Origin of the sequence: Dactylosporangium sp. NPDC000521, from assembly GCF_042898305.1 — a bacterium.
In the GTDB taxonomy this organism is placed as follows: domain Bacteria; phylum Actinomycetota; class Actinomycetes; order Mycobacteriales; family Micromonosporaceae; genus Dactylosporangium.
In genome coordinates, this window is sequence record NZ_JBIAYW010000010.1 from 185745 (window position 1) to 413611 (window position 227867).

Genomic DNA, 227867 nt, shown 5'->3' on the forward strand with positions numbered 1-227867 from the left:
GCGGCATGAGCGGCCAGCGCAGCGGCTCGGGCCGCTCATCATGTGACAGGTTCCGGGCAGGCCGACGCCGGAGCGAAGCGGAGGTGGCGGCATGAGCGGCCAGCGCAGCGGCTCGGGCCGCTCATCATGTGACAGGTTCCGGGCAGGCCGACGCCGGAGCGAAGCGGAGGTGGCGGCATGACCGATCTGCTGTACAGCGACGTCGAGGAGGAGCTGCGCTCCAGCGTGCGCGCGCTGCTGGGCGACCGCGCCGGGTTCGAGGCGGTGCTGGCGAGGATCGAGTCGGCCGAACCCGTCGACCTGAAGCTGTGGCGGGCACTGGCGGTCGACCTCGGGGTGGCCGGCCTGCCGGTGCCCGAGGCGGCCGGTGGCGCGGGCGCGTCGTGGCGGGAGACCGCGGTGGTGATGGAGGAGCTCGGCCGCAGTGTCGCGCCGGTGCCGTTCCTCGGCAGCTCCGTCCTGGCGGTTGCCGCGCTCACCGGCACGGGCGACCCGCTGCTCGACGCGATCGCCGCCGGCAGCCGCACCGCGACCCTGGCGGTGCCGCTGGCCGCACGGGCCTCGCAACCGTGGACCGTCACCGCCGGGGGTGACCGGCTGGACGGCACCGTCACCAGCGTCGTCGATGCCGCGGCGGCCGATGTACTGCTGGTGCCTTCCGCCGCCGGGCTCTACGCGGTGGACGCCGCGCAGGCGCGACGGGTGCCGGTCGTCAGCTTCGACCTGACCCGGCCGCTCACCGACGTCACCTTCACGGACGCGCCGGGGCGGCTGGTCACCGCCGACGCGGCCGGGTCCGTGGACCGGGCCCTCATGGCCGGGGCGGCGCTGCTCGCGTCCGAGCAGCTCGGCGTCGCGGAGTGGTGCCTGACGACGACCGTCGAATACGTGAAGACCCGGCGGCAGTTCGCCCGGCCGGTCGGCTCGTACCAGGCGATCAAGCACCGGCTCGCGGACCTGTGGGTGAGCGTCACGCAGGCCCGCGCGGTGGCCCGCTACGCGGCGGGCTGTCTGGCGGCCGACGACCCGGACCTTCCGGTCGCGGCGGCCGTCGCCCAGGCGTTCTGCTCCCCGGTGGCGGTCAAGGCCGCCGAGGAGTGCGTCCAGCTGCACGGCGGGATCGGCTTCACCTGGGAGCACCCGGCGCACCTGTACCTGAAGCGGGCCCGCTCCAACGCGGCGACGTTCGGGTCGGCCTCCGCCCATCGCACGGCGTTGGCCGGCCTGGTGTCGCTGCCGGGCTGAGCCGGGGGTCGCCGCCGAGCGGCGTCACAGGAGGAGCCGGGTCAGCGACTCGGCGACGCAGACCGGCTTCTCCTGGCCCTCGCGCTCGACGGTCACCTTGTTCTTCAGCTGCAGCCAGCCCTCGCCGATGTCCTCGGCGGACAGCAGCTGCACCGTGGCGCGCACCTTGGACCCGACCGGCAGCGGCGACGGGAACCGCACCTTGTCCAGGCCGTAGTTGATGCCCATCCGGGAGCCTTCCACCCGGTACACGCCGGAGACCAGCACCGGCAGCAGCGACAGGCTCATGAAGCCGTGCGCGATCGTGGTGCCGAACGGTCCGGCCGCGGCCCGCTCCGCGTCCACGTGGATCCACTGGAAGTCGCCGGTGGCCTCGGCGAACAGGTTGATCTGCTCCTGCGTGACCTCCCGCCAGTCGCTGTGGCCAAGGACCTCGCCGACCGAAGCCAGCAACTCGCCGCCGTTCGCAAACGTTCGCATACCCCTGATCCTGCACAGCAAGTGCAACATCCGTCAACGACCGGCGGCCGGCCCCGTGGCTCGGGACCGGCCGCCTTGTCACCTGGGCGTGCCTTGCGATGGCGCGGTTACGTGCCGATGCGGTTGAACTTCAGCGTCACGCCGATGTCGGTGTTGACGACGGTCGTGCCCGGGACGGCCGGGGTGACCACCGAGGTGGAGACCCTGCCGGTGCCGGGGAGCAGACCCTTCACCGTGACGGTGTAGGACGTCGACGCGCCCGGCACCGGGTCGGTGCTGGTCACGTAGAGGTCCGTGGTCGGCACGGTGTTCAGGGGCAGGCCCTGGCCACCGTTGCCGTACGCGTTCTCGGCCCCGACGACGAGGTTCTGCCCGGCCGGCGCGGTGCCGACGGTGGCGAAGTCGTAGGAGAACGCGATGTCCTGCGGGCCACCCGAGCCCAGCCAGACCTGGAACCGGCGGGTGCGCGTGGTGCCGAAGTCGTTCACCCGCCACTCCACGACGGTCCAGGTGCCGACGCCGTCGGTGAGCACGTTGATCAGCAGACCGGTCGCGCCCGTGCCGTCGAGGTCGGTCCAGAACGGCGCGAGGACGTTGTTCGGCTTCGCGGGGTTCGGGATCGGGGTGATGTCACAGCAGTTGTTGTTCTCGGTGCTGTTGTCGCTGCCCGGGTACAGGTAGCCGTTCGTGTCGACGGTGAGCGAGGAGTACTCGACACCGTTGTACTTGAACGACGGCACGTTGAACGTCGTCAGGTTCTCGTCGCCGATCGGGGTCACCAGCGTGCCCCCGAACAGGTCGAGCGGGATGTACCCGGCGATGGTGCCCGGGGCGATCGACGGCGTGCCCGGCACGGCACCGGCGAGCGGCGCGGCCTTCTTCTCCGCCTTGAACGGGTTGACCACCGTGGCACCGCTCGCGCCGACGATCGGCACGTTGAGCGTGGACGTGGTGGTGAAGTCCGCCGTGGTGTCGTTGAAGGTGTTGTTCGTGGCCGTCACGGTGCAGGTGCTGTTCTGCAGCAGCGTCAGCGACGGCGGCGCGCAGGACTGCGTCACCGTGATGTCACCCTGCTGCGGGATGAACGCGACCGGCAGGTGCAGCGCCGGCACGCTCGAGCTGACCGGCTTCAACCGGACCTCACCGAAGTACTGCGCCTTGGCGGCGCTGGACTTGATGGTGATGTTGATGGTCGCGGTCTCCCCCGCCTTCACGGTGAAGATGGCCGGGGACACAGTGATCGAGGAGCCGGCCGGCGAGGTCGCCTCGGTCCTGTAGGTCTGCGTCTTGCCCGAGACGTTCTTCGCCGTGCGGACCGCGGTGAGCTTGCCCGGCATGACCGGGGCGTTCACCGACGGAAGGTTGATCTGCACCGCGTTGACCGGGTCGTTGCCCAGCGCGAACAACCGGTCGGCCGTCTCGTCGAACGTGAGGCCGGGGTTGGCCGCGAGGTTGACCTGGACCCGACCGGAGCCGAGATCGAACGGGTCGGCCGGAGTCGTCCCGTTCTCCTTCTTCACGCTGGTCGTCGCCGTGGTCATCAGCGAGGACTTGATCTGACCCGGGGTGAAGTCCGGGTGCGCCGCCTTCTCCAGGATGGCGGAGCCGGCGATGTGCGGCGACGCCATCGAGGTGCCCGCGATCGCCATGAAGTACTGGCCGGACGGGCCACCGGCCACGTCGTCCAGGACCGGCGTCTGGCCGGCCAGGATCTGCACGCCGGGGGCGGCGATGTCGGGCTTGACGAACTGGCCGCCGGGGCCACGCGACGAGAAGGTCGCCATCGTGTCACCGGTGCCGATGACCTTCGTGCCCGGGGTGAACTTGGCCGTGATGCCCGGGTGGGCGGCGACGAAGTTCAGGAACGCCGTGCCGTCGGCGAGGTGCACCGTCGGCAGCCAGTGGTTGTCGCTGAGCGCGTCAGCCGCCGGGTTGTTGTACAGGATCATGCCGGCGGCACCACCCTGCCTGACGTTGAAGCCCTTCAGAACGCGGCCGGGGCTGCGCTGGCACGCCACGATCTTGTTGACGAAGATCCCGGGCGGGGCCGGGGCGTCACAGGTCGCGTTGCTGTACGGCGGCGCCGAGGCCAGGACGACCTGCTTCGGCGTGTCGACGCCCTGCGTGATCGAGACGCCCTTGAGGGTCGCCGAGGCGCCGTCGCTGGAGGCGACGGTCAGGGTCGACTCGAAGGAGCGCTTCTGGGTCGACGCCGCGACGGTGGTGACCCAGCCCGACAGGTGGTCGGTCGTGGACGCGCCCGGGCCGGAGTTGCCGGCGGAGGCGGCCACGAAGACGCCGGCCTTGTAGGCGTCGAAGAACGCCAGCTCCACGATGTCGGTGTACGGGCTCGCGCCACCCGAGATCGAGAAGTTGATGACCTTGACGCCGTCCTTGATCGCCTGGGCGACCGCGGCGGCCGAGTCGGTGCTGTAGCAGCCGGTGGCGCCACAGACCTTGTACACCGAGACCCAGGCACCGGGCGCGACGCCGTTGATCGGCCCCCGCTCGACGCCGAGGACGTTCGCCGACGCGACCGGGTTACCGGCGGCGGTCGACGCGGTGTGGGTGCCGTGGCCGTCGGAGTCGCGGGCGGTGTACCCGAACAGCTCCATCGGCTGCAGCGCGTTGTAGGTGTCCAGGAAGCCTTTGCCACCGATGAGCTTGTTCTGGCAGACGAACGGGTCGGCCGCCGGGGTGAGCGGGTTGTCGCCGAAGTCGCAGGACCGCGGCGTGCCGTCCGCCTTCGCGGGCGGGGCGCCGAGGTTGCCGTTGTCCGCGAACGACGGGTGCTCCGGCCACACGCCACTGTCGAGCGAGCCGAAGATGACGCCCTTGCCGGCGTTCGGCTTGCCGCCGAGCGACGGGTAGACCTGGTCGGCACCGATGAAGCTGGTGCTCGAGTCGGTCTGCGGGGCACGGGCCGCGTCGGACTGGACCGCCACGACGTTGTCGAGCGTGAGAATCGTGCCGATCTTGTTCGCCGGCACCGTCAGCGCGATACCGCCGTAGACCGTCCGCAGCTTCTGGCCGACTTTGGCGTCCGGGACCTGCTTGCGCAGTTGCTCGACGAACTTGTCCTCAATTGCCTTGATGCGGCTTTCGTAGCGCTGTTCCGCGGTACTTCCGGAAAGCTCCTTACCGGTGACTGACGGGCTCGTCGCCTCATATCCGGCAATGCCGCCGGCGTATGTCGCGGTCGAGTCGTAGTCGAGCTTCACCGCGATCGGCAGCCGGGTGCTGTCGGTGCGGTTGAGCAGGGACTGGTCGGTTTTCGCCATGCGACTCGTGGGTGACTTCGCGGTCTCGACCTGCTTGACCAGCGACGCTCCCGGCACCGGTGTCAAGCTGCCGCTCTGCACCGGTGCTGCCTGGCTCGGACTTGCCGAGACGAACACGAGCAAAGGCGGAACGAGTGCTGACGCCACTGCGGCGTGCACCCATGTCCGTCGGTTCATCTTGCCCCCTCTCAGGACGGGCTGTGTCCGAAGGGATGTGACTGACTTCCCCCGTGGTGCTGCTCCGGCGTGGCCCACCCTCGGCCTACGCGCACGCCGGCGCCGCATATCCCGAATGCTCGATATACGCCGTCACAACATGCCAGTTTTCCGCAGCGCAGAACAGAGGCAGTCACTCCGGAGAATCCCGCCGAACAGGGGTTGTAGGGCAACGTCGAGGGTTGCCGAACGCACGGCAGTACCGCATAAACAAGGTATTGCCGCGTTGATCAGCACCAATGGCATAGAAAAGGTCCGGAAACGACAAAACCCGCCCTTTCGGGCGGGTTTGTCGAAAACGTTCAGGCGTCGTCGCGGGGTGGCGGTTTCATCACCACGGTCTCGTCGGCGTTCTCGACCGGCCGCTGCGACGGCACCTGGATCTGCCCGCCGGCCGCCGGGTTCACCGGCGTCGACGGCGGGGTCACGGCCGGCGGCACCGCCGGAGGGAACATCGGCGGCACGATCGGGACCACCATCGTGGGGGCGTCCACCGCCGCGGCGGCCTCATCCGCCCGGCTCAACTCCACCTGCCGCAGGCGGGCCTGCCTGGCCTCCTCGGCCTGGCGCACCGCCTCCGCCTGCCTGGCCGCCTCGGCCTGGCGCGCGGCCTCGGCCTGCCTGGCCTCCTCCGCCGCGGCCTCCTCGGCGGCCCGGCGGGCCTCCGCCTCCTCGCGGCGGGCCTGCGCGTGGGCCTTCACCCGCTCGGACACGGCCGGCGCCTCCTGCTCGACGCGGCTGAGCCAGCCCTCCCACCGCTGCTGCATCGGCCGGACCAGCCCGCCGCCGACCCCGACGATGAGGATGCCGGCGACCGTGGCGAGCACCGCGATCAGCACCGGCATGGTCACCGACGTGGCGATGCCGATCTGGTTCAGCGCCGCGATGACGCCCAGGCCGAGCACGAAGCAGTACCCCAGGTTCGCCAGGAGCCGCCCGTACGGCAGGCCGCCCAGCGCACCGGTGACGATGTCCCGCAGCCCGCTGGCGAGCGCCGCGGCGACGACCACGATCACGATGGCGACGGCGGCCTTCGGCAGCCACGACACCACGTCGTCGATGAGGTCGGACACCGGGTTGGGGCCCCACACGCCGAACGCGATCTGCAGCGTGAAGAGCAGGATCGCGTAGTAGACGAGCTTGGCGATCAGGTCGCCGGCGTCGAAGCGCGTGCGCGACAACGCCCGGCCGACGCCGCCGCGGTCCGCGAGGCGGTCGAACCCGACCTTCGCCAGCACCTTGCGCACCAGCTCCCGCAGCGCGACCGCGACGGCCCAGCCGATCAGGAGGATGACGATGAAGAGCAGCAGGGACGGCACGAACCGTACGACGTCTGCGAGGGCATCACGGACCATGCGGTGAGGCTTGCCCAAACATCGTCGGGGCTAATCGTCCATGCCCGCCAGCCCCTTCGGGCTCTCCGTCTCGCGGGCGTGCTCCGGACCGCCCGCCAGCTGGTCGGCGATGGTCACGCTGCAGTGCTCGACGGCGAAGTCACCGAGTTCGTCGACGTCGAAGCCGGGGAACGGCTCCAGGATCCGCACCTGTTGCTCGGTCATACGTCCAGTGAAACCCCCCGCAGGTGGGTAGAACGGACTCATGACCAAACCAGTGACCGGTGTGCTCTTTGATGTCGACGGGACCCTCATCGACAGTGTCTACCTGCATACGACGGCCTGGTGGCAGGCGTTCCGGCAGTTCGGGCACGACGTGCCGTCGGCCCGCATCCACCGGGCGATCGGGATGGGGTCGGACAAGATCCTGGACCACCTGCTGGGCTCCGGCCACGACCCCGGAGACGACGACGCGCTGCGGGCCGCGCACTCCAGCCTGTACGCGGCGCAGTGGACGGCGCTGCGCCGGCTGCCGGGCGCGCAGCGGCTGCTGGAGACGTGCGCCGACCGCGGGCTGCGCAACGTGCTCGCCACGTCGGCGTCGAAGCCGGAGCTCGGCGCGCTGCTGCGGTGCCTGGACGCCGACGCGGTCATCGACACGGTGACCAGCGCCGACGACGCCGGGGAGAGCAAGCCGGCGCCGGACATCGTGGAGGTGGCGCTGCGGCGGGCGAAGCTCGACGCCGGCGAGGTCGTGTTCGTCGGCGACTCGGTCTGGGACGTGCAGGCGGCCGGGAAGCTGTCGATCCCGTGCATCGGCGTGACCAGCGGCGGGCTGTGCGCGGCGGAGCTGCTCGACCACGGCGCCGCCGCCGTCTACGCCGACCCGCAGGACCTGCTGGACAACCTCGACGAGGCGCTGACCACCGCGTTCCGCGTCGCGCTCACCGCTTAGAGCCGCAGCGGCGCCGGGTAGCCGCGCGGGGGTTCGGGCAGGTTCCACGGCTCGTGGACGGCCTTGCCGTCGATGTCCGCCAGCTCGGGCGCGTAGCGGCGCACGTAGTCGCCGTCTGGGTCGAAGCGGTGCGCCTGCCTGATGGGGTTGAAGCGCCGGTACGGCTTGGTGTCGTTGCCCGTGCCGGCGACCCACTGCCAGTTGCCGTAGTTGTTGGCGACGTCCCCGTCGAGCAGCAGGTCGAAGAAGTGGTCGCCGCCGGCCCGCCAGTCCACGCCCAGGTGCTTGGTCAGGTAGGAGGCGGTGATGAGGCGGGCCCGGTTGTGCATCCATCCCTCGGCGAGCAGCTGCCGCATGCCGGCGTCGACGACCGGGACGCCGGTCTGCCCCTCCCGCCATGCCTGCAGCGCGTCGGACTCGTCGCGCCAGCGCTCCTCGGCCGACGCCCGGTATGCCTTGCGCCGCAGGTCGGGGAACGCGAACAGCACCTGCTGGTAGAAGTCGCGCCAGCACAGTTGCCGCAGGAACGGCTCCGCGCCCGGGCGGCCGTGGACGCGGGCCGCCACGTCCCGCGGCGACAGGCAGCCGAAGTGCAGGTACGGGCTGAGCCGGGAGGTCCGGTCGGCCGCCATGGCGTCGTGGTCGTCCTCGTAGCCCGCCAGGTGCGGCAGCCACTCGGTGAGCCTGCGCCGCCCGGCGGACTCGCCGCCTTCGGTCTTCGCGGGGCGGTTTTGAAACCAGGACGCCGGAAGGTCGTCGGGGAGCCGGAGGCTGCGGGGCGCGGCCTCGACGTCGCGCCAGCCGGCGGCCTGCCAGGCGCGCCAGAACGGTGTGAAGACCTTGTAGTGCCCCGCGCCGCCGGTGGGGCGGAGCGCGCCGGGCGGCACGACCGTGACGCCGTCGAAGGTCTTCAGCGCGATCCGTTCGGCGGCGCAGGCGTCCGCCAGGCGGCGCTCCCGCTCACGGGCGTAGCCGCTCACGTCCGCGGCGACCCCGATGCCCTCGGCGCCGGTGCGCTTCGCCACCCGTACCGACTCCGCTGCCGGATCTCCGTGCAGCTCGACGAGGTCGGCTCCGCGCTGCCGCAGCGACGCCTTCAGGTCGGTGAGGCTCTCGTCGAGGAACCTGCGGCGGTTCGCGCCGGCCCTCAGGGAGGAATCGTGCACGAACAGCGGGACGACCCGCTCGGCGGCGCGGGCGGCCGCGGCGAGCGCCGGGTTGTCGTGCACCCGCAGGTCGCGGGTGAAGAGCACGACCGCGGTCTTCACGCTCTCGTCCCCCGAACGCCGGAGGCGTTCATGCCTATGTCCTCCACGCCGGAGGCGTTCACGCTTATCTCGTCCACGCCGGAGGCGTTCACGCTGATGTCCTCCACGCCGGCGGCGGTCATGCCGCGGTGCCGCGCAGGTCGAGGACCGCCGGCACGTGCAGCTCGGCGGCGGGATCGCGCGGCAGCGGCAGGGCGACCGGCGGCATCTGCGGCTGGGGGTCGAACGCACCGGCCGGGGTGCCCGGGATCGGCACGGGTGCGCCGGGGCGGGTCAGCAGGCAGCGCAGCGCCACCGCGACGCGGCGCGCCTTCGGCACGGTGGCGCGGCCGGCGAACACGTCGTGGTCCTGCGCCTCGACCGCGTCGAGGATGCCGCCGTACAGGCGGAACGCCGCCCGCATGCACGCCTGGGAGCTGGGCGCCAGCATCTGGATCCCCGGCGCGGCCGCGATGTAGTGCTGCCGGGCGCGCTGCACCTCGTACCCGACCAGGCTCTTGATCTTCGGGCTGCTGCGCCGCTCGCGGGCCGCCGCCAGCAGGTCCTCGCGGGTGACCCCGAACCGGTGCAGGTCCTCCTCGGGCAGGTAGATCCGCCCGCGGTCGAGGTCCTCGGCGACGTCGCGGATGAAGTTGGTGAGCTGGAACGCGAGACCGAGCTGGCGGGCGGGCTCACGGGCGGCGGACCGGTCGCTCGCCTCGAGGATCGGCAGCATCATCGTGCCGATCACCGCCGCCGATCCCTCCATGTAGTCGAGCAGGTCGTCGTAGGTCGCATAGCCGGTGACGGTGAGGTCCATGGCCATGCTCGCCAGGAACTTGCGGAAGTCCTCCAGGTCGATGTCGAACACCTGGATCGTGTGCAGCACCGCCGGCAGGAGCGGGTCGTCGGTCGGCGCGCCGCGCAGCCCCCGCACGAACGCGTCGCTCCAGGCGTCGAGCTCGCGGGCGCGGTCCTGCGGGGTCAGCCGCTCGGTGCGGTCGACGATCTCGTCCGCGTAGCGCGTGAACCCGTAGAGCGCGTGCACGTGCCGGCGCTTCCAGGCGGGCAGCAGCCGCGTCGCCAGGTAGTACGTCCGGCCGTGGTGGCGGTGCAGCGCGCGGCACCGCTCGTAGGCGGCGGTCAGGGGCGCTGACTCCATGGTGGCCTCCGTGTAAATCGACGCACAAATCGACGCAAGGTCGAGCCTACGCTACGCTTCGGTCGTGCGGGTAGTGAAGGAGCTTCGGTCATGCGGGTGGTGACAGGTCCGACCGACCGGGTGGTCGTCGTCGGAGCGGGGCTGGGCGGGCTCGCCGCGGCGATACGGCTGGCGGCCGTGGGTCGCGAGGTCACCCTGCTGGAGCGGGACGACTACCCGGGCGGCCGGGCGGGGAAACTCAGCATCGGCGGTTACGAGTTCGACACCGGGCCCACCGTGCTGACGATGCCGTCGCTGCTGGAGGACCTGCTCGGCGCCGTCGGGGAGGACCTGGCCGGCTGGCTGCCGATGACCCGGCTCGATCCGGCGTACCGCGCGCACTTCCCCGACGGCTCCACGCTCGACGTCATCGCCGACACCGCGCGGATGGCCGGCGAGGTCGCCAGGGTCTGCGGCTCCCGCGAGGCCGACGGCTACCTGCGCTTCGTCGACGACGCGCGGGAGCTGTGGCGGCTGGAGCGCGACGACTTCATCGACCGCAACCTCGACCGCCCGCGGGACCTCGTCACCGCCAACCTGTGGCGGCTGGTGGCCCGCGGCGGCTTCGGCCGGCTCCAGTCGAAGGTCGACAGCTACTTCAAGGACCCACGGACCAGGCGGATCTTCTCCTTCCAGGCGATGTACGCGGGGGTCGCGCCGCACCAGGCGCTCGCGCTCTACGCGGTGATCGCCTACCTCGACTCCGTCGCCGGGGTGTACTTCCCGCAGGGCGGCATCCACGCCGTCTCGCGGGCGCTCGCCGACGTCGCCACCAAGCACGGCGTCACCATCCACTACGGCGCGACCGTCTCGTCGGTGCAGGTCCACGCCGGCCGCGCGACCGGCGTGGTGTGCGCCGACGGCCGCCGGTTCGCCGCCGACACCGTCGTGCTCAACCCGGACCTGCCGGTGGCGTACCGGGACCTGCTGCCGCCCACCCGGTGGCGCAACCCGCTGCTGGGCAGGCTGCGGTACTCGCCGTCGTGCGTGGTGCTGCACGTGGGGTCGCGGCAGTCGTACGGTGCGATCGCCCACCACAACATCCACTTCGGCCGGGCGTGGCGGGAGACCTTCGACGAGGTCATCAACCAGGGCCGGCTGATGAGTGACCCGTCCATCCTGGTCACCAACCCCACGCACACCGACCCCTCGCTCGCCCCGGACGGCCGGCAGACCTACTACGTGCTCGCGCCGACGCCGAATCTCACCGCGCCGCTGCTGGACTGGCGGGGGACCTTGCGCGGCACGTACCGCAGCGAACTCATCGACACGTTGGAGCAGCGCGGCTACGTCGGATTCGGCGACGGCATCGAGGTGTCGCGCTTCATCACCCCGGCGGACTGGGCCGATCAGGGCATGGCGGCGGGGACACCGTTCGCCGCGGCGCACACCCTGCGGCAGACCGGACCCTTCCGGCCGGGCAACCTCCACCCCACACTGTCCAATGTGGTCTTCGTGGGATCCGGGACACAGCCAGGTGTCGGTGTGCCGATGGTCCTGATCTCCGGCCGGCTGGCGGCCGAGCGAATTACAGGAGTGGTGTCTTGAGTTCGTCTTCTCCTTCGTCGGGTTCTGGCTCGTCGGGTTCTGGCTCGTCGGCTTCTGGCTCGTCGGCTTCTGGCTCGTCGGGTTCTGGCTCGTCGGGTTCTGGCTCGTCGGCTTCTGGCTCGTCGGCTTCTGGCTCGTCGGGTTCTCGTGTGGGGGCTTCTCGCGAGTCTCATCTCGTCGAGCTGGTCGATGACGGCGGTGGGGCGGTCGGGGCGACGACGGTCGACGAGGCGCACCGGGCGCCCGGCCTGCTGCACCGCGCCTTCTCCGTCCTGCTCCTGGACGACGACGGGCGGCTCCTGCTGCAACAGCGGGCGGCGGTGAAGACCCGGTTCGCGCTGCGCTGGGCCAACGCGTGCTGCGGGCACCCCGCACCCGGCGAGACCGTCACGTCGGCCGCGGCCCGGCGGCTCGTCGAGGAACTGGGCGTGAGCGCCGTCCCGCTGCGGGAGGTCGGGGTGTACGTGTACCAGGCCTCCGACCCTTCGTCCGGGCGGGTCGAGCACGAATACGACCACGTACTTGTGGGTCACATAACGGATTTTTCGGGTTTGACCGATCCCGATGAGGTCGCCGCCGTCGAATGGGTTTCCGTCGGCGATCTCGAATCGCGGCTGTCGCACTCCCCGGGCCTGTTCGCACCGTGGCTGGCCGGGGTCGTGTCCACCTGGCGGAGCTCGACGGCATGACGGCCGCGGCGGCGTATTCGGCGGGCGCGGTGGCCCGGCGGCTCGGCGTCGCCGTGACAACGCTGCGGACCTGGCACCAGCGGTACGGGATGGGCCCGTCGCTGCATGAGCCCGGCCACCATCGCCGGTACACCGAGCAGGACATCGAACGCCTCGAGACGATGCAGCGCCTGATCGTCCAGGGCGTCGCTCCGCACGAGGCGGCTCGCTGGGCCCTGCAGTCGTCCGCCGCCCCTTCCGTGGCGCCCGGCTCGTTCGTGACTGATTCGGCCGCCTCCTCGCGCGGTCTCTACCGGGCCGCGCTGCGGCTCGACGCGCCGGCCGTGCGGCAGCGGGTCGCGGCGGCCGTGCACGAGCTCGGCGTGGTCGCCGCCTGGGATCAGGTGCTCCGGCCGGTGCTCGCCGCCATCGGCGACCGGCACGCCGCCACCGGCGCCCTGGTCGAGGTCGAGCACCTGGTGTCGGGCTGCGTCTCGGCCGTCTTCGGCGCGGTGCCCCGGCCCGACCCGGCCGTCCCGTCCCGCATCCTGCTCGCCTGCGCCGACGAGGAGCAGCACAGCCTGCCTCTCGACGCGCTCGGCGCCGCCCTCGCCGCGGCCGGCGCCGGGACCCGCATGCTCGGCGCCCGCGTCCCGCCGACGGCCCTCGCCACCGCCGTGCGGCGGACCGGCCCGGCGGCCGTGCTGGTCTGGTCGCAACTGCGCGCGACCGGCGACCCCGCGCAGCTTTCGCCGGTCCTCGATGCCCCCTGGCGGCCGCTGGTCGTCGCCGCCAGCGGCCCCGGATGGGACGTGGCGGCACTTCCGGCCGGGGTTTCGTCACCCACTACGCTGACCGAGGCATTGGCGCTGCTCACCTCGGTGGTCAACTGACTTCACCTTTCTTCGTCCGTGTAAAACTCCCTTGACGCGGTACTCCCGGCTTCGTGCCACGGACTGAACGCGGGAGGCACCTGGGTGCGTCTTGTCATTAGCGTGTGCGTTCGCCACCATGCTGACAACCCACCCCCGGAGCTGATGATGACCCGCACCCGACTCGCCCTAGGAGCGCTGATCAGCGCCGCCGTCCTGGCCCTCGCCGGCTGCGGCGCATCCGGCGCCTCCGCGGCGTCGTGGCATGGGCCGTCCTCCGGCGCTCCCGACGGCGGCCAGGCCGGCGGCACGCAGGCGCACCCGATCGGCGACTCGACCGCGCAGGCCGCCACGGGCGCCGCAAAGCCGTCCGCGTCCGCCTCCGCCACTCCCTCGGTGTCGGCGTCGGCCTCCGCGTCGCCGTCCGCCTCCGCGTCGGCCACCGCCACCTCCGACGGCATCATCCGGACGACCGGCGGCAATGGGGTCGCCCTGACCTTCGACGACGGTCCGTCCGCCGACACCCCGAAGCTGCTCGCCATGCTGCGCCAGCACAACATCAAGGCCACGTTCTGCGTCGTCGGCGTCGCCGTCCAGGAGTTCCCGCAGTACCTGCAGGAGATCGTCAAGGACGGTCACACGCTGTGCAACCACACCTGGAAGCACGACGAGAAGCTCGGCAAGAAGTCCGCCGACACCATCCGCGCCGACCTCCAGCGCACCAACGACGAGATCCGCAAGGCCGTCCCCGACGCGCAGATCAAGTACTTCCGCCACCCCGGCGGCAACTTCACCCCCGCCGCGGTGCAGATCGCGACGGAGCTGGGCATGGTCTCCCTCGGCTGGACCGTCGACCCCTCGGACTGGAACACCAAGAAGTGGTCCGGCAACCAGATGACCCAGCACATCATCAACAACGTGAGGAACAACACGAAGCCCGGCGCGGTCATCCTTTCGCACGACGGCGGCGGCGACCGCAGCGCCACCCTCGCCGCCTACAAGACCCTCCTGCCCGAGCTCAAGCAGCAGTTCACCCTGATCGCGATGCCTGCGTAGGGGGTTCCGCGGGGGTCCCGTGACACCACGACGGATACCCATTTGGTTTTCGCGGAAGGGGTCACGTATGCTCTGAAAGCCTCCGGCGGGGCCGGATGGGAGCAACACCGCAGAAGTCGCAGAGTATGCGATGATGGCGGGGCCGCCCTCATCGTCTAGCGGCCCAGGACGCCGCCCTTTCAAGGCGGTAGCACGGGTTCGAATCCCGTTGGGGGCACGACCCGGGTTCGCCCGGGTAGCAAGGAGAGCAAGGTCCTGTGGAGCAGTTGGAGTGCTCGCCGCCCTGTCAAGGCGGAGGTCGCGGGTTCAAGTCCCGTCAGGACCGCAAGGCCCATCTTGGGCAGGTAGCTCAGTCGGTACGAGCGTCCGCCTGAAAAGCGGAAGGTCGGCGGTTCGACCCCGCCCCTGCCCACAAAGCTCTTCGCCGGGCTTTCAAGACCCCGACCAGCGGCAACGCAGGTCGGGGTCTTTGTTGTCGTTCGGTGCCCGTGGAAGGCCCGATCGCGCCCTGTGGTGCGACGGATCGCTACCGTCATGCGATGGACGCTGAACACACAGGGATCACCAGTGCGGACCATCCCGATCGCCACGCTGGGTAGTTGCAAAGCTTGGCGGAGATCTAAACTCAGCCGGAGGAAAGTTTAGATCTGCGCTCCAACAGTGGCATGAGCGTCTGCCGCAACGGCTGCAGGTCTGGCCGTGTACGAAGCGGTGAATGTCAGGCTGCACACCGATCGCCTCGTCGTCCCCGATCTCGCCGTGGTCGACTTCGACAGCGACTTCGCCGTCATCGAGCCGGACGTGTGCCGCTCATCGGCGAGATCGTCTCGCCGGGCAACGCAGCGGCGGACCGGGTCATGAAGATGCACCTGTACGCAGCCGCAGGGATCGCGTGGTACCTGCTCGTCGAGCAGGAGCCACCTGGATCTGTGGTGCTGCGTCTCAACCGCCTCGACGGCTCGCACTACGTCGAGGACCAGGTCGTCGGGTCCGGCGCGAGACTCACCGCCACCCGGCCGTTCGCCTTTGAGCTCGACACACTGTCGCTGGGCTCATAGACGGGTCTTGCCGGAGTCACTGGTCGTGACGGCACGGCTACTCCGCCCAGAAAGTGTCGGACCCTGGTCGTAGCGTGCGGGCATGAATCACTTCGCCTGGGACTTCGACGGCATTCCGACCCGCGGCACCGACGTCCGGCGTCGGTTGATGATCGACCATCGCAGTTATGACGTGACGGCGTTCGACGACGGCTCTGGCTTCGTCGGGCTGCGGCTGGTCGGATGGGACTCCGGCTATGTGGTGACGGAGCTGGTGGGCGAGCTGCCGGCTCGTGACGCGAGCGACGTCGGGCAGTTGCTGGCGTCCGCGCTCGCCGGGTTCCGTGGCGGTGGCTCGCCACCGGAGCCACCGTCCGAGGGCGGATGGCTGCTGCCCGACGACCCGGGGCCGCTGGATCTCCGGTCCGCGGCGCCGAAGTCCGGCCAGCCGTGGGAGCCGGCGGATCTCGACCTGCTGGTGCGGCGCTTCCACGAGGGCGCCAGCATCAAGACCCTGAGCGTTGAGCTGGGACGGACCGACGGCGCGGTCCGTCAGCGGCTGCAGATGCTCGGTGAGACGCGACCTGCTCCCCCGCCGTCGACGGAAGGCTCAGCAACGGCGGATCCCATGCCTGCCGCAGCGCCTCCCTCAGCGCCTCCCTCAGCGGCTGCCTCGGCGGCTCCGCTGGCGCGGGAGGCGGGCTGACCGGCGCGGGAGGCGGGCTGACCGGCGCGGGAGGCGGGCTGACCGGCGCGGGAGGCCGGCCGAGTGCCACGGGCGGCTGGCCGAGCGGCGTTCTGGTTGGCGTTCCACGCTCTGGCGCGGTGAGGCAGCCGAACGCGTCATCGAGCGGCCGGCGACCGGGGCTCGACCTGGCCGCCGGTCGGGCCAGCAATCCCGGGCAGCGCGGAAGCCCTGGCCCGGGCGGCAATCCTGCCCCAGACGGCGATCCGGACCGGGGGAGCGGTTCTGGCCTGGGCGGCGATTCTGGCCTGGGCGGCGATCCGGGACAGGGCGGCGATCCGGGACAGGGCGACGATCCGGGACGGGGGAGCAATCCTGTGCCGGGCGGCACGCAGGGTCTGAGCGGCGGTGCGGGCTGGACGTCGAGCATGGCACCTGCGGAGCGGAGGGTGACACCTGGGAGGCGCTGCGGCAGGCGGTCGTAGGCACGGAGGATGCCCTCGGCGGCACGGCGGCGGGCGCACGGCATCGGCTGGTCGCAGGCACCGCACCGGGCGCTGCTGGTCGACTCGACGTGCACGGCGATGGCGCGGTTCGCGTTGGCGATCCGGTCGGCGGCAGTCTGGGAGTAGTGCACCGTTCCCTTGCCATCAGCGCTGCCACGGTCAGGTCCGGCGGCGCGGGCGGAGCGTCTGTGTCGAAGGCAGCCGCGGCAGGCAGCGGCGCGATGGGTGGGGGCGCGATCAGAGGCGGTGCGGTCCGGGGTGCTCATGCGAGGAGGTGGCCCCAGACGGCCTGACCGGCGGTGAGCGCTCTGGCGTACCGCACCTCTTGGCACGGCCAGGAGGCCCGGCAGGCGAGGCAGAAGGCTCGGGTCACTTCGCGGGGTATGTGCAGGAGGAGGAGCCGTTCGGCGTTGACCAGGTCGCCGCTGGAGGCAAGGCCGACCAGCGGCACGCCGAGTTCGGCCCGTGATCGTGATCCAGGCCGAGGCCGTGGCTGGGCGTCTGGGGCAGGCTCGACGGTGGGTCCGGGGGCGGGATGTGACCCCGTGCCCTGGCTGGGGCGCGCTGCCGGGCTCGTGCCGAGAGCGGGGCGTGGAGCGACGCCGCCGAGAGCGGTCCGACCGGAGGCGTGAGCGGGAAGGCTGGGAGTCTCACGTCGGCCGGCCTCGGCGGGCATGCTGGAGGTTCCGCGACGGCCGGCGTCTGGGGGAAGGCTGAAGGTCCCACGACGGCGGGCGTCGGCGCGGGTGGCGTCTGCGGGCACGCTCAAGGCCTCAGGACCGCTGGCCTCGGCGGGAAGGCTGAACTCCCCAGGACGGCCGGACTCGGCACGCAGGATGCCCGTGGGCACGCTGGAGGTCCCAAGACGGGCAGCGTCCGCCGGCACGCTAGAGGCTCCAAGACAGGCAGCGTCCGCCGGCACGCTAGAGGCTCCAAGACAGGCAGCGTCCGCCGGCACGCTAGAGGCTCCAAGACAGGCGGCGTCCGCCGGCACGCTAGAGGTTCCAAGACAGGCGGCGTCTGCGGGCGTGCTCAGCATCTCGTGGCGGCAGGCGTCGGCGTGGGTGGGGTCAGCGGGAACGCTGGAGGGCCCAAGGCGATCAGCCTCAGCGCACGTGGCGTCTGAGTGGACCTGGCTGGGTGGGACGGAGTCGTGTGGCATCGGCGGCCCCCTCGAGAGGAATCGAGAAAAGGGGGCGGGCGCCCGGGGTCGCCAAGGCCAGTTGGCTAGGCGAGCGCCCGCCCGTTCACCCGACCGCGCGGACCCCTCAGTCGACGCACGGTCAGGGGTTCGGGCGCTGCGACGCTCGGTAACGACGTATGTGCAACTATCATGCATCCACTGCGAAAGTGCAAGTGCGAAATTGCTTTACGCGGCGCCGCGGCGGCGGAGGGTAGCGACGGCGGAGCCGGCGAGGGTCATGAGACAGTCGGGGAGCTTGCCGTCGACCAGGGCGACGGTGAAGAGGGCGGTGCCGCTGGGGACGTCCTCGTTGACGTAGGCACTGACGAAGCGGGCGACCCAGCGCTTGTCGTAGTTGGCGTCGTCGATGTCGGGGAACTCCAGGCGCCAGGGGCCGCGGGCGAAGTTCTCGCCGACCATCTCGCCGGCGAGGCGCCATGCGACGTCGTACGCGGCGCTCATCCCGCGCCGGTCGACGACCGTGTCGAAGGTGTGGACCACACCTTCGCCGTCGCCTGCCAAGGCAGACTCCAGGACCATGGCAGCGTCCTGGTAGGTCTCGTCACCGGCCTCATCCACGCCGACACCGTATGCGGCTCAGTCAAGCCGCGTGCGCCGAACCGCCGGCTACGACCGGCGGAGTGCGCAGGTCAGCCGGGCGGTGCAGACGCGGTCGCCCTTCTCGTCGGTGATGGCGATCTCGTACGAGGCGATCATCCCGCCGAGGCGGAGAGGGGTCGCGACGCCGGTGACGATGCCGTCGCGGGCGGCCTTGTGGTGGGTGGCGTTGACGTCGATCCCGACGGCGATGCCGTTGAAGAGGCGGGCCGCGTGCAGGGCGGCGCCGATCGAGCCGAGCGTCTCGGCGAGGACCACCGAGGCGCCACCGTGCAGCAGGCCGTAAGGCTGCGTGTTGCCGGCGACGGGCATGGTGGCGACGACCCGCTCCGGGGTGGCCTCCAGCAGCGTGATGCCCATCCGCTCGGCGAGGGTGCCCCGCATCGACATGCCGTCGGTCAGCGCATCACTCTGGGTGACGCCGGTGTCCTCCATGCCGCTAGAGGTTACCGGGTGGTACGCGGCCGGCCGGCACCTCCCCACTTAAGTACTCGGCCAGACCGCGCTATGGTGCGCACGGCACCTTTGGGGAGGAGAAACACTCATGCGCGCACGGTCGGCCAAAGCCATCGTGGGGGCAATCACCGCGATTGGTCTGTTGCTCACCGCGTCCGGCTGCGGTTCCACCGCGCAGAGTAACGGCGACGCCCAGCCGAAAAGCGATATCCGCCTTTACGGATCTGATGGAAACATGGCGAACTCGTTCGGCGAGGCGCTGAAGGACTCGCCGGCCGTGCTCGCCGGGATGAAGGGCACGACCCCGCTGACCCCGCTGAGCGAGGATTTCAAACGGCGGGTGAAATCCATTGATCCCAGTCTCACCGACTTCAACTATTCGGGCGAGGCGTATGACGCCGTCGTGGTGGCGGCACTGGCCGCGGAGGCAGGAAAGTCGGTCGAGTCGGCGTCGATCGCCAAGCAGCTGATCGGGGTCACGACCGGCGACAACGTGTGCGACACGATCGCCGCGTGCCTGACGGCCGCCAAGTCCGGCAAGGATTTCAAGTACCGCGGAATCTCACTGCGCCGGAGTGGGTTCACCGACGCGGGCGAGCCGTCGTCGGCCATGTATGGCGTGCTCAACTTCGGCCGTAGCAACACCATCGACGAGGCGAAGACCGAATTCGTCGGCGCCGGTGACGAGAAGAACGAGAACAAGGCGGCGCCGCCGCCCGCGAGCGGTGGCAACAAGGGCGGCGGGAAAGGCGCGGCGCTGAAGTTCGGCCTGCTGCTGCCGAAGACCGGCGCGCTGGCGTTCCAGGGGCCGCCGATGTTCGCCGCGGCCAAGCTGGCGATCAAGGAGATCAACGAGGCCGGTGGCGTGCTCGGCCAGCCCGTCGTGGCCGAGGAGGGCGACGACGGCACCAACCCGGACGTCGCCAAGGCGGCGGTCGAGAAGTTCATCAACGGTGGCGTGCACGTGATCATCGGCGCGGGCGCGTCGGGGGTGAGCAAGGCCGTCATCCCGCGGGTCGTGCAGGCCGGCAAGGTGATGATCTCGCCGTCGGCGACGTCGGACGAGCTGACGAAGTTCGACGACAAGGGCCTGTTCTTCCGCACGTCGCCGCCCGACATGCTGCAGGCCAAGGCGATCGCCAACATCATCATGCGGGACGGGCACACCAAGGTCGCGATCATCGCGCGGGACGACTCGTACGGCAGCGGGCTCTCCGATGGCGTCCGCAACGACCTGACGGCCGCCGGCATCAAGGCCGGCAACCTGCTGGTCCTCAAGTACGAGGCGAAGGACAACTACGACCCGAAGACCGACGCGACGAAGCTGTTCGCGCCGATCGCGGGGCAGGTCAAGAATTTCGAGGCGACCGGGATCCTGCTGGTGGGCTTCGACGAGTCGGCGCTGGTGATTAAAGCTCTGGTCGCCGCGGGCATAAAGGCACCAACGGCCTAGCGAACACAGGGGCGCGAGCCCCACCCTCGATTGACGTGAGAGGACCCAGCATGAGCGAGAACGAGATCGTCGAGACGCGCGGCGACCAGCGCATCGAGCTCCTCGTCGGCGACACGAACAACGACGGCAAGCCCGACCTCTGGGCCATCGACACGGACGGGGACGGCAAGGCCGACGTGTTCCAGTTCGACACCAACGGCGACGGCAAGGTCGACATCACGATGAGCGACATCGACGAGGACGGCACGCCGGAGCAGGTCGTCGACGGCGACGGCGGCCTCCCGCCGGCCACCGTCTGACCAGTCGCACACGACGAAGACCAGACACAGACGACGAACCACCACAGCAGCGCGGCGGGGAGGGCAGCAGCCTCTCAGCCGCGCTGCTGTGCTACGTAGTCCCGCCACTGCTGCTCGAGCGTGCTGACGCCGACGCCCAGGACCTCGCGGGCCGCCGACTCGACCTCCGCGACGTTCTGGAACGCCTCGTAGAACGCGATCAGCTTCGCCTGGCCGTACTTCTCCGCGATCATGCGGTTCGCGAGCCAGCTGGCGATGTAGTTGCGCGGCTCGGCGTAGAACTGCTCGTCGGTCGGCAGGGTCGAGATGACGAGGTTGCCCAGCGCCTGCCTGATGCCCGCCGCGGGCACCTTGTCCTTCTTGTAGGCGACGTACTCCGCGAACCCCTCCACCACCCACCGGGGCGTCCGCGCGGTCGTCACAGGCCCCATGGCGGCGTGCGCGAACTCGTGCGTGAGGTCGTGCGCGAGCTCATCGGTCTGGGCGGTCAGCTGCGTCGGGTTGAACACGACCCGGGTGGAGCTGTACGCCGGCGAGCCCGCCCAGTCGCCGACCTGGTTGTAGAACGGCACGGCGATCGCCGCCACCTGCGCGATCCGCTCCTGCGACTCGGCGAAGTACGTGTCGAAGATCCGCTTGTCCTGCACGGCGGTGAACAGGACCTTGCCGTCCCAGCCGGACGGGCGGACCTCGATGACCTCCTTGAGGCTGGTCTCGGCCATCTGCAGCAGGCTGCGGCCGCGCTGGGCGTCGTCGGCGGAGACCACGGCGATGATGCGGTCGTTGCGCAGCACGGCGACGGGCCCGGTCGAGTCCCACGGCTGGCCGTTGGCGCCGAGCGGCATGTCCTTGCCGGCGGCGTCGCCGACGAAGAGCCACTTGCCGTCGGTCCAGGCCACGACCGGCATCCACGGCGTGGCGACGGTCTTGCTGTCCACGCCCTCGATCCTGTGCCGGATGGTGACCGCCTCGACGTGGACGGCGGCGTGGTACCGGGCGAACAGCTGCGTCGGCAGGTACTTCGCCAGCTGTCGTGCGGGCAGCCGGGTGCGGTCGAAGCTGATGTCCGCGAACGGCATCTTGGCCAGGTTGTCGAACAGCTGCTTCTGCCGCTTCACGAACGCCGCGTCGCTCTGCTCGACGTCCGCCATCCAGGCGTTGAGATCTTTCTTCTTGACCGCCTGGGTGTGCCGGGCGAGCAGCTCCTCGATCGCCTTGCCGCCGACCTCGGACCGCATGTCGACCCAGGTGGAGGAGACCAGGTCGGTCTCGCCGCTCGCACCGCCCCGCAGCGCCCACGCGGCGGCGCCCGCCCCGCCGAGGGCGAGGACCATGCTCACCACCAGCAGGGTGGTGAGCACCGGCCAGAGCAGGCTCCGGCGCGGCTGCGGCGGCAGGTGCGGCGGCGGCCAGCCATAGCCGTAGCCGGGGGCGGGATGTGTCTGCGTCAGCGGCTGATGTACGAGCGGTGCCGCCTGCCCCGACCCTCCGACCTGCGGCGCCCCGTACTGCGGCGGCCCGGGCGGCGGCCCGTACTGACCCGGCGGCGCGAACTGCTGCGGCGGCCCGTAGTGCTGCGGCGGCGTTCCATACGGCTGCTGCGGCGGCCCGTACGGCTGCTGCGGCGGCGTGTACTGCTGAGGTGGCTGACCAGACGGCTGCTGCGGCGGCGCGAACTGCTGGGGTGGCGCGAACTGCTGCGGCACGCCGTACTGCGGCGCCGGGTGCTGCACGGGCTGCGCGGCGCCGGGCCAGGCTACGGGCGGTGCGGGAGGCTGCGCGCCCGCCGGTACATCACCCGCCGCGGCGACCGGAGCGGCGGAGGGCAGCGACTCGGCCACCGGGGGCCCGGGCTGGACGGGGATGGCGGGTGCCGGACCGGTCATCACGGGAGCGTCCGGCGCTGGGATCTCCCCGGCGTGCGCAGCATCGGTCGAAGGGGCTGCGGAGGATGCCGCAGTGGCCGGTTCGGGGTTGGTCACATCGCCTGCCGACGTCGAGGAGCGGAACCACATCCTCCGCCAGGCCGGCTCTCCTTGTCGACCCCGCCCCGGCCGCGGCGGCGGCCGAACCGGCTCAGCTCCGGCCCGGAGCCGGCCCAATGCAAGCCCAGAACTAGCCCAGAGTTAGCCCGGGCTAGCCCAGCGTGGTCAGCTCGGCCGTGAGCACATTGGACAGCAGCGCACCGTCCATGCGGACCTGCCGCAGATACCAGCGCTGCAGCGGCGTCCTGTTCTGGCTGAACTGCCAGCCGCCCCGCGGGCTGTCAATCTGCCCCAGCTTGCCGATCGCGGCGTTGAGGGAGAACGAGTCCAGCGACCGGCTCGCGTCGCCGATCGCCTTGTCGAGCACGGCGGCGGCGTCGTAGGAGGCCATCGCGTAGGTCGACGGGATCGTGCCGTAGGCCTTCTGGTAATCGGCGATGAACCGGCGGTTGGCCGCGTTGTCCAGGTCGGGCGAGTAGTTCATCGCGGTGTAGATGCCCTGCGCGTCGGCGCCCTGCTGCTTGAGGACATAGCCCTCGGTGAGGCTGCCGGGCGCGATCAGCTTGAAGCTCGCGGGGAACTTCGCGGCCTTGAACTGCTTGACGAAGTCGACCGCGGAGGCGCCGGCGTAGAAGGCGAACATCGACGCCGCGCCCGACTGCTTGACCTGCTGGAAGACCGGACCGAAGTCCTTCTGCTGGAACGGCGTCCACCTGATGGCGTTGCCGGCGATGGCGCCGTTGGCCGACACGAAGGCATCGCGGAACCCGGCGACCTCGTCGTCGTCGCCGGGGTTGTCGGAGGCGACGATCGCGAGCGGGCCGCCCGCGTTGTCGGCGGCCCACTTGCCGAGGGCCTGGCCGGGCTCGTTGGCGACGAACGAGGTGCGCCAGATGTAGTTGGCGCCCTGCAGCGCGGTCGGCGACGCGTTGGACCCGACGAGCGGCACGGCGGCGGCCTCGACGGTGTCCCGGATCGCCATCATCGTCGCGGCGGACGCGACGCCGGTCAGGGCGAGGACGCGGTCCTCCTTGGTCAGCTTCTCTGCGGCGGCCTTGCCGATCTCGGGCGTCTCGCCCTCGTCGACCTTGAGGAGCTGGACCTCGCGGTTGCCGAGCTTGTTGTCGTGCAGCTTGAGGTACAGCTGGAAACCGTTGTCCATCTCGTTGCCGAGGTCCTTGCGCGAACCGGTCAGCGGCACGATCATGCCGAGCTTGACCGGAGGGCCGGGCGGCGGCGCGCTGTTGGACTTGCTGCCGGAGTCGCTACTGCATGCGGAGAGTAACGGTGCGGTCGCTCCTGCCACGCCCGCGGCCGCGAAGAGTCGGAGCGCCTGGCGGCGGTTCAGGTGGGACACGTACTTTTCCTCCCCAGCACCCTGCGGCGGCGAGAGGACCTCGACACCCACGCTGCGTTCTACCGCCATCGCGGCGGACAGTCAATCGGCAGGGTCGGCCTCACCGCGCGTCACCGTCCCGAATGCGGCCAGGACGGCGGGCCAGGCGGCTGACAGCGGATCGATCACAGCGAAGTGTTCCACACCGGCCAGCTCGACCAGCGTGGTGTCGTCGCCGGCCCGGCGGGCCGCGCGGCAGAATTCCCTGGACAGCTCCACTGGCACGATCGGGTCGTCGCTCCCGTGCACGACCACCGTGCGGACCTTCGACGGGAGGTTCCGCATCGGGTCCGCCGCCGTGTACGCCTCCGGGACCCGGTCGGGCGCGCCGCCCAGCAGGTCCGCCACCGCGCCGCCGTCCAGGTCGAGCTCGTGGGTGCGGGCCAGGTCGGTCACGGGTGCGAGCGCGACGACCCCGCCGACGGCGTCGGGGGCGATCGCGGCGTACCAGAGGGCGAGGTGCCCACCGGCGGAGTGCCCGGCGAGGATCGGCCGGTCGACCGCGACGGGCCGCATGCCGCGGTGCGCGATCTCCTTGCCGAGCAGGTCGGGCACGGCGACCGCGGCGGACGCCACGTCGGAGAACGTGCCGGGCCAGCCGCCGCCGGGCTGCCCCGTGCGGCGGAACTCGATGGTCGCGACCGCGTAACCCCGCTCGGCGAGGTCGGCGGCGAGCGGCCCGGTGTGCGCGCGGTCCCACTCGCTGCGCCAGAACCCGCCGTGGATGAAGAGCACCAGCGGCGCGCCGGCCACGGCCGGGAGCCGGACGTCGGCCAGCTGGTCGGGGTGCTCCCCGTATCGCAGCGTGAAGTCCGCGGGTCGGGCGGGCCGGCTGAGCACCTCGCGGGGATCACTCGTCACGGGGCGACATTAACGCGTCACGAAGCGTGGCAACAGGGCCCCTTTGTGGTAGTCCGAGCGGTGGGTAGGCAAGACTAGGAGCCATGGCAGATGAGGCGCAGGACGAGTCGCGCACCGTGCTGGTGGTCGGGCCCGACGGACGTCCGCTCGGCACCATGTCCAGCGACGAGGAAGGTGCGGAGGATCCGAGCAAGCTCATCGAGCAGCCCGCCAAGGTCATGCGCATCGGCAGCATGATCAAGCAGCTGCTCGAGGAGGTCCGTGCCGCCCCGCTCGACGAGGCGGGACGCAGCCGGCTCAAGGAGATCCACCGCCGCTCGATCACCGAGCTGGAAGACGGTCTCGCCCCTGAGTTGCGCGACGAGCTGGAGCGACTGTCCCTGCCGTTCGACGACGACTCCACGCCGAGCGAGGCCGAGCTGCGCATCGCCCAGGCGCAGCTGGTCGGCTGGCTGGAGGGCCTGTTCCACGGCATCCAGGCGGCGCTGGTCGCACAGCAGATGGCGGCCCGGGTCCAGCTCGAGCAGATGCGCGGGCGGCCCGCCCTGCCCGGCGGCCCGGGCGGCGTCCCGAGCCCGGCCGGCCAGCCGATGCCCTCCGGCACGGGTCAGTACCTGTAACACCTTCCGGCACGCCACGATCGACAGGAGCCCCCGCGCCCTGTCGATCGTGGCGTTCCGCGGGCGTTTCGTGATCCTGTGGACCTCGTGCGGCCGTAGCGGCGTCAGTACCGGTAGAGGGACTCCAGGTAGACGGCGACGCCGTCGTCCTCGTTGGTCGCGGTGGTGATGTCGTGGGCTGCGGCCAGGACGGCGGGGTGACCGTTGGCCATGGCGACGCCCCGGCCGGCCCAGGCGAGCATGGGCAGGTCGTTGGGCATGTCGCCGAAGGCGACCACCTCGGCGGAGGGCACGGCGTGTTCACGCGCGACCCGGGCCAGCGCCGTCGCCTTCGTGACGCCGACGGCGGAGACCTCGACCATGCCGCTGGAGGAGGAGTTCGTGGCCTCGGCCAGCCCGTCGAGACACTCGCCGACCAGGGCGGTGAACTCGTCCGACTGCTGGATGCCGGCGCGGACCAGGAGTTTCGCGGCTGGGCGGGTCAGGAGCTCGTCGTACGTGACCGGGCCCACGGACTCGTGGTTGACCTCCCACGGGCCGACCGGGAACGCCTCCTCGTGGCGCATCTGGCGGCCCCCGTCACGTTCGACGGCGAAGACGACGCCGGGGACGGTGGCGCGCAGGCGGGAGCACACCTCGGCCAGCGTGGCGGGCTCGATCGGCGCGCTGTGCACGATGGTGTCGGTGTGGGGGTCGTAGGTCGCCGCCCCGTTGGCGCAGATGGCGATCGGTCGGACGGTCAGCTGGTCGTACACCGGATGCAGCCAGCGGATCGGACGGCCGGTGACCAGCACGATCACGATCCCCGCGGCGTCGAGGCGGTGGAGCACCTCGACCGTGCGGGGGCTGACCGTGCGGTCCCGGCCGACGAGGGTGCCGTCGAGATCGGTAGCCACCAGCCGCGGGGTCTGCGTCACAGCTTCAACATAGCTTCGAGGTAGGTCGCGACCCCGTCCTCGTCGTTGGTGAGCGTCGTCTCGTCTGCGAGCGCCTTCAGGGCCGGGTGGGCGTTGGCGACGGCGACCCGACCGAAGCCTGCCCAGCGGAACATGGGCACGTCGTTGGGCATGTCGCCGAAGACGAGGATGTCGCCGGGGTCGATGCCGAGGGCGGTGGCGACGAACCGCAGGCCGGTGGCCTTGTCGACGCCGGGCGGGCAGATCTCGATGTAGCCGAGGCCGGCCTGGGTGATCGTGGCCATGCTCGGGGGGATGACGCGCTCCGCGACGGCGAGCACCTCGTCGACGTCGCAGCTGGGGTGCCGGGCGAAGCCCTTGAGGACGGGGCCGGTGAGGCACTCCGCGCGGACCCGCGCCTCGACGACGTCGGGGTAGCGCCAGTGGGGATCGGTATCGCCCCACAGCGGCGCCTCGTGGTGGTCGCCGGCCTCGATGAGCACGGACAGGGTGCCGAGCTCCTGCTCGAGCAGGGTGAGGACCTCGGCGAGGGCGTCGCCTTCGAGCCGCTCGTCGCGCAGGACGACCGGGTGGGCGGGGTCACGGATGTCGAGGACCCGGCTGCCGCCACCCATGACGAGGAAGTCGGCGGACGGGATGTCGGACCGGACGAGCTGGGTCAGGCGGGGGCCGCGGCCGGTGGCGCCCACGATGTGGATGCCGGCGGCTTTGACCCGCTCCAGGACGTCGCGGGTGTAGGCGCTCACGGTGTCGTCGCTACGCACGAGCGTGCCGTCGAGGTCGGTCGCGATGAGCTTGGGCAAACTGCGCATTCGGTACTCCTTCCGCGTCAGCGGGGCAGCAACCGTACCTCCGCAGTCAGCCGAGGTCACACCATGCGAGTAAATCTCAACCGAACGTACGACATCCTGATGGGAACATCACTGCAGCGGGGTGACGGTCAGCTCGAGGGGCTCGGCACCGTCGTGCGGCTCGTCCGCGGGGCGCCGGCGGCGGGTGTCCGGCAGCATCCGGGCGGCGGTCACCACACCCACGGCCAGCAGGACGGTCGCGGCGATCGCCAGCGGATACCCGGCGCCGATGTGGATCGTCTCCTGCGGCAGCCGGAACGACACCAGCGCACTGCTTCCGAAGTGCTCGACGGCCTTCTTGAGCCCGACGAGCACGAGCGCGTTGCCAGCGAGCAGGCCCAGCGCGGCCGCCGCCGCGGCCCGGCGGACCGGGCCGCGGGTCGCCACCAGCACGCCGACGCCGACGAGGGCGAACGCGACGGTGGCGAGATACGCGATGACGTGGCCGTTGTTGAAGCTGGCCAGGTCGAGCTCGATGCTGGTGGGCAGGGGGCCGTCCTCGTCGCCCGCGCCGGCCGCCGTCTGCATGTCGACCGAGGCCCACGGCAGGTACTGGGCGGCCGCGGCCAGCACGAACCCCGAGACGAGCAGGGCCACGCCGACCGGACCGGGCCCGCGGTCCTCACTCACGCTCACTGGAGCGGGAGCGGGAGCGGCATCAGGCTCAGACATACCGCGCAGGGTAGCTCAGGAAACGAACCTCAGGTTGAACCGAAGGTCCTGCTTGACGCCCCACACGGCCAGCCACAGCGGCAGGTACTGCTCCATCGCGAACGCCTTGTCGATCCCGCCGAGGTCCAGCACGTCACCCTCGGGCCACCCGAACTTCGCCAGCACCCCCTTGACCAGGCTCTTCGCGTCGGCGTCGGCGTCGTCGCCGGCGACGAAGATGTCGTGCGGCTCGGACAGCAGGTCGGGGCGGACCATGATGTCGCAGTTGACGGTGTTGAGCGTCTTGACGACCTTGAGCGAGGGGAACGCGGCCTGCAGGCCCGCGGCGACGGGCTTCGCCGCCGCGGACGTGAGGACCCCCACGTTGAGATCAGTCATGCTCACCGGCAACACCGGCCGGCGGGGAAACATGCCTCCGCGTGCGGCCGATCGCGATCAGCCCGCAGGCGAACCCGAGCAGCGGCATCGCCGCGAGCGCCAGCCAACTGCCCGCTGACGTGCCCACATCCGCGATCCGGCCCGGCCCCTCGAGCTGACCGTCGAACGTGGTGATGAGGCTCACTACGACCGACGCGGTCACCAGCGACAGGATGGGGCCGGCGAGCCCCGCGAACTTGCGCCCCTGGTTCGCGCCGAGGGCCGCCGCGCCGAGGACGGCAATCAGGGTGAGCAGCAGGATCACGTACCAGAGCCCCATGCGGATGTTGAGCACGGTGAGGCTGTCGAGACGTTGCTGGGCCCGGCGCCCGGACCCGGTCACCACCAACTGCTGCACCCACGGCACGAAGATCGAGGCAATGCCGGTGAGCAGGCCGACCACGGCCAGCAGGCCGCCGATCTGCACCAGTTTGCGCTGCATCAACTTGATCCCTCCCAAGACTGCCGAGCTCGTCCCAAGGAACACACGGAATGGGCTAGCGTCTGGTTCATGCCTACTCGCACTTCATCTGCCCGCTGGGAGGGCGACCTCAAGTCCGGCGCCGGCACCGTTTCGACCGGCTCGGGCACCTTCCAGGGTTCCTACTCCTTCCCCTCGCGCTTCGAGAGCGGCCAGGGCACCAACCCCGAGGAGCTGATCGCGGCCGCACACGCCGCCTGCTACTCGATGGCGCTGTCCAACGGCCTGGCCAAGGCCGGCTTCACGCCCACCTCGGTGGAGACGTCGGCGGCGGTGCAGTTCGGCCCGGTCGAGGGTGGCTTCGCCATCACCCGGATCGACCTGACCACCCGCGGTGACGTCCCCGGCATCGACGCCGGCGAGTTCGAGAAGCAGGCCGCCGACGCCAAGGCCGGTTGCCCGATCTCCAAGGCCCTCGCCGCCGTCGAGATCACGCTGGACGCCAAGCTCGTCTGAGCTCTCCCGTCTGAGCACTCCCGTCTGAGCTCTTCGGGATCGCTCTCGTTCGGGATCGCTTGAGAGGGTCCCCCGCCATGGGGGACCCTCTTTGACATGCCGGTGCAGATGAGCAAGGAGCGCTTCGAGGAGCTTGTGGGCGAGGCGCTGGACGAGGTCCCCGAGGAGCTGCTCGACCTCATGGACAACGTCGTGATCCTGGTCGTCGACGACCCGCCGCCCGGCGAGCCGGACCTGCTCGGTCTCTACGAGGGGTACTCGCTGACGGAGCGCGGCTGGGACTACTCCGGCGTGCTGCCGGACCGGATCTCCATTTACCGCAACCCGATCCTCGCGATCTGTGACGATGAGGACGACGTCGTCGACGAGGTCGCGATCACCGTGGTCCACGAGATCGCCCACCACTTCGGCATCGACGACCGGCGCCTCCACGCGCTCGGCTGGGGCTAGGGGGTTTCCTGATGCGAAGTGCGCTGTTCGCCACGGAGAACATGGAGAAGGAGTCGCAGCAGCCCGGCCTGCGGCTGCAGAACTCCAAGATGCTCAAGGCCGAGCTCAACGGCGACATCATGGCCCGGACCGGCACGATGGTCGCCTACCAGGGCCAGGTGACGTTCCAGGCGCTCGGCTCCGGCGGGGTCGGCAAGTGGCTGAAGTCGAAGCTCACCGGCGAAGGCGTCCCGCTCATGAAGGTCACCGGCCACGGCGACGTGTTCTTCGCCGACCGCTCCGCCGACGTGCACCTCATCGACCTGGAGCAGGGCGACGCCATCTCCATCAACGGCGCCAACGTCCTCGCGTTCGAGTCGTCGCTGCAGTACGACGTGAAGATGGTCCAAGGAGTCGGCGTGCTGTCGCCGGCGGGCCTGTTCAACTGCGTGTTCACCGGTCAGGGCCGGCTCGCGATCACGACGAAGGGCACCCCGGTGGTGCTGACCGTCGACGCTCCCACGTACGTCGACCCCCAGGCCGCGATCTGCTGGTCGGCGGGCCTGCAGACCGGCTACCACCGCGCCGACCAGCTCGGCATCGGCACCCTGCTCGGCCGCAGCACCGGTGAGGCTTTCACCATGAGCTTCGCCGGCCAGGGCTTCGTCGTCGTCCAGCCGTCGGAGGAGCCGCCGCAGGCTCCCACCGGTGGCCAGGGACAACAGGGGCAGGGCGGGGTCCTGGGCAACCTGCTCGGCGGTTGATCGCGCTTTGGTAACGGCAGCTCCGCTAGCCCTTGGAGGACCGGTTACGCTGCGCAGCGTGCGCGGTGACATCTTCAAGGCCGAGAACATGGCCCAGCCCCCAACCCAGGCAGGTATGAGCCTGCAGCACTCCAAGTGCGTCAAGTACGCCGTGAACGGCGAGGTCCTGGCCCGTCAGGGTGCCATGGTCGCCTTCCGCGGCAACCTCCAGTTCGAGGTGAAAAGCCAGGGCGTCGGAAACTTCCTCAAGCGCGCGGTCACCGGTGAGGGCCTGTCCCTCATGGCCGTGCGTGGACAGGGCGAGGTGTGGTTCGCCGACGCCGCCTCCGACTGCCACATCCTGGACATCGAGCCCAACGACGCGCTGTCCATCAACGGCAAGAACGTCCTCTGCTTCGACCCCTCGTTGCGGTACGACATCCAGATGGTGAAGGGCGCCGGCATGTTCGGCGGCGGCCTCTTCAACAGCGTCTTCACCGGCCAGGGCAAGCTCGCGATCCTCACCCAGGGCGCCCCGATCATCATCCCGGTGAGCCCGCAGGCCCCTGTCCTGGTCGACACCGACGCGGTTGTCGGCTGGTCGAGCAGCCTGCAGACCAGCATCCAGAAGAACCAGAGCCTCAAGTCGATGCTGCGCGGCGGCTCAGGTGAGCTCTTCCAGCTGATGCTGCAGGGCCAGGGCTTCGTCATCGTCCAGCCCAGCGAGGGCAAGCCGTCCGCTCAGCAGGCCAGCAGCGGCGGTCTCCTCGGCAGCCTCGGCGGCTGACCGCCGTCCACGGTCGGAGGGTGGGCGACACCGCCCACCCTTCGACCCTGCGTCGCGCGTCGTAGAGCGACCGGTCAGGTGCCGTTGCGGATGTCGGTGAGCCAGCGGCTGGCGGCGGTGAAGTCGGCGCTGGACAGGCCCGGGGCGCGGCGGGGCGGCGGGTCGCCGTTGGAGGCCCGTGGGTACGAGCCGAGGAACCGCACGTCGGCGCAGATGCGGCGCAGGCCCTGCAGCGCCTCGCCCATCGGTGCCTCGGCGACGTGGCCGCCGCAGTCGAGGAAGAACACGTACCGGCCGAGGCGCTCGCCTGTCGGCCGCGACTCGATCCTGGTCAGGTTGATCCCGCGGACCGACAGCTCGGTCAGCACGGCGAGCAGCGCGCCGACCCGGTCGTGGGCGATGTAGACGGCGAGCGTCGTCAGGTCGTCGCCGGTCGGTGGCGGTGGCGGCCCGGGGCGCGACACGAGCGCGAAGCGGGTCACCGCGTCGGCGTTGTCGGCGATGTCCTTCGCCAGGACGTGCAGCTTGTAGCGGCTCGCGCCGATGGCGGCGCAGATCGCGGCGTCGAACTCGCCGCTGCCGGCGCCGATCGCGGCGGTGGCGTTGGACAGTACATCGACGACCGCCGCCTGCGGGACGTGGTCGCGCAGCCATTTCCGGCACTGGGCGCTCGCCTGCGGGTGTGCCGCGACCGACCGGACGGTGTCGAGGGGCCGGTCCTCCGCGGCGGCGAGGACGAACTGCACCGGCAGCACGACGTCGCGGGTGATGATCAGCGGCTCGCCGTTGGCCAGCTCGTCGAGCGTGACGCCGACCTGCCCGCCGATCGAGTTCTCCAGCGGGACGAGCGCGGCGTCGGCCTCACCGGCGCGCAGGGCGTCGAGGGCCTCCGGGACGCTGCGGGCCGGGGTGAGCACCCCGCGGTCGGCGGCCGGGACGGTCTTGAGCGCCTGCTCCGAGAACGTTCCTTCCGGCCCCAGGTACACGAACCGCGTCGGCGGAACACCAGGCATGCGTCAAGCCTAGTCGCTCAGCAGCTCGCGGCGTTCAGCAGCGCCGGTGGCGCCGTCGCTTTCACCTCGACACTGCACGGGTCGGTGCCGGCCGTGACGACGGTGAGCGCGGCCGGTGCGCCCTTGGAGATGATCTGCAGCGGCTCGGCGTTCGCGACGGTGAGGATGGTGTACTGCCAGACCCCCGCACACAGCGGACCGCTCTTCACCGTCAGCCCGCTCCCCGCGGGGAGCCCGGGCCGCGCCTTGCGGACCGCCGCGATGACCTGCTCGCCGCTCGGACGGCCGTTGCACTGCGACATGTACGCCTCGGAGAACGGCGTCACGCTCGAGCTGGCCCGGCCGGACGGCGTGGCGGCCGTGGTGGTGCGCGCCGGCGGCACGTTGGGCGTGCTGATCGGCTTGGGGCTGGTGCTGCGCGCCGGCTGATGCGACACGGGTGGCAGCAGCGGCCCGCTGTCACCGTCCGACCGTGTGCAGCCGGACAGCAGGCATCCAAGGCTGACGATCGTAAGCACAGCGGCCGCAGTGCGCATGCAGGACATCGTAGGGTGCCAGTCTCCCGCCGTTCATGCGGCGCCGGGGCCGCCGATGTCCGGCACGTCACTCCCTCGGAAGCATGGGCGAGCGCGTCAGGCGGTGCCGGAGGTGGACACCCGGTGGCCGGCGGCGTCGAGCGCGGCCAGGGCCTCACCGAGCCGGACCGACGGCACCAGCACGTAGTCGGTGTCGAAGGTGGAGAACGCGAAGATGTTGACCCGGGCGTCGGCGAGCGGCGTGACGATCGAGGCGAGGATTCCCGTGAGGGCGAGCTGGACCGGCCCGGCGACCCGCAGGCAGCGCCACGGTGTCTCGACCGAGGCGCCCTCGGGCACCCGGTCGGCGGGGCACAGGATGGAGACCTCGTCGGGCGTCCATGTCACGGAGATGACGTCCTGGCCCGCCGCGGCGGCCTCGATGAAGCCCGCCGGTAAGGGCGACGCGGCCGGCAGCCGGCAGATCGCGTAGTCACCTGGCAGCACCTCGAGGTCCAACATGACAAGGAGCGTACGGTGCGAACGCGTTGCGTGGCGGCACCCAGTGAGCCAGGCCACGTACGTCCCCCCGGACGGGGTCGATTCGTGAACGACGCTCGACCGTGCGACGCGCGCACGCCCTCCGAAGCCGCCTAGACGGTGCTGAAGAACGTCAGTGAGCCGACGACCTGACCGTCCTGCAGCAGCGGGGTCGCGATCGCGTCGAACGTGCGCGGACCGGTCGCGCAGCGCACCCTGACCAGTCCGCGGGCGAGCCGGCCGGAGGACAGGGCGAGCAGCGGCGGCGTCTTGTTGATCTCGGACGCGTCGAGCGCGCCGCCGTCGCCGAAGTCGAGCAGCTGCAGGACGCCGTCGACCAGCGGGCGGTCGATGGCGGACTCGGTGAGCCCCAGCAGATCCTCGAACGACGCGGACACGGCGACGATGACCGCCTTGTCGTCGATCACGAGGCTCGCCTCGGCCGCTTCGGCGACCGTCGCCGCCCAGCGGTCGAGGGACGACTCGACGGGCGGCTCGGACAGGCCCGCAGCGCTGACGCCGGACGCGGGCCCGTCGAACTCGGCGTCGCCGAAGTCGGACGCGCGCCCGTCGGGCGAGCGGGTCAGGTGTGGGTCGGAGATGGACAGCTCGACATGCGCCACAGCGCCTCCTCAGGCACCGGTGCGACGGACGCGTCCGCGCAGCGAAGACATCATCGCATCATTCGGTGGCTGATCGGTCCCCCGCGATTGCTCAATCCGGCGCTTCGTGTCGAGCGGCTCCACGCCGCAGAGGCTACTCCGCGTCACCCCGCTTGTCAGTGCCCACGCGTTCACCGTCCTTGTACCAGCGGTAACTGTCGGCGAAGGCGGCGTAGGAGTCCGAGGTCCACGTCGCCGGGTGCAGCGCGAGCGAGAACACCTTGTCGACGGTGTCGCCGGCGAGCCGCATCCCCCGGGCGTTCAGGACGCGTGGAAGCTCGTGGTACGCGGTGACGAGGCAGCCCTTCGGCACCCCGTAGAAGCTGATCTTGCCGGTGCCGGCGAACGCCAGGATCGGCATGACCGGGATCGACACCCCGGCGCTGCGGGAGAGCGCCTCGGAGGCGGCCTTGGCCTCCGCGCGGGTCTCCTCGACGTACTTGGGGCGCTTGCCGTCGATCTGGACGATGTCACCCGCGAACGAGACGCGACTGCGACCGTGGTCCTTGACCGTCACCGCGAACACACCGCCGGGCCCCATGGCGAGGAACGAGCGGCGCTCGGCGCCGGTCAGCTCGCGCAGGTCCAGGACGTGCCAGTCCTCGCCGAGGCGGCCGATGAGGCTGCCCATTCTGCGGTACAGGCGGTTGTGCCCTGCCTCTTCCCGGCGGGCGCCGCGCTCGGCGCGTCGCTCGCGCATCCAGTCGATCGGGGAAGTCCGGCCGGCATCAACAATGATGCGATCGTCAAACCCTTCGGGCTGCGAATCCTTGCCGCTACGGTGCAGCAGCTCGGTCATCTCGCACACCTCCAAGTCGCCGCTCGGTTGCGTGTGTGTTCAAACACCGTACGTGTTTGCGGGCCGAACCAGCATACTTGGATGGGTGAAAGACTCGGAATGACTGGGATGAATGCCACATTCACGACGTCTCATGAATTTGCAGATAGTGCCAACCAGCGGATATCGGGTCAGCCGATAGTCTGAGCCGGTGAGCCTTCACCACGTCGACAGCGAGGTCGGCCGGCTCGGCACGGTGCTGCTGCACCGCCCGGGCGCCGAGCTCGCCCGGCTGACCCCGCGGAACAACGACTCGCTGCTCTTCGACGGAATCCCGTGGGTCGGAAGGGCGCAGGAAGAGCATGACACGTTCGCACAAGCGCTGCGAAGTCATGGCGTCGAGGTCCTGTACGTCTCGGAGCTGCTCGCCGAGACCGTCACCCTGCCGGCCGCCCGCGAGGAGGTCACGCGGGCCGTCCTCGACGACGTCCGGCTCGGCGACACCCTGCGCGGCCACGTCGCCGCGCACCTGGCCGCGCTCGACGCGGCCACCCTCGCCACCACGCTCATCGCCGGGCTGTCGCGGGCGGAGCTGCGGGCGGGCGGTGGTCTCGTACACGCGCTGATGGACCGGACCGACTTCGTCATCGACCCGCTGCCGAATCTGCTGTTCACGCGTGATTCATCGGTCTGGATCGGGGGTCAGGTCGCGGTGACGAGCCTGGCGATGCACGCCCGGCGCCGGGAGACCACCCTCACTCACGCGATCTACCGGCACCATCCTCGCTTCTCCGCGACGCCGCTGGTGTACGAGCCGGGGCTGGAGCATCTCGAGGGCGGCGACGTGCTGCTGCTGGCGCCGGGCGTGCTCGCGGTCGGCGTCGGCGAGCGCACCCGGCCGGCCGGCGCGGAGCGGCTCGCCAGGCGCTGCTTCGAGCGCGGTCTCGCCCACACGGTCCTGGTCGTGCCGATCGCGCAGGAGCGGGCCACCATGCACCTCGACACGGTGTGCACCATGGTCGACGTCGACGCGGTCGTCATGTACCCGAACGTCGCCAGCACCCTGCAGGCGTGGACCGTCACCAGCACCGACCTGCAGCTGGACGAGCTCGTCGTCAGCGGGCCGGAGCCGTTCATCGTCGCCGCCGCGAAGGCCATGCGGATCGACACCCTGCGCATCATCGACACCGGCCTCGACCCGGTCACGGCCGAGCGTGAGCAGTGGGACGACGGCAACAACACCTTGGCGATCGGTCCGCGGCTCTGCGTCGCGTACGAGCGCAACACCGAGACGAATGCCCAGCTGGAGCGGAACGGGATCGAGGTGATCCGGATCCCCGGCTCCGAGTTGGGCTCGGGCCGGGGAGGTCCGCGATGCATGTCCGCACCGATCGCGCGGGCTTCGTCCGCCTGATCAGCGCAGGTGCTTCGTCCGCCTGATCACCGCAGGTGCTTCGTCGGCCTGATCAGCGCAGGTGCTTCGTCCGCCTGATCACCGCAGGTGCTTCGTCGGCCTGATCAGCGCAGCGGCTGGAGGCGGCCGAGCAGCCCCTGCTTGCTGCGGCGCTCGGCGGCGGTGAGCGGCTCGCTGACGGCGAGGGCTTCGGAGTACCGCTTCGTGAACTCGGCGACCGGCGCCTCCCACTCCTCGGCGTCCACCTCGAGCGGCAGGTCCCACACGGGCGCGAGGAGCCCGTGCGCGCGGAACATGCCGGCGAACTTGGTGTTGTCGCCCAGCAGCAGCCCGCCACCCGCCGACAGCCGCGACAGCGCGTCGAGCGCCCGGTCCTCGTCGTCCCCGAGGACGAGCCGGACGTGGGACCGGTCGGTGACGCGGCACCAGTACGTCGCCGGCGCCGCCGACAGCCGGACCGTCGGGAAGATGCTCGCGTTGGCCCGCTCCAGCGAGGCCCGCACGTTCGGGTCGTCGGTGGCGTTGTCCTCGAGCCAGAACTCGAAGCCCGTGTGCACGGTGATGTCCAGCGGCGCGTTGACGATCACGTCCTGCAGCCGCGGCCCGACCCCCGGCAGCGCCGGGATGTTGACCGTCTGCCCGGTGGGCGTGTCCAGCGCGCACTGCAGCGCCACGGCCAGGTCGCGGGACACGTCCCCGGACTGCACGTGCCGCTGCAGCCCGATGAACACCCGCCCGTCGGGCTTCGTCATCGCCGGCCACGCCATCGGCAGCACGGTGGCGAGAATGACGGGCCGGTCGCCGTACTTCTCGGCCAGCTCAGGCGCCAGCTTCAGCGGCGCCGAGGCGGCCGGCACCAGCTCACGCAGCGCGATCCACTCCGGCTCGTCGGCCAGCCCCTCGAACGGCCGCCCCACGTACACGTCACGGATCTTCTGGCGCTTCTCACCCTCGGCGGACCGGCCACGGGGGGTTTTCGCTCGCTTGCTCACGGCGACCCAGCCTAGGCGGTCCCAAAGCCCCACGGGCAAACACCCACCACCCCGGCGCGTCACTCACCCAACCGCGCCACCCCGTATCCGACAAATCAGATATGTCGCCCACGTAGCCACCATCGCCGGACGGTAGCCTCAGGTTGGATGTCGCACGTATCCGGAGACGCCTTACACGCAGACGCATCGACCAGCTGCAGACGGTCACATGCGGAAGGTCAATTAGTTGGACGGGTGTAAGGTTGCTGTAGATCGGCCAGGCAGCGACCAACCGGCTCGCATCCAGGTCCACTCAGGCGCTCTCGGCCCCTCACCCCTGCCAGCGGCGCCCACTTCGACGAGCCTCTCGCGCCCGCGCGGGACGGCCATCCACGCGCGGAACAAGCAGCCGCAGGAACGGGCTACCCACGCGGACCACAAGCGGGCGCGGGGAACGAGCCACCCACGCGCGGGACGGCTACCCACGGGGGACGGCTACCCACGGGGACCGCAAGCGGGCGTGGGAACGAGCCGCCCACGCGCGGAACGCAAGCGGGCGTGGGAACGAGCCATCCACGCGCGGAACGCAAGCGGGCACGGGGAACGAGCCACGCAAGCGCCGGACGAGCCACCCACACAAACGAGCCGGCGTTACAGGAGACGAGCCAGCGTCAGGAATGGGCCACTCTCGCGGAACGAGCGGCAGTGCGGAATGGGCCCACCCGCGCGGGGAGCCAGCCGCGCGGGAAGCAAGCCGCGCGGGAATCTCGACGCCCTGGGATCGACTGGTCCGGGGAAGTCCGGGTGTGGCTGACGACGGCATGCCGCGCGCATGCGCGTGAGTCTGCCGCGCTGAGCGCAGGCAGTGCGAGCGCAGCGAGCATGGGGGTGCGGGTGGGAACCCCCGCCGGGGCCCCGCCGCGGAGCGGTGGGGGGAATTGCAGCGGGAATTGCAGCGGGAGTTACAGCGTGGCCCAGACGCACTGGCCGAGGCCGTCGCGTTCGACGCCCCAGTGGGTGGCCAGGGCGGCGACGATGGTCAGGCCGCGGCCGTCGACGGCGTCGGGGGCGGCGACGCGGAGTTCGGGGCCTGCCGGGGAGCCGCCGTCAGTCACGCGGATCTCGAGCGTGTCGTCGGGGAGCAGGCGCCACGCCACGCGGATGACGTCGCCGGGGAGGGGGGCGGCGTGGCGGACGGCGTTGCCGACGAGTTCGGCGGCGATGGCGACGGCGTCGTCGAGGCGGTCCTCGGTGATGAGGGTGTCGAGCTCATGAGCCAGGCGGTGGCGGGCGACGTGGGCGCCCCGGGCGTGGTGGGGCACTACGACGCACCAGGCGCGCTCCGCGATGGTTGTGGACACGCTCTCAAGCCTCCCCGTGGGCATGTGCGTCGGCGCGAGGCAGTCGCACCTCGGCGACGGTCCCGCCGCCTTGGCGTGGACGCAACGATACCCATCCATGTTGACGCTCAACGATCCTACGCACCAGATACAGCCCCAGTCCGACGCCACCGCGGGTGCGCTGGTCGCCGGTCTCCAGTTGCCAGAAGCGCTCGAACGCCCGCTCGACGTGCTCCGGGCGGATGCCGATGCCCCGGTCGGCGACCTTGAACCAGACCGTCTGCTCGTCTGCACCCGCGGTCAGATCCGCTTCTACCCAATTCAGTGAGTATTTACCCGCATTCGTGACGAATTCCGCAAGGATCGTAGCGAGGGTGGCGCGCTCACCCAGGGCCTTCGGCAAGGTCTGCGGCAGCGAGACGGTCAACGTGCGGCGCTGCTCCGGGCTCAGGTCGTCGACCGCGGCGGTGAGGGTGTCGATCAGGTCGAACGGCAGCAGCGCCGAGGCGTCGCCGGGGCTGGTCTCGTCGCCGACCGCGTTCAGGAGACGGTCGACGAGCCTGCTGAGCTCGCGGGCGCGCTGGCCGACCACGTAGACCGCCTCGCGGCGGGAGCCCTCGTCGAGGGAGTCCCAGTGCTCCACGAGCGTGTCGGCGTACCCGCGGATGACGGTGATCGGGGTCCGCAGTTCGTGCCCGGTGAGGGCGATGAACAGGTCCCGGCCGTCGGAGGGCTGGTCGGCTTTGGCGCGGAACGACACGCCGATGTCGGTGGAGCCGGGCACCGCGGCGGCGCGGATCTGGATCCAGGTGCCGCAGGCCATCTGATGCTCGACGATCTCAGTCCCGGCGGCGGGCGAAACGCCGGCAGCGGACGAAACGCCGGCAGCGGACGAAACGCCGGCAGCGGACGAAACGCCGGCAGCGGACGAAACGCCGGCAGCGGACGAAACGCCGGCAGCGGGCGAAGCGCCGACAGCGGGCGACGAGACGCCAGCGGTGGACGAGACGCCGGCAGTGGGTGAGGCGCCGGCGGTGGACGAAGTAGCAGGCAGCGGAAAGGGCCACGGCTCGCCGATCGCGGCCTCGGCTGAGCGCGCGGTGAGCAGGGCCGCTGCGGGGTTCCAGGTGCGCACGACGTGGTCGGCGTCGAGCAGGGCGAACGGCTCCCCGACGGGGTCGAGCGCCGGCCCGCCCTCGTGGATCGGCAGGCCGCGCCCCAGGGAGTACTGGAGGCCGACGAGCCCCGCGAGAAAGGCGAGGGCGGCGCGCTCGCCGGCGCCGACGGTGCCTTCGGTGTCGCGGTGGCCGCCGACGAGCACCCCGACCGCGGTCTTGCCGGCGGTGACCTCGGCGGCGACGAATCGGTGCAGGCCACGCCCGCGGAGGTGCTCGCCGCCGACGGTCCCGAGCAGGTCGACGGGGAACTCGCGGACCCTGGAGCCGTACTGCAGCAGGCCGCGCAGCGTCGGGTGGATGAGGTCGACGGGGCGGCCGAGGGACCAGTCGAGCGCTCCGGCGGCGGCGACGACGCGGCCGCTGTCGTGGCCGTACTCGACGAAGGCCGCCCCCGCCGCGCCGGTCGCGTCGACGGTGACGTCGACGGTGCGCTGGAGTGCGGGTAGCCCGCCGGCACCGGTCGTGAGCTGCTCGGCGATCTCGGCCAGGCCGCCGAACACGGCGGTGGCGTCGACCGGACCGCGAGCATCGACCATGATGCGAGTCTGCCTCCCTACGCTTCGCTTTGAAAGCCCATTGACCAAACTTCTCGACGTGCGATTCCGGCGACCTCTCCGGGTGTGACGACGGATTCCGCAGCGGTCAGTCGCGTAGGCCCAGTTCCCTGAGCCGTTCGATCACGAACGCGGGCCGGTCGGAGATGATGCCGTTGACCTTGAGTTTCACCACCAGGTCGACGTCGTCGGGTTCGTTGACGGTCCACACGTACACGGGGAATCCTCGCCGGTGGAGGCGTTCGACGATCTCAGGGGAGGCGCGCAGGAGCGAGACCCCGGGACCGCCGACGCTGCTGCCGGGCGGGAGCCAGCCGATGCGGCTCGGCACGGACCAGACGTCGATGAGCATGACGGTGGGCAGGGCGGGCGCGAGCTGCCGGACCCGGCGCACGGCGTTGGCGGAGAACGACATCATCGTGACGTGGACGGGCTGCTCCTCGCTGGGGCGGTCCAGTCCGTACCGGCGGAGAAGCTTCAGCAGCGCGGTTTCGACGGCGGCGCCATAGCGGGTGGGGTGTTTCGTCTCGATGAGCAGCCGCATCGGGCGGCCGGCGTCGACGGCGAGGCTGAGCAGCCGGTCGAGGGTGAGGACCCGGCCGCGCCACTGGTCGTCGGCGAGCTTGCGGTCGGTGATGAATTCGTCGGGTGACTCGGGCAGGTCGGTGCGCCAGGAGCCGAAGTCGAATCGGTCGAGGTCGGCGAGGGTCTGCACGCTGACACGCCCGCGGCCGTCGCTGGTGCGGTCGATGCGGGAGTCGTGGAGGCAGACGAGGTGTCCGTCGCGGGTCAGCCGGACGTCGCACTCGAGGCCGTCGGCGCCCTCCTCGATGGCGAGGAGGTAGGCGTCCAGGGTGTGCTCGGCGTGCCGGTACGACGAGCCCCGGTGCGCGAACACCCATGGGCGCTCAGGCGACCCGGGGAGCACCGCCGTCCTCGCTCACCATGGGCCGGCCGGCGGCGGCCCAGTCGGACATTCCGCCGTCGAGGTTGATGACGCGGGTGAGCCCCTGCTGCTGCAGGTAGGCGACGACCTGCGCGGAGCGGCCGCCGACGCGGCAGACGACGATGACGTCGCGGTCGGCGGGGATCTCCTCGATCCGCGACGGGATCTGCATCATCGGCAGGTGGTGGGCGTCGGGTGCGTGACCGGCGGTCCACTCGTCGTCCTCGCGGACGTCGAGAAGGTAGGCGTCGGCAGCGACCTCGTCGACCGTGACGGTCGGCACAGCGGATCCCCTGAACACGGTCCCAGCCTATAAGAGGCTCAGATCGGGTTGACCCAGGTGGGGTTCTCCACCGCCCACGAGTCGAGCGAGTCGTTCACCATCGCGGTGTACAGCGCCTGCGCCTCGTCCAGGGCGATGACGTAGGAGATGCCGCCGATGTCCTGTGGCTCGGACGGCACGGTGAGGCCGACCAGGCTGCTGGGGCGGACGTTGCGCAGCCCGAACATGAGCTCCTCGAGGGCGACGCCGTTGGTGTCGACGGTGAGGGCGCTGCCGATGGCCCGGATGAACTTGTCGAGCGCGATCGGGTTGGTGGTCAGGTTCTGCTGCTGGGCCTTGGTGAGGATGGCGCGGATGAACTTCTGCTGGTTCTTCTGCCGGTCGTAGTCGCCGTTGGCGAGGCTCTTGCGCTGCCGGACGAGGTCGAGGGCCTGCCACGACTCGAGGTGGTGGCAGCCGACGTTGTACACCGCCGGGCGGCCCCCCTGCTCGGGCGACAGGTAGTTGCCCTTGTCGTCGTAGCCGAGGTGGATCGAGGTGACCTTCTGGTCGATGCACATGTCGACGCCGCCGAGGATGTCGACGGCGGCCTTGAAGCCGTCGAAGTTGACGATGGCGGCGCCGTCGAAGTGGATGCCGAGGAGCTCGGTGAGGGTTTCGGCGAGAAGCTGGACGCCGCCCGTGCCGCCGCCGCCGTACTGGAACGCGCCGTTGATCTTCTCGTGGTTGACGCCGTGGAAGCCGGTGGGCTCGAACGCGGGGATCTTCACGCGCAGGTCGCGGGGGATCGACAGCAGGTACGCCCGGTCGAGGCTGACCGGGATGTGCACGATGATGATCGAGTCGGAGCGCTGCCCGTCCTCGGGGTCTTTGGCACGCAGGTCGGAGCCGAGGAGCAGGAAGTTGAGCGGGCCGGTGATGGCGCTGCGGCGCTCTTCCTTCTTGTCGTCGTTGCCGGCGCGGGAGTTGGCGCCGAGGAGCTTCTCCTGGTGCACGCTGTTGCTGTACCGGCTGGCGAGGACCTGTGAGCCGGTGACGGCGGTGGCGGAGACGACGACGAGGAACGCGCCGACGAACACGAGCAGCTTGGCCCAGATGGGGTCGCGCCCCGGCAGGGCGGCCTTGCGGGCCTTGCGCTTCTGCCTGCGGGTGAGGGGCCGGGCGGCCGCGGCGACGTCCGATGACGCGCTGTCGGCGTCGTCGGCAGGTGTACCGGCAGTGCCGGCGTCACCGTCCGCATCACCGGAAGCAGTCTCTTCGGAAGCCCCGGAGGCGGCGGTCTCCTCGGAAGCACCAGAGGGAGCGTCGGAGGGGGTGTCTGAGGAGACGTCATGCGGGGCGCCGGAAGCGGCGGAGGCGGCGGCAGGCGCACCGGAAGGAGCGCCTGAAGGAGCGGCGGAAGGAGCGGCGGCGGCAGGCTTGCCGGAAGAATCCGAAATATCCGGACCTTTCGAGGTAGCGATGGGAGGAACTTCGTCGGCCGCGCGCGGGGAAGTGCCACCCGAAGTCGCGCCAACTGACGCCGCCGGCTTCTCCTCAGGGTTCACTGGCGGTTCCTGGTCCTGCTGCATGTCGCCCCCGACTGCGTGCCCGCACTGCGGCGGGGATTTACCCGAGTCTACGTTCGCGGCGGGGATCGTGCCGACCAGCGTCACTGCACAAGATCCGCAGAGTTGCCACCATTCAGGCGTTTTCTACTTGGTCAAGGGTGACTCCTGCAATGAGATCTATACGACAGCCCGGGCATGCAACCCCACAGGTGGGACGACATGCCCGGGATGCCGGAACTATCACTTCTTGGCGGTGGCCTTCGTCGACGGCGGCGCCGATCCGCTCGCGGCGGGCTTCGGGGCGTTGGTCGCGGCCCAGTCCGCCATCTTGTCGGTGCGGATCGCGGTGTAGAGCGCCTCGGCCTTCGCCTTGTTGGGCACGACCACGTCCTCACCGTTGATCTTCTTGCTGCCGTCGTGCGGGCTGACCAGGAACGTCAGGTCGTCGCTGCGCAGGTTGCGGAACTGCAGGGCCATGTCGGCGAGCGAGAAGTCCTTGTCGACGGTCATCGCCTTGGTGATCGCCTTGAGGAAGGAGTTGAGCTTCGACGGGTTGCTGACGGTGCCGGAGCTGACCGCCTTGTCGAGGATGGCCTTCATCATCTGCTGCTGGTGACGCATGCGGGCGAAGTCGCCGTCGGGGAACTGGTAGCGCTGCCGGGCGTAGTCGAGGGCCTCGTCGCCGTTGAGGTGGTTCATGCCCTTCTTGAACTTGCGCTTCGGCGGGTGGACGGAGGTGATGTCGGCCTCGATGTTCATGTCGATGCCGCCGAGGGCGTCGATGACCTGCTTGAAGCCACCGAAGTCGATGAGCAGCACGTGGTCCAGGCGGACGTTGGTGTACTTCTCGATCGTCTCGACGGTCAGCGGCGTGCCACCCCAGGAGAACGACGCGTTGAGCTTGGCGTTGGTGTCGCCGTACGGCGTCGACTTGCTCTTGGGGATGTACACGTACAGGTCGCGGGGCAGGGAGACCAGGTACGCCTTGTCGTGGCTCGACGGGATGTGCAGCATGATCATGGTGTCGGTGCGCCACTCGCCGGCCTTGCCCTTGTTGTCGGGGTCCCGGGAGTCGCTGCCGAGCAGCAGGATGTTGAGCGCGCCGTCGGCGACCTTGGCGGGCCGGCCGTTGGTGATCTCCGAGAACGGGTCGTCGCGCTGCAGGCCGGCGTCGACGTAGCGGTAGTAGGCGTAGGCACCGACGCCGGCGAGCAGCGCGAGGACCATGATCGCGGCGCCGGAGACGAGCGCGATGCGGCCCCAGCGGGGACGGATCTTCTTGCGGCCGGGGTACTCGTTGCCGCCGGGCCGGCGCGGCGGGACGGCACCGCCGCCACCTCCGGCGCCCCCGGCACGGGAGGCGGACCCTGAGGCGGGCCGGCCGTAGACGCCTGACGACGCCCGGCTGGTCGGTGTGGAGGCGCCAGAGACGCGCGCACGCGCCGCCGCGCTGGGCGGGAGCGAGTTGGGCACTGAGGCGCGGCCCGACGAGCCGTTCGAGGCAGGCGTGGTGGACATGAAACCCACGATACGAACCTCCGGCCGCTCCGCCACGCAACTCGGATGGGCGCGGCACGAAGCGGGGAGAGTCAGCGGCCGCGGAAGTACTCCACGGTGCGGCGCAGGCCCTCCTCGGGGGCGACGGTCGGCTCGTATCCGAGCAGCTCACGTGCCTTGGTGAGGTCGGGGCGGCGGCGCTCGGGGTCGTCGGCGGTGCGGGGCAGCAGGGACACGGTCGACGCGCTGTCGGATAGCCGCACGATCGTGTCGGCGAGCTCCAGCATGGTCATCTCGTGCTCGGTGCCGCAGTTGACCGGGCCGGTCTCGCCGGAGTCGAGCAGGAGGAGGATGCCGCGGACGAGGTCCGACACGTGGCAGATGGACCGGGTCTGGGTGCCGGAGCCGTGGACGGTGATCGGCTCGCCGCGCAGGGCCTGCGAGATGAACGTGGGGATGGCGCGGCCGTCGTCGGGGCGCATGCGCTCACCGTACGTGTTGAAGATCCGCACGATGCCGACGTCGGCGCCCCGGCCGCGGTGGTAGCCCATGGTGGCGGCCTCGGAGAAGCGCTTGGCCTCGTCGTACACGCTGCGGATGCCGATCGGGTTGACGTTGCCCCAGTAGCTCTCCGGCTGCGGGTGGACGAGCGGGTCGCCATACGCCTCGGACGTGGACGCCATCACGAAGCGGGCACCGTCGGCGACGGCGCGCTCGAGCAGCTGGAGGGTGGCGATCGAGCCGACCCGGAGGATCTCGACGGGCAGCAGCTGGAAGTCGGTGGGGCTGGCCGGCGACGCGAAGTGCATGATCGCGTCGAACCTGGCGCTGAGGGCGTCGACGGCCGGCAGCGGCTCGCTGACGTCGGCCTCGACGAGCGTGAATCGAGGGTGGTCGACCAGGTGCGCGACGTTGTCCTTACTGCCCGTGACGAAGTTGTCGAGCACGACGACGTGTGCCCCGCGGGCGATCAGGGCGTCAGCGAGGTGCGAGCCGACGAACCCGGCACCACCGGTGAGGAGGATGCGGTGTCCCTCGCCGTAACGCTGCGCAACAACGACCATGAGACCAGCCTAGCGGCAGTGCGCCGAGGTCAGGGAATCGGCGGTACCCGGACCCCGGCGCACTACATCCGGTGGGGCGCCGGCTCCCGGGAGAGCCGGCGCCGTCCATCTAGTGGGCGCCGGCCCCGGTGAGGGAGCGGGCCTCCAGCTCGGCGAACTTGTCCGAGTCGCGTTCCTTGCTGGTGAGGGCGCCGATCGCGGCGAAGATGAACCCGATCGGGATCGAGATCAGGCCCGGGTTCTCCAGCGGGATGGGCGCCGGGGTGGTGCAGCTGAACAGGGCCGTCGCGTTGGAGACCTCTTTCGACTTCACGTCGACGCCGCAGGTCTTGGCCTGCGCCGCGGTGAGGGTGGCCGGGGTGCGGGCGTCGCTGACGCCGCCCCACGCGATGGGGCTCATGAGCACGATGCCGACGGCGGAGATGAGGCCGGCGTAGATGCCCCAGGTCGCGCCGCGGGTGTTGAACTTCTTCCAGAAGAGGGAGAAGAGGATCGCCGGCAGGTTCGCCGACGCCGCGATCGCGAACGCGAGCGCCACGAGGAACGCGACGTTGAGGTTGCGGGCGAAGATGCCGAGGACGATCGCGACGGCGCCGATGACGAACGCGGAGTACCGGGCGACGACGACCTCCTGCCGTTCGGTGGTCTGCCCGCGCTTGATGACGTTGGCGTACAGGTCGTGCGCCAGCGACGACGACGACGCGAGGGTGAGCCCGGCGACGACGGCGAGGATGGTGGCGAACGCGACCGCGGCGATGACGGCGAGCAGCAGCGAGCCGCCGAAGTCGCCGCCGAGGTACCGCTTGCCGAGGGCCTCGGCGAGCTGTGGCGCGGCGGTGTTGCCGCCGGGGTCCTGGGCGAGGATCGCCTGGCGGCCGACGAGCGCGGCGGCGCCGAAGCCGAGGGCGAGCGTCATCAGGTAGAAGACGCCGATGATGCCGATGGCCCAGACGACGCTCTTACGGGCGGCCTTCGCGTTCGGCACGGTGTAGAAGCGGATCAGGATGTGCGGCAGGCCGGCGGTGCCGAGCACGAGCGCGAGACCCAGCGAGATCAGGTCGAGCTTGCTGGCGAGGGTCGCGGCGGCGTTGCCGGCGATGTCGCGGCCGTAGCGCAGGCCGGGCTGCAGGAACGACTCCGGCGGGGTGCGGCCGGACTTGGCGGCGGCCTCACCGAGCAGCGACGACAGGTTGAACTTGAACGCGGCGAACACCATCAGCGTCAGCAGCAGGGCGCCGAGCATGAGCATGAACGCCTTGACGATCTGGACGTAGGTGGTGCCCTTCATGCCGCCGACCGTCACGTACACGATCATCAGCACGCCGATGAGGGCGATGGTGACGATCTTCGCGGTCTCCGCGGTCATGCCCATGAACGTGTCGCCGGCCTTGATGCCGAGCAGCAGCGCGACGAGGGCGCCGGCGCCGACCATCTGTGCCAGCAGGTAGAAGATCGACACGATGATCGTGGAGATCGAGCCGGCGGTGCGGACGGGTGCCTGCCGCATCCGGAACGCGAGGACGTCGGCCATCGTGTAGCGGCCCGAGTTGCGCATGAGCTCGGCGACCAGCAGCAGCGCGACGAGCCACGCGACGAGGAAGCCGATCGAGTACAGGAAGCCGTCGTAGCCGTTGAGGGCGATGATGCCGGCGATGCCGAGGAAGCTCGCCGCCGACATGTAGTCGCCGCCGATCGCCATGCCGTTCTGGAAGCCGGTGAAGGACCGGCCGCCGGCGTAGAAATCGGCGGCGCTCTTGGTCTGCCGGCTGGCCCAGATGGTGATGGCGAGGGTGGCCGCGACCAGGACGACGAAGAGCGTGAGCGTCAGCGTCCGGGTGGTGCTCGCCCCTACCGCGAGGGTGACGTCGTTCATTCGGGGCTCCCTTCGATCTTGGCGCGCAGCTCGTCGGCGAGGGGGTCGACGCGACGGTCGGCGTAGCGGGTGTACAGCCAGGCGATGAGGAACGTCGACACGAACTGCAGCAGCCCGAAGATCAACGCGATATTGATGTGCCCGACGACCTTCGTGCTCATGAAGTCGCGGGCGTACGCGGAGAGCAGCACGTAGAGCGCGTACCAGAGGAGGAACGCGGCGGAGACGGGGAAGACGAAGCGTCGCAGGGCGCGGCGCAACGCGTCGAACTCCGAGGTGTTGGCGACAGCGACGTACCGGTTGTCGTCCGTGCCGGTCGGCACCGGCGTATCGGTGCTCATGGGGGATCACCACCTGCCGTTGGGGTGTGGGTACGGCGCACGGTAGGAACCCGCCGCGTGGCGGTGAAGATCCTTGGACGGGCCCGGCGGACCCCTGCGCCCAACGGCAGGTTCGGTGCGCCGAGTGACAGCGGTCACACCGTTTAACGGCTTGAGTGCGTCGCGCAGCGGCGCATGGGGGTTCCCCCGCGCGGGACCCGCCGCTTGCGGTGGGGCGGCTGGTAAGAGCGTCTATATCGAGGTGTACCGACCCCGGTGGTGGAGCAGCGGCTTCGCCGGGGTGCCGCCCAGGTCGATGCGCACGACCGTCGCCTCGACGAGTAGCGACCAGCCGAACGGCCGGGCGCCGTCGAGGTCGCAGCCGGCCCACGGGTAACCGCGCGGCACCGGGCCGAACTCCGTGTGCTCCCAGTCGCCGGTCGAGAAGAGCCCGCCGGGCGCGGGCATCATCCCCGCGAACCGCTCGGCGAGCTGGTTGTCACCCTCGGCGAGCGGCACGACCGCGAACCGGCCGGCCGCCTCGATCGCCGTCCACAGGTCACTCTCGTCGTCGACGAGCCCTGCGACGCGGCCCGGGTCCCCGTCGGCGACCAGCATGGACGACACCGTCAACCCCGCGGGGCCCGGCGCCGTCCACAGGGTCACGGGGGCGGGGAGGCGGCCGCGGAGGCGGCGCAGCGGTGAGCGCTGGTCATCCGGTGTGGCGAACGGATCCGAGGCGTGGATACTCACCCGCTCATTGTCGGGTATGACCGGAGTGTGCAGACCTTCCTGCCGTACCCGGACTTCGCCGCGTCTGCGCTCGTGCTGGACCCGCGCCGGCTCGGCAAGCAGCGCGTCGAGGCGCTGCAGGTGCTGCGGGGGCTGATCGTTCCCGGGTACGGCTGTTCCCGGACGCCGACCCGGAGGAGCCCTACGTGTGGCCTACGCCCGCTTCGGGGTGACGGCGGCGAGGACCTCCGGGGCGCGCCGCTCCAGCAGGTTTCCCGCGAGGCGGGTGCCGGTCCAGGCGAGCCCGGCCCCCCACAGCAGCCCGGCCGGCAGCAGCACCCAGGCCAGCGCGTCGGGGAGCAGGAAGAACGCGACGATCAGCGGCGCCGTCAGCGCCCACGTGGCGAACATGCAGACCAAGGACAGCATGCTTTTCGCGCTGCCCTGGCCGGTGTTCATCGCGAACGGGTTGGTGGTGTCGGGCATCGGGTAGGGCGCGAGCACCGACGTGATGCCGGCGGCGCCGACGGAGATGCCGAACGCGCACAGGCCGACGCCCAGCGCCGCGGGCAGCTGGCCGGTGTGGCCGGCGATCACCGACACGACGACGGTGCCGGCGGCCAGCAGCGGGAACGCGAGGATGCCGACGCCGGCGGCGCGGGCCGCGAGCTCGACCTGGCCGGGGACGTTGGTGAGCATGTGCAGCGCGTAGGCGGTGCCGTCGTTGCCGAACTGGTTCACCAGTACAAGGCCGACGAACGCGCCGGCGAACAGCAGGGAGAACACGAGGGCGCCGCCGCTCATGCCGACGCTCTGCCGGGCGGCCTCCTGCTCCTCGGCGCTGGAGCCGCCGCCGAAGCCGAACGTGAACGCGAACGGGATCACGATGGACGCGGCGAGCAGCGAGATCAGGCTGGCGCGGCGGCGCGGGTCACGGAACCAGTAGCGGATCTCGCGGCCGACGAGGCCGGTGAACCGGCCGGCCGGCCAGGACCGCAGGACGCCCGGCAGGAACGCCCGCACCGGCAGCCTGTCGACGGCCTTGGCCTTCTTCGCCGCGCCGGTCGAGGCGGTGCCGAGCATCGCGGACTCGATCGTCCGCAGCCACCACCACAGCAGCGCGGCGACGCCGGCGACCCCGATCGCGAGGCGGGCCGCGACGAGCGCCCAGTCGCCCTCGATCGCGTCGACGTAGGCGACGAACGGCGCCGCGAGCGGCGTCCAGGACAGGATGCCGCCGATCGTGGTGGCCTGCTTGGACTCGCCGTTCTCGACCAGGGCGAAGATCAGCTGGAAGACCGGGTTGCAGGAGATGCCGGCGAGCGCGATCAGCAGCGCCGCCAGGTCCCGGACCTTCCGTGAGCGCAGCATGCCCGCGAACGCGCTGGTGACGGCGCGGCTCGCGGCGATGCACACGGCGAGGCCGACGACGGCGCCGAGGACGGCGACGGCCCCGGCGGCGGCACCGCCGTCGATGACCGCGCCGACGGTGGAGCCGAGCGCGGTGACCAGGGTGACGACCGGCGGGATGCCGACGGCGGCCGCGCCGAGCATGCCGAGCACGAGGGTGCGGCGCGGCACCGGCAGCAGCGCGAACCTGGCCGGGTCGAGCGTCTCGTCGACGCCGAAGAACAGCAGCGGCACCAGGATCCATGCGAGCACGAGCCCGGTGCCGGCGAACGCGGCGAGGGTGGGGCGCAGGTTGTCGTCGGTGACGCTGCTCGCGGCGAACACGCTCAGCCCGACGGACGCGGCGAACAGGCCGAAGATGACGCCGAGGATGAACAGGTAGACGCGGGTCTTCTTGCCGCGCATCGTGTTGCCCAGGATCCGCAGCTTCAGCCGGACGAAGTCGCCGACCTTCGGGGCGCCGCCGTGGATCGGCTCGGGCGGCGGCGCGAACACCCCGTCGTCGGGTGCCGGACGTTGCAGCGGAACATGCGGCTCCGGGGTCACAGCCACGACAGCTCCGCGCCCGTCGCCACCCGGCCGCCGACGACGTCGACGAACACGTCCTCGAGCTCGCGGCCGCCCTTCACCTGCTCGGTGGTGCCGACGACCTTGATCTGGCCGTCGGCGAGGATCGCGATGTGGGTGCAGAGCCGCTCCACGACCTCCATCACGTGGCTGGAGAAGATCACGGTGCCGCCGTTTCGGACGTACCGGATGAGGATGTCACGGATGAGGGCGGCGGAGACCGGGTCGACGGCCTCGAACGGCTCGTCGAGGACCAGCAGCCGCGGCGCGTGCAGCAGCGCGCAGGCCAGGCCGATCTTCTTCTTCATGCCGGCCGAGTAGTCGACGACGAGGGTGCGGCCGGCGTCGGCGAGGCCGAGGACGTCGAGCAGCTCCGCGGCGCGGGCGTTGATGACGTCCTGCGGCAGGCCGCGCAGCAGGCCCGTGTAGGCGAGCAGCTCACTGCCGGTGAGCCGGTCGAACATGCGGGCCGAGTCGGTCAGCGCGCCGAGGCGGCGCTTCGCCTCGACGGGGTCGGACCAGACGTCGTGGCCGAGGACATACGCGTGACCGGCATCGGGGCGCAGCAGCCCGACCGCCATCGACAGCGACGTCGTCTTGCCGGCGCCGTTGGGCCCCAGCAGGCCGAAGAACGACCCGGTCGGCACGTCGAGGTCGACGCCCGCGACCGCGACCTTCTGATCGAAACGCTTGGACAGCCCCCGAAGCGCGAGAGCAGAGGCAGGCTGGGGACTTGTCACAAGGTGACCGTATGTCACACCAGCATCGGCCGCCAAGGCGGTCACATCCGCAATGCGTCCGGCGCGTGCAGGCGGAGCATGATCGCCCCGAGGTCCTTGGGCAGACGCTGCCGGGTCAGCAGCGAGACGGTGATCATGACGAAGAAGGCGAGCGGCACGCTCCACGCGGCCGGCTGGGTGGTCAGCACACCCGCCCAGCCGGGCAGCGGCCCGCCGAGCACCGTGAGCAGCACCGCGGCGGCCGCGGCGCCCCCGCCGGCGACGATCCCGGCGGCCGCGCCGACCGCGGTCAGGCCGCGCCACCAGATGCCGAGGACGAGCAGCGGGCAGAAGCTGGACGCGGCGACGGCGAACGCGAGGCCGACGACCTGCGACACGTCGAGGCTCGCGACGAACAGGGCGAGCAGCAGCGGCACCACCCCCGCGACGAGCGCGGAGCGGCGGAAGTCGCGGACCGAGCCGTGGCCGAGCACGTCGGTGGACAGGACCCCGGCGACGCTCGTGAGCAGCCCCGACGACGCGGACAGGAACGCCGCGAACGCGCCGGCGGCGACGAGCGCGCTGAGCAGCTGGCCGGTGAGGCCGCCGCCGAGCGCCGCCGACGGCAGGAGCAGCACGACCGCGTCGGTGTTGCCGGTCATCAGCAGTTGCGGTGTGTACACGCGGCCGAGCACCCCGTACAGGGTCGGGGTCAGGTAGAAGACGCCGACGAGCCCGAGGACGACGAGCGTGGTGCGGCGGGCGGCGGCACCGTCGGGGTTGGTGTAGAAGCGGACCAGCACGTGCGGCAGGCCCATCGTGCCGAGGAACGTGGCGAGGATCAGCGAGTAGGTCGCGAACAACCCCTGCGAGTGGTCGCCGGGCAGCAGCCAGTCCTTCGGTGAATCGTCGGAGACGGCGGCGACCTTCGGTACCGGCGCGGCCTCCGGGAAGTCGATGGCCGTGCCCGCGTCCGCGTCGTGCTCGCCGGCCGTGAGCAGCACGGCGCCGTCGACCGCGGCCCCGTCGAGCCGGCCGTGCGCGGTGACCGGCGTCTGGACGGTGACGATCAGCCGGGTCGGGTGGTCGACGGTGACGGTCGTCGCGACAGGGAACGTCGGGCCGTCCGGCGCGGTGAGGGCGGGCCGGCCGTCGGACTGCCACTGCATGAGCAGGAACACGAACGGCACGGCGAGGGCGGTGAGCTTCAGCCAGTACTGGAACGCCTGCACGAACGTGATGGACCGCATCCCGCCGAGTGCGACGTTCAGGGTGACGACGACGCCGACGAGCAGCGCCCCCAGCGCGTACGGGGCGCCGGTCACCGTCTGCAGGGTCAGGCCGGCGCCCTGGAGCTGCGGCACGAGGTAGAGCCAGCCGATGAACATGACGAACGCGGTCGCGAGCTTGCGCAGCCGCTTCGAGCGGAGCCTGACCTCGCAGAAGTCGGGGAGGGTGAACGCACCCGAGCGGCGCAGCGGGGCGGCGACGAAGAGCAGCAGGGCGAGGTACCCGGCGGCGAACCCGACCGGGTACCAGAGAACGTCGACGCCGTGCTTGAGGATGAGGCCGGCGACGCCGAGGAAGCTGGCGGCCGACAGGTACTCGCCGCTGATCGCCGCCGCGTTCCAGGTCGGGCTGACCATGCGGGACGCCACGAGGAAGTCGGACGTCGTGCGGGCGAACCGCAGCCCGTAGAGGCCGATGGCGACGGTGACGAGGGTGACCGCGATGACCGCCGGCAGCGCGTAATCGCTCATGCCGCCGCTCCGCTGCGCTGCGGCGTCGGCCTGAGCCAAACCTGATCCCAAGATGAGCGGCCCGAGCCGCTGCGCTGGCCGCTCATGAGTGCTGCTGGGACCGGTCTTCGACCAGGGCGACGAACTCGGCCTCGTTGCGTTCGGCGAGGCGGACGTAGGCGAACCCGACGGCGAACAGGAACGGGTAGGCGGCGACCCCGAGCAGCAGCCACGGCACCGAGATGCCGAACAGGTGCGCCCTGCCGAGCGCGGGCGCGGCCGCGAACAGCAGCGGCAGCCCGCCGAGCGCGACCGCGACGACCGCCGCGAGCCGCACCGCGACGGCCAGCTGGGCGCGCACGAGCCCGCGGGCGAGGGCGGCCCCGACCGGGCTCTGCTCCTCCAGCTCGGCGCGGGTGCGGGCGGGGTCGATGGGGGCGCGGGCGACGTCACCGAGCACCACGCGGACCCGCGGGGTGGGTGGCTCCATGTCCGGCAGTCTCGCAACGAGCGTGAATCCAGTGCAAGGGGGCCGACACCCCCCGTTGAGCGTCGGCCCCCGTCCCCGCCTCGCTAGTACCGCCGGTAGCAGGGGTAGTCGGAGGCGTCGACGACCTCCGGGACGATCCGGCGGGCCTCGGCACGCCCCAGATTCCAGCCGCGCCAGTCGTCCTCGTCGCGCAGGTCGCGGGAGATGCCGGACAGGGCGCACTCGCGGGCCCCGGGCGGCAGCTTGTCCAGCGCCGGCGCGGCGTCGGCGGACAGCGTCGACAGGTACCAGACGTCGGTGTTGTTGCTGGCGAACCGGGCGACGTTGCGCTCGGCGATGAACCGGTCCGGGTTCAGCACCGCGAGCCCCAGCAGCGTGACGACCCACAGGGCGACCGCGGCCCGCGGCAGCCAGCGCGTCGCCGGCACGACCCCCGCCACCATGATCAGGACGAGGAGGCCGCCGAGCCAGAGCTCGAACGCGCTGACCAGGACGCGGAGGCGGCTGAAGCCGTACGCCTGCTCGTAGACGTCCATCCGCCACAGCGCGGACACCACGACGACGAGCGCGCCCAAGGACAACAACCCCAGCAGCACGCGCAGCAGCGCCCGCTCACGGGCCGTCTCCCGGGACGCCTTGCGGACCGTCACCGCGATCACGACGAGCGTGAGCAGCGTGACGACGAGCAGCTGCCAGAAGCCCTTCCGCGCGTAGTCGGCGAACGTGAGGCCGGCGGTGCGCATCACGTAGTCGCGGTCGCCGAACAGGACCGCGACCTGCACACCGACGAAGATCCCGAAGACGGTGAGGACGGCGCCGACGGGGACGACCCACTCGTACCAGCGGACCACCCGCCCCTGCCGTGGCCTGCCGTCGCCGAGGGTGGACGGGTTGTGCAGCAGGAACGCCCCGCCGAACGTGAGCCAGGCGGCGACGGCGCCGACGAACAGCCACCGGAACGGCGTGCTGAGCGACAGGTCGGGCAGGATCGTCTGCACGATCCGGTCGAACGCGGCGTCGGCGCTGGCGAACAACGCCCCGAAGACGACGAGCAGCAGCACGCCGAGCGCGATCGAGCCGAGCAGCCGCGCCGCGCCGGACGCGCCCTCCTTCGCCCGCGCCCGGCGCAGGCCGGAGCGGACCCATGGCAGCGACCGGAACCCGGCCATCGGCAGGTTGACCAGCGCCGCGAAGACCGCCGGGACTCTCCGGCCGGCACCGACGGCGAGCGCGACGCTGCCGAACGCGGCCAGGACACACAGAAAGAACAGCCAGCCCGCCGCCCGGAACACCCCCACGGACAGCAGCGCCACCGTGGCGACGCCCCAGCCCGTGGCCTCGACCGCGCTGGTGCCGCGCCGCTGCGGATCCATCCGCAGCAGCACGACCAGCAGGGCGACGACGAGCGCCAGGCCGGCGATGGGCCAGCCGATCCCGGGCCGGTCCAGCGGCAGTGCGGCGGCCGCGACGACCGCGGTGACCAGGCCGCCGATGAGCACGCCGGGTCCCGCGGCGACGCTGCGCACCGGCCAGTGCCGCTGGAACAGGGTCGGGTGCGGCGGGCCGAGCAGGACCGGGCTGATCAACGCCGGGTTCGGCGGGGGCTGCGGCGGGTTCGATGCCTGCTGCGGGTGGACCGGCGGCGCGAGGGTGGCGACCGCCCCCCGCGGCCCGCCCTGCCCCTGATGCTGCTGCTCCTGGTGTACGGGCGGCTGCCCGGGGCGTGGCGGTTGCGGTGGGGCTTTGCGCAGGCCGGGTGCTGCCCCTCCGGGCGGCGACGGCGGCCGCGGTGGCTGCGGAGCGGCGGCGGAGTCGCGCCGCTCCAGCGGCCGCGGTGCCAGAGACTGCTGCCTCTCCGCCGGGGCCTGTTGCTTCTCCGCCAGGGCCTGTTGCTTCTCCGGCGCGGGCTGCTGCCCTTCCGGCGCGGGCTGCGGCCTTCCCGGCGCGGGCTGCTCGGCCGAGACGGGTTGCTCGGCCGGGGTCGGCTGGGCGGGGACGGCGGGGCGCTGCGGACCGTCGGATGGTTCCGTCGGGGACGACATGTCGGACTCCGGAGGGTATGAGGATCCGCGCGTCCGGCTGTCGCCGGACACGTACTGAAGACGCTTGGATCAGACGGGCAGGGTGACCCGGATGCGGCAACCTGCCACGCCATCCGGTTGCTCGATGACCGCGATCGTGCCGTTGTGCAGCTCGATGAGCCATTGGGCGATCGCCAGCCCCAGCCCCGTGCCGCCACCGGAGGCGCGGGCGCCGCGGGTGAAGCGTTCGAAGACCCGCTCCCGCTCCGAGTGCGGGATGCCGGGCCCTTCGTCGGCGACCTCGATCATCACCCGGTCGCCGTCGCGCCGGCCGATGATCGTGACGGTGCCGCCGTCGGGGCTGTGCCGGGTCGCGTTGTCGACCAGGTTGGTCAGGACGTGGTGCAGCCGCGCCCGGTCGGCGCTGACCAGGGCGTTCTCCGGGAAGGCGCAGAACAGGTACTCGACCTTGTAGCCGGCGGCGGTGGCCTTCACCTCGGCCTCGGCCACCACCTCGATGAGCAGGTCCTCGAGCCGGAAGTCCTCCCGGTCCAGTGGAATCACGCCGGCGTCGAGGCGGGACAGGTCGAGCAGCTCGGTGACGAGCCGCCCGAGGCGTTCGGTCTGGGCGAGCGCGGTGCGCAGCGTCGCCTGGTCGGGCTGGACGACACCGTCGACGACGTTCTCCAGTACCGCCTGAACCGCCGAGATCGGAGTCCGCAGCTCGTGCGAGACGTTGGCGATCAGCTCGCGGCGCTGCTGGTCGGCGGCGGCGAGCTCGGCGGCCATCTGGTTGAACGCGACGGCGAGCTGGCCGACCTCGTCCTTCGACGTCGCCCGTACCCGAGCGGAATAGTCACCCCGGGCCATCGCCTGCGCGGCGGCGGTCATGTCACGCAGCGGCGACGTCACCCCGCGGGCCAGGACCTGCGAGGTGAGCAGCCCGACCGTCAGCGCGATCTCCGTCGTCGTCGGCGGGATCCAGCCGATGCCGATCCAGAACACGCCGAGGCCCGCGCCGGCGGACGCGACGAGCAGCACGGCGAGCTTCAGCTTGATCGAGCGCAGCGGGTCGAGCGGCCGGGGCAGCAGGTCCAGGAAGTGCTTCATGTGGTCTCCAGCGCGTACCCGACTCCGTGCACGGTCCGGATCAGGTCGGACCCGAGCTTGCGGCGCAGTGCCTTGATGTGGCTGTCGACGGTCCGGGTGCCCGACGCGTCCGCCCAGCCCCACACCTCCGCGAGCAGCCGCTCCCGGGGCAGGACCGTGCGGGGTCGGGTCGCGAGGTTCACCAGCAGGTCGAACTCGGTCGGCGTCAGATGCGCCTCGACGCCGCCGCGGCTGACCCGCCGCTGCGCCCGGTTGATCTCCAGGTCGCCGAGGACGATCGGGGTGGCGTCCGGGTCCGGCTGGGACTGCGCCAGCCGCTCCAGGCGCCGCAGCAGCACGTGGACGCGGGCGGCGAGCTCCCGCATCGAGAACGGTTTGGTGAGGTAGTCGTCGGCACCGACCGCGAGCCCGACGAGCAGGTCCGTCTCGTCGTCACGGGCGGTGAGCATGAGCACGGCGACGGGCCGCTCCGCCTGGATGCGCCGGCACACCTCGAGGCCGTCGAACCCGGGCAGCATCACGTCGAGCACCACGAGGTCGGGGCGCAGCAGGCGGGCCGCGGCGACCGCGGACGGCCCGTCGTGCGCCTGGTCGACGGCGAACCCTTCGGCGCGGAGCCGGACCGCGATCGACTCCGCGATCATCCGCTCGTCGTCGACGACGAGCACCCTGCGCCGTTCCCCGGTCCCACCTGCGGTCATGCCAGCAGCGTATTGGGTAGATGCGAGGGGCAACGGTGCGTGATGTGTGGAAGTCGTGAAGACCTCCCCTCAAGACCAGGACTTCGCCGCGCGGACCAGTCTGTCCTTCAGCTCTCTCGTGTGCCGACGGCTGACGGGCAGCTCGTGGTCGTCGATGACCACCACGTATCCGGTGTTGGTCATCCGCAGCTCGGTGATGAGCTTCAGCTGCACCAGGAAGGAGCGGTGCACCCGTACGAAACCCGCATCCGCCCAACGCTCCGCGAGGGTCGCCAGAGACACCCGCACCAGGTGGGACGCGTCGGCGGTGTGGAGGCGCGCGTAGTCACCCTGCGCCTCCACCCAGCGCACCGACGAGCGGGGCAGCATCCTCGTCGTGCCGGCGAGCTCAACCGGAATGGTCGGATCGTCCTGGCGGTCGCGGCGGCCGGCGACCGACGGGTGCGTCGGGACGAGCCGAGCGGCCAGGACCCGGCGCAGCGACTCCGCGATCCGGTCGGCGCGGACCGGTTTGCGCACGTAGTCGGCGACACCCAGGTCGAACGCCTCGGCGGCGCGGTCGTCGTACGCGGTCACGAACACCACCGCGGGCGGCTTGGCGAACCGGCCGAGGACCCGGGCCAGCTCCATGCCGTCGAGTCCGGGCATGCGGATGTCGAGGAAGACGGCGTCGACGTCGATGTCCCGCAGGACCCGCAGCGCCTCGGTCGCGTCGCCGGCCGTGTGGAGCCGGCCGACGCGAGGGTCGGCGCGCAGCAGGTACGCGAGCTCGTCGAGCGCGGGCACCTCGTCGTCGACGGCGAGGACGCGCAGAAACCCGGTCTGCTGCTGGTGCTCGTGCACGACCTGGCCGGTGACGCTCCTGCCCGCGCTCGAACTCATCGGCTGCTCCGCGCTCCGGTTCATTGGCTGCTCCGCACTCCGATTCATTAGCTGCTCCGCATGCCGGTCATTGGCTGCTCCGCACGCCGGGGTGGAACTTCGGGACCCGCATGCTGACCTTCGTGCCCGCGCCGGGGGCCGTCTCGACCACGACGCCGAACCCGTCACCGAAGACCGACCGTAGCCGCTCATCGACGTTGCGCAACCCGACGTGCTGCCCGGCGTCGGTGGTGTCGTCGGCGCTGAGCAGCGCGGCAGGCTCCATCCCCACCCCGTCGTCCTCCACGGTGATGTGACATTCCGCGCCCGCGTCCCGCGCCACGATGCTGATCGTGCCCATCCCGGGCTTCCGCGACAACCCGTGCCGCACCGCGTTCTCGACCAGCGGCTGCAGGCACAGGAACGGCAGCGTCACGGGCAGGACCTCCGGTGCGATCTGCAGCCGCACCTGCAGCCGCTCACCGAACCGCGCCCGCTCGATCGTCAGGTAGCGGTCGATGGACCGCAACTCCTCGGCCAGCGTGGTGAACTCCCCGTGCGCCCGGAACGAGTACCGCGTGAACTCCGCGAACTCGAGAATCAGCTCCCGTGCCAGCTCAGGGTCGGTCCGGACGAAGCTCGCAATGGCCGTCAGCGCGTTGTAGATGAAGTGCGGGCTGATCTGCGCCCGCAGCGCCCGCACCTCGGCCCGGGCCAGCCGCGCCCGCGAGGTGTCGAGTTCGGCGAGCGCCAGCTGCGTCCCCACCCAGCGCGCGGTCTCCGCCGTGGCCTGCACGAGCCCCGGCGCCGGCGGCCCGTCCGACAGCGCGACGAGCGCCCCCTCCCGCTGCGCGAGGGGGACGACGACGGCCCCGCGGACCGGGCAGTCGACGAGGTCGCACGGCAGCTCGTCGCTGCCGAGCACGGTGGACCGTCCGGCCGTGACCGCCTTCGCCCCGGCCGCCGCCACCTGCTCCCGGTGGTGCTCCCCCGCCCCGTCGAACGCCAAGACCCGCGCCGCGTCGGTGACCGCGATCCCGGCCGCCCCGGTGAGCGTCCGCAGGTGCCGGACCGCCTTGCCCGCCGCGACGTCGGTCAGCCCGTTGCGCAGCGGCTCGGCCGCGAGCGCCGCGATGTGCAGCACGTCGTAGGTCGCCCGCTGCGCCGCCGTCGCGATCGCCCGCCGCGACCGCAGCCGGACAACGGCCCACACCGCCACGCCGAGCGCCACCGCCAGCCCGACGACCGCGATCCCAGCGGCCAGGTTCCCACCCACGCGCCCATCCTGAACCACCCTCGCGGCCCACAACAGACCAGCGGTCCGCGAAGGCGGGGCCAGGGTCGGCCCGTCCTGGACCATTCAAGCCACCCCAGGGTCGGCCCGTTCTGGACCACCCAAGCGACCCGGGCAAGGACAAGTCGTCCGACCCGGGCAAGGACAGGTCGTCCATCCCGGACCACCGGAGCGACCCCGGCACAGACTCGACCATCCAAGCGACCCGGGCTGGGCCACCCAAACGACCCGGGCTGGGGTCACCCAAGCGGCCGGGGGCAGACCAGTGGTCCACGAACGTCCAGGTCGCGCCACCGGTCCACAAAGGTCAGTGCGGTCCACGAAGGCAGGTCGCGCGGGTCTGAAAGTCCAACCCGTCAGCCCCGTCGAGGCGGCGCGAATTCATCTCCGACGTTACACCACCCGAAAAAATCAGCCCGTTTTGTGGGTATTTTTGCGAGCACGCACGGTAACGGGGTCAGTAGGCGCCCTTGCGGAAGACGACGACGCCGATGGTGCGCCAGAGGGTGTGCAGGTCCAGGACGAGGGACCAGTTGTCGACGTAGTAGAGGTCGAGGCGGACCGCGTCGTCCCAGGAGAGGTCGCTGCGGCCGCTGACCTGCCACAGGCCGGTGATGCCGGGGCGGACGAGGAGGCGGCGGCGCACGTCGCCGAGGAAGTCGCCGTCGTCGGCGGGGAGGGGGCGGGGGCCGACGAGCGACATCTCGCCGGCGAGGACGTTGAGGATCTGCGGGAGCTCGTCGATCGAGGTGGCGCGCAGCCACTTGCCGACCTTGAAGACCCGCGGGTCGTTCTTCATCTTGAAGAGCAGGCCGTCGCTCTCGTTGTGCTCGTCGAGGGTCGCCTGGCGCTCCTCGGCGTCGACGTACATGGTCCGCAGCTTCCAGACCTTGAACATCTTGCCTTCGCGGCCGATGCGGGGCTGGCGGAAGAAGATCGGACCGGGGTCGGAGAGCTTGATGGCGATGGCGACGATCGGGAAGAACGGCAGGACGATCAGCAGGGCGACGAGGGCGAGGACCCGGTCGATGACGTTCTTGAAGAGCCAGCCGATGCCGGAGAGCTTGGGCTCCTCGACGTAGAGCAGCGGGATGCCCTCGATCGGCCGGATGTGGACGCGCGGGCCGGCGATGTCGGTGAGCTGCGGGGCGACGGCGAGGTCGATGCCGGTGCCTTCCAGCTGCCAGGCGAGGCGCCGCAGCTCGACGGGCTCCGCGCTGGCGGAGCCGCAGACGGCGATCGTGTCGGCGTTCAGCTCGCGGACCAGGGAGAGGATGTCGCGGCCGGCGTGCACGGGCACCGGGGTGACGGTGCTCGGCCGCGGCGCGTAGCCCTCGGTGAGGTGGATGCCGACGGGGACGAGGCCGGCGGCCGGGTCGCGGGCGATCGCCTGGTGGACCTCGAGCGCCTCCTGGAGCGTGCCGATGAGCAGCAGCCGGTGGGTCGCGAGGTTGAACTTGGTCCGGACGTACTGCAGGGCACGCCTGGCGAAGTAGCGCAGGACGAGCACGTAGAGCAGGCCGCCGACGAGCGCGGCGCCGACCGAGGTCCGGGAGACCGCCTGCTTGGTCGCGAACGCGGCGAAGGCGACGATCGCGACGACGGTCCAGGAGGCGCGCACGACGCGCTTGAACTCGTCGGTGCCGGTGCCGAGGTAGCGGCGGTCGTAGGCGCCGTGGCCCCAGAGGACGAGCAGCCAGACGGCGGGCAGGACCCCGAACGTGATCGAGGTCCACAGGCCGGGGTTCTGCTCGAAGATCTCGTTGGTCTTGGTGTCGAGGAAGGTCCTGGCCGTGACGCTGGCCATGACGCAGGCGAGGGTGTCGAGCAGCAGGAGGATCGCCGCATAGGGGCGGTGCCAGCGGGAGACCCGCCGGGCGCGCTGCCAGCCGGAGCGGGGCACGCCATTGGGTCCGAGCGGGGTGAGCGCGTGTTCGGGAAGGATCTCGAAGCTGTCAAGCTCACCCAAGGTAGTTCTCCGGCTCGGCGGGGTGGCCGGACGTTGGAGACTAGCGGTCACCTGAGTGTGTCCTCTCGCACCACGATCCGGGGATCAGGGCGCTCAACTGCTCGACCGGGTGGGTTGTGGTCGCCGACGCAAGAACACCCGATCGCACGCGAGAAGTGTCCCATGTTGATTCGGGCGACTGACGACGACCGGCCGAGACTAGTTGCTCAACGTGTTGGCTGTCGAGTGCAGTGGCGTGGGCCGGACAGAACTCCGCGTGACAATCACCGCGAGTAGCGCACCACCTACCAAACACGCCAGAAGGGGCACAACGCTGCCGACCGGCGGCTGCCAGGTTCCACCGAACGGGTTCAGCCGTTCGTTGATTCCGTGCTGGAAGCGGGTCATGACGCGGGCCAGCGCGTACAGGTGGAGCGGGACCGTGACGGCGACCATCCCCGGCACGAGCCAGCGAGAGGGCGGCCACGTTGCGTAACGGTCGGTGGACCCGGCGAGGAGGACCGCGCCGACGGCGAGCGGCATGACGTAGCGGCCGTGGGCGAAGTGGCCGACCTTCGGGGCGAAGTAGAGCTCCAGGGCGATGAGCAGTGCGGCGGACGCCAGCACCACGGCGATGATGCCGATGCGCAGCCGGCCGGGCCCGAACCAGAGGGCGGGCCCGACCACAGCGAGGATCAGCAGGTACCAGAGCCCGATCATGCCGAGGGAGACGGTGGTCTCGCCGTAGCCGAACTGGCCGACGATCTGGCGGATCCAGAACTCGGCGCGGTTGTCGGCGATGTCGCGCAGGATCGCCCCGCTGGTCGTGGCCGCGATCGGCCGTCCGGGGTCGACGGCGTCGCCCCGCGACGCGACCAGTGTCCAGAAGACCGCGAACGCCAGGCCGCCGGCGGCCGGCAGCCAGAATGCCCGCGACCGGACCCAGGTCTTCGTCACGAACAGCGACACCGCCAGTACCGACGCCGCGAAGAACGGACCGAGATCCCTGGTCGTCAGCAGCAGCGCCACGGCGACCCCCGCCGCGGGCCAGTGTTTGCGCAGCACGGCGACGTAGAGCAGGACGGCGGCGCTGATCTCCAGGCCGTTGGGGTTGAGCGCGCCGGCGAGGTTCATCAGCATCGGGGTCGCGGCGAGCACGACCGCGGCCCGCAGCAGCGCCGTGCCGGCGAGGGTGAACGCCGAAGCGAGCAGCACGGCCGACAGCAAGGCGGACAGCAGCCGCGCCCAGATCAGCCCGGCGTTCGTCGGCGAGATCCGCAGTGGCAGGCCGACCAGGGCGTAGTAGACCGGGCTGTAGCGGGCGGCGGCGCTGGGCTGCAGCACCACAGACTCATCATCGGTGAACGAGAGGCAGGACGCCGGCCGGTACGACGGCTTGTCGATCCACGTGCAGTCCGCGGAGGACGGCAGCAGGCTGCGCGGGCCGGTGAACGCGTTGGTCTCGATGCCGCTGGCGTCCAGGGCCCGGTCGTGCGGCAGCCACTGGCCGGTCCACACGGCCCAGGCCCTGACGAGGTGCTGCTTCTCGTCGTAGGTGCCGTTGGACGGCAGCGCGAGCGCCCATGCCGCGCCGAGGAGGAAGAAGCCGACGAACGCGATCAGGAAGGCACGGCGCACCGGGTCAGCGTACGAGCTTCGACAGCCGCCGGTCGGCCAAGGGTTTGCCGTTTGTCTGGCAGGTGGGGCAGTACTGCAGCGACGTGTCGGCGAAGGAGACCTCGCGGACGGTGTCGCCGCAGACGGGGCAGGGCAGGCCGGTGCGGGCGTGCACGGCGAGGCCGGAGCGCTTCTCGGACTTCAGCGTCGCGGCCTTCTGCCCGACCGAGCGGGAGACGGCGTCGGTCAGCACGGTGCGGGTGGCGGCGTGCAATGTGGCCATCGTGTCGTCGGTGATGCGGTTGGTCAGCGCGAACGGGGACATCCTGGCGGCGTGCAGGATCTCGTCCGAATACGCGTTGCCGACGCCGGCGATCACGGTCTGGTCGGTGAGGACGCCCTTGATCTGGCCTTTGCGGCTGCGGATCGCGGCGGCGAACTCGTCGGTGGTGACCGCGAGGACGTCGGGGCCGAGCCGGGCGATGCCGGGCACCAGCCGGGGGTCGGTGACGAAGTAGGCGGCGAGGCTCTTCTTCGTGCCGGCCTCGGTGAGGTCGAAGCCGGAGTCGTCGTCGAGCCGCACCCGGACCGCGATCGGGCCGGAGCCCGGCTTGAGCGGGGTCTTGGCGTTGAACGACTCGCGGTAGTGCAGCCAGCCGGCGCGGGCCAGGTGGGTGACGAGGTGCAGGCCGTCGCCGACGTGGATGTCGAGGAACTTGCCGTGCCGGGACGCGCCGGTCAGCGGCAGGCCGGCCGCGGCGGTGATCGGCGGGTCGAAGGTCTTCAACGCGCTCAGCGAAGGGACTTCGATGCGGTCGATGGTGTGGCCGGCGGCGCGCTCGCGGAGGAATGCGGCGAGCGCTTCGACCTCGGGAAGCTCGGGCACTCGTACAGTCTGCCTCAGTTAGTCTTTTCCCGTCATGAAGGTCGTTGTCGCGCACAATCGCTACGCGTCCGGCGCACCGTCCGGTGAGAACGTCATCGTCGATGCCGAGATCGCGCAACTGTCCACGGCCGGTGTGTCGGTGCTGCCGTTCCTGCGCAGCTCCGACGAGATCGGCACGTTCTCCACGGCGCGCAAGGTGCTGCTGCCGCTGTCACCGATCCGTAACGGTGACTCGCAGCGCGCCCTGGAAAAGCTGATAAAAGCGGAAAAGCCCGACGTGTTGCATCTGCACAACGCCTATCCGCTCTTGTCGCCGTGGGTGGTCCGGACGGCGCATGCGGCAGGTGTACCGGTGGTGCACACCGTCCACAACTATCGCCAGGTCTGCGCGCCGGGACTCTATTTCCGCGACGGGCACATCTGCACCGAGTGCCGGGGCAAGGCGTTCGCGCTGCCGGCGATCCGGCACTCGTGCTACCGGGACTCGAAGGCGCAGTCGGCGGTGATGGCGACGACGCTCGCCGTGCACCGCGGCACGTGGCGCGGGGTGGACCGGTTCGTCGCGCTCACCGACCGGATCGCCGCGCACCTGCAGGACTTCGGCGTCCCGGCGGAGCGGATCACCGTGAAGCCGAACGGCATCCCGGACACGGGAGCGGCCTCCGGTCGCGGTGAGGGTTTCCTGTACGCGGCGCGGCTGACCCCCGAGAAGGGCCTTCTGCTGCTGCTGGACGCGTGGCGGCGGCACCCGGACGGGGCGCTGGGGCCGCTGCGGATCATCGGCGACGGCCCGCTGCGCCCGCTGGCCGAGGCGGCCGCGGCGGAACGATCGGACATCTCGTATCTGGGGGTCCTGCCGAACGCCGAGGTGCGGGCGCAGATCAACGCCGCGGCGTGCGTGATCGCGGCCTCCACGTGGCATGACGTGCTGCCCACGATCGTGCTGGAGGCGCTGTGCGCCGGCCGGCCGGTCCTGGTCACGGACCGCGGCGGGCTGCCGTTCCTCGCCGGCGACGCCGGTTGGGTCGTCGAGCCCGATCCCGCCTCGCTCGCCACCGGGCTGGTCGTGGCGCGCGCGGGCGCCGCGGCCCTGGCGCCGGTGGCGCGGCAGCGCTTCGAGGAGCACTTCTCCCCCGGCGTGCTCATCCAGCGGCTGATCGACGTCTACCGCAGCGTCGTGCGGTGACCGTCCGGTGAGCCGGCGGGCCGGCTGGACCGTCGCCGGGATCATGGCCATCGGCCTCATCGCCGGCTCGGTCGAGCTGGTCGTCGACGACAGCTACCGCGACGCCGCGCTGGCGCTGGTCGCCGGGCTGATCGCGGGGGCGGTCGGGGCGCTCACCGTGTCGCTGGTGCCGGGCTCGGACCTCCGGGGGCTGGTCCTCGGTGCGGTGTTCGCCGTGCAGGGGGTGCTGAGCTGGACGTACACCAACACCGGCGCCGTCGTGTGGGGTCTGCTGTTGCTGTCCGGCCTGCTGCTGCTCTTCTGGTTCCGGCCCGTCTCGCTCCTTGCCGTGCGGTCCGGCGCGGCGTGGCTCGGCGTGTCGTACCTGATCATCGGCGCGCTCGGGGCGGCGCTGGTGCTCAAGCCGGAGATCGCGCTGCAGCGCATCCTGTACGCCGGCTATTTCGGGCTTGTCGTGCTTGCGGTGTTCGCGTTCCGCGGGTCGTTCGCGCGGCTCACGCTCGGGATCGCCGTCGCGTTCCTCGGCACGGTCGCGGTGCTGCTGGCGGCCGGCTCGGGCAACCTGTTCACGTCGCCGCACGTCGTGCCGGACACGCCGTGGGGGCGCGGCTTCGAGTACCGGTTCTGGGGCGCGTCCTGGCTGCTGGACCACCCCAACGCGATGGCGTGCATCGCCGTGCTCGCCGCGATCCGCATCGGCACCGACACCGGCCTCGCCGCCTGGCAGCGCGCCGGATCGGTCGCGACGGCCGCCCTGGTCCTGTGCACCAGCGACTCCCGCACCGGCTTCCTGCTCATGGCGGTCTCGACGCTGGTGTTCATCTGGTACAGCCGGCGCCACGCCCTCGTCCCCGCCGCGGCGCTCGGGCTCGTCCTGCTGCTCAACGGCCCGTCGTTCCTGGTCAAGGAGCGGTACGGCGACGACGCCGGGGTCAGCAGCGGCCGGGTCGAGACGTGGCGGCAGGTCGGGGCCGACTGGCGGCACGACAGCCGCACCGAGCAACTGCTCGGCAACACCCGCGACGCCCGGGCCACCGTGTACCGGGCCAGCAGCGGCGCCGACATCAAGCTCACCGTCGACAACGCGCCGATCGCGGCGCTGCGCAAGGCCGGCGTGGCCGGCGTGGCCGCCTTCCTCGCCGGCCTCGGCCTGCTGCTGTGGAACGTGTGGCGGCGCCGCCGGGACGCCGCCCCGTGGCTGGTGGTGCTGCTCCCGGGCGCACTGTTCACGATGATCACGAACGAGTGGCTGATCGGCGGCACCGGCGGCACACTGTGGCTGCTGCTGCTCGCCGGGGAGGCCGCCCTGCTGCTCCGCCCGGTCAGTCCACCCAGCGCGCCGGCTTCTGGACCGTGACCGTCTTGCCGTAGCCGGCGAACTCGACGGTGACCGCGGCGACCAGCACCCGGCCCGCCACCCCGTAGAACGGCGTGCTGTAGGTGACCTTCCTGACCTTGCCGTCCACGACGGTCGCCTCACCCGAGGTCGACGCGTCGCGGATGGTGAAGCGGTAGACGCCCGGGGACGCCTCGGCGACCGTGCCGATCTTCGACAGGTTCTGCAGCAGCTGCGCGGGGTCGCCGGAGACGGGGAACGGGTCGTCGCCGAGGCCGCTGAACGTGAGCGAGTCGTGCCGCCCGTCGTTCTGGAACTTCCAGTTGCCCTTGCCGTCGCCGATGAACCGCTGGCCGTCGACGAGGCGCTGCTCGCTGCCGTCGCCGTAGTGCAGCACGCCGGTGGTGGCGGCCGGGTCGAACTCGCCCTCGGCGGTGCGGGTCTCGGGGCCGGCCACCATCGTGATCGTGAACGCGTAGCTGGTCGACCCGCTGGCGGCGACCGCGGCGGCCAGCCTGATCTGCGGCGTCCCCTGCCGCGCGCTCTCCTGCGCGGTCACGGCCGGGCCTCCCGCCGGCGACTGCTGGAGCGCGACGGCGCCGGCGGCGACCCCGAGGACGGCGGCGGCGGTGACACCGGCCAGGGTCGCGGTGCGGCGCCGGCGCGCGCGGCGGCGGCCACGCTCCAGCAGCAGCCGGGTCGGCGCGGGCGAGCCGGGCTCGCGGTCCACCAGGTCGTGCAACTGATCCGAAAGGTGCTGGTCGATAGGCATGAGCGTCACCTGTTCTGCTCGAAGATCGGTGCGCGCAGGGCGGCTCGCAGCTTGGCGAGCGCCCGCGCGTTCTGGCTCTTGACCGTGCCGACGGAGCAGCCGAGGATGGCCGCGATCTCCGTCTCGGGCAGGTCCTCGTAGTGGCGCAGGACGACGACCGCGCGCTGCCGGGGCGCCAGCGCCCGCAGGGCCTGGCGGAGCAGGTCGGTGTCGGGGTGCCGGTCGGCGGAGCGGTCGGCGGCGTCGGGCGGGTCGGCGACGAGCCGCTCGCGGCGCAGCCGACGCCACAGCGACACGTTGTTGTTGACGAGCATGCGCCGCAGGTATGCGTGCGGGTCGTCGGCGCGGGCCAGCCGCCGCCACCGTTCGTAGATCCTGACCAGGCAGTCCTGGAGCAGGTCCTCGCCGCGGTGCCGGTCGCCGGTCAGCAGGATGGCCAGCCGCAGGTGCCGCTGCCAGGCGACCTCCGCGAAGGCCACGTAGGTGGCGTCGGTGTCTTCCACGGCCCTTGCACGTCCGGCGGGCCCGAAAGGTTGCTCAGGCCTTCTGGGTCGCGTCCAGGCGCGGCGCCGGCGAGGGCGCCGGCGGGCCGACGGACTTCAGCGCGTACCCGTACAGGACGACCATGCAGATGAGTCCGGTGGTGGAGCCGGTGAGCAGCCCCCACGCCGCGCCCTGCAGGCCCTGGCTGGCGCCGACGGACAGCCCGGTCAGCGACACGGTCGCGAAGACGACGTACTGCACGAACAGCATCCTGGCGCGGTGCATGCCGCGCATCGCGGCGGTGAACGGCACCTGGAGCAGGTACACGGCGCCCTGCAACGCGATCGGCAGTGCGAGCGGCGCGGCCTCGGCGAACTTGTCCGTCGCTGTCAGTACCCACGACACCAACGGCCACACGATGACGACCATCAACGTGCCGAGCACCGCGAACGCGAGCGCGAGCTGCCTGGTCTGGCGGCGCAGGGTGGCGGCGGCCTCGGCCCCCTCGGCGCCGGGCTTCGCGGCGTCGGCGGCGGCGCGGGACGCCCGCGGCACCAGCAGCCCCTGGATCGCCGCCACCAGGTTCTGTACCGGCTGCAGCTGCACGGTCTGCACGAAGCGCAGGTTGCCGAGCTCGATCTTGGACAGCTTGCCGGCGACGAGGAAGCTGATCGAAAGGACCTGCACCTGGGCGACGATCGCGGTGGCGGTGAACCAGCCGGACAGGTGCCGGGTCTCGGCGAGCCACGCCTTCGGATTGCCGCGCCACGGCAGGGTACGCCCGCGCAGCAGGTAGACGGTGGCGCCGGCGGTCGCGCCGATCCCCCATGCGGCGAGGAACCCGCCCGGGCTCTCGTTGCCCGTCAGGATCATCAGGACGATCACGACGCCCTGGGTGCCGGCCCACACGAGGTCGATGCCGAGCGCCTTGTCGGGCCGGCGGTCGGCGAGGTAGTCGCAGCGGGCCGTGTCGTGCAGCATCAGCGGCACCATGAACGGCACCAGCCAGATGAGCTCGTCGAGGTCGATGTTGCCGTCGTGCGGCCAGGCGAGCCACAGCACGGTGAAGACGATCATCGTGGTCACGCCGGAGCAGAGCGCGGTCGTCAGCCCGTTGCGGATGAGCCGCCCCCGGTGCTCACCGTCGAACCGCGACGCGAGGGCGAGCAGCACGTCGCCGACGAAGGCCCGGTTGAGGTACATCGAGAAGTAGCCGACGCTCAGCGCGAGCGCCAGCGCGCCGAACTGATCCTTGGGCAGCAGGATGCCGCCGAGCAGCGTGTTCGCCGCGTTGGCGGTCGCGATGACGACCTGGTCGAGCAGGCCCGCACCGACGAAACGGGACGCGACGCGTAACGCCTGCATACGGCGGCTGCGTGAGGGCGGTTGGTCGGTCACCCTCGACGGCCATGGTCGCGAACGAGCTTCACGACACGCACCATACGTGACCTGTGGGTGACGAGACTATCCCGTTGGCTCCATCACCAACTGACATCCAGAGGTTTTCCTTCCGCGTACCCGGCGGCGCTCTGTACGCCCACAGTGGAACGCTCCGCGAACTCCTCCAGGTTGCTCGCCCCGGCGTAGGTGCAGGCGCTGCGGACGCCGGCGACGATCGCGTCGAGGATGTCCTCCACGCCCGGACGGCGCGGGTCGAGATACATCCGCGACGATGAGATCCCCTCTTCGAACAAGGCCTTGCGGGCGCGCTCGTACACGCTGTCGTCGGCGGTCCGGCGGCTCACCGCGCGCGCCGACGCCATGCCGAAGTTCTCCTTGTAGAGCCGGCCGCTCGGGTCGCGCCGCGGGTCGCCCGGCGACTCGTGGGTGCCGGCCAGCCAGGAGCCGATCATCACGTTGGACGCCCCCGCGGCGAGCGCCAGCGCCACGTCGCGCGGGTGACGCACGCCACCGTCGGCCCACACGTGCCGCTTCCGCTTCCTCGCCTCCGCCGCGCACTCGAGCACCGCGGAGAACTGCGGCCGGCCCACCCCGGTCATCATCCTCGTGGTGCACATCGCGCCGGGTCCGACGCCGACCTTGACGATGTCGGCACCCGCCTCGATGAGATCCGCGACCCCGTCCCTGGTCACGACGTTGCCGGCAACCACCGGCACGCCCGGGTCCAGCGCCCTGACGGCCCGCAGCGTGGAGATCATCCGCTCCTGGTGACCGTGCGCCGTGTCGACGACGAGCACGTCCACGCCGGCGGCGAGCAGCTTGTCGGCCCGTCCGGCCGCGTCGCCCGTGATGCCGATCGCGGCGCCGATGCGGAGCCGCTGGTTCGCGTCGACGGCCGGCTGGTACAGCGTGGCGCGCAGCGCGGCGTTCCTCGTCAGAATCCCGACAAGCCGGCCGTTGGCGTCGACGACCGGGGCGAGCTTGTGATGCCCGGCGGTCAGCTGCACGAACGCGTCCTCAGGGCTGATGTCCTCCGGCAGCGTCTGCAGGTTGCGCGACATCACGCTCTGCAGCTGGCTGAACCGGTCGACGTCGTGGCAGTCGCTCTCGGTCACCACGCCCACCGGCCGGCCGTCCTGCACGACGATCACCGCGCCGTGCGCCCGCTTCGGCAGCAGGTCCAGCGCCAGCGACACCGTCTCCGTCGGCCCCAGCGTGATCGGCGTGTCGTGCACCAGGTGCCGCTGCTTCACCCACGACACCGCCTCCGCGACCACATCGATCGGGATGTCCTGCGGGATGATCGCCAGGCTCCCCCGCCGCGCGACGGTCTCCGCCATCCGCCGCCCCGCGACAGCGGTCATGTTCGCCACCACGATCGGGATCGTCGTGCCGCTGCCGTCCTGCGAGTTCAGGTCGACCGCCATGCGTGACTCGACGGCGCTGCGGCTCGGCACCATGAACACGTCGTCATACGTCAGGTCGTAGCCCGGCTGCAGATCGTTGAGAAAGCGCACGTCTCGGAACTCTAACGCGCGTTCCGGCGCGGTATCGGGCCTTCTCGCGCTGCTTCTCGCGTCGGGCTCCTCTTCTCACCACCTCCGCGAGGGTGGTCAACCCTTGAGCGCGCCCCCTTGAGCAGGGAGAATTGCGTGAAGTGCCGGTTGCGAGGAGTGATGCCTGATGCAGGTCCACGAGGCAATGTCCACCGCCGTCGTCCAGCTCGGCCCTGACCACACGCTCCGCCAGGCCGCCCAGCTGATGTCCCGCCACCACGTCGGCTCCGCCATCGTCCTCGACCCCGACGGCGCGGGCGTCGGCATCATCACCGAACGCGACATCCTCAAAGCCCTCGGCGCCGGCCTCGACCCCGACGTCGAACGCACCGCCGAGCACATCACCTGGGAAGTCGTCTACGCGAGCCCCAGCTGGACCCTCGAAGAGGCCGCCTCCGCCATGGTCCGCGGCGGCTTCCGCCACCTCGTCGTCCTCGACAACGACGACGTCCTGGGCGTCATCTCGGTCCGCGACATCCTCCGCGTCTGGGTCCACCAGAACTCCCCCGTAGCCGCCTGACCACTGTTGATCCCGAACCTTCTTGGTAGCCCTGGCTACCGGAATCGCACGGGATCATGAGACGGTCACCGTCTCGTTGAGCTCGATGAGGGCGTCGACGTGCTCGGGGCCGAGCGCGTCGAAGAACCAGCGCCGCACGTGCTCGACGTGGCGGGGCGCGGCGGCGGTGATCGCGTCCCAGCCGGCCTCGGTGAGCACGACGAACGCGCCGCGGGGGTCGTCGGCGCACGGCTCGCGGGCGACCAGCCCGCGGGCGGTCATCCGGGTTATCTGGTGCGTGAGGCGGGTCTTCTCCCAGTCGGCGGCGACGCGGAGCTGGAAGACGCGCAACCGCCCGCCGAGCGCCTCGGAGAGGCTGACGAGCACCGCGTAGTCGGCGCTGGACAGCCCCGTCTCCTGCTGCGGCTGGCGGGCGACGCGATCCCTGACCGCGTCGACGGCAGCAGCAGCCCAGCGGCCGCCCCGAAATCCGCGGGCCGCCACCAACCGGGACATGCGGCCCCGAGACATGCGGACCGCAATCGGCGCGAGGCGTGGGACTACGGCCAGCCTGAGACGTGCGGCCCCAGAACATGCGGACCGCAGCCGGCGCAGGCAGCTTGCGGGGCCGAGTGACCAGGGCCGGCAGGGTCAACAGCACCACAGACCGCCCGACATGCCGGCCGCCGCACCCGGCCGAGCACACCACATCAAACTCGCGGCACCCGAAGCCAGCAGCAGCCCCACGGCCGACCCAAAATCTGCAGGCCGCCACCAACCCCAAACACGCGGCCCCGGAACACGCGGACCGCAGCCGACCCGAGACACGCGGACCGCAGCCGGCGCAGGCCATACGGATCGCAGCACGCTCGCTGGGCCGAGTGACCAGAGCCGGCAGGAGGTCAACAGCACCACAGACCGCCCGACATGCCAGCCGCCGCACCCGGCCGAGCACACCACATCAAACTCACGGCACCCGAAGCCAGCAGCAGCCCAACGGCCGACCCAAAATCTGCTGACCGCCACCAACCGGGACATGCGGCCCCGAGACATGCGGACTGCAATCGGCGCGAGGCGTGGGACTACGGCCAGCCCGAGACGTGCGGCTCCGGGACATGCGGCCCCGGGACATGCGGACCGCGACCGGACCGGACCGGACCGGACCGCGGCAGGCACGCGGCAGGCACGCGGGCCGGGAGGCGTCGGTCCGGTCGGTGATGGTGCGGGTGACCGGCGCGCCTCCGCCTACGCCGACGAGCTGCGCGCCCTCGCCGCCGGCCTGGGTCGGCGAGGGGTCAGCGGATCAGGGATGTGTCGATGGTCATGGGGAACGGGACGGTGGTGGTGAACGGGGTGGTGGGCGTCGCGGTGGTGGTGGTCTCGTAGCCGTCGGGGTGAGGGCTGGGCATCGGGGTGGTGTGGACGGTCAGGGTCTGGTTGCGGGCGTCGAGGATCCAGTACTGCGGGATGCCCGCGGCGCCGTAGTCGTGGCGGCGCAGGACCAGGCCGGGCAGGGGGTTGCTGAGGGACAGCACCTCGACGGCGATCAGGACGTCGGTGGCGGAGACCACGTCGCCGTCGTCGTCGGTGGCTTCGGGGCGGGTGACCAGCAGGTCGGGAACGTAGATGCGACCATCGCCACAGTCGACGCCGAGGCCGACGGCCAGGACGGCGAAGTCGGGCGGGCAGGCCTTGCGCAGCAGCATCTCGAGGCGGTGGGTCGCGCGGCGGTGGGAGACCGCCGGCGGCAGCGTGAGCAGGGACTGAGCCGAGTCAGCCAGAACACCAACCATCGTCATGCCCCCATGCTGCCACTGGGGTACGACATATTTTTTCCACCAGGTGGCGCGCGCGGAACTCGGCTGAGGGGCACCGGCAGGCTCTCGTAGGCTGGCGGCATGCAGCTCATCTCTTTTGCCCGTGGCGCACCCAGTCTCGACATCATCGACATCGACGGGCTGAAGGCCGCTGCGGTGCGGGCCTTTGAGGCCGACCCGGCCGGCATCACCGCCTATGGCACGTCGGTCGGCTACCTTCCGCTGCGGTCGTGGATCGCGGACAGGCACGGCGTCGACGCGGAGCAGGTCATTGTGACCAACGGCTCGCTGCAGGCCGACGCGCTGCTCTTCGAGCACCTGGTGAAGCCGGGTGACGCGGTGATCGTGGAGAAGCCCACGTATGACCGGACCCTGCTCAACCTGCGCAACCTGGGCGCCACGGTGCACCAGGTGACGGTCGACGCCGACGGCATCGACACGGACGAGCTGCGCGCGTTGCTCGAAAGTGGGGTGCGCCCGACGCTGGCGCACATCATCCCGAACTTCCAGAACCCCGCCGGGGTCACCCTGAGCGCGGAAAGAAGGGCGACGCTCGTCGCGCTCGCGCAGGAGTTCGGCTTCACGATCTTCGAGGACGACCCGTACGCGGACATCCGCTGGCGCGGCGAGAAGCTGCCCACGATGCTGTCGCAGGACACGACCGGGGTGGTCGTGCACGCGAGCTCGTTCACCAAGACGATCGCGCCCGGACTGCGGGTCGGTTACCTGGTCGGGCCGAAGGCGACGATCGCGGCGATCGCGAAGCGGGCCACCAACCTGTACATCTCCCCGAGCATGGTCGCCGAAGCGATCACGCACCAGTTCTGCGTCAGCGGGGACATCGAGCGGTCGATCGCCAAGGTGTCGGCGACGCTGGGCGAGCGGGCCCGCCTGCTGGCCGAGGGGCTGCGCAAGCACGTGCCGGACGCGACGTTCGTGGAGCCCGACGGCGGCTACTTCCTGTGGGTGGAGCTGCCCGAGGACGTCGACACGACGGAGCTGGAGACCGTGGCGGCCCGGGACTTCGGGGTGGCCGTGGTCAAGGGCAGCGACTTCCTGCTGGAAGGCGGGAAGCACTCGGTGCGGCTGGCGTTCTCGGCGGTACTGACGGACCAGGTCGACGAGGGTGTGAGCCGCCTGGCGGCAGCGATCGAGGCCGTCCGCAAGGGCTGAGTAACAGCTGAAACAAAGCGACACCAAACCGTGATGGCGGGGTGGGTTCCGCAGGCGGCTCCGGATGGCCCAAAATCCAGCCCGGCGCGCTTTGCTGAATCGCGCTGCAGACATCACCCCCCGCCCCCCAACGGCACCGGGTGGGTCGACCGCGCCCCCACCCCCCACCTGCGGTCGACTCACCCGGTGCCTACTTCGGCGCGACGACGCCGCGCGGGAACACCGCGCGGACCAACGCGCGAGACCAACGCGAGAACAACCAGGGCGGAGGTCGCGATGACCGACGAGCAGCTGGCCGGCTCCCTGTCCAGGGCACTGGCCCGGCCGGTCCGGGCGATGTCACGCATGCTGAGCCCCGCCACACCGGTCGCGGCGGCGACCGAGCCACCGACCACGGTGAGCTCGATCGTCGACTGTGCGCTGTATGTGGATGGTGTACGGCAACCCGGCAGCTGGCATTACGCGGAGGCGCTCGCGGCCGCCCAGCGGCACCGGCACGGGTTCGTCTGGGTCGGGCTGAAGGAGCCCGGCGCGCAGGAGATGGCCGCCATCGCGGAGACGTTCCAGCTGCACGAGCTGGCCGTCGAGGACGCCGTGACCTCCTCGCAGCGGCCGAAGGTCGAGCGGTACGGCGACATGACGTTCATGACGATGCGCACCGCGCGGTACGTCGAGCACGCCGAACTGACCGAGAGCAGCGAGGTCGTGGAGACCGGCGACGTGCTGATGTTCATCGGTGAGCACTTCATCATCACCGTCCGGCACGGCGACGCGTGCCGGCTGACGCCGGTGCGCGCGGACCTGGAGCGGCGCCGGGAGGTGCTGGGGCGCGGGCCGTGGGCGGTCGCGTACGCCGTCGCGGACACCATCGTCGACGTGATGGTCGAGGTCGTCGCGGCCATCGAGGAGGACGTCGCGCTCATCGAGGACCAGGTGTTCAGCCCGGCGAAGCGGAGCAAGGGCAAGACCGGCACCGATCGGATTCAGCGGGTGTACCAGCTGAAGCGCGAGCTGATGGAGTTCAAGCGGGCGGTCCTGCCGCTGCAGCGCCCGCTGGCCGGGGTGGTCAGCGGCCAGCTCGCCGAGGTCCCCGAGGAGATCCGCCGCTACTTCCGCGACGTCAACGACCACCTGGTGCGCACGGTCGAGCAGGTGCTCTACCTCGACGACGTGATCAACTCGGTGCTGCAGGCGCGGCTGGCGCAGGTGAGCGTCGACCAGAACAACGACATGCGCAAGATCGCCGCCTGGGCCGCCATCGCTGCCGTGTGGACATCGGTCGCCGGCGTGTACGGCATGAACTTCGACTTCATGCCGGAGACGAAATGGGTCTTCGGCTACCCGGGTGTCATGACGCTGATGGTCGTCGCCTCGGCCCTGCTCTACCGCGCGTTCCGCAAGTCCGGTTGGTTGTAAGAAGCAGCGAAACGCGGACGGGCCGTCCCCCGTGGCTGGGGAGGGCCCGTCCGCGCGTCCACGTCAGGACCTGCTGTTCTTCGACGCCGCCTGCGGCATCGGGTGCTTCTCGTACTCGCCGCTGCCCGCGGGGCCCGTGTTGGTGCCCTTGCTGCCGATCAGGTCCGAGGCGCGGTCCTTGGCCGCCTCGCCCATCGTCTTGGCCTTGTCGATCCCCGCATCCATCGTGGACTTCGCCGAGTCGAGCATCGAGCCGGTGTCGCTGGTGGTCCGGGTCGCGCCGTACTCGTCCCAGGCCTGGTTGACCCGGCGACGCCGCATCAGGGCGGTGGCGGCACCGACTGCCGCACCCGCCATCAGCAGGCCACCGATGGTCATCGGCCAGCGGCGGCTGTTGCGGCGCTCCTTCTTCATCATCTTCTTCTTCCCCTTGCGCCCCATCTTCTCGGCCTGCTTGCTCGCCTGGAGCGAACGGTCGCGGGCGATGACGAGGACCGTGCCCGCGGTGGTGCCGGCCTTGGCGAGCCCCGGCTTCACCGCCTTACGGGCGCTTTCGACGCGCGGCGCCAAGGCACCCGAAGCGCCATCGGCTGCGTGCGCCGCGGCCATCCGCAGGTGGCCCAGGCTTTCACCGAGCTCCTCCTGCATGAGACGACGGTGCGTCTTGACCTCACGACGTCCAAACACTTGCTCCACCTCCATGGCCGCGAAACCTCGTCCTCCCCGGGTTACCCAGGCAGAACATTCCGAACCGGTCCGCTGTTGGCCATCCTGCCGCGTGCGGAGGGCCCGCACACCCGGATCCGCCAGAATCCGCATCCGATACCGTGATGACGGAATGTCACCAAAGAAAGGGAGAACTGGTGGCCGAGCAACTGTTCGCGACGCTGCACACCAACGTCGGCGCCATCCGGCTGGAGCTGTTCCCCAACCACGCCCCGAAGACGGTTCGCAACTTCGTGGAGCTCGCCGAGGGCAGCAAGGAATACACCGACCCGCGCACGGGTGAGCCCGGCAAGGGCCCGTATTACAACGGCGTCATCTTCCACCGCGTGATCGACGGCTTCATGATCCAGGGTGGTGACCCGACGGGCACCGGCACCGGCGGCCCGGGCTACAACTTCAACGACGAGATCCACCCCGAACTGCACTTCAACCGGCCGTTCCTGCTGGCCATGGCCAACGCGGGCATCCGCTTCGGCCAGGGCACCAACGGCTCGCAGTTCTTCATCACCCTCGGCCCGACGCCGCACCTCAACGGCAAGCACACGATCTTCGGCGAGGTCGTCGACGACGACTCGAAGAAGGTCGTGCAGCAGATCGGCAGCACGCAGACCGGCCAGATGGACCGGCCCCGCCAGGACATCGTGATCGAGCGGGTGGACATCGAACGGGTCTCATAGGAGGCCTGGCTAATCTTGTCTGCATGACTCAGCCGCCGGCGAACGTGGTCCCTCACTGCTACCGGCACCCAGACCGCGAGACGTATGTCCGGTGCACCCGCTGCGACCGGCCGATCTGCCCGAATTGCATGAACGAGGCGTCGGTCGGTTTCCAGTGCCCGGAGTGCGTCCGCGAGGGTGCCAGGACGCAGCGTCCCGCCCGGACCGCGTTCGGCGGCGGCACGGAAGGTGCCGCCGGCGCGGTCACGATCACGCTGATCGTCATCAACGTGCTGGTGTTCCTCGCCGGTGTGATCAGCTCCGGCAGCACCCAGTCGGTCGCGGGCGGCGGCATGGGCGGGCTGTTCGGTGACGGCACGCCGCTGCACGAGTGGGGCTCGCTGGTCACCTACAACTCGAGGCAGATCAGCGCCACCGAGGCGCAGATCATCCCCGGCGGGCTGATCGACGGCGACTACTACCGCCTCTTCACCTCGATGTTCCTGCACTACGGCGTCTTCCACCTGCTGATGAACATGTGGGCGCTGTGGGTGCTGGGCCGCCCGCTGGAGGCGATGCTCGGCCGCGTCCGGTTCGCCGCGCTGTACCTGGTGGCGGGCTTCGGCGGCAGCGTCGCGGTCTACCTGTTCTCCAACCCGCTGGCACAGACCGCGGGTGCGTCGGGTGCGATCTTCGGGCTGTTCGCCGCGCTGATCATCGTGCTGCGCAAGATGCGGCGCAGCGTCGCCGGGATCGTGCCGGTGCTGGTGCTCAACCTGGTCCTGACGTTCAGCATCGACGGCATCTCGATCGCCGGGCACCTCGGTGGCCTGGTGGCCGGAGCGGCCGCGGCCGCCGGGCTGGCCTACGCGCCGCGGCAGCACCGCACCATGATCCAGTCGACGGCCCTGGTCGCCGTCGTGCTGGTGCTGGCGGTCCTGACCGTGGTGCACACCGCCGGACTGGTGCCCACCGGCGACTACGTCAACCAGCTGAACAGCGGCAACTAGGCGCGCCAGACGCGCCCCTGCAGGAGCGAGTCGGCCCCGACCCAGACGAAGTTCATCATGCGCGTCGCGGTGTGGTCGGGGTCCTCCTCCTCGTGGTCGGCGAGCCAGTCGGCGAGGGACTCGGCGGCGCCGACGTAGGCGTAGGCCATCGCGGTGAAGTCGCCCGGGCGGCCCGGCACCTCCGCGGCCGTGGCGGCGCTCTCCAGCAGCCCGGCGACGACCTCGACGATCCTCGCCCGCATCCCGGCGAGCTCGCCCGCGAAGTGCGGCTCGCTGCGGGCCTGCCGGTAGAGCACCCGCCAGCCGTCGCGGTGCGCCCCGACGAAGGTGAAGAACGCCCGCAACCCGTGCCACAGCTGCTCGTCGGGCCGGGCGGCGGGCAGTACACCTGCCGCGACCGCCTCCATGAGACGGGTCGCCTCCCGGTGCAGGCACGCGACGAACAGCTCGTCCTTGGTGCCGAGGTACGCGTAGACCATCGGCTTGGAGATGCCGGCGACCTCCGCGATCTCGTCCATCGACGCGGCGTGGAAGCCACGGTTGGAGAAGACCTGCACCGCGGCGTCGAGCATCTGCTGCTCACGCACCACCCGCGGAAGTCGTTTCAGCATCTTGTCACCTTACCTACTCGTGCGTAAGGTTACGCATCAGTAGCTTATTCAAAAGACCGAAGGGGCACACCGACATGGCCGACCTCGACGCCCTGGGCGACTTCAACTCCGTCGACCCGAAGCAGTTCGCGCAGCTGGTGAAGGGCGCCTCCGACGCGCAGCTCGGCGAGCTCATGGCGGGCCCGCAGCGCAAGGCGATCCTCGACACCATCTTCTCCCGCTTCCCGGAGCTGTTCCGCGCCGACCGGGCCGGCTCGACCAACGCGATCATCCACTGGACGATCACCGGCGCGCCGGACGGCGGCGCCGAAACCTACGAGCTGGTCATCGCCAACGGCACCTGCGTGCTCTCGCCGAGCCCCGACCAGGACCCGAAGCTCGCGATCACCGTCGGCCCGGTCGACTTCCTCAAGGTCGTCTCCGGCGCCGGCAACCCCATGATGATGTTCATGACCGGCAAGCTCAAGGCCAAGGGCGACCTGGGCCTGGCCGCCAACATCGCGAACCTGTTCGACATCCCGAAGGCCTGAGGCAGCACCATGCCCGAGTTCTCGCTCGACCTGAACGAGGAGCAGCGGGACCTCCGCGACTGGGTGCACGGCTTCGCCGCCGACGTCGTGCGCCCGGCCGCCGCGGAGTGGGACGCCCGCGAGGAGACCCCCTGGCCGGTGATCCAGGAGGCGGCGAAGATCGGCCTGTACGGCTTCGAGTTCCTCGTCAACACCTGGGGCGACCCGACCGGCCTGTCGCTGTGCCTGGCGTCCGAGGAGCTCTTCTGGGGCGACGCCGGCATCGGCATGGCGATCTTCGGCACCAGCCTGGCGGTCGCCGCGATCTACGCCTCCGGCACGCCCGACCAGATGCTCGAGTGGGTGCCGCAGTGCTTCGGCGACGCCGCCGACCCGAAGGTCGCGGCGTTCTGCACCACCGAGCCGGAGGCCGGATCCGACGTCGGCTCGATGAAGACCCGCGCGCGGTACGACGAGGCGACGGACGAGTGGGTCATCAGCGGGCAGAAGGCCTACGCGACCAACGGCGGCATCGCCAATGTCCATGTCGTGACCGCCAGCGTGGAGCCCGAGCTGGGGTCCCGCGGGCAGGCCGCGTTCGTCGTGCCCCCCGGTACAGTGGGACTCAACGGCAGCAAGAAGCTCAAGAAGCTCGGTCTGCGCGCCTCCCACACCGCCGACGTGTTCCTCGACGACGTGCGGGTGCCCGGCCGCTGCCTGCTCGGCGGCAAGGACGCCCTCGACGCCCGGCTCGCCCGCGCCCGCGAGGGCCGCAAGGCGCAGGGGCAGGCGGCGATGCGCACCTTCGAGCTGTCCCGCCCGGCGGTCGGGGCGCAGGCGCTCGGCGTGGCCCGCGCCGCGTACGAGTACGCGCTGGAGTATGCCAAGGGACGGGTGCAGTTCGGCCGGCCGATCATCGAGAACCAGGCGATCGCGTTCACCCTCGCGGACATGCGCATGGAGATCGACGCCGCGCGCCTGCTGGTGTGGCGGGCCGCCTGGATGGGGCGCAACAACCGCCCGTTCGAGGCCGGCGAGGGCTCGATGAGCAAGCTCAAGGCCGGCGAGGTCGCCGTCGCGACGACCGAGAAGGCCGTGCAGATTCTCGGCGGGGCCGGTTTCCTGCGGGAGCACCCGGTCGAGCGCTGGTTCCGCGACGCGAAGATCTACACGATCTTCGAGGGGACCAGCGAGATCCAGCGCCTGGTCGTCGCCCGCGCGATCTCGGGCACCTACATCCGGTAACTCCCCGTTCGACAGGCCGGAGGAGCCATGGACACCCCCTTCATCCTCCGCACGATGGCCGGCCGGAAGCTGCTCAACCCCGGCCGGCCCACGCGGATCGTCCGGCAGCTCAACGCCCTGCGCCGCTGGGGCTTCGGGCTGTACGGCGAGATGCGTTCGACCGCCGCCCGCGACCCCGACCGGGTGGCGGTCGTCGACGAGGACCGGCAGCTCACCTACGCCGAGCTCGACCTGCGGGTCCGGCGCCTCGCCAACGCCCTGCGCGCCGAGCACGGCGTGCGCGCCGGTGACCGGATCGGCCTGCTGTGCAACAACTCCGCCGGCATGGTCGAGGCGATGCTCGCGCTGATCGCGCTCGGCGCCCGGGTGGTGCTGGTCAACACCGGCCTCGGCAACGCCCAGCTGGAGGCCGTGGCGCACGACCAGTCGCTGACCCTGCTGATCCACGACGACGACCTGCTGGGGATGCTCGCCGCGGTGCCGCCGAACCTGCCGCGGCTGGCGCTGTCCAAGACCGCCGGGCTCATCCACCGGGCGCCGTCGGCCGAGCTCGCGCCGCCCGCGGAAGCCGGCTCCGTGGTGGTGCTGACGTCCGGCACGACCGGCGCGCCGAAGGGCGCGCGGCGCCGCAACCCGTCGAGCCTCGGGCCGCTGGCGTCGGTGGTGTCGCGGATCCCGCTGTTCGCCGGCGAGCGCATGTTCGTCGCCGCGCCGCTGTTCCACACCTGGGGCCTGGCCGCGCTGCAGCTGTGCCTGGCGCTGCGCGGCACGATCGTGGTCGCGCACCGCTTCACCCCGCAGTCGACGGTGGCCGCGGTCGGCGCCACCGGATGCACGTCGCTCTTCGCCGTGCCGGTGATGCTGCAGCGCCTGCTGGAGGCCCCCGCGCCCATGCCGACGCTGCGGGTCGTGGCCACGTCGGGCTCGGCGCTGACCGGCCCCCTCGCGTCGCGGTTCATGGAGGTGTACGGGCCGGTGCTGTACAACCTGTACGGCTCCACCGAGGCCTCCTGGGCGTCGATCGCCACCCCTGACGAACTGCGCTCCGCCCCGGGCACCGCGGGCCGCCCGCCACGCGGCACCCGGGTCGCGATCCTCTCCGACAATGGCACCGAGCTGCCGACCGGCGTCATCGGGCGGATCTTCGTCGGCAACGACATGCTCTTCGAGGGGTACACCAACGGCACCGGCCGCGAGTCCCACGGCGACCTGCTGGCCACCGGCGACCTGGGCCATCTCAACGCCGACGGCCTGCTCTTCGTCGACGGCCGCGAGGACGACATGGTCATCTCCGGCGGCGAGAACGTCTACCCGGCCTCCGTCGAGGACGTCATCGCCGAGCTGCCGCAGGTCCGCGAGGTCGCCGTCGCCGGCGTGCCGGACGAGGAGTTCGGCCAGCGGCTCGCCGCGTGGATCGCCCTGCACGACGGCGAGTACGTCGACCCGGAGGCGGTGCGCGAATACGTCCGGCACCGCCTCGCCAGGTTCTCCGTCCCGCGCGACGTGTACTTCGTCGCCGCGCTGCCCCGCAACGCCACCGGCAAGGTCGTCCGCCGCCACCTCTTCGGCGACTGACCGAGCCGGCGGTCACCGAGCCGGCGGTCACCGAGCCGGCGGTCACCGAGCTGGCGGTCACCGAGCCGGCGGTCACCGAGCCGGCGGTCACGGGTACAGCGTCAACGCCGGCGTCAGGACGAGGTCGATGAGCTGCTGCTCGGTGACCGGGGTGGGCCGGCCGGGCGTCGACGCGCGGGTCAGGGCGAGCAGCTGCATGCCGTCGGGGCGCACCGCCCAGACGTCGATGCCGTAGCCGCCGGTCACGTCGTTGCGGATCAGCAGCTCGGCGCCGTCGATCGCGGCGGACCGGCAGTGGGCCCCGGGGATCGCGCACTGCTCCTGGGCGAATGCGCGGAACTGGGCCGGGGTCTCCTCGGCGGCCACGGTCCGGACCGACATGACGCCGCCCGGGAGGTTGAAGCCGGCGGTGTACCCGAGCTGCGGACCGGCTTCCTTCGTGACCAGGGCGGGCAGCGGGCTGCCGTCCCGGGCATTGGTGAACGTGGCGCCCGGCACCAGGCGGGGCAGCAGCGCGGTGAGCTCGTCGCCGAGCCGGGCGATCGCGGCACCGCACGACTCGGTGACCGGGATCAGCGGGTGCGGCCGGATCTCCTCCTTGCCGCTGCCAGCAGGCACGGTGACCGTCGGCGACGGCGTCACGCACGGCGCCGGGGTGCGGGTCGTGGGGGCCACCGCCGATGGCGGGGCGAGGCCGGGGCTCTGGCCGGACGGCTTCTGCGACAGGTACTGCGGCAGTGCGACCACGCCGGCCGCGAGGGCCGCGGCGACGCCGATGCCGGTGACCGCCCGCAGGCGGCGGGTGCGGCGGCGCTCGCCGGTGATGAGCCGGTCGACGTCGATGGTGGTGGGGGGTGGGTCCTGGGTGGCGGCGTGCATGGCCTGCGTCAGATCCACTGCGGGTCTCCCTCCTGGAGGCCGGCCCGCAGCGACTCCAGCGCGCGGGCGGCCTGGCTCTTGACGGTGCCCTCGCTGCAGCCGAGCGCCTGCGCGGTCTCCTCGACGGACAGGTCGCAGAAGAACCGCAGGACGAGCACGGCCCGGCGGCGCGGGGGCAGCCCGGCGAGGAGGGAGAGCACGTCCAGCCGCTGATCGCGGTCCGTGGACACCGCCGGTCGGTCCGGCAGGCGGTCGGTGAACGACTCGCGACGCCAGGGGCGGCGGCGCTCGTCCAGCCACGCGGACATGAGCATGCGCCGCACGTACGCGTCGGGATGGTCCATCGCCGACGCGCGCTTCCAGTGCCGCAGCAGCTTGACCAGTACGGTCGACGTCAGGTCGTCGGCCAGGTGCCAGTCGCCGCACAGCAGGTACGCGGTGCGGCGCAGGCGGTCCAGGTTGCCCGCGACGTAGTCGCGGTAGGCCTGCTCGGTCGGCATCCGTGCTCCCCTCCCCGTTCGGGTTCACCGGGAGAACGGAGGCCGTGCCCTCGCGGGTTGCCTACGGGATCGAGATCCGGTCCTCGAGGGCGGCGAGGGCGATGTCGCTGCGGTGCTGAGCGCCGTCGAAGGTGATGGCGTCGACGAGCCGGTACGCGGCCGCGCGCGCGTCGGCCAGGGTGTCGCCGGTCGCGGTGCAGGTCAGGACCCGGCCGCCGGCGGTGACCAGGGCGCCGTCGTCCCGGCGGGCGGTGCCGGCGTGGATGACGCCGGGGACGCCGTCGGCGCCGGTGATGACGTCACCCTTGCGGGCCGACTCCGGGTAGCCGGCGCTGGCCATGACCACGCAGACGGCGGAGCCGGGGCGCCAGGCCAGCGGCGGGTCCTCGGCGAGCCGGCCGACGGCGGCGGCGTGCAGGACGCCGGCGAGCGGGGTCTCGAGGCGGGCCAGCACGACCTGGGTCTCCGGGTCGCCGAAGCGGCAGTTGTACTCGATGACCTTCGGGCCCTGGGCGGTCAGCGCCAGCCCCACGTAGAGGACCCCCGCGAAGGGGGTGCCGCGCTTGCGCATCTCGGCCAGCGTGGGCTGTACCACCGCCGCCATGACCTCGTCGACCAGCCCTTCCGGCGCCCAGGACAGGGGCGAATACGCACCCATCCCGCCGGTGTTGGGCCCGGTGTCGCCGTCGCCGATGCGCTTGAAGTCCTGGGCCGGCTGCAGCGGCACGGCGGCGGTGCCGTCGGTGACGACGAAGAGGGAGACCTCGGGGCCCGCCAGGTACTCCTCGACGACGACCCGCCCGCAGGCGGTGCCGTGCGCGAGGGCCTCGTCGCGGCTGCCGGTGACGACGACGCCCTTGCCGGCGGCGAGGCCGTCGTCCTTCACCACGTACGGCGGGCCGAACGTGTCGAGCGCCGTGGCCAGCTCCTCGGGCGAGGTGCAGACGAACGAGCGGGCGGTGGGCACGCCCGCCGCCCGCATCACGTCCTTCGCGAACGCCTTCGAGCCCTCCAGCTGCGCGGCCGCCTGCGACGGGCCGAAGCAGGCGATGCCCTTCGCCCTGACCGCGTCGGCGACCCCCGCCACGAGCGGCGCCTCCGGGCCGACGACGACCAGGTCGGCGCCGCGCTCGACGGCGAGGGCCGCGACCGCTTCCGGGTCGAGCGTGTCGACCTCCGCGTTCGTCGCGATGGCGGCGGTGCCCGGGTTGCCCGGGGCGACGATCAGGTCGGTCACGGCCGGGTCGGCAGCCAGGGCGGCGGCGATGGCGTGTTCACGACCACCGGAGCCGAGCAGGATTACGCGCACGCGACAGATTAAAGCAGGCTGTGACGGACCACGTTCTCTTCCCGTCCGGGACCCACCCCGACGATCGACACGCGGGTGCCGGCCAGCTCCTCGATCCGCTCGATGTAGCGCTGCGCGTTGGCCGGCAGGTCGGCGAACTCGCGCGCCTTCGAGATGTCCTCCCACCAGCCGGGGAGCTCCTCGTAGACCGGGGTGGCGTGGTGGAACTCGGTCTGCGTCATCGGCATCTCGTCGGTGCGCTTGCCGTCCACCTCGTAGGCCACGCAGAGCGGGACCTTCTCCAGGCCGGAGAGCACGTCGAGCTTGGTGACGACCAGGTCGGTGATGCCGTTGAGCCTGGTGGCGTACTTGGCGACGACCGCGTCGTACCAGCCGGTGCGGCGCTCCCGGCCGGTCGTGGTGCCGTACTCCCGGCCGATCTTGCGCAGGTGCACGCCGAAGTCGTCGAACAGCTCGGTCGGGAACGGGCCGGAGCCGACCCGGGTCGTGTATGCCTTGGTCACGCCGATGACCCGCGTGATCGCGGTCGGCGGCACGCCCGCGCCGACGCAGGCACCGCCCGCGGTCGGGTTGGACGACGTCACGAACGGATACGTGCCGTGGTCCATGTCGAGCATCGTCGCCTGGGCGCCCTCGAGCAGGACCGTCCGGCCCTCTTCCAGGCCCTTCCACAGCACCTGACGGGTGTCGGTGATGTAGGGCCGCAGGCGCTCCGCGTAGGTCAGGTACTCCTCGACCGTCGCGTCGACGTCGATCTCCTTGCGGTTGTACACCTTGAAGAGGACCTGGTTGCGCTCGCGCAGCACGATCTCGAGCTTCTTGCGCAGGATGCCCGGGTCGAGCAGGTCCTGGACGCGGATGCCCATGCGGGCGACCTTGTCGCCATACGCCGGGCCGATGCCGCGGCCGGTCGTGCCGATCCGGGACGAGCCGAGGTAGCGCTCCACGACCCGGTCCAGGGCCCGGTGGTGCGGCATGATGAGGTGTGCGTCACCCGATATCATCAGGCGGGACACATCGACGCCGCGCTCCGCGAGACCGTCGATCTCGACCAGCAGCACCTTCGGGTCGATGACCACCCCGTTGCCGATGACGATCGCCGCGTTGGGCCATAGTGCCCCTGACGGCATGAGGTGCAGGGCGAATTTCTGCCCATCCGGCGTCACCACGGTGTGACCCGCGTTGTTGCCGCCGGAGTAGCGCACGACGTAGTCGACGTCGCCGCCAATCATGTCGGTAACCTTGCCCTTGCCCTCGTCGCCCCACTGAGCGCCGATGAGCACGATCGCTGGCATCTTCTGTTGCCCTCTCCAAAGGGTCGGGCGCCCCAGCGGGTCGCCCGGGGTGCCAGGCTAACAACCGCGTGAAAGGCAGGTTGACAACGGTGGTCGACGTGGTGGTGCTCGCGCTCGGCGAAGGCACGGACTGTGCCTGCGAAGGTGGGGCCTCCTGTGCGCAGCCCGATCCAGTGTCGTCTGCCCAGTCCTTCGCCAGCGCGTGCGGCACGCGTACCCCTATTCTCGCCTGCCGCGACGCGCTGCGCACAGCAAGCGCCCAGGTCGAGACGGTCGTCGCACACACCGACGCGGAGATCGACGCGGCGCTGAAGGCCCTGCCCGACGCGCGGCTCGTCGTGGCGACCGCCGCCGACGGTCAGCTCCGCGCGGTCATGCGGCGCCTGGTCCGTCTGTACGCCCCGGCGCCCAGCAAGCGTGCCCTGTCGGAGGACGTCATCCCCGACGACCGGACCCTGCCGGACCTGCCGCCGGTCGGCATCCTGCCGCTGGGCCCCGACTCCACCGACCTCGTGACGCGGCTCGGCCTGCCCCGCGCGCCCGCCGACGTGGCCGCCGCCGTCCTCGGCGGCAACACCCGCCGGCTGGACCTGCTGCGCAACGACGGCGGCGGGGTCACCCTCGACGGCGTCCTGGTCGGCGGGGTCGACGCTTCCGGCTCGGCCAGCACGTTCCTCGCCCGCGTCGAGGTCGACGACGCCGTCCTCGCCGACGGCACCGAGCCCGTGCTCATGTCGGTGGTGGCCAACGCCTCGCGGTATTCGACGGTCGACGGCCTCCCGCTGGTCCTCTCGCCCTCCATGGAGGACGGCGTCCTGGACGTGGCGGTGGCGGTGCCGCGGGCGTCCCGGTCGCTCTTCCGCCGCCCCCGCGTCGAGATCGAGGTCCGCCGCGCGCACGGCCGCGCGGTCGCCATCACCCCTCGTGCCGAGATCCCCTTCGTCGACGACGGCGGCGAGGGCACCCTCACCCGGAAGCGCTCGTGGTGGATGGAGCGCGCCGCCTGGGCCGTGTACGTGCCCTGAGCGTCTCCTTCCCGTCCTGTCGCCGCCTTCGCATACGGTGCCGGCTCGCATACGGTGGGGGAGCGCGGGAGGGGAACAGCTGTGAACGACGCACTCTGGCCGCCCGACGAGTTCGTCTCGGGCCGGCGCACCGATGCTCACGCCGGCCGGGATGCCGACGGCGCTCCGCAGGAGGAGGAACCGGAGCACGTCGGGTCGCCCTGGGCCCAGCCGCCGACGCGGACGGGGTTGTCGCGGGCGAGCGAGCGGGGCGACGTCGACGCCGGCGATCCGGGGCCGTGGCTCGAGCCCTCACCGGGCGCTGACGGTCGCGGCAGTGAGATTCAACACGGGCAGCCGGTCCCGCACGTGCCGGTGTCGGGCGCGGGCGCGATCCCGGTCTCCGGGGCCGGCGGGATCCCTGTCTCAGGCGCGGTCCCGGTCTCCGGGGGCGGTGGGATTCCTGTCCCGGGCACGGAACCTGTCTCGATGCCGGGCAGCGGAGCGCCACCAGGCGGCGGCGCGGTGCCGGTCAACGGCGTGCCGGTGCCGCGGCCTCCGGTCCTGCACCATCCGCAGCCGGCGCCGCCGCCGATGCAGGCACCGCCGGCACCGCCCGCCGCGCCGTCCACGGGTCAGCCGCCGGCGGCATCGCCCGCCTATCAAGCGGCCCTCACGAATCAGCCGCCGGCGCCGCCCGTACACCAGCCGCCGCCGGCACCTGAAGGACCTGCGGCCCATCAAGCGCCACCTGGCTTCCCGGCGCCGCCTGGCTTCCCGGCGCCGCCGGTGACGCACCGTCCGCCGAGTGCGGCGCCGCCGCCGGCGAACTGGTCGGACGGGAGCACACCGACGGCGGACGAGTTCGCGCGGCGCAGGCAGGCGCGGCCCGCCGACCCGGTCGCGGCCCGCGGGGTGCGCGGGGCGGTGGCCAGGGGCACGCTCGGCATGCTGTCGCTCGCCCCCGGCCGGCGGGAGCTGGAGTTCCGGCGCGACGTCGACCTCGTCCGGCGCAACTTCGGCGGGCTGCGGCAGGTGACCGTGGTCAATCCGAAGGGTGGCGCCGGCAAGACGGTCGCGGTGCTGCTGCTGGCGATGACGTTCGGGCAGAAGCGCGGCGGCTACGTGCTGGCCTGGGACAACAACGAGACCCAGGGCACCCTCGGCATGCGGGCGCAGCAGGACTTCCACAACAGGACCGTCCGCGACCTGCTCCGCGACCTGGACCACTTCCAGGGCGCGCAGGGCCGGGTCGGCGACTTGTCGCAGTACGTCAGGGCGCAGGGCGAGGGCATGTTCGACGTGCTCGCCAGCGACGAGTCCGCGACGGCCGGCGAGATGCTGACGGCGCAGTCGTTCGGCGAGATCCGCGACGTGGTCAGCCGGTTCTACAAGCTGATCGTGGTCGACACCGGCAACAACGTCCGCGCGGAGAACTGGCAGGCCGCGATCGACGCCACCGACCAGTTGGTGGTCACGATGTCGGCCCGCAACGACTCGGCCGAGACGGCGTCGAGGATGCTCGACCACCTGGAGCAGCACGGCCGGCAGCGGCTGGTCCGGCAGGCGGTGACCGTGGTGTCGATGCCGCCGAGCCGCCGGCACCTCGACATCCCGGCGATCACCCGCCACTTCGCCGCGCGGACCAGGACGGTGCTGCTCGCACCGTACGAACGCTTCATCGACTCCGGGGAGCCGATCCGCTACGGGGGGCTGACCTCGGCGAGCCGCGACGCCTGGTTGAAGGTCGCCGCGGCCATCTCCGAAGGGCTGTGAACCTAGCGCAGCGCGGCCGTGGCCGCCGGGTCGCTGTCGTCGAGGAACTTCGCGCAGCGCTCCGCCTCGTCGGCCTCGCCGATCGACTCGGCGGCGAGGCCCAGCGCGCTCAGCGCGCGCAGGAAGCCCCGGTTGGGCTCGTGCGACCACGGCACGGGCCCGGCGCCGCGCCAGCCGGCGCGGCGCAGCTGGTCGAGGCCGCGGTGGTAGCCGGTGCGGGCATAGGCGTAGGCGGTGACGGGCTCGCCGTCGGCGAGGGCGATCTCGGCGAGCTCGGCCCAGGCGGCGCTGAACGCCGGGTGGGCCGCTGCGACGTCCTTGACGTCCTTCTCGGAGCCGGTGGCGGCGGCGAGCTTCGCTGCGGCCTCGGGCTCGGCGGGAAGCAGCGTCGGTGAAGGCTGGGGCAGCAGGTTCTGCATCAAGCCATTCAACCAGGTTGGCTGAACGGTGGAGGCAACGTCCCGCGAGCGGGGGGTGTGCCCGGTTCGGGCGAGTACTAGAAAGGGAGGTCCGGAGCCTCCCCAGGACCCGGTTACGCGATGGCCCGATCTCCATGGTCGGGCCATCGCCCCTTGCACCACCTGGCAAGATGGCGTCGTGCCCACTCCGCCCCCGCCAGACGTGGTCGCGCTGCACGACCACTCACCCGACGAGATCGAGTCGCCGGAAGAGCTGCTGTTCCACCTGGACAACGGCACGCTCGCGACGAAGGTCGTCCAGGGTCTCGACCTCGCCGCCGTGGACCTCTCCGGTGTCGACGTGCAGGACACGCTGTTCGTCGGCTGTCACTTCGCGGCCACCGAGGCCGTCGTCGACCTGCTGCGGCGGCGGGCGGTGGTGGTGCCCGAGTTCGCCGGGCTGCCCTACCCGACGCACCCGTCGCAGCTGTACGTGCCGGACGACCTCGCCGCCGGGTTCGCCTCCGACGGGTTCGACGGCATGTTCGACACGCTGGTCTACGAGCACTTCCGGGCGACCGGCGGCGCGACGCCGGAGATCCGCGAGGCGATCGCGCAGCGGATGCATGACTCCGGGATCGACAACGCGCTGGCCAACGTCACCGCCGGCTGGATCGGCGCGCGCGGGCCGGCCGCCGCGATCGGCATCATGGGCGGCCACGCCGTCCCGCGCGGCGCGCCCGGCTACCGCGACGCCGCCGAGCTGGCCTGGCGTCTCGCCGGCGCGGACCGGCTGGTCGTCACCGGCGGCGGACCGGGCGTGATGGAGGCCGCCAACCTGGGTGCATTCCTCGCCGGCCAGCCGCTGAGCGCGCTCGCCGAGGCGATCGACCGCCTGTCCGCGGCGCCCGACTTCCACGACCACGACCCGTTCACGAGGGTGGCGCTGGACGTCCGAGCGGCATTCGCGCGGCCGGTCCCGCCGACGCCCGACTCGGTCGAGCCCGCCGACCAGGTGGCCGTCGACCCGGTGACCTGGGCCCGCCGCGGCGGCCTGGCGATCCCGACGTGGCTCTACGGCCACGAGCCCGCCAACCTCTTCGCCTCGAAGATCGCGAAGTACTTCTCCAACGCGATCCGCGAGGACACCATCCTGCGCCTGTCCCGCGGCGGCATCGTCTTCGCCCCCGGCATGGCCGGCACGGTGCAGGAGGTCTTCCAGGCGGCGACGAAGACGTTCTACGCCACCGACGGCGGGAGCGGCCCGTTCGTCTTCCTCGACGTCCAGCACTGGACCGAGCGCCTGCCGGTCCGCGGCCTGCTGGAGCCCTTGCTGGCCGCGTCCCCGGTCGGCGACCTGCGCCACCTGCTCCACATCACCGACGACGTCGCCGAGGCCGCGGAGATCCTGACCGCCGCCTCCTGATCCGGTAGCGCTGTTCGCCGCCCGGCAGCAAGCAGTCTTCCGGATCACGGAAAGGCCCGGCGCCCTCGGGAGAGGGGCCGGGCCTTCCGGAGCTGCGAGAACTACTTGGACAGCGTGGTGCCGGTCGAGCGGAGGTGCTCGCAGGCCTCGACGACGCGGGCGGCCAGGCCGGCCTCGGCGGCCTTGCCCCAGGCGCGCGGGTCGTAGGCCTTCTTGTTGCCGACCTCGCCGTCGACCTTCAGGACGCCGTCGTAGTTGGTGAACATGTGGGCCGCGACCGGGCGGGTGAAGGCGTACTGCGTGTCGGTGTCGATGTTCATCTTCACGACGCCGTAGTCGAGGGCCTCGCGGATCTCCTCGAGCAGCGAGCCCGAGCCGCCGTGGAAGACCAGGGAGAGCGGCTTGTCCTTGCCGTACTTCGCGCCGACCGCGTCCTGGATGGTCTTGAGGATCTCGGGCTTGAGCTTCACGTTGCCCGGCTTGTAGACGCCGTGGACGTTGCCGAAGGTCAGGGCGGCCATGTAGCGGCCCTTCTCGCCGAGGCCGAGGGCGTCGACCATGGCCAGGCCGTCCTCGACGGTGGTGTAGAGCTTCTCGTCGATCGCGCCGACGACACCGTCCTCCTCGCCGCCGACGACGCCGACCTCGATCTCCAGGACGACCTTGGCCGCGGCGGTCAGCGCCAGCAGCTCCTCGGCGATCTGCAGGTTCTCGGTCAGGGGCACCGCCGAGCCGTCCCACATGTGGGACTGGAACAGCGGCTCCTCGCCCTTGGCGACGCGCTCGGCCGAGATGGCGAGCAGCGGCCGGACGAACTTGTCGAGGTTGTTCTTCGGGCAGTGGTCGGTGTGCAGCGCGACGTTGATCGAGTACTTCTTCGCGACCTCGCGGGCGAACGCGGCGAAGGCGACCGAGCCGGTGACCATGTCCTTGACCGTCGGGCCGGAGAGGTACTCGGCGCCGCCGGTGGAGACCTGGATGATGCCGTCGCTCTCCGCATCGGCGAAGCCGCGCAGCGCCGCGTTCAGCGTCTGCGACGACGACACGTTGATCGCCGGGTAGGCGAACGCGCCGGCCTTGGCGCGGTCGAGCATCTCGGCGTAGACATCGGGAGAGGCGATGGGCATGACGGCGCTCCTTGGCTGTTTGGATCGTGCGGTGTTGGAGCCGGGCGTGCGCGGCTCGTCGAGGACCGCGCTGTCCTGCCACGAAGTATCTCGCAGCGGCCTTGACCCATGTACGGCGGGAGGGTGGGGACCAGGTGAATTGCCCGGCTAGGCCGCGTTACCGCCGATTCGGTCGTACGGTTGGAGAAACCTGAGGGAGGACACATGGCTCAGCCCGATGAAGATCTGTTGACCGTCGACGACCGGCTCGACCCCGACGTGCGCGACCCGGAGGCACCGCCCGCCGACGCCGTCGAGCAGGCACTCCCCGCCGACCCGACGGAGCGCGGGACGGTGTTCAAGAACGCGCACCCTTGGGACGCGAACGAGTACGACGCCGTCGAACAGGACCGCGACGCCGGCCAGGACGACGAGTACCGCTAGGACACGAACTGCGGATGCGCGGCGGCCCACTCAGGCACGGTGCCGTTGCGCAGTGCGGCGAACAGACCGTCGCCGCCCGGCACGACCGTGCGGTCCGCCCTGACCGGGAGCTTCAGGCCTGGCACGTGCGCGGCGTCGTAACGGGCCAGCATGCCGGCCAGCGTCGGCAGGGACAGCTCGCCGAGGTGCAGGTCGAGGGCGCCACTCGCGACCGGCATCGCCTTGGCCAGCTTCACCGGGTCGCCGAGCCGCCGGGCGAGCGCGGCGAGGAGCTGCCGCAGGTGCGTGTCGCGGTCGTCGCCACCGTTCGCGAGCGACTGGCGCTGCCGGACGAAGTCCAGCGCCTCCCACCCGGCGAAGTGGCGGCAGCCCGGTTCGTACACGACCGGACGCATGCCTGGACGCAGCGGCGCGGCGCGGCCCGTGGCGTCGTCGACACCGAGGTGGATGGAGACGGTCCGCTGGTCGACGCAGAGGTCGACGCCGCCGACCGCGTCCGTGACCCGCTGCATGCCGTTGAAGTCGACGACCGCGCCACCGTCGATCTCGACCCCGAGCAGGTCGCCGAGGACGCGGGCGGTCAGCTCGTACCCCCCGAAGACGAACGCGTTGTTGGCCTGCTGGCGACCGAAGTTGGGGACCTCCACGGCCAGGTCGCGCGGGATGGACAGCTGGTAGACGGTGCGGGTGTCCGGGTCGACGTGCAGCAGGAGGATCGCGTCGGCGCGCACGGTGTCGCCCGCCGACTCTGGCCGCCGGTCGGTGCCCAGCAGCAGGAAGTTGCCGACGTCGGGTGTGCCCGCGTCCACCAGCGCCTCGACCTGGGGCGCGGGCGGCGACGGGTCGCGCAGGGTGAAGACCAGCGACGCGACGAGCGCCAGCACCAGCGCGCCGGAGGAGACCGCCCAGCGCCGGCGGCGGCGCGCGCGGCGCTTGCGGACGCCGGCGGCGATCGCCGGGCGCAGCGCCATGGCGTCCGGCACGTCGTCCTCATGCCGGGCGAAGGCCTCGGTGAGGGCGGAAGCAAGGGGCGAGGACGGGTCGCTCATCGGGCGTCACCGCCGATCGGCTCCGGCACGACCTGGGTGAGGGCGGCGGCGGGGGACGAGTTCACGGCGTCGCTCATCGGGCGTCACCGCCGATCAGCTCCGGCACGACCTCGGTGCGCAGCGTCACGAGCGCCCTGGAGATCAGCGAGCGGACGGTGCCGATCGCGCAGCCGAGGACCTCGGCGATCTCCACGTCGCTGAGGCTCTCGTAGTACCGCAGCACCAGCGCGGCCCGCTGCCGCCGGGGCAGCCGGGCGAGCCAGATCCACATCTGGTCGCGGTCGGCGGACGCCCCGGCGTGATCAGCGACCACGAGATCACGGTTGGAGGCGTCAGAGGGCAGCTCGGCCCGCAGCACCACCCGGCGCAGCCACGAGCCGCGGTGCAGGTCGATATACGCGTTCGTGAGCATGCGCTTGACGTAGTGCTCGGGCACGCTGGCGGTGGCGATCCGGCGCCACTTCAGCTGCGCCCGGATCATCGTCTCCTGCACGAGGTCCTGCGCGGTGTGCGGATCGCCGGTGAGCATGACCGCGTAGCGCAGCAGCGCCTGCAGCCGCGCCTCCACGAACTCCTCGAACGTCAACCCGACCCCCTCCCCCTGACCCTATGACGGGTCGGGGGAGGGATCTGTTGCGAATGTCAGGGAATCAGCGGAGGGTAGCCGGGGTCCAACAGTCCGCGGTCGCGCAGCGCCTGATAGAGCGGCGTCGTCTGCGGGTAGTGGCCCCATTGGTGGTCGCCGTCGGAGCCGTTGTCGTGGCCGTGCCCGCCGCCGGTGTTCCCGGCGCCGCCGAGCAGCTGCTGCTGGACCGGGTTCAGCCCCGGCCACCAGGGGCGCTGCGGCAGGCCGGCGACGTCGTCGCGGATGGCGATCCACCGGTACGTGTAGCCGAGGAACACGCACTTGCGCGTGATCTCGGAGAGGTTGTCCGACCGCGCGTGCCAGATCCGCCGGTCGAAGAACACCACGTCGCCGGCGTCGACCGCGACCTGACGCGCACCGTCCGGCGCCGGCCACGGCACGTCGCGGGTCGGCGGGCCGGGCAGCCAGTTGGTCCGGTGGCTGCCGGGGATCAGGGTCAGGTTGCCGCGGCCGGTCTCCGACACGTCGGAGAGCCAGTAGGCGAGCTTCACCGACAGCCGGGGGCGCGGGTCGGTCTCCAGCTCGCGGTTCTGCCGGCCGCCGTCCTGGTGCCAGTGCCACCAGTCGGGCTTCGGCGCCGCCAGCGGCGGGTGCACGTCAAGGTGCGAGTGGTAGATGTGCACGTTCCACCCGAGGATCGACCAGACCAGCGGGAACGTCGCCGGATGGTCGATCAGGTCGACCAGGTCGGGGTAGTGCGTGATCGGGCTGAGCAGGTGCAACGAGCCGTCCGCGGCGCTGGGGTGCTGCTGGTGCGCGGTCTCCAGGACCGACGCGTAGTGGCGCACCTCGTCCGGGCTCAGCACGCCCTTGATCACGAGGTAACCATCCGCGTCGAACTGCTCACGCTGCTCGCGGGTCATCGGCGTCCAGGTCGCGGTGCCGCTGTGCGGCGCTGCCGCTATCGCTGACATCCCCGTCTCCAGTTCCGGCGCCGTCCACAGGCGCCCTCACCGCACCAGACGGGCACGGGCGCCACGACAGTGGTCGCCCGTTCGTGCGGCAAATTCTGGACATTTCGCGTGCAACGGATGAACCCGCCCGCGACGTCTCCCTACGAACGCGTGCTGGACAGGCGCATCGCCGGGTAGCCGACGACCCGGTCCCTCGGCCCGCCGGTGTCCGCGGACGTGGCGAGCGCGAGCCGGTCCACGCGCAGCGCGTGCCGCCGGCCCCAGACGAGCAGGCCACGCAGCCCGTGCCGGCCGCAGGCGTCACCCGTGCCGATCCGCTCCGGCGCCAGGTCGTCGATGGCGGCCGCGGTGGCCGCGTCGCGCCGCCGGGCCTCCTCCTCGGTCAGGTAGTGCGACAGGTCGGTGCTGCACAGCACCACCGTGCCCGGTCCGGCGACGGCGTCGAGCAGCGCCGCGACCGCTTCCGGATCACCGGGCCCGATGAGCACGGGCAGCAGTTTCGGCAGCTGTACGCGCAGCAGCAGCGGCACCTGCACCTCGATCGAGTGCTCAGGGGCGTGCGGGCGGTCGTCGACGACGGCGAGCCCGCGGTCGGCCAGCAGCTGGACGCCGTCCGTGTCGATCGCGATCTCGCCGAGCGGGCTCGCCCACGCGGTCGCGCTGGACACGGCGGCACCCCGCAGCGGCACGTGATGGGCGGGCCCGAGGACCACGGCCCGCTCGAAGGGCGCTGGGCGGTCGCGCAGGTCGCGGTAGACGTGGGCGGCGGTCGGGCCGGAGTACTGGTAACCCGCGTGCGGCACGACGTAGGCCACCGGCGCATCGGCGGACGCGGCGGTGGCCGGCGTCTGTGCCGGGGGTGCGGCGTCGAGCATCGCGTCGATCAGGGTCGCAAGCTCCACCGGATCGGCCGGGTAGAACGTGCCCGCCACCGCCGCCGGGCGCGTCACGAGATGGCCACCGGCAGGCGGCGCCGGCCCCAGCTCCCGACCGGGCCGTCGAAGACGCCGGGCAGCTGATATCCACAGTGGACGCACCTGCCGTCGTCGGTCAGGTGGTAGGCGCGCAGGTCGTACCAGTCGCGGACGATGACCGGCCGGTCGCAGCCCGGGCAGTAGGTGGTCTGGCCGTCGGGGTCGTGGACGTTGCCGGTGTAGACGAACCGCAGGCCGGCGTCGAGCGCGATGCGGCGGGCCCGGCTCAGCGTCTCCGGTGGCGTGTGCGGGATGTCGCGCATCTTGAAGTCGGGGTGGAACGCGGAGAAGTGCAGCGGCACGTCGGTGCCGAGGTGCTCCAGCAGCCAGTCGCACTGGCGGCGCAGCTCGTCGTCGCCGTCGTTCTGCCCCGGGATGAGCAGCGTCGTGATCTCGAACCACACGTCGGTCCCGCGCAGATACTCCAATGTGGACAGGACCGCGTCGAGACGGGCGAAGGTCACCTTCTGGTAGAACTTCTCGCTGAACGCCTTCAGGTCGATGTTGGCCGCGTCGATGTGCCGGTAGAACTCCTCCCGCGGCGCCGGGTTCATGTAGCCGGCGGACACCGCGACCGCCTTGACCCCGGCTTCGCGGCAGGCGTCGGCGACGTCCATCGCGTACTCCATGAAGATCACCGGATCGTTGTAGGTGAACGCGATCGACCGGCACCCCAGCCGCACGGCGGTCGCGGCGAGGTCCGAGGGGCTAGCGGAGGCGGCGAGGGTGTCGATCTCGCGGCTCTTGGAGATGTCCCAGTTCTGGCAGAAGCGGCAGCCGAGGTTGCAGCCCGCGGTGCCGAAGGACAGCACCGGTGAGCCCGGCAGGAAGTGGTTGAGCGGCTTCTTCTCGATCGGGTCGACGCAGAAACCGGACGAACGGCCATAGGTGGTGAGGACGATCTCGTCGCCGGCGCGTTCGCGGACGAAGCAGAACCCGCGCTGGCCCTCGTGGAGCCGGCACGCTCTCGGGCAGACGTCGCACTGCACCCGGCCGTCAGCCAACCGGTGCCAGTGCACGGTCGGCACCGTCGCCATACGCCCGACTCTACGCCCCGGAAATCCGCCTGACCCACTGATAATCCCGGCGGGACGATGGCGTGGTGCTGCTGACCATCACCACCACCCACCGGCCCGCGACCGACCTCGGCTACCTGCTCGTGAAGCATCCCGGCAGGTTGCAGTCGTTCGAGGTCAGCGGCGGCACGGCGCACGTCTTCTATCCGGAGGCGGGTGAGGACCGGTGCACGGCCGCCCTGCTGCTGGAGGCGGATCCGGCGGCGGCGCGCACCGCGAGAGGGCCCGGGAAGGGGCCCGACACGTTCACGCTGCGCCAGCACGTCAACGACCGGCCCTACGCCGCGTCGAGCCTGCTGGCGGTGGCACTCGGCCGGGTGCTGCGCACGGCGCTGCGCGGCGACTCACGGGACCGGCCCGAGCTCGCCGCCACCCCGATCCCCCTCGAGCTGCGGATCCCGGCGCTGCGCTGCAAGGGCGACGCGGCGACGTTCTTCGAGCCGCTCGGCTGGACCGTCGAGGCGACGCCGATCCCGCTGGACGCGGCGCACCCGGAGTGGGGGCCCAGCCGGTACGTCGACCTGACGCTGCGCGGCACGATGCGGCTCGCGGACGCGCTCAACCACGTCTACGTGCTGCTGCCGGTGCTCGACGACGCCAAGCACTACTGGGTCGCCTCCGACGAGGTCGAGAAGCTGATCCGGGCGGGGACCGGCTGGCTGGCGGGGCACCCGGCGAAGGGCGTGATCGCCCGCCGGTACCTCGCGCACCGCACGTCGCTGACCAACGAGGCGCTGTCCCGGCTCTCGGACCTTGACTCCGAGGCCGACCCCGAGGCCGACTCCGTCATCGACAAGGGACCCGGCCGGAGTCGCTGGCGGCGCTGCGCCGGGCCGCGGTCGTGCGGCAGCTGGCCGGGGCGGGTGCGAGCCGGGTGCTGGACCTCGGCTGCGGGCCGGGCGCGCTGCTCGGCGAGCTGATCCGGGACCGGCGGTTCACCGAGATCGTCGGCGCCGACGTGTCGACCGTGTCGCTGGAGATGGCCGCCCGGCGGCTGCGCCTGGACCGCCTCCCCGACCGGCAGCGGGAGCGGATCCGGCTGCTGCAGACGGCCCTGACCTACCGCGACGACCGGCTGCGCGGCTACGACGCGGCCGTCCTCATGGAGGTCGTCGAGCACGTCGACCCGCCGCGGCTGCCGGCGCTCGCCGCGAGCGTCTTCAGGCACGCGGCCCCTCGCACGGTCGTCGTCACCACTCCGAACGTCGAGTACAACGTCCGGTATCCGGACCTGGAGCACGGCCGGATGCGCCACCACGACCACCGGTTCGAGTGGGACAGAGCGCAGTTCGGCGCGTGGTGCGACGAGGTCGCGGCCCGCTACGGGTACACCGTGACGCGCCACGGCATCGGCGAGGAAGACCTTGAAGTCGGCACGTCCACCCAGATGGCGGTGTTCGAGAAGTGACCACGGTGACGATCCCCGAGCTGTGCCTGGTGGCGCTGGTCGGCATCTCCGGCTCCGGCAAGTCGACGTTCGCGCGGCGGCAGTTCGCGCCGACGCAGGTGCTGTCGTCCGACGCGTTCCGGGCGCTGGTCGCCGACGACGAGAACGACCAGTCCGCGTCCGCCGAGGCGTTCGACGCGCTGCACTACATCGCCGGCAAGCGGCTGCGGGCCGGCCGGCTCACCGTCGTCGACGCGACCAACGTGCAGGCGCACGCGCGGAAGGCGCTGGTCGACCTGGCGCGGGCGCACGACGTGCTGCCCGTCGCGATCGTCCTGGACGTGCCGGAGAGCGAGTGCTGGGCGCGCACCGAGCTGCGCCCCGACCGGGACTTCGGCCGGCCCGTGCTGTCGCGGCAGCACCGCGACCTGCGCCGCTCGCTGAAGCACCTCGGCCGGGAGGGCTTCCGCCAGGTGCACGTCCTGCGCGGCGTGGCCGAGGTGGAGTCGGCGGTCGTGGCGTACGAGAAGCTCTACAACGACAAGAAGGAGCTGACCGGCCCGTTCGACATCATCGGCGACGTGCACGGCTGCCGGGAGGAGCTGGAGCTGCTGCTCGACCGGCTCGGCTACGTCCTGGTCCGCGACGCTGCCGGGCGGCCGGCCGGCGCGCACCACCCGGAGGGGCGCACCGCGGTGTTCGTCGGCGACCTCGTCGACCGCGGCCCCGACTCCCCGGGCGTGCTGCGGCTGGTCATGGGCATGGTCGCGGCCGGGCACGCGCTGTGCGTGTCGGGCAACCACGAGGCCAAGCTGCTCCGGGCACTGCGGGGCGTCAACGTCAAGCGGACGCACGGGCTGCAGGAGACCCTCGACCAGCTCGAGACCGACGCCGAGCTCGGCACCGTGCTGCCCGCCTTCCTCGACGGTCTGATCAGCCACTACGTGCTCGACGGCGGCCGGCTCGTGGTCGCGCACGCCGGGCTCAAGGAGGCCTACCACGGGCGCGCGTCGGGGCGGGTGCGGGCGTTCGCGCTGTACGGCGACACGACCGGCGAGACCGACGAATACGGGCTGCCGGTCCGCTACCCGTGGGCGCAGGAGTACCGGGGTGCGGCGACCGTCGTCTACGGCCACACGCCCGTCCCGGCCGCCGAGTGGGTCAACAACACCATCTGCGTCGACACCGGCTGCGTCTTCGGTGGCGCGCTGACCGCGCTGCGGTACCCGTCCCGGGAGCTGGTCTCGGTGCCGGCTGTCCGCGCACATTACGAGCCGGTGCGGCCGCTGGTCGTACAGGCGCCGGAGGAACGCGGACTGGACCTCGCCGACGTCACCGGACGACGCACCCTGGAGACGCCCGCGGGCCGGGTGACGGTCGCTGCCGAGAACGCCGCGGCGGCCCTGGAGGTCATGAGCCGGTTCGCGGTCGACCCTCGCTGGCTGGTGTGGCTGCCGCCGACGATGGCGCCCGCGTCGACGTCCGCGGTCGAGGGCTACCTGGAGCACCCGGTGGAGGCGCTGGCCGACTACGCCAAGGCGGGCGTGCCGCGGGTCGTGTGCGAGGAGAAGCACATGGGCTCGCGGGCGGTGCTGGTGGTCTGCCGCTCCGCCGCCGCGGGTGAGCGGCGCTTCGGCATCTCGGGTGGCGGGGCGATCTACACGCGGACGGGGCGGCCGTTCTTCCCGCCCGCGATCGAGACGGCGCTCCTCGACCGGGTCCGGGCCGCCGCCGACGGACTCTTCGACGAGCTCGGCACCGACTGGCTGCTGCTGGACGCGGAGGTGCTGCCGTGGTCGGCGAAGGCCGGGCCGCTGATCCGCGAGCAGTACGCGAGCGTCGCCGCGGCGGCGGGTGCCGCGCTGCCCGCGGCCGTCTCCGCCCTGACCGCCGCCGCCGCGCGGGGCGTCGACGTGGCGTCGTTGCAGGCCCGCTTCACCGGCCGGGTGGCGTCGATGGCGGCGTTCACCGACGTGTACCGGCAGTACTGCTGGCCGACGGACGGCCTCGACGGGCTCCGGCTGGCGCCGTTTCACGTGCTGGCCGGGGAGGGGGCGGCCTACCTGCGCCAGGACCACGAATGGCACCTGGCGATGGTGGACCGGCTCGTGGCGGCGGCCGGCGACCTGTTCGCCCCGACCCGGCGGCTGGTGGTCGACCCGGCGTCCCCCGCGGACGTCTCGGCGGCGACCGACTGGTGGCTGGACCTGACGGCGGCGGGCGGCGAGGGCATGGTGCTCAAGCCTGCCGTCGACGCCGGGCCACGGGTCCAGCCGGCGCTGAAGTGCCGCGGCCGGGAGTACCTTCGGATCATCTACGGCCCTGACTACCTGACGCGGCTCGACCAGCTGCGGGTCCGGGGGCTGCAGCGCAAGCGCAACCTGGCGCTGCGGGAGCAGGGCCTGGGGCTCGCGGCGCTGGACCTGCTGGCGTCCGGAGGCTCCATGCGAGCTGTGCACCAGCTGGTGTTTGCCCTGCTGGCCTGTGAAAGCGAGCCGGTCGATCCCCGCTTGTAGCCGGGCTCACGTAGGCTGGTGCGCCATGGAAGAAAAGACTCGCGCTATCAGCGAGCTGCTCGCCTTCAACCCGCTCGACGCGAAGGGCCTGCTCAACACCTTCGGCGTGATCGGCGTCTGGATCATCATGTTCGTGGAGACGGGCCTCCTCGTGGGCTTCTTCTTCCCTGGAGACTCGCTGCTGTTCCTGGCCGGCGTCGGGGCCTCGTCGGTCGCCGAGGAGCTGCTGGGCACCAGGCTGAGCCTGACCCCGCTGCTCATCGGCGCGCCGCTGTGCGCGATCGCGGGTGCGCAGCTGGGTCACTTCCTCGGCGCCAGGTATGGCCGCAGGATGTTCGACCGGCCCAACTCGCGGCTGTTCAAGAAGGAGTACGTCGAGAAGGCCGAGCACTACTTCTTGAAGTTCGGCCCGGCGAAGGCCGTGGTGCTCGCCCGGTTCATCCCGATCGTCCGGACGTTCCTCAACCCGGTCGCCGGCATGATCGGCATGCCGGCGCGGCAGTTCTTCCTGTGGAACGTGGTCGGCGGCATCCTGTGGACCGACGGCATCCTGCTCGTCGGCTGGGGCCTCGCGAAGCAGATCAACGACGCGATCCCGGACGGCCAGATCGACAAGTACCTGCTGCCGGCGGTGCTGCTGATCGTGCTGATCTCCGCCCTGCCGATCTTCATCGAGATCTTCCGCGGCTGGCGGGAGCGCCGCCGGACCCCTGCGGTCCCCGTCGAAGAGGGCCGCGCCGGCGCCCACCGCGCCGCGGAGTAGCACTAGCCGGTCCTGATCAGCGCCTGCAGGAAGATGTTGCCGATCTGCTCGGGGTCGGTGACGACGAAGGACCGGCCACCGGTGGCCGCGGCGATCTCCGCCAGCTCCTGCTGCTTGACGTCGGGCCCGACCCCCAGTAGCACCACGCGCACTGGACGGGTCGGGTCCGTCGCTCGTTCCAGCTCCAGTTTCAGCGTCTCCAGGCTCATCCCCGGCTTGGAGTTGGTGCCGTCGGTGAAGACGACGACGGTGTTGGAGCGGCCCTCCTTGTAGCCCTCCTTCAGCGCCTTGTACGCCGCCAGGACGGTCTCGTAGAGCCCGCAGACGTCGGCCGTGGTGGCCTTGGCGCCGGCGACGGCCGACGTCAGCCTGGCGCGCTGCCCCTGGTTGAGCGGGTTGAGCGGCACGACCTCCTGATGCCCGGAGGCATAGGCCCACAGGCCCAGCTCGCTGTCGTCGGTGAAGAGGGCGAGCCCGTCGGTGGCCGTCTTGCGCAGCACCTGCAGGCGCGACGGGGAGCCGGCGCCGGCCATCGGCCGGTTCATCGACGACGTCGTGTCGACCAGCGTGAGGACGCGCGACGGGGCGGTCGTGGCGTTCCAGTACCCGAGGATGTCGGTGATCTTCCGCTCCTCGATGAGCGGCTTCACCGTGACCGGGGCGGTCGCGGCGCCGCGGCCGGCGGGGAAGCCGGCACTGGTCGAGCCGTCGGCGGCGCGGAAGCCGAGCCTGGCGAAGAGGTCGCGGTTGCCCTCCGCCGTCAGCGCGGCCCGGAAGCGTCCCGCCGCCTCGAGAGCGGCCCTCGGTTTGCCGGTGATCATGGCGTACGGGTAGTCGAGCGTCACCGCCGGATCCACGGTCAGGGCGGTGAGCGACACGGCCGGTCCACCCGCGTTGTGGGCGATGACGGCCTGCTCGCTCATCGGCGCCACCTGGGCCGGGCCCGTGCTCGTGCCTGCGCTCTTCTCTGCGCTCTTTTCAAGGGCGGCCTGGTCGGCGGCGACGGCGATCGACCGGTACGCCTTGACCACGTCGACCAGTCGCTTGGGATCGGTGAGGATCGAGTCGTAGAGCAGGCCGGCCCCGGCGAGGCCGGCGGTGCTGCGGCGCGGGTCGACGGCGGCGAGCTGGACCTGCTTGCCGGCGACCTTGGCGAGCAGCGCCGCGATCTGCGGCGCGCCCGCGGTGCCACCGGTGGCGTCGAGCGCGGCGGCGAGGGCATCGGGCACGGCGAGGGCGACCGGGGTGGCGGCGACGGACGCGGCGTCGGGCTCGAACGCCTCGCGGCTGACCGCCCGCATCCGCACCAGCCACGCGGTCGAGTCGGGGATCCACACGGTCGGCACGTCGGCGTCGGCGGGGGAAGGGACCGCGGTGGCGGCCACGTTGATCGCGCCGCCGGCCCGGGCGGCGAGCTGGTTGGCGACGTCGGCCGGCTCGGCGGCGCGCACCTGCACCTGGACGCAGTCGCCGCCGACCTCGGGCTTCGTGGCGCTCCAGCGGGCCGCGGCGTCGCGGACCGCGGGCGCGATGTCGGGCGCCGCGGCGACGACGAGCCTGATCCCGCTGCCACAGTCGCCGGCGCCGCCGGCCACGGCTCGGACGGCGACCACGGTGATGCCGATCAGCGCCAGGATCCCGGCGACCGCCAACGGTGCTTTCCCTCGCGCCACGTGCCTCACCGTGCCCTTCGCCGCCTGCTCGCGTCCGCGCGTCGTTGCTCGCGTCCGCGCGCCACGCTGCGCGCGTCTCCGCGATCGGAGCAGTGTAGGCGCAGGTCAGGCGGTTGCTGAGGGAAGGTTCAGCCAGTCGGTCGGCACCGGCTGCGGGGTGCGACCCAGGGTTAACGCTCGGCAAGTCAGCTGCGCGGCTTCCTCCAGGTAGAGGGCGCGCTTGTGGGCCAGCTCGACCGAATCGGCGATCACCGAGCAACCGTGATGGGAGAGGACCACGCAGTTGACGCCGCCCGCGCACGCGGCCGCGGCCAGCTCACCGACCCGGGGGTCGCCGGGCGGGCTGAACGGGGTGGTCACGACCTGCCGCAGGTAGAAGGCATGGTCGGTGGTGACGAGCCGGATCGGCTCGCCGATCGCGTCGAGCAGCAGCACCGTCTGCGGGTGGAGGTGCACGATCGCGTTCGCGTCGGGTCGGACGCGGTAGGTCGCCAGATGGAGGCCAAGCTCAGATGATGGCGCGGCGGTCTTGTCAAGCGCCGCGCCATCGCTGATTCGGACCCGAACAAACGAGTCTTGTGACAGTCCGTCGAGCCAGGTGCCGGCAGCCGTCACCCAGCACTCGTCGGAGCCGGGCGCCCGGGCGGACAGGTTGCCGCCCGAGCCCACGACGAGCCCTGACCGCACGACCGCCCGCCCCAGGAGGGCAAGCTGGTCGCGCAGGTCGCCGGGCCGGTGGAGCAACCTACCGAGGTGCCTTCTTGGTCGCGCGCTTGCGCGGCGGCGTCAGAAGGTCGGCGATGGTGCCGATAGCGGCGGGCACCAGGCGGTAGAACGCCCAGACACCCCGCTTCTCGCGCTCCAGGAGACCGGCCTCGGTCAGGATTCGCAGGTGGTGGCTCACCGTGGGCTGCGAGAGCCCGAGCGGGGCCGTCAGGTCACACACACACGCCTCGCCGTCCGGTGCCGACTGGATCAGGCTCAGGAGCCGGAGTCGGGCAGGGTCGGCAAGTGCCTTCAGGACGCCGGCAAGACGCTCGGCATCGGCGCGGTCAATCGGCTCGCCAGCAAGTGGCGAGATCTGGGGCAGGGTCATCTCAGCCAGCGCAGTTCCCACGTATTCCATCCTTCCACCAACACCATCGACCCGCCTGCATATACGCAGGTCCGAATCGACAATTTTTCAGCCCTATTGGCCGAGGTCGGCCAACGAAAATGCTGAGCGATAGCTCAGCCCCGCGGCGCGGACCGCCTTTTCCGCCCCACGGTCGACGATAACCGCGACGCCGACGACTTCAGCGCCGGCCTCGCGCAACGCCTCTACTGCAGTGAGGACGCTTCCCCCAGTCGTGGAGGTGTCCTCGACCGCCAGCACCCGCCGGCCCGCCACGTCGGGTCCTTCGACCCGGCGCTGCAGACCGTGAGCCTTGTCACTCTTCCGGACGACGAACGCATCGAGCTTGCGTTCCGCCCCCCGCGCGGCAGCCGCATGCAGCATCGCGGTGGCCACCGGATCAGCGCCGAGGGTCAGCCCTCCCACAGCGTCGAAATCCCAGTCGGCGACCAGATCGAGCAGCACCCGGCCGACGAGCGGCGCACCAGCATGGTGCAGCGTCAAGCGACGGAGGTCCACGTACCAGTCAGCTACTTGTCCCGACGACAGCGTCACCTTGCCTCGGACCACAGCCAGGTCGAGCACGAGTTTCAGCAGGTCGTCACGGTCGGTCATGACCGAAAGCGTACGCGCTAAATCTGCCCGGCGAATCGATGACCCGCACTCTCGCAGAAATTTAGGGCCGTCAAGTGGACGAGGAGGAATACGAAGGTGATCGCAGCGATCACCACGAGTGACGCGAGGGGTGACGGTGACAGGGGTCAACGAACCGCACGTGAGGGGGATTCGCGTTGGTTTCACCGGTTCGTACCCCTCGCCGGCACCTGTCACATTGGCCCTGACCTGCGCGAACACCATTGCTGAGGCGGGCTTGTCCCCGGGACTCAGCCCTTCGCCGCGCAAATCCGACCGTTCGGCCGCATCGTGACGTCAATCATGCTCGATGCTGGCCACACTCAATGGTCACCGCGGCCGATGCGGCTCCTCGTGCCGCGGGCGACGCGCCGCATCAGTGCCTGCGGCGCGTGCCGCACCCCGAAGACGACCATCTTGTACTTCCAGCTGGGCACGCTGACCAGCTTGCCCTTCCTCAGGTCCCGCAGCGCGTCGCGGACCACGCTGCCGGCGTCCAGCCACAGCCACGACGGTGTCTTGGCCGTCTCGATGCCGGCCCGCTGGTGGAATTCGGTCCGGGTGAATCCCGGGCAGAGCGCCATCACGCGGACCCCGTCGGCACGCACCAGCTGGCCGGTCGACTCGCTGAAGTTGGTGACCCAGGCCTTGGTCGCCGGGTACGTGGAGCCGGGCATCATCGCGGCGAACCCGGACACCGAGGAGACGTTGATGATGTCGCCCCGGCCGCGGGCCGTCATCCCGGGCAGCGCGGCGAGCGTGAGCCGCATGACCGCGTTGACGTTGAGGCGCAGCAGCAGCTCCTCCCGCTCGACGCTGGAGCGCGGGAACGGCGTGTTGAGGCTCATCCCGGCGTTGTTGACCAGCAGGTCCACGGGGCGGTCCGCGGCGGTGATCCGAGCCGCGACCAGGTCGCAGCCCTCGGGCGTCGACAGGTCCGCGGCCAGCACCTCAGCGCCGCCCGTCCCGGCGGCCGTCGTCCCGGCGGCCGTCGTCCTAGCGGCCGTCGTCTCGGCGGCCATGGCCTCGAGGCGGGCCTTGTCGCGGGCCACCAGCACCAGGTCGTGGGTTTTGGCGAGCTCGCGGGCGAACGCGGCGCCGATGCCCGCGGTGGCGCCGGTGATGAGAGCGACGGGCCGTTGCGTCATGCGCGCCAATCTAGCCGGAGACGGACGAAGGCCCCGGTTTCCCGGGGCCTTCACGTGCTCACAGTGCCGCCGCTACGGAGCCGGCGGCGGCTGGTGCGGCGGGCCGTCGGCCGGCGGCGGCTGGTGCGGCGGGCCGTCGGCGGGCGGCGGGTAGCCACCCGGGTAGCCGGGGTCGCCGCCCGCGCCGGGCACCGGCGGCTCCCACTGCGGCTCGACCTTGCGGAAGTACGGGTGCGACGCCGGCAGTGCCAGCAGCACGATGACCGCCAGGATCGCCAGGATCAGCAGGATGCCGAGCACCGTGGTCACCGGCTGGAACCAGCCCGGCACCTCGGAGTAGAGCAGCTCGTTGTAGCGGTCCCAGGTCGGCCGGTTCGGCTCCTGCTTGCGTGCCTGCTCCCAGAGGGTCTCGCCGGCAAGGGTGAACGCGAACCCTCCGAGCGAGCAGCACGCGACGATACCGCCGAACACCCACGTGAGGATTCTGGCGATCTGCTTGCCCTTGCCGATGAAGACGGCGAGCAGGACCAGCACGACGATGATCAGGATTCCGAAGATGGCTGAGACGGCGCTGCTGGTGCCCGCGCCGATGCCCGCGTTCTGGTTCGGGATACCGGCGTTGGCCTTCTCCATGCCGTCGGCGAGCGCGCCGGCATAGACGAGCGACAGGATCGTGTTGATCAGTTCGATACCGGCCGCCGCGTAGAGCAGGTAGACGGCCAGGTTGACGGTGGACGGTCGGGCTCGCTGCTCCCCAGACGCTGGGACGGCGAATGCCATCGGATCTCCTCCCAGGAAACCTTGAGGATCAACCGTATCGATATCGGGCGGCTGGCGCAGGTCATGGGCTCAGGTGTTGAGGCGATCTTGCGAGTACCGGGTCAGCGTGGTGCTGTCCATCATGCAGCCGGTGAACGTGGTGACCTCGCCGTCCTGCCTCGCCAGGCGCTCCCACGCGGCCCTGCCGGCCGCCGCGTCGAGGCGGGTCAGCAGCTCCGCCGCGTACAGCCGGCCGGCGGGCGTGGCGCGGTCGAGGAGCGCCTCCAGCTTGGGCCGCAGCTTGGCGCCGTGCTGGCGGAGACCCTCCTCGACCGCAAAATACGCCTTGGTGGCGGGCAGGAGCGTGCCGGCGAAGCCGACCCCGCCGAACGCCAGCGTGTCGGCCTCGGCGAGCAGGCGCAGCTCGTCGTCGAACGCGCCGTTCCTCTTCCACAGCATCGCCCACGTCCTCATCCGGCGCTGACAGCGAGCGCCTTCTTGTCGTCCGCCAGGTCCACGACGACGCGGTCGCCGTCGCGGATCGTGCCGGCCAGCAGCGCCTTGGCGAGCTGGTCGCCGATGGACGTCTGGACCAGGCGCCGCAGCGGTCGGGCGCCATACACCGAGTCATACCCCAGACTGGCGAGCCAGTCACGTGCCGCGTCGGTGACGTCGAGCGTCAGCCGCCGGTCGGCCAGCCGCCGGCCGAGGGACTGCAGCTGGATGTCGACGATCGCGCGCAGGTCGGCGGGCGAGAGCGCGTCGAACACGACCATGTCGTCGAGCCGGTTGACGAACTCCGGCTTGAAGTGCTGCCGGACGGCGGCGATCACGGCGTCGCGCCGCTGCTCCGTCGTCAGCGTCGGGTCGTCGGCAAGCACCTCGGAGCCGAGGTTGGAGGTCAGGATGAGGATCGCGTTGCGGAAGTCGACCGTGCGGCCCTGTCCGTCGGTGAGCCGGCCGTCGTCGAGCACCGCCAGCAGCACGTCGAACACGTCCGGGTGCGCCTTCTCGACCTCGTCGAGCAGCACCACCGAATAAGGCCGACGGCGGACCGCCTCGGTGAGCTGGCCGCCCTCCTCGTAGCCCACGTATCCGGGCGGCGCGCCGACGAGCCGGGCGACCGTGTGCTTCTCGCCGTACTCGCTCATGTCGATGCGGACGATGGCGCGCTCGTCGTCGAAAAGGAACTCCGCGAGCGCCTTCGCCAGCTCGGTCTTGCCGACACCGGTCGGGCCCAGGAACAGGAAGCTGCCCGTGGGGCGGTCGGGGTCGGCGATCCCGGCGCGGGCGCGGCGCACCGCGTCGGAGACGGCCTGCACCGCGGCCTCCTGGCCGATGACCCGGCTGCGCAGCGACTCCTCCATCCGCAGCAGCTTGGCGGTCTCGCCCTCCAAAAGCCGGCCGGCGGGGATGCCGGTCCACGAGGCGACCACCGCCGCGATGTCGTCGGCGGAGACCTCCTCCTTCAGCATCGAGCCGGCGGACTGCAGCTCCTCGAGCTCGACCTCCGCGGTGCGCAGCTCCTGCTCGAGGTCGCGGATCCGCCCGTACCGCAGCTCCGAGGCCTTCGCGAGGTCGAGGTCGCGCTCGGCCCGGTCGGCCTCGCCGCGCAGCTGCTCCAGCTGCTCCTTGATCGACGAGACAGCGGAGATGTGCTGCTTCTCGTTCTGCCAGCGATCGGTCAGCGCGGTCAGGTGCTCGCGGCGGTCGGCCAGCTCGGCGCGCAGCCGCTCCAGCCGCTCCGCGGAGGCGGCGTCGGGCTCCTTGGCCAGCGCCATCTCCTCGATCTCCAGCCGCCGCACGGTCCGCTCGACCTCGTCCACCTCGACGGGCCGGGAGTCGATCTCCATGCGCAGCCGTGACGCGGACTCGTCGACCAGGTCGATCGCCTTGTCCGGAAGGAAGCGGTCGCTGATGTACCGGTCGGAGAGCGTGGCCGCCGCGACCAGGGCCGCATCGGTGATCCGCACGCCGTGGTGCACCTCGTAGCGTTCCTTGAGCCCGCGCAGGATGCCGATGGTGTCCTCGATCGACGGCTCGCCGACCACGACCGGCTGGAACCGGCGCTCCAGCGCAGGGTCCTTCTCGATGTGCTCGCGGTATTCGTCCAGGGTGGTCGCGCCGACCATCCGCAGCTCGCCGCGGGCCAGCATCGGCTTCAGCATGTTGCCGGCGTCCATCGAGCCCTCGCCCTTGCCGGCGCCGACGATCGTGTGCAGCTCGTCGAGGAACGTGATGACCTGCCCGTCGGAGCCCTTGATCTCCTCCAGGACGGACTTGAGGCGCTCCTCGAACTGGCCGCGGTACTGCGCGCCGGCGACCATGGCCGCCAGGTCGAGGCTGACCAGGCGCTTGTCGCGCAGCGACTCGGGCACGTCGCCGGCCACGATCCGCTGGGCCAGGCCCTCGACGATCGCGGTCTTGCCGACGCCCGGCTCGCCGATCAGCACGGGGTTGTTCTTGGTGCGGCGGGACAGCACCTGGATCACCCGGCGGATCTCGGAGTCCCGGCCGATGACCGGGTCGATCTTGCCGTCGCGGGCGGCCTGGGTCAGGTCGACGCCGTACTTCTCCAGGGCCTGGTAGGTCTGCTCCGGGTCGGCGGTCGTGACGCGCCGGTCGCCGCCGCGGACCTGCGGGAACGCGGCGACCAGGGTCTGCTCGGTGGCCCCGGAGTCCTTGAGCCGGGCGGCGACCGCACCGCCGACGCGGGCCAGGCCGGCCAGCAGGTGCTCGGTCGAGGTGTATTCGTCGCCGAGCGGGCGGGCGATCTGCTCGGCGGCGGCGATCGCGTTGGCGAACTCGCGGGCGACATTGGGCTCGATCACGCTGGAGCCTTTGGCGCTGGGCAGCCGGTCGACGGCGTGCAGCGCCGCGCGGCGGATCTCGGCGGGGTTGGCGCCCACGGCGCGCAGCAGGCTCGCGGCGGTCGAGCCGCCCGTGTCCAGCAGCGCCAGCAGCAGGTGCCATGGTTCGACGGTCGCGTGTCCGCGCTGGCTCGCAGCGTCAACGGCGGCCTTGATGACCTCGCGACTCTTGGTGGTCAGGCGTTCGGCGTTCATCGGCTCCTCGTTCTGTTCCGTACCTGTGCACCAGGTACGACGCTCCCGAGGTTGAGTCTATTCCACTCAAGTCTTATCGTGCAGCGACAGCGATCCGCGACCAATCACAATTCTTGTCTTTCACCTCGCACAGCCACACCTCACCCGACCGCTGCGCGGGATAGCCGAGGATCATGGTCTCCGACAGCCGCCGCAGCCGGAAGACCAGCCGGCCGCCCTGGTCACGGGTGCGCCGTTCGCTGTCCACCGTCCAGACGCCCTGACCGCTGGCGATCAGCAGCAGGCCGCCGGGCAGCACCTCCGCGCTGTACACCTCGGCGACCTCACGCATCGCGGTCGCCTCGTCCCAGGTCCCGCCGGCACCGCGGCGAGCCGCGAACTGGTTGCCGGCGAGCCACACGTCGGAGCCGTCGGGGGCCACCACCACGTGTGGCTCCACGCCGCTCTGCTGCGGCAGCCTGGCCGCGCCCTCCGCGTGCCAGGTGCGGCCGTGGTCGACGCTGCTCCAGACGCTGACCGTGATCATCGGCGGGGCGCTGCTGGAGGTCTCGACGGCCTGCGCGGTCAGCCACAGCTTGCCGTCCGCCTGCGCGACCAGGCTCGTGAAGCGCTGGTTGCCCGCCGGCTGGCCGGGCAGCGCCACGCGCTTGCCGTCGTCGGTGATCTCCATCGGCTGGCGCGCCGCGCAGTCGACCGTGCCGTCGAGGCAGCCGACGCTGAAGCGTGGCTCGGTGAGGTTGAGCTCCGGCGGCGGTGGGTTGAGCGGGTACTGCTTGAACGTGCGGCCGGTGTCCTTGGAGATGTACCAGCCGCCGGGCGCCGTGCGCAGCAGCAGCACGTTGCCCCGGCCGAGGCGCATCTCGACCTCGGTGGCGTCGTCGAAGGGCACCTTGCGGGGCACCCACGACTGCCCGCCGTCGAGCGTGACGACCAGGCCGACCTGGCATGCCTGCCCGTTGACGCACGTACTGAACAGGGCATACCCGGTGTCGGCGTCGGCGAACTCGACCGCGCGCGGCGAGGTGCCCTTCGGCACCTGGACCACCGACTGCCGGTTGTGCGGGTCCTCCGTGCCGGCCGGGGCCGGCGCCTCCTCCTGGTAGGACACGTCCGGCGCGGGGTCGTCGACCGGCTGGTCGCCGGGGCTGCAGGAACCGGCGGTCAGCGTCATGGTCAGCGTGACGGCCAGGGCGGCGGCGGCGAGCGCGCGACGCTTCGCCGACACCACCGGCTTCACCACCGCCACCGCAGGAACCTCCGCTGGTGCCGCACCTTGACGCTGCTGCGCTTGACCTGGCCGCTGATGCGGAACGCGATGCCCGGCCCGGACGGCACGACGCTCGACCGCACGTTGCTCGCGTCGGCGTCGATGCTGTCGAGGTCGGCGGTGGCGCCGGCGGGCAGGATGAGCTCGACCGAGCTGGACTGCGCGTCGAGCGCGACGTCCACGGCGGCGGCACTGAAGATCGCCTCGGTGAAGTCGATCTTCACTGATCCGGACCGGGTCGAGATCGACAGCAGGCGGGGGACCGTCCAACGGCCCTGCCGCTTCAGCGCCGACGACCGGTTGCGGATCTCGACGAACTTGGGCGCGGTCACCTGCTGCATGGGAAGGTCGCTCACATACGGCTCGACCTCGCCGAACGTGCGGGAGCGCAGGACGCCGTCGACGCGCTCCTCGAACTCCGCGAGGGTGAGCCGGCCCTCGGACACGGCCGTGTTCAGCTGGGCCACCACCCGCTCGCGCTCCGCGTCGGAGATACGCATGTCGCGATGGTCCGTGCTCACGACGACACTGTAGACCCAGGTGAGATCCATTGATATAGCCCTGAACCCGGGGGACTTTTCACCCCAAAGTCACTCGTATGGCTGTATCCGGAGAGTAACCGATCCCTTCGGCTCTTCCGCAGTCGCCAGGTGGCGGGCTAAGTTGGCGCCGACTCCAGGACCTCTGGCGATCACATACCCGCTGGCCACGGGAGCTGACGGTGAGCGTGCAACAAGCGGGATTCCGGGGCTTTGCCAACCCGGTCGACCCTACTCCAGCAGAGCTGCGTGCATGGGCCTACCACCCCGACGCATCGGTACTGCAGACGATGCCGCCGGACTGGGACCTCCTGGTCGCCGGCGACCGGCTGATCGGCACGCTGTTCGACCTGGCGATGGACCCGGCCTGTCCGGCCCGCCGGTTCGCACTGCACTGCCTGTACATCTACGCCGCCGACGGGATCCGCACACACTTTCGTGCCCACCCGAAGCGGCGGCTCCGCAAGTTCGTCGAGCAGGCCGAGGGGCAGGGCGACGAGCTGCTGGCCACCTGGGCGCACAACGCCCGGATGCTGCTGGCCCGGCCGGAGCTGTTCGAGTATCACGACTGGTGCGAGGGCGGCCTGACCCGCGCACCCCGCAGGATCAGCTGAAAGGGCGCCGTCAGCGACGGCGCCCTTTCATTGACCACACCCTGCGAGCATCCGGTCAGCCCTCCGGATGACCACACCATTCCCTGCGCACCTGATGCCCTGCGGCGCGGAATGGCAAACCCGCTATTTCTGCGACGGCCGCCACACCACCAGCGCCGTCGGGTGCTGGTTGGTCGGCACCAGGTCGCGCCGCGGGAAGCCGGTCGCCTCCATCTGCGCCAGCCTGGTCCGGGTGCGGATCAGCTCGTCCTCCAGTTCGGCCACCCGCTGGCGCAGGTCGCCGACGAGACCTTCGAGCTCGATGATCCGCTTGATCCCGGCGAGGTTGACGCCTTCCTCCTGGCTGAGCCGCTGCACCTCGCGCAGCAGCGCCACGTCGCGCTCGCTGTAACGGCGGCCGCCGCCGGAGGTGCGGCCGGGCTGCACCAGCCCCATGCGGTCATACTGCCGCAGGGTCTGCGGGTGCATGCCGGCCTGCCGGGCAGCGATCGAGATGATCAGCACCTTGGCGTCGGAGACCGCCTCGAAGCCGATGAAGACCGCGCGCTCGTCATCGTCATCGTTCATAGCTGCTGCGCTCCCGTGCGATCGCGTCGAGCCGCTCCCTCGGAGCCGGCGGCGCCGCGGCCGCGTAGTCGGACAGTGCCTGCCGGGCGGCCTCGCTCAGCTCCGCCGGCACATGGACATCGATCGTGACGAGCAGGTCACCGACCTTCCCGTCGCGCCGGGCGACCCCCTTGCCGCGCACCCGCAGCGTCCGCCCGCTCGGGGTGCCCGGGGGCACCCGCAGCGTCACGGCCGCGTCGAGGGTCGGCACCCGCAGGTCGGCGCCGAGCGCCGCCTCCGCGAAGGTCACCGGCACCGTCAGGGTCAGATCGTCGCCGGTCCGGCCGAAGACCGAGTCGGGACGCACCCTGATCAACACGTACAGGTCGCCGGCCGCGCCGCCACGCGTGCCCGGCTCGCCGCGCCCGCTCAGGCGGATCCGCTGGCCCTCGGCGACCCCCGGAGGGATGCGCACGTTGATCGTGCGGGTCTTGGTCACGCCGCCGCTGCCCACGCACTCCGGGCACTTCTCGTCGACGATCGTGCCCACGCCCTGGCACTCGCGGCACGGCTCGGTGAAGCTGAACGAGCCCTGGTTGCTGCTGACGACACCCTGGCCGCGGCAGTTGGGGCAGGTCCGCGGCATGGAGCCGGGGGCCGCGCCGTTGCCGTGGCAGGTCTCGCAGGTGCCGGGCGTGCGCAGCGTGATCGGCAGCGTCGCGCCCTGGACCGCGTCGGCGAAGTTGAGGACCACCTCGGTCTCGACGTCGCGCCCGCGGCCGCGGCGGCCGGGCGTCCCACCGGGCGCGCCGGGTCCGCCGCCACCGGAGAAGATCGAGCTGAACAGGTCAGAGAAACCCGCACCGCCGAAGCGGCGGTCGCCACCGACACCGGCGCCGGGGCCGCCCGCGCCGCCCTGCGCGCCATTGGCGAACAGGTCGGAGAAGTCGAAGCCGGGTCCGCCCGGGCCGTGGCTGCCGGCCCGGGCGTTGCGCCGGAACGCGCCCGCGCTGAAGAGCGACCGCATCTCGTCGTACTCCTTGCGCCGGCCCGGGTCGGCGAGCACGTCATATGCCTCCGACACCGCCTTGAACCGCTCCTCGGCCGCCGCGTTGTTGGGGTTGCGGTCGGGGTGCAGCTCGCGCGCGAGCTTGCGGTACGCCTTCTTGATGTCGTCGGTGGAAGCGGATTTGGTGACGCCCAGAACCGCGTAGAAATCCTTCTCCAACCAGTCCTTCGAACTCATTGCGCCACCTCCTCCAGGCGTCTCTTACTCCGGGTCGGCAACGGCGACCAGGGCCGGTCGCAGCAGCCGCTCGCCGAGGAGGTAGCCGCGCCGCATCACGTCGATGCAGGTCGGCTCGCTCACCTCGGCCGAGGTCAGGTGGGCCACCGCCTCGTGACGGGTCGGGTCGAACGGATCGCCCTTCGACCCGAAGACGGTCAGCCCGAACTTCGTCAGCGCCGCCGTCAGCTGCTCCGCCACCGCGCCGAACGGCCCGACCAGGTCGCCGTGGTCGCGGGCCCGGTCCAGGTCGTCGAGCACGGGCAGCAGCGCGCCGAGCACGTTGCCGGTGGCCTGCTCGACCACCAACGCCCGGTCGCGGTCGACCCGCTTGCGGTAGTTGGCGTACTCGGCGGTGACTCGCTGCAGGTCACGGGTGCGCTCGTCGAGGTCGGTGCGCAGCGCGGCCAGCTCGGCGCCGAGGCCGTGCTGGTGCGCGTCGTCCGTGGTGCCCTGCGCGGCGGCCTCGCCCGGCTCGCTGACCGGCGGCGCGTGCACCGTGAACGTCTCGTCCACGATCTCGCCCTCGACCAGCGCCTCGTCGGCCTCTCCGGCGTCTGGCCCGGCCTGTTCGGCTACGGTCTCGGTCTCCTCGACCTCCACGTGTGCCTCCTCCGCGGTGTGTCCGGCGTCGGGTGTTTCGGCCGGCTCGCTGTTGGCCGATACCTTCCGCTTGTCCTTGATCACAACGCGCTCCGCCGGCCCTTCCGGACCGGCGGCGCGGGCTTCGTCGGTCACTTCTTGTCGCCCTCGTCGATGATCTCGGCGTCGACGACGTCATCCGGGCCGTTTCCGGCGGTGCCGGCCTGCGCGCCGGCCGAGTCGCCGCCGCCGAACCCGGCACCGGGGGCGTCGCCGCCGGCGCTCTGCTGCCGCTGCTGCTCGTAGAGCGCGCTGCCGGCCTGCTGCGAGACCTGCGCCAGCTTCTCGTGCGCCGCCTTGATCCGCTCGGTGTCGTTGCCGCCCAGCGCGCTGCGCAGGTCGCCCAGCGCCTCGTTCATCTGGTCGCGGGCGTCGGCCGGGATCTTGTCACCGGACTCGGCGAGGAACTTCTCGGTCTGCCACTGCAGGGCCTCGGCCAGGTTGCGGGTCTCGGCCTCCTCGCGGCGACGCTTGTCGTCGTCGGCGTGCTCCTGCGCGTCGCGCATCATCCGCTCGATGTCGTCCTTCGGCAGCGCCGAGCCGCCGGTGATCGTCATCGACTGCTCCTTGCCCGTGCCGAGGTCCTTGGCGGACACGTGCACGATGCCGTTGGCGTCGATGTCGAAGGTGACCTCGATCTGCGGCACGCCACGCGGCGCCGGCGGCAGGCCGGTCAGCTCGAAGGTGCCGAGGCGCTTGTTGTAGGCCGCCATCTCCCGCTCACCCTGGAAGACCTGGATGAGCACCGACGGCTGGTTGTCGTCGGCGGTGGTGTAGACCTCGGAGCGCTTGGTCGGGATGGTCGTGTTGCGCTCGACCAGCTTGTGCATGATGCCGCCCTTGGTCTCGATGCCCAGCGACAGCGGGGTGACATCGAGCAGCAGGACGTCCTTGACCTCGCCCTTGAGGACGCCGGCCTGCAGGGCGGCGCCGACGGCGACGACCTCGTCCGGGTTGACGCCCTTGTTGGGGTCCTTGCCGGTGAGCTGCTTGACCAGCTCGGTCACCGCGGGCATACGGGTCGAGCCGCCGACGAGGATGACGTGGTCGAGCTGGCCGACCTTGATGCCGGCGTCGCGGATCGCGTTCTCGAACGGCACCTTGGTGCGGTCGAGCAGGTCCTGCGTCATCCGCTGGAACTCGGCGCGCGACAGCTGGGTGTCCAGGTGCAGCGGGCCGTCGGGGCCGGCGGTGATGTAGGGCAGGTTGATCGAGGTGGTGGTGGCGGCGGACAGCTCGATCTTGGCCTTCTCGGAGGCCTCGCGCAGACGCTGCATCGCCATCTTGTCGGCGGACAGGTCGATGCCGTGCTGGCCGCGGAACGTCTTCACCAGGTGGTCGATGACCCGCTCGTCCCAGTCGTCGCCACCGAGGTGGTTGTCACCGGAGGTCGACTTGACCTCGACGACGCCCTCGGCGAGCTCCAGGACCGACACGTCGAACGTGCCACCGCCGAGGTCGAAGACCAGGACGGTCTGCTCCTTCGGGCCCTTGTCGAGGCCATAGGCCAGGGCGGCCGCGGTCGGCTCGTTGACGATGCGCAGCACGTTGAACCCGGCGATCTCGCCGGCCTCCTTCGTGGCGGTGCGCTGCGAGTCGTTGAAATATGCCGGCACGGTGATGACCGCGTCGGTGATCTGCTCGCCGAGGTAGGCTTCGGCGTCGCGCTTGAGCTTCATGAGCACCCGCGCGGAGATCTCCTGCGGGGTGTACTTCTTGCTGTCGATGTCGATGGCCCAGTTGGTGCCCATCTCGCGCTTCACGGAGCGGATGGTCCGGTCCGGGTTGGTGACCGCCTGGCGCTTGGCGACCTCGCCCACCAGCACCTCACCGTTACGGGCGAACGCGACGATGGACGGCGTCGTGCGCGCACCTTCGGCGTTGGCGATGACGCTGGGCTCGCCGCCCTCCAGGACACTGACCACCGAGTTGGTGGTTCCGAGGTCGATGCCGACCGCACGTGCCATAGCTGCTTGACCTCCATGAGACAGCCGGTGCGAGAGCCCCGACCGCTAAGTTGAGTGACTGTCACTCAATAGTGCCATGCAAGTCTCGATCGTCAAGTCGAACCTTGAGTGAGATGGGCGCAACTTGTCACACCCCGGCGCGCCCCTGTGGTAGGTCACGGGTGAGATTGCGCTGGGTGACATCGATGCTTACGGCCATTGCATGGCGCTCGACAGCGACATCGTGCACGCTTTAGCAGTGACCACACAGGGCGAGTCGACGTCCGCCCGGTCGGCGGCCGCCAGCCCTTCGGCTGATGGCCAGTCCACCGGTCGGCCTCCGCGCGCCCGGGAGCCGGAGCGGTCGGGACTCGCCGACCTGGTCTCGGCGCTCGTCGATCTCCGCGATCTCGGCAAGGAGACCCGCTTCGCGCTGCCGCTGCCCAGCGCCGAGCGCGCCACCACGGTCGCCGCCGCCATGGTCGACCAGCTCGACGACTACCTGCTGCCCAGGCTCGACCGGCTCGACGCGCCGCTGCTGGTGGTCGTCGGCGGCTCGACCGGCGCCGGCAAGTCGACGCTGGTCAACAGCCTGATCCGCACCCCGGTGAGCCCGTCGGGCGTGCTGCGGCCCACCACCCGGGCGCCGGTCCTCGTCTGCCACCCCTCCGACATGTCGTGGTTCTCCAAGGCCAACGTGCTGCCGTCGCTGACCCGCACCAGCGGCGCGAGCAGCGACGCCAGGACGCTGCAGGTCGTGTCCGCCCCGGCGCTCAGCCCGGGGCTGGCCCTGCTCGACGCGCCCGACATCGACTCCGTCGTCGACGCCAACCGGCAGCTCGCCTCGCAGCTGCTCGCCGCCGCCGACCTCTGGCTCTTCGTCACCACCGCCGCGCGGTACGCCGACGCGGTGCCGTGGGGGATGCTGCGCACCGCCCGTAACCGGGGCACCGCCATCGCCCTGGTGCTCGACCGGGTGCCCGGCGGCGGCGCGGCCGACGAGATCGGCCCGCACCTGACCGCGATGCTGCAGGAGCAGGACCTCGGCGGGGTGCCGCTGTTCGTCCTGCCCGAGATCCGCCTCGACAGTCAGGGGCTGCTCGGCGAGGCGCAGGTGGCGCCGCTGCGCGACTGGTTCGGCAAGCTGGCCCGCTCCGCGGAGGCGCGCGCGGCGGTGGTCCGCCAGACCGTCGGCGGCGCCGTCGACGCGCTCACCATGGACGTCGGCGTGCTCGCCTCGGCCGCGGAGGACCAGGTCACTGCGGCGAAGTCCCTCGACGACGCGGTCCGCGGGTCCTACCGGGCCGCCACCTCATCGGTCGAGCAGGGCATCCACGACGGCGCGCTGCTGCGGGGCGAGGTGCTGGCCCGCTGGCAGGAGCTCGTCGGCACGGGTGACATCATGCGCGCGCTGCAGGCCCGGGTCGGGCGCGCCCGCGACCGGGTCGTCGCCGCCATCACCGGCCGCCCGGTGCCCGGCGAGCGCTTCCAGGAGGCGATCGGCTCGGGGCTCGCGGTCCTGCTCAAGGGCGCCGCGACCGACGCCGCCGAGCGGGCCGGCGCCGCCTGGAAGGCCCACCCCGCCGGCGCCGCGCTGCTGACCGCCGCGCCCAACCTGACCCGCCCCTCCGACGACCTCGACGAGCGGGTCGCCCGCCTCACCCGCGACTGGCAGCGCTCGGTCCTCGACCTGGTGCGCTCCGAGGCCGGCGACAAGCGGGTGGTCGCCCGGGCCAGCGCCTATGCGGTCAACGCGACCGGGCTGCTGGTGATGGTCTCCGTCTTCGCGGCGACCGCGTTCATCCCGACCGGCCTGGAGATCGTGGTCGCCGGCGGCACCACCGTCACCGCGCAGAAGGTCCTCGAGGCGATCTTCGGCGACCAGGCGGTGCGGTCGCTCGCCGAGCGGGCCAGGCAGGACCTGCTGGAGCGGGTCACCGCCCTCTTCGACGAGGAGGCCGGACGCTACCGCAGCGCGCTGGCCGGGGCAGGGATCGACGACGACTACGCCGGCCGCCTGCGCGCCGCCAGCACCGCGGTGCAGCTCGCCCGCGCCGACGTCCGGCTGGAGCCGCAGAAATGAGCTTGGTGGACAAGATCAAGCAGGTGATCCCGAGGCAAGGGGGCGTGGTCGACGCCGACCACCTGGCCGACCGGGTCGAGTCGCTGCGGCGTTTCGTACAGGCGGCGGAGGACCACGTGCCCGACGCCAGGCTGGTGACGGCTCGCACGGTCATCGACCGGGCCGGCGAACGGCTCGCGCTGTCCAGGGCGCACACCGTGGTCGCGCTCGCGGGCGCCACCGGCAGCGGCAAGTCCAGCCTGTTCAACGCGCTGTGCCGATTCCAGCTGTCGCGGGTCGGGGTGCGCCGCCCGACGACCGGCGTCGCGCACGCCTGCGTGTGGGGCGCGCAGGGCGCCGGGCCGCTGCTCGACTGGCTCGGCGTGCCGCCCAACCGGCGCTTCACCCGCGAGAGCGCGCTCGACGGCGAGGACGAGGCCGGCCTGCGCGGGCTGGTGCTGCTCGACCTGCCCGACTTCGACTCCATCGAGGCCCGGCACCGGCTGGAGGTCGACCGGCTGCTGCGCCTCGTCGACCTGGTCGTGTGGGTCCTCGACCCGCAGAAGTACGCCGACCGCGTGGTCCACCAGCAGTACCTCTCCCAGTTCCAGCGGCACCGGGACGTGACGGTCGTGGTGCTCAACCAGGCCGACCGGCTCAACCGCAACGACAGCGAGCGGCTCGTCGCCGACCTGCGCCGGCTGCTGGACGCCGACGGGCTCGGCGGCGTGCCGGCGTTCCCGACGTCCGCGAAGGGCCAGCCGGGCCTCGACACGCTGCGCGCCACGCTGGAGCGCACCGTCGCGCAGCGCCAGGCCTTCCTGCAGCGGCTCGCCGGCGACGTGAGCGGTGCCGTCGGTGAGCTCGATCCGCTGGTCGCCGCCGAGGTACGAGGCGAGCGCATCCAACCTGCCGCGATCGACCGCCTCGCGGAGTCCCTCGCCGTGGCGGCCGGGGTGCCGATCGTCGTCACGGCGACCGAGCGCACCTACCGGCACCGGGCCGCCGGCGTCCTCGGCTGGCCGGTCGGCCGCTGGGTCCGCAGGCTGCGACCAGATCCGTTGCGGCGGTTGCACCTGGACCAGGCCGCCGGCGGTACACCTGCCGCATCGTCACTGCCTGAATCGACCGCCGCGCAGAAGGCCGCGGTCGCGCTCGCCTCCCGTGAGGTCGCTGAGCAGGCGGGTGCGGGGCTGCCGGAGCCGTGGCCGGCCGCGGTCACCGCCGCTTCCCGCTCGCACCTCGACGACGTGCCCGACGCGCTGGACGTCGCGGTCGCCTCGGCGGACCTCGGGATGGGCCGCAAACCGTTCTGGTGGCGGCTGGTGGGGGCGCTGCAGTGGCTCGGCGCCGCGGCCGCCCTGGTGGGGCTGCTGTGGCTGACGGTGCGGGCGGTCTTCGCGTTCCTCGGGCTGCCGGACGTCGGAGCGCCGCACGCCGGGCGGCTGCCGGTGCCGACCGCGCTGCTCGTCGGCGGGCTGCTGTTCGGGGTGCTGCTGTCGATCGTCGTCCGGCCGATCGTGGGGATCGCCGCCCGCCGGGCCAAGGCGCGCGCCGACCGCCGATTGCGGGCCGCGATCGCGCAGGTCGCGGACGTGCACATCGTCGCGCCGATGCGCGGGGTGCTGCGCTCGTACGATGACGCGCGTGAAGCTTTGCGCGCTGCCGCCCGCTGACTTCGTCCGCCGCGCCGGTTTCTCGGTGATCGCCCTGGTCAACGTCGTCTGGGGGGCGTGGGCCGTGGTCTTTCCGGAGCGGTTCTTCGGCACATTTCCCGGCTTCGGGCTGCACTGGACGGCCGCGTACCCGCCCTACAATCAGCACCTGATCGTCGACCTGGGCGCCACGATGCTCATGATCGCGGTGCTCTGCGGCGGCGCGGCCATGCTCGACCGGCCCGCCACCAGCTGGCTCGCCGGGGTGGCCACGGCCGTCTTCGGCACCCTGCACTTCGGCTACCACGCGCTGCACGCCGGGCACATGGGCGCGACGGATCGGGTGCTGAGCCTGTTGAGCCTGGTTGCCGGGGCGCTCGTGCCGCCGGCGCTCGCCGCGACCCATTCGGTTTCTCTGCGAAGGCAGCGCTGATGGATCTGGATTTCTTGCGCGCACACCCCGGGCAGCTGCCGGTGTTCATCAAGCACCAGCGGATCCGTGAGACACCGGTCCCGGGCGGGTCGATCTGCGGCGCGCAGCGGCTCACGCTCGACGACGGCAGCTCGATCTTCTGCAAGTCCCTCGAGGACCCGCCTGCGGGGTTCTTCGCCGCCGAGGCTGCTGGTCTGCGGTGGCTTCAGGCGTCCGGCACGGTGCCCGTGCCGTCGGTGATCGCCGAGCTGCCGACCATGCTGGCCCTCGAGTGGATCGAGCACGGTGAGGCGACCCCTGAGGGGGCTTCGTCGCTCGGACGGCAGCTGGCGGCGATGCACCGGGCGGGCGCGCCGTCGTTCGGGGCGGCCTGGACCGGGTTCATCGGCACAGCGCCGCTGCCCAACGACCCCTCCGACGGGCCGTGGGGACCCTGGTTCGCGGAGCGGCGGCTGCTGCCCTTCCTGCGGACGTCGATCGACAACGGGGCACTGACCGGATCCGACGTGGCCGATGTGGAGCGCGTGATCGCCGGCATCTCGTCGTACGGTGGCGACGAACCGCCCTCCCGCATCCACGGCGACCTGTGGCCGGGCAACGTGCTGTGGGACCTGTCGGGCACCGGGTGGCTGGTGGACCCGGCGGCGCACGGCGGCCACCGGGAGACGGACCTGGCGCTGCTGGGGCTGTGGGGCGGGGCGCCGCACCTCGACCGGATCCTGGCCGCGTACCGCGAAGCGTGGCCGCTGGCCGATGGCTGGCAGGACCGGGTGGCGCTGCACAGGCTGTACCTGCTGCTGGTGCACACGGCGCTGTTCGGGGCGGCGTACCGGGAGTCGGTGCGGTCGGCGCTGCGGGCGCTGTGATCGTTTCGGCCCCGTGGTTGTGTCATACCGCTGGGGTACCGTTTCCCGCATGACGCTTTGGGACCCACGGGGTGCCGGTCTCGCCGACCGGCACAGTCGCGTGGCGACCGATCTGCGGGTCTCGCTGACCGACCGGTGCAACCTGCGCTGCACCTATTGCATGCCCGCCGAGGGTCTCGACTGGCTGCCGAGCCCGACCCTGCTCACCGACGACGAGGTCGTCAGGCTGATCGGGGTCGCGGTCACCCGTCTCGGCGTGACCGAGGTCCGGTTCACCGGCGGCGAGCCGCTGCTGCGCCGCGGGCTGCCGGAGATCGTGCGGGCCGTCGCCGCGCTGGAGCCGCGCCCGAGCACCATGTTGACGACCAATGGCGTCGGCCTGGCCCGGCTCGCCGGCACGCTCGCCGAGGCGGGCCTCGACAGGGTCAACGTCTCGCTCGACACCATCGACCCCGCCAGGTTCCAGACCCTGACCCGCCGTGACCGGCACGCCGACGTGCTCGCCGGGCTCGCCGCCTCGGCGGAAGCCGGCCTGGTGCCGGTGAAGATGAATGCGGTGCTGCTGCGCGGGGTCAATGACGACGAGGCGGTGCCGCTGCTGCGGTTCGCGCTCGAGCACGGCTATGAGCTGCGGTTCATCGAGCAGATGCCGCTGGATGCCGGGCACACCTGGCGGCGCGAGGAGATGGTGACCGGCGAGGAGATCCTCGCCCGGCTGCGGGAGGCGTTCGACCTGCGGCCCGACCCCGTCCTGCGCGGCGGCGCGCCCGCCGAGACCTGGCTGGTCGAGGGGCACACCGCCGTCGGCGGCGGACCCGCGCGGGTCGGCGTGATCGCGAGCGTGTCGCGACCCTTCTGCGGCGCGTGTGACCGCACCCGCCTGACCGCCGACGGCTCGGTGCGCTCGTGCCTGTTCAGCCAGGAGGAGACCGACCTGCGCGGCGCGATGCGCGGCGGGGCCACCGACGGCGAGCTCGCCGACCTGTGGCGCAAGGCGATGTGGGCGAAGCCGGCCGGGCACGGCATCGACGACCCGGCCTTCCTGCAGCCCGCCCGTCCCATGTCAGCGATCGGGGGATGACCGCGGTGCTGCTCGTGCGTTACTTCGCCGGGGCCCGCGCGGCCGCCGGTGTGCCCGAGGAGAAGGTCGAGGCGGCGACGCTCGGCGAGCTCGTGGCCGTGCTCACTCACGGGCGGCCGAAGCTGGCGTCGGTGCTCACGGCCTGCTCGTTCCTGGTCGACGGCACGTCCTGGCGGGACCGCGAAGCGGCGCTGCCGGCGACGGCGACGGTCGACGTCCTTCCACCGTTCGCGGGCGGCTGACCACGTGTTCATCGCACTGTTCCTGGTGGTCGTGCTGCTCCTCGTGTTCGGCATCCACTGGTATCTGTGGAAGCGCCTGGTCAAGGACGTCTTCACCACCCGCCGCGGCCGCAGGATCGGCGCGCTGGTGGTGGCGCTGCTCGGGGTGCTGATCCCGGTGACGCTGGTCGGCTCGCGGGTGCTGCCGCTGAAGCAGCAGCCGATCCTGGCATGGCCCGGGTTCCTGTGGCTGGCCCTGATGTTCTACCTGCTGGTGACGCTCGCGCTGCTGGAGCTGCCCCGGCTCGCCCTGCGCCTGTGGACCCGGCACCGCCCGGCACTGCCTGTGGATAACTCTGTGGAAAGCGCTGCCGCACCTGTGGACAGAAGTCCCCGAGCTGTGCAGGAGCATGTGGATGCAGGCGCGCGGGCTGTGGATATCGGAGCCGCCGCCGAGCCTGCACGGGCTGTGGGCAACGGCGATCGTGAGGAGTTCGCGGGGGCTGTGGACGGGCGGTCTCCGGCGGAGCCGTTGCCGGGGGCTGTGGACAACAGGCACGACCCCTCGCGGCGGTTGCTGCTCGGGCGGTCCCTGGCCGCGACGGCCGGGGTGCTGTCCGTGAGCGCGGTGGGCATCGGCACATGGCAGGCGAAGAGCGCTCCGCAGCTGAAGCGAGTCCCGATCCGGTTGGCGAAGCTGCCGGCGAGCATGGCCGGGTTCAAGATCGCGCTGGTCTCCGACATCCACCTCGGGCCGCTGCTGGGACGGTCGCACACGGAGCGGATCGTCCGGATCATCAACTCGGTCGATGCAGACATCGTCGCGATCGTGGGCGACCTGGTCGACGGGTCGGTGGCGGAGCTGGGGCCGGCGGCGGAGCCGTTGCAGGACCTGCGGTCGCGGCAGGGCAGCTTCTTCGTCACCGGCAACCACGAGTACTTCTCCGGCTATCAGGAGTGGATCGACGAGGTCGACTCGCTCGGGGTGCGGGTGCTGCGCAACGAGCGGCTCGACATCCAGGGCATCGACCTCGCGGGCGTCAACGACGTCACCGGGGCGGACGTGCAGGACGGGCCCGACTTCACGAAGGCGCTCACCGGCCGCGACAGCTCCCGGCCGGTCGTCCTGCTCGCGCACCAGCCGGTCCAGGCCCACGAGGCGGCGAAGCACGGTGTGGACCTGCAGCTGTCGGGCCATACGCACGGCGGCCAGATGGTGCCGTTCAACCTGCTGGTGGGGCTGGAGGCCCCGGTGGTGTCCGGCCTCGGCACGGTCGACGGCACGCAGGTCTACGTGACGCGCGGTGCTGGGTTCTGGGGTCCGCCGGTCCGCTTCGGCGCGCCACCAGACATCTCGGTCATCGAATTACACCGCGCCTGACCAGCCGACCACGTCCCCGGACACGCCACGCCCTCCTGGCCGCCGTCGCAGCGCTGCCGGTGACGCCGCTGCGGTTGCGCGGGATCCCGCCACGGAGCGGCTGGAGGCAGCGCACGACAGGCTCGGGCGGCTCAGCACGAACAAGCGCCACCCGGCTGAAGCGACGCGGGCGACACGGCACGGGCCGACGCGGCACAGGACCGCGCGGAACAGGTCTGGCGACTCGACACGGACCGACGCCACCCGGCGGAAGCCCGCACGGCTGCGGTAGTAAGCGGTTCGTGGCCGGTGTTCTCACAGTCCGAGTGGCGAGCAGCAAGGTATGAGGTCTTCTCACACCGGATATTTCGGATTTGCGGTCCCCCATGATCCCGTGCAGTTTTGGTAGCCAGGGCTACCGAAACCGTTCGGGATCATGGCGGACGCTCGCCCCGGCCGTCGAGGCGGCCGGCCACCGGATGCGGCGCGCATGCGCCGCTCGCCCTGCCTCGCGCCTCAGCGCGGGCAGTGCGCCGCGCAGCGGCGCATTGGGGGTGCGGGTGAGAATCCCCGCCGGGACCCGCCGCGTCAGCGGTGGGGCGGAAGCACAGTGTGACAGGATGCGTCGTGCCTTCGAACGTCGCCGACCACTCGTTCGTAGCCGATCTGCACATCCACTCGAAGTACTCCCGGGCGTGCAGTCGCGACCTCAGCATCGAGACGCTCACCTGGTGGGCCCGGCGCAAGGGCATCACGCTGCTCGGCACCGGCGACTTCACCCATCCCGCCTGGCACGACCACCTGCGGGAGGCGCTGGTCCCGGCGGAGCCGGGCCTGTTCCGCCTGCAGCCGGACCGCGAGGCGGAGATCCTGCGGCGGCTGCCGGGACGGCTGGCGAACGGGGCCGACGGAGCGCCGGTGCGGTTCATGCTGTCGGTGGAGATCTCCACGATCTACAAGCGGGGCGATCGGACGCGCAAGGTGCACCACCTGGTGTACCAGCCGGACTTCGAGGCGGCGGGGCGCTTCAACGCCGCGCTCGGCAGGATCGGCAACCTCGGGTCCGACGGCCGGCCGATCCTGGGGCTCGACTCGCGGGACCTGCTCGAGATCACGCTGGAGGCGAGCCCCGACGGGTTCCTGGTGCCGGCGCACATCTGGACGCCGTGGTTCTCCGCGCTGGGGTCGAAGTCGGGGTTCGACGCGATCGCCGACTGTTACGGCGACCTGGCCGGGCACATCTTCGCCGTGGAGACGGGCCTGTCGTCCGATCCGGCGATGAACTGGCGGGTGTCGTCGCTGGACCAGTACCGGCTGGTGTCCAACTCGGACGCGCACTCGCCGCCGGCGCTCGCCCGCGAGGCGACGCTGCTGACCAGTGAGCTGGACTACTTCAAGGTGCGGGACGCGTTGCGTACCGGCGACGGCCTCGCGGGGACGATCGAGTTCTTCCCGGAGGAGGGCAAGTATCACGGCGACGGCCACCGGGCCTGCGACGTGAACTGGCTGCCGGCGCAGACCCGCGAGGCGCAGGGCCTGTGCCCGGTCTGTGGCAAGGCGCTCACGGTCGGCGTGCTGCACCGCGTCGAGGAGCTCGCCGACCGGCCGGATGGGTACGTGCCACCCGGCGCGCCGCAGGTCACGCACCTGATCCAGCTGCACGAGATCCTCGGGGAGATCCACGGCGTCGGCGCCAGGTCCAAGACCGTCGACTCGCAGCTGACGTCGCTCGTCGCGGAGCTCGGCTCGGAGCTGGCGATCCTGCGCGAGGTACCGGTCGACGAGATCAGCCGGGTGGGCGGGGAGCTGCTCGGCGAGGGTATCCGCAGGTTGCGGCGCGGAGAGGTGCGGCGAACGCCCGGCTTCGACGGCGAGTACGGGATCATCAAGCTCTTCGAGCCGGACGAGCTGCGCTCCCGTGGCGTGCAAGAGGACGTGCTGTTCGACGTACCGATGCCGCAGCTGCCGAAACAGCGCAAGGCCGAGGCCGCTCCGAAGCCGGCGCCGAAGCGACGCCGACCGGCTCCGGCTGCGGTGCCCGAGCCCGCGCCGCCGATCTCGGCGCCCGCGTCGCCGCATGAGCCGCTCGAGCCGATGCTGGCCGGGATGGAGGAGGTCGGCACGGGGCTGCTCGACCGGCTTGACGCGCTGCAGCGGGTGGCGGCGTCGGCGCCCGGTGGGCCGCTGCTGATCGTGGCCGGACCCGGCACCGGCAAGACGCGGACGTTGACGCATCGCATCGCGTACCTGTGCGCCGAGCTGGACGTGTACCCGGAGGAGTGCCTGGCGATCACGTTCACCCGGCGGGCCGCGGAGGAGCTGCGGGAACGGCTGGAGGGCCTGCTCGGGCCGGTGACCGAGGCCGTGACCGTGTCGACGTTCCACGCGCTGGGCCTGTCGATCCTGCGGGAGAACGCGCCCGCGGTCGGGCTGACGCCGAAGTTCCGGATCGCGGAGGAGGCCGACCTGCTCGCGGCCCTGGATCCGCTGCCGGAGCGGGAGGCGCGGCGGGCGCTGGCGGCGATGGAGCCGTCGACCGCGGAGGCGCTGGCCAAGGCGCTGCGGGCGAAGGACATGGTGTCGCTCGACGAGCTGCTGACGCTGAGCGTGCGGCTGCTCACGGACTCGCCGGCGCTGGTCGACCGCTACCGGGACCGGTGGCAGTGGATCTTCGTCGACGAGTACCAGGACGTCGACCCGGTGCAGTACGAGCTGCTGCGGCTGCTCTGCCCGCCGGGTGGCAACCTGTGCGCGATCGGCGACCCTGACCAGGCGATCTACTCGTTCCGCGGCGCGGAGGTGTCGTTCTTCCTGCGGTTCGCGACCGATTTCTCGACACCGGACATCGACGCGCGGGTGGTGCGGCTGACCCGCAACTACCGCTCGTCGGCGCCGATCCTGGCCGCGGCGGTGCAGGCGATCGCGCCGACGACGCTGGTGCCGGGGCGGCGGCTCGATCCGGCGCGGCTGGACCTCGAGGCGCCGATGGTCGGCCTCTACCCGGCGACGTCGGTCGCGGACGAGGCGGATTTCGTCGTCCGTACCGTCGACGAGCTGGTCGGCGGCCTGTCGCACCGTTCGCACGACAACCGGGTCGACTCACGGGCGACGGTCGGCGCGATGTCCTTCTCCGACATCGCCGTGCTGTACCGGACCGATTCGCAGGCGGCGCCGATCGTGGATGCCCTGGCGCGGGCCGGCGTACCGGTGCAGAAACGGTCGCACGACCGGCTGCTGGACCGTCCGGGTGTCGCCGCCATCGCCCGCGAGCTGCGGTTCGCGACCGGGCTCGGCGGGTCGATCGCGGCGCGGGTACGGCTGGCCGGGCAGGTCGTCGCGGGGCGGTGCGGGCAGCTGGACACCGACGTGATCGGGCTGACCGAGGCGGACGTGTGGACGGCGGTCGAGCTGATGACGCCGCCGGCGCTGCGGGCGGGCAGCGACCTGGACGAGTTCCTGGGCGCGCTGGCCACCGGGGCCGAGGTCGACGGCTGGGACCCGCGGGCGGACCGCGTGACGCTGCTGACCCTGCACGCGTCGAAGGGCCTCGAGTTCCCGGTCGTGTTCATGGTCGGCTGCGAGGACGGCCTGCTGCCGCTACGGATGCCCGGCTCGCAGGGCCGGTCCGAGGACGACGTCGCCGAGGAGCGGCGGCTGTTCTTCGTCGGGCTGACCCGGGCGCAGGACCGGCTCTTCCTCTCGCACAGCCGGACCCGCTTCCGCCACGGCTCGGAGCGCGAGATGGCGCCGACGCCGTTCCTGTCGTCCATCGATCCCGGGCTGTTGGAGCGCCGGGGTCCGGCGGCACCCCGAAAGCCCAAGGATCGGCAGCTCCGGCTGATCTGAGCGGCCTTCTGTCGCTTATCCGTGAGGCGAAAGTGTCGGGGGGTGGCGCTACCGTAGCTGCATCGACGCAACTAGGCTGCCTTGAGCTTCACGGGAGCAGGAGGATCACATGTCCGGTTACGGACCGCCGGGCCCGTACCAGGGCCAACCCCAGGACCCCTGGCAGGGCGGCCAGCAGGATCCCTATGGCCACCCGGACCCTTACGGTCCGCCGCCCGGGCACTATGGGCAGCAGCCTGACCCCTACGGTCAGCAGCATCCGGATCCGTATGGCCAGCCTCCGCAGTGGGGTCAGCAGCCGCAGTCGGGTGGCCCATATGGGGGCAACTACGGGCAGACGGGCACGTATCAGCAGCCCGCTTATGGCCAGCCGCCCGGCCCGGGTCCCGGCCCCGGCGGCGACCAGTGGGGTCCGCCGGGCGCTCCGCCGCGGCGCAGGGGTTCCGGCGGCACGGTGGCGCTCGTCATCGTCCTGGTGCTGCTGCTGTGCGGCGGTGGCGCCGCCGGCATCTGGTATGTGCTGAAGAACGACAAGACCGGCCCCACGACCACCTCGCCGTCGACGGCGCCGCAGGCGAGCAGCTCGGCTTCGGGGAAGGCCTCCGCGAGCGCCGCGCCGAGCGGTGGCGCCTCGTCGCCCGGTGGTGTCCAGGCGGGCGACGCGAAGACCATCAAGGTCGGCGAGTGCCTGACCAACATCGGCACGGCGACCGCTCCGGTGATGCAGAAGACGCCCTGCGCGGCCGGCACGTTCGAGGTGTTGAAGCGGATCGAGGGCACCTCCGACGAGAAGAAGTGCAACGGCGTCACCGGCTACACGCACAACTACTACTTCAAGGCCTCGCCGGAGACGTTCTCCTTCGTGCTCTGCATGAAGCTCCGGAACTGACCCTTTCGCCCCGTTTTCGACGGCGCGCCAGGCGATGGCGCGCCGTCGAACTTTTTTGGACCCCCCTTGCACGATCCCCTGGGACCCCGTAGTACATTAGTTCGAGCTGGTGAACAGGTGTTCGATCACCTCGTTCTAAGCCTCTCTTGCGTGCGCCCTAGACTTTGCTAGACAAGGCACGACACGCCACAAGGATGTTCTATGCGGTTCTAGCGTTTTGGCTAGAGACGCCGATACGGTGCGATCGTGGACCCCGTTCGGAACCCGTATGCCCCCGGTGCAGGCCAGCGGCCGCCGGAGCTCGCCGGTCGCGACCGTGAGCTGCAGGCCTTCGAGGTCGTCCTCGAGCGTGTCGCCCGCGGGCGCCCGGAGCGTTCGCTGATGCTGACCGGCCTGCGTGGCGTCGGCAAGACCGTCCTGCTCAACACGCTGCGCTCGCAGGCGATCTCGCGGCTGTGGGGCACCGGCAAGATCGAGGCCCGGCCCGACCAGTCGCTGCGCCGGCCGCTGACGGCGGCGCTGCACATGGCGATCCGTGAGCTGGCGCCGCACCACCGCGCACCGGACCGGATCGACGAGTTCCTCGGGGTGCTGAAGGCGTTCGCGATCCGCGAGGACCCCAACAAGCCGCCGGGCAAGCTGCGCGACCGGTGGCAGCCAGGGATCGACGTGCCGGCCACCACCGGGCGGGCCGATTCGGGCGACATCGAGATCGACCTGGTGGAGCTCTTCACCGACGCGGCCAGCGTCGCGACCGACGTCGGCACCGGCGTGGCGATCTTCATCGACGAGATGCAGGACCTGTCCGCCGAGGACATCTCCGCCATGTGCGCGGCGTGCCACGAGCTGTCGCAGACGGGCGCGCCGCTGATCGTGGTCGGCGCCGGGCTGCCGCACCTGCCGGCTCTGCTCACGGCCTCGAAGTCCTACTCCGAGCGGCTGTTCCGCTATCAGCGCATCGACCGGCTCGACCGGATCGCCGCCGACCTGGCGCTCACCGCACCCGCGATGCGTGAGGAGGTGGAGTACGAGGCGAAGGCGCTGGACGCCCTCTACGAGGCCTCCGGCGGCTACCCGTACTTCGTGCAGGCCTACGGCAAGGCGACCTGGGACCACGCGCCGCACTCGCCGATCACCGCCGCGGACGTCCGGGTGGCAGCGCCGGAGGCTGAGGCGGAGCTGGCTGTCGGCTTCTTCGGCTCCCGTTACGAGCGCGCCACGCCGGCCGAGCGCGAGTACATGCGCTCGATGGCCACCCTCCTGCCCGCCGTCGACGTCTCCGAGGCCGTGCCGACCGCGGAGATCGCGCGCTCGCTCGGCCGGCGCCCGGCGAGCCTTTCCCCGGCGCGGGACGCCCTGATCAAGAAGGGGCTCATCTACTCGGGCGAGCGCGGCACGGTCGCCTTCACCGTGCCGCACTTCGCCCGCTACATCCGCTCGCAGCCCGCCGACTAGGCCGTTCTAGGCTTTCGACTTCTCGATGACGCCCCGGAGGTCGCGGCGCTCGATGGCGGCGGCCATCAGTTCGGGGAAGACGTCAGGCGTACAGGCGAACGCCGGCACCCCGAGCGCCGCCAGTGCCGCCGCGTTCTCGTGGTCGTAGTCCGGTGCGCCCTCGTCCGACAGCGCCAGCAACACGATCACCTGCACCCCCGCGGCCGTCATCGCCGCGACGCGCCGAAGCATCTCTTCGCGCACGCCGCCCTCGTACAGGTCGCTGATCAGCACGAAGATCGTGTCTCGTGGGCGGGTGACGAGCTGCTGGCCGTACGCGATGGCCCGGTTGATGTCCGTGCCGCCGCCGAGCTGGGTGCCGAACAGGACGTCGACCGGATCCTGCAGCCGCTCCGTCAGGTCCACCACCGCCGTGTCGAACACCACGAGCGACGTCTTCAGTGACCGCATCGACGCGAGCACCGCCGCGAACACGCCCGAGTACACGACCGACGCCGCCATCGATCCCGACTGGTCCACACACAGCACGATGTCCCGCTGCACCGACTGGGCCCGCCGGCCGTAGCCGACCAGCCGCTCCGGGACGACCGTGCGGTGCTCGGCCTGATAGTGCTTGAGATTCGCCCGGATGGTCCGGTTCCAGTCGATGTCGTGGTGCCGCGGCCGGTTGATCCGCGCCGCCCGGTTGAGCGCCCCGGCCAGCGCGGTCCTGGTCGGCTGCGCGACCCGCCGCTCCAGCTCGGCGACCACCTTGGCGACCACCTTCCGCGCGGCCCGCTTGCTCTTGTCGGGCATGACCCGGTTCAGCGACAGCAGCGTGCCGACGAGATGCACGTCAGGCTCGACGGCGTCGAGCATCTCCGGCTCGAGCAGGAGCCGGGTCAGGTCGAGCCGTTCGATCGCGTCAGCCTGCATCACCTGCACGACCGTCGAGGGGAAGTACTGCCGGATGTCCCCGAGCCACCGCGCGACCCGCGGCGCCGACGCACCGAGCCCGGCGCCGCGCTGGCTGCCCGTGCCTTCCCCGCTGTCGTACAGGGCGCCGAGCGCCGCGTCGATGGACACGTCCGCGCCGGTCAGCCCGTAGCCGGTGCCTTCACCGCCGGCCGCCCCACCGAGCGCGAGCCGCCACCGCCGGAGCCGCTCGTCCGTGTGCTGCTCGTTGTCGTGCTGCTCGCTGTTGTGCTGCTCGCTGTTGTGCTGCTCGCTGTTGTGCTGCTCGCTGTTGTGCTGCTCGCTGTCGTGCTGCTCATCCACGGTCCGGCCCCTCCGTCCGCCGCCGCTCGACACGCTGCGGGATTCCTCGCCGACCGGACCGCCCGTCACACCCGATCACACCGCCGCCCTCGATCCCGCGGTGGCGCCGCCGCACGCCATGACTCTCGATCACGCCACGGCACCGCTGTACGCAAATGCGCTCGATCGCGCCGTCCCGTTCGATCGCGCCGTCCCGTTCGATCACGCCGTTGCGGTGTTGTACGCCGTCACGGTGTTGTACGCCGTCACGGTGCTGTACGCCGTCACGTCGCTGCACGCCGTGGTGCTCGGCCACGCCGTGGTGCTCGGCCACGCCGTGGCGGCGCTGCATGCCGTGCATGGTCACGCTGCTGTGGTCAGGCATGGCGGAGCTCCTTGCCCAGGAGGCGGGCCACCACTGGGAGCAGCAGGGCGCCGCGGTCGGGGTCGACCCGGTCGTCGGGGTCGCCGGAGCGGGGGCGGCCACCGGTGCCGATGTGGGCGGCCCGCTCGCCGATCATGCGGCGCTGCGGGGCCGGGTAACCGCTGAACGTGCGGCGCAGCAGCGGCAGCACCTCGACGAACGCGTCGGCGGGGATGCCCGTCAGCCAGGCGTCGACCAGCGCGAGCAGCCGCTCGTCGTGGACCAGCAGCAGGCCGTCGCCGGCGAGGAAGCCCTCGATCCAGGCGGCGGCCTTGGCCACGGGTACACCGACGGTCAGCACCAACGCCATCCTGGCGCCGATCTCGTCGGCGTCGACGGTGCCCGCGTCCAGCAGCAGCCGGCTCATCCGCCCGGTGAGCAGTCCGTGCAGGTCGTCGCGGGTGGACAGGCCGCCGAGCAGCGCCTGCCAGCGCCCGCTGGCGTCGGCGTCGTCGATCAGCGCGAGCGCGCCCTGCACGCCGTCGATCCGGTCGCGCATCACCGTGGCCGCCGCGTCGTCGAGCCCGCCGACCGCCGCGGGCAGGCCGACGCAGACGCGGGTGATCATGCCGAGGGTCACGGACCGCAGGGCGGAGAGGTCGGTGCCGCGGACGTCGCCGTACCGCAGCGTCCGGGCCAACGCGGGCAGCGCGTCCATCAGGTGCGCGACGTCGGCGTCGAGCGCCATCCGCTCGTCCAGCGCGTCGAGCACGCCGGGCAGGGCGTCGGGCAGGTCGGCCAGCAGGCACCGCTCGACCAGCGCGGTCACGTCCGCAAGCGTCTCGGCCTCGGCGGCCTGCTCGGCGACGCGGGCCGTCGCCGCCTCGCGGACCGTGGTGCCGTAGACGCCGGCCTCGACCAGATCGACCGCGAACTCCGGCTGCCACGCGATCTGCCACGACTCCCAGAACGTGCCCCGGCCCTTTCGGTTGGCCAGCACCTGACCCCACTCCACGCCGAGCAACCGCAGCCGGTGCAGCAGCTGGCTGCGCTGCAGGTCAAGGTCGCGGCGCAGGTCAAGGTCGATCTCGCGGCTGCTGACCGCCGGCTGGAGCCGTAGCCTGCGCTGGCTGCTGGCCACGTCCTTCGCGATCGGCACGCCCGGCGTCTGCTCCGGCACCCGCCCGAGCCGGTCGCCGACGACCAGCCGCCGGTTGATCAGGCTGAGCCGCAGGTCGTCGCCGTCGCACAGCACCGCGTGCGCGGCGTCGGTGACCTCGGCGAGCCCGGCGAGCGGCCGTCCACGCATCGTCGCGAGCGCCTCGGCGAGCCTCGTCGCCTCGATGACGTGGGCGCTGGAGACCGGGACGCCGTCCTTGCGCAGTACACCGGCCGCCTTGACCAACCATCGGGCCACGACGTGCTCGTCCACCGCCGTGAACAGGTGGTGATACCAGCCGGGTGACCGCACCCCGGCGCCGTACCCCTGCCACGACGCCAACCGGTTGTGCGTCCACGGCACCCAGGTCATCGAGACCTTGACCTTCGGCAGTCCTTTGAGCACCGCGGCGTCGGAGGACGCACTGGGCAGCGGGCCGGTCAGCGCGGGCACATGCCACGCCCCGCACACCACGGCGACCCTGTCGAACTCCTTCACCGCCGCTCGCAGCGATTGCCGCATGTACGCCTCGCGCCGCTCCTCATCGACCCGCTCCGCCTCCGGCGGTGAGGGCGCGTGTGCCCGCACCACGGCCATGGCCTCCGCGATCGCCTCGAACGGCGCCACCGCCGCAGCCAGCTGCTCGGCGTCGATGCCGTCGCCCGGCGCGCCCTCCGGCGCCATCACGAACAACGCCCCCGCCGCGTCAGTACTCGAGGCTTGAACGTCGCCGGTCGAGGAGGGGCCGGGGTCGATGGCGGGCAGCGGGGGTGGGGTGCCCGGTTCGCGGCGGTGCTCGACGACGTCTTCCCACCAGCGTTCGGGATCGTCGTAGCCGGCGGCCTCGGCCAGGGCACCGATCGGGTCGACGCGCACCGCGTCGTCGGCGGGCGTCGGCGCGGACGGCGTGCCCGACGCGAGGCGGATCGCCGCGGGCAGGTCGATGAACCGGACGGGGATGTCGCACGCGACGGCCCAGCGGATCGCCTGCCACTCGGGGGAGAACTCGGCGAACGGCCAGAACGACGCCCGCAGCTTCGGGTCGGGGTTGTCCGCCGGGTACGCGAGCAGCGCCACCGGGGCGCGCATGTCCTCGTCGCCCGCGAACGGGACCAGCGGGTCGGCCTCCGGAGGGCCCTCGATGAGGATCACGTCGGGGCGGAAGGCCGCGAGGGCGCGCCGCACGGCCCGGGCCGACCCTGTCCCGTGGTGACGCACGCCGAGCAGCAGCGGATCACTCACCGCGACGGGCCGCCCGGTAGAAGTCGCGCCAACCCTCGCGCTCCCGGATCACGGTCTCCAGGTACTCCTGCCAGACGACCTGGTCGGAGACCGGATCCTTGACGACCGCGCCGAGGATGCCGGCCGCGACGTCGCCGGCGCGCAGCACCCCGTCGCCGAAGTGCGCGGCGAGGGCCAGGCCGTTGGTGACCACGGAGATCGCCTCGGCCGTCGAGAGGGTGCCGCTGGGCGACTTCAGCTTGGTGCGGCCGTCCTCGGTGGCGCCGTTGCGCAGCTCGCGGAAGACGGTGACGACCCGCCGGATCTCGTCGACCGCCGGCGGCAGCTCGGGCAGCTCCAGGGCCTTGCCCAGCGCCGCGACCCGGCGCGACACGATGTCGACCTCTTCCTCGACCCCGGCCGGCACCGGCAGCACGACGGTGTTGAACCGGCGGCGCAGCGCCGAGGACAGCTCGTTGACCCCCCGGTCGCGGTCGTTGGCCGTGGCGATGACGTTGAACCCCTTGCGGGCCTGCACCTCCTCGCCGAGCTCGGGCACCGGCAGGGTCTTCTCCGACAGGACGGTGATCAGGCTGTCCTGCACGTCGGACGGCACGCGGGTCAGCTCCTCGATCCGCGCGATCTTGCCGTCGGCCATGGCGCGCAGCACCGGGCTGGGCACCAGCGCGGCCCGGCTCGGCCCCTCCGCCAGCAGGCGGGCGTAGTTCCACCCATAGCGGATGGCCTCCTCGGGCGTGCCGGCCGTGCCCTGGACCAGCAGCGTCGAGTCGCCGCTGATGGCCGCGGCCAGATGCTCCGACACCCAGGTCTTGGCGGTCCCTGGCACGCCGAGCAGCAGCAGCGCCCGGTCGGTGGCGAGCGTCGCGACGGCGACCTCCATCAGCCGCCGCGACCCGACGTACTTCGGGACGATCACGGTCCCGTCGGCGGCGGCCCCGCCGAGCAGATACGTCACGACGGCCGCGGGGGACAGCCGCCACCCCGGCGGCCGCGGGCGGTCGTCACCGGCGGCCAGCGCGGCCAGCTCCGCAGCGAACTCGTCCTCGGCGTGCCGCCGCTGGACTGCCTGCACGTTCTCAGTCTCGGTCGCGGTGTCGGCCTCGTTCACGGTCACGGTCACGCGAGCTCCTCGAGCATGTCTTGTCGGAACCGGAGGGTGTCGGCGAATCGGCCGACGATGGAGGACATCGGGTCGTCGGACGCCAGGCCGGACGCGAGCTTCGCGGCCCGGTCCGCGGCGTCGGCGGGGAGTCGCAGCGCGGCCAGCTCGCACAGGCCGGCGAGCCGCCACCCCGCCGACCGCCGACCGCCGAGGTCGTCGAGCGCGGCGAACACCGCCTCGAGCAGCGCCGGCGGCCACGGCCGCGGGCACAGCTCCAGGACGTGCTCGACGCCGACGGCGGCCGCGCCGGCCAGCCCGCGACGGAGCACCTCGACCGCGATCGTGGAGAGGGCGTCGGACGGCAGGGCGTCGTACAACGCCTCCAGCAGCAACCGGTCATCTGGCCGCCCACCGGCCGCGACCTCTTCGGTCAGCTGCCCGGTGAGCGCCGTCGCCCATCGCGCGTCGCGCTGCCCTGCCGCGGCCCGCGCCAGCCCGCGGCGCAGCACGGCGGCCCACTCGTCGGTCACCGGCAGCCGCAGGAACTCGTCGGGCTCGCCCCACACCCGCAGCGGGGTCCGCGTGAGCAGCTCCTCCAGCCACCAGGCCCGCTCACCGACCCCGACCGGCGGCCGGGGCGTGATCCCGTCGCGCCGCATCGCCTTGTCGCAGGCAGCCGGCGGCGTGACCATGATCCGCCCGCCGCTGACCCGCACGCACGCCGTCGACCGCTCGGCCATCCGCCGCGCATACGCGCTGTCCGGCAGCAACGCGAGCAGCTCCACCGCGGCCGCCCGGACCTCCTTGCGCCGGTCGTCGAGCGCGGTCTCCAGGATCGGCTCGTCGGCGCCGGACAGCCCGGTCGCCATCGCGCCGAGCAGTGCGGCCCGGTCGTCGGGCGTCTCGGCGGGCCAGGCCGTGCGCAGCAGGTCGCGCGCCGCGTCAGGGTCCCGGCGCCGCAGCGTGGTCAGGAACCCCACCCGCCGCCCGATCGACCCGAGCTCCCACGCGCTGCCGTCGTCGACCGGCCCGTCGACCGCGGTGGTGACCAGGTAGCCCCAGTCGGGCCGCTGCGCCGCCAGCCACGCCGCCCGCGGCCCGCCCACCGAGGCGATCAGCCCCCGCAGGACCCGGTGCCGCCGCCCGACCTCCAGCAGCGCCGGCAGCAACTCACCGGGCACCCTTCTGGCCCCGACTGCGCTGAGCCATTCGGCGAGGAGCTCCAGTCGCCCGTCCGCATCACGTACGGGAGTCGCGTTGCTCGACCCATACCCCGCCGCGTCGACCGCCAGCAGGTCCGCCGCCCGCGCCGAGGCAGGCCAGGGCACCAGCGGAATCCCCGAGTCGTCGGGCGCGGGCGCGGGCACCGGCACCCCTGCCCGCGCCGCGACCCCGGCCCGCCGGTACATCGTCAACGCCGCCGCCGCGTCGAGCAGCACCTCGGCCGGATCCCCATCACCCGCGGCCAGGTGCCGCCGCTGCGTGCCGACCAGCGCGGTCGCCAGGACGTCCCCCCACTCCGGAAGCTCGCTCACGACGCCTCCCCCTCACCAAGGTCGAGCCCCACCGGCCATCCCCCGCACGCGACCCCGCCCGCCGCCCGCGCCGCCATGGACGGCAGCGACAAGGACACGGCGGCACCATCCACCGACGACAGTGCCCAGAACGCGGCGCCGTCACCCGGCAACCACCACGACGAGCGCTCGACCGCGACAACCATGGACAACTGTCCCCGAGCCACGCCACCACCCGACGAACGCCGTGACGCCCGGATTGCGGCGCCGCCACCCCGCGACCACCGCGACAAGCACTCAGCCGCAGCAACCACCGGCAACTGCGCTCCCACCACGCCACCACCCGACGAACGCCGTGACGCCCGGAACCCGCCATCACCTGACAACCACTCAGCCGCAACAGCCCCAGGCAACTGCGCTCCCACCACGCCACCACCCGACAACCAGCGCGACGAGTGCTCAGCCGCGCCAGCCACCGGCAACTGCGCTCCCACTACGCCACCACCTGACAACCACCGCGACAAGCGCTCAGCCGCGCCCGCCCCGGGCAACTGTGCCCGAACCGTGCCACCGCCTGCCGAGCGCCGTGACGAAGACGTGGGCACACCAACCTCCGACCACCGCCCAGCCACAGCGCCACCTGCAGAGCACCGTGACGAAGACGCGGCAACACCAGCCCCCGGCCACAGCCCAGCCACCCGCACCCGTGCCCGACACGAGCCATTGACAGTCACCGGACACCCCGCCGCGACGCCGACGGAGGGCGAGCCCCGGGAAGCTTCCCCACCAGCCACTGACGCGGGCGCGGACCGCATCTGAGCCAGACGCTCCCGGGCGCACGGCGACCACACCAGGCCGGCGAAAGCGCTCAAGGTGAGCGCCGCACGCCCGGTCGCGGCGGACCGGGTGGAGGTGAAGACTCGGCACGTCATAGGCGGACCAGCCGGCCTTCGGACCAGGCGCCGAGGGGGCGCAGGCCGCCCGCGGACCATTCGCCGGTGACGATGGTGGGGCGGCCGGCGGTGATGGCGAGGAGGCGCCACGGGTCGCCGGCGGCCGGGTCGAGGGGGAGCGCGGAGCCGGACGGGTCGACGAGGTGCCAGGCACCGGCGTCGCGGGTGGGGCAGACGGCGTCGAGAGTCATCGGCCAGTAGTCGAGCCAGGGGTCTTCGGCGAGAGCGGCGGCGTGGGCGCGCAGGTTGGGCTCGATGCCGGCGGCGCCGGCGACGGTGTGCATGCGGGCGGGCGGAGCGTGGCGCTTGGCGATCAGCGCCCGCGCCGGCTGGCCGCCCGGGTAGAGGCAGACGTCCGCGTCGAGCTCGGTGCCGGGAAGCAGATCGACCGGGATGGACTGGCCGGCGACGGCGAAGGACAGCACGAGCACGGGGCGCAGCGTCGAGGCGCCGCGCAGCCAGGCCCGGCGGACGGTGAGCTGGTCCTCGATCTCGTCGCGGACGCCGTGGATCTGCCAGCGGTCACGCAGCGTGGGGCCGGCGAGCACGGTCTCGGTCGCGATGGGCAGGCCGACGCGCATGCGGACACTGGCCGCCAGGTCGTCGGGCAGCTCCGCGAGCCGCCGATAGCCACCGACGAGCAGGTGGAGGCGGGCGAGCTCGCCGAGGAGCCGCTCGGGGGAGCCGGTGACGGCCGAGGTGCGGCGCAGGATGCCGGCCGCCCCCGCGGCCTGGGCGTCGACGAGCCGGGCGGCCATCGTGTCCCAGTGCGCATAGCCGCTCTTGGCGACGCCGGCGAGCCCCGCACGGGCCTGGTCGGCCAGCCAGCGGTCGAGCTCGTCAAGACCGGCGGAGATCCGGTCGGCCCGGCGGGCCTGCGCCTTCTCCCCCGGCAAAGCCCTGCCACCGCCCGCAGCCCCCTCGACGGAGCCCGAGCCGGGGCCCGAACCGGAGCCGGCAGAAGGAGCCGCCGCCGCAGCACGCCGGGAAGCGCGCGAGGACTGCCACTCCTGGACCCAGCCGGGCGCGGTGGCGTCGGTGACGCTCCCCGCGGACCAGCGCAGCAGCAGGCCGAGAGAGTGCTTGCAAGGGAACTTGCGGCTCGGGCACGTGCACTTGAACGCGGGCTCGGTCAGATCGACGGCCGTCTGGTACGGCGTGCTGCCGCTGCCCTGGCAGAGGCCCCAGATCGTCGGTGGCAGCTCGTCGGTGGCGCTGAGCCCCGACTCCAGCCAGGCGCGGTCGCCGGCCATGCCCCGGGCCGCCCGCTGGGCGGACGCGTCAGGGGCGAGCGCCATCACCTGGTCGGTGGTCCAGACCGTCGTCTCCGTCGAAGGTTCGGTCATGCTGCGAAGCGTAGTGAGGGGGTACGACATTCCTCGGCTGGGTATGAGCCGGGGCATGAGACCCGTGCGCACGGCAGCACGCTCGATGCTCGCCGCGATTTTCGTGATTCAAGGCTGGGCCGCGCTGCGTGCCCCGGCGAAGCTCGCCGACACGGCCAGGCCGGTCACGGACCGGTTGGAGCCGGCGTTGAAGGCGGTGCACCCGAGCCTGCCGACCGACGCGGAGACGCTGGTGCGGGTGAACGGTGCCGCCCAGGTCGCCGGCGGGATCCTGCTGGCCACCGGCCGCGCGACGACCCCCGCGGCGCTGGTGCTGGCGGGGTCGCTGGTGCCGACGACGCTGGCGGGTCACGCGTTCTGGGAGGTCGAGGACCCGGTGCAGCGCAACCAGCAGCGGATCAACTTCCTAAAGAACCTCGGCCTGGTGGGCGGCCTGCTCTTCGCCGCGCTGGACAACGAGGGCCGCCCCAGTATCGCCTGGCGGGCGCGCAGCACCGCCGCGCGTGCGAGGCGCGAGGCCAGCCACACCGCACAGACGGCGAAACGCGAGGCCGGCCACGCCGCACGAGCGGCGAGACGCGAGGCCAGGCACGCCGTCCACACGGCGCAGCGCGAGGCGAAGCACGTCGTCAACTCGGCACAGCGCGACGCCCGAATTGCCCGCCTGGCCAGGAAGCTCCCGTGATTGGACAGAGCCCTAAGGGCAGTTGACCCATTCCTCCTCGCCGTCGGTGAAGACCTGCCGCTTCCACACCGGGAGCCGCGCCTTCACCTCGTCGACGAGCCGTGCGCAGAGCACGAACGCGTCCGCCCGGTGCGACGTGGAGATCGCCGCGGCCAGCGCCACGTCGCCGATCTCCAGCCGCCCCACCCGGTGCGACACGGCGAGCGCGTGCACGGCGGGCTCGGCCGCGATCTCGGCCGCGATCTCCGCGAGGACGTCGCCGGCGCTGGGGTGCCCCTCGTACTCCAGCTCGACGACCCCACGTCCGCCGTCGTGGTCGCGCACCACGCCGGCGAAGGACACGACCGCTCCGGCCGCGCGGTCGGCGACCGCCAGCTCGTGCGACGTCACGTCGATCGGCTCGCCGGTCACGAGGACCGTGATTCGGTCGGTCACACCCGCTCCCCATCCAGCATCGGCAGTGGTACGAGCTGCGCCGGCGTCCCCGCGAGTCCGCGCCCTCCGGGCGGGATGACGGCGAATCCGATCGAGTTGGCCAGCCCGCGTAGCATCGAAGACCCCGCGTGCGCGACCGGATAGGCCAGTCCATCCACCGGGTCGCGGCGCACCAGCGCGAGATGGGTGAAGTCACCCCGTCCGGGGATGTCGGCGCCCAGGCTGACCGTCGAGTGCACGGGCCGGGGACGGCCGGCAAGTCCGGCGAGCAATGGCAGTACCAATGACACCAACGCGACGAAGGTGGACTGTGGGTTGCCGGGGAGCCCCGCCACGAACTGTCCGCCGGGCAGCTGCGCCACCAGCATCGGGAATCCGGGCCGCACGGCCACCGTGTTGACGACATAGGTGGCGCCGAGCTCGGCGAGCGCCGGGTGCAGGTGGTCGACGGGCCCGTGCATGGTGCCGCCGGTGGTGCAGATGACCTCCGCGCCGGCGTCGACGGCGGCCTTCAGCGCGGCGACGTGGTCCTCGAGGGTGTCCGCGACCGGCGCGCGGTGGTGGACGACCTCCGTGCCGGCGCGGCGCAGCCACGAGGGCAGCGAGGGGCCGAGCGCGTCGCGGACCCGGCCGGCGCCCGGCACGCCGGCGGTCAGCAGCTCGTCGCCGAAGACCAGCAGCGCGCTGCGCGGCTTGGGGCGGCAGAGCAGCGTGTCGTAGCCGCAGGCGGCCGCGAGGCCGATGACGCCGGGGGTGATCGGCGCGCCGGCGGGCAGCAGCTCATCGCCGAGGGCGGCCTCCTCACCGATCAGCCGCCAGTCGGGGACCTTGCGCGGCTCGCCGGACAGGACCTGGTCGCCGTCGACCTTGGAGTCCTCGATGCGCACGACGTGGTCGGTGCCTTCGGGCACCATGCCGCCGGTCGCGATCTCCACGCAGGTGCCGTCGGCCGTCAGCGGCTGCGCGACATCACCGGCGAGGACCCGGCCGGTGATCCGCCAGGGCGCGGCGCCGCGGACGGCCCAGCCGTCGACGCTCGAGGTGGGGAACGCCGGCAGCGCGGTGAGCGTGGTCAGCGGCTCGGCCAGCGTGAGGCCGTCGGACTCGGCGAGGGGGACGGGCACGGCACCCGAAGCGACCGCCGAGCCGGCCTCGAACACCGCCTCGCGGGCGTCGACCCACGCGATCGGTAACGTCACGCGTCGAGCCTAGACCGTCAGTGATCGCCGCCGCGGAGCTGGTCGACGGCGTGCGCCAGGACCGGCCCGAGCACGGCAAGACCGTCCTTGGCGCCACCCTTGGAGCCCGGGAGATTGACGATGAGGGTGCGCCCGGCGACTCCGCTGAGCCCGCGGGACAGGATCGCGGTCGGCACCTTGGCCGCGCCCGCGGCCCGGATGGCCTCCGCGATGCCCGGCACCTCGTAGTCGAGCACCCGGCGGGTCATCTCCGGGGTGGCATCGGTCGGCGTGACGCCGGTGCCTCCGCTGGTCACGACCACGTCGGCACCGCCGGCGACCGCGGCCCGCAGCGCTTCCTCAACGGGTGGTCCGTCGGGGACGACGACCGGGTCGCCGACGTCGCAGCCCAGCTCGCGGAGGCCGGCGACGAGGACGGGGCCGCTGGTGTCGGCGTACACGCCGGCGGACGCCCGGTTGGACGCCACGATCACGACGGCCTTCATGCGCTGCGCTCCCACAGTCCGGTCTTGCCGCCTTCCTTGCGCAGCACCCGCACGCCTTCCAGCGAGGCCGCCGGGTCGACCGCCTTGATCATGTCGATGAGGGCCAGGCCTGCGGCGGCGACCGCGGTGAGGGCCTCCATCTCGACGCCGGTGCGGTCGGCCGTCCGGGTCGTCACCGCAATGTCAACAGAGTCGTCACTCAGCGTCAAGTCCACGGTCACCCCATGAAGGGCAATCGGATGACATAAGGGGATGAGATCAGGCGTGCGTTTGGCACCCATGATTCCGGCGATCCGAGCGACCGCCAAAGCGTCACCTTTAGGTAACGCACCGTCGTGCAGCAACGCTATTACATCCGCCGTGGTGCGGACGGAACCAGCAGCAACCGCACGTCGGGCGGTGATTTCCTTGCCGGCGACGTCCACCATCCGGGCCGCGCCGGTCCGGTCGACGTGGGTCAGTTCATGTGCCACCACATCACCCTATCGATCGCCGCCTGATATTGGATTTGATCATGCACGCTAGGGAGAAGGTGCGTCGATTCAGCTACACGGAGAGTCACTTTCACGTTACCAAAATATGACAAGCCCTGCCGTTCTTCGCAAACTGTGAGCCGACGGACAAATAGGGATAGGCAACTTGCGTATGCACCCCTAGGCTTCGTTCAACGCCAGCGAGTTCGATACATATCGATGTCATTGGCGAAACGGGGGATCGGACCCGCGAAACGACCTAAGGGGGCAAAAATGCGTGGACACGATTGGATGTAAAAGCTCGGCCTTGACAGAGAGACACGCCCATCGGTCACGATGAACAGACCGCGATGCAGAGACCGATAGGCACCGACGACGCGACCAACTGGCGCCCCTGGCGTCTCGTTGGTCCCGTCGTCGTCGGTGCGGGCATCGCCATCGTCGCGGCGTTGTGGCTGATCACGGGCCACGGTGGCCTGATCCTCGTCCTGCCGCTGCCGACCGCGCTGGTCATCATCTGCGGATACATGCGGATTCAGATGCGGATCCGCTCGACGATCCACGGCTGGACGCCCGTTTCCGCCGTCATCATCCTGGCAGCGGTCTTCCTGCCGGCCCCGTTCGTGATCATCTCCGTCGCCGCGGGCAAGCTCATCGACCAGTTGCTCAACATGGCGCACGTGCCGGTGAAGATCAGTTTCAACGTCGGCAAAGAGGTGCTCAACAGCACCGCCGCGACACTCGCCGTGGCCGCCGTGGGGTTCCAGCCGATCCTGGCCGATCCGGACGACGTCGGGCCGCTCGGCAGCGTGCTGATCGCCACCGTGGCCGCCTCCGTCGCGTACACCGTCATCGACGAGCTCGTGTCCAAGGCCCTGTTCGCGATGCTCACCCACACGTCGTACCGGCAGCGCCTCCTCGCCGACTGGGGCAACCTGGCCGTCGCGCACGTCGGCGCGTTCGTCATCGCCGTGGCCACCGTCATCGCGTACGACATCAGCGAATGGCTCCTGGCGATCCTGCCGCTGCTGCTGTGGTGCATCCACCTCGCCTCCGGCAACCGGATCCGCGCCCGCCAGGGCAACGAGGCCTGGCAGCGGCTCGCCGAGGCGACCGACGAGTTCAACTCCGTCGACCAGACCGCCGTCCTGCACGCCGCCGTCCGCAAGGCCGCCGCCCTCTTCTCCACCGACGAGGTCGAGGTCCAGATCCGCCCGCCGACCGGCGAGACCCGCCTCGTGCGCAGCAACGGCCGCGACATCCTCTACGACGGCACCCCCGAGGACGCGCCGCCGGCGAGCGGCTTCGTCATCCCGATCAGCCTGGAGAGCTACCGCGGCGACGCCGACCTCGGCGAGCTGCGCCTGCGCTTCCGCGCACCGGTCAAACTCACCGAGCGCGAGGGGTACACGCTGCACACGTTCGCCGCCGCGCTGTGCACCGCGATCCGCAACGCCTCCACCTTCGCCGAGACGCAGCGCCTCGCCGACAGCCACGCCCGCGCCGCCGCCCAGGACCCCCTCACCCGGCTCGCCAACCGGCGCAAGCTGCAGCAGTACGGCGACGAGGTCCTCGCCCAGGGCATCGTCGGCGTCCTGCTCATCGACCTCAACCACTTCAAAGAGGTCAACGACACCCTCGGGCACTCCGCCGGCGACCGCGTGCTGATCACCGTCGGCGAACGCCTCTCCGCCGCCGTCCGCGAGGGCGACCTCGTCGCACGGTTCGGCGGCGACGAGTTCGCCGTCATCCTCGCCAACCTCAGCGCGCCCGCCCTCGCCGAGATGCGCGCCCACGCGATCCTCGACGCCCTCGCCCCGCCCATCCACCTCGACGACATGCGCATCAGCGTCGAGGCGAGCTGCGGCGTCACGACCGCCAGCGGCGGCACCATCGGCGAGCTGCTCCGGCGCGCCGACGTCGCCATGTACCAGGCGAAACAGGACGGCCAGCGGGTCGTCGTCTACGCGCACGCCCGCGACACCGCCGACATCGGCACCCTCACCCTCGGCGGCGACCTCGCCCGCGCCGTCGCCGAAGGCCAGTTCGTCGTCAACTTCCAGCCGATCGTCGACCTCGCCACCGGCCAGGTCATCGCCGCCGAAGCGCTCACCCGCTGGCACCACCCCGACCGCGGCGACCTCGCGCCCGACCGGTTCCTGCCCGCGATCGAACGCTCCGGGCAGCTGTCCGCGTTCGCCGACGCCGTCCTCGACCAGGCCCTGATCGCCGTCTCGCAGTGGGCCGACGCCGGCCACCCCATCCCGGTCGCCGTCAACGTGTCGCCCCGCAGCCTGCTCGACCCGTCGTTCCCCGACGCCGTCGCCCGCCGCCTCGCCGCGCGCGGCGTCCAGTCCTCCTCGCTCATCATCGAGCTCACCGAGTCCGTGACGCTCAGCAAGCTCGAGGTCGTCGACGACGTCCTCGCCGCCCTGCGCGACCAGGGCATCCGGCTCGCCCTCGACGACTTCGGCACCGGCTTCTCCTCGCTGGCCACCCTCGCCCGCGTCGCCGTCGACGAGCTCAAGATCGACCGCAGCTTCGTCGCCGCCATGAACGCCTCCGCCCCCGGTGCCGTCGTCCGCTCCACCATCGACCTCGGCCGCAGCCTCGGCCTGGTCGTCGTCGCCGAAGGCATCGAACGCGAGGACCAGCGCCAGCAGCTCTGGGAGCTCGGCTGCCCCGCCGGCCAGGGCCACCTCTTCGCCCGCGCCATGCCCGCCGACCGGCTCCTCACCGCCCTGCGCCGCGGCCACGACGGCCAGCCCGGCTGCCTCGCGCCGCCCCTGCACGACACCGACACCGTGATCCGCCTCCCGCGCAACCGCCGGTCCCGCCGCTCCGCCACCGTCGAGCCCGGGCAAGAATGGACCCCATAGCCACCTCGCCACGCTTCTCGATCAGCGACGCCGTCCTGTACGGGCTGTCGGCCGCCTTCGCCCTGCTCACCGCCTTGACGTCGACCCTGCTGCCGCACCGCGCGTGGGGCGCGACCGCCTGGTGGGGCTACGCGGCCGCCTTCCTGATCACGTTCGTCGTCCTCCGCCGCCTGCTGCTCACATCCCTGGTCTTCGCCGCCGTCACGGTCGTGCCCCTCGTCACGCAGGCCGTCCAGCGCGCCGGCGGCCGCACCGACCGCGCGCAGGAAGAGGTCCTCGTCGTCGAGCAGATGGGCCGGCGCCTCCTCGACACCGGCACGCCCTACCTCGACCGCCCCGACATCGCCGCGCTCCCCGAACCGGAGCGGTTGCTGGGCTACTCCCCGTACCAACCCGGCATGTCGATCTTCGGCATCCCCCGGGCGCTCTTCGGCGTCCACTGGTGGACCGACGCCCGGATCTGGTTCCTCGTCGCCACCGTCGCCGCGCTGCTCTGGACCCTGCGGCTGCTCGCCGACCTGGTCGCCCCACCCGGCCTCGTCCTCGTCGCACAGTCCGTCGCCGTCCTGCCGATCTGCACCCTCACCCTCACCACCGGCGGCGACGACCTACCCGTGCTCAGCCTCTCCCTGCTCGCCATGGCCTTCACCGCCAAGCACCGCTGGGTCGCCGCCGGCATCGCGATCGGGCTCGCCGGCGCGCTCAAACTCTTCGCTCTCCCCGCGGCGTTGGTACTGGTGGCGTTCGCCCTCCCACTTCGCCGCCGCACCCTCTGCTTCGCGGCCTTCGCGTTCGGCCTGCCGCTGCTCGTGATGCTGCCGGCGCTGGCGGTCGCACCCTCCGCCTTCGTCGAAAACGTCCTGCGCTTCCCCTCCGGCCACGGTCTGGTCACCAGCCCTGCCCAGTCGCCGCTGCCCGGCCACCTCATCGCCTCGTCCGCGCCGGCCGGCCGCACGATCGCGCTGTCGCTGCTGGTCGCCGCCGGGCTTGCCATCGGCGTCTGGCTCCTGCGCCGCCCGCCCCGGACCACTGCCGCCGCCGCCCTGGTCATCGCCGTCGGCCTGACCGCGGCCATCATGCTGATCCCGTCGACCCGCTTCGGCTACCTGCTCTACCCGGCCGCCTTCGCCGCCCTGTGGTGGTCCCTGCACGCCTCAGCGCCGGGTGGCCGCTGGCCGACCCCCACACCTGCCCCGGCGTCGGCGCCGTCCTCGCTCGGCAGCCCTTGACCAGCGCCTTTCGTTCGCTCTTGTACGACCATCCGGCGGCGACCTGGCCGGGGGGTGCTGGCCGGCCGCCGCACTCCGGGCGTACACAGGAAGCATGGCCTTCAGGGACCGCAGCGAGGCAGGTGCCGCCCTCGCTGACCTCCTCACCGGCTACGCCGACCGGCCAGACGTCATCGCCCTCGGCCTGGTCCGCGGCGGGATTCCGGTCGCCGCCGAGGTCGCCACGCGGCTCCGCGTCCCGCTCGACGCGCTGGTCGTGCGCAAGCTCGGCGTGCCCTGGTCGCCAGAGGTCGCCTTCGGCGCTATCGGCCCCTGCGACGTGCAGGTCCTCAACCAGGAGATCCGCCTCGCCCCAGAGGAGATGGCTCCCGTCATCCGCCACGAAACCGCCGAACTCCGCCGCCGCGACCGCCTCTTCCGCCTCGGCCGCCCTCCGCTCGACCTCACCGGCCGGGTCGCCCTCATCATCGACGACGGCCTGGCCACCGGCGCCACCGCAGGCGCGGCCGTCACCGTGGCCCGTGCCCTGTCCGCCGCCCGCGTCGTGCTCGCCGTCCCCGTCGGCGCCACCCCGGCCGTCCGCCGCCTGACCGCCCTCGCCGACGAGGTCGTCTGCCCCGTGACCTCCGACTTCTTCGGCGCCGTCAGCCGCTACTACGACGACTTCCGCCAGGTCCCCGACACCGAGGTCGCCCGCATCCTCAGCCGCACCTGAGCGCTCCGGACACTCCGCCCACCGCTACCGTCACGCCCCGACCCGCTGCCGCCGTCAACGCAGCCCAGACACCCCGACCCGCCGCTGCCGTCGACGCAGCCCAGGCATCCCGACCGCCGCTGCTGTCAACGCAGCCCAGGCATCCCGACCCGCTGCTGCCGTCAACGCAGCCCAGGCACCCCGACCGCCGCTGCTGTCAACGCAGCCCAGGCATCCCGACCCGCTGCTGCCGTCAACGCAGCCCAGGCATCCCGACCCGCTGCTGCCGTCAACGCAGCCCAGGCATCCCGGCCCGCCGCTGCCATCGACGCAGCCCACACGCGCCGCCGACGGCCACCATCAACGCATCTCAGAACGCACTGGCCGCAAGGTCGGCCCACACCTGCAGCCGAGCGCTCCGAACGACACCCGCCGACACCATCAGCCGTCGCCGGACGGCATCGACCGTGAAGCGTCCGCAGCCGAGCGCTCCGGACGACACCTCCGCAGACACCGCCGGCATGCGCGCATCGCCAGACGAGACCCAGCCGCGGCGATTCCCCAGACGACGGCTGAGCAGGTGCCCTCTGCGGGTGCGCCGCCTCAGTCCGGCGCCGAGCTGCCATGACGGCATCTCCCGCCGCGCCGCGACACGGCCTCTTCGAACGCCGCAGGCCCCCTCTGTCAGATCGCCATGTCGACGAAGCGGGACAGGTGCAGCTGCGCCGCCACCGTGATCGTGTCGGTCGGGCCGTTTCGGTGCTTGGCCACGATGAAGTCGGCCTCACCCGCCCGTGGCGACTCCTTGTCGTAATAGTCGTCACGGTGCAAAAGGATGACAACGTCCGCATCCTGCTCAATCGATCCTGATTCACGCAGGTCGGACAGCTGCGGGCGCTTGTCGGTGCGCTGCTCGGGTCCACGGTTCAGCTGACTGACCGCGACCACCGGGCACTCGACCTCCTTGGCCAGCAGCTTCAGGCCACGCGACAGGTCCGCGACCTCCTGCTGCCGGCTCTCGGTCCGCTTCGGGCTCGTCATCAGCTGCAGATAGTCGACGATGATCAGCTTCAGGTCGTGCCGCTGCTTGAGCCGGCGTGCCTTGGCCCGGATCTCCATCAGGTTCATGTTGGGCGTGTCGTCGACGAACAGCGGCGCCTCGCTGATCTCGCCCATCCGCCGCGCCAGCTTGGTCCAGTCGTCGTCGGACAGCTGCCCGGACCTCAGCACGTGCAGCGGCACCCGAGCCTCGGCCGAGAGCAGTCGCATGACGATCTCGACCTTGGACATCTCCAGGCTGAAGATCGCGCTGGCCATGTTGTGCTTCACCGACGCCGCCCGGCTGAAGTCCATCGCGGCGGTGGAGTTGTGGGTCGGGATCATCGAGCGCCCGGCCAGATACATGTGGTCGTCGTTGTCGACCTGCACGCAGCGGACCGGAACACTCGCCACTGGCCTTACGTCGACGATGTACCTGGAACCCGTCCTCGACGTGCTGGTGGTCCGCCGTCGTGACTGGTGCGTGGCGCGCTTCCGACCCGACCGGAACAGCTCGTCGGCCGTGGTGAAGTTCAGGGTGTAGGCGATCGAGCTGGCCGGCGTCCGGCCCTGAACCGGTCTCGTCGTCATGGTGCACCGGTAGCCGAGACTGACCACCAGCTCCCGGACATCGCCCGCAAGCCGGGCCGAGGTCGACGTGAACTGCGCATTGCCCGTGGTCGTCACGGTGCCGTCGGTATCCAGCAGGCCGGCAAGGAGCGCGCGTCGCTGCTGCTCCGATCCGCGCAGGTACTCGGACGGGATGTGCTTGTTGTCGAGGACACCGAGCCGCCGGAGGCTTTGGACCAGCGCGGGACCGTGATCGCCCGCTCGACCGATGCCATACAGCATCGGATGTGCCGAGCTCGGCCTGATCTCGAACCCGTCGGCTGCGATGTTGCCGACGATCTCTGGATCGTCGGTGGTGATGCGACCAGCCGCGGAATGGCCGTCGCCGAGCCACGCACCGAGCGTGTAGGGCGGCACCGGCAGGTCCTTGTCCGGAAGCTGCAGGGGCCTGCAGTTCTCAACGGCGTGGTTGAGGCGGCCGTCCATCGGACACCGGAGGGTGTCGGCGATGTCCTGCGTGGTCACGACCCCGTCGTGCCTGACCGTCGTCTCGGCGTTCATGGTCCTGTTGACCCGCCGGTGCAGCGTCGTCAGCAGCGCGTGCTTGGAATATGCCTGAATGGAACGACGCCATTGCTTGCCGGCACGCTGATATTCGCGCACGACGTCGGCCGACGTGCCGACCTCGCTGGCCACGCCATGCGGCGCATGCCGGAACCGAGGTCCGACCGGCTCGACCGCCTCGCCCAAGGTCAGCAGCGAATCGGGGCCGGCCATCGCCGTGGCGAAGATCGCGCCCACCTCGGCCCGGGCGGCTTCCGGCCACTGCGGCGTCTGCGCGGCTTCAGCATGCTGGCGTCGCGCCGCCCTCGTGATCGTCTTCCAGAGGTGCTCCGCATCGGCGACGATCACGCTGCCGTCGGAGAACTCCACCTCGAAGCACGGACGGCCGTGCAGGACCTCGAACGCGTTGACGATCGTGGTCGGCCGGCCGTCGGCACCCAGCAGCTGGTCGCCGGCCCTGACGTCCCCCATCGTCGTCCAGCCGTCGGGCGTCGGCAGGGGAGTGTCGAGCGCCAGCGCCTTCCCGAGGCCGGGGCGGCCGGCCACGATGATGAGCTGGCCGGGGTGCAGGCCGTTGAGCAGGCGGTCGAGGTCTTGGAAGCCGGTGGGGACGCCGGTCATGACGCCGCCCTGGGCGCCGACGGCCTCGATCTCGTCGAGGGTGGGCTGGAGCACCTCGGCGAGGACGGCGAAGTCCTCGCTGACGCGCTTCTCGGTGACGTCGTAGATGGCCTGCTGGGCCAGGTCGACGACGTCGTCGACGTCGCGGCCGCCGGGGCCGGCGGAGCCATAGCCGAGCTGGACGATGCGGGTGCCGGCCTCGATGACGCGGCGCAGGACGGCGCGCTCGGCGACGATGCGGGCGTAGTAGGAGGCGTTGGCGGCGGTGGGCACGGCCGCCATGAGGGTGTGGAGGTATGCGGCGCCGCCGACCTTGGCGATCTCGCCCGCGTCGGTCAGAGCCGCGGCGACCGTGACGGCGTCGGCGGGCTCGCCGCGGCCATACAGGTCGAGGATCGCGTCGAAGACGATGGTGTGGTTGGGCCGGTAGAAGTCGTGAGACTTGAGGATCTCGACGACGTCGGCGATGGCGTCCTTGGACAGCAGCATGCCGCCGAGGACGCTCTGCTCGGCGGCGACGTCCTGCGGCGGGGTGCGCTCGAAGGTCTCGGCGCCGCCGGAGGGGCGCTCAGATTCCTGGTCCTGGTCCTTGGACGGCCGCCGGCGCGGCTCGGCCGGGGCCGCGTCGTCCCATGGATCGCTTCGCCTGTCTTCGGTGATCGACATTCGCCCCTCCAACGTCATACCCCCACGCATCAGTAGACCTCGCGGGTATGACAAAACCTCGCGGCGCGCCTCGGAAGACGTGGAGCGCCCCGCGCAACGGTATGGAGCGACTGGCGTTCGTCAAAACTAGCCGGTGGACAACCCTGCGGACAACCTGTGGACCACTGTCCACAAACGGGGGATCAGTTGTGCACAAGCCTGTGGAAAACTTCGCCGGCGGGATCCTCAAAGGGGCCCTGAGCTGCGCGTACACAATCCACAGCCTGTGTGTGAAAAATAGTCGCCTGATCGGGTGACGTGACCGACGGCTGGACGGATGATGGCGGCTGCCCCTCCAGGGGGTGACGCGCGACGCAGGGCCGGCCGGATCGGTTCCCTTCGACCGGTCACAGCATCCTTGCGAGCTGATCACCGATACTCACGCTTGGGTCTCTGTCCGGTTACGCTCGGAGCCGCTCGGAGGTGGGTCGTCGTCTGACTGGCCAAACACCTTTCAGGGAGGCTTCCATGGTCAGCCAGTTCCGTGCCGTCGCCGTGGCCGTGATCGCCGCGTTGTGCCTGGCGGCGTGCGGTGCAGCGGGAAATGACGACAGCGCCAGCTACGAGAAGGCCCCGGCGACGATGAACCCGCAGGGCGGCCAGCCCGGTCCGGCGATCACCGGCGGCGCGGCGGACGAGGCGCCCGGCGAGCAGGCGGCGTCGAGCCAGCCGGTGTCGACGTTCGCGGTCGATGTGGACACGGCGTCCTACGGCTACGCGAAGCGGCAGTTGCTGGCGGGGCAGCGTCCGGCGGCGGGCACGATCCGGCCCGAGGAGTTCGTGAATTCGTTCCAGCAGGGGTACCGGCAGCCGTCCGGCGACGGTTTCGCGGTCGCCACGGACGGCGCCCGGCTGCCGAAGACGCACAGCAACGCCAGTGATTCGGCCCGGTTGCTGCGTGTGGGGCTGCAGACGAGAGCGGAGCCCGAGGGGCAACGCCTCGACGCGTCGTTGACGTTCGTCGTGGACGTGTCCGGTTCGATGGCGGAGCCGGGCAAGCTCGACCTGGTCAAGAGCGGCCTGCACACGTTGGTGGATCAGTTGCGCACCACGGACTCGGTGGCGCTGGTCGCCTACTCCGACGACGCGGAGGTGCTGCGGCAGATGACGCCGGTCCGGGACCGTTCGGCGCTGCACGGGGCGATCGACCGGTTGCGGGTGTCGGGGAGCACGAACCTGCAGGCGGGGCTGCGGCTCGGCTACGAGACGGCGCGCAAGAGCTTCCGGCAGGGTGCGACCAACCGGGTCATCCTGCTCTCCGACGGCCTTCCGAACGTCGGCACGACGAGCGCCGCACCCCTGGTCCGCGAGGTACAGGAGGCGGCGGCGAAGCAGATCACGATGATGGGGGTCGGGGTCGGCAGCGACTACGGCGACAGGTTCATGGAGGAGCTCGCCGACAAGGGCGACGGCTACGTCGTCTACGTCAGCAGCACCGCCGAGGCGAACAAGGTCTTCGTCGAGCAGCTGCCGGCGACGTTGTCGGTGCGGGCGCTGGACGCGAAGGCGCAGGTGGAGTTCGATCCGGCGGCGGTCATGTCGTACCGGCTGATCGGCTACGAGAACCGCACGCTCTCGGCATCGGCGTTCCGTAACGACCGGGTCGACGGTGGCGAGGTGGGCCCCGGTCATTCGGTGACGGCGCTGTACGCGCTGCACCTTCGCGCGGGTGCGGAGGGGCATCTGGCGGATGTGCGGGTGCGCTGGCAGGACCCGAAGACACGGGAGCCGAGCGAGCAGAACGTGTCGGTGACGGTGGCGTCGCTGGACCGTGAGTTCACAGAGGCGGGGCCGCGGATGCAGGTCTGCTACACGGCGGCCTACTTCGCCGAGGTGCTGCGGTCCAGCCAGTACGCCGGGGAGGTCCGGCTCGATGATCTGCTGCGGCTCGCCGAGGGCCTGTCCGAGGGGGACAAGCAGGTCGCGGAGCTCGCCGACGTGATCCGGGCGGCGACGAAGCTCTACCGGTAGGGGGACAGCGAAAGGGCCCGTCCTGCAGGACGGGCCCTTTCGTGTTGCCGCGTGGTGTTACTTGGCGGCCGTGACCTTCAGCGTGAAGCTGGCGGCGACCTCGGGGTGCAGCTTGATCTGCACCTTGTAGTCACCGACCGACTTCACGTGGCCGGGCAGCTCGAGGCGACGCTTGTCGAGGGTCGGACCGCCGGCCTTCTGGACGGCGTCGACAACCTCGGCCGGGGTGACCGAGCCGTAGAGGCGGCCGCCTTCGCCGGCACGGACGGCCAGCTTGACGGTCAGGTTCTCCAGCTGGGCCTTGACCTCGTTGGCGTGGCCCAGGTCGCGGATCTCGCGAGCCCCACGGGCGCGCTTGATGGTCGCGATCTGCTTCTCGCCACCCTTGGTCCACGGGATCGCGTAGCCCTGCGGGAGCAGGTAGTTACGCCCGTAGCCGTCCTTGACCTCAACCACGTCGCCGGGGGTCCCGAGACCGGAGACCTCCTGCTTCAGGATGATCTTCATGTCAGCCTCCCCTTATCGCGCGGTCGCGGTGTAGGGGAGCAGCGCCATCTCGCGCGCGTTCTTGACGGCACGCGCGATCTGCCGCTGCTGCTGAGCGGTCACGCCGGTCACCCGCCGAGCGCGGATCTTGCCGCGGTCGGAGATGAACTTCCGCAGCAGCGCGGTGTCCTTGTAGTCGATGTAGGCGATGCCCTCCTTGTCGAGAGGGTTCACCTTCTTCTTCGGTTTGCGCAGGGCCGCAGCCTTCGCCATTGCTCTTGCTCCTGATGCCATTAGAACGGGGGCTCGTCGTCGAAGGATGAGTTCGACCTGCCGCCACCACTGGAGGCGTTCGCCGGCGCCGCGCTGGCCCATGGGTCATCGCTGAACCCGCCGCCACCGCTGTTGCCGCCGCCACCACCAGAAGCGCCGAAGCCGCCACTGCCACCGGAGCGCTGCATCTTCTGCACCTTGGCAGTCGCGTTGCGCAGCGAGGGGCCGATCTCGTCGACCTCAAGCTCGATGACGGTGCGCTTCTCGCCCTCGCGAGTCTCGTAACTCCGCTGCTTCAGGCGACCGGAGACGATCACGCGGGTTCCACGCTGCAGCGACTCGGCGACATTCTCAGCCGCCTGGCGCCACACCGTGCAGGACAGGAACAGCGATTCGCCGTCCTTCCACTCGTTGGTGTTCTTGTCCAGGAACCGGGGGGTGGATGCCACCCGGAACTTGGCCACAGCCGCACCAGACGGAGTGAAGCGCAACTCGGGGTCGTCGGTCAGGTTGCCGATGACCGTGATCGTGGTGTCTCCTGCTGCCATATCGAGTCAACTCCTCGCGCACTGGGGTATGGCCCACCTTGTCACAGGGGTATGACAATTCCCGGTGACGTGCGGCGGGCGAAGCAGGTCGATCTCGCCCGGATCCGCTTAGCGGACCTCGGGCCGGATGACCTTGGTGCGCAGCACGGACTCGTTGAGCCGCAGCTGACGGTCCAGCTCTGCCACCGACTCCGGCGATGCCTGGAGGTCGATGACGGCGTAGATGCCCTCGGTCTTCTTGTTGATCTCGTACGAGAGGCGCCGGCGGCCCCACACGTCGAGCTTCTCCACCGAGCCACCCGACGTCCGGATCACGTTCAGATACGTGTCGAGCGACGGTGCGACGGTGCGCTCCTCGAGACTTCCATCGAGGATCACCATGATTTCGTAATGACGCAAGACGTTCTCACCTCCTACGGGCTGAGCGGCCGCGGTCCATCCGCGGCAGGAGGTCGTGCGTCGTCTGCCGTCCGATGGACGGCAGACCGAGCAAGAGTACACGGTGCGTGTACATGAAAAGACCGCGGGGCGCGTCATCCGCTTCTCTGGGTGGGACCTGGGGAGGAACGACCACACCGGTGCGTTGGATGACGGCGCCCCGCGGAGCTACCCAATTGTACCTTACGCGTAGCTAGCGCGTAATGACCGCTGAGCAATAATAGCCCGAATTGCGGCGATTCCAACACCGACCACGCAGACCGTCGCGACAAGCGCCAGCAGGCCCGTCGGGGCGTTGGTGGCCGGGCCGCTCGCGGCGACAGGTTCCTCCACGTATACCCGCTCGTCCGTGGACGCGCTCGGGTTCGCGGCGGCGGCCGGCGCGGGCGACGCGGTCGCGTCCGGGCCGAGCAGCGACGGGTCGATCGGCTCGGTGCCGTCCGCCTCACCCGTGGAGCCCGAGGCGTTCGTCGACGGCTTCCGGGTCGAGCGCGTGCCCGACGAAGGGTTGATGGCCTTGTTCGCCGCCGCGGCGGCGGCACCCGCCGGGCCGCCGGTGGAGGTCGGCCGGCCTGCCTGACCGCCCTGGCCCGCGCCCGGGTTGGCGGCGGGCGCGGCGGGCGGCGGGGTGACCCCGACGGAGACCGGCTTGAACTGCTCGACCACGCCGACGCCGCAGGAGAACGTCATGGCGACATCGACCGGGCCCTTCTTGAAGACGACCGGCACCGCCTGGTTGGGCTGCACCGTCGAGACGGGCTTGCCGTCGACCTTGAGGGTCGCGCCCTGGCCGAGCCGGTTGACGAAGTTGATCCGCGACTCGGCGGGCACCGAGACGCTGCCGGTGCTGGGCTCCGACTTGCACACCAGCAGGCTCAACACGCTCCCGCCGCTGAACTCGACGGTCGGGGTGGTGGGGGCGGCATGCACGGGGCTGGCGCCCACGGTCAGGGCCGCGGCGAACAACGCGGCGGCGGCTGCCGCCACGCGAAGTGCCGGTCGGTGTCCAGACAAGGTAGCCATCCAAGGTTGAGGATTGATCAGATGTCGTTCCATCGAGGTCACGCGATCACGGGCGACCCAGTTGCGTAACGACGCGGCCGACAGGACGGTGACGGAACCCTGCCATTCCGGACCCTTCGGTCGGGTTACCCCCGAGGCCAGGCCCCGGGTCGCGCAAACTGTCGGTCCCACGTCGTAGGCTCTGCGGCATGCGAATCGGTGCTCACGTCGACCCCGCTGAGCCACTGGCCGAGGCCGCGGCGCGCGGCGCTGACCTGGTCCAGTTCTTCCTGACCGACCCGCAGGCCTGGGTTGATCCCAAAGACCGCCCCGACGCCGAGGCGCTCATCGCCTCCGACGTCGACGTCTACATCCACGCGCCCTACCGGATCAACGTCGCGTCGTCCAACAACAGGATCCGCATCCCCAGCCGCAAGCTGCTCTTCCGCCACGCGTCGGCGGCGGCGAAGGTCGGGGCCAAGGGTCTGATCGTGCACGGCGGGCACGTCGAGAAGGCGGAAGGGCCCGACACCGGGTTCGACAACTGGCGGAAGACGTTCGCGTTCGCGGCCGACGAGGGCGGCTTCGCCACCCCGATCCTGATCGAGAACACCGCCGGCGGCGACAACGCCTGCGCCCGGCGCTTCGACGCGCTGGCCCGGCTGTGGGACGCGATCGGCGAGTATGAGGTCGGGTTCTGCCTGGACACCTGCCACGCCCACGCGGCCGGCGAGGACCTGCTCGACATCGTCGACCGGGTGAAGGCGATCACCGGCCGGATCGACCTCATCCACGCCAACAACTCCCGCGACGCCTTCGACTCCGGCCGCGACCGGCACGACAACCTCACGGCCGGCAAGATCGACCCCGACCTGATCGTCTCGGTGATCCGTGCCGCCGGCGCGCCGGCGCTGGTCGAGACGCCCGGCGGCGCCGAGGGGCAGACCGCTGACATCACCTACCTGCGGGAGCGGCTGGCGTGAGCAACGTGTCCGAGACCGAGAAGGACCCGGAAGCGGGACCCTCGGCCGCCGAGCCCGGGGGCCCGGCGGCCTTGACCCCGAGCGAGCCCGCGCCGGGCAATGGCAGGCCGGCAGCGACGGACACGCCGCCGGCGGCCGGGACCGGCAGCGCAGAAGCGGCGGCCGACGCGCCGAGGTCCGCCGCCGGCGACACGGCGGCGGAAGGCGCCACGGCCGCGACAGGCGGCACGGAGCCGGAACGCACCACGGCCGCGACGGGTGACGCGGGAGCGGAAGGCCCCAACGCCACGACAGGCGGCACCACGGTGGAAGGCGCCAGGACCGCAACAGGCGACGCGAGGGCGGAAGGCGCCAGGACCGCAACAGGCGGCACGACGGCGGAAGGCGGCGCGGGGGCGGACGGCGGCGAGGCCGCCAAGCAGGCGGCGAGCAGCGCCAAGGCGGCCACGGAAGACACCAAGACCGGCAGCGCCGCCCAGGCGACCGGCGACACGAAGCAATCGGCGGGCAGGTCGAAGGCCGGCGCTGCGAAGGCAGAGGGCGGCACGGCCGCCGGGGAAGCGGGCAAGACGGACGGCGCCACCGCTCAGGGCGGCGAGCGGGTCAGTCTCGTCAAGGTGGACCCGTTCGGATCGTTCGCACCCGTCCCCGGTGAGGAGCCCAGCAAGGCCCGCAGGGTGGCGGCGCGCATCGGCAACGCGGTCGGGGAGTTCCTCGGGCACGAGTGGACGATGGCGGCCGTGGGCTCCGTACTGCTCGCCGCTGTCATGACCTGGCCGACGCTGCAGGACCCGAGCAGGACGATCCCGCAGGACTACGCCGACCCGACGCTGCAGGCCTGGCAGATGTCGTGGGGCGGGCACATCCTCACGACCAATCCGGCGCAATTGTGGAACGCCAACGCGTTCTTCCCCTCGAACTACAGCTACGCGTTCTCGGACACGCTGCTCGGCTACGCGCCCGCCGGCATGCTCGGCAGCGGGCCGGTGGCGGCGCTCGTCCGGTACAACATCATGTACGTCCTCGTCTACGCCCTGGCGTTCTTCGGGGCGTACGTGCTGGCCCGGCAGCTGGGGTCACGACCGACCGGTGCGGTGGTGGCCGGTGCCGCGTTCGCGTACGCGCCGTACCGGCTGGGCCAGGCGGGTCACCTGCACGTGCTGTCGATCGGCGGGATCGCGCTGGCGCTGGCCATGCTCGCTCGCGGCCACGGCTTCTCGCTGCGCAACGGCTATCAGCCGGACAAGCGGCGCTGGGGCTGGGTCCTCGCGGGCTGGCTCGTCGCCTCATGGCAGATCAGTCTGGGCTTCGGCATCGGCATCCCGTTCGTGTACGCGCTGCTGCTGGCCGTGCTCGCCACCGCGGTCTCCTGGGGCTACCGGCACGTGCGCAAGTGGGGCGTGACGCGCCCGTTCGGCTGGAAGCTGTTCTTCGCCAACCTCGGCGGCGGGGCGATCTTCTCGGTGGTCGGCGGGCTGATGGCGTACCCGTACCTGCAGGTGCTGAAGGAACACCCGTATGCGCGGCGCAGCGAGGAGCTCGTCGGGCTGTTCTCGCCGCCGCTGAAGGGCTTCTTCATCGCGCCGAAGGAGTCGTGGCTGTGGGGCGACGCGTATGAAGGCGCCCGTGCCACGCTGAGCTGGGCGCCGGAGATGGCTCTGCTGCCGGGCTTCTTCTTGTACGGCCTGGCGTTCGCCGGACTGTTCGTCTCCGCGTGGCGGCTCAAGCACCGCATCTGGATGCTGGTCGGCGTCATCGGCACGGTGGCGCTCGCGATGGGGACGCACGGCCCCGGCGAGGGCGAGTTCGGCTACCTGGCGCTGTACCGGGCGCTGCCGGGCTTCGACGGCATCCGCACCTCGGGGCGCCTGGTGGTGTGGACGACGCTGTTCCTGGCGCTGCTCGCGGCGGGAGCGGTGAGCGCGTTCGCGGAGCGGGCAGTGGAGCTGTTCGCCGACCGGACCCACTCGGAGCCGGGTGACCGGGCGGGGTTCCTGCCGCGCCTGCTGACCCTGATCCCCGTCATGCTGGTGCTGTTCGAGGGCACTCACGAGACGCCGCATCCGGTGGTGCCCACCACACCGATCGCGATGAGCACGGTGCAGGGGCCGCTGATGGTGCTGCCCAGCCACGAGCTCTTCGACATGAACGTCATGCTGTGGAGCACCGACGGGTTCCCGAAGATCGCCAACGGCGGCAGCGGCTTCACGCCGATGGACCTGCAGGAGCTGCGGCAGACGATGGAGCAGTTCCCCGACGAGCAGACGGTGGCGCTGCTGCGCGAGCGGCACATCCGCACGGTCGTCGTGGTCCGCAGCCAGGCCCTCGGCAGCGCGTACGAACGCGCCATCGACGCACCGATCGACGGCCTCGGCCTGACCCGCACGGAGCAGGGCGACGTCGTGCTCTACAAGGTCGAGGACAGCTGACGCCCAACGACGCAGACGACGGAGCAGGGCCGGGACAAGGGGGCAGGGCCGAGGCGACGGAGCGGAACCGAGGCAACGGAGGCAGACGGCTGGGCCGGAAACGCCCACGCCCCGAACCGCTCGGCACCGAAACGCCAAGCGCCGAAGGCGAAGCACCGAGCGCGCCGGTCATCGGGAAGCAAGCACTGGGCCACCTAGCACTGGAGCACCGAGCACCGAGCACCGAGCACCAGAGACGAGACACGAAAGGGCCGGTGGGAGAAGATCCCGCCGGCCCTTGCCGTTGTGCAGAAGTGCGGAAGTGCGGAAGTGCGGAAAGTGCGGACGTGCTGCCGGCGAAGCGGCTACGCCTCCGCTTTGACCAGGGGTGGGGGTTCGATCAGTGGGCGTTCGGCCGGTTCGGGATTGAAGGCGCCGCCGTCGGGGTCTTCGCCTTCGTAGGTGTCGCGGACGACGTCCATCTCGGGGTGCCTGATGTCGCGGATGACGAAGCCGACCAGGACCGCGAGGGTCACCAGGCGCAGGATCGAGGCGAGGACGAACACGCCCTCCGGGAAGACCTGGCGGCCCGAGGCGCCCATGAGCTCGCCGTAGAACGAGACGAAGTACAAGACCTCTGCCGCTTGCCAGGCCAGGAAGGCACCCCAGCGAGGTCGGGCGAGCACCGCGAGGGGGATGAGCCACAGCACGTACTGCTGCGACCACACCTTGCCGGTGATCAGGAACGCGGCCACGATCAGGAACGCGAGCTGGGCGAGGCGGGGTGTGGTCGGGGCGGTGAGTCCCAGGACGAGGATGCCCGCGCAGCAGATCAGGAAGAGGCCGAGGTAGAGCACATTGAGGGTGGCGTGCTCAGGGTCGGTGTCGAGGTTCTGGAAGTAGGGGAACCCGTACTGGCCGGAGCCGCGCGGGAAGTGGGCGCCGATGTACCAGAGGGTGCCCCAGTCGATGCCACGCTGGGAGTTGAAGTCCCAGAACTTGATCCAGGAGTCCCAGTAGAGGACCGCGACGGGCACGTTGACGGCGAGCCAGGTGCCGGCGCCGACGCCGAAGGTGGCGAGGGCCTCCTTCCACTTGCCGGTGCGCAGGCAGAGGACCAGGAGGGCGCCGAGGATCAGGACCGGGTAGAACTTCGCGGCCGTCGCCAGGCCGAGGAAGAGACCGGCGAGCAGTGGTCTTCGGCGGGCCCAGCACGCGATGGAGATGGCGGCGAGGCCGACGCAGAAGAGGTCCCAGTTCACCGTCGCGGAGACGAACATCGCGGGTGCTGCGGCGAACATCGCGGCGTCCCAGGGTCTCCGGCGCCGGATGGCGAGCGTGGCGGCGACCGCGGCGATGCCGAAGGCGCTGAGCACGACGGCGTTGAGGTCGTAGAAGGTCTGGCCGGGGTTGTCGATCGCGCCCTGCTGGCCGAGGGAGTGCACGGGCAGGCCGAGCACGCCCATGAAGGCGCCGGTCAGGACCGGGTACTCGACCTGGTGGTCGGCGTAGGGGACCTGTCCCTCGTTGAGGCCCTCGGCGTAGTAGAGGGCCAGGACGTCGGTGTAACAGAAGTACTTGTACTGCTTCATGTCCGCCCAGGCGCCGTCGCGGCAGGGGGACTTCTGCATCCAGGAGAAGCTGAGCATGGCGCAGATCAGCAGCAGGACCACCCGCGCGGGGGTCCAGAAACGGCTCGATGTCCGCACGGCGTGACTGCCCAGGGGCCCACCGATCGACTCGGAGAGGCCACCGACGAAGCGGTCGGAGGTGGCGGGCTCGTCATTCAGGCGGTGCTCGGGTCGCACAGTCGGCGGCATCGCATCACCGTACCGTCGCAACCTCCGAGGCGGGTGCACCACCCGACATGGTTTCCTCGCCGACCCGCCGGATCGGCATCGCGAACAGCAGCGCGACGGCGAGCAGGACGTACCAGTTCTCGATGAAGAACCCGAGGACGCCCTTGCCCCACGGGTCGACGGGCAGGCCCTGGTCGTACAGCGACACCATGCCCACACCGACGGTGACAGCGGTCAATACAGCGAGCCATCGCCGGCCGGCGTCGAACAGGACGACGAGAGCGGGCGCGAACCAGTAGATGTGGTGGATCCAGGTGATCGGGCTGGCCAGGCAGCCGACGAAGCCGGCGATGGTGAGCCCGACGAGCTCGTCGCCGGCGAGCGCGGCGCGGCGGGCCCGCCACAGGCCGACGCCGACGACCGCCAGCACCAGCAGCACCCACAGCCAGCCGGGTGCGTCATATCGGGCGAGCAGCCCGCGCAGGGACTGGTTGGGGATGTACGCCGCCTTGCCGATCCCCTCGCCCTTCCACAGCGTGTCGGTCCAGAAGTCCCACGAGGCGCGGGGCGCGACCGCGGCGGCCAGCAACGTGGCGGCGGCGGCGCTGACGATCGCCGTGATTCCCGCCCGGTACCGGCGGCTGACCAGCAGGTACACGATGAAGATCGCCGGGGTGAGCTTGATGGCGGCGGCGAGTCCGATGAGGACACCCGCCCACCGGCTCTCCCGCGGCAGCAGGATCAGCAGGTCGGCGAGGACGAGCACGATCAGCAGCACGTTGATCTGGCCGAAGCTGAACGTTTCACGGATCGGCTCGAGCGTGGTGAACACGACGGTCGACAGCACCAGCGCGAAGGGCAGCGACCAGCCGTGCCGCCGGGCGGCCGGGGCGACGAGCCAGAACGTGGTGATCAGCAGGCCGGCGCAGGCGAGGATCGCGTAGACGGTGACGGCGGCGTTCTTGGCCAGCAGCGCGAAGGGGACCAGCACCATCGCGCCGAACGGCGGATAGGTGAAGCCGAGCTCGCCCTGGGTCATGTCGGGCTTGGTGAACGTGTAGAGGTCGTGCCCGTCGAGCCACCAGTCGATGGCCTGCCGGTAGATCTTGAGGTCGTAGAAGTGGTGCCGGATGCCATACCACCAGTGCGCGTAGGCCACCAGCGCCACGAACAGCGCGAGCAGCCCCCACCGGACGGCCTTCAGCCTGCCCGCTTCCAACGGACCTCCCCAACGACAGCGGCCACGGTCCCGGCGAACATACCGCCGTGACCGTGGCCGCACATCTTCGGCCTGCTCGATCAGCGTCTTCGTGTCGGCGTGGGGATGATGCCGCCGCCGATGCCGCCCGGGCCCGGACTCTGGGTGTCACCGGGGTTGCCACCGTTGCCGTTACCGTTGCCATTGCCGTTACCGTTGCCGCCGCCCGGGTTGCCGGGGCCACCGCCCGGGATGTTCGGGTCGACCGGGAGGCTCGGCTGCGGCGAGATGCCGGTGCCGACGTCCTGGTTGCCGACGTGCTTCGGACCCGGGAAGTTGATCTTCGGCTGCTTCATGATGGCCTCGGCCTTGTCCATGAAGTCCTGCCAGATCGGGCCGGGCAGGTTACCGCCGATGACGCCCCTGCCGTTGCTGTCGACGATCTTCTCCTCCACGCCCTTGTTGCCGACCCACACCGCGGTCGCCAGGCCCGGCGACTTCTTGCCCGGGTCGTAGGCGGTGTAGCCGACGAACCACGCGTGCGCGTTGGCGGTGGTGTCGCGCAGCTGCCAGGTGCCGGTCTTGCCGGCGATCTGGCGGCCGTCCTTGAGCTTCAGGTTGTAGTGCTTCGGCACGCCCTGCAGGACGGTGTTGAGGTCGTCGGCCATCTGGTCGGTGAAGCCCGGGATGCGCTTCGGGTTGATCACCTCGCCGTAGGTCTTCTTGCCGTCCTCCCACACCTCCTTCAGGAAGTGGGTCTTCGCCGCGACGCCGCGGGCGGCGAACGTGGCGATGCCGCCGGCGTGCTCCAGCACCGTCACCGGGTACTGACCGAAGGCGACCTCGGTGTTGAAGTACTTCGGGAACACGTCGGAGCCCTTGTTGGCCACGAGGTCGATCTTCTTGGACTTGTTGTCGACGTTGGCCCACATGTCGGTGATGCCGGCCGCGCGGGCGGTGTCGATCACCTTCGCCGGGCCGACCTTCTCGGCGAGCGCGAAGAACGGCACGTTGAGCGACATGACGGTGACCTCTTCCAAGGTGCACCACTTGCCGTCGCCCGACTTGCACTTCGGCGACGAGACCGCGCCCTCACCGGCGTTCTTGACCGGGTTCTTCGCGGTCCGGCCGCTGGCCGGGAACTGCTGCGGCGAGTCGCCGTTCCAGTAGGAGTCGATCGTGTAGCCGGCCATCAGGCCGGTGGCGAGGGTGTAGACCTTGAACGTCGAGCCCGGCGGGTGGCCGCCGCAGCAGCTGTCGTCGCCGTTGCTGAGCACCGGGTCGTTGTAGTAGCCGGCGAAGTCGCCGCCGTTGCCGCTGTCACCGCCGTAGTAGGCCTTGACCGCGCCGGTGCCCGGCTCGACGGCCACGAGCGCGGCCTGCAGGTTGCCCGGGTACTTGTTGATCCGCGACTCGGGGTTGCGGCTCGCCTCCTGGACCGCGGCCTGCTGCAGCTTCTGGTCGACGGTCGTGACGATCTTCAGACCACCGTTGCGGATCTTGTCGAAGTTCTTGCTGCCGTCGGGGTCGACACCCTCATAGAGCGGGGCGCCGGTCTTCGGGTCCTTGAGCGCGGCGACCTCGTCGAGCACGTGGTGCACGATCAGGCCTTCGGGCTTGTCCATGCTGCCCTGCGTCTTGACCGCGTTGGCCCGGGCCACGGCCGGCGTGATGACCGTCGTCGGGTAGGCCATCTTCGTGTCCGCCTCTTCGGGCTTCACGAACTTGAGCGCGAGCATCCGGCCCTTGATGTAGTTGAACCGATCCGTCGCCTGCTGCTTGTCGATGTTCGGATCGAAGGGGCTGCCCTTGGCGTTGTTGCCCTCGGGGTTCTTGATGATGCCGGCCAGGACCATGCCCTCGGCCATGCTCAGTTCCTTCGCGGGCTTGTTGAAGTACGCGATGGATGCCGCCTGGATGCCGTACGCCCCACGCCCGAAGTAGACGATGTTGAGGTACATCTCCAGGATCTTGTCCTTTTCGAACTCCTGGTTGAGCTTCAGCGCGATGACGGCCTCGCGCAGCTTCCGCGCGTAGGTGACGCCCTCGAGGTCGGCCCAGTGCCGCGCGTACTGCTGGCTGATCGTCGAGGCGCCCTGCCGGTCACCGCCGGTCACGTTGTTCCACGCCGCGCGCACGACGCCTTTGTAGTCGACGCCGTCGTTGGTGTAGAAGCTGTTGTCCTCGGCCGCGACGACGGCGTGCTGCACGTCCGGCGGGATCTCGGTGATCGGGATGACCGTGCGGTTCTTGTCGCCGATACGGCCCATCGGGGTGACGCCGTCGGCGTAGAAGATCGTGGTCGACTGCTCCATGGCCAGGTCCTCGGGCAGCCCGACCTGGTCGAAGTAATAGGTGCCGCCGACCATGCCGATGCCGGCGATCATGATGAACGCGGCGATCGCGGCGATGGCGATGTTGCGGCGGCGCCGGCGCTTGGCCTTGGCGCTGCTGCTCCGGCCCCGGCCAGGACCGCTGCCGCCGGCACCACCGGGGCCGTCGGGGCCACCCGGGCCACCTGGACCGCCCGGCCCGTCGCCGAAGCCCTCGGCGCCCATCGACACCGACGCGCGGCCGACCGTGGCCCGGCCGACCGTCGCGCGGCCGGCGGAGGAGCCGGGCACCGACGCGGAGCCGGACACTGAGGCTGAACCAGACACTGAGGCCGAACCCGACACGGAGGCAGAGCCGGAGACGGATGCCGAACCCACGGACGCCGACCCGGACGCACCGGGCACTGGCACGGACGCGCGCCCGGTGCGCGGCTCGTCGCCGCCCGGGCGCCCTACGCTGGCGCGACCGACCGTCGCCCGCCCCGCGGCGCCGGCGCTCGGCGCGGGCGAGGAAGGCGCAGGTGGCGGCAGGGGTGGCGGCGGCGGTAGGGGAGGAATGCCGAAGTCGTCACCGTCCGGCCCCGGAAAAGATCCAGGAACCTGCGCCCGGCCCGAGGGGGAGTTGGTCGGGTCACCGTAGTTCATTCGTCCCACCTTGCCGGTTGCGTCGTTGTCGCATGCTCCGTCGCCACCATGTCTGTGAGCTGAGGCACTCGTCGGTCAGGTCTCAAGTCTGCGGTCCCGGCCGTCAAGCGGCCGTGAGGCCGCGAGACGTCACCGCTCGCCAGGGCATCGATGTAAATCGGCCCGCTGCGATCGCGGGCCAGGTTCACTCCGCCGCCCCTCCTTGGACCCGCGTCGTGGACCGACCGCCGGCTCCATCGTCCGATCCGGCCGTCAGGCCGTCGCGCCCCAGCAGATACTGCTCCACGAGGTGATTCCAGCCGCAGGCGCGGCAGACCTCCACCACGTAGACGTGAAACTCACTCAGCGTCATCGCCAGGAGTGGCAGCTCGGTCAGGCGGCGGGCCTGTCCTGACGACTGCCGCAGCTCATCCCCATAGATGTAATGCACATGGGTGAGGTTCTCCCGGCGGCACACCGGGCACAGCTCCTCCGTCGGCTCACCGTGGAACTTCGCTGCGCTCTTCAGGTATGGCGACGCGTCGCACACCTCATAGGTGCCGACACGCCCGGAATGCACCTCACGCAGCAGGGCGCGTCTCCGCAAGGAGAAGTCGACCACCTGACGCTGGGTACGCATGCGCCGAGGGTACGCGGTCCCGCGCCGCTCGGCGACATCGGTCACGATCGGTAACCGTCGGATAGACGATCGGCGGTGTGGTCCAAGCCACTTCGGTACTCGCGTTGCATCCGTTCGGCTGGGGGCCTACCGTTGCGATGTATCGGGCCGATACATCGGATCGGGTAAACGGAGGGAGGCCGGGAATGCTCGAACTGGCGATCCTGGGTCTCCTGCACGAGTCCCCGATGCACGGTTACGAGCTGCGCAAGCAACTCACGACCAAGCTGGGCGCGTTCCGGGCCGCGATCAGCTACGGCTCCCTCTACCCCACATTGCGCCGTCTACAGACGGACGGCTGGATCACCGAAGGTGCCCCGCCGACTGGCATGCCGGCATCACCCGACGAGGTCCCACTGCTCACCGGCAAGCGCGGCCGCGTGGTCTACACGATCACCGCCGAGGGCAAGGAGCGCTTCCAGGAGCTGCTCACCGCCGCCGGCCCCGAGACCTACGACAGCGAGGCGGGTTTCGGCGTCCACTTCGCCTTCTTCGCACGCACCGACCCGGCGACCAGGCTGCGGATCCTCGAGGGCCGCCGCCGCCGGGTGGAGGAGCGTCGCGAGGGCATGCGCGAGGTGCTGAGCAGGGCCGCTGAGCGGCTCGACGCCTACACCCTGGAGCTGCAACGCCACGGCCTGGACGCGTGCGAGCGCGAGGTCCGCTGGCTCGAAGAGCTCATTGCGAACGAACGCAATGGCACCACCCCTCAGCCGCCTTCGGCAGATCCGGAGCGGTCATCGTGAACGACAAGAAGGAGGCATCCGCGATGGGCTCCGTCCGCGTTGCCATCGTCGGTGTAGGCAACTGCGCCTCGTCCCTGGTCCAGGGCGTGGAGTATTACCGCACCGCCGACCCGAATGACCGGGTACCGGGTCTCATGCACGTCAAGTTCGGCGACTACCACGTCGGTGACGTGCAGTTCGTCGCGGCGTTCGACGTCGACGCGAAGAAGGTCGGCCAGGACCTCGCGGCCGCGATCAGCGCCAGCGAGAACAACACCATCCAGTTTTGCGACGTGCCGCCCACCGGCGTGACCGTCCAGCGCGGACCGACCCTCGACGGCCTCGGCCAGTACTACCGCGAGATGGTCGACGAGTCCGACGAGCAGCCGGTCGACGTGGCCGCCGCGCTGCGCGAGGCTCAGGTCGACGTGCTCGTCTGCTACCTGCCGGTCGGCTCGGAGCAGGCCGCCAAGTACTACGCCCAGGCCGCGATCGACGCGGGCGCCGCCTTCGTCAACGCGCTCCCGGTGTTCATCGCCTCCAACCCGGAGTGGGCGCAGAAGTTCACCGACGCCGGGCTGCCGATCGTCGGCGACGACATCAAGAGCCAGGTCGGCGCCACGATCGTGCACCGCGCCCTCGCGAAGCTGTTCGAGGACCGCGGCGTCGAGTTGCTGCGCACGTACCAGCTCAACTTCGGCGGCAACATGGACTTCATGAACATGCTGGAGCGCACCCGCCTGGTCTCGAAGAAGATCTCGAAGACCCAGTCGGTGACCTCGCAGATCCCGCACGAGATGGCGAAGTCCGACGTCCACATCGGCCCGTCGGACCACGTGCCGTGGCTCGACGACCGCAAGTGGGCCTACATCCGCCTCGAGGGCAAGTCCTTCGGCGACACCCCGCTCAACGCGGAGCTGAAGCTCGAGGTCTGGGACTCGCCCAACTCGGCCGGCGTCATCATCGACGCGCTGCGCGCCGCGAAGATCGCCAAGGACCGCGGCATCGGCGGCCCGATCCTGTCCGCGTCGAGCTACTTCATGAAGTCGCCGCCGGTGCAGTACAACGACCACGACGCGCACCAGTCGGTCGAGCAGTTCATCGCCGGCGAGATCGAGCGCTGAACCACGCCTCATGAACAGGGCCCCTCCGTCAGGAGGGGCCCTGTTCGGCGTCAGAGCAGGCCGAACTCGCGCTCGATGCGCACCTTGGCCTCCAGCTCCAGCAGCACCTTCTTGCGCCAGATGCCGCCGCCGAACCCGACCATCTTCCCGTCGGCGCCGACCACGCGATGGCACGGCACGATGATCGGCAGCGGGTTGCGGTTGCAGGCGACCCCGACCGCCCTGGCCCCGTCCGGCTCGCCGACCGCGGCGGCGATCTGCCCGTACGTGCGCATCTCCGCATACGGGATGGCCCACAGCGCCCGCCAGACGGCCCGCTCGAACTCCGACCCGCCGCGCACTGACAGCGGCACCGTGAACGGCGCAGATTCCCCGCCGAAGTAGCGGGTCAGCTCCTCGACGGCCCGCTCCAGCACCGGATCGCCGGCGGGGGCGAGCGGGCCGGCCGCGCCGCCGAAACGCACCGAGCACACACCGGTGTCGTCCACCGCGATCCCGACCGCATCGATCGGCGCTTGCATCTCCGCCCAACGCACGCCGTCAATTGTGCCCGAAAACGCGAGTGTCAGATTTGCGTCTGATGGATACCCTGCTAGTTCCAACGGGGAGGGGGCGCAATGGACGTGGTGTTCCTGATCGTCGGCGGCCTGGGCATCCTCGTGCTGGCCTTGTCGCTTTTGCTCGGCGACCTCTTCCATTTCGACGTCGACCACCCAGACGCCGGCGGCCTGTTCTCACTTCCGGCGATCGCCGGGTTCATCGGCGCGTTCGGATTCGGCGCGGCGATCGTGTCGGCGCTCGGCGTCCCCGGGGGCTCGGCCGTCGCTGCCCTCGGCGGGCTGGTAGCCGCCGTGCCGACCGCCTGGTTCGCCACCCGGCTCGCCCGGATGGCGATGAACATGCGCACCGACGCGACACCGACGCAGCGGGACATGATCGGCACCACCGGCGTGATCGTCACCCCGATCACCGCGAACGGCTTCGGCGAGGTGCGGATCTCCCTCGGCGGGCAGCCCGTGAAGCTCAGCGCCCGCGCGGACCATCCGATCGCGCTCGGCACGCGGGTCCTCGTGGTCGAGGCAACCAGTTCCACCAGCGTGATTGTCGAAGAAACCCCTTTGTAGGTCGAGGAACCCCTTTAACAGAAGGGTTGTACATATGAATACGGTCCTGCTCATCGCGATCGGCGGCGGCGTCCTGCTGATCCTCTTCCTGATGCTGTTCATCGTCGCGCGGATCAAGGTCGCCGGATCCAACGAGGCGTTCATCATCACCGGCCGCAAGGGCAAGTCGGTGCAGGCGCTCGACGGGTCGCGCTCCACCGACCTGTCCGGTCAGAAGGTCGTCATGGGCGCCTCGGTGTTCGTGGTGCCGATCGTGCAGAAGCTCCAGGTCCTGGACCTGTCCAGCCGCCGCATCCACGTCGAGATCACCGGCGCGGTCAGCAAGCAGGGCATCCGCGCCAACCTGCAGGGCGTCGCGATCGTCAAGGTCGGCGGCACCGAGGACGCGATCCGCGCCGCCGCCCAGCGGTTCCTCAACCAGCAGCAGGGCATCGACCTGTTCACCAGCGAGGTGCTCGCCGGCGCGCTGCGCTCGATCGTCGGCCGGCTCACCATCGAGGAGATCATCCGGGACCGGACCGCGTTCGCCAGCGCGGTCGCCGAGGAGGCGGAGCACTCGCTGACCAACCAGGGTCTGGTGCTCGACACGTTCCAGCTCCAGGACATCCTCGCCGACGGGTCCTACCTGAAGGATCTCGGCCGGCCGGAGGCCGCCCGCGTGCTGCGGGACGCCGCGATCGCCGAGGCGCACGCCCGCCAGGCGGCCGAGTCGGAGCGGCTCAGGGCGGAGGAGGCCATCGCCGAGGCCAACCGCAACCTGGCGCTCAAGCAGGCCGCCATCCAGGCGGAGATCGACGCCGCCAAGGCCCGCTCCGCCGCGGCCGGCCCGCTGGCGCAGGCCGAACGCGAGCAGGTCATCCTGGCTGAGCAGCAGAAGGTCGCCGAGCGCAACGCCGAGCTCAAGCAGCGCCAGCTCGACACCGAGGTCCGCAAGCCGGCCGACGCCGAGCGCTACCGGGTGGAGCAGGAAGCGGAGGCGGCGAAGAACGCCGCGATCTTCAAGGCCGACGCGCAGCGGCAGGCCGTCATCGCCGCGGCGCAGGGCTCCGCGGAGCAGGCCCGCCTCACCGGTGAGGGCGAGCGGTCCCGGCGGGCCGCCCTCGCCGAGGCCAACGCGATCGAAGGCGCCAAGGAGGGCGAGGCGGAGCAGCGCCGGCGCGTCGCGATCGCCGAGGCCCTGGAGCGCGAGGGTGCCGCCGAGGCGTCGGCGATCCTGGCCCGCGGCCAGGCCGAGGCCGAGGCGATGAAGCTCAAGGCGGACGCGTTCGCCGCGTACGGTGAGGCCGCGATCCTGGACCTGCTGGTGCGGGTGATGCCGGAGGTGGTCAAGGCCGCGAGCGAGCCGATGTCCAACATCGACAAGATGACCGTCATCTCCACCGACGGCGCGTCGTCGCTGACGAAGTCGGTGGCCGGCAACGTCGCCCAGGGCCTGCAGCTCAGCACCGACCTGACCGGCATCGACCTGGCCAAACTGCTCGGCCGCCTCAGTGGCATGGTCTCGGACGAGCCCGCCAACGGCCGTGCCGCGGTCGAGGCGCCGAAGCCCCGGCAAGCCTGACAGACCCGCTCGACGGCCGAGCCGCCGTCGAGGCGCAGAAGCCGTGGGTGGGCCCGCCGGCAGCGGGCCCACCCACGGCCGGGGTGCGGTCGAGCCGCCAAAGACCTGAACGGGCCGTAGGCTTTTGGCGTGTCCACCGCCACCGCCTCCGCCCGTCCACAGTCACACTTCGTGCGGGCGGTCCTGCGGCAACGGGGCTTCCGCCGCCTGCTCGGCGTGCGGACGGTGGCGCAGATCGGCGACGGCCTGTTCCAGGGCGCGCTGGCCGGCACGGTGCTGTTCAACCCGGAGCAGCGCGCCGGCGGCATGGCCATCGCCGCCGGATTCGCCGTCCTCCTGCTGCCGTACTCGCTGATCGGGCCGTATGTCGGGGTGTTCCTCGACCGGTGGCGGCGGCGCACGATCATCCTGCGGGCCAACCTGCTGCGCGCCGTCCTGGTGCTGCCGATCGCGCTGTACATCTGGCAGGGCCACGAGTCGCCGGTGCCGTTCCTGCTGGCGCTCGTCGTCACCGGGTTGAACCGGTTCTTCCTGGCCGGGCTGTCCGCGGCGACCCCGCACGTCGTCGACGACAACATGCTGGTGACCGCCAACTCGTTCGCCGCGACGCTCGGCTCGCTCAGCTTCTCCGTCGGCATCGGCGCCGGCGCGGCCCTGATCAAGACGGTGCTGGCCACGTCGTTCCACGGCTATGCGCTGGTCGCCTCGATCGCCGCCGGCTTCTACCTGGCGTCCGCGCTGATCGGCCGGGCGTCGTTCGCCGCCGACGAGCTGGGGCCCGACGCCGCGCAGCAGACCAAGAGCTCGATCCGGCAGGCGGTCGGCGAGGTCAACCGCGGCACCGTCGCCGGGGTCCGCCACCTCGCGGCGAAGCGCGGCGCCGCCTATCTCGTCCTGGTGCAGGCGGTGTTCCGGCTGCTGTACGGCGTGGTCCTGCTGGCCTGCCTGTTGCTCTTCCGCTCCGTGTTCAACACCGGCAGCGAGGTCAGCGACTCCTTCGGTACCATCGCCAACGCCTTCGCCGCAGGCGGCGTCGGGATGGTGCTGGCGTCCTTCGTGACGCCGCCGGTGGCCCGCCGGATGGGCGGCTGGCGCTGGGTGGCGGTCGTGCTGGCGGCCACGGGCGCGGCGCTCCTCGGCTTCGGGCTGCCCTTCGATCCGGTGCTGCTGCTCGGGGCGGTGTTCGTCACCAGCCTCGCGGCCCAGGCGATCAAGATCGTCACGGACACGTCACTGCAGCACGAGTGCGCCGACGAGTTCCGCGGGCGGGTATTCAGCATCAACGACACCGCGTTCAACATCATGCTGGTCGCCGGCATGTACATCGGCGCGCTGACCCTGCCCTACACCGGCCAGTCGGCGGTGGTGCTCAGCGGGGTCGCGATCTGCTACGTGCTGACCGCCGTGGGCTACGCGGTGCTCGGCGGCCGGTGGGCCCGCCGGGTCGGCGACGACATCGCACAACCCGGCGGGAAACAGCTCACGTATCCGTAGCCTCAGCTGTCCTTCTTCGCCTGCACCTGGGTCGTCGTGTTCGAGAACGACAGGATGCTGCCGTTGCACGTGTACTTGCTCGGCGTGTCGTCGGCCTCGAACTGCTGCTCCTCGCTGTTGCCGGTGGACGGGACGGCGACCACCATCTTGCCGGTGGCCTGCACGTCCTCGTACACGATGCTGCCGCTGGTGGTGTGCACCGTCGCGGTGACGGTCGCGTTGACCGTGGCCGTGATCGCCACCGTTGTGCCGGAGATCGTCGGGTTGGCCTTGTAGACGCTGTCCTTGTAGGTCTCGGTGTAGGTGCCGTCGGCGTTGAACTTCAGCTTCGAGCCGTTCTTGTCCAGCGTGAGCTTGAGGCCGCCCTCGACGCCATCCATCGGCGTTGTCGAGCTGTAGCTGGTGGTCGTCCAGGAGCCGATCAAGCACGAGTCGATCGCCGCGCTCGGCTTGGTGCTCGCCCCGGCGCTCGCACCGGCGGTGGTGCCGGTGGTCTTGCCCGGGTCGGCGACGTTCTTCGGGTCTTCGTCCTTGCCGCGCAGCGCGACCACGGCGACGATCGCGATCACGAGGACCACGACCACGCCGGACAGCGCGATCAGCGGCATCATGAACTTGTTGCGCCGCGGCGGGGTCGGCGACGCGCCGTACTGGCCGCCGTAGGTGCTCGGCGGGAACGCCGGCGGCCCGCTGACCTGGCCGGGGTAGGCAGGCTGGCCGCTGACCTGGCCGGGGTAGGCCGGCCCGCTGACCTGGCCGGGGTAGCCCGGCCCGCTGACCTGCTGGTCGGGGAACGAGGGTCCGCTGCTTTGGTAGCCGGCATAGGGCGCGCCGTACGAGTCGCCACCGTAGGGCGAGCCGCTCACCGGCGGTTGCGGCGCCTGCGGGACGCCTCGATAGGTGCGGCACTGCGTGCAGTAACCGTTCGTATCAATGCCCATGCCGCCGCAGGTAGGACACGGCTGCATGTCTGCCTCCAGAGTGTTCAGGGGTGGCCGGCACCACGAACGTGCTGCGGCCGAAAGAGGGGAACGTGTAGCGACGGTAGCTGACCCGGTCTACGCGCAGAACCGGCTGAATCGCCACATCCACGACCCAACCGGGGTCAGAGTTCCGACAGCGTTGAACCGGCCAGGTGTCCTCCAGGAGAATGTGAGCCGTGCCTCAGCCGCTGGTCGTCGTCTTCGCCGGAACGTCGTGGGACGGGGTGACCGGCTCTGACCGGCTGCTCGCCTCGGCGCTCACCACTCATGCTGACATTCTCTGGGTCGATCCGCCGATCTCTGCGGCGACTCCGGACCGCTATCGTTACGGCGCCTCGCGTCTGGGCGTCTCCCCGCAGATCCGTCAGGTGTCCGACGGTGTGACGCGGCTGACGCCGCGGGTGCTGCCGCTGCACACCCGCCCCTACATCAAGGTCAGCACCGCGGCGCTGATCCGCTCGCAGACCCGCTGGGCGCTGCGCAAACTCGACCGCCGGCCGGCCGCGGTGATGGCCTGCAACCTCGTCGACGTCCTGCGCAGCTGGGGCCCCGGGGTGGCCAAGGTGCTCTACGGCACCGACGACTATGTCGCCGGCGCGGAGCTCATGGGGCAGGACGCGGCGCGGGTCGCCGAGGACGAGCGACGGCAGTTGGACAACGCCGATCTTGTCGTGGCGGTCTCCACGGTACTGGCGGAGCGCTGGGCGGGACTGGGCGCCAAGCGCGTCGAGCTGATCCCGAACGGCGTGCAGACCTCGGCCTACCGGACCCCGGGCGAGCCGGCCGCGCTCCCGAAGCCGCTCGCCGGGCCGGTGGCGGGGGTCATCGGCCAGTTCTCCGACCGCACCGACTTCGAGCTGCTCGCCGCCCTGGCCGACGACGGCGTGTCGCTGCTGCTGGTCGGGCCGCACGACGACCGCTGGGAGCCGGCCCGCTTCCCGGCGCTGACCGAGCGGCCCAACGTCGTCTGGGTCGGCCGGCAGCCGTTCGAGACGCTGCCGACGTTCCTGCGGCACATCGACGTGGGCGTCACGCCGTACCGTGACACGCCCTTCAACCGGGCGTCGTTCCCGCTCAAGACGCTGGAGTACCTCGCGGCCGGGAAGCCGCCCGTGAGCACCGACCTGCCGGCGGTGCACTGGCTCGACACCCCGCTCGTGCGGATCGCGGGCACTCCGAAGGCGGTGGTGGCCGCGGTACGGGAGGCGGCGGCCGAGGCGCACGACCCGGCACTGGTGGCTCGGCGGCAGGCGTTCGCCGAGCAGCACTCCTGGGCGGAACGGGCGAAGGCGTTGGCGGTAGCACTGCCGCTTTGAGCTGTTTGTAATCGTATGATCACATAATGTCATCGCCTCCACCGCCTTTGTCCGCTTCGCCGCCGGATCCCGATTCCGGGCACGACCCTCGAAGCGCTCGCGACCCTCGCGGCGCTCAGGACCCCCGCGGTCCGCGTCGGTTCGAGCTGGAGTCGGGGCCGCCGGTGCGGCCGTCACTGCCGTCCCGTGCGCACGAGCCCGGCGCTTACGACGAGTACGAGTACCGGGAGCCCGTGTACGGGTTCCCGTCCTTGGCGTCGGCCGCCCATCAGCCGCCGCCGGAGCACGACGTGCCGGGCTACGAGCCGCCGCGGCCCGGTGCGCCGCGACCGCAGGAGCTCGCCGAGCCGCTGCCGCCGTCGGCGCCGGACCCGACCCTTCCCGCGTGGCTGCGTCCGGCGTACACCGCCGACGACGTGCCGGACATCCATCCGCCGGGTGAGCCCTATGGCGCTCCCCGCGGCCCTTCGCAGGGTCCCGGCCCGGCGAGCCCTTCGCAGGGTCCTTCCCACGGCCCGTCCTTCGGTGCGCCGCCCGGTCCCGCTGGGCCCGCTGCCGGTCCGGCCGGGACCGGTCCTGGTTCCGGTGGTCCGCCCGGGCAGGGCAAGCGACGACGCTGGGTCATCCCCGTCGTCGGCGGGGCCGCCGCGCTGCTGATCCTGAGCGGGGCCGCCACCGTCCTGCTGTACGTGCGGGCCAACGAATCGGTCGACACCACCGCCGGCCCGGTCGTCTCCGTGGCGGCGTCGACGGCCGAGACGGCACCCCAGACGGCGCCGACCGCCGGCAACGGCACGGGTCGCGGTCCCGCGGCGGCCGGCCCGACCGGCGCGGCGCCCTCGTCGGCGCCGGGTGCGGGCGTGACGTGCACGTATTCGCCCGCGGACCGGGGCGGCGGTGAGCCCCGCCTGGTGGCCACGCCCGCGCCGCGCGCGACGCTGAAGGGCAAACCGAACGCCACGCTGGAGACCAACCTCGGTGCGATCGGGATCCAGCTGTACGCCGACCGCGCGCCCTGCACGGTCAACTCGTTCGTCCACCTGTCCCGGGACGACTTCTACAGCGACACGCCCTGCCACCGGCTCACGACCGAGGGGCTGTGGGTGCTGCAGTGCGGCGACCCGGGCGGCACGGGGACCGGCACGCCGGGCTACCAGTTCGGCGAGGAGAACCTGCCGACGACGCTGCCACCGTACCCGCGGGGCACGCTCGCCATGGCGAACGCCGGGCCGGGCACGAACGGTTCGCAGTTCTTCATCGTCTACAAGGACAGTGACATCCCGCCGGACTACTCCGTGTTCGGCCAGGTGACGAGCGGTCTGGACCTGCTGGACCGGATCGCCGCCGCCGGCACCACCACGGGGGGTGCCGACGGCGCGCCGAAGCTGGCCGTGAAGATCACGGAGATCAGGGTTTCGTGATGCCCTCGGCGGCAGCCCAGCGCAGCAGCTCGGCCTCGGCCTCGTCCCGGTCGAGCGGACCGCGCTCCAGCCGCAGCTCTTTGAGGTGCCGCCAGGCCCGACCCACGAGCGGGCCGGGCGGCACCCCGAGCAGTTCCATGATCGCGTTTCCGTCGAGGTCGGGCCGGACGCGGGCCAGGTCCTCCTCGGCGGCGATCCGGGCGATCCGGGCCTCCAGCGCGTCGTAGTCGGCCGCGAGCTGCGCCGCCTTGCGCCGGTTGCGGGTCGTCACGTCCGACCGGGTCAGGCTGTGCAGGCGCGGCAGCAGCGGCCCGGCGTCGGTCACGTAGCGGCGCACCGCCGAGTCGGTCCACTCGCCGCGGCCGTACCCGTAGAAGCGCAGGTGCAGCATGACCAGCTCCGAGACGTCCGAGATCACGTCCTTGGGGAACTTGAGCGCCTTCATCCGCTGCTTGGTCAGCCGCGCGCCCACGACCTCGTGGTGGTGGAAGCTGACGCCGCCGTCCGGGCCGACCGCCTTGGTCGCCGGCTTGCCGACGTCGTGCATCAGGGCGGCCATGCGCAGCGTGAAGTCCGCGCCGGCGGTCTCGTGGGCGATGGCGTTGCGGACGACGATCAAGGTGTGCTCGTAGACGTCCTTGTGCTGGGCGTGCTCGTCGATCTCCAGCTTGAGACCGGTCAGCTCCGGCAGGAACGTCTCCGCCAGGCCGGTGTCGACCAGCAGCCGCAGGCCCGTGATCGGGTCGGCGCCGCACATGAGCTTGACGAACTCGTCACGGATCCGCTCGGCCGTGATCCGTGCCAGGTCGCCGGACATGGCGGTCATCGCCGCGCGTACATCTGCCGCAACGGTGAACTGCAGCTGCGAGGCGAACCGTGCGGCCCGCAGCATCCGCAGCGGGTCGTCGGCGAACGACTCCTCCGGGGCGCCCGGCGTGCGCAGGACGCGCTCGGCGAGGTCGGTGAGGCCGCCGTACGGGTCGGTGAACTCGTGCCCCGGCACCGAGACGGCCATCGCGTTGACGGCGAAGTCGCGGCGGCGCAGGTCGTCGACCAGGCTGTCGCCGTACTGGACGATCGGGTTGCGGCTGACGCGGTCGTAGGCGTCGGCGCGGAACGTGGTGACCTCGATGCGCAGGCCCTTGCGGGCGAGCCCGATCGTGCCGAACTCTTGGCCGGTCGTCCACACCGCCTCGGCCCAGCCGTCGATGATCCGCAGCGTCTGCTCGGGGCGGGCGTCGGTGGTGAAGTCCAGGTCGTCGCCGAGGCGCCCGAGGAGCGCGTCGCGCACCGAACCGCCGACGAGGTGCAGCTCGTGCCCTGCCGCCGCGAACCGGCGGCCGAGCTCGTCGGCGACGGGGGAGACGCGCATCAGCTCGCGCACGGCACGGCGCTGGGCGTCGGTGAGGGCGCGTGCGCTTCCAGCGCGTGCGGTCTCTGCACGTGCGGCTTCGGCTTCGGCGCGCGCGGCCTCTGTACGTGCGGCTTCGGCGCGTGCGGCTTCGGTTGGTGTGGTTTCGGGCATCGGTCGGTGAGCCTATCGCGAGGGCGCGTGCGGTGGGCAAGGAGCGGACACTGAGGGTAGTCGCCGTGTCGGCGCGAGGTCGCGCCTTTTGTCGGCTCCTCGGTCGGGCGGTGGAAATGTCGGGGGGTGCCACTATGGTCTGTGCTGCGAGCGGAAGCACGGCCGAGTTGGGGTGTGGCGGATGGACCCGGCAGACGACGGGCGCTGGAGCAACGAGCCGACGGCGGTGCTGCGGCCGGTGAGCGAGGGCGCCCACAGGGCTCCGGAGCCGGTGGACCCCGCCAACGCCCCGACGGTGCACCTTCCGCTGGTCACGCCCAGCCCTGAGGTGACCGCCGACGCTCCGCAGGTGGAGCAGTCCGCGCCGGCGCCCGGCCCCGGTGAGGACGACGAGAGCACCGGCACGGTCGTGCGCAACAGCAGCACCATGGCGATCCTGAGCCTGGTGAGCCGTGCCACCGGCTTCCTGCGGGCCGCGGCGATCTCGGCCGCGATCGGCGGTTTCGCCGTCGGCGACGACTACACGCTGGCCAACAACCTGCCCAACCAGATCTATGAGCTCCTGCTCGGCGGCGTCCTGGCCAGCGTGCTGATCCCGACGCTCGTGCGGGCACGCAAGCAGGAGCCCGACCGGGGCGAGGCCTATGCGCAGCGCCTGCTGACCCTGGCGGTGGTCGCGCTCGGCGCGGCGACGCTGGTGGTGATCCTGGCCGCGCCACTGCTCACCGCGGTCTACACGCTGGGCAACGACCGGGTCACGGCGACCGACCGCGACCTGATCACCCTGCTGGCGTATCTGCTGCTGCCCGAGATCTTCTTCTACGGGCTGGCCGGCATCTTCGCCGCGATCCTCAACGTGCGGGGGCACTTCGCCGCCCCCATGTGGACACCGATCCTCAACAATGTCGTGATCATCGCCACGGCCGGCGTCTTCGTGCTGCTGCCCGGCCCCAACCTGCCGACGCCCGAGTCGATCACGCTGCCGCAGGTCCTGGTGCTCGGCATCGGCACCACGCTCGGCATCGTGATCCAGTCGCTGGGGCTGTGGCCGGCGATGCGCAAGACGGGCTTCCGCTGGAAGTGGCGGTTCGACTTCCGCAAGCTCAACCTGGGCGAGCTGGGCCGCCTCGGCACCTGGATGCTGCTCTACGTCGCGGTGAACCAGATCGGCATCACGGTCGTGATGGTGCTCGCGAAGAACAACTCCCTGCGCGGCGGCGACGGGCCCGCGATCTTCAACAACGCGTTCCTGATCTTCATGATGGCCCACGGCATCGTCGCCGTGTCCGTGATCACCGCGCTGATGCCGCGCATCTCGTCCGCGGCGGCCGACGGCAGGTTCGGCGACGTCACCGACCAGCTCTCCCAGGGCACCCGGCTGGCGTCGGTGATCCTCATCCCGGCCGCCGCCATCTACCTGGTGCTGGGCCAGCCGCTCGCAGTCACGCTGTTCAACTGGGGGCAGTATGACTACGACACAGCCCTCGCGACCGGCTGGGTGGTGAGCGCGGCGGGGCTGGGCCTGCTGCCGTTCGCGCTGAGCCAGATGCAGACCAGCGTCTTCTACGCGATGCGCGACACGCGCACGCCCGCCCTGGTCAACATCGGCGGCGTGGCCGTCCGGCTGCTGCTGGACGTCGCCTTCTACTTCATCCTGCCGATCGCGGCCGTGACGGCCTCGCTGATGGTGGGCACGGCGCTTTCGTTCGTCGCGGCCCTGGTGATGGGCTACTGGCTGCTGCGCACCCGCCTGGGCCGGCTCGGCCTGGGGAAGGTCGCCGACACCCTGGGCCGCCTCACGGCCGCCGCGGCCGTCGGCGGTGTGCTCGCCCTCGCCGTCTCCTGGGCCATCGGCAAGATCCTCGATCCAGGCAAGATCACCAGTTTCGTGCAGCTCCTCGTCGGCTGTGCCGTCCTGCTGGCCGCCTATGCGGCGACCGCCCTGGCTCTCCGCGTGCCTGAGGTCCGCCAGTTCGCCGGCCTGATCAAGAACAAGGTGGGCCGATGACCCTCCCCCACACAGGGCGGTGCTGTGCCCGCCCCAGGGCCGAGCCGACGCTGCCCTCCAGGCCGGAAGATCCGGCGAAAGATGGGTGAAAGGTATATGACCACAATGTCCTGGCATGGGTGATCAATTGGCAACGGCGCGGGTGGTCCGGAGAAGATGACGTGTCGGAACCCTTAGAGCTGACCGGTAAGGTCAACCTCGACGCCCCGCCGGAGCGCTTAGGCTTAGTGACTGCGACTCGCGTTACGACGGACGCCACAGGTGAGCACACGGATCGGAAGGGAGGACGGGTGGCTGAGCTCGACGAAGGGCTGGAGACCTCGGGAGGAATTCCGCAGGTCCTGACCTTCGGCACCCCATCCGTCGGTGAAATCCTTGCCGAGCGATACCAGCTCGAAGAGCACATCGGCAACGACTCATTGGGCCGTCAGCTGTACCGCGGGATCGATGTGATCCTCCGGCGGCCGGTGGCGGTCGTCCTGCGCTATCCCGGTGGGGAGAGCGCCAAGGAGATGCTGGGCGCGGCCGTCGCCGCCAGCCGGATCGTCCACCCGCACCTGGTCGGCGTCTATGACGCGATCGACGAGGGCCACCGGGCCTATGTGGTCCGGGAGTGGGTCGACGGGATCGCGCTGCGCGACATCGTGGCGTCGGGTCCGCTGGACGCGGGCCGGTCGGTGGCGATCGCGTGGGCGGTCACGGACGCCGTGGCGTCGCTGCACGGGACGGGGATGGCGCACGGCAACGTGCACCCTGGCACGGTGCTCGTCGCGCACGACGGGCGGGTCGTGCTGACCGACGCGCGGGCCGACGATCTGGCGACTCCCGAGACGGACATCCGGGCCATCGGCGCGGTGCTCTACTGCGCGCTGACGGGGTACTGGCCGCATCGCGAGGCCGGCACCTATTCGGTGCCGGACGGCGTGCGGGACAACTCCGGCGCGCTGGCGGCCCCGCGGCAGGTGCGGGCCGGCGTGCCGACGCATCTCGACTCGCTGGTGATGGACCTGCTCAACCCTGACCTGCCACTGCCGTCGGCGGAGTCGCTCGCCGGGGAGCTCGCGTCGTTCGGGCAGTTCGACGACAGCGACCTGGCCGAAGGCGGTGGAGAGGGTGGCGGCGAGCAGCTCGACTTCGAGGCGTTCGACGCCGCGTCACAGTCCAACGTGCCGCCGAAGCCCGCAGGGCGGAAGCTGGCCGTGGGTGTCGTGGGCCTGCTCGTGCTGGCGCTGGCGGGCACGCTCGCCGCGGCGAAGGTGCTCGGCGACCCGGCGGCGCCCAGTCAGGCGCCACCCTCGGCGGCCGGCAGCAGCGCGCCCCAGCAGGCGAAGCCGCCGGCCGGCCAGCCGACGGTGCTGACGCTCAAGCCATCCCAGGTCCGGATCGTCGACCCGAAGGGCAACCGGTCCGAGGTCAAGGACGCCGAGAAGACGATCGACGGCAGCACCGAGACGATCTGGCGCACGGAGCGATACCCGAAGGCCGACTTCGGTGGCAAGAAGGACGGCATGGGCGTCTGGCTCGACCTCGGCGAGGCGAGGCAGATCGTCTCCGTGGAGGTCAAGCTCGCCACCCCGGGAGCCAGCGGTGAGCTGCGCACCGGCACCACCGACTTCGGCAGCGGCGCCACGCAGGACCAGCAGACCGTCGACCAGTACAAGGTGGTCGAAAACACGGCGAAGGCCGCGATGGACCCGACCAACCTGTATGTGGGTCCGGCGCAGCCGACGCGCTACCTGCTCGTCTGGATCACGAAGCTGCCCAAGGAGAGCAGCGGCGGTTATCGAGTTGCCATCGCCGAGATAACCGTTCGAGTCCAGTAGTCCCCACGAGCCGTTCGCGGTCGATAAGGTGCCAGCCGTGGAGGCGGAGCCGGGCGTACGTCAGACGCCGGATGACACCGCCCTTCTGCATGCCCACGCCGCAGGCGATCCGTCCGCGTTCGCGGAGCTCGTCCGGCGGCACCGTGACCGGCTGTGGGCGGTCGCCCTGCGGACCCTCGGCGACCGCGAGGAGGCCGCGGACGCGCTCCAGGACGCGCTGCTGTCCGCGTTCCGGGCGGCCGGCAACTTCCGCGGCGACGCGGCGGTCACGACGTGGCTGCACCGCATCGTGGTCAACGCCTGCCTGGACCGGATCCGGCGACGGCAGTCGCGGCCGACCGTGCCGCTGCCCGAGACGGACGTCACACCCGCCCCTGCGACCGACCGCGACACGGCGATGGACGTGCAGCACGCGCTGCAGCAGCTGGCCGTCGACCAGCGCTCGGCGCTCGTGCTCGTCGACGTGCAGGGCTACTCCGTGGCCGAGGCGGCCGTCATCCTGGGCGTCGCGGAGGGCACCATCAAGAGCAGGTGCGCGCGCGGGCGGGCCCGCCTCGCTGTGATGCTCGGCCACCTGCGGAACCCGGTCGGCAGTAGCGACGTCCCATCACCGACCAGCGCTGAGACAGCGACCGGAGCCGCGGCGATCAGGAAGGAGGGCGGCTCGTGACGATGTTCTCCGACGCCGACCTCGACCTGCTCGCCGACTTCGTCGGTGGCGCGCTGGACGGTACCCCCCAGGCGGATGACGTGCGCCGCCGCGTCAGCACCGACGAGAGCTGGGCCGAGGCGTATACGGCCCTCGTCACCGCCGAGGTGGCCGTCCGGGACGAGCTGACCGCACTGGGTGCCGAGACGCTGGCGATGCCGGCGGACGTCGAGCAGAAGCTGAATGCCGCGCTGCAGGCCGCGGTGGTCGCACCGCTGCCGGACGCTCCGGTGCACGATCTCGCCCGGGCCCGCGAGGCCCGCCGGCACCGCCGGCAGCGGTGGGCGATCGGACTGGCGACGGCGGCCGCGGTGCTCATCTGCGGCGGGTTCGGCGTGAGCCTGATCGTGAGCGAGCAGACCGTCTCCGACCGCCCTGCCACTTCCGCGGCCAACGGCGGCAGCAACAACGGCGCGGCGCCACAGGCCGCCCCCGATTCGGGCTCCGGCGGCACCAAGACGTCCACCCGCTCCGACGCCGCCCTCGTGGCATCCGGCCAGGACTACGGGCCGGGCACGGTCGGCCGGCTGGCCCAGGGTTCACCCCCGGCCGCCGCGATGGCCCCCGACGTCGAGGGCAGCCGCAACGCCGACGTGGCCAAGTCGGCGAAGCCTCCGGCCGGCGTGCCCGAGGCGCTGCAGCGGCTCACTGACCCGGTGGCCAGGGCCGCCTGCCTCAACGCCGTGGTCGGGGAATACGGTGGTCAGGTGGCCGTGGTGGACTATGCCCGGTTCGAGGGGAAGCCGGCGCTGGTCGTCATCGTCGACGGCACACGGGTCGGCGCCGGCAAACGGCTGGTCATCGTGGTCGGGCCGGAGTGCGGCATCGGCGGGGCGATCGCTGACGAGCTTTACCGCGACACTGTCTGACCGTAGTGGTGATGTGGCCCACGCGTCACCCCACAACGGGAATCATCGGTTCGTAGGATGACGTTTTGCTGGCACAGGCTTAACTCGAGGAGTCGACCGTGGACGAGGTCCGCAACCTGATCATTGTGGGGTCCGGCCCCGCCGGGTATACGGCTGCCGTCTATGCGGCCCGGGCCAACCTGAAGCCGCTCGTGATCGAGGGCGTCACGTCCGGTGGCGCGCTGATGACGACCACCGAGGTGGAGAACTTCCCCGGCTTCCCCGACGGCATCCTCGGCCCCGAGCTGATGGACAACATGCGCAAGCAGGCCGAGCACTTCGGGGCCGAGTTCGTCACCGACGACGCGACCCGCGTGGCCCTGGAGGGCCCCGTGAAGAGCGTGTGGGTCGGCGAGGCCGAATACCGTGCCCGCGCCGTCATCCTGTCCACCGGCTCCGCCTGGCGCCCGCTCTCCGTCCCGGGGGAGCAGGAGCTGCTCGGGCGGGGCGTGTCGTCCTGTGCCACCTGTGACGGCTTCTTCTTCCGTAACGAGGACATCGTGGTCGTCGGCGGCGGCGACTCGGCGATGGAGGAGGCGACGTTCCTCACCCGGTTCGCCAAGTCGGTGACGATCGTGCACCGGCGCGACTCGTTCCGGGCCAGCAAGATCATGGCGGAGCGCGCGCTGGCCAACGAGAAGATCCACGTTCGGTGGAACAGTGTGGTGACCGAGGTCCTCGACCGCGGCGGCCGCGTCGGTGGCCTCCGCGTGCAGGACGTCAACACCGGCGAGGAGACCGACCTCGAGGTGGCCGGCGTGTTCGTGGCGATCGGCCATGACCCGCGCAGCGAGCTGTTCCGCGGTCAGGTCGAGCTGGACGACGCCGGCTACGTGAAGGTGGCGTCGCCGAGCACCCGCACCAACATCGAGGGCGTGTTCGCCGCCGGTGACCTGGTCGACCACACGTACCGGCAGGCGATCACCGCCTCTGGCACGGGTTGCGCCGCGGCCCTCGACGCCGAGCGCTACATCGCCACGCTGTAACTCAAACGCTGAGCACGACAGCTTCACAACAGGTAGAGGGAGTGCGTATGGGAGCCATCCAGCCGGTCAGCGACAAGACCTTCGAGGCTGACGTCCTCAAATCCGATATTCCGGTTTTGGTGGACTTCTGGGCTGAGTGGTGCCAGCCGTGCCGGAAGATCGAGACGATGCTCAACGAGATCGCCGTCGGCGACCTGGCCGACAAGGTGAAGATCGTCAAGGTCGACATCGACAGCAACCCCGAAACGGCCCGCGCCTACCAGGTGTTGTCCGTCCCCACACTCACCGTGTTCAAGGACGGCGAGCCTTTCCGGTCGGTCGTCGGTGCGAGCCCGAAGAGCGCCCTGGTGCGTCTCATCGAGTCGGCGCTCGAGCCAGCCTGAGGCCTGCCACAAGCATTGACGCGCCCCGCCTTCAGGTAAGGCGGGGCGCGTTTTCGTCAAAGGCCGCGTGATGACGCGTCCCTGTGCCGTGAGCGGTACGCTGCGGTGCATTCGCTGGCTTTTTCAGGAGGACCACATGCGGGCAATCCGGCGCGGGGCGCGGGGAGCGGCAGTCGCCGAGATCCGCAGCATTCTTGTCGTGCTGGATCTGCTGGCTGACACCACACCGCAGACCGATCCCGAGTTCGACGAGGCCACGGAGCGCGCGGTCCGCGCGTTTCAGCAGAGCCACGGCCTGACGGTCGACGGCGAGGTCGGCGACGAGACGTGGCGGTCCCTGGACGCGGCGCGGTGGCGGCTGGGGCAGCGGGCGCTGTTCCACACCGTCGGCGACCCGTACATCGGCGACGACGTCCGGCAGCTCCAGGAGCGCCTGCTGGAGATGGGCTTCAACCCCGGACGCGCCGACGGGATCTACGGCAGCCGCACGGCCCACGCCGTCGCGCAGTTCCAGCGCGAGGTCGGCCTGCGGCCCGACGGCGAGTGCGGGCCGGCCACGGTCGGTGCGCTGCGCCGCCTCGGCCGCAAGGTGGTCGGCGGCCGCCCGCAGCTGCTCCGCGAGGCGGAGGCCTTCCGCGCCTCCGGTCCGACCCTGCTCGGCAAGCGCATCGTCATCGACCCGGGCCACGGCGGACCCGACACCGGGCACGTCGTCCCCGACGGTCCGCTCCGGTGGGCGGAGGCGGATCTCGTATACGACCTCGCAGCCCGTCTGGAAGGCCGTCTGGCGGCCGCGGGGATGCGGGTGAACCTCACCAGGGGTCCGCAGCCCACAGCGGCTCTGAGTGACCGTGACCGGATTCAGCTTGCCAACGAGCTCGGCGCCGACCTGCTCATCTCGATCCACCTCGACGGCTACCGCAACCCCGAGGCCGAGGGCGTCGCCACCTACCACTACGGCACCGTCTCCGGCCCGACGTCGATCGTCGGCGAGCGGCTCGCCAAGCTCGTGCAGCGCGAGATCGTCGTCCGGACCGGCCTTCGCGACTGCCAGACGCACGCGAAGACGTGGGAGCTGCTGCGCCTCAGCCGGATGCCCGCCGTCCGAGTGGACGTGGGCTACCTGACCTCGCCGTCGGACCGCGAGCGCCTCATCGACCCGGCGTTCCGCGAGCGGGTCGTCGAGGCGATGATGGCCGCGGTGCAGCGCATGTACCTGCCGGTCGAGATCGACGTGCCGACCGGCTCCATCGACGTCAGCCTGCTACGGGCGCTGACCAACAACGCCGTCTGAGCAACTTCCTGAGGCCTTTGCGCTTCTTGAAGCCTGCGCCTTCCTAGGCCTGTGCGCTCCCCAGGGCCTTCAGAGGCCCTGGGGTCGTCAGGCTGTCAGTGTCCTCAGGGCTGCATCGTGCGGGTCGCGGGCCGCACCGGCAGCACCGGGCGGAGCAGCGACTCGGGGCTCATCGAGCCGAGCAGCTTCTCCAGCGCGTACTCGACGTCCGACTTCCACGACAGCGCGGTGCGCAGCTCCAGCCGCAGCCGCGGGTAGCGGGGGTGCGGCCGCACGGTCTTGAACCCGATGGCCGTGAAGAAGTCCGCCGGCGCGAGGCAGCCCTGCTCGTTGCGGCCGGCCTCGTCGACCTCGCCGAACTTCGCGTCGCCGAACGCCTCGATCGCCTTCACGCCGCGCTTCGTCAGGTCCCGCGCGACGCCCTGGACGAGCATCCGCCCCAGCCCGCCGTCCGCGAACGGCTGCACCACGTGCGCGGTCATCAGCAGCACCGCGTCGGGTGACACCGGTGAGGTCGGGAACGCCATCGACCGCGGCACGTACGCCGGGGGAGCGAACATCACGAACCCCGCCGGCATCCCGTCGACATACACCAGCTTGCCGCAGGAGCCCCACTCGAGCAGCGTCTGCGACACCCAGGCCTCTTTTTCGAGACCCGGGTCGCCGTTGGCGCATGCTCTGTCGGCGGCTACCGGGTCGAGCTCCCAGAAGACGCAGGCACGGCACGATCGAGGCAGATCCTCGAGGGTGTCGAGCGTCAAACTCACGAGACGTCGCGACATTGGCCCATCTCCGCGCGCTGCTTACGTTCGGTCAACCAGCATGATGGTACGCACCCATCACCGACCGTGGGAGTCATCCGGCGAGAGTTCCTCACGCGGCACCGAAGTGGTGACTCAGGCACCTCAGCAGCACCGTGCGCCGCGAAGAGGTCACGGGGCGTCGGGCTCCTGCTTGTTCAGTACCGGCGCTGCTTCTCCTTCGGAAGGCGCCGCTGCGCTGGTCGCGGGCGTTGCGGGGCCGCCGGCCGCGCCGGAGCCGCTGGCTGTGCCCGGACTGCTGGCTGCGCCTGGGCCGTTGGCCGTGCCCGGGCTGCTGGCCGTGCCGGGGCTGTTGGCCGGGTCGAGGTCGGCACCACCGGCGGCGGTCGGCTCGCTCGCCGCCGGCTCCGGCGGGTTCGCGTGAATCCCTGCGTCCCCAAGCGCCGCCTCTTCCCGGAACCGCGCCGGCGCCGTCCAGTTGATCCGCGGCGGCTCGGCGAGGGGCCGCCCGCCGAACTCCGCGAGCCAGGCCGCGACCAGCGCCAGGTTCTCCCGCCACTGGTCCTCCGGGATCGGCGGCAGGATGTCGTCCCACAGCGCCAGGAACGTCCCCTGCAGCTGCAGCCGCCCATACGGTCGCGCGAGGAACCACAGGTGCAGGTGCGCGGCGCCATCGCCCCACCGGTTCACGTGGACCCGTGCCACCCCGTCGAGCGACCGGATCGCCCGCTCCAGCCGCACCGTCATCACGCCGAGCTCGGCGGCGAGCATGTTGGGCAGATCGCCGAGGTCGAGGTGCGACCGCGACTCGAGGATCAGGACGGCGGGCAGCCCGGTCGGCCGGTCGAGGCTGCGCACCCGCCACCGGTCGCTCACCCAGATGTACGCCTCGTCCGGCGCCCCGCACGCCCGGCACTCTGCCGGGTTGTCCCCATGCCGCGGCGGCTCGATCGGCACCGGGTCGAGCAGACGCTTCACCCGGAGGTCACCCTCGAACGGGAACGTAGGCCAGTAGGTAAACGAGGGCAGCTGCGATGGCGTCTCGGACACGAGCCGACCCTAGCCCAATCGCAACCCCGCTGTCCGCACCCTGTGGACAGTGCACCCGTAGGCACCTTCGTCCACAGGCACCCAAGTCCCCTACCACGTGGTTTCACGTGAAACGCCAACCCTGTGGATAACCCCTGTGGATAAAGTTCCCCCAGATCGATCCTGAGAGGAAAACCGAACGGCCCAGGATTTTGCGTTTTCCGCTTTTGTACGACTGACGCCAGCCCTTTGCCCGTAGCCGGCCGTCCCAGAGGTGCCTTCGCGGGAGTTTCAGGCCGACCGCCAGTCCGGTGCTGCGGTCCGGTCCGCCTCATGCACTCGCCTGGGTCCACCCGACCACGACGGCCCGCGGCCGCCAAGCCACCGCCCCCATTGCCCGAACGACCTCAAGCCAGCGGACCGACGGGGGCCTTCAACATCGCTCCGACCTCGCGCGGCAGGGTCCCACTCCTCCGACCTCACGCTCCGGCTCCGCGGGCCGACTGGCTTCTTCCGCCGGCCGCCCGTCACGAGCGCGATCCGACTCCATGACCGGCTCCGCCCGCCGACCGTCACTCGCCGCTCCACGCAACCGACTCCGCCGCTCGCCGGACTCGCATGCCGGCCGAGCACGACGGTTCCGCGGACGCGCCCGATCGCCGCGACCAACACAGGCCGGGGGAGTGACCGCAGACCGAATCAGCCGACGCGGGGGTTCCTGCCCGCGCCGTGTCGTGACCACCTCTCGCCGCAGTCTCTCCCGGTCCGACCTCGCCCAGATACAGCACGGTCCGGGCCGCTGCTCGTTCTACAGCTGCCCGGACCGTCGGCCGGATCATTCGCCCCGGACTTCGCCGCGGCTGAGACTTCTCAGTACTACTGCTCCCGCTGCTGCTGCCCACGCTGGTCGACACCGATGATGCCGACGATGCGCTCCAGGTCGTCCACGGTCGCGAACTCGATCGTGATCCGTCCCTTGCGCTGGCCGATGTCGACCTTCACCCGGGTGTCGAACCGGTCCGACAGCCGATCGGCGAGGTCCGACAGGGCGGGCGCGTGCGGCTTGGCCCGCCGCTGCGGCGCAGCCTTCTTCGCCGTGGCGCCCTCGGACACCGCGAGCGAGACCATCTCCTCGGTCGCCCGGACCGACAGGCCCTCCGCGACGATCCGGTGCGCGAGCGTCTCCTGCTCCTCGGAGTTGTCGAGGCCGAGGAGCGCACGGGCGTGGCCGGCGGACAGCACGCCGGCGGCCACACGACGCTGCACCTGCGCGGGCAGGTTCAGGAGCCGGATCGTGTTCGAGATCTGAGGCCGGCTCCGGCCGATCCGCCGCGCCAACTCCTCGTGGGTCGCGCCGAACTCCTCGAGGAGTTGCTGATACGCGGCCGCCTCTTCAAGGGGGTTGAGGTTGGCGCGGTGGATGTTCTCGAGGAGCGCGTCGCGGAGCATCGCGTCGTCGCGGGTCTCGCGGACGATCGCCGGAATCGCTTCCTTGCCCAGCGCCTGGGCCGCGCGCCAGCGGCGCTCGCCCATCACGAGTTCGTACTTCTTCTGCGCACCCGACTCGTCGTCGGACTCGATCGGCTCGGTGAGCTCGCGGACGACGATCGGCTGGAGGAAGCCGACCTCCTGGATCGAGGTCTTCAGCTCCTCGATCGCATCCTCGTCGAAGACCTGCCGCGGCTGCTTCGGGTTCGGCACGATCGACGTCACCGAGATCTCGGCGAACCGCGCGCCCGGCACCGGAGCAAGCTGCTCCACCGTGGACTCTGCGGCGGTCACTCCGTTGGCCGGCGCGTCGGTCGCGGCCGGGGGAGTCGCCAGTGCGGTGGCGGTGCCGCCCGTCGCGCTCTCGGCAGCCGGCGCGGCGGTGGGGATGAGAGCGCCGAGCCCCCGTCCGAGACCTCCACGTCGGTTCGACTTCATGCCACTCCTCCAACCTGCGCGTCATGCGCACCGCGCAGCGCGATTTCCTGCGCCGCCTCGAAGTAGCTCACCGCACCGCGGGAGCCCGGGTCGTACGTCATCACGGACTGGCTGTAGCTCGGCGCCTCGGACACGCGGACGTTGCGGGGGATGACCGCGTTCAGACACTTCTCGCCGAAGTGGTTCCGGACGTCCTGCTCGACCAGGTCCGCAAGACGGGTCCGCCGGTCGTACATCGTCAACAGCACCGTCGAGATGTCGAGCTTGGGGTTGAGGTGCGACCGCACCAGCTCGATGTTGTTCGTGAGGGCCTGCACACCTTCCAGGGCGTAGTACTCACACTGGATCGGAATCAGGACCTCCTCGGCGGCGACGAGTGCGTTGACCGTCAGCAGGCCGAGCGACGGCGGGCAGTCGATGAAGATGTAGTCGTAGTTGCTTCCGCCGGCCTCGATCGCCCGCTTGAGGCGCGACTCGCGGGCGACGACCGAGACGAGCTCGATCTCGGCGCCGGCGAGGTCGATCGTCGCGGGCACGGCCCACAGGTTCGGGATGCCCTCGACCTGCTGGGTCACCGCGTCGAGCGGCGCGCCGTCGATCAAGCAGTCGTACACGTCCGGCACACCGGAGTGGTGGGGGACGTTCAGACCGGTGGAAGCGTTGCCCTGCGGGTCGAGGTCGATCACCAGGACGCGGTTGCCGTGCAGCGCCAGGGCCACGGCGATGTTGACCGCCGTGGTGGTCTTTCCCACCCCGCCCTTCTGGTTCGCCACGCACATCGTGCGCCGCCGTGGCGGACGGGGCATGGTGACGTCCCCGCTCGGATTGAGGATCTCCACGGCGCGCTTTGCCTCCTGTGCCAGCGGGGGGTCTTCGGTTTCACGTGAAACATACGCGTCTGTCATGGCGCCCTCGGTATCCGCGGTGACGACTGACGGGTGTGGCCGTGGGGACGGGGTGCTCCGTCGCTCGGACCTCATATCTGCTCTCGTCTCGGCTTTCGCTTCGTCTGCAGCGGACTGTGAATCGGCTTTGGGCACGACCGGTTTTCCGCCCCGGCCGTAAACAGTACCGGTAGATGCGCGATCGACTGGCCCGCTGCCGTGAAAGTCCACCGTGGTGCCGCGTGTCGTTTCGGCTGGATTCTCGACCCGCGGCTGGGGGACGGGCCGCGCCGGCGGACGGACCCCCCAGCCCTCAATTTCCCGTCCGTCGGCACCCGGAGCACTGGCCGCTTGGGCGGCCGGCTCTGAGCTCTCCCACTGCTGTACCCCACGCCCGTCACCCCTCGGGATCTGGCCGTCGGCGATCTGCCCAGCGTCGGGGGCGCCGGTTCCGATGCTTGTTCCGCCGGGACCGTAGACCGGCGCGCCATGACCGAAACCCGGGGCGCCGTCCTCTTGGCCCGCAGATGCGCCACCGTAGCCCGGGCTATCGTCCGGCCCACTGACTGCACCGTATCCAGAGTGCGCGACGTTCCCAGCGGGCGTGCCGTAGAGGCCTCCAGTACCAGCGCCCGGTCGCGGACCTATCGCTGTTTCACGTGAAACATGAGAGCTGCCATCGCCGTAGTCCGGACCATCACCGCTGTCGCGCACCATGTCAGTCCTGTCCCGCTCGGAAAGATGTGCACTGCCGGCCGTCAGCGACGTTGTGCCCACCTCCGGCTCACCGCCCGACGCGAGGTCTCGAGTGACTGCGGTGCCCGGCGCCGGGAACGCAAGAACGGCGCGCGGCCAGCCTACGGCGCACAGGCGACCTGGGCCATGGCTGATCGGCGCGTCGTTGGGCTTCTCACTCGCAGTCGGCCGTAAGAAGACCAAGAAGCCGTCGACTCGGCGAAGGAGACCGCCGAGTCGCTTGGTCGGTGCGGCCGGCCAGCCGCTGCCGCAGTTTCTGATGTCCATCGTCGAACCCCCGCGTTCCCCCGTGCCCGGAGGACGCTTTCGGCCCGCCCTCCGGTTTACCGCCCGCGCTTGCCCTTCCGGCGCTGCGCGACTTCCCGCTCCCGCACGACCTCAACGACCGTCGTCGGCTCGGCGAGAACGGCGTCCCCGCACAGCCGTACAGACGGCGTGCCCGCTCCAAGCCGGCTCAGGACCTCCGCGTGCTCGGCGATCTCCGCCGCAGCAGAGGATCCCTTGAGCGCGAGCAGTCGCCCACCAATGGCGGTGAGGGGGAGACACCATCCGGCAAGCCGGTCCAGCGGTGCGACTGCTCTGGCGGTGACGACATCGGCGAGGGGAAGCTTCCCGACGCACTCCTCGGCCCGCGCCCGGACCACGGTGGTCCGCTCGAGGCCGAGTGCCGTCACCGCTTCGGTCAGGAAGGCGGTGCGTCGTGCGAGCGGCTCGACCAACGTGACGAACAGGTCGGGACGAGCCACTGCCAGCACCATACCGGGCAGTCCGGCGCCGGAGCCGACGTCGACGACCGTGGCGTCCGATTGGATGAGTTCGCCGAGGACGGCGCAGTTGAGCATGTGGCGTTCCCAGATGCGCGGCGCCTCGCGAGGGCCGATCAGCCCTCGCACCACCCCGTCGGTAACGAGCAACTGAGCGAACCGCTCAGCCAACGGGAGCCGATCGCCGAACACCTTCTCGGCGGCCGGCAACACCTCATGCGGAACAGCACCATCCATGCGGTCAAGCAAATCACGCCGCCCCCGTACGACCGGCCACTGGGGACAGATCGGCGTACGGGGGCGGTGGCAAGACGAGGGCCGCCGGAACCGCGGCCCCGATGTTTCACGTGAAACGCCGCTCCGCGGCAGTGACAGCGTTGCGGAAGAGCATCGCAACGGTCGTGGGGCCGACCCCGCCGACGCGCGGCGTGATGGCGCCCGCGACCTCCGCGCACGACTCGTCCACGTCGGGCAGGAGCCGCCGGCCGGAGTACCGAACCCCGCCGCCGATGACGACCGCGCCGGGCTTCACGTGCTCGGGCTGGATGATGCCCGGCACGCCGGCCGCCGCAATGAGGATGTCGGCCCGCTGCGTGTACCGCGGCCAGTCCGCAACACCGGTGTGCACGACCGTCACGGCGGCGTTGGCGGTCGGCCGCTTCTGCGACAGGAGCATCGCCAGCGGACGCCCCAACGTCGCTCCGCGCCCGAGGATGACGACCTCCCTGCCGCTGACCGGGATCTCGTAGTGCGCGAGGAGCGCCTCGATGCCGGCGGGCGTGCAGGGGAGGGGCCCGGGCATGCCCACCGCAAGACGGCCGAGGTTCAACGGGTGCATGCCGTCGACGTCCATGTCCGGGTCGACCCGCTGCAGCGCAGCGTCGTAGTCGAGGTGCTGCGGCGTCGGGTACTGGATGAGCAACCCATGCACGTCGGGGTCAGCGTTGAACCGGTCGATGACCGCGTGCAGGTCCTCCTGCGTCGCATCTGCCGGCAGGTGCTCATGCGGCGACGCGAACCCGAGCTCCGCCGCCTGCCGCTGCTTGATGCGGATGTACCCAGCGCTCGCATCGTCATCGCCGACAAGGATGGTCGCCAGGGAGGGCACAACCCCCCGCGCGCGCAGCGCCGCCACCCGCGTGGCGACGTCAGCCAGGATCTGCTCGGCGACAGGAGCGCCGGGCAGGAGGACAGCTGTGGTCGTGGACATACGACTCCTCGACGTGAGGACCCAGGCGGTCGACCCTCACAACTCGAGCTCCCCGATGGTCCGTCCCATCCCGGTGCCGCCAGTCGCGTCTACCACCTATTGTCCCCGATCCCGTCCCATCCCGACCACGCGGGGACGAATCCCGGACGAGGAAAGAACCGGAGCCGCCCGCGAACGTCCAGAAGCTCCTCGCGCCCCACTGGACGCTAGGCGCGAGACCGGGTAGCCCCTGGCCGTCCACAGCGGGGGTGATCGAAGGATGAATCCGGCCGTGATGGCGGCCAGAACGCTCCTTCGATCAAGCCAGCACAAGCCTCGACATCGCGAGCGCTGTGCCACCCGGCATTCGGCAGACCTACGAGCGCGAGCCCGTACCACCGCAGCGGAAGCCCCAGGAACAGGGAAGCGGACGGAACCTCGGAGGACCGGGCCAGGAAACCCGCGCCCGCCCACGACAAGCGGGGCGCTGCTCACGACGCGAGAAGGCGCGGGCCGACGTCCCACTTCGAACGCAGGGCAGGAGCGCCAGCAACGGATGTAAGGCGCAGGCATGGGGCGGTGCACTGCGGCGCGGTATGGAAAGCACGGCTCCGGGGAACGGCATGGGCTTACGGTGCGGGCTCCGGCGTGGGGGCACAACCGGGCCGCGTGATGTGGGGCAGCCCCTACGCCGCTACAGGTGCGGTAACAGTACGGCCGGTGCCGGCGCGGCGGCGCTGGCCCGGGATGAACCGCGCGCCGAGTAGGCGGCGGCGACCGGAGAAGCGGCGGGCCAGGCGCCAAGACGCGGGCCGCCGAGAAGACCGAGACGCGGGATTGCGGCGTAAAGGCCAGCGGCCTTGGCCCTAGACGCGGAGTGCGGCCAGCGGGACACGAGCTGCGCGACACAGGGATGCGGGACACCGACGGCGCGACACGGGGATGCGGGGCAGCCCAAACACGAAGGCGCGACGAGCAGACAGAACATGGGCGCGGTGCTCGACCCAGGCGCAAGGGACGGGACACGGACACGGGGACACGGGGACACGGACGCGGGGACACGGACGCGGGGACACGGACGCGGGGACACGGACGCGGGGACGGAGGTGGGACACAGGGCACGGGACAAAGGACGCCGGCGCATGAGCAGCGAGGCCCGGACGCGCAGCGCAAGCCCGAGCGGGCGGCGCGGGCCGCAGGCACTGAGCGGCGCGGGCACGGAGCACAGGCACGGGGCGCGGCATGGGGAGCCCTGGCACGGGGCGCAGGCATGGGCACGAGGCGCAGGCACCGAACGCGGCATGGGGAGCCCTGGCATGGGGCACGAGACGCACGGCGCAGGACGCCGGCACGGAAAACGGGCACGAAAAGCGGCACCCAGAGCGGACACGGCGTGGGTCACGGGTATGGGCAGCGCGGCGCGGGTGCACGGCGTGGAGCGCGGAGCACGGTTGTGGGAAGCACGGCGCGGGGCACGGAAATGCAGGGCATGAGCACGGAGCGCGGGGCAATGCACGACGCTCGACGCGAGGCACGACGCACGGCACAGGGTGCGGTGGAAACGGAGCGCGGCGCGAGGCACGGCGCGAGACACGGCGCACGACGCACGGCGCGAGGCACGGCACAGGGTGCGGTAGAAACGGAGCGCGACGCGAGGCCCGAGACACGGCGCACGGCGCGAGAGACAGAGCACGGCGCAGGTTGCGGGGCACGGAGCGTAGGCGCGGGGAGCGCCGGGGCACCGGGCACCGGGCACCGGCACTGGGCACGACGCATGCAGGCACGAAGCGCAGGCACGGGGCGCAGGCGCGCAACGACCGACTGAGCATGCAGCAGCGTGCCCGAACGCGCCGCAGGGAGAGAACTTGAGCACGCAGGACGAGTGCGGAGACGCACCGAACAAACGCACCGAGCGGAGCCGGCCGATGCACGGGGTGAGCCGCAAACACAAGCGGGGCGCCCCGTACAGGGACGCCCCGCTTGCGATGGCCTGGGTCAGCCGACCGGTCGGACCACGATCCGGCGGGACGGCTCGACGCCTTCGGACTCGCTCTCCACGCCGGGGAGAGCGTTGATGACGTCGTGGACGCACTTGCGCTCGAAGGCGCTCATCGGCTCGAGGCGGACGGCCTCGCCGTACTCCTTCACCTTCTCGGCGGCGTTCTTGGCGATCGCGCCGAGCTCCTTGCGGCGCAGGGCCCGGTAGCCGCCGACGTCCAGGAGAAGACGGCTGGGGGAGCCCGTCTGCCGGAAGACCGCGAGGCGGCTCAGCTCCTGCAGCGCCTCGAGGGTGGCGCCGCGCTGGCCGACGAGCGCCTGGAGGCGGCGGCCGGAGCCGTCGCCGCCCTCGACGACCTCGACGACGGGGCGGCCGCTGACGACGAGCTCGTCGATGTCGCCGTCGTAGTCGAGGATGTCGAGGAGGCCCTCGACGTAGTCGGCCGCGATCTCGCTCTCCCGGAACAGGTCGGCCGCGGCCCGGCCGTTGCCGCCGGAGGCCGCCTTCGCGGCTTCGCCGTCGCCCGAGCCGGCGTCCTCGTCGTCGGCCTCGTCCGCGTCGTCGGCGTCCTCGATCTCGTCGAGGTTGGCGTCCTGATCCGCAGCGTCGTCCTCGGTGCCGCGCGCGTCGAGATCACTGGTGGTGTCGGTCACGAAACTCATCTCCGCTTGTTTGGGGCGCCGAGGCGCCGTCACAGGTCGTCGGTGAGGGGTGGTGGTGCACAGGGAGCGCCGCTCGCCGGCCCGGGGAGGGGTGGGCCGGCGGGGTCGCGTCAACCCGACTGCCGCTTCGCGGCGCCACCCTTCTTCGGGTTGATCGGCTTCGCGCCGGGCTTCGGGGCGAGGGCCTTGCCGTTGGCCTGGGCCTGCTTGGCGGCGGCCGCCGCGGCCTGCTGCGCCGCTGCCTCGTCCTTGGCCTTGCTGAGCATCGAGCGGAAGCCGCCGGCCGGCTTCGCCGCGGGGGCGCCACCCTTGGTCAGCGACGGGCCGCCCTTGCTCTTGTACGGGGTCGTGTTGGCGGTCGCGCTCGCCGGCGGCGGGTACTTGTGCAGGACCCAGTACTGCTGGCCGAGGGTGATCGCGTTGTTGGTGACCCAGTAGATGATGACGCCGATGGGGAAGTACCAGCCGGAGGTGAGGGTGAAGAACGGGATGCCGTAGAGCATGAACTTCTGGATCATGCGCTGCTGCGGGTCGCTGTTCCACCCGGTCTTCATAATCATCTGACGCTGGGTCAGGTAGGTCGTCGTGATCATCAGCGCGACGAGGAGCGCGGCCACGATCTTCACGGTGGTCGAGTGGGCGTCGATCTTCGCGAGTTCATCGGTGCTGCTGCTGAACTTGGCGACGATCGGGGCGTCGAAGAGCCGGGCGTCGACCGCACCCAGGAACTCGGGGATGCTCCAGCCGTACAGCTCCATCTGGTGGTTGGAGGTGCCGGGCTTCAGGTGGCGGAGCACGTGCAGGAGGCCGATGAAGACCGGGATCTGCAGGAACATCGGAAGGCAGCCCATGAGCGGGTTGACCTTCTCCTCCTGGTAGAGCTTCATGACCTCCTTCTGGAGGGTCTCCCGGTCGCCCTTGTGCTTCTCCTGCAGCTCCTTCATCTTCGGCTGGATCGCCTGCATCGCACGCTGCGACTTGATCTGCTTCACGAAGATCGGGAACAGCACGACCCGGACCGTGATCACCAGGAACACGATCGCGAGGACCCATTGCCAGTTGGTGCCGAGCGTGCGGTGGTCGGGCACGACCTTGTCCCACACGGTGTGCCAGAACAGCATCACCTGCGAGATCAGCCAGTAGATCCCGCCCATCAGCTTGCTAATCACGACACTGCTCCAGTCACGTCGACTCGGGCTCGGGCGAGGCTCCCCGGCGCGGAGGCACCGGATCGAACCCACCGGGGTGGAATGGGTGGCAGCGCAGCAGCCGCCAGATCGCGAGACCGATTCCCCGGATCGCGCCGTGAGTGCCGACCGCCTCCAGGGCATAAGCGCTGCACGACGGGTAGAACCGACAACGCGCCGGCAACGCCGGGCTTATCCAACGACGGTACGCGACGATGGGAGCGGCAACGACCCGGGCTCCGACGTTCATCGACGCCCCTCCCGGCTTCTGGGGCGACGGGCGGCCGCCAGCGCCGCCTCGAGGTCGCGGCCCAGGTCTTCGTAGCTCGCCGTCGCCGAGGGCGGCAGCGCCCGGACGACGATCATGGCCGCCGGCGGAAGATCGGCCAGGTGCGGCCGGACCAGGTGCCGGAGCCGGCGCTTCACCAGGTTGCGGACGACGGCGTTGCCGACCGCCTTGGAGACCACGAACCCAGCCCGCGCCGGGTGGACCGTGCCGGCCGATGCCGCGTCTGTACCGGCGGCGGCTCCGTCGTCCAGGACCGTGCCGGACGAGGCGTCAGACCCAACCCTACCCAGCGAGCGATCCGCAGACACGACGAAGCCGGCGCGCGCAGACGGTTGATCTGCTGGCGCCGGCTCGACAGTCGACTGCAGGAAATGCACCACGAGGGCTCCGCGACCGGCGCGGCGACCGTTGCGAATGGTGGCGGCGAAGTCTTCCCGCCGCCGCAGACGCTGAGCGGCCGCCAGCACGCTGCCTCCCGGAGGACCCGCGTCGGTCAGGCCGACAGGCGGTCGCGCCCCTTGGCGCGACGCGCCGACAGGATCGCGCGGCCGGCCCGGGTGCGCATGCGCAGCCGGAAACCGTGGGTCTTCGCGCGCCGGCGGTTGTTCGGCTGGAAGGTGCGCTTGCTCACGTCGGGCTCCGTCTTCGTAGCGGCGTAGGGCTGGTAACTGGAGTTTATCAGGGAACGCTTCCCCAGCCGAACCAGGGTACGCGCGGCCCTACAGACCGTCAACGATGCCTCGGATCGGCCCGAAATCCACAGGCTACTTGTGGACAACGGTTGAGTGGTTGTGGACAACGCTGTTAACGTGCCCGGTTGCCGGTCGACACCGCGACGACCGGCAACGGGACACAAAGGACTTTCCGCTACTAATCGGATGCGCCACAGGGGGCATGGCACCGCATCCGACCTGCAGAACCTCCGCCACGGGGCCACGAACGCCGCCGACTCGGCACGGGGCGAGGGGGAATCAGGACGATCCGTCCACGGCACATGACTCGTTGATACACAGGTTGTGGAAAACCTGTGGACAATGGGACCCGGGACGGGCGGAACTTCCGGCGCACGGTCCATTCGCGGTGGGGGGCGACGATGGGGGTGCGCGAACGGTGACTGACACCGACCTCGCAGCGGTATGGCATGCGGCGACCGACGAGCTCGCGGACGAGATCGTCTCGGCGCAGCAGCGTGCCTATCTGCGGCTGACGAGGCTACGGGCCATCGTCGAGGACACCGCGCTGCTCTCCGTGCCTGACGCGTTCACCCGCGACGTCATCGAGTCGCGCCTCCGCCCGGTCATCACCGAGGCGCTGTCCAGGCTGCTCGGCCGGGCCATCCAGGTCGCCGTAACGGTCCGTCCCCCGGAGGACGCGCCACCGCTGCCGGCCCCGTCCGCCTCGCACTGGTCCAACGGCACCGCCGGCCAGCTGGCCGACACGCCCATGGCACCGCACTATCCACAGCCGCAGTACCAGCCACCGCCGCAGCCGACTTACGAGCAGGACCGGCTGATCCAGGACCGGTTGAGCCCGGACCGGTCCAGCCATGACCGGCCGATCCAGGACCGGCCGAGCCCGGACCGGTCCAGCCATGACCGGCTGGGCCAGGACCGGCCGAGCTACGAACAGGACCGGCGGTCACACGAATCACAGGAGCAACGGCCTCAGAGCGACCGCCTGTTCGACCTCCCGTCCGACACCCCCACCGGCACGACCGGTTGGTCGCCGGCGGAACGCACCGAGCACTCCGGCACCGCCTTCGAGGCCGCCCGCGACGAACGCCTGCGCCGCTCACCGCTGCAGGACGAGGAGCCCCTGCCACCCCGGCCGCCGTCGAACCCCGGCACCGGCCGTGAGGACCGTCGCAGCGCCCAGACCCCCGCGGGCGACTCCGCCGGCAACCGGCTCAACCCGAAGTACACGTTCGAGACGTTCGTCATCGGCTCCTCGAACCGCTTCGCCCACGCCGCGTCGGTCGCGGTCGCCGAGTCGCCGGCCAAGGCGTACAACCCGCTGTTCATCTACGGCGGCTCCGGGCTCGGCAAGACGCACCTGCTCCACGCGATCGGCCAGTACGCCACGATGCTCGGCAACGCCCGCTTCGTGCGCTACGTGTCGACGGAGGAGTTCACCAACGACTTCATCAACTCGCTGCGCGACGACAAGACGCAGGCGTTCCAGCGGCGGTACCGCGACGTCGACATCCTCCTGATCGACGACATCCAGTTCCTCGAGACGCGCGAGCGGACGCAGGAGGAGTTCTTCCACACCTTCAACACCCTCCACAACGCCAACAAGCAGATCGTGATCAGCTCCGACCGCTCGCCGCGGCAGCTGGCGACGCTCGAGGACCGCCTGCGGACCCGGTTCGAGTGGGGCCTGCTCGCCGACATCCAGCCGCCGGACCTGGAGACCCGGATCGCGATCCTGCAGAAGAAGGCGGCGCAGGAACGGCTGTTCGCGCCGCCGGACGTGCTGGAGTTCATCGCGTCGCGGGTCGCGTCGTCGATCCGCGAGCTGGAGGGTGCGCTGATCCGCGTCACCGCGTTCGCCAACCTGACCCGCGCGCCCGTCGAGCTCGGCCTCGCCGAGGAGGTGCTGCGCGACTTCATCCCCGACGGCTCCGGGCCCGAGATCACCGCGGACCAGATCATGGCGTCGACCGCGGACTACTTCGGCGTCAGCCTGGAGGACCTGCGCGGGCACAGCCGGTCGCGCGTGCTCGTCAACGCGCGCCAGGTCGCCATGTACCTGTGCCGCGAGCTGACCGATCTCTCCCTGCCACGGATCGGCCAGGCGTTCGGCGGCCGCGACCACACCACCGTCATGCACGCCGACCGCAAGATCCGCCAGCAGATGGCCGAGCGGCGGTCGCTCTACAACCAGATCGCCGAGCTGACCAACCGCATCAAGCAGACGACGTAGGGACCGAGCGTCCCGCAGAGGGCCGGATGGGCGCGTGACGGCGCCGGTCCGGCCCTTCTGTTTGCGGTTGCGGCAGGTGTACGACTGCCGCTTCCCTCCCTGTCCGCGACCCGGATCGGCGGCGCCGACGGCTGTGCACAGCCGAAGACCTGAGCGACGCTCACAAACACCCTGTGGACAACATTGTGGGTTTCTTCGGGGTACCGAGTCGATTTGCGAAGAATGTACTGTCCACCGGCGTTGACCACAGGCTGTGGACAACGTGCGTTATCCACTGTTTCCACAGGCCTCCGACCAGGGATCCAGGCGCTTATGGCGACAAGTTGTCCACACCGCCGTCCCCAGGTTGCCCACAGCTTGTGGGCATATACCCCCGAGGGGTTTGTCAGAGTTATCCACACAATCTGTCCACACAACCTGTGGATAACTTCGTTTGTGCCAACTCTTCGTCACTGTGAGTGGTCGAGCGCTGACAAGTGACGGAGCGGCTACGCATTGCACACAGCGCTCGTCCACAGTCTGTGGATAACTCCTGGGGAAGGCGTGTGGAAGACGTGTGGACACATCCGAAGGGTGACCGAGACGTCGACGCAACGTGAGGAGTGTTCGGGACGAGTTATCCCCAGATGGTGGAGGAACCCTGTGGACCACCGGTGGATAGCCGGTGGACAACGCCTGTGGATAGCCGCTTATCCACAATCCACAACTTTGTACACAGAGGGTTATGCACAGCTCATACCCAGAGACATAACCCGGCTGAGCTGCTAAAACAGGGGTTGTCCACAGAATCCACACCACCTATGACTACGAAGTAAATCTCTTTAAAAGAGAGAAAAAAGCAATCATCAGCAAGTGGATAAGTCTCGGGCCTGAAATTTGGTGGGGTCGGTGCACGGCACCGCCGGGGAAGCCCTAAGGTTCGATGCAGCACCACGCTGAGACGAGACGACGCGGGAGGACCGCGATGAAGTTCCGAGTCGAGCGCGACGCGCTCGCCGATGCCGTCGCCTGGACAGCCAAGAGCCTGCCCAGCCGCCCTTCTGTGCCGGTGCTTGCCGGCGTTCTGCTCAGAGTCGGTGACGGCCGCCTGCAGGTGTCCGGCTTCGACTACGAGGTGTCCAGCCAGGTGACCGTCGAGGTCCAGGCCGACGCCGACGGCGCGACGCTCGTCTCCGGGCGCCTGCTCGCCGAGATCACCAAGTCGCTGCCCGCCAAGCCCGTCGACGTCGCCGCCGTGGGGTCGCACGTCGAGATCACGTGCGGCAGTGCCCGGTTCACGCTGCCGACGATGCCCGTCGAGGACTATCCGACGCTTCCGGAGATGCCCGAGCTGGCCGGCACCGTCGACGCGGCCACCTTCGCCGGCGCCGTCTCGCAGGTGGCGGTCGCCGCCGGCCGCGACGACACGCTGCCGATGCTCACCGGTGTGCGGGTCGAGCTCGAGGGGAGCAAGCTGACGCTGCTCGCCACCGACCGCTACCGCCTCGCCGTGCGCGAGTTGGAGTGGCGGCCCGACGAGCCCGACATGAGCCTCGCCGCTCTCGTGCCGGCGCGCACCCTCGACGACACCGCGAAGACGCTCGGGCCGATCGGTGGCTCGGTCTCCGTCGCGCTGTCGCGGGGCAAGATCGGCGAAGGCATGATCGGCTTCGCCGGCGGCACCCGGCGCACCACGTCACGACTGCTCGACGGCGACTTCCCGAAGGTGCGGGCGCTGCTGCCCGACACGCACAACGCCCAGGCCCGCATCCGGGTCTCCGCGCTCAACGAGGTGGTCCGGCGCGTCGGCCTGGTCGCCGAGCGGTCCACCCCGGTGCGCCTGTCCTTCAGCGCCGACGGTCTCGTGGTCGAGGCCAGCGGCAGCGAGGACGCGCGGGCCAGCGAAGCGATGGACTGCACCTATGAAGGCGAGCCGATGACCATCGCCTTCAACCACCAGTACCTGCTCGACGGCCTCAAGGCGCTCGACGCCCCGATCGCCGTGCTGTCCTTCACTGACCCGAAGAAGCCTGCAGTCATGTCTCCGGCAAAGGATGATGGAGAAATCATCCCTGGATACTGGTACTTGATCATGCCGGTCCGCATCGGCAGCTGAGTTTCGGAGGCACCAGACATGCAGCTCGGTCTCATCGGCTTGGGCAGGATGGGCTTCAACATGCGCGAGCGGCTGCGCGCCGCCGGGCACGAGGTCATCGGCTATGACCACCACCCAGACGTCACCGACGTGTCGTCGCTCAGCGAGCTGGTCGACAAGCTCGCCGCGCCCCGCGTCGTGTGGATCATGGTCCCGGTGCAGTACACGGAGCCGACCATCGACGAGCTTGCGGGTCTGCTGTCCCCCGGTGACATCGTCATCGACGGTGGTAACTCACGCTTCAGCAACGACCGTCCCCGGGCCGAGCGGCTCGCGACCAAGGGCCTCGGCTACCTCGACGTCGGCGTGTCCGGCGGCGTCTGGGGCCGGACCAATGGCTATGCGCTGATGGTCGGCGGCGAGAAGAAGCACGTCGACCACTGCATGCCGATCTTCGAAGGGCTCAAGCCCGAGGGCGAGTTCGGCTTCGCGCACGCCGGCGGCGTCGGCGCCGGGCACTACGCGAAGATGGTCCACAACGGTATCGAGTACGGCATGATGCACGCCTACGCCGAGGGCTACGAGCTGCTCGAAGCCTCCGAATACGTCGAGAACATCCCCGAGGTGTTCAAGTCGTGGCGGGCCGGCTCGGTCGTGCAGTCGTGGCTGCTGGACCTGATGGACCGGGCTCTCGACGAGGACCCCGACCTCTCCGGCCTGCGCGGCTACGCCGACGACACCGGTGAGGGCCGCTGGACGGTCGAGGAGGCCATCCGGCTGGCCGTGCCGATGAACGTGATCGCGGCGTCGCTGTTCGCCCGGTTCGCGTCGCGGCAGGACGACTCGCCGGCCATGAAGGCCGTCGCCGCGCTGCGCAACCAGTTCGGCGGTCACGCGGTCAAGAAGGGCTGAGTTTGTACGTCCGCGGTCTCGAGCTCGTCGACTTCCGCAGTTACGAGCGGGTCGTCGTCGAGTTCGGGCCTGGGGCGTGCGTGCTCGTCGGGTCCAACGGCGTGGGCAAGACCAACCTCGTCGAGGCCCTCGCGTATGTGGCCAGCCTCGAGTCCCACCGGGTCGCGACCGACGCGCCGCTGGTCCGGTTCGGTGCGAGCCGCGCGGTGGTCCGCTGCGCCATCGTCCACGAGGAGCGCGAGCTGCTCGTGGAGCTGTCGATCGAGCCCGGCAAGGCCAACAAGGCACGACTGGGCCGCTCGCCGGTGGCCCGCACCCGCGACATCCTCGGCGCGCTGAAGCTGGTCCTGTTCGCGCCCGAGGATCTGTCGCTGATCCGCGGTGACCCCGGCGAGCGCCGCCGGATGCTGGACGAGCTGCTGGTCACGCGGCAGCCGCGGTTCGCCGGCGTGCGCTCCGACTACGAGCGGGTGCTCAAGCAGCGCAACGCACTGCTGCGCAGCGCGTACCTGGCCCGCAAGACCGGCGGCAGCCGCGGCGGCGACCTGTCGACCCTCGACGTGTGGGACAGCCACCTGGCCCAGCACGGCGCCCAGCTGGTCCGCGCGCGGCTCGACCTGGTCGCCGCGCTCGCGCCGCACGTCGCCAAGGCATACGCGGCGGTCAGCGCCAGCCGGTCCGACGCCCGCATCGCCTACAGCCCGTCGTTTCCGCTGCCGTCGTCCTCGTCACCGGTGCGAGGGGAGCCGGTGCAGGGGGAGATCGAGCAGGCGCTGCTGGCGGCGCTCGGGGAGGCACGCAAGCAGGAGGTCGAGCGAGGGGTGACCCTGGTCGGCCCGCACCGCGACGAGCTGACGCTGACACTTGGCGACCTGCCGGCGAAGGGGTACGCGAGCCACGGGGAGTCCTGGTCCTACGCCCTCGCGCTGCGGCTGGCGGCCTACGATCTGCTGCGGGACGACGCGGTGGAGCCGGTCCTGGTGCTCGACGACGTGTTCGCCGAGCTCGACGTGGGCCGGCGCGAGCGGCTCGCCGAGCTCGTCAGCGGCGCGAGCCAGGTGATCGTCACGTGCGCCGTCGACGACGACGTGCCCCGCGCGCTCCGAGGTGCGCGCTACGAGGTTGGCGGAGGCGAGGTGCGACGTGGCTGACACCGGTGCCGGCCCTGCCGGGGGCTCCAGCGGGCCCCCTGCGGACAAGAGCGGGCCGGAGCTGGCCCGGGCGGCGGTCGAGGCGGCCCTCGCCAAGCGGAAGGCGCAGCCGCGGCGCAAGGCCGTGCCGGAGGGCGGCGGCGACTCGCGGCGGCGGCGTGGGTACACCGGGCCGGGGCCGGATCCGAGGGATCCGCAGTTGTTCGGCGCGCTGCTGGGGCGGATCGTGAAGGCGCGGGGGTGGCAGCGGCCGGCGGCCGAGGCGACCGTGTTCGGCGAGTGGGAGCGGGTCGTCGGCGCCGACGTGGCGGCGCACTGCCGGCCGATCAAGCTGGAGGACGGGGAGCTGACCGTCGAGGCGGAGTCCACGGCGTGGGCGACGCAGCTACGGATGCTGTCCACTCGGCTCATCGCGCGCATCGCGGGTGAGATCGGTCACAACGTCGTGAAGAAGCTGCACATCCACGGGCCGTCGACGCCCTCATGGAGCCGTGGGCCAATGCGGGTGCGTGGCCGAGGTCCACGCGACACCTATGGCTGATCGACCGCCACGCGGACCCGTCCCGTCAGTCCGATGGGCTACGGGCGTCGGGTCCGCTGCTTCGTACAAATGCGGCAAACGCCAAATCTAGAAGTCGGCGTAAACGGCGAATCCGCGGTTGGCGCAGCGCCGGTAGAACTTCGCGAGCACGTCCAGCTCGGCGATCGTGTAACTCCACTGCGGAGCGTTGCCGGTGTCGTCACGCAGCGCGTCGAGACGGCTCTGCAGCCATCGCAGCTGCTGCTCGGCGAGGCGGGAGCCTTCGAGGGCCCGGCGCAGCACCGTGCTCACCGTCTCGAACGTGATCTCGTCGCCGAACTCCTGATGCCCGTTGACGAAGCGCTCGAGCCCGCCGGCGATCCAGGCGCAGTCGTCCGGGCTGATCACCGGATCCTCGTCCTCGGCGGCCGCGTCGGTGGCGAACAGCACCCCGTTGAGCCCGAAGAGCAGGTCGACCAGCTCCGTGTAACCGGTGACACGCACCGTCCCGGTCTTCGCCACGTGGTCCGCCAGCGCCGCCGCCGGCCCCGCGTGCAGCGGCAGCTTCTCTGCCAGCTCGGCGAAGTCGACGAACTCGGCCGGCGCCACCGGGTCGTAGAACCGTCCGGTGCGCGGCCACTGCACGGCGACGTTGTCCAACCCCATCGCGGACCCCTCGCTCTCACACTTGCCCCGCCCCCGCGGCGGGGAACATACGGCACGAATGGCCGCTCGCGCGACCCCCGCAGGTCCCGAACCCGGTGACAGCATCACAGCGCTCGCCGTGCCGCCCATCATCGCCCGTCCGGACCCCTCCCGCGTAGGGGGACCTTCAACCCGTACCGTTCGGGCCGCTACGACGACTACAGGCGCCGTCCCGATGCGAAAATGTCGCAGGGGCACAGTAGGATTACGGGCAGAGCGAAGGCTCTGAGAACCAGCCGACACATCCCCGCGTGCACGCGTCCGCGGTGTCGGCCCGTCAGTGGTCGGGGCGCCCGTTCGACGGGGTGCAGGCCACTCGCGTGCCTGCATCCGTGACCGTAGTGCTCGCACGACTCCGCACGAGACCCGGGGCGCCCTCCAGCGTGGCCGGCCAGTGCGAGAAAGCGACCGAGGGTGGTAGCAAACAAGCCCGAAGCCTCATACGACTCCTCCGCGATCACCGTCCTTGAAGGGCTCGAGGCGGTCCGCAAGCGCCCAGGCATGTACATCGGCTCGACCGGCGAGCGCGGCCTGCACCACCTGGTGTGGGAGGTCGTGGACAACGCCGTCGACGAGGCCCTGGCGGGCTTTTGCGACACCATCGAGGTCACGATCCTCGAGGACGGCGGGGTCCGGGTCGTGGACAACGGTCGTGGCATCCCGGTCGACATCCACCCCAAGGAGCAGCGGCCGACCGTCGAGGTCGTCCTGACCGTGCTGCACGCGGGTGGCAAGTTCGACGGCAAGGCCTATGCGGTCTCCGGTGGCCTGCACGGCGTCGGCATCTCGGTCGTCAACGCGCTGTCCACGCGCATCGACCTGGAGATCCACAAGGACGGGTTCGTCTGGCGGCAGACCTACCGCAACTCGGTGCCCGAGCCGCTGCAGAAGGGCGAGGCGACCGACCGCACCGGCACCAGTGTGACGTTCTTCCCCGACGGCGCGATCTTCGAGACCCTCGAGTTCAACTACGAGACGGTCTACCGGCGCATCCAGGAGTATGCCTTCCTCAACCGCGGGCTGAAGATCGCGCTGCGCGACGAGCGCGCCGACGCGCCCGAGGAGAAGCGGGAGGTGGTCTTCTGCTACGAGAACGGCATCGCCGACTTCGTCCGCCACCTCAACGCGACCAAGACGCCGATCCACCGCTCGGTCGTGGAGTTCGGCTCCGACGGCGAGGGCATCTCGGTCGAGATCGCCATGCAGTGGAACGAGTCGTATGGCGAGAGCGTCTACACGTTCGCCAACACGATCAACACGCATGAGGGCGGCACCCACGAGGAGGGCTTCCGTAGCGCCCTGACCTCCGTCGTCAACAAGTACGGCGCGGACAAGAAGCTGCTCAAGGGTGACGAGAAGCTCACCGGTGAGGACATCCGCGAGGGCCTGGCCGCGATCATCTCGATCAAGCTGGCCAACCCTCAGTTCGAGGGGCAGACGAAGACCAAGCTCGGCAACACCGAGGCCCGCAGCTTCGTGCAGAAGGTGTGCAACGAGTGGCTGGTCGACTGGTTCGACCGCAACCCGGCCGAGGTCAAGACCATCATCACGAAGGCGTCCCAGGCCGCCCGGGCGCGCCTGGCCGCCTCGCAGGCGCGCAAGCTGGCCCGGCGCAAGTCGCTGCTGGAGTCCGGCTCGATGCCCGGCAAGCTGGCCGACTGCCAGTCCAACGACCCCCGGGTCTCCGAGCTGTTCATCGTCGAGGGTGACTCCGCCGGCGGTTCGGCCAAGCAGGGGCGCGACCCGCGGGTCCAGGCGATCCTGCCGATCCGCGGCAAGATCCTCAACGTGGAGAAGGCGCGCATCGACCGCGTGCTCAAGAACAACGAGGTCCAGGCGCTGATCACGGCGCTCGGCACCGGCATCCACGACGAGTTCGACATCGAGAAGCTGCGCTACCACAAGCTGATCCTGATGGCCGACGCCGACGTCGACGGCCAGCACATCCAGACGCTGCTGCTGACGCTGGTGTTCCGGTTCATGCGCCCGCTGATCGAGCTCGGCCACGTGTATCTCGCGGCGCCCCCGCTGTACAAGATCAAGTGGAACAAGAAGGGCGACGACGCGCAGTACGCGTACACCGACCGCGAGCGTGACGGCCTGATCGCGCTGCGCCAGCAGAGCAAGCCCAACGCCAAGCCCGACGACATCCAGCGGTTCAAGGGTCTCGGCGAGATGAACTACCCCGAGCTGTGGGAAACGACGATGAACCCGGCGACCCGCATGCTCCGTCAGGTGACATTGGACGACGCTGCAACCGCGGACGAGCTTTTCAGCGTCCTGATGGGCGAAGACGTGGAAGCGCGCCGCTCGTTCATCCAGCGCAACGCTAAAGACGTCCGGTTCCTCGACATCTGACCGTCGACACTGAGAAAAGGGATAAAGAGTGACGGAACCGACTTCCACTCCGGAGACCCCCGACGAGAGTGGTTCAGCGGTCGCGAGCCGGATCGAACCGATCGGCATCGAAGTCGAGATGCAGCGGTCCTACCTCGACTATGCGATGAGCGTCATCGTCGGTCGGGCCCTGCCGGACGTCCGTGACGGCCTCAAGCCAGTCCACCGCAAGATCCTCTATGCCATGTTCGACGGCGGCTACCGGCCCGACCGCGGCTACGTGAAGTGCGCCCGCGTCGTCGGCGACGTGATGGGTAACTACCACCCGCACGGCGACGCCTCGATCTACGACGCCATGGTCCGCATGGCGCAGAACTGGTCGCTGCGCTACCCGCTGATCGACGGCAACGGCAACTTCGGCTCGCCGGGCAACGACCCCGCCGCCGCCATGCGGTACACGGAGGCCCGGCTCGACCCGCTCGCCATGGAGATGCTGCGGGACATCGACGAGGACACCGTCGACTTCGTCCCCAACTACGACGGCCGGGCCCAGGAGCCCACGATCCTGCCGTCGCGCATCCCCAACCTGCTCGTCAACGGCAGCACCGGCATCGCCGTCGGCATGGCGACCAACATCCCACCGCACAACCTGCGGGAGATCGCCCAGGCCGTCCAGTGGTGCCTGGACAACCCTGACGCCGACGAGGCCGAGACGCTCGACGAGCTGATCAAGATCGTCAAGGGCCCCGACTTCCCGACCAAGGGCCTCATCGTCGGCACGTCCAGCATCATCGACGCGTACCGGACCGGCCGCGGCTCGATCCGCATGCGCGCCGTCGTCGAGGTCGAGGAGGACCCCCGCGGGCGGACCATCCTCGTCGTCACCGAGCTGCCCTACGCGGTCAACCCCGACAACCTGGCCGAGCGCATCGCCGACCTGGTCAAGGAGGGCAAGCTCGCCGGCATCGCCGACATCCGCGAGGAGTCCTCCGGCCGCACCGGCATGCGCCTGGTGATCGTGCTCAAGCGCGACGCCGTCGCGAAGGTCGTCCTCAACAACCTGTACAAGCACACGCAGCTGCAGGAGACGTTCGGCGCCAACATGCTGGCGCTCGTCGACGGCGTGCCCCGCACGCTCAACCTCGCGCAGTTCGTGCGGCACTACGTCACGCACCAGATCGAGGTCATCGTCCGGCGCACCGCATACCGGTTGCGCAAGGCCGAGGAGCGCGCCCACATCCTGCGCGGCCTGGTCAAGGCCCTCGACATGCTCGACGAGGTCATCGCACTCATCCGGCGCTCGCCGAGCGCCGAGGAGTCGAAGAACGGCCTCATGAACCTCCTGGACATCGACGACATCCAGGCCACCGCCATCCTCGACATGCAGCTGCGCCGGCTCGCCGCACTGGAGCGCCAGCGCATCTTCGACGAGCTGGCGAAGATCGAGATCGAGATCGCCGACTACAAGGACATCCTGGCGACGCCGGCCCGGCAGCGGCAGATCATCTCCGAAGAGCTCGCCGAGATCGTCTCCCGCCGCGGCGACGACCGGCGGACCCAGATCATCCCGTTCGACGGCGAGGTCTCCATGGAGGACCTCATCGCGCGGGAGGACGTCGTCGTCACCATCACCCGCACCGGGTATGCAAAGCGCACCAAGGTCGACCTGTACCGCTCGCAGAAGCGCGGCGGAAAGGGCGTCTCCGGTGCGACACTGAGGCAGGACGACATCGTCAGCCACTTCTTCGTGTGCTCGACGCATGACTGGATGCTGTTCTTCACCAACAAGGGGCGCGTCTACCGGGCGAAGGCATATGAGCTGCCGGAGGCGAGTCGCGTCGCGAAGGGTCAGCACGTCGCCAACCTGCTGGCGTTCCAACCTGACGAGCACATCGCGCAGGTGATCGAGATCCCGAACTACCAGGTGTCGCCGTACCTGGTCCTGGCCACCAAGGACGGCCTGGTCAAGAAGACCAAGCTGGAGGAGTTCGACTCCAACCGGTCCGGCGGGATCATCGGCATCAACCTGCGTGACGAGGACGAGCTCGTCGGCGCCGCGCTGCTCGGCCCGGAGGACGACCTCCTGCTTGTCAGCAAGCAGGCGCAGGCGATCCGCTTCACCGCCAATGACGACACCTTGCGCCCCATGGGTCGCGCGACGTCGGGGGTGATCGGCATGCGCTTCGCCGAGGGTGATGAACTGCTGGCGATGGAAGTGGTGCGCGAAGGGATGGACCTGGACGTGTTGGTGGCCACCGATGGTGGTTTCGCCAAGCGGACTCCCATCGAGGAATATCCGGTGCAAGGTCGCGGCGGAAAAGGCGTCCTCACCGCTAAAATCACGTCTCGTCGCGGCGGGCTTGTTGGCGCCGCGGTGATCAGTCCGGATGATGAGCTCTTCGCCATCACCTCAAATGGTGGCGTGATCCGGACTCCTGTGAAGCCTGTACGACGTACGCGGGATCGGAACACAATGGGGGTCAAGCTCATGGACCTGCCGGAGGGTGTGACCATCGTCGCGATCGCCCGTAACGCCGATGAGCCCGACGAACAGGACTAGTTGATGACAGACACACAGGCGAAGTCGGGGAGCGCCTCGGCAGCAACCGATGAGGCCAAGCCGGCCGGAGAGGCTGCCATGACGGGATCCGACTCGGGGGCGCCTGCCGCCGGCGGCGACGCCGGCGCGGTCAACGGGACCAACACGCCCGGCGAGACCACCATCGGCGGCACGCCGAAGTTTCAGCGTGCCCCCGGGATGGCCCCGCCACCCGACTCGTTGACGGTGCCGATCCAGACGCCATCGGTGGCGAAGGGCAAGGCGGGCGTCGTGACGCCTCCGCCGGTCACGCTCGGCTCTGGCGCGCCCGCGGCGCCGACCAGCGGCGCGGCGACCGGCACGGCCAGCGTCGCCGTCGCACGCGCCTCCGTGCGCCCGACCAACGCGGGCGCCACCCAGGCACTGAACACGCCCGCGGCCGCGCCGGCGGTGAGCGGGTCCGCCCGCGTCACCGAGGCGGTCCGCGCCGCCCGCAAGACGGTCAGCTCCGCGGTCGGCCGCGGCCCGCGCCGGGCCCGGCTGCACCTCAAGCGCATCGACCCGTGGTCTGTGATGAAGTTCGCGTTCGCGGTCTCGTTCGTCCTGTTCGTCGTCGTGATCGTCGCAACGTCGGTGCTCTACCTGGCCCTCGACGCGATGGACGTCTTCAACAGCGTCAACAAGGCCCTCGCCGACATCGTCAGCTCCACCGGCGGCCAGGCCAACAACACCTTCCGCATCACCGCGAAGGGCGTCATCGGCGGTGCCGCCCTCCTGGGCGTGGTCAACGTGGTCCTCTTCACCGCGCTGGCCACCCTCGGCTCGTTCATCTACAACGTCTGCGCCGACCTGGTCGGCGGCATCGAGCTGACCCTCGCCGAGAAGGACTGACCTGCGTTTTCCCCCACGGCGGGCGCTTCGACCCGCCGTGGGGGGAACCGGTTTGAGGCTTGGGTGTCGGGTGCGGTAACCTTCATCGTCGCGCTGATACGCCGCTTTTCGCGGGGATCGGTGTAACGGGGCTATAGCTCAGTCGGTTAGAGCGCAGAGCTGATAACTCTGAGGTCGCTGGTTCGATTCCAGCTAGCCCCACATGTGGAAAAAGGTGCTCGTGGTGGTCGCAGTCGTCGGTGCCGCTGCCTATGTCGCCAAGCGCGTGAAGACCGCGAGCGAGGAGCGCGCGCTCTGGCACGAGGCGACCACCGCACCCGACCTGCGCTAGTCGACACCGAGGGATTCCCTCGCTCGGGGGCGTAGCTCAACTGGCAGAGCACCGCCTTTGCAAGGCGGGGGTTAGGGGTTCGAGTCCCCTCGCTTCCACACAATCCTCGCCTTCAGCTGCCCTTTCCCAGACGCCAAGATCGCCCGCTGGACGTCCTGTGGTTCGGCGCCGTCCGTGATGAGCACCGTCGCGAAGAAGTGCCGCAGCGCGTGAAATCTGGCGTGCGTGGTGTCCGGCCAGCCGGCCGCAGCACGCCACTTGCCCCACTCTCTCGACCACGTGCGGTCGGTGAACGGGTTACCCCTCCTCGTTGAGAACAGCAGCTGCGGGGTCCCTCTTTGGGATCGTCGCCGGTGATGTCGATCAGGTCGATTGCGACCGAGCCGAACTCCTTGAGGTGGTCGGCCAGCTGGTCCGCGACCGCGCTGTCCAGGTCGACGGTGCCCTTCGAGCCCGACTTCGGCGGGGCCAGGTAGAAGGAAGCCGGTGTCGTAGTCCTTCGGCGAGTACCGCAGTTGCTGAACGACATGAAGCTCGTCGACCGGCTCGACGCAACGCGGACCTTCCTCAAGGCCGGTCAGCGTGAGAGCGGCCACCTCGGGGCGTATCCGCCGAACTTCACGTCCTGCTGCTGTGGCGCCCCCGGCGTGCTGGTCATCGGCGCGACCCAGGACCCGCGCAAAGAGGTCGTCGAGCTGCGATCAAGCGAACCGTGATCGGATACCTTTCCGATCACGGTTCTCGATCGCGGGACAGCGGAGCGACCCGCCCAGCCGCTAGCATCGCGCTGATTCCCGTCCCCCATTACGGAGACCTCAATGCGCGCACTTGCCGCCGCCGCCTTCGCGGGCGTGGTCGTGGCCGTCCTCCCGGCGACGGCCGCCCTGGCCGCCGACCCCAAGCCGGATATCGTTGTGACCTCCGCCACCGACAAGGCCAGCTATGCCGAGGGCGAGACCTTCACCATCACGGTCACGGTGAAGAACAAGAGCTCCGTCGACGCCAAGCACGTGCACTACACCGGCGGCGACAGCGAGGGCGTTGACGGCATCGTCTACGGCGAGCTGTCGACCGGCTTCGACCTCGCCGCCGGCGCCACCAAGACCGTCCAGCTCACCGGCAAGACCAACCATCAGGCATGGCGGTACGGCCGCGGCTATGTCGCCTTCGAGCTCACCGCCGAGAACGGCGAGGCCAACGACGCCGACAACACCACCGGCGTGGCGCTGCTGGTGCCGGGCGCCTTCGACGATCTCAGCGGCTACGTCTTCCAGGCTGAGTCCCATGACGCCACATGGACGCCCCAGACGCCCGGCGTCCCGGGTGTCAAGGTCGTCGCCACCACCGCGGACGGCAAGACGAAGTACGCTGAGGCCGTTACGGACGCCAAGGGCCTGTTCCGTCTCGCCCACCTCCCAGCCGGCGACGTCCTGCTGACCTTCACCGCCCCGGCGGGCTGGAAGATCATGGCCGGCGAGAACGGCGAGCACGACCAAACTCCGGCGCAGATCAGCGCCAACGAGGGCGACGAGCCGAGCATCTTCGTGACGGCGAAGAAGGTCGCCGTGAGCTCGCCGAGCGTTTCGCCGTCGGCGAGCGCTGGCCCGAGCCTGCCGGTTACCGGCGACAACACCACGCTGATCGTCGGCGCGGGTGCGGTCGCCATCGCGCTCGGCGTCGCGCTGGTGCTCGTCGCACGGCGCCGCCGCGTACACCTGCAGGCCTGATCGAAGGAGTTCGCTCCAGCGGCCGAATGCCCCGCAGGCTGTAGCGTCCCACGCCATGTCGAGCAAGGCGAACGGCGCCGAGGCCCCAGCACCCCGCTGGAGCCTCGGCGCCGCGACAACGCCTTCAACGTGCGCTCCGTCGGCAAGGCCGCCGACGGCCATCGCGAGCACCCCCGGCTCGGCCGGCTTGGAGCGCACGAAGCGGTCCTTGCCCTGTTGAGTGGATATCCAGCCGGCCTGGCGCAGGATCTCCAGCGACCTGACGACCGTCGGCCGGGACGTGTCGAACTCGCTCATCAGCGCGGTCTCGCTGGGGAGCATCACGCCGGTGGGAGCGCGCACGATCAGCGCGACGCGCGCGGGTCAGCGGGTCAGCGGGCCAGGTCTGGGATGACCTCTGCGGTGGGGAGGGCGGCCAGGGCGGCGCCCGGCAGGAGGATCTTGCTGCGGCGCAGGCCGCTGCCCACGATGACCCAGGGGACGTCGACGACGCGGGCGTCGATGAGGACCGGCCAGTCGGCGGGGAGGCCGATGGGCGTGATGCCGCCGTACTCCATGCCGGTCAGGGACACGGCGTCGTCCATGGGGGCGAAGCTGGCCTTGCGGACGTCGAGACGCTTGCGGGCGGTGCCGTTCACGTCGGCGCGGGTGGTGGCCAGGATGACGCAGGCCGCATAGCGGACCGAACCTTCGCGCTTGCCGGCGACGACGACGCAGTTGGCCGACTGCTCCAGGCCCACGTCATACGCCGCGCAGAACTCGGCGGTGTCGGCCAGGGTGGGGTCGATCGGGGCGACCAGGATGTCCGGCAGGTGCAGCGCCGCGAGAACCGGGGCGGCCAGCAGGTCCGGGGCCGACGCGGCCGGGACCGTCTCGAGTTTGCCGATCAACGGCCGTCGTCCAGGGCGAGTGCCTTCATGAAGATGTCTCCGATCTTGGACGGGTCTTGGGCGATGAAGACCGCACCGCCCGTCGCGTCGACGATCTTCTGCATCTCGGCCTGGTTCACTTCGGAGCCGACGCCGATGATGATGATCTGCACCGGCTGGTCCTTGTTCTCCGCTTTTCGCAACGAGCTGACGAGCGTTTCGAGGGACATGCCGGCGGGGTTGTTGTTGCGGCCGCCGGTGATGACCACGACGGAGTTGCCGCGGGTGGGGTCCCAGCCCTGCTGGACCGACTGGTACGCGGCGAACACCGTGTCATAGAGGTTACTGCCGCCCTTGGGGTTGGGCTTCAGGCCGCCCAGTGCGCTGCGGAGCTGGTCGCGCTGGGCGTTCAGCGGGCCGATGGGCACCAGCTGCTGGTGGCCTGTGGAGAACGACCAGAGGCCGACCGCCCAGCTCTCGGGGAACATGTCCAGGCCTCCGAGCGAGGCCTGGACGGCGATCTGCTGCTTGCTGAGGCCGCCGGCGGTCGGGACGGTCGTCTTCATCGCCGCGGAGGTGTCGAGGACCGCCAGCATGCGCGACGGCTGGGTGATCTCGATCCACATCTGCAGCGCCGCGTTGATGACCTTCGGCTCCGGCACGGGGGTGACGGAGCCGCCGGTCGACGCGCTGGGGCCGAGGGTCATGTTGGCGCCGACGCTGCCGTCGTTGGCGCGCAGCTGGTGCGCGGAGAGCAGGTTGCGGAAGTCGGCCCCGGTCAGCACGGCGCGGAACTGCTCCGCGGCGGCGGCCCGGTTGGGTGACAGGCGGGGCATCGCGGCGAACGGATAGTCCAGCGCGATCGGCGCCGGGTCCGGGTAGACCGCGATGAGCGGGACCGCCGGCCCGGTCGCGTTGTACGCGTGCAGCGCCTGCTCCGACAGCGGCGCCAGCGTCACCGCGGTGGACAGCGTCCGCGGGTCGGCGTCGCGCGGGAACCGGGCCATGAGGCCCGACTGCTGCTCCGACTTGCCGCTGGTCAGGGCCTTGATCGCGCCGACGGTCAGCGCGTCGCCCTCAGGGCCGAACTGATCCCGTACCGACGCCATCGCCACCATCGTGGAGATGCCGACGGCGTCGTGCTTGGGGTCGACGATGCCCGGGGTGATCCGGGTGTCGCCGACGATCTGCTGCAGCACCTGCTTCCAGGTGAGCTTGTTCTCCAGCCAGCCGAGCGACTTCGCCGTCGGCTCGGGCACCGCCAGCACTATCGGGCTGCGCGCCAGCGACGGTGCGACCTGCGGCACCAGGTCCTCGCGGGCGGCGCGCATGCGCTGAAGCCAGATCGAGGAGTCCGGGATCCATACGTGCGGCACCTGCGTCTTGCCGTCGGCCTGGCCGAGCGTGTTGATGGAGACGCCGTGCTCACCGGCGATCGCCGCGGCGACCTCCGATGCGCCCACGGCGACCACATCGACCGCGACACACTCATTGTTGACCCGCGGCTCGGTCTTGACCCACCGAGTCGCCGCGTCCTTGATGGCCGGCGCGATCTCCGGGCTCGCCGCGACTGACAGCCGCACCGTGCCCGAGCACCCCGCCGACGACATCACTTGGTAGCCGCCATAGACGGCACCGATGACGACGAGGGGAAGGATCATGCCGGCGGCGAGTGCGACGAACCCGTTGCTTCTCAGGTCCGCCGCTGCGTGCCGTCCTCTCACGGGTACCAATATTCCCTAGATACGAGGTAAATGGGTCCCGCGTTCGGCTATTCGTCGCACAAGTTCGCGCGACACGAGTACACTACGCACTTCCACGATCACGTTGAGTCCGAAACTTGTTCGGATTCTTTCGGTAGCCTTTGCAGATCGTTTGGACGAATTCGCGCGCCCCGGCGCCGTTGCCGGGCCGCCAGGTGCACGCGAGGTCCACCGCGACGACCCGCCCCGTCGCGATGATCTCCTCGACCTTCGCGAGCACCGCCCCGAGCGACGGCCCGCCCGGCACGGGAAAGAGCAGGCCGGGTAGCTCCGCCGCGTCCACCACGTCGAGATCCACATGTACGACGAGCGGGCCTTCCGGAAGTTCAAGATCGCGGAGTTGGTACCGGCGGATCCCCGACCCCCGCAGGTACTCCTCCTCGGCCGGATCGAGGTCCCGGGCGTCGACCAGCACGGCCCGCTCCTCGGCCAGCGCCCGGATCCCGAGCCGATCGGCGATGAGCTCCGGCCGGTACCCCACGAGCACCCGCAACGGCATCCCGCCGATGTACCCCGAGGTGGTCGTCTCCAGCGTCTGCACGTCACCGTGCGCGTCGAACCACACGATCGCCGGGTCGACCCCGCGCCGCTGCAGGCCGGCGACGGTCCCCAGCGCGGTGGTGCAGTCCCCGGAGATCACCACGGGCGCCTCGGCGCCGCTCACCTCGTCGGCGACCCGTTCGTACAGCACCGCCAGCCGCCCCCAGATGTCACCATCCCCGGGGAACTCGACGGTGACGGTCACGTCCGCAGGCTCGTCGACCAGGCCGTCCAGCCGTTCGTCCAAGTGGTAGGGAACGTAGATCGTGGTCATGCCCCCAGTCTCTCCCGGCCTCTCCGGCGTCGCCTGGGGACCACCGCCGGCGCGTGGCCTGCCGGCCCGGGTCACCGTCCTGTCCGGCCCGTCCGGCGTCGGCAAGACCCGGCTCGCCGACGCGTACGCCGGCCAGTGCATCGCCGACGGCTGGCCGCTGGTCCTGCGACTGTCCGCGACGGGTGAGTCGCTGGCCCTCGACTGGCTGGAGACCGGCCGTGTCGACGAAGGCATCCAGCTCCTCTCGCAGGTGCTGGCCGATCAGTTGGCGTCTGCCGCTCCTGTACCGGAGTGCATCGCCAACATCGAGCACAACCTCGCCGACGCCTACCGGCTCGCGGGCCGCGACGCGGAGGCGAAGGCGCTGTATCAGCGGTGCATCGCCGGCTACCCGCGCGGCGGGGTCGTGGAGCTCACGGCGCGGGGCGGGCCGGCCGCGCTGCGCTGAACCGTGCGGGTGGAGACCACGGCCGCGGCGGCGAGCAGGGCGAGCATCAGGGACGTGATGAGCCGGACGCCGACGATGTGCGGGCCGTGGTAGCCGAGCTGCCACGTCACCAGGGCGCCGGCGGTGAACACGGCGGCGGTCGTCGGCCAGAAGAGCTTCGGCGACCGCGCGACCGGTGGTGGCGTGCCGTGCCACTCGCGCAGGAGGCGGTGGCTTCCGGCGTACCAGATGAACAACGGCGTCAGGAGCAGGGAGGCGTAGTCGCTGGTCTGCCGCACGGCGAACCACGAGGCCAGCGGGCCGGGGTGGGTGACGAGGTCCCACAGCAGGTGGCTGGCGACCCCGATCGCCGCCGAGCTCACCGTGATCCACCACGGGTGGCGGACCCGGCCGAGGACGCCGTAGTCGCGGGCCCAGCCGCCTTCGCGGCCCAGGTGCGCGGCGACGGCCGGGGCGCCCAGGCGGATGAGCCACGCGATGAGCAGCGCGACCGGCACGCTGAACCACAGCGCGCCGAACAGGTGGTCGGGCTCGTAGCCCCAGGCGTGCACGCCGTGCCGCGGCGCCGGGACCGGGAGCCGGTCGAAGAGGTACGCGGTGTCGGGTGCCGCGGCCCCGGCGACCAGCGCGACGCCGTCGAACCACCCGGGCCGCCACAGCTTCAGCGGCAGGACGGCGAGCGGATGCGTCGGCAGCGTCGAAGGCACACCGTCATCCTGCTACAGCAGGCCGAGGACTCTCGCCGGTCCGCCGCTGCCGCCCTTGTACCGCGGGACCCCCACCACGATCGTCGCGCCGGCCTCAGGGAGGGCGGCCAGGCCGGCGAGGTGCTCCAGGCCGTACCGGCGCCCGTGCAGCCAGATCCGGTGCACTGGGCAGCCGCCGCGCTCGCCCGAGGGGGTGTCCAGGCTCGGCGTGTCGATCCCGATCGCGCCGGCCTGAGGCCGTTCCGCCACGAGGAACTCGGCCACCTCGGGCGCGAACGCCGGCCAGTGCGGCTGGTCCTGCGGGTCGAGCCCGAGGTACGCCCGCCGGTCGTCGATCCGCTCGGACCAGCCGGTCAGCGCGAGGACCGCGGACCGATCCGGCAGCGGGCCGTTGCGGCGCTCCCAGGTGCGTACATCGGCGACCTCGACGACGGCGTCGGCCCTGTCGGCCGCCCGGTCGCGGATGTCGATCACCGCGGCGTGCAGGACCAGGTCCGCCGCCGGGATGTCGTCGACGGTCCGCTCGCCGTCGGCGAAGTGGGCGGGCGCGTCCAGGTGCGTGCCCCAGTGCTCGTCCAGGTCCCACCGCTGCGAGAAGCACACCCCGCTCACGAAGTCCTTGGACGCCGCGACGCGCGCCGCGGCGCTGGACGGGTGCCCCGGAAACTCCGGCGACAGGACGTGCGACAGGTCAACAACAGATCGACCAAACCCGATCATTCCCCGACGCTACCACCGCTCCGCGCGCAGCTCGCGGTGATGTTGCACGTGAAACATCCTGCACTCCCGGCTGATCATGCACCACCGGATCCGGCCGGGGGGTGCGGCCGTTCGTGGGTCGACCCGGCGGCCTGGGCGTGCGACGTTGTCGGCTGTGACATTGCTTGCCAAGGGTGGTAACACGTCGGTGCAGGTCAACGCCGTCCGCGTGGTCGTCGGCTGGCAGCAGGGAGCGGGGGTGCCCGACGTCGACTGCACGGCGTTGCTGCTGGACACCGGCGGCAAGGTGCGCGGCGACGCCGACATGGTGTTCTACAACCAGCCGAAGCACCCGGGCGGCGCCGTCACCCACGACGGGAAGCAGCAGGCAGGTGGCTGGGGGTACGACGCGGTGAGCGTCGACCTGCGGGGCGTGGAGCCGGCCGTCGACCGGATCGTGGTCGCCGCGTCGGCGGACGGCGGCTCGTTCGGGCAGGTTCCCGGGCTGCACGCCACGGTCTACGACACCGCCACCGGCGCCGAGATCGCCCGGTTCACCGACATGCGGGCCACGACGGAGACCGCGTTCGTCGTCGGTGAGCTGTACCGCCGGCAGGGCGCCTGGAAGTTCCGCGCCGTCGGGCAGGGATGGGACACCGGCCTGGCCGGCCTGGCGACCGCCTTCGGCATCTCGATCTCCGATGACCCCCCGGCGCCTGCGACGAGGCAGCAGCCTGCGCCCGCACCGGCGCAGCAGCCCGCACCGGCGCAGCAGCTCGCGTCGGCGCAGCAGCTCGCGTCGGCGCAGCAGCCGGCGGTCCGGTTCACCAAGGGCGAGGAGCGGCTGCCCGCCGCCGACCGGCAGCGGCTCAACCTGCGCAAACAGCAGGTGCTGGTGTCGCTGGCGAAGCGCGGGGCCGCCGGGATCCGGGCCAGGGTCATCGTGGTGCTCGACGCGTCGGGGTCGATGCACCGCCTGTACAAGACCGGCATCGTCAGCCAGGCGGTCGAGCGCATGGCCGCGGTCGCCGCTCAGCTCGACGACGACGGGACCATGCAGGTGTGGGCGTTCGCCGACCTCGCCCGCCAGTTGCCGGATCTGACCATCGCCGAGATGCCCGGATGGCTCGCTACCCAGACGCCGAAACGGCCCTCGGGCGTGGGCGGCAGCAACAACGAGGCGAGCGTCATCGACCAGGTGCGGCGCTGGACCGCCGCGAACCCGGTGCCCGACCCCACCCTGGTGCTGTTCTTCTCCGACGGCGGCGTCCACCGCAACGCCGAGATCGAGCGCCAGCTGCGCGCCGCCGCCAGCGAGCCGACGTTCTGGCAGTTCATCGGCCTGGGCAGAGGCAACTACGGCATTCTCGAGCGGTTCGACCGGATGGAGGGGCGGGTCGTGGACAACGTCGGCTTCTTCGCGGTCGACGACATCTCGAAGGTCAGCGACGCCGAGCTCTACGACCGCCTGCTCAGCGAGTTTCCGACCTGGATCCCGGAGGTCAGGAGGCTAGGCATCCTGCGGTGAGGCGGCCGAGCGGACCTGGCGCTGCAGGCGGTTGAGGATGGCGGTGCCGCCGCGGACGCGCAGCGGGCTGATCGCCGTCGCGAGGCCCATCCGCTGGTACAGGTCCGACGGGACGGCCAGGACCTCGGCGGCGGTGGCACCCTCGAGGCCTTCGCTCAGGATGCCCGCGAAGGCGCGGGTCGTCGGCGCCTCGGGCGGGCAGTCGAAGTAGAGCTCGACCTGGTCCGCGGGTGTCACCACCGCCTTGAGGAAGAAGGGCGTCTGGCACTCGGGCACCTGCTCCATGCCTTCGTGCCCGTCGAACGACGCCGGCAGGGGGCGGACCGCGTCGGCGAACTCGAGCAGCATCTCCAGCACCACGTCACGGGGCGCGGAGGCGAACTCGTCGACGATGATTGCCAGCTTGCCGGGCATGTCCATACCCACAAATCTAGCCGCTCAGTTGTTGGGAGCGGCCTTGCTGATGCCGCCGAGGACCGAGTCGGGGTCGATCTCCTCGGCCAGGTCGCCGATGGAGACGATGCCGACGAGGCCCTGCGACTCGTCGCAGACGAGGACGCGCCGCACGGCCTGGTCGCGCATGAGCAGCGCCGCGGTGTGGATGGAGTCCTCGGGGCGGACCGTGACGAGGTCGCGGGTGACGATCTCGCCGATCGTCGTGGCGGCGGGGTCGCAGCGCTCCGCGACGGCGCGCACGACGATGTCGCGGTCGGTGACCACGCCGGTGAGGCCGGGGCCATCGGCCACCACGACGTCGCCGATGTCCTGCTCTCGCATGGTGCGAGCGGCCTCGGCGAGGGTCGTCTCACTCGGGAGATACACAACATTGGTGGTCATCACGTCGCGGACGGTCTGCATCGTCATGGTTGCCCTCCCGGCTGTTGATGCTCGTTTGTTACCCGAACCCGGAAGGGCTGAACCAGGTGTGGCGTGCGGCAAAGTCGCTTCCAACCCCCCTGGTGCCCTGAAAGGATGCGATGCAGACAGCAGACCATGGGGAGGTTGTGCGGTGGCGGGGTGGACCAGCTATGTCGCGGTCGGTGACAGCTTCACCGAAGGAATGGACGATCCGAGACCGGACGGCAAGGGCTACCGCGGCTGGGCGGATCTGGTGGCGGGCTGCCTCGCCCAGGACCAGCCGGACTTCCGCTACGCCAACCTCGCGGTGCGGGGGCGGCTCTTCGACAACATCGTCGCCGAGCAGGTGCCGCTCGCCACGGCGATGAAGCCCGACCTGATCAGCTTCGCCGGCGGCGGCAACGACGCGCTGCGGCGCGGGTTCGAGGTGGACACGCTGGTCGCCCGGTTCGACAGGACGATCGAGCGGCTGCGGTCGACTGGCGCCGACGTGATCCTCTTCCGCTTCGCGGACCTGACCGGCAGGATGCCGGGCGGCAAGATGCTGCGCCCCCGGGTCGACGCGCTCAACACCGCGATCGACGGCATCGGCGCGAAGCACGGCGCCCATGTGGTGAACATGTGGGACGACGCCGAGTTCGCCAACCCGCGGCTGTGGGGGATCGACCGGCTGCACCTCTCGCCGGCCGGGCACCGCCGGGTCGCCGGCCACGTGCTGACGGCGCTCGGCGTCGACTGCGACGCATCGTGGCTGGCCGCACCACCACCGCCGGAGGACCTGTCGTGGATGTCGCGCACGGCGGCCGACGCGCGCTGGGCGACGCAACATCTCGCCCCGTGGGTGAAGCGGCGGCTGACCGGAAAATCTTCCGGGGACAGAGTGACCGCCAAACGGCCCGAGCTCGCGCCGCTAGATTGAACTCATGAAACTCGTCACCACCGACTGGCTGGCCGACCGGCTCCACGACGACGGTCTCGTCGTCGTCGAGTCCGACGAGGATGTGCTGCTGTACGACACCGGTCACATCCCCGGCGCCGTGAAGGTCGACTGGCACACCGAGCTCAACGACCAGGTCACTCGCGACTATCTCGACGCGGAAGGCTTCGCCGCGCTCTGCGAGGCCAAGGGCATCGGCCCCGACGACACCATCGTGTTCTACGGCGACAACTTCAACTGGTGGGCGACCTACGCGCTGTGGGTGTTCTCCCTCTTCGGCCACCGCGACCTGCGGATCCTCGACGGCGGCCGGGCCAAGTGGATCGCCGAGGGGCGTCCGGTCACCAAGGACGCGCCGGGCCGCGCGAAGACCACCTACCCGGTGCCGACCAGGGACGACGAGGGGATCCGCGCGTTCCGTGAGGACGTCCTGGCGCACATCGCCGCCGACCGCCCGCTGGTCGACGTCCGCTCACCCGGCGAATACACCGGCGAGCTGCTGCACATGCCCGACTATCCGCAGGAGGGCGCCCTGCGCGGCGGCCACATCCCCGGCGCGGTCAGCAAGCCGTGGAAGCAGGCGACCCAGGAGGACGGCACCTTCAAGCCGGTCGACGAGCTGCGCCAGATCTACATGGAAGAGCTCGGCCTCTCCCCGGACGACGACGTCATCGCCTACTGCCGCATCGGCGAGCGCTCATCCCACACATGGTTCGTGCTGACGCATCTGCTGGGCTTTCAGCACGTACGAAACTACGACGGCTCCTGGACCGAGTGGGGCAACCTGGTCCGCGTCCCGGTCGTTAAAGGCAGCAGCCCGAAGTAGCGACAAGCAGGACGGCGGCCCACTGCAGGGGGCCGCCGCCCTGTGCAGGCGAGCGAACGGCGGCCCGGTGTGGGCCGCCGTTCGTCAGGCGCGGGCTATTCGTTCTCGGCCGGCAGGCTGACCAGGTAGTCGACCACCTCGGAGAAGCGGGCGCTGGCCATGGCGACGCACAGGTCGGCGGCGCCGTAGTACAGGCGGAGCTCATCGCGGGCCTCATCGTGGACCAGGCCGGTGGGGAAGACGACGTTGGGAACGTCGCCGACCCGTTCGTACTCGGCCTCGGGGCCCAGGACCCAGCTCGGCGTCCGCCGGATGATTTTCGTGGGGTCGTCCAGGTCGAGCATGACCAGGCCCACGCGGTACAGCGACGTCGCGACCATCTGCTTGACGCCGTGGTAGACGCAGAGCCAGCCGTGCGGGGTCTCGACCGGCGGCGGGCCCATGCCGATCCGGGTGGCATCCCACCAGGGCCCGGAGCGCGCCTGCATGACCGGTTCGGGGGTGGTCCACGCCTGCAGGTCCGTGGACTTCGACAGCCACACGTCGGCCCGCGCGGACAGCACCGACACGGGCCGGTGGAACAGCACGTACTGGCCGTCGATCTTGCGAGGGAGCAGGGAGGCGTTCTTGTCCTCGGGCGGCATGACGATGCCGAGCGGCTCGACCGACTCGAAGTCCTCGGTGCGGGCGAGCGCGACGCAGGGGCCGCTGGGTCCGTACGCGGTGTAGGCGATCACGTAGCCGCCGAGTCCGTCGACGTACGTGACGCGCGGGTCCTCGACGCCCCAGCAGCTGTGCTGGTCGGTCGGGTCGTCGGCGATGAGCGGCTTGGCGTCCACGACCCAGTCGGCGCGGCCGTCCTTGCTGCGGGCGACGGTCAGGTGCGAGATGCCCCGCCGGTCCTCGATCCTGCACAGCAGGACCGTGTCACCGTTGTGCAGGCAGGCGCCCGGGTTGAACACGCTGTTGATCGGATAGGGCCAATCCCTGGCCGTGAGCAGGGGATTGGTGGGTTCCCGGTGGAACAGCTCCGCGTCAAAGTGCATCAGGTTGGCCCTCCGTGGTGCGCAGGCGGGGCGGCTGGGCGGTCGCGCTGAAGCCGGCCGAGGCCCGTCCGACGGCCCGGGTGCCCGTCGGCGCCTTGTTCGGAGTTGGTCGTGACGGGCCGGTGACCGGCAGTGACGTCGGGACCGGCGTCGTGGCGACGACAGGGTGGGGCAGAGCGGCCAAACCGGCCTTGAGCAGGCTGAGTAGCGCTTGGTAATAGGCTAGCGTGGACTCGGCACCCTGGTTCCCATTTGGCTCAGTAGCAGACAAACCATCATGGCAGGCGCCCGTCGCATCGACGTAGAGCCGCGCGCCGGCCCGGTTCCTGCCGAGGAACCAGGAGTAGCCCCAGCCCGCCAGCCGCGCCAGCGCAGGGTCCGCGGTGTGCTGCCAGGCGTCGACCATCGCCTCGGTGATCGCGGCCGCGTCCAGCGGCTGCTCGTCGCCGTCGTCCGCCAGCCACACCGCCGGCGACTCGCCCCGCCGGTGCCACCGGTTGCCGACGCAGCGCAGGGTGCCGTCGGCGAGCCCGACGTGCTGGGCGTACCAGTCCAGCGCCGCGATCGCCCGCGCCGCCACCGCGTCGTCCTCCAGCAGCGCCGCGCCGAGCAGCATCGCCTGCGGGAGCCGGGCGTTGTCGTAGGTCAGCTCCGGCTCGAACCAGCGCCACGACGGGTCCACCGCCGACGTCTCGACCAGCGCCTCGTCGAGCCGGCGCAGCAGCGGCGCCGCCTGCTCGGTGCGGCCCGCCCGGGCCAGGCCGATCAGCGCGTACGCGGCGGTCCGCAGCCCGATGTCCGGCAGCTGGTGGGTGCGCGCGCCCAGCTCGTCGAGCAGCGCTGCGGCCGGCCGCCGGATGTCGTCGGGGACGGCCGGCGTGCCGACCAGGACGCCGAGCGCCCAGACGGCCCGGCCGACGTGGTCGCCCTGGTGCGGCCAGTCCTGCCACGTGCCGTGGTAGCTCAGCACGTTGTGCATCGCGCCCGACGGGTCGTAGGCGGCGGTCAGGAAGCGGATCGACTGGCGCAGCCAGCGCGTCGCCTGGGCCGTCTGCTTCGCGTCGATGCCGACCGCGAGCAGGTCCGCCGCGACGATCGCGAGCCGGGCGACGTCGTCGACGCAGTAGCCGGACGACAGCTCCGGGCTGGACCCCTGCGAGAACTGGATGATGCCGATCTCGTCGGTGAGCCGGTCCAGGTGCGCGAGGTTGAGCAGCGGGGCGGCCGCGGTCGAGTGACCGGGGCGGGCCGTCGCGGCCTGCGTCTGGCGCAGCACGTCGGCGACCAGCTCCGCCTCCCGCGCGGCGACCGCCGGCCAGGGCAGCCACACAGCACACGCCTCCGCCACCGACTTCGCGGCGGCGAGCGCGCGGCCGTCGGTGAGCAGGTCCGTGATCTCCGTCGCGAGCGCCGCGTAGTCGCCGCAGGGCACCACCCGTCCGGCGCCGCCGGCGAGCATGTCCTCCGCGTAGCTGTACGACGTCGACACCGCGGGCAGGCCCGCACCCAGCGCGAACGTGAGCGCACCCGAGCAGATCTGCTCCGGCGACCGGTACGGCGTGACGAACAGCGTGCTCGCGTGCAGGATCGCCGACAGCTCGTCCAGGCCCAGGAAGGCGTCGACGAAGTGCACGTGGCCGGTCAGGCCCAGCAGCTCCACGCGGGATCGCAGGCTGTCCCGGTAGGCCTCGCCGTCGCGCCGCTTGATCTCCGGATGCGTCGCGCCCGCCACGATGTACTGCGTGTCGGGGTGCTCCTTGACCACCGCGGCCAGCGCGTCGATCGCGATGTCGATGCCTTTGCCCTCGCTGAGCAGGCCGAACGTGGTGAGGGTCGGCTTGCCGGCGACCGTCTCCAGCAGCTCGCGGAGCTCAGGACGCAGCGTCGCGGGGTCCGGCGGCTGGCGCATCGCCTCGGGCGCGCCGTGCGGGACCACGACCAGCTGGTGGCCGGCGGCCACGCCGGTGCGGATCGCGACCCGGCGGGCGGTCTCGGTGAAGACCGTGACCCTCGCCGCCCGGGCGCACAGTGCGCGCAGCGTCGCCGCCTGTCCGGACGAGGGGCGCGACAGCACCGTGTGCAGCGTCAACAGGTAAGGAATGCCGCACGCGTTGAGCGCGCGGGTCAGCTCGAGCAGGTGAGAGCCGTCGGTGCCGCCGAAGATCCCGTACTCGTGCTGGATCAGCACGACCTGGACGCCGGCCTCCCGCATGGCGCGGGCGGCGGCGGAGTAATCCTCGATGCGGTCCTGATTGATGGTGACGACGACCTCGTCACCGTAGCTGTGCCCGTCACGGTCGATGGCCACGACGACTGTTTCCAGTTCGTCGCTGGCGACACCAAGTGCCTCCCGCAGATCCGCGGTGTACGTCGCGAGCCCGCAACGGCGAGGCAGATAGGTCGACACGATACCGAGGCGATAGGTCGCGGCAGGGTGTGACATGAGCACATTGTTACCCCCGGTCCTGCCAAAAAACCTTGATACGGCCGGATGCGGCTCTGGGGTGAATGTGCTGCTCAGTACGTCTTCATGGAAACCCTGTCGCGGCGTGACGATTCGGGTGAATTATCGTTCAATTGTCACGTAGAGTATTCGGTCCCCACGTGGGCAGCGGTTCGCGCGACTCGATCCATTCCGGCGGCACGCCGATCGTGCCGCCGGAGGTGCCGACGCCCGTGTGCGCCGCGACGATCCCGCCCGCGATCGCGCACATCGAATCGGTGTCGCCACCCACTCGTACACACGCCGCCAATGCCGATGGATAGTCGTCGAGATACCGCGCGGCCGCCCACAGCGCGAACGGCACGGTGTCCTGCGCCAATGCGTGCGCGCCGTTACCGAGGTCCGCCGCCACCCTTCCGGGATCGGACACTTCCGCCATGCGGGCGGCGCGGCCGATGCCGTCCCGGACGTCGGACGGCGGCAATGCGTTGAGCACCATGCGCAGCAGCGACTCGCGCGGCGTGTGCCGGGCCGCCAGCGCCGCCGCGAGGGCGACCGCCACGGCACCCGACACGCCTTCCGGATGCTGGTGGGTGACCTCCGCCGACAGCGCCGCCTGCCGCGCCGCGACGTCGGGGTCGCCGGCGAAGAACGCGCCCAGCGGTGCGACCCGCATCGCCGCCCCGTTGCCCGCGGAGCCGCGGCCGGCGAACAGGGCGCCGGCGGCGACCCGCCACGGGACGCCCTCGTCGATGCTGGTCAGCACCGATCGCGCGCCGCGGCCGTAGCCCCGGTCGTGGCTCCAGCGCTGCGCGAACGCGCCCGCCAGCCAGTCCTGGTCGACCCGGCCGTCCCGGCGGAGCCCTTCCAGCAGCGTGCAGGCCATCTCGGTGTCGTCGGTCCAGCGCCACGGCGCCGGCGGCGGGGCGAACCGGGCCCCGTCGGGCAGCGGCGGGTGCATCTCGAACGGTGCGGCGAGCGCGTCACCGACGGAGAGCCCGGTCAGGCTGTCGAGCGCGGCGCGGAGGTCCACCCGCCGAAAATAGTCGATGCGCGCCGGGAACTGGACCGGCGGACCGGGGCTCGTGGTGGGCATGAAGCGTCGCGAACTGCTCGGCCTGACCGGAGCCGCCCTGGTGGCGTCCTGCGGGTCCGGCCCGAAGCCGAAGAAGGTGGAGCCCGGCGAGCTGCTCGCCGTCTCCGTGGGGGACGGGCTGACCGTCGTGGAGTCCGGCACCGGCCGCCGGGTCGTGACACCCGCGGCGACCCTCGCGACCGCCGACGGCGGGCGGCTCGTCAGCGCCGTCGCCGAGTCGGGCGCCTCGCGCATCGTCACCCGCGACGCGCGCACCGGCGATGTCGTCGCGCAGACGACGGTCCGGGGCGCCGGCCGGCTGGCCGCGGTCGCACCCGACGCCGGGCTGGTCGCGCTCGTCGACGGTGATCCTGCGGGCCGGCTGGAGACGACGATCGTGGTCGCCGGGCCGGCGGGCGAGCGGCACCGGCTGACGCTGCCGGGGTTCGTGCAGCCGGAGGCGTTCTCCTCCACCGGCACGAGCCTCTTCGTGCTGGACATGCTGCCGCCGGAGCATCCGGACAGCTACCGGGTGCGGGTGCTCGACCTCGCGGCGGGGCAGCTCACCGCGCTGAACCTGCCGAACGCGAACGCGGGCGTGAAGGTCCTCGTGCCGGAGGGCGCGGAGGAGCAGATGCGCGGCGAAGGGCGGCAGGCGGTCTTCGACGCGCGGCGGCACCGGCTCTTCACGCTGTACAGCCACCAGCCGGACCACGTGCACGTCCGCGACCTGCTGCACCCGGAGACGGGGGCGCGGGACGGCAGGCCGGACGTGCACGCGTTCGTGCACACGCTCAGCGTCGCCGACGGGTGGGCGGTCTGCGTCGACCTGCCGCCGTCGTTCGGCACGGGGCCGGTCGAAGGGCTGACGATCGCGCAGCGCGGTGACGAGGTGTGGGTCGCCGACGCGGGCAAAGGCGTCCTTGCGGTCATTTCCGCCGATGTACTGGCTGTCACGCAGGAGGCCCGGTTCGCGCCGGTGGCCGGCCGGGCCCGGCTGGCGGTGTCCGATTCGGATGCGTACCTCGCGGCCGGGCGGCAGGTGCAGGTGTTCGACACCGGTTCGAAGTCGCCGCGGGCGACCTGGACCCTGCCGGGCGACGCGCGGGGCGTCGCGGTGTCGGGCACGCAGCTGTACGTGGGGCAGGCGGAGGCCGTACACCGGCTGGATCCCGCAACCGGGGCATTGACGGCGACCGTCGCTGTGCCAGGGCTTACCGCCGTGGAGCACGTGCTGGGGTGAGAACGGGGCGGAGAATGTCGGTGGGTCGCGGTAGCGTGCGCGCGTGGATCGGACGTTCCAGGTGGACCTGCGCGGGGTCGTGGACCTGCTCAGCCACCACCTCTATGCGAGCCCGCGCGTGTATGTGCGCGAGCTGCTCCAGAATGCCGTCGACGCGATCACCGCGCGGCGTGCGCTCGACCCGGCGGCACCGGCACGGGTGCGCATCGACCCGCCCGACGTGACCGGCGACGGCACCCTGCGCGTGTCCGACACCGGGATCGGCCTGACCGAGGAGCAGGTCCACCAGTTCCTGGCCACGATCGGGCGCAGCTCCAAGCGCGACGACTTCGGCTTCGCCCGGCACGACTTCCT

The 227867-nt window shown here is 71.0% G+C and carries 201 protein-coding genes, 5 tRNA genes and 10 pseudogenes (1 of these 216 only partly in view); 90 read left to right on the plus strand and 126 right to left on the minus strand.

The window, feature by feature from the left end; genetic code table 11:
• The first annotated feature begins 177 nt into the window (after window positions 1–177).
• Window positions 178–1245, plus strand: coding sequence for an acyl-CoA dehydrogenase family protein (locus ACFY3L_RS31060; protein WP_389331870.1), 1068 nt, complete (start codon window positions 178–180; stop codon window positions 1243–1245).
• A gap of 24 nt (window positions 1246–1269) precedes the next feature.
• Here ACFY3L_RS31060 and ACFY3L_RS31065 read toward each other — a convergent pair whose 3' ends face one another.
• From ACFY3L_RS31065 to ACFY3L_RS31080, 4 genes and pseudogenes are all read right to left on the minus strand, one after another.
• Window positions 1270–1725, minus strand: a complete 456-nt coding sequence (locus tag ACFY3L_RS31065; protein ID WP_389331873.1) for a MaoC family dehydratase — start codon at window positions 1723–1725, stop codon at window positions 1270–1272.
• A gap of 107 nt (window positions 1726–1832) precedes the next feature.
• Window positions 1833–5006: a S8 family serine peptidase gene (locus ACFY3L_RS31070; RefSeq protein WP_389331876.1), complete on the minus strand. Its 3174-nt coding sequence runs from the start codon at window positions 5004–5006 to the stop codon at window positions 1833–1835.
• Window positions 5007–5800: 794 nt separating this feature from the next.
• Window positions 5801–6577 (minus strand): annotated as a pseudogene (locus ACFY3L_RS31075) (hypothetical protein); the annotation flags it as partial.
• Between the two features lie 30 nt (window positions 6578–6607).
• Complete coding sequence (locus tag ACFY3L_RS31080; RefSeq protein WP_389331879.1) at window positions 6608–6781, minus strand: hypothetical protein; 174 nt, start codon at window positions 6779–6781, stop codon at window positions 6608–6610.
• A gap of 40 nt (window positions 6782–6821) precedes the next feature.
• Here ACFY3L_RS31080 and ACFY3L_RS31085 point away from each other — a divergent pair, with 40 nt between their 5' ends.
• Window positions 6822–7511: an HAD family hydrolase gene (locus ACFY3L_RS31085; RefSeq protein WP_389331882.1), complete on the plus strand. Its 690-nt coding sequence runs from the start codon at window positions 6822–6824 to the stop codon at window positions 7509–7511.
• On the opposite strand, the gene ACFY3L_RS31090 is transcribed toward ACFY3L_RS31085, so the two are convergent.
• Window positions 7508–8779 carry a cryptochrome/photolyase family protein gene (locus ACFY3L_RS31090; protein WP_389331885.1) on the minus strand — a complete coding sequence of 424 codons (1272 nt, stop codon included), beginning with the start codon at window positions 8777–8779 and terminating at the stop codon, window positions 7508–7510. The two genes, ACFY3L_RS31085 and ACFY3L_RS31090, sit on opposite strands and share 4 nt — an antisense overlap.
• 241 nt (window positions 8780–9020) lie before the next feature.
• Window positions 9021–9920, minus strand: a pseudogene (locus ACFY3L_RS31095) (phytoene/squalene synthase family protein); the annotation flags it as partial.
• A gap of 90 nt (window positions 9921–10010) precedes the next feature.
• On the opposite strand from ACFY3L_RS31095, the gene crtI reads away from it, so the two are divergent.
• The 10 genes from crtI to ACFY3L_RS31145 all read left to right on the plus strand — a co-directional run bounded on the left by crtI (window position 10011) and on the right by ACFY3L_RS31145 (window position 16457).
• On the plus strand, window positions 10011–11507 hold the full coding sequence (gene crtI, locus ACFY3L_RS31100) for a phytoene desaturase family protein (protein ID WP_389331888.1): 1497 nt from the start codon (window positions 10011–10013) through the stop codon (window positions 11505–11507).
• 149 nt (window positions 11508–11656) lie between these two features.
• On the plus strand, window positions 11657–12196 hold the full coding sequence (gene idi, locus ACFY3L_RS31105; RefSeq protein ID WP_389331892.1) for an isopentenyl-diphosphate Delta-isomerase: 540 nt from the start codon (window positions 11657–11659) through the stop codon (window positions 12194–12196).
• Complete coding sequence (locus ACFY3L_RS31110) at window positions 12193–13068, plus strand: MerR family transcriptional regulator (RefSeq protein ID WP_389331895.1); 876 nt, start codon at window positions 12193–12195, stop codon at window positions 13066–13068. The genes idi and ACFY3L_RS31110 overlap by 4 nt, the downstream gene beginning before the upstream one ends.
• A 147-nt stretch (window positions 13069–13215) precedes the next feature.
• Window positions 13216–14103, plus strand: coding sequence for a polysaccharide deacetylase family protein (locus tag ACFY3L_RS31115; protein WP_389331898.1), 888 nt, complete (start codon window positions 13216–13218; stop codon window positions 14101–14103).
• A gap of 144 nt (window positions 14104–14247) precedes the next feature.
• A tRNA-Glu gene (locus ACFY3L_RS31120) sits at window positions 14248–14320 on the plus strand.
• Window positions 14321–14354: 34 nt separating this feature from the next.
• Window positions 14355–14428: transfer RNA gene (locus tag ACFY3L_RS31125), tRNA-Asp, on the plus strand.
• Window positions 14429–14441: 13 nt separating this feature from the next.
• Window positions 14442–14515: transfer RNA gene (locus ACFY3L_RS31130), tRNA-Phe, on the plus strand.
• A gap of 391 nt (window positions 14516–14906) precedes the next feature.
• Window positions 14907–15161 (plus strand): Uma2 family endonuclease, encoded by a 255-nt coding sequence (locus ACFY3L_RS31135; protein ID WP_389331901.1) that lies wholly within the window; start codon window positions 14907–14909, stop codon window positions 15159–15161.
• Window positions 15162–15243: 82 nt separating this feature from the next.
• Complete coding sequence (locus ACFY3L_RS31140) at window positions 15244–15846, plus strand: hypothetical protein (protein ID WP_389331904.1); 603 nt, start codon at window positions 15244–15246, stop codon at window positions 15844–15846.
• 473 nt (window positions 15847–16319) lie between these two features.
• Entirely contained in the window at window positions 16320–16457 is a 138-nt protein-coding gene (locus ACFY3L_RS31145; RefSeq protein WP_389331907.1) for a hypothetical protein, read from the plus strand.
• A 1243-nt stretch (window positions 16458–17700) separates the two neighbouring features.
• Here ACFY3L_RS31145 and ACFY3L_RS31150 read toward each other — a convergent pair.
• Both ACFY3L_RS31150 and ACFY3L_RS31155 read right to left on the minus strand, forming a co-directional pair.
• The gene (locus tag ACFY3L_RS31150) at window positions 17701–18093 is read right to left on the minus strand and encodes a hypothetical protein (RefSeq protein ID WP_389331910.1); all 393 of its coding nucleotides are present in this window, start codon (window positions 18091–18093) and stop codon (window positions 17701–17703) included.
• A 48-nt stretch (window positions 18094–18141) separates the two neighbouring features.
• The gene (locus ACFY3L_RS31155) at window positions 18142–18567 is read right to left on the minus strand and encodes a hotdog fold thioesterase (protein ID WP_344500962.1); all 426 of its coding nucleotides are present in this window, start codon (window positions 18565–18567) and stop codon (window positions 18142–18144) included.
• A 109-nt stretch (window positions 18568–18676) separates the two neighbouring features.
• Between ACFY3L_RS31155 and ACFY3L_RS31160 the strand changes: the two genes are divergently transcribed.
• On the plus strand, window positions 18677–20041 hold the full coding sequence (locus ACFY3L_RS31160) for an ABC transporter substrate-binding protein (RefSeq protein WP_389331913.1): 1365 nt from the start codon (window positions 18677–18679) through the stop codon (window positions 20039–20041).
• Between the two features lie 50 nt (window positions 20042–20091).
• Window positions 20092–20340, plus strand: a complete 249-nt coding sequence (locus ACFY3L_RS31165; RefSeq protein ID WP_033360579.1) for a hypothetical protein — start codon at window positions 20092–20094, stop codon at window positions 20338–20340.
• Between the two features lie 74 nt (window positions 20341–20414).
• On the opposite strand, the gene ACFY3L_RS31170 is transcribed toward ACFY3L_RS31165, so the two are convergent.
• The 3 genes from ACFY3L_RS31170 to ACFY3L_RS31180 all read right to left on the minus strand — a co-directional run bounded on the left by ACFY3L_RS31170 (window position 20415) and on the right by ACFY3L_RS31180 (window position 24582).
• Window positions 20415–22226, minus strand: coding sequence for a peptidase MA family metallohydrolase (locus ACFY3L_RS31170; RefSeq protein WP_389331916.1), 1812 nt, complete (start codon window positions 22224–22226; stop codon window positions 20415–20417).
• 250 nt (window positions 22227–22476) lie between these two features.
• Window positions 22477–23751 (minus strand): ABC transporter substrate-binding protein, encoded by a 1275-nt coding sequence (locus ACFY3L_RS31175; RefSeq protein ID WP_389331919.1) that lies wholly within the window; start codon window positions 23749–23751, stop codon window positions 22477–22479.
• Between the two features lie 12 nt (window positions 23752–23763).
• The gene (locus ACFY3L_RS31180; protein ID WP_389331922.1) at window positions 23764–24582 is read right to left on the minus strand and encodes an alpha/beta hydrolase family protein; all 819 of its coding nucleotides are present in this window, start codon (window positions 24580–24582) and stop codon (window positions 23764–23766) included.
• Between the two features lie 83 nt (window positions 24583–24665).
• On the opposite strand from ACFY3L_RS31180, the gene ACFY3L_RS31185 reads away from it, so the two are divergent.
• Window positions 24666–25202, plus strand: coding sequence for a bacterial proteasome activator family protein (locus ACFY3L_RS31185; protein ID WP_389331925.1), 537 nt, complete (start codon window positions 24666–24668; stop codon window positions 25200–25202).
• 104 nt (window positions 25203–25306) lie between these two features.
• Here ACFY3L_RS31185 and ACFY3L_RS31190 read toward each other — a convergent pair whose 3' ends face one another.
• From ACFY3L_RS31190 to ACFY3L_RS31210, 5 genes are all read right to left on the minus strand, one after another.
• Window positions 25307–26119: an HAD family hydrolase gene (locus tag ACFY3L_RS31190; protein WP_389331929.1), complete on the minus strand. Its 813-nt coding sequence runs from the start codon at window positions 26117–26119 to the stop codon at window positions 25307–25309.
• Complete coding sequence (locus ACFY3L_RS31195) at window positions 26116–26931, minus strand: HAD family hydrolase (protein ID WP_389331932.1); 816 nt, start codon at window positions 26929–26931, stop codon at window positions 26116–26118. Before ACFY3L_RS31195 ends, ACFY3L_RS31190 begins: the two co-directional genes overlap by 4 nt.
• Before the next feature lie 108 nt (window positions 26932–27039).
• On the minus strand, window positions 27040–27642 hold the full coding sequence (locus ACFY3L_RS31200) for a hypothetical protein (protein ID WP_389331935.1): 603 nt from the start codon (window positions 27640–27642) through the stop codon (window positions 27040–27042).
• Window positions 27643–27657: 15 nt separating this feature from the next.
• On the minus strand, window positions 27658–28026 hold the full coding sequence (locus ACFY3L_RS31205; RefSeq protein ID WP_389331938.1) for a hypothetical protein: 369 nt from the start codon (window positions 28024–28026) through the stop codon (window positions 27658–27660).
• Window positions 28013–28501 (minus strand): hypothetical protein, encoded by a 489-nt coding sequence (locus ACFY3L_RS31210; protein WP_389331942.1) that lies wholly within the window; start codon window positions 28499–28501, stop codon window positions 28013–28015. The genes ACFY3L_RS31205 and ACFY3L_RS31210 overlap by 14 nt, the downstream gene beginning before the upstream one ends.
• A 69-nt stretch (window positions 28502–28570) precedes the next feature.
• Here ACFY3L_RS31210 and ACFY3L_RS31215 point away from each other — a divergent pair, with 69 nt between their 5' ends.
• The 4 genes from ACFY3L_RS31215 (at window position 28571) to ACFY3L_RS31230 (ending at window position 30955) form a co-directional block, all read left to right on the plus strand.
• Window positions 28571–28996 carry an OsmC family protein gene (locus tag ACFY3L_RS31215; protein ID WP_360559214.1) on the plus strand — a complete coding sequence of 142 codons (426 nt, stop codon included), beginning with the start codon at window positions 28571–28573 and terminating at the stop codon, window positions 28994–28996.
• Window positions 28997–29098: 102 nt separating this feature from the next.
• Window positions 29099–29446: a metallopeptidase family protein gene (locus ACFY3L_RS31220; protein ID WP_389332539.1), complete on the plus strand. Its 348-nt coding sequence runs from the start codon at window positions 29099–29101 to the stop codon at window positions 29444–29446.
• An 11-nt stretch (window positions 29447–29457) separates the two neighbouring features.
• On the plus strand, window positions 29458–30189 hold the full coding sequence (locus tag ACFY3L_RS31225; RefSeq protein ID WP_389331946.1) for an AIM24 family protein: 732 nt from the start codon (window positions 29458–29460) through the stop codon (window positions 30187–30189).
• A 58-nt stretch (window positions 30190–30247) separates the two neighbouring features.
• Window positions 30248–30955, plus strand: coding sequence for an AIM24 family protein (locus ACFY3L_RS31230; RefSeq protein WP_389331949.1), 708 nt, complete (start codon window positions 30248–30250; stop codon window positions 30953–30955).
• Window positions 30956–31029: 74 nt separating this feature from the next.
• On the opposite strand, the gene pheA is transcribed toward ACFY3L_RS31230, so the two are convergent.
• The 5 genes from pheA to ACFY3L_RS31255 all read right to left on the minus strand — a co-directional run bounded on the left by pheA (window position 31030) and on the right by ACFY3L_RS31255 (window position 34385).
• Window positions 31030–31968, minus strand: a complete 939-nt coding sequence (pheA, locus tag ACFY3L_RS31235) for a prephenate dehydratase (protein ID WP_389331952.1) — start codon at window positions 31966–31968, stop codon at window positions 31030–31032.
• A gap of 17 nt (window positions 31969–31985) precedes the next feature.
• Complete coding sequence (locus ACFY3L_RS31240; RefSeq protein WP_389331956.1) at window positions 31986–32504, minus strand: hypothetical protein; 519 nt, start codon at window positions 32502–32504, stop codon at window positions 31986–31988.
• A gap of 96 nt (window positions 32505–32600) precedes the next feature.
• Window positions 32601–33005 carry an ACT domain-containing protein gene (locus ACFY3L_RS31245; protein WP_389331959.1) on the minus strand — a complete coding sequence of 135 codons (405 nt, stop codon included), beginning with the start codon at window positions 33003–33005 and terminating at the stop codon, window positions 32601–32603.
• A gap of 131 nt (window positions 33006–33136) precedes the next feature.
• A complete protein-coding gene (locus ACFY3L_RS31250; protein WP_389331961.1) occupies window positions 33137–33646 on the minus strand; it encodes a hypothetical protein in 510 nt (169 codons plus the stop codon).
• Between the two features lie 133 nt (window positions 33647–33779).
• The gene (locus ACFY3L_RS31255; RefSeq protein WP_389331964.1) at window positions 33780–34385 is read right to left on the minus strand and encodes a hypothetical protein; all 606 of its coding nucleotides are present in this window, start codon (window positions 34383–34385) and stop codon (window positions 33780–33782) included.
• 289 nt (window positions 34386–34674) lie between these two features.
• Between ACFY3L_RS31255 and ACFY3L_RS31260 the strand changes: the two genes are divergently transcribed.
• Complete coding sequence (locus ACFY3L_RS31260) at window positions 34675–35877, plus strand: arginine deiminase (protein WP_389331967.1); 1203 nt, start codon at window positions 34675–34677, stop codon at window positions 35875–35877.
• Between the two features lie 104 nt (window positions 35878–35981).
• Here ACFY3L_RS31260 and ACFY3L_RS31265 read toward each other — a convergent pair whose 3' ends face one another.
• From ACFY3L_RS31265 to ACFY3L_RS31315, 11 genes are all read right to left on the minus strand, one after another.
• Entirely contained in the window at window positions 35982–36869 is an 888-nt protein-coding gene (locus ACFY3L_RS31265; protein ID WP_389331970.1) for a DUF5926 family protein, read from the minus strand.
• Between the two features lie 941 nt (window positions 36870–37810).
• A complete protein-coding gene (locus tag ACFY3L_RS31270; protein WP_389331973.1) occupies window positions 37811–38233 on the minus strand; it encodes an ATP-binding protein in 423 nt (140 codons plus the stop codon).
• Window positions 38214–39902 carry a sensor histidine kinase gene (locus ACFY3L_RS31275; protein ID WP_389331976.1) on the minus strand — a complete coding sequence of 563 codons (1689 nt, stop codon included), beginning with the start codon at window positions 39900–39902 and terminating at the stop codon, window positions 38214–38216. The genes ACFY3L_RS31270 and ACFY3L_RS31275 overlap by 20 nt, the downstream gene beginning before the upstream one ends.
• A gap of 106 nt (window positions 39903–40008) precedes the next feature.
• Window positions 40009–40818 (minus strand): glycerophosphodiester phosphodiesterase, encoded by an 810-nt coding sequence (locus ACFY3L_RS31280; RefSeq protein WP_389331979.1) that lies wholly within the window; start codon window positions 40816–40818, stop codon window positions 40009–40011.
• Between the two features lie 10 nt (window positions 40819–40828).
• Entirely contained in the window at window positions 40829–41167 is a 339-nt protein-coding gene (locus tag ACFY3L_RS31285) for a rhodanese-like domain-containing protein (RefSeq protein ID WP_389331982.1), read from the minus strand.
• 20 nt (window positions 41168–41187) lie between these two features.
• Complete coding sequence (locus tag ACFY3L_RS31290) at window positions 41188–42228, minus strand: LCP family protein (protein ID WP_389331985.1); 1041 nt, start codon at window positions 42226–42228, stop codon at window positions 41188–41190.
• Window positions 42229–42939: 711 nt separating this feature from the next.
• Window positions 42940–44217, minus strand: a complete 1278-nt coding sequence (locus ACFY3L_RS31295) for an LCP family protein (protein WP_389331988.1) — start codon at window positions 44215–44217, stop codon at window positions 42940–42942.
• A gap of 71 nt (window positions 44218–44288) precedes the next feature.
• Complete coding sequence (locus ACFY3L_RS31300; RefSeq protein ID WP_389331991.1) at window positions 44289–45260, minus strand: UDP-glucuronic acid decarboxylase family protein; 972 nt, start codon at window positions 45258–45260, stop codon at window positions 44289–44291.
• 109 nt (window positions 45261–45369) lie between these two features.
• The gene (locus ACFY3L_RS31305) at window positions 45370–47133 is read right to left on the minus strand and encodes a cation acetate symporter (protein WP_389331994.1); all 1764 of its coding nucleotides are present in this window, start codon (window positions 47131–47133) and stop codon (window positions 45370–45372) included.
• Window positions 47130–47474 (minus strand): DUF485 domain-containing protein, encoded by a 345-nt coding sequence (locus tag ACFY3L_RS31310; RefSeq protein ID WP_389331997.1) that lies wholly within the window; start codon window positions 47472–47474, stop codon window positions 47130–47132. Before ACFY3L_RS31310 ends, ACFY3L_RS31305 begins: the two co-directional genes overlap by 4 nt.
• A gap of 231 nt (window positions 47475–47705) precedes the next feature.
• Entirely contained in the window at window positions 47706–48308 is a 603-nt protein-coding gene (locus ACFY3L_RS31315) for a flavin reductase family protein (RefSeq protein WP_389332542.1), read from the minus strand.
• On the opposite strand from ACFY3L_RS31315, the pseudogene ACFY3L_RS31320 reads away from it, so the two are divergent.
• Window positions 48246–48374: pseudogene (locus ACFY3L_RS31320) on the plus strand (cytoplasmic protein); the annotation flags it as partial. The gene ACFY3L_RS31315 and the pseudogene ACFY3L_RS31320 sit on opposite strands and share 63 nt — an antisense overlap.
• Before the next feature lie 24 nt (window positions 48375–48398).
• Here ACFY3L_RS31320 and ACFY3L_RS31325 read toward each other — a convergent pair.
• The 13 genes and pseudogenes from ACFY3L_RS31325 to ACFY3L_RS31385 form a co-directional block, all read right to left on the minus strand.
• Window positions 48399–50147, minus strand: a complete 1749-nt coding sequence (locus ACFY3L_RS31325) for an ABC transporter permease (RefSeq protein ID WP_389332000.1) — start codon at window positions 50145–50147, stop codon at window positions 48399–48401.
• Window positions 50138–50902: an ABC transporter ATP-binding protein gene (locus ACFY3L_RS31330; protein ID WP_389332003.1), complete on the minus strand. Its 765-nt coding sequence runs from the start codon at window positions 50900–50902 to the stop codon at window positions 50138–50140. Before ACFY3L_RS31330 ends, ACFY3L_RS31325 begins: the two co-directional genes overlap by 10 nt.
• A 41-nt stretch (window positions 50903–50943) precedes the next feature.
• Window positions 50944–51825 (minus strand): annotated as a pseudogene (locus ACFY3L_RS31335) (cation acetate symporter); the annotation flags it as partial.
• Between the two features lie 125 nt (window positions 51826–51950).
• A pseudogene (locus ACFY3L_RS31340) lies at window positions 51951–52641 on the minus strand (cation acetate symporter); the annotation flags it as partial.
• An 82-nt stretch (window positions 52642–52723) separates the two neighbouring features.
• On the minus strand, window positions 52724–53110 hold the full coding sequence (locus tag ACFY3L_RS31345) for a hypothetical protein (RefSeq protein WP_389332006.1): 387 nt from the start codon (window positions 53108–53110) through the stop codon (window positions 52724–52726).
• A gap of 83 nt (window positions 53111–53193) precedes the next feature.
• Window positions 53194–55152: a DUF4153 domain-containing protein gene (locus tag ACFY3L_RS31350; RefSeq protein WP_389332009.1), complete on the minus strand. Its 1959-nt coding sequence runs from the start codon at window positions 55150–55152 to the stop codon at window positions 53194–53196.
• Between the two features lie 69 nt (window positions 55153–55221).
• Window positions 55222–56241, minus strand: coding sequence for an ATP-binding protein (locus tag ACFY3L_RS31355; RefSeq protein WP_389332012.1), 1020 nt, complete (start codon window positions 56239–56241; stop codon window positions 55222–55224).
• Window positions 56238–56942, minus strand: a complete 705-nt coding sequence (locus ACFY3L_RS31360; RefSeq protein ID WP_389332015.1) for a response regulator — start codon at window positions 56940–56942, stop codon at window positions 56238–56240. Before ACFY3L_RS31360 ends, ACFY3L_RS31355 begins: the two co-directional genes overlap by 4 nt.
• A 69-nt stretch (window positions 56943–57011) precedes the next feature.
• Complete coding sequence (locus ACFY3L_RS31365; RefSeq protein ID WP_389332018.1) at window positions 57012–57824, minus strand: LytR/AlgR family response regulator transcription factor; 813 nt, start codon at window positions 57822–57824, stop codon at window positions 57012–57014.
• 67 nt (window positions 57825–57891) lie between these two features.
• The gene (locus ACFY3L_RS31370; RefSeq protein ID WP_389332021.1) at window positions 57892–59079 is read right to left on the minus strand and encodes a sensor histidine kinase; all 1188 of its coding nucleotides are present in this window, start codon (window positions 59077–59079) and stop codon (window positions 57892–57894) included.
• 475 nt (window positions 59080–59554) lie between these two features.
• Window positions 59555–61066, minus strand: coding sequence for a sugar transferase (locus ACFY3L_RS31375; RefSeq protein WP_389332024.1), 1512 nt, complete (start codon window positions 61064–61066; stop codon window positions 59555–59557).
• 198 nt (window positions 61067–61264) lie between these two features.
• Entirely contained in the window at window positions 61265–62683 is a 1419-nt protein-coding gene (locus tag ACFY3L_RS31380) for a DUF2142 domain-containing protein (protein WP_389332027.1), read from the minus strand.
• Window positions 62684–62687: 4 nt separating this feature from the next.
• Window positions 62688–63548 (minus strand): Fpg/Nei family DNA glycosylase, encoded by an 861-nt coding sequence (locus ACFY3L_RS31385; RefSeq protein WP_389332030.1) that lies wholly within the window; start codon window positions 63546–63548, stop codon window positions 62688–62690.
• A gap of 34 nt (window positions 63549–63582) precedes the next feature.
• Here ACFY3L_RS31385 and ACFY3L_RS31390 point away from each other — a divergent pair, with 34 nt between their 5' ends.
• On the plus strand, window positions 63583–64734 hold the full coding sequence (locus ACFY3L_RS31390) for a glycosyltransferase family 4 protein (RefSeq protein ID WP_389332033.1): 1152 nt from the start codon (window positions 63583–63585) through the stop codon (window positions 64732–64734).
• Window positions 64735–64741: 7 nt separating this feature from the next.
• Window positions 64742–66091 (plus strand): hypothetical protein, encoded by a 1350-nt coding sequence (locus ACFY3L_RS31395; RefSeq protein ID WP_389332036.1) that lies wholly within the window; start codon window positions 64742–64744, stop codon window positions 66089–66091.
• On the opposite strand, the gene ACFY3L_RS31400 is transcribed toward ACFY3L_RS31395, so the two are convergent.
• The 4 genes from ACFY3L_RS31400 to ACFY3L_RS31415 all read right to left on the minus strand — a co-directional run bounded on the left by ACFY3L_RS31400 (window position 66057) and on the right by ACFY3L_RS31415 (window position 70243).
• Entirely contained in the window at window positions 66057–66842 is a 786-nt protein-coding gene (locus ACFY3L_RS31400) for a hypothetical protein (RefSeq protein WP_389332039.1), read from the minus strand. The two genes, ACFY3L_RS31395 and ACFY3L_RS31400, sit on opposite strands and share 35 nt — an antisense overlap.
• Window positions 66843–66847: 5 nt before the next feature.
• Complete coding sequence (locus tag ACFY3L_RS31405; RefSeq protein ID WP_389332042.1) at window positions 66848–67345, minus strand: SigE family RNA polymerase sigma factor; 498 nt, start codon at window positions 67343–67345, stop codon at window positions 66848–66850.
• A gap of 34 nt (window positions 67346–67379) precedes the next feature.
• Window positions 67380–68690: a hypothetical protein gene (locus ACFY3L_RS31410; protein ID WP_389332045.1), complete on the minus strand. Its 1311-nt coding sequence runs from the start codon at window positions 68688–68690 to the stop codon at window positions 67380–67382.
• 116 nt (window positions 68691–68806) lie between these two features.
• Window positions 68807–70243 carry a GuaB1 family IMP dehydrogenase-related protein gene (locus ACFY3L_RS31415; RefSeq protein WP_389332048.1) on the minus strand — a complete coding sequence of 479 codons (1437 nt, stop codon included), beginning with the start codon at window positions 70241–70243 and terminating at the stop codon, window positions 68807–68809.
• Between the two features lie 166 nt (window positions 70244–70409).
• Between ACFY3L_RS31415 and ACFY3L_RS31420 the strand changes: the two genes are divergently transcribed.
• A complete protein-coding gene (locus ACFY3L_RS31420) occupies window positions 70410–70802 on the plus strand; it encodes a cyclic nucleotide-binding/CBS domain-containing protein (RefSeq protein WP_389332051.1) in 393 nt (130 codons plus the stop codon).
• 54 nt (window positions 70803–70856) lie between these two features.
• Here ACFY3L_RS31420 and ACFY3L_RS31425 read toward each other — a convergent pair whose 3' ends face one another.
• Both ACFY3L_RS31425 and ACFY3L_RS31430 read right to left on the minus strand, forming a co-directional pair.
• Window positions 70857–71297, minus strand: a complete 441-nt coding sequence (locus ACFY3L_RS31425; RefSeq protein ID WP_389332055.1) for a MarR family winged helix-turn-helix transcriptional regulator — start codon at window positions 71295–71297, stop codon at window positions 70857–70859.
• A gap of 779 nt (window positions 71298–72076) precedes the next feature.
• Window positions 72077–72580, minus strand: a complete 504-nt coding sequence (locus ACFY3L_RS31430; RefSeq protein ID WP_389332058.1) for a Uma2 family endonuclease — start codon at window positions 72578–72580, stop codon at window positions 72077–72079.
• Window positions 72581–72679: 99 nt separating this feature from the next.
• Between ACFY3L_RS31430 and ACFY3L_RS31435 the strand changes: the two genes are divergently transcribed.
• Together ACFY3L_RS31435 and ACFY3L_RS31440 are read left to right on the plus strand one after the other, a co-directional pair.
• Window positions 72680–73771: a PLP-dependent aminotransferase family protein gene (locus tag ACFY3L_RS31435; protein ID WP_389332061.1), complete on the plus strand. Its 1092-nt coding sequence runs from the start codon at window positions 72680–72682 to the stop codon at window positions 73769–73771.
• A 276-nt stretch (window positions 73772–74047) separates the two neighbouring features.
• The gene (locus ACFY3L_RS31440) at window positions 74048–75187 is read left to right on the plus strand and encodes a magnesium and cobalt transport protein CorA (protein WP_389332064.1); all 1140 of its coding nucleotides are present in this window, start codon (window positions 74048–74050) and stop codon (window positions 75185–75187) included.
• 63 nt (window positions 75188–75250) lie between these two features.
• Here ACFY3L_RS31440 and ACFY3L_RS31445 read toward each other — a convergent pair whose 3' ends face one another.
• A complete protein-coding gene (locus ACFY3L_RS31445; RefSeq protein WP_389332067.1) occupies window positions 75251–76006 on the minus strand; it encodes a hypothetical protein in 756 nt (251 codons plus the stop codon).
• A 44-nt stretch (window positions 76007–76050) separates the two neighbouring features.
• On the opposite strand from ACFY3L_RS31445, the gene ACFY3L_RS31450 reads away from it, so the two are divergent.
• Together ACFY3L_RS31450 and ACFY3L_RS31455 are read left to right on the plus strand one after the other, a co-directional pair.
• Window positions 76051–76590, plus strand: coding sequence for a peptidylprolyl isomerase (locus ACFY3L_RS31450; protein WP_344500856.1), 540 nt, complete (start codon window positions 76051–76053; stop codon window positions 76588–76590).
• Window positions 76591–76613: 23 nt separating this feature from the next.
• Window positions 76614–77579 (plus strand): rhomboid family intramembrane serine protease, encoded by a 966-nt coding sequence (locus tag ACFY3L_RS31455; protein WP_389332071.1) that lies wholly within the window; start codon window positions 76614–76616, stop codon window positions 77577–77579.
• On the opposite strand, the gene ACFY3L_RS31460 is transcribed toward ACFY3L_RS31455, so the two are convergent.
• The gene (locus tag ACFY3L_RS31460; RefSeq protein WP_389332074.1) at window positions 77576–78190 is read right to left on the minus strand and encodes a TetR/AcrR family transcriptional regulator; all 615 of its coding nucleotides are present in this window, start codon (window positions 78188–78190) and stop codon (window positions 77576–77578) included. The genes ACFY3L_RS31455 and ACFY3L_RS31460 overlap by 4 nt on opposite strands.
• Before the next feature lie 74 nt (window positions 78191–78264).
• Here ACFY3L_RS31460 and ACFY3L_RS31465 point away from each other — a divergent pair, with 74 nt between their 5' ends.
• The 3 genes from ACFY3L_RS31465 to ACFY3L_RS31475 are packed head-to-tail and all read left to right on the plus strand — an operon-like array spanning window position 78265 to window position 81519.
• A complete protein-coding gene (locus ACFY3L_RS31465; RefSeq protein ID WP_389332077.1) occupies window positions 78265–78720 on the plus strand; it encodes an SCP2 sterol-binding domain-containing protein in 456 nt (151 codons plus the stop codon).
• Window positions 78721–78729: 9 nt separating this feature from the next.
• On the plus strand, window positions 78730–79944 hold the full coding sequence (locus ACFY3L_RS31470; RefSeq protein ID WP_389332080.1) for an acyl-CoA dehydrogenase family protein: 1215 nt from the start codon (window positions 78730–78732) through the stop codon (window positions 79942–79944).
• A 27-nt stretch (window positions 79945–79971) separates the two neighbouring features.
• The gene (locus ACFY3L_RS31475) at window positions 79972–81519 is read left to right on the plus strand and encodes an AMP-binding protein (RefSeq protein ID WP_389332083.1); all 1548 of its coding nucleotides are present in this window, start codon (window positions 79972–79974) and stop codon (window positions 81517–81519) included.
• Window positions 81520–81606: 87 nt separating this feature from the next.
• Here the strand turns inward: ACFY3L_RS31475 and ACFY3L_RS31480 are convergent, their stop codons facing one another.
• From ACFY3L_RS31480 to ACFY3L_RS31495, 4 genes are all read right to left on the minus strand, one after another.
• Window positions 81607–82416 (minus strand): hypothetical protein, encoded by an 810-nt coding sequence (locus ACFY3L_RS31480; protein WP_389332086.1) that lies wholly within the window; start codon window positions 82414–82416, stop codon window positions 81607–81609.
• A complete protein-coding gene (locus tag ACFY3L_RS31485) occupies window positions 82407–82898 on the minus strand; it encodes a SigE family RNA polymerase sigma factor (protein WP_389332089.1) in 492 nt (163 codons plus the stop codon). Before ACFY3L_RS31485 ends, ACFY3L_RS31480 begins: the two co-directional genes overlap by 10 nt.
• 61 nt (window positions 82899–82959) lie before the next feature.
• Window positions 82960–84207 carry a phosphoribosylamine--glycine ligase gene (gene purD, locus ACFY3L_RS31490; protein ID WP_389332092.1) on the minus strand — a complete coding sequence of 416 codons (1248 nt, stop codon included), beginning with the start codon at window positions 84205–84207 and terminating at the stop codon, window positions 82960–82962.
• Window positions 84208–84215: 8 nt separating this feature from the next.
• Complete coding sequence (locus ACFY3L_RS31495; RefSeq protein ID WP_389332095.1) at window positions 84216–85502, minus strand: adenylosuccinate synthase; 1287 nt, start codon at window positions 85500–85502, stop codon at window positions 84216–84218.
• An 89-nt stretch (window positions 85503–85591) separates the two neighbouring features.
• Here ACFY3L_RS31495 and ACFY3L_RS31500 point away from each other — a divergent pair, with 89 nt between their 5' ends.
• Together ACFY3L_RS31500 and ACFY3L_RS31505 are read left to right on the plus strand one after the other, a co-directional pair.
• Window positions 85592–86527: a diacylglycerol kinase family protein gene (locus ACFY3L_RS31500; RefSeq protein ID WP_389332098.1), complete on the plus strand. Its 936-nt coding sequence runs from the start codon at window positions 85592–85594 to the stop codon at window positions 86525–86527.
• Between the two features lie 228 nt (window positions 86528–86755).
• The gene (locus ACFY3L_RS31505; RefSeq protein WP_389332545.1) at window positions 86756–88282 is read left to right on the plus strand and encodes a MinD/ParA family protein; all 1527 of its coding nucleotides are present in this window, start codon (window positions 86756–86758) and stop codon (window positions 88280–88282) included.
• Between the two features lie 2 nt (window positions 88283–88284).
• On the opposite strand, the gene ACFY3L_RS31510 is transcribed toward ACFY3L_RS31505, so the two are convergent.
• Entirely contained in the window at window positions 88285–88701 is a 417-nt protein-coding gene (locus ACFY3L_RS31510) for a DUF3151 domain-containing protein (protein ID WP_389332101.1), read from the minus strand.
• A 178-nt stretch (window positions 88702–88879) separates the two neighbouring features.
• On the opposite strand from ACFY3L_RS31510, the gene ACFY3L_RS31515 reads away from it, so the two are divergent.
• Window positions 88880–90106, plus strand: a complete 1227-nt coding sequence (locus ACFY3L_RS31515) for an LOG family protein (RefSeq protein ID WP_389332104.1) — start codon at window positions 88880–88882, stop codon at window positions 90104–90106.
• Window positions 90107–90207: 101 nt separating this feature from the next.
• Here ACFY3L_RS31515 and fbaA read toward each other — a convergent pair whose 3' ends face one another.
• Entirely contained in the window at window positions 90208–91233 is a 1026-nt protein-coding gene (gene fbaA / locus ACFY3L_RS31520) for a class II fructose-bisphosphate aldolase (protein ID WP_389332107.1), read from the minus strand.
• Between the two features lie 204 nt (window positions 91234–91437).
• Between fbaA and ACFY3L_RS31525 the strand changes: the two genes are divergently transcribed.
• The gene (locus ACFY3L_RS31525; RefSeq protein ID WP_389332110.1) at window positions 91438–91656 is read left to right on the plus strand and encodes a hypothetical protein; all 219 of its coding nucleotides are present in this window, start codon (window positions 91438–91440) and stop codon (window positions 91654–91656) included.
• Here the strand turns inward: ACFY3L_RS31525 and ACFY3L_RS31530 are convergent.
• The 5 genes from ACFY3L_RS31530 to amrS form a co-directional block, all read right to left on the minus strand.
• Complete coding sequence (locus tag ACFY3L_RS31530; protein ID WP_389332113.1) at window positions 91653–92705, minus strand: LCP family protein; 1053 nt, start codon at window positions 92703–92705, stop codon at window positions 91653–91655. The two genes, ACFY3L_RS31525 and ACFY3L_RS31530, sit on opposite strands and share 4 nt — an antisense overlap.
• 73 nt (window positions 92706–92778) lie before the next feature.
• A complete protein-coding gene (locus ACFY3L_RS31535; protein WP_389332116.1) occupies window positions 92779–93291 on the minus strand; it encodes a SigE family RNA polymerase sigma factor in 513 nt (170 codons plus the stop codon).
• Window positions 93292–93347: 56 nt separating this feature from the next.
• Window positions 93348–94265, minus strand: coding sequence for a phytanoyl-CoA dioxygenase family protein (locus ACFY3L_RS31540; RefSeq protein WP_389332119.1), 918 nt, complete (start codon window positions 94263–94265; stop codon window positions 93348–93350).
• Window positions 94266–94405: 140 nt separating this feature from the next.
• Window positions 94406–95215: an AmmeMemoRadiSam system protein B gene (gene amrB / locus ACFY3L_RS31545; RefSeq protein ID WP_389332122.1), complete on the minus strand. Its 810-nt coding sequence runs from the start codon at window positions 95213–95215 to the stop codon at window positions 94406–94408.
• Window positions 95212–96276 (minus strand): AmmeMemoRadiSam system radical SAM enzyme, encoded by a 1065-nt coding sequence (amrS, locus tag ACFY3L_RS31550; protein ID WP_389332125.1) that lies wholly within the window; start codon window positions 96274–96276, stop codon window positions 95212–95214. The genes amrB and amrS overlap by 4 nt, the downstream gene beginning before the upstream one ends.
• A 65-nt stretch (window positions 96277–96341) precedes the next feature.
• Between amrS and ACFY3L_RS31555 the strand changes: the two are divergent.
• From ACFY3L_RS31555 to ACFY3L_RS31565, 3 genes and pseudogenes are all read left to right on the plus strand, one after another.
• Window positions 96342–97723 (plus strand): annotated as a pseudogene (locus ACFY3L_RS31555) (3' terminal RNA ribose 2'-O-methyltransferase Hen1).
• Window positions 97720–100218, plus strand: coding sequence for a polynucleotide kinase-phosphatase (locus tag ACFY3L_RS31560; RefSeq protein WP_389332128.1), 2499 nt, complete (start codon window positions 97720–97722; stop codon window positions 100216–100218). The pseudogene ACFY3L_RS31555 and the gene ACFY3L_RS31560 overlap by 4 nt, the downstream one beginning before the upstream one ends.
• A gap of 25 nt (window positions 100219–100243) precedes the next feature.
• Entirely contained in the window at window positions 100244–100981 is a 738-nt protein-coding gene (locus ACFY3L_RS31565; RefSeq protein WP_389332131.1) for a DedA family protein, read from the plus strand.
• Between the two features lie 2 nt (window positions 100982–100983).
• Here the strand turns inward: ACFY3L_RS31565 and ACFY3L_RS31570 are convergent, their stop codons facing one another.
• The 10 genes from ACFY3L_RS31570 to ACFY3L_RS31615 form a co-directional block, all read right to left on the minus strand.
• Entirely contained in the window at window positions 100984–102654 is a 1671-nt protein-coding gene (locus ACFY3L_RS31570) for a VWA domain-containing protein (protein ID WP_389332134.1), read from the minus strand.
• 105 nt (window positions 102655–102759) lie between these two features.
• On the minus strand, window positions 102760–103398 hold the full coding sequence (locus tag ACFY3L_RS31575; protein ID WP_389332137.1) for a class II aldolase/adducin family protein: 639 nt from the start codon (window positions 103396–103398) through the stop codon (window positions 102760–102762).
• Window position 103399: 1 nt separating this feature from the next.
• Complete coding sequence (locus ACFY3L_RS31580; protein ID WP_203848243.1) at window positions 103400–103780, minus strand: helix-turn-helix transcriptional regulator; 381 nt, start codon at window positions 103778–103780, stop codon at window positions 103400–103402.
• Between the two features lie 63 nt (window positions 103781–103843).
• Complete coding sequence (gene pyrE / locus ACFY3L_RS31585; protein WP_389332140.1) at window positions 103844–104383, minus strand: orotate phosphoribosyltransferase; 540 nt, start codon at window positions 104381–104383, stop codon at window positions 103844–103846.
• A 341-nt stretch (window positions 104384–104724) separates the two neighbouring features.
• Window positions 104725–105549 (minus strand): SDR family NAD(P)-dependent oxidoreductase, encoded by an 825-nt coding sequence (locus ACFY3L_RS31590; protein ID WP_389332143.1) that lies wholly within the window; start codon window positions 105547–105549, stop codon window positions 104725–104727.
• Between the two features lie 72 nt (window positions 105550–105621).
• On the minus strand, window positions 105622–106329 hold the full coding sequence (locus ACFY3L_RS31595; protein ID WP_389332146.1) for a hypothetical protein: 708 nt from the start codon (window positions 106327–106329) through the stop codon (window positions 105622–105624).
• Between the two features lie 69 nt (window positions 106330–106398).
• On the minus strand, window positions 106399–106767 hold the full coding sequence (locus ACFY3L_RS31600; protein ID WP_389332149.1) for a hypothetical protein: 369 nt from the start codon (window positions 106765–106767) through the stop codon (window positions 106399–106401).
• Window positions 106768–106778: 11 nt separating this feature from the next.
• Window positions 106779–109373: an ATP-dependent chaperone ClpB gene (clpB, locus tag ACFY3L_RS31605; protein ID WP_389332152.1), complete on the minus strand. Its 2595-nt coding sequence runs from the start codon at window positions 109371–109373 to the stop codon at window positions 106779–106781.
• Window positions 109374–109446: 73 nt separating this feature from the next.
• Window positions 109447–110619: a hypothetical protein gene (locus ACFY3L_RS31610; RefSeq protein WP_389332155.1), complete on the minus strand. Its 1173-nt coding sequence runs from the start codon at window positions 110617–110619 to the stop codon at window positions 109447–109449.
• On the minus strand, window positions 110607–111161 hold the full coding sequence (locus ACFY3L_RS31615; protein ID WP_389332158.1) for a DUF1707 domain-containing protein: 555 nt from the start codon (window positions 111159–111161) through the stop codon (window positions 110607–110609). Before ACFY3L_RS31615 ends, ACFY3L_RS31610 begins: the two co-directional genes overlap by 13 nt.
• A gap of 200 nt (window positions 111162–111361) precedes the next feature.
• Between ACFY3L_RS31615 and ACFY3L_RS31620 the strand changes: the two genes are divergently transcribed.
• A complete protein-coding gene (locus ACFY3L_RS31620) occupies window positions 111362–111793 on the plus strand; it encodes a hypothetical protein (RefSeq protein WP_389332161.1) in 432 nt (143 codons plus the stop codon).
• Window positions 111794–111916: 123 nt separating this feature from the next.
• Here the strand turns inward: ACFY3L_RS31620 and ACFY3L_RS31625 are convergent, their stop codons facing one another.
• The 4 genes from ACFY3L_RS31625 to dnaK are packed head-to-tail and all read right to left on the minus strand — an operon-like array spanning window position 111917 to window position 116233.
• Complete coding sequence (locus ACFY3L_RS31625; protein ID WP_389332164.1) at window positions 111917–112360, minus strand: heat shock protein transcriptional repressor HspR; 444 nt, start codon at window positions 112358–112360, stop codon at window positions 111917–111919.
• Window positions 112350–113585 (minus strand): molecular chaperone DnaJ, encoded by a 1236-nt coding sequence (gene dnaJ / locus ACFY3L_RS31630; protein WP_389332167.1) that lies wholly within the window; start codon window positions 113583–113585, stop codon window positions 112350–112352. Before dnaJ ends, ACFY3L_RS31625 begins: the two co-directional genes overlap by 11 nt.
• A 24-nt stretch (window positions 113586–113609) precedes the next feature.
• On the minus strand, window positions 113610–114362 hold the full coding sequence (grpE, locus tag ACFY3L_RS31635; RefSeq protein WP_389332170.1) for a nucleotide exchange factor GrpE: 753 nt from the start codon (window positions 114360–114362) through the stop codon (window positions 113610–113612).
• The gene (gene dnaK / locus ACFY3L_RS31640) at window positions 114359–116233 is read right to left on the minus strand and encodes a molecular chaperone DnaK (protein WP_389332173.1); all 1875 of its coding nucleotides are present in this window, start codon (window positions 116231–116233) and stop codon (window positions 114359–114361) included. Before dnaK ends, grpE begins: the two co-directional genes overlap by 4 nt.
• A 238-nt stretch (window positions 116234–116471) precedes the next feature.
• Between dnaK and ACFY3L_RS31645 the strand changes: the two genes are divergently transcribed.
• The 10 genes from ACFY3L_RS31645 (at window position 116472) to ACFY3L_RS31690 (ending at window position 130080) form a co-directional block, all read left to right on the plus strand.
• Window positions 116472–118295 carry a dynamin family protein gene (locus tag ACFY3L_RS31645; protein ID WP_389332176.1) on the plus strand — a complete coding sequence of 608 codons (1824 nt, stop codon included), beginning with the start codon at window positions 116472–116474 and terminating at the stop codon, window positions 118293–118295.
• The gene (locus ACFY3L_RS31650; protein WP_389332179.1) at window positions 118292–119950 is read left to right on the plus strand and encodes a GTPase family protein; all 1659 of its coding nucleotides are present in this window, start codon (window positions 118292–118294) and stop codon (window positions 119948–119950) included. Before ACFY3L_RS31645 ends, ACFY3L_RS31650 begins: the two co-directional genes overlap by 4 nt.
• Window positions 119922–120362 (plus strand): hypothetical protein, encoded by a 441-nt coding sequence (locus ACFY3L_RS31655; RefSeq protein WP_389332182.1) that lies wholly within the window; start codon window positions 119922–119924, stop codon window positions 120360–120362. Before ACFY3L_RS31650 ends, ACFY3L_RS31655 begins: the two co-directional genes overlap by 29 nt.
• Window positions 120362–121228, plus strand: coding sequence for a fructosamine kinase family protein (locus tag ACFY3L_RS31660; protein ID WP_389332185.1), 867 nt, complete (start codon window positions 120362–120364; stop codon window positions 121226–121228). Before ACFY3L_RS31655 ends, ACFY3L_RS31660 begins: the two co-directional genes overlap by 1 nt.
• Before the next feature lie 49 nt (window positions 121229–121277).
• Window positions 121278–122309, plus strand: coding sequence for a GTP 3',8-cyclase MoaA (gene moaA, locus ACFY3L_RS31665; RefSeq protein ID WP_389332188.1), 1032 nt, complete (start codon window positions 121278–121280; stop codon window positions 122307–122309).
• A complete protein-coding gene (locus tag ACFY3L_RS31670) occupies window positions 122306–122551 on the plus strand; it encodes a MoaD/ThiS family protein (RefSeq protein ID WP_389332191.1) in 246 nt (81 codons plus the stop codon). The genes moaA and ACFY3L_RS31670 overlap by 4 nt, the downstream gene beginning before the upstream one ends.
• Window positions 122552–122555: 4 nt before the next feature.
• Window positions 122556–123911: a metallophosphoesterase gene (locus ACFY3L_RS31675; RefSeq protein ID WP_389332194.1), complete on the plus strand. Its 1356-nt coding sequence runs from the start codon at window positions 122556–122558 to the stop codon at window positions 123909–123911.
• 606 nt (window positions 123912–124517) lie between these two features.
• Complete coding sequence (locus ACFY3L_RS31680; protein WP_389332197.1) at window positions 124518–127736, plus strand: UvrD-helicase domain-containing protein; 3219 nt, start codon at window positions 124518–124520, stop codon at window positions 127734–127736.
• Between the two features lie 109 nt (window positions 127737–127845).
• The gene (locus tag ACFY3L_RS31685) at window positions 127846–128625 is read left to right on the plus strand and encodes a hypothetical protein (RefSeq protein ID WP_389332200.1); all 780 of its coding nucleotides are present in this window, start codon (window positions 127846–127848) and stop codon (window positions 128623–128625) included.
• Window positions 128626–128871: 246 nt separating this feature from the next.
• A complete protein-coding gene (locus ACFY3L_RS31690) occupies window positions 128872–130080 on the plus strand; it encodes an ATP-binding protein (RefSeq protein ID WP_360572429.1) in 1209 nt (402 codons plus the stop codon).
• Between the two features lie 6 nt (window positions 130081–130086).
• Here ACFY3L_RS31690 and ACFY3L_RS31695 read toward each other — a convergent pair whose 3' ends face one another.
• The 7 genes from ACFY3L_RS31695 to ACFY3L_RS31725 all read right to left on the minus strand — a co-directional run bounded on the left by ACFY3L_RS31695 (window position 130087) and on the right by ACFY3L_RS31725 (window position 138996).
• A complete protein-coding gene (locus tag ACFY3L_RS31695) occupies window positions 130087–131337 on the minus strand; it encodes a VWA domain-containing protein (protein ID WP_389332203.1) in 1251 nt (416 codons plus the stop codon).
• Window positions 131330–131683 (minus strand): hypothetical protein, encoded by a 354-nt coding sequence (locus ACFY3L_RS31700; RefSeq protein ID WP_389332206.1) that lies wholly within the window; start codon window positions 131681–131683, stop codon window positions 131330–131332. Before ACFY3L_RS31700 ends, ACFY3L_RS31695 begins: the two co-directional genes overlap by 8 nt.
• Before the next feature lie 10 nt (window positions 131684–131693).
• Entirely contained in the window at window positions 131694–134081 is a 2388-nt protein-coding gene (locus ACFY3L_RS31705) for a DUF5682 family protein (RefSeq protein ID WP_389332209.1), read from the minus strand.
• Complete coding sequence (locus tag ACFY3L_RS31710; RefSeq protein WP_389332548.1) at window positions 134074–135195, minus strand: AAA family ATPase; 1122 nt, start codon at window positions 135193–135195, stop codon at window positions 134074–134076. The genes ACFY3L_RS31705 and ACFY3L_RS31710 overlap by 8 nt, the downstream gene beginning before the upstream one ends.
• 2 nt (window positions 135196–135197) lie before the next feature.
• Complete coding sequence (locus ACFY3L_RS31715) at window positions 135198–136718, minus strand: DUF5691 domain-containing protein (protein ID WP_389332211.1); 1521 nt, start codon at window positions 136716–136718, stop codon at window positions 135198–135200.
• On the minus strand, window positions 136715–136903 hold the full coding sequence (locus ACFY3L_RS31720; protein WP_389332214.1) for a hypothetical protein: 189 nt from the start codon (window positions 136901–136903) through the stop codon (window positions 136715–136717). The genes ACFY3L_RS31715 and ACFY3L_RS31720 overlap by 4 nt, the downstream gene beginning before the upstream one ends.
• A gap of 722 nt (window positions 136904–137625) precedes the next feature.
• The gene (locus tag ACFY3L_RS31725; protein ID WP_389332217.1) at window positions 137626–138996 is read right to left on the minus strand and encodes an SWIM zinc finger family protein; all 1371 of its coding nucleotides are present in this window, start codon (window positions 138994–138996) and stop codon (window positions 137626–137628) included.
• 85 nt (window positions 138997–139081) lie between these two features.
• Here ACFY3L_RS31725 and ACFY3L_RS31730 point away from each other — a divergent pair, with 85 nt between their 5' ends.
• Window positions 139082–139681 carry a DoxX family protein gene (locus tag ACFY3L_RS31730; protein ID WP_389332551.1) on the plus strand — a complete coding sequence of 200 codons (600 nt, stop codon included), beginning with the start codon at window positions 139082–139084 and terminating at the stop codon, window positions 139679–139681.
• A 12-nt stretch (window positions 139682–139693) separates the two neighbouring features.
• On the opposite strand, the gene ACFY3L_RS31735 is transcribed toward ACFY3L_RS31730, so the two are convergent.
• From ACFY3L_RS31735 to moaC, 4 genes are read right to left on the minus strand one after another with little or no spacing between them, the layout of a single operon-like run.
• Window positions 139694–140116 (minus strand): molybdenum cofactor biosynthesis protein MoaE, encoded by a 423-nt coding sequence (locus ACFY3L_RS31735; RefSeq protein ID WP_389332220.1) that lies wholly within the window; start codon window positions 140114–140116, stop codon window positions 139694–139696.
• The gene (locus ACFY3L_RS31740) at window positions 140113–141315 is read right to left on the minus strand and encodes a molybdopterin molybdotransferase MoeA (protein WP_389332223.1); all 1203 of its coding nucleotides are present in this window, start codon (window positions 141313–141315) and stop codon (window positions 140113–140115) included. The genes ACFY3L_RS31735 and ACFY3L_RS31740 overlap by 4 nt, the downstream gene beginning before the upstream one ends.
• Before the next feature lie 17 nt (window positions 141316–141332).
• Complete coding sequence (locus ACFY3L_RS31745; protein ID WP_389332226.1) at window positions 141333–141800, minus strand: molybdenum cofactor biosynthesis protein B; 468 nt, start codon at window positions 141798–141800, stop codon at window positions 141333–141335.
• Window positions 141797–142273 carry a cyclic pyranopterin monophosphate synthase MoaC gene (gene moaC / locus ACFY3L_RS31750; RefSeq protein WP_389332229.1) on the minus strand — a complete coding sequence of 159 codons (477 nt, stop codon included), beginning with the start codon at window positions 142271–142273 and terminating at the stop codon, window positions 141797–141799. The genes ACFY3L_RS31745 and moaC overlap by 4 nt, the downstream gene beginning before the upstream one ends.
• A 350-nt stretch (window positions 142274–142623) precedes the next feature.
• Here moaC and ACFY3L_RS31755 point away from each other — a divergent pair, with 350 nt between their 5' ends.
• From ACFY3L_RS31755 to ACFY3L_RS31765, 3 genes are all read left to right on the plus strand, one after another.
• Window positions 142624–145152 carry a putative bifunctional diguanylate cyclase/phosphodiesterase gene (locus ACFY3L_RS31755; protein WP_389332232.1) on the plus strand — a complete coding sequence of 843 codons (2529 nt, stop codon included), beginning with the start codon at window positions 142624–142626 and terminating at the stop codon, window positions 145150–145152.
• The gene (locus ACFY3L_RS31760) at window positions 145140–146381 is read left to right on the plus strand and encodes a glycosyltransferase family 87 protein (protein WP_389332235.1); all 1242 of its coding nucleotides are present in this window, start codon (window positions 145140–145142) and stop codon (window positions 146379–146381) included. Before ACFY3L_RS31755 ends, ACFY3L_RS31760 begins: the two co-directional genes overlap by 13 nt.
• 94 nt (window positions 146382–146475) lie before the next feature.
• Window positions 146476–147096 carry a phosphoribosyltransferase gene (locus ACFY3L_RS31765; protein ID WP_389332238.1) on the plus strand — a complete coding sequence of 207 codons (621 nt, stop codon included), beginning with the start codon at window positions 146476–146478 and terminating at the stop codon, window positions 147094–147096.
• 663 nt (window positions 147097–147759) lie between these two features.
• On the opposite strand, the gene dnaB is transcribed toward ACFY3L_RS31765, so the two are convergent.
• A complete protein-coding gene (gene dnaB / locus ACFY3L_RS31770; protein WP_389332241.1) occupies window positions 147760–150564 on the minus strand; it encodes a replicative DNA helicase in 2805 nt (934 codons plus the stop codon).
• Window positions 150565–151041: 477 nt separating this feature from the next.
• On the opposite strand from dnaB, the gene ACFY3L_RS31775 reads away from it, so the two are divergent.
• Window positions 151042–152544: a von Willebrand factor type A domain-containing protein gene (locus tag ACFY3L_RS31775; protein WP_389332244.1), complete on the plus strand. Its 1503-nt coding sequence runs from the start codon at window positions 151042–151044 to the stop codon at window positions 152542–152544.
• 57 nt (window positions 152545–152601) lie between these two features.
• Here the strand turns inward: ACFY3L_RS31775 and rplI are convergent, their stop codons facing one another.
• From rplI to ACFY3L_RS31800, 5 genes are all read right to left on the minus strand, one after another.
• Window positions 152602–153051: a 50S ribosomal protein L9 gene (rplI, locus tag ACFY3L_RS31780; RefSeq protein ID WP_389332247.1), complete on the minus strand. Its 450-nt coding sequence runs from the start codon at window positions 153049–153051 to the stop codon at window positions 152602–152604.
• 12 nt (window positions 153052–153063) lie between these two features.
• Complete coding sequence (rpsR, locus tag ACFY3L_RS31785; RefSeq protein WP_033359945.1) at window positions 153064–153303, minus strand: 30S ribosomal protein S18; 240 nt, start codon at window positions 153301–153303, stop codon at window positions 153064–153066.
• 20 nt (window positions 153304–153323) lie between these two features.
• The gene (locus tag ACFY3L_RS31790) at window positions 153324–153851 is read right to left on the minus strand and encodes a single-stranded DNA-binding protein (RefSeq protein ID WP_360572399.1); all 528 of its coding nucleotides are present in this window, start codon (window positions 153849–153851) and stop codon (window positions 153324–153326) included.
• Window positions 153852–153959: 108 nt separating this feature from the next.
• Window positions 153960–154250 (minus strand): 30S ribosomal protein S6, encoded by a 291-nt coding sequence (rpsF, locus tag ACFY3L_RS31795; RefSeq protein WP_033359943.1) that lies wholly within the window; start codon window positions 154248–154250, stop codon window positions 153960–153962.
• Between the two features lie 222 nt (window positions 154251–154472).
• On the minus strand, window positions 154473–155276 hold the full coding sequence (locus ACFY3L_RS31800; protein ID WP_389332250.1) for a hypothetical protein: 804 nt from the start codon (window positions 155274–155276) through the stop codon (window positions 154473–154475).
• A 224-nt stretch (window positions 155277–155500) separates the two neighbouring features.
• Here ACFY3L_RS31800 and ACFY3L_RS31805 point away from each other — a divergent pair, with 224 nt between their 5' ends.
• A complete protein-coding gene (locus ACFY3L_RS31805) occupies window positions 155501–156274 on the plus strand; it encodes a deoxyribonuclease IV (RefSeq protein WP_389332253.1) in 774 nt (257 codons plus the stop codon).
• Window positions 156271–158703 (plus strand): hypothetical protein, encoded by a 2433-nt coding sequence (locus tag ACFY3L_RS31810; RefSeq protein ID WP_389332256.1) that lies wholly within the window; start codon window positions 156271–156273, stop codon window positions 158701–158703. Before ACFY3L_RS31805 ends, ACFY3L_RS31810 begins: the two co-directional genes overlap by 4 nt.
• Before the next feature lie 344 nt (window positions 158704–159047).
• Here ACFY3L_RS31810 and ACFY3L_RS31815 read toward each other — a convergent pair whose 3' ends face one another.
• The 4 genes from ACFY3L_RS31815 to ACFY3L_RS31830 form a co-directional block, all read right to left on the minus strand.
• The gene (locus ACFY3L_RS31815; RefSeq protein ID WP_389332259.1) at window positions 159048–160502 is read right to left on the minus strand and encodes a glycosyltransferase family 87 protein; all 1455 of its coding nucleotides are present in this window, start codon (window positions 160500–160502) and stop codon (window positions 159048–159050) included.
• A gap of 4 nt (window positions 160503–160506) precedes the next feature.
• Entirely contained in the window at window positions 160507–161700 is a 1194-nt protein-coding gene (locus tag ACFY3L_RS31820) for a glycosyltransferase 87 family protein (RefSeq protein WP_389332262.1), read from the minus strand.
• Window positions 161701–161780: 80 nt separating this feature from the next.
• Window positions 161781–164321: a transglycosylase domain-containing protein gene (locus ACFY3L_RS31825; RefSeq protein ID WP_389332265.1), complete on the minus strand. Its 2541-nt coding sequence runs from the start codon at window positions 164319–164321 to the stop codon at window positions 161781–161783.
• Between the two features lie 520 nt (window positions 164322–164841).
• Window positions 164842–165276 (minus strand): DUF5318 domain-containing protein, encoded by a 435-nt coding sequence (locus tag ACFY3L_RS31830; protein WP_389332268.1) that lies wholly within the window; start codon window positions 165274–165276, stop codon window positions 164842–164844.
• 185 nt (window positions 165277–165461) lie between these two features.
• On the opposite strand from ACFY3L_RS31830, the gene ACFY3L_RS31835 reads away from it, so the two are divergent.
• Entirely contained in the window at window positions 165462–166061 is a 600-nt protein-coding gene (locus ACFY3L_RS31835; protein ID WP_389332271.1) for a PadR family transcriptional regulator, read from the plus strand.
• A 23-nt stretch (window positions 166062–166084) separates the two neighbouring features.
• Window positions 166085–167164, plus strand: a complete 1080-nt coding sequence (locus tag ACFY3L_RS31840; protein ID WP_360569349.1) for an inositol-3-phosphate synthase — start codon at window positions 166085–166087, stop codon at window positions 167162–167164.
• Window positions 167165–167214: 50 nt separating this feature from the next.
• Here ACFY3L_RS31840 and ACFY3L_RS31845 read toward each other — a convergent pair whose 3' ends face one another.
• Window positions 167215–167700 carry a methylated-DNA--[protein]-cysteine S-methyltransferase gene (locus ACFY3L_RS31845; RefSeq protein ID WP_389332274.1) on the minus strand — a complete coding sequence of 162 codons (486 nt, stop codon included), beginning with the start codon at window positions 167698–167700 and terminating at the stop codon, window positions 167215–167217.
• A gap of 81 nt (window positions 167701–167781) precedes the next feature.
• On the opposite strand from ACFY3L_RS31845, the gene ACFY3L_RS31850 reads away from it, so the two are divergent.
• The 3 genes from ACFY3L_RS31850 to ACFY3L_RS31860 all read left to right on the plus strand — a co-directional run bounded on the left by ACFY3L_RS31850 (window position 167782) and on the right by ACFY3L_RS31860 (window position 171343).
• Window positions 167782–168288: an NfeD family protein gene (locus ACFY3L_RS31850; RefSeq protein ID WP_389332277.1), complete on the plus strand. Its 507-nt coding sequence runs from the start codon at window positions 167782–167784 to the stop codon at window positions 168286–168288.
• Between the two features lie 34 nt (window positions 168289–168322).
• Complete coding sequence (locus ACFY3L_RS31855; RefSeq protein WP_389332280.1) at window positions 168323–169849, plus strand: flotillin family protein; 1527 nt, start codon at window positions 168323–168325, stop codon at window positions 169847–169849.
• A gap of 129 nt (window positions 169850–169978) precedes the next feature.
• Window positions 169979–171343 carry an MFS transporter gene (locus ACFY3L_RS31860; RefSeq protein WP_389332284.1) on the plus strand — a complete coding sequence of 455 codons (1365 nt, stop codon included), beginning with the start codon at window positions 169979–169981 and terminating at the stop codon, window positions 171341–171343.
• A 2-nt stretch (window positions 171344–171345) separates the two neighbouring features.
• On the opposite strand, the gene ACFY3L_RS31865 is transcribed toward ACFY3L_RS31860, so the two are convergent.
• Window positions 171346–172284 carry a hypothetical protein gene (locus ACFY3L_RS31865; protein WP_389332287.1) on the minus strand — a complete coding sequence of 313 codons (939 nt, stop codon included), beginning with the start codon at window positions 172282–172284 and terminating at the stop codon, window positions 171346–171348.
• 218 nt (window positions 172285–172502) lie between these two features.
• Here ACFY3L_RS31865 and ACFY3L_RS31870 point away from each other — a divergent pair, with 218 nt between their 5' ends.
• A complete protein-coding gene (locus ACFY3L_RS31870; RefSeq protein ID WP_389332290.1) occupies window positions 172503–173642 on the plus strand; it encodes a glycosyltransferase in 1140 nt (379 codons plus the stop codon).
• A gap of 164 nt (window positions 173643–173806) precedes the next feature.
• Window positions 173807–175063: a peptidylprolyl isomerase gene (locus ACFY3L_RS31875; protein ID WP_389332293.1), complete on the plus strand. Its 1257-nt coding sequence runs from the start codon at window positions 173807–173809 to the stop codon at window positions 175061–175063.
• On the opposite strand, the gene ACFY3L_RS31880 is transcribed toward ACFY3L_RS31875, so the two are convergent.
• Complete coding sequence (locus ACFY3L_RS31880; RefSeq protein ID WP_389332296.1) at window positions 175050–176447, minus strand: CCA tRNA nucleotidyltransferase; 1398 nt, start codon at window positions 176445–176447, stop codon at window positions 175050–175052. The two genes, ACFY3L_RS31875 and ACFY3L_RS31880, sit on opposite strands and share 14 nt — an antisense overlap.
• A gap of 322 nt (window positions 176448–176769) precedes the next feature.
• Here ACFY3L_RS31880 and murJ point away from each other — a divergent pair, with 322 nt between their 5' ends.
• The 7 genes from murJ to ACFY3L_RS31915 all read left to right on the plus strand — a co-directional run bounded on the left by murJ (window position 176770) and on the right by ACFY3L_RS31915 (window position 184699).
• Window positions 176770–178596 carry a murein biosynthesis integral membrane protein MurJ gene (gene murJ / locus ACFY3L_RS31885; RefSeq protein ID WP_389332299.1) on the plus strand — a complete coding sequence of 609 codons (1827 nt, stop codon included), beginning with the start codon at window positions 176770–176772 and terminating at the stop codon, window positions 178594–178596.
• A gap of 290 nt (window positions 178597–178886) precedes the next feature.
• Window positions 178887–180419, plus strand: a complete 1533-nt coding sequence (locus tag ACFY3L_RS31890; protein ID WP_389332302.1) for a protein kinase family protein — start codon at window positions 178887–178889, stop codon at window positions 180417–180419.
• Window positions 180420–180447: 28 nt separating this feature from the next.
• Window positions 180448–181089 (plus strand): RNA polymerase sigma factor SigM, encoded by a 642-nt coding sequence (gene sigM / locus ACFY3L_RS31895; protein ID WP_389332305.1) that lies wholly within the window; start codon window positions 180448–180450, stop codon window positions 181087–181089.
• Window positions 181086–181997 (plus strand): hypothetical protein, encoded by a 912-nt coding sequence (locus ACFY3L_RS31900; protein WP_389332308.1) that lies wholly within the window; start codon window positions 181086–181088, stop codon window positions 181995–181997. Before sigM ends, ACFY3L_RS31900 begins: the two co-directional genes overlap by 4 nt.
• Before the next feature lie 98 nt (window positions 181998–182095).
• Window positions 182096–183022 (plus strand): thioredoxin-disulfide reductase, encoded by a 927-nt coding sequence (gene trxB / locus ACFY3L_RS31905; protein WP_389332311.1) that lies wholly within the window; start codon window positions 182096–182098, stop codon window positions 183020–183022.
• Between the two features lie 47 nt (window positions 183023–183069).
• On the plus strand, window positions 183070–183405 hold the full coding sequence (gene trxA, locus ACFY3L_RS31910) for a thioredoxin (protein WP_033359929.1): 336 nt from the start codon (window positions 183070–183072) through the stop codon (window positions 183403–183405).
• Window positions 183406–183541: 136 nt separating this feature from the next.
• Entirely contained in the window at window positions 183542–184699 is a 1158-nt protein-coding gene (locus ACFY3L_RS31915; RefSeq protein WP_389332314.1) for an N-acetylmuramoyl-L-alanine amidase, read from the plus strand.
• Between the two features lie 104 nt (window positions 184700–184803).
• Here the strand turns inward: ACFY3L_RS31915 and ACFY3L_RS31920 are convergent, their stop codons facing one another.
• From ACFY3L_RS31920 to rpmH, 11 genes and pseudogenes are all read right to left on the minus strand, one after another.
• Complete coding sequence (locus ACFY3L_RS31920; protein WP_389332317.1) at window positions 184804–185481, minus strand: GNAT family N-acetyltransferase; 678 nt, start codon at window positions 185479–185481, stop codon at window positions 184804–184806.
• A gap of 150 nt (window positions 185482–185631) precedes the next feature.
• Complete coding sequence (locus tag ACFY3L_RS31925) at window positions 185632–186489, minus strand: hypothetical protein (protein WP_389332555.1); 858 nt, start codon at window positions 186487–186489, stop codon at window positions 185632–185634.
• An 876-nt stretch (window positions 186490–187365) separates the two neighbouring features.
• Complete coding sequence (locus ACFY3L_RS31930; protein ID WP_389332320.1) at window positions 187366–188415, minus strand: ParB/RepB/Spo0J family partition protein; 1050 nt, start codon at window positions 188413–188415, stop codon at window positions 187366–187368.
• Window positions 188412–189314 (minus strand): annotated as a pseudogene (locus ACFY3L_RS31935) (ParA family protein); the annotation flags it as partial. The pseudogene ACFY3L_RS31935 and the gene ACFY3L_RS31930, both read right to left, overlap by 4 nt.
• A 1064-nt stretch (window positions 189315–190378) precedes the next feature.
• Window positions 190379–191068 carry a 16S rRNA (guanine(527)-N(7))-methyltransferase RsmG gene (gene rsmG, locus ACFY3L_RS31940; protein WP_389332323.1) on the minus strand — a complete coding sequence of 230 codons (690 nt, stop codon included), beginning with the start codon at window positions 191066–191068 and terminating at the stop codon, window positions 190379–190381.
• Between the two features lie 94 nt (window positions 191069–191162).
• The gene (locus ACFY3L_RS31945) at window positions 191163–192029 is read right to left on the minus strand and encodes a bifunctional 5,10-methylenetetrahydrofolate dehydrogenase/5,10-methenyltetrahydrofolate cyclohydrolase (protein WP_389332326.1); all 867 of its coding nucleotides are present in this window, start codon (window positions 192027–192029) and stop codon (window positions 191163–191165) included.
• A gap of 1974 nt (window positions 192030–194003) precedes the next feature.
• The gene (locus ACFY3L_RS31950; protein WP_389332329.1) at window positions 194004–194669 is read right to left on the minus strand and encodes a protein jag; all 666 of its coding nucleotides are present in this window, start codon (window positions 194667–194669) and stop codon (window positions 194004–194006) included.
• A gap of 110 nt (window positions 194670–194779) precedes the next feature.
• The gene (gene yidC / locus ACFY3L_RS31955; RefSeq protein WP_389332558.1) at window positions 194780–195823 is read right to left on the minus strand and encodes a membrane protein insertase YidC; all 1044 of its coding nucleotides are present in this window, start codon (window positions 195821–195823) and stop codon (window positions 194780–194782) included.
• A gap of 11 nt (window positions 195824–195834) precedes the next feature.
• A pseudogene (yidD, locus tag ACFY3L_RS31960) lies at window positions 195835–196106 on the minus strand (membrane protein insertion efficiency factor YidD).
• A complete protein-coding gene (rnpA, locus tag ACFY3L_RS31965; RefSeq protein ID WP_389332332.1) occupies window positions 196103–196612 on the minus strand; it encodes a ribonuclease P protein component in 510 nt (169 codons plus the stop codon). Before rnpA ends, yidD begins: the two are co-directional and overlap by 4 nt.
• Before the next feature lie 26 nt (window positions 196613–196638).
• A complete protein-coding gene (gene rpmH / locus ACFY3L_RS31970; protein WP_033360019.1) occupies window positions 196639–196776 on the minus strand; it encodes a 50S ribosomal protein L34 in 138 nt (45 codons plus the stop codon).
• 479 nt (window positions 196777–197255) lie between these two features.
• Here rpmH and ACFY3L_RS31975 point away from each other — a divergent pair.
• From ACFY3L_RS31975 to ACFY3L_RS32000, 6 genes and pseudogenes are all read left to right on the plus strand, one after another.
• A pseudogene (locus ACFY3L_RS31975) lies at window positions 197256–197516 on the plus strand (DnaA N-terminal domain-containing protein); the annotation flags it as partial.
• 72 nt (window positions 197517–197588) lie between these two features.
• Complete coding sequence (gene dnaA / locus ACFY3L_RS31980; protein ID WP_389332561.1) at window positions 197589–199070, plus strand: chromosomal replication initiator protein DnaA; 1482 nt, start codon at window positions 197589–197591, stop codon at window positions 199068–199070.
• A gap of 964 nt (window positions 199071–200034) precedes the next feature.
• A complete protein-coding gene (gene dnaN, locus ACFY3L_RS31985; protein WP_389332335.1) occupies window positions 200035–201165 on the plus strand; it encodes a DNA polymerase III subunit beta in 1131 nt (376 codons plus the stop codon).
• An 18-nt stretch (window positions 201166–201183) separates the two neighbouring features.
• Complete coding sequence (gnd, locus tag ACFY3L_RS31990) at window positions 201184–202056, plus strand: phosphogluconate dehydrogenase (NAD(+)-dependent, decarboxylating) (protein ID WP_389332338.1); 873 nt, start codon at window positions 201184–201186, stop codon at window positions 202054–202056.
• Between the two features lie 2 nt (window positions 202057–202058).
• Window positions 202059–203207 carry a DNA replication/repair protein RecF gene (gene recF / locus ACFY3L_RS31995; protein WP_389332341.1) on the plus strand — a complete coding sequence of 383 codons (1149 nt, stop codon included), beginning with the start codon at window positions 202059–202061 and terminating at the stop codon, window positions 203205–203207.
• Window positions 203200–203748 (plus strand): DUF721 domain-containing protein, encoded by a 549-nt coding sequence (locus ACFY3L_RS32000; RefSeq protein ID WP_389332344.1) that lies wholly within the window; start codon window positions 203200–203202, stop codon window positions 203746–203748. The genes recF and ACFY3L_RS32000 overlap by 8 nt, the downstream gene beginning before the upstream one ends.
• Before the next feature lie 87 nt (window positions 203749–203835).
• On the opposite strand, the gene ACFY3L_RS32005 is transcribed toward ACFY3L_RS32000, so the two are convergent.
• Window positions 203836–204393, minus strand: coding sequence for a hypothetical protein (locus tag ACFY3L_RS32005; protein ID WP_033359914.1), 558 nt, complete (start codon window positions 204391–204393; stop codon window positions 203836–203838).
• 453 nt (window positions 204394–204846) lie between these two features.
• On the opposite strand from ACFY3L_RS32005, the gene gyrB reads away from it, so the two are divergent.
• From gyrB to ACFY3L_RS32035, 6 genes are all read left to right on the plus strand, one after another.
• A complete protein-coding gene (gyrB, locus tag ACFY3L_RS32010; protein ID WP_389332347.1) occupies window positions 204847–206790 on the plus strand; it encodes a DNA topoisomerase (ATP-hydrolyzing) subunit B in 1944 nt (647 codons plus the stop codon).
• Between the two features lie 28 nt (window positions 206791–206818).
• On the plus strand, window positions 206819–209329 hold the full coding sequence (gene gyrA / locus ACFY3L_RS32015; protein ID WP_389332350.1) for a DNA gyrase subunit A: 2511 nt from the start codon (window positions 206819–206821) through the stop codon (window positions 209327–209329).
• Between the two features lie 3 nt (window positions 209330–209332).
• Entirely contained in the window at window positions 209333–210199 is an 867-nt protein-coding gene (locus ACFY3L_RS32020; RefSeq protein ID WP_389332353.1) for a DUF3566 domain-containing protein, read from the plus strand.
• Between the two features lie 127 nt (window positions 210200–210326).
• A tRNA-Ile gene (locus tag ACFY3L_RS32025) sits at window positions 210327–210400 on the plus strand.
• A gap of 1 nt (window position 210401) precedes the next feature.
• Window positions 210402–210530: a DLW-39 family protein gene (locus ACFY3L_RS32030; protein ID WP_344508479.1), complete on the plus strand. Its 129-nt coding sequence runs from the start codon at window positions 210402–210404 to the stop codon at window positions 210528–210530.
• Between the two features lie 25 nt (window positions 210531–210555).
• Window positions 210556–210628: transfer RNA gene (locus tag ACFY3L_RS32035), tRNA-Ala, on the plus strand.
• On the opposite strand, the gene ACFY3L_RS32040 is transcribed toward ACFY3L_RS32035, so the two are convergent.
• Window positions 210602–211126 (minus strand): tyrosine-type recombinase/integrase, encoded by a 525-nt coding sequence (locus tag ACFY3L_RS32040; RefSeq protein WP_389332356.1) that lies wholly within the window; start codon window positions 211124–211126, stop codon window positions 210602–210604. The genes ACFY3L_RS32035 and ACFY3L_RS32040 overlap by 27 nt on opposite strands.
• Between ACFY3L_RS32040 and ACFY3L_RS32045 the strand changes: the two genes are divergently transcribed.
• Window positions 211058–211246, plus strand: coding sequence for a hypothetical protein (locus tag ACFY3L_RS32045; protein ID WP_389332576.1), 189 nt, complete (start codon window positions 211058–211060; stop codon window positions 211244–211246). The two genes, ACFY3L_RS32040 and ACFY3L_RS32045, sit on opposite strands and share 69 nt — an antisense overlap.
• A 102-nt stretch (window positions 211247–211348) precedes the next feature.
• Window positions 211349–212257, plus strand: a complete 909-nt coding sequence (locus ACFY3L_RS32050) for an SdrD B-like domain-containing protein (RefSeq protein ID WP_389332359.1) — start codon at window positions 211349–211351, stop codon at window positions 212255–212257.
• Between the two features lie 219 nt (window positions 212258–212476).
• On the opposite strand, the pseudogene ACFY3L_RS32055 reads toward ACFY3L_RS32050, so the two are convergent.
• From ACFY3L_RS32055 to ACFY3L_RS32070, 4 genes and pseudogenes are all read right to left on the minus strand, one after another.
• A pseudogene (locus tag ACFY3L_RS32055) lies at window positions 212477–212578 on the minus strand (GntR family transcriptional regulator); the annotation flags it as partial.
• Between the two features lie 50 nt (window positions 212579–212628).
• Window positions 212629–213144 (minus strand): YbaK/EbsC family protein, encoded by a 516-nt coding sequence (locus ACFY3L_RS32060; RefSeq protein ID WP_389332564.1) that lies wholly within the window; start codon window positions 213142–213144, stop codon window positions 212629–212631.
• Entirely contained in the window at window positions 213144–214850 is a 1707-nt protein-coding gene (locus ACFY3L_RS32065) for a substrate-binding domain-containing protein (RefSeq protein WP_389332362.1), read from the minus strand. The genes ACFY3L_RS32060 and ACFY3L_RS32065 overlap by 1 nt, the downstream gene beginning before the upstream one ends.
• A gap of 82 nt (window positions 214851–214932) precedes the next feature.
• On the minus strand, window positions 214933–215703 hold the full coding sequence (locus ACFY3L_RS32070; protein WP_389332365.1) for an arginase family protein: 771 nt from the start codon (window positions 215701–215703) through the stop codon (window positions 214933–214935).
• On the opposite strand from ACFY3L_RS32070, the gene ACFY3L_RS32075 reads away from it, so the two are divergent.
• Window positions 215702–216151, plus strand: coding sequence for a hypothetical protein (locus tag ACFY3L_RS32075; protein WP_389332368.1), 450 nt, complete (start codon window positions 215702–215704; stop codon window positions 216149–216151). The genes ACFY3L_RS32070 and ACFY3L_RS32075 overlap by 2 nt on opposite strands.
• Here ACFY3L_RS32075 and ACFY3L_RS32080 read toward each other — a convergent pair.
• Window positions 216091–216858, minus strand: coding sequence for a DUF4184 family protein (locus ACFY3L_RS32080; protein ID WP_389332371.1), 768 nt, complete (start codon window positions 216856–216858; stop codon window positions 216091–216093). The genes ACFY3L_RS32075 and ACFY3L_RS32080 overlap by 61 nt on opposite strands.
• Window positions 216859–216870: 12 nt before the next feature.
• Complete coding sequence (locus ACFY3L_RS32085; RefSeq protein WP_389332374.1) at window positions 216871–217578, minus strand: cyclase family protein; 708 nt, start codon at window positions 217576–217578, stop codon at window positions 216871–216873.
• Between the two features lie 154 nt (window positions 217579–217732).
• On the opposite strand from ACFY3L_RS32085, the gene ACFY3L_RS32090 reads away from it, so the two are divergent.
• Entirely contained in the window at window positions 217733–219085 is a 1353-nt protein-coding gene (locus tag ACFY3L_RS32090; RefSeq protein ID WP_389332377.1) for a VWA domain-containing protein, read from the plus strand.
• Here ACFY3L_RS32090 and ACFY3L_RS32095 read toward each other — a convergent pair.
• Both ACFY3L_RS32095 and ACFY3L_RS32100 read right to left on the minus strand, forming a co-directional pair.
• Window positions 219068–219505 carry a SufE family protein gene (locus ACFY3L_RS32095; protein ID WP_389332380.1) on the minus strand — a complete coding sequence of 146 codons (438 nt, stop codon included), beginning with the start codon at window positions 219503–219505 and terminating at the stop codon, window positions 219068–219070. The two genes, ACFY3L_RS32090 and ACFY3L_RS32095, sit on opposite strands and share 18 nt — an antisense overlap.
• 18 nt (window positions 219506–219523) lie before the next feature.
• Window positions 219524–219949 carry a CBS domain-containing protein gene (locus ACFY3L_RS32100; protein WP_389332382.1) on the minus strand — a complete coding sequence of 142 codons (426 nt, stop codon included), beginning with the start codon at window positions 219947–219949 and terminating at the stop codon, window positions 219524–219526.
• 145 nt (window positions 219950–220094) lie between these two features.
• On the opposite strand from ACFY3L_RS32100, the gene ACFY3L_RS32105 reads away from it, so the two are divergent.
• On the plus strand, window positions 220095–220862 hold the full coding sequence (locus ACFY3L_RS32105) for an SGNH/GDSL hydrolase family protein (protein ID WP_389332385.1): 768 nt from the start codon (window positions 220095–220097) through the stop codon (window positions 220860–220862).
• Between the two features lie 4 nt (window positions 220863–220866).
• Window positions 220867–221706 (plus strand): sulfurtransferase, encoded by an 840-nt coding sequence (locus ACFY3L_RS32110; RefSeq protein ID WP_389332388.1) that lies wholly within the window; start codon window positions 220867–220869, stop codon window positions 221704–221706.
• 95 nt (window positions 221707–221801) lie between these two features.
• Here the strand turns inward: ACFY3L_RS32110 and ACFY3L_RS32115 are convergent, their stop codons facing one another.
• From ACFY3L_RS32115 to ACFY3L_RS32125, 3 genes are all read right to left on the minus strand, one after another.
• Entirely contained in the window at window positions 221802–222752 is a 951-nt protein-coding gene (locus tag ACFY3L_RS32115; RefSeq protein WP_389332391.1) for a hypothetical protein, read from the minus strand.
• Complete coding sequence (locus ACFY3L_RS32120; protein ID WP_389332394.1) at window positions 222742–225195, minus strand: glycosyltransferase; 2454 nt, start codon at window positions 225193–225195, stop codon at window positions 222742–222744. Before ACFY3L_RS32120 ends, ACFY3L_RS32115 begins: the two co-directional genes overlap by 11 nt.
• A gap of 130 nt (window positions 225196–225325) precedes the next feature.
• On the minus strand, window positions 225326–226246 hold the full coding sequence (locus ACFY3L_RS32125; protein WP_389332567.1) for an ADP-ribosylglycohydrolase family protein: 921 nt from the start codon (window positions 226244–226246) through the stop codon (window positions 225326–225328).
• Window positions 226247–226289: 43 nt separating this feature from the next.
• On the opposite strand from ACFY3L_RS32125, the gene ACFY3L_RS32130 reads away from it, so the two are divergent.
• Both ACFY3L_RS32130 and ACFY3L_RS32135 read left to right on the plus strand, forming a co-directional pair.
• A complete protein-coding gene (locus ACFY3L_RS32130) occupies window positions 226290–227513 on the plus strand; it encodes a YncE family protein (RefSeq protein ID WP_389332397.1) in 1224 nt (407 codons plus the stop codon).
• Between the two features lie 43 nt (window positions 227514–227556).
• Window positions 227557–227867, plus strand: the 5' portion of a protein-coding gene (locus tag ACFY3L_RS32135) for an HSP90 family protein (protein WP_389332400.1). It continues 1465 nt past the right edge of the window; 311 of the gene's 1776 nt are visible here — the first part of the coding sequence; it begins with the start codon at window positions 227557–227559; the stop codon falls past the right edge of the window.

What these genes read in the sequence shown, in the direction of transcription:
- ACFY3L_RS31270 (WP_389331973.1), bottom strand. Translation starts at nt 38,233, where the DNA reads ATGCCCACGGGGAGGCTTGAGAGCGTGTCCACAACCATCGCGGAGCGC.
- ACFY3L_RS31525 (WP_389332110.1), top strand. Translation starts at nt 91,438, where the DNA reads ATGGCTCAGCCCGATGAAGATCTGTTGACCGTCGACGACCGGCTCGAC.
- ACFY3L_RS31670 (WP_389332191.1), top strand. Translation starts at nt 122,306, where the DNA reads ATGACCGCGGTGCTGCTCGTGCGTTACTTCGCCGGGGCCCGCGCGGCC.
- ACFY3L_RS32005 (WP_033359914.1), bottom strand. Translation starts at nt 204,393, where the DNA reads ATGGGGTTGGACAACGTCGCCGTGCAGTGGCCGCGCACCGGACGGTTC.
- ACFY3L_RS31300 (WP_389331991.1), bottom strand. Translation starts at nt 45,260, where the DNA reads ATGGTCGTTGTTGCGCAGCGTTACGGCGAGGGACACCGCATCCTCCTC.
- ACFY3L_RS31425 (WP_389332055.1), bottom strand. Translation starts at nt 71,297, where the DNA reads ATGTCCCGGTTGGTGGCGGCCCGCGGATTTCGGGGCGGCCGCTGGGCT.
- trxA (WP_033359929.1), top strand. Translation starts at nt 183,070, where the DNA reads ATGGGAGCCATCCAGCCGGTCAGCGACAAGACCTTCGAGGCTGACGTC.
- pheA (WP_389331952.1), bottom strand. Translation starts at nt 31,968, where the DNA reads ATGCCTGGTGTTCCGCCGACGCGGTTCGTGTACCTGGGGCCGGAAGGA.
- ACFY3L_RS31530 (WP_389332113.1), bottom strand. Translation starts at nt 92,705, where the DNA reads ATGAGCGACCCGTCCTCGCCCCTTGCTTCCGCCCTCACCGAGGCCTTC.
- ACFY3L_RS31685 (WP_389332200.1), top strand. Translation starts at nt 127,846, where the DNA reads ATGTCCGGTTACGGACCGCCGGGCCCGTACCAGGGCCAACCCCAGGAC.
- rpsR (WP_033359945.1), bottom strand. Translation starts at nt 153,303, where the DNA reads ATGGCGAAGGCTGCGGCCCTGCGCAAACCGAAGAAGAAGGTGAACCCT.
- fbaA (WP_389332107.1), bottom strand. Translation starts at nt 91,233, where the DNA reads ATGCCCATCGCCTCTCCCGATGTCTACGCCGAGATGCTCGACCGCGCC.
- ACFY3L_RS31805 (WP_389332253.1), top strand. Translation starts at nt 155,501, where the DNA reads ATGCGAATCGGTGCTCACGTCGACCCCGCTGAGCCACTGGCCGAGGCC.
- pyrE (WP_389332140.1), bottom strand. Translation starts at nt 104,383, where the DNA reads ATGACCGACCGTGACGACCTGCTGAAACTCGTGCTCGACCTGGCTGTG.
- ACFY3L_RS31345 (WP_389332006.1), bottom strand. Translation starts at nt 53,110, where the DNA reads ATGGAGCCACCCACCCCGCGGGTCCGCGTGGTGCTCGGTGACGTCGCC.
- dnaK (WP_389332173.1), bottom strand. Translation starts at nt 116,233, where the DNA reads ATGGCACGTGCGGTCGGCATCGACCTCGGAACCACCAACTCGGTGGTC.
- ACFY3L_RS31360 (WP_389332015.1), bottom strand. Translation starts at nt 56,942, where the DNA reads ATGACCGCAGGTGGGACCGGGGAACGGCGCAGGGTGCTCGTCGTCGAC.
- ACFY3L_RS31950 (WP_389332329.1), bottom strand. Translation starts at nt 194,669, where the DNA reads ATGAGTTTCGTGACCGACACCACCAGTGATCTCGACGCGCGCGGCACC.
- ACFY3L_RS31855 (WP_389332280.1), top strand. Translation starts at nt 168,323, where the DNA reads ATGAATACGGTCCTGCTCATCGCGATCGGCGGCGGCGTCCTGCTGATC.
- dnaN (WP_389332335.1), top strand. Translation starts at nt 200,035, where the DNA reads ATGAAGTTCCGAGTCGAGCGCGACGCGCTCGCCGATGCCGTCGCCTGG.
- ACFY3L_RS32100 (WP_389332382.1), bottom strand. Translation starts at nt 219,949, where the DNA reads ATGACGATGCAGACCGTCCGCGACGTGATGACCACCAATGTTGTGTAT.
- ACFY3L_RS31085 (WP_389331882.1), top strand. Translation starts at nt 6,822, where the DNA reads ATGACCAAACCAGTGACCGGTGTGCTCTTTGATGTCGACGGGACCCTC.
- ACFY3L_RS32070 (WP_389332365.1), bottom strand. Translation starts at nt 215,703, where the DNA reads ATGACCACGATCTACGTTCCCTACCACTTGGACGAACGGCTGGACGGC.
- ACFY3L_RS31455 (WP_389332071.1), top strand. Translation starts at nt 76,614, where the DNA reads ATGACTCAGCCGCCGGCGAACGTGGTCCCTCACTGCTACCGGCACCCA.
- ACFY3L_RS31660 (WP_389332185.1), top strand. Translation starts at nt 120,362, where the DNA reads ATGGATCTGGATTTCTTGCGCGCACACCCCGGGCAGCTGCCGGTGTTC.
- dnaA (WP_389332561.1), top strand. Translation starts at nt 197,589, where the DNA reads ATGGCACCGCACTATCCACAGCCGCAGTACCAGCCACCGCCGCAGCCG.
- ACFY3L_RS31920 (WP_389332317.1), bottom strand. Translation starts at nt 185,481, where the DNA reads ATGTCGCGACGTCTCGTGAGTTTGACGCTCGACACCCTCGAGGATCTG.
- ACFY3L_RS31080 (WP_389331879.1), bottom strand. Translation starts at nt 6,781, where the DNA reads ATGACCGAGCAACAGGTGCGGATCCTGGAGCCGTTCCCCGGCTTCGAC.
- ACFY3L_RS31755 (WP_389332232.1), top strand. Translation starts at nt 142,624, where the DNA reads ATGCAGAGACCGATAGGCACCGACGACGCGACCAACTGGCGCCCCTGG.
- ACFY3L_RS31775 (WP_389332244.1), top strand. Translation starts at nt 151,042, where the DNA reads ATGGTCAGCCAGTTCCGTGCCGTCGCCGTGGCCGTGATCGCCGCGTTG.
- ACFY3L_RS32095 (WP_389332380.1), bottom strand. Translation starts at nt 219,505, where the DNA reads ATGGACATGCCCGGCAAGCTGGCAATCATCGTCGACGAGTTCGCCTCC.
- ACFY3L_RS31865 (WP_389332287.1), bottom strand. Translation starts at nt 172,284, where the DNA reads ATGGGCATTGATACGAACGGTTACTGCACGCAGTGCCGCACCTATCGA.
- ACFY3L_RS32115 (WP_389332391.1), bottom strand. Translation starts at nt 222,752, where the DNA reads ATGCACTTTGACGCGGAGCTGTTCCACCGGGAACCCACCAATCCCCTG.
- clpB (WP_389332152.1), bottom strand. Translation starts at nt 109,373, where the DNA reads ATGAACGCCGAACGCCTGACCACCAAGAGTCGCGAGGTCATCAAGGCC.
- ACFY3L_RS31115 (WP_389331898.1), top strand. Translation starts at nt 13,216, where the DNA reads ATGACCCGCACCCGACTCGCCCTAGGAGCGCTGATCAGCGCCGCCGTC.
- ACFY3L_RS31165 (WP_033360579.1), top strand. Translation starts at nt 20,092, where the DNA reads ATGAGCGAGAACGAGATCGTCGAGACGCGCGGCGACCAGCGCATCGAG.
- ACFY3L_RS31140 (WP_389331904.1), top strand. Translation starts at nt 15,244, where the DNA reads ATGAATCACTTCGCCTGGGACTTCGACGGCATTCCGACCCGCGGCACC.
- ACFY3L_RS32050 (WP_389332359.1), top strand. Translation starts at nt 211,349, where the DNA reads ATGCGCGCACTTGCCGCCGCCGCCTTCGCGGGCGTGGTCGTGGCCGTC.
- ACFY3L_RS31830 (WP_389332268.1), bottom strand. Translation starts at nt 165,276, where the DNA reads ATGCGTACCCAGCGTCAGGTGGTCGACTTCTCCTTGCGGAGACGCGCC.
- ACFY3L_RS31185 (WP_389331925.1), top strand. Translation starts at nt 24,666, where the DNA reads ATGGCAGATGAGGCGCAGGACGAGTCGCGCACCGTGCTGGTGGTCGGG.
- ACFY3L_RS31565 (WP_389332131.1), top strand. Translation starts at nt 100,244, where the DNA reads ATGGAAGAAAAGACTCGCGCTATCAGCGAGCTGCTCGCCTTCAACCCG.
- ACFY3L_RS31440 (WP_389332064.1), top strand. Translation starts at nt 74,048, where the DNA reads ATGACCGACGAGCAGCTGGCCGGCTCCCTGTCCAGGGCACTGGCCCGG.
- ACFY3L_RS31310 (WP_389331997.1), bottom strand. Translation starts at nt 47,474, where the DNA reads ATGAGCACCGATACGCCGGTGCCGACCGGCACGGACGACAACCGGTAC.
- ACFY3L_RS31835 (WP_389332271.1), top strand. Translation starts at nt 165,462, where the DNA reads ATGCTCGAACTGGCGATCCTGGGTCTCCTGCACGAGTCCCCGATGCAC.
- ACFY3L_RS32045 (WP_389332576.1), top strand. Translation starts at nt 211,058, where the DNA reads ATGAAGCTCGTCGACCGGCTCGACGCAACGCGGACCTTCCTCAAGGCC.
- ACFY3L_RS31815 (WP_389332259.1), bottom strand. Translation starts at nt 160,502, where the DNA reads ATGCCGCCGACTGTGCGACCCGAGCACCGCCTGAATGACGAGCCCGCC.
- ACFY3L_RS31110 (WP_389331895.1), top strand. Translation starts at nt 12,193, where the DNA reads ATGACGGCCGCGGCGGCGTATTCGGCGGGCGCGGTGGCCCGGCGGCTC.
- ACFY3L_RS31275 (WP_389331976.1), bottom strand. Translation starts at nt 39,902, where the DNA reads ATGGTCGATGCTCGCGGTCCGGTCGACGCCACCGCCGTGTTCGGCGGC.
- ACFY3L_RS31840 (WP_360569349.1), top strand. Translation starts at nt 166,085, where the DNA reads ATGGGCTCCGTCCGCGTTGCCATCGTCGGTGTAGGCAACTGCGCCTCG.
- ACFY3L_RS31195 (WP_389331932.1), bottom strand. Translation starts at nt 26,931, where the DNA reads ATGCGCAGTTTGCCCAAGCTCATCGCGACCGACCTCGACGGCACGCTC.
- ACFY3L_RS31590 (WP_389332143.1), bottom strand. Translation starts at nt 105,549, where the DNA reads ATGACGCAACGGCCCGTCGCTCTCATCACCGGCGCCACCGCGGGCATC.
- ACFY3L_RS32020 (WP_389332353.1), top strand. Translation starts at nt 209,333, where the DNA reads ATGACAGACACACAGGCGAAGTCGGGGAGCGCCTCGGCAGCAACCGAT.
- ACFY3L_RS31365 (WP_389332018.1), bottom strand. Translation starts at nt 57,824, where the DNA reads ATGAGTTCGAGCGCGGGCAGGAGCGTCACCGGCCAGGTCGTGCACGAG.
- ACFY3L_RS31170 (WP_389331916.1), bottom strand. Translation starts at nt 22,226, where the DNA reads ATGACCGGTCCGGCACCCGCCATCCCCGTCCAGCCCGGGCCCCCGGTG.
- ACFY3L_RS31915 (WP_389332314.1), top strand. Translation starts at nt 183,542, where the DNA reads ATGCGGGCAATCCGGCGCGGGGCGCGGGGAGCGGCAGTCGCCGAGATC.
- ACFY3L_RS31295 (WP_389331988.1), bottom strand. Translation starts at nt 44,217, where the DNA reads ATGTCCACCACGCCTGCCTCGAACGGCTCGTCGGGCCGCGCCTCAGTG.
- ACFY3L_RS31420 (WP_389332051.1), top strand. Translation starts at nt 70,410, where the DNA reads ATGCAGGTCCACGAGGCAATGTCCACCGCCGTCGTCCAGCTCGGCCCT.
- amrS (WP_389332125.1), bottom strand. Translation starts at nt 96,276, where the DNA reads ATGGCGACGGTGCCGACCGTGCACTGGCACCGGTTGGCTGACGGCCGG.
- ACFY3L_RS31540 (WP_389332119.1), bottom strand. Translation starts at nt 94,265, where the DNA reads ATGTCAGCGATAGCGGCAGCGCCGCACAGCGGCACCGCGACCTGGACG.
- crtI (WP_389331888.1), top strand. Translation starts at nt 10,011, where the DNA reads ATGCGGGTGGTGACAGGTCCGACCGACCGGGTGGTCGTCGTCGGAGCG.
- ACFY3L_RS31355 (WP_389332012.1), bottom strand. Translation starts at nt 56,241, where the DNA reads ATGAAGCACTTCCTGGACCTGCTGCCCCGGCCGCTCGACCCGCTGCGC.
- ACFY3L_RS31650 (WP_389332179.1), top strand. Translation starts at nt 118,292, where the DNA reads ATGAGCTTGGTGGACAAGATCAAGCAGGTGATCCCGAGGCAAGGGGGC.
- gnd (WP_389332338.1), top strand. Translation starts at nt 201,184, where the DNA reads ATGCAGCTCGGTCTCATCGGCTTGGGCAGGATGGGCTTCAACATGCGC.
- dnaB (WP_389332241.1), bottom strand. Translation starts at nt 150,564, where the DNA reads ATGCGTGGGGGTATGACGTTGGAGGGGCGAATGTCGATCACCGAAGAC.
- ACFY3L_RS31465 (WP_389332077.1), top strand. Translation starts at nt 78,265, where the DNA reads ATGGCCGACCTCGACGCCCTGGGCGACTTCAACTCCGTCGACCCGAAG.
- ACFY3L_RS31485 (WP_389332089.1), bottom strand. Translation starts at nt 82,898, where the DNA reads ATGCCGACCGAGCAGGCCTACCGCGACTACGTCGCGGGCAACCTGGAC.
- ACFY3L_RS32075 (WP_389332368.1), top strand. Translation starts at nt 215,702, where the DNA reads ATGCCCCCAGTCTCTCCCGGCCTCTCCGGCGTCGCCTGGGGACCACCG.
- rplI (WP_389332247.1), bottom strand. Translation starts at nt 153,051, where the DNA reads ATGAAGATCATCCTGAAGCAGGAGGTCTCCGGTCTCGGGACCCCCGGC.
- ACFY3L_RS31600 (WP_389332149.1), bottom strand. Translation starts at nt 106,767, where the DNA reads ATGCTGTGGAAGAGGAACGGCGCGTTCGACGACGAGCTGCGCCTGCTC.
- ACFY3L_RS32085 (WP_389332374.1), bottom strand. Translation starts at nt 217,578, where the DNA reads ATGATCGGGTTTGGTCGATCTGTTGTTGACCTGTCGCACGTCCTGTCG.
- ACFY3L_RS31200 (WP_389331935.1), bottom strand. Translation starts at nt 27,642, where the DNA reads ATGTCTGAGCCTGATGCCGCTCCCGCTCCCGCTCCAGTGAGCGTGAGT.
- ACFY3L_RS31760 (WP_389332235.1), top strand. Translation starts at nt 145,140, where the DNA reads ATGGACCCCATAGCCACCTCGCCACGCTTCTCGATCAGCGACGCCGTC.
- ACFY3L_RS31945 (WP_389332326.1), bottom strand. Translation starts at nt 192,029, where the DNA reads ATGTCCACGACCACAGCTGTCCTCCTGCCCGGCGCTCCTGTCGCCGAG.
- ACFY3L_RS32130 (WP_389332397.1), top strand. Translation starts at nt 226,290, where the DNA reads ATGAAGCGTCGCGAACTGCTCGGCCTGACCGGAGCCGCCCTGGTGGCG.
- ACFY3L_RS31410 (WP_389332045.1), bottom strand. Translation starts at nt 68,690, where the DNA reads ATGCAGGCGTTACGCGTCGCGTCCCGTTTCGTCGGTGCGGGCCTGCTC.
- ACFY3L_RS31175 (WP_389331919.1), bottom strand. Translation starts at nt 23,751, where the DNA reads ATGGCGGTAGAACGCAGCGTGGGTGTCGAGGTCCTCTCGCCGCCGCAG.
- ACFY3L_RS31435 (WP_389332061.1), top strand. Translation starts at nt 72,680, where the DNA reads ATGCAGCTCATCTCTTTTGCCCGTGGCGCACCCAGTCTCGACATCATC.
- ACFY3L_RS31595 (WP_389332146.1), bottom strand. Translation starts at nt 106,329, where the DNA reads ATGGCATTCGCCGTCCCAGCGTCTGGGGAGCAGCGAGCCCGACCGTCC.
- ACFY3L_RS31155 (WP_344500962.1), bottom strand. Translation starts at nt 18,567, where the DNA reads ATGGAGGACACCGGCGTCACCCAGAGTGATGCGCTGACCGACGGCATG.
- ACFY3L_RS31145 (WP_389331907.1), top strand. Translation starts at nt 16,320, where the DNA reads ATGCCCTCGGCGGCACGGCGGCGGGCGCACGGCATCGGCTGGTCGCAG.
- ACFY3L_RS31160 (WP_389331913.1), top strand. Translation starts at nt 18,677, where the DNA reads ATGCGCGCACGGTCGGCCAAAGCCATCGTGGGGGCAATCACCGCGATT.
- ACFY3L_RS31350 (WP_389332009.1), bottom strand. Translation starts at nt 55,152, where the DNA reads ATGTCGTCCCCGACGGAACCATCCGACGGTCCGCAGCGCCCCGCCGTC.
- ACFY3L_RS32030 (WP_344508479.1), top strand. Translation starts at nt 210,402, where the DNA reads ATGTGGAAAAAGGTGCTCGTGGTGGTCGCAGTCGTCGGTGCCGCTGCC.
- ACFY3L_RS31390 (WP_389332033.1), top strand. Translation starts at nt 63,583, where the DNA reads ATGAAGGTCGTTGTCGCGCACAATCGCTACGCGTCCGGCGCACCGTCC.
- ACFY3L_RS31210 (WP_389331942.1), bottom strand. Translation starts at nt 28,501, where the DNA reads ATGCAGCGCAAACTGGTGCAGATCGGCGGCCTGCTGGCCGTGGTCGGC.
- ACFY3L_RS31495 (WP_389332095.1), bottom strand. Translation starts at nt 85,502, where the DNA reads ATGCCAGCGATCGTGCTCATCGGCGCTCAGTGGGGCGACGAGGGCAAG.
- ACFY3L_RS31060 (WP_389331870.1), top strand. Translation starts at nt 178, where the DNA reads ATGACCGATCTGCTGTACAGCGACGTCGAGGAGGAGCTGCGCTCCAGC.
- ACFY3L_RS31245 (WP_389331959.1), bottom strand. Translation starts at nt 33,005, where the DNA reads ATGTTGGACCTCGAGGTGCTGCCAGGTGACTACGCGATCTGCCGGCTG.
- ACFY3L_RS31580 (WP_203848243.1), bottom strand. Translation starts at nt 103,780, where the DNA reads ATGGAATACGTGGGAACTGCGCTGGCTGAGATGACCCTGCCCCAGATC.
- ACFY3L_RS31460 (WP_389332074.1), bottom strand. Translation starts at nt 78,190, where the DNA reads ATGCTGAAACGACTTCCGCGGGTGGTGCGTGAGCAGCAGATGCTCGAC.
- ACFY3L_RS31255 (WP_389331964.1), bottom strand. Translation starts at nt 34,385, where the DNA reads ATGCGCGAGCGACGCGCCGAGCGCGGCGCCCGCCGGGAAGAGGCAGGG.
- ACFY3L_RS31070 (WP_389331876.1), bottom strand. Translation starts at nt 5,006, where the DNA reads ATGGCGAAAACCGACCAGTCCCTGCTCAACCGCACCGACAGCACCCGG.
- ACFY3L_RS31625 (WP_389332164.1), bottom strand. Translation starts at nt 112,360, where the DNA reads ATGAACGATGACGATGACGAGCGCGCGGTCTTCATCGGCTTCGAGGCG.
- ACFY3L_RS31305 (WP_389331994.1), bottom strand. Translation starts at nt 47,133, where the DNA reads ATGAACGACGTCACCCTCGCGGTAGGGGCGAGCACCACCCGGACGCTG.
- ACFY3L_RS31730 (WP_389332551.1), top strand. Translation starts at nt 139,082, where the DNA reads ATGCTCGCCGCGATTTTCGTGATTCAAGGCTGGGCCGCGCTGCGTGCC.
- yidC (WP_389332558.1), bottom strand. Translation starts at nt 195,823, where the DNA reads ATGGGCGGGATCTACTGGCTGATCTCGCAGGTGATGCTGTTCTGGCAC.
- ACFY3L_RS31725 (WP_389332217.1), bottom strand. Translation starts at nt 138,996, where the DNA reads ATGACCGAACCTTCGACGGAGACGACGGTCTGGACCACCGACCAGGTG.
- ACFY3L_RS31400 (WP_389332039.1), bottom strand. Translation starts at nt 66,842, where the DNA reads ATGCCTATCGACCAGCACCTTTCGGATCAGTTGCACGACCTGGTGGAC.
- ACFY3L_RS31475 (WP_389332083.1), top strand. Translation starts at nt 79,972, where the DNA reads ATGGACACCCCCTTCATCCTCCGCACGATGGCCGGCCGGAAGCTGCTC.
- ACFY3L_RS31430 (WP_389332058.1), bottom strand. Translation starts at nt 72,580, where the DNA reads ATGACGATGGTTGGTGTTCTGGCTGACTCGGCTCAGTCCCTGCTCACG.
- ACFY3L_RS31850 (WP_389332277.1), top strand. Translation starts at nt 167,782, where the DNA reads ATGGACGTGGTGTTCCTGATCGTCGGCGGCCTGGGCATCCTCGTGCTG.
- ACFY3L_RS31720 (WP_389332214.1), bottom strand. Translation starts at nt 136,903, where the DNA reads ATGGTTGTCGCGGTCGAGCGCTCGTCGTGGTGGTTGCCGGGTGACGGC.
- ACFY3L_RS32110 (WP_389332388.1), top strand. Translation starts at nt 220,867, where the DNA reads ATGAAACTCGTCACCACCGACTGGCTGGCCGACCGGCTCCACGACGAC.
- ACFY3L_RS32120 (WP_389332394.1), bottom strand. Translation starts at nt 225,195, where the DNA reads ATGTCACACCCTGCCGCGACCTATCGCCTCGGTATCGTGTCGACCTAT.
- ACFY3L_RS31215 (WP_360559214.1), top strand. Translation starts at nt 28,571, where the DNA reads ATGCCTACTCGCACTTCATCTGCCCGCTGGGAGGGCGACCTCAAGTCC.
- ACFY3L_RS31445 (WP_389332067.1), bottom strand. Translation starts at nt 76,006, where the DNA reads ATGCGGATTCTGGCGGATCCGGGTGTGCGGGCCCTCCGCACGCGGCAG.
- dnaJ (WP_389332167.1), bottom strand. Translation starts at nt 113,585, where the DNA reads ATGAGTTCGAAGGACTGGTTGGAGAAGGATTTCTACGCGGTTCTGGGC.
- moaA (WP_389332188.1), top strand. Translation starts at nt 121,278, where the DNA reads ATGACGCTTTGGGACCCACGGGGTGCCGGTCTCGCCGACCGGCACAGT.
- ACFY3L_RS31790 (WP_360572399.1), bottom strand. Translation starts at nt 153,851, where the DNA reads ATGGCAGCAGGAGACACCACGATCACGGTCATCGGCAACCTGACCGAC.
- ACFY3L_RS31765 (WP_389332238.1), top strand. Translation starts at nt 146,476, where the DNA reads ATGGCCTTCAGGGACCGCAGCGAGGCAGGTGCCGCCCTCGCTGACCTC.
- ACFY3L_RS31510 (WP_389332101.1), bottom strand. Translation starts at nt 88,701, where the DNA reads ATGCAGAACCTGCTGCCCCAGCCTTCACCGACGCTGCTTCCCGCCGAG.
- ACFY3L_RS31065 (WP_389331873.1), bottom strand. Translation starts at nt 1,725, where the DNA reads ATGCGAACGTTTGCGAACGGCGGCGAGTTGCTGGCTTCGGTCGGCGAG.
- murJ (WP_389332299.1), top strand. Translation starts at nt 176,770, where the DNA reads ATGGACCCGGCAGACGACGGGCGCTGGAGCAACGAGCCGACGGCGGTG.
- ACFY3L_RS31470 (WP_389332080.1), top strand. Translation starts at nt 78,730, where the DNA reads ATGCCCGAGTTCTCGCTCGACCTGAACGAGGAGCAGCGGGACCTCCGC.
- ACFY3L_RS31930 (WP_389332320.1), bottom strand. Translation starts at nt 188,415, where the DNA reads ATGAAGTCGAACCGACGTGGAGGTCTCGGACGGGGGCTCGGCGCTCTC.
- ACFY3L_RS31745 (WP_389332226.1), bottom strand. Translation starts at nt 141,800, where the DNA reads ATGAAGGCCGTCGTGATCGTGGCGTCCAACCGGGCGTCCGCCGGCGTG.
- ACFY3L_RS31240 (WP_389331956.1), bottom strand. Translation starts at nt 32,504, where the DNA reads ATGCGCACTGCGGCCGCTGTGCTTACGATCGTCAGCCTTGGATGCCTG.
- ACFY3L_RS31225 (WP_389331946.1), top strand. Translation starts at nt 29,458, where the DNA reads ATGCGAAGTGCGCTGTTCGCCACGGAGAACATGGAGAAGGAGTCGCAG.